The organism is Conexibacter arvalis (assembly GCF_014199525.1).
GTDB lineage: Bacteria > Actinomycetota > Thermoleophilia > Solirubrobacterales > Solirubrobacteraceae > Conexibacter > Conexibacter arvalis.
Genome location: NZ_JACHNU010000003.1, coordinates 54,584 through 274,303, shown reverse-complemented (window position 1 = coordinate 274,303; position 219,720 = coordinate 54,584). Strand labels below are relative to the sequence as shown.

The following is a 219,720-nucleotide window of genomic DNA, read 5'->3' as shown; positions in this document are numbered from 1 at the left end:
TCTCACGGTCAGCCGCCTCTCTGGGCAGTTCAGCGATCAGATCTGGTCGGCTAGACCGCGCGAGGTAGCGAGCCGGGGGTGCTGCGCTCTTGCGGCTATCGGCCGGGACCCCCGGACACCGTCGCGAGAGCCACAGAACCGCCGCATACGCCGTCAAGTCGGGTGTCCGAGTAGGTGCGTGGGTCTGGATGGCGAGAGGGCCGGAGATCGCCTGGGATCGTTCGGGGCATTCAGTCCTCGCCGAGCGTCCACGGTGGGCGGTAGCCGCGACCAGCGGGTGACGGCCTGCGGATCGCTCTGGCCCGCTTCGCGCGGTTGCAGCGCTTGTGGGTGAGCTGGACGTTCGCGGGGTCGTACGGCCTGCCGCCGTTCACGACCTCCACGACGTGATCGGCTTCGATGTCGCGCTCGTGGAGGATGCGCTTGCCGCAGATCCCGCAGACGTGGGGACGGGTGGCGATCAGGTGTCTGCGCAGCTTCCGCCAGCGCTGCGTCTCGGTGACCCTCTGTGAGGGCGTACGGCGGTTGCGTTCGTGCTCGGCCTCGTGCCCGGCGCACCGGGAGCCGCCCGGCTCCGCGTACTCGGGGCAGCCGCGACCGTCCGGCAACCGCTCGATACAGGGGCGGGCGGTCATCGGCGCTGGTGCTACCTCAGCCGTGCGAAGCGATCATCGGCCCGCCGGTGAACCGCGGTCTTCTCGGCGTCTTCGGCCACGGCTGCTTCGCGTGGTCGAGCAGCTCACCGATCACGCTGACCGTAGTGCGCTCGCCGGCTTGGGTCTTGAACACGTCGAGAGCGTGGTAGCGGCCACCGCGAGCGAAGTTCCACACACTGCGAGCGTGGTCGAGGCGGTTGTTGACCTCAGCCAGCATCTTGATCGCCGAGATCCGTTCAGCTTCCAGGCGTCGAACGTCGTCAGTCGCCTGCGCGAACCACTCCTCCTGACCTTGGTCGAGCACGGGCTGAAGGTCGGCTAGACGACGCTGCTCGATCACCGTGTACGCCTCGGCGGTCCGTCTCGCCTGCTCGATCTTCGCCCGGTGGGCGTCAGCGTGCTTGGTGCCGGGATCTCTTCTACCGGCAGCGATGGCGTCTGCGAGCGCCTCCTTGTCGGCCTGCTCGGCGTTCGGGAGCTGATGCTCCAGCTCGGTCACGTCCTGGCGTGCGGCGCGGGCCTCAGCTCGCGCCTTCAAGTAGCCGCCCACGGCGTCAGCGATCAGCGGATGCGAGATCACCTCGGGCGGCGGCCCCTGGTAGGGACCGGACGACATCGGCGAGTCCAGGTCGATCGGCTTCAGCTCAGACATCACGCCACCCGCCCGATCTTCCGACGCAACAGTTGCTCGAACTGTGCGAACTCGTCCGGCGGCTCGGGCGCCTGAGCGCCTGCCGGCCAGATCGGCTGCCGGGTCGTGCTGCGCTGTTGCTGGCGAGCGGCGCTCTCGCGCACCTTCTCGCATGCCTCCTCGACAGCGACATCGACAGCGGCCTCGGCTGCCGCGATCCGCACTCGATCACCGGACTGTCGGGCCGCTTGCAGATCAGCGAGAAGAGCCACGCCGCCGCTGGGCTGGGCCGGTGGCTCAGCCGTGAACGAGATGCGACCTCTTCGGGCCTTCTGCCGGATCAGGTCGGCGAAGGCGACGGACGCCGCGTTCACCGCCTCAGGGCGTTCTTGCTGCTGCATCGTGCTGCCTCTCCTTGTCGTCGGCGCGTTCCGTGACGATCGCTTGGAGAACGTTACGCCGCACAGCGGAAGGAACCGGGTCGTTATACAGATGATATGACGCTCACTGTCTCGGCGCCGAGACTGCGCGCAAATTCAGAACAGCGCGCCGCTGAGCGAGAGCATCAGCGATTGCCTGTCGAGGCCGATCGCCTCGGGCACGACCTGGCTGGTTCTCGCCGCCCACCAGTCAGCGAAGTAGCTGCGGTGGCAGTCGGCCGGGTTCTCCTCCCAGCACAGCAGCGCGAGCGGGTGCTTGCCGTACTCGCGGTAGAGCGTCTCGAAGCGCTGTTGGATCTTCTCGACGCCGTGGCGCTCCAAGCGGGCGACGTAGCGCTCGCGCCACTCGTCCGCCGTCAGTTCCTTCGCCTTGGCGCTGACGAGTCCCCACGGCGTGATCTCCGAGCACCGCATCGCATTGGCCCACCGGACGCCGCGAGGCAGTCCAACACTTGCAGCGACTGGCGTGTAGGCCGGGCGTTGGTTGCTTCCCCTCGCGTCTGCGAGGACCGCCCGCCAGTAGCTCGTGACGAGCGGGACGGTCATGACTTCGCGGCCTCGAACGCTCTCGCGAGCGTCCTGCTGGTCGATCTCGCCAGCCATGCGCCGTCGCCGTACTTCGCGGCCGTGTAGCCGACGAGCAGGCCGTGCTTCACGACCGTGTTGCCGAGCCGCTTCATCACCGTCTCGTCGTACTCGTTGAGGCCGGTGTCGGCCGCGTCCTTCGCGACCTTCTCGATCAGTGCCGCGAGTCTGATCCGCTGGCCGTCGTTGAGGACCTTCGCGATCTCGGGCGTCGCTCTTGCCGCCGCCCGCTCACGGGCCTTGGTCGCTCTGTCATCTACCTTCGACTGCACGCTCATCGTTGCCTCCTGTGGATGGTTGAAATAGACCATCAGTATGGCTGGCTACACGACACACGCACATGAATTCAGCGGAGCTGAGAATTGGCGCGAGCGACCTTCCGAGGGTGCCCGAGCAGACTGACCGGCCGACACGGCCGCAGCCGCCAACCGGCGTCTCATGAGGCGGCTAGCGCTCGTGGATGAACAGCGATGCGATCAGCGCCACGCCCAGGCTGAACGGTCACGGTCTCGATCACGGCACTGATCAGGTCGCGCTGCTCGTCACGGGTGAGGTCGTCCCAGTCGGCGACGGTGATGGTCAGTGCGGCCTGGGTGTCGGCCATCCGCTCGTATTCGTCGCGCGCTGCGTCGCGGTTGGCTCTCAGCTCCGCGAGTCGTGCGACCGCTGCCGGTTCGTCGCCGAGCGCGGAGAACGCGCGGATGGCGGCGTCCAGCTCTTCCTGGGTGCGATCGAGCCGTGCAGACGCAGCAAGCATCCCTTGGTCTGCGGAGGCTCTGCCGTTCAGGTCGGCGAGCAACAGCTTCACGTGATCGACCACGGTGCCTTCGACCAACTCTGCGCTGATCGTCACCCGCCGGGTGCAGTCCCCGACTGGCGGGCAGCGGTAGAGCGGGTACTGGCGGTTGTTGGCACTTCCGACAACCATGCGAGCGCCACAGGTGCCGCAGCGCAGGACGCCGAGTCGAGCAAGCAGGCGGTCCGATCTCGGCCGCCGGCCTCGCGGGACTCTCGCGCGTTGGGCCTTCTCCCAGAGCGCCCGGTCCTCGATCAGTGCTGGCACGCTGCCACGGTAGTCGCCGAAGACGACTTCACCGATCAGCAGCCGTGACGAGATCAACGACTGCACGCCGTGATACGACCGTTCGATCCCCTGGCTGCGAAGGTGCCCGCGGATGCTGGCGATCGTCTCCTTCCGAGCGCGCATCGCAACGGCTTCGCGCACGACGTCGGCGAGGTCGTGATCGATCTCGACGCGCTCCTTGACGCGGATGAGACCGGGGATCAGCGGGAACGGTGGCCGACCCTCCTCGACGGCGCGCCGCTGGGCGCCTCTCGTCCGCTCGGCGGTGGTGCGGCGCACGTACTCGCTGACCATCCCGAGCATAGTGGCCGAGAGCCACTTGGCGGCCGTCTCGCCGCTGATCTCGCCTACATCGGCAGCGAGTACTCTGCCGCCGGCTGCCTCGATTCGTTCGAGCACTTCGGCTTGGACTCTGAGCGATCGCACCAGCCGGTCGAAGTAGGCGACGACGATCACTTCCGCCCTGCCCGCCTCGACTGCCTCGATGGCGGTGCGGAGTCCCTCGCGCTTGGAGAGCGGGTCGCCGCCGGAGGTGTTCAGCTCGGGCTGGACGTTGAGGTCGAGGAGGTCGAGTCTCTCTCGTTCGCAGAGCCGCTCGATCCGGTCGCGCTGTTCGGCGGGCGAGAGAAGTCGATCGCCTCTGTCGTCTCTGGCGCCTCTGCCGTCGCGTCCCGCGACGCGCGATACGCGGACGACTCCGAGCGCGCGTCGTTGTCTGGCGGCAGCCATACTGCGGCGGAACCTCCCAGGCTGAATGGAGCGAACGATGATCGAGACGGGCCAGCAGGCACCTGACTTCGAGCTGCCGGATCAGAACGGAGATCCGGTGCGTCTGTCGGGTCTGCAGGGTAAGACCATTGTACTGTATTTTTACCCCAAAGTGGACACGCCCGGCTGCACGACGCAGGCGTGCGGCGTGCGCGACCACCTGCCCAACTACGCCGAGGCCGGCGCCGTCGTGATCGGCGTCTCGCCCGACCCCTACGCCAAGGTGAAGAGATTCGCCGACAAGTTCGCGCTCGACTTCACCCTCCTCGGCGACGAGGACCACGCCGTCTGCGAGGCCTACGGCGTCTGGGCCGAGAAGAGCATGTACGGCAAGAGATTCTGGGGCGCCCAGCGCGCGACCTTCGTGATCGACGGCGAGGGCACCGTCGTCCACGTGATCCCGAGAGTCTCGCCGAGAACGCACGACGACGAGGTGCTGAAGGTCCTGGAGCAGCTGAGCGCGGCGGCGTAGCTCAGATCGGCCGCGCGTCGAGCAGCGCCGGGACGCGGGTGCGTTCGGCGAGCCAGCGCTCGGCGTGCGGGTCGATCCAGCCAGCGATGAGGAGCATGTCGTCGCATCGCGTGGCGATGTCTTGCTTGAGCAAGCAGTCGTGGTGCGCGATGCGGTTGCGGAAGCGTTGGAGCAGACGCATGCGCTGGGTCAGATCTCTTCGGACGACGGAGCCGTGAGGAAAGGCGTGGCGAAGCTGGTGACGCCACAGCTCTTCGTAGGTCTTGCTGAAGAGGCCGGCCCAGAAGCCGAACGAGACGCCGGCGACGACGCGGCCGCGTGTGACCGCTTTGCCTCTGTCGAGGCGCTCGACGGCGACGATCACCTGCTTCACACCGTCGGGCTGGAGGATTCCGAAGTCCATCAGCCATGTGTCGCGGATCGGGTCCTGCGGCTGGCCGTCGCCGAGCACGGCGTCGATCGCGTTGCGGACGAGAACCTCGAAGTGGTGGACCATCCCGAAGCACGCCGCCGCCAAGTCCGCGTGCCAGTCGTACAGCTCAAGCGCCCGTTCGTGGTCGCCGGCGGCCTCATCCAAGAACGGTTGGAAACGGGCTGACGAAAGCCAACTCTGAGCTTGGTTGGGCACCACGATCGCGCTACCCTACTTCGTGACGCCCCGGTCCCGCCTAGGACTCCTGCAAGGGAGTTATGCGGCCGGGGCTTTGCATTTCCGCAAGCGCCGCCGCGTCTGCCGCTGGAGCGGCTGGTGGCCGCGCGCCGCAAGCACAGAACGGCGGCCGACGGGGCGCGGTCGCCGGTGCGCTGACACGCGGAGCGGGGGAGCGCCACGATCCGGGCGCGGGTCGTCCGCGTGGGCGAGGATCCCAGCGGTGGAGGGAGCTGGGCCGAAGTCGACCGGGGAGTGGAGCGGGATCGAGCGCGGCGGGCGCGAGCCGGAGCGGGGGAGCGCACGGATCGTCGCCGCGCTGTCGCGGATAGCGAGCGCGGTCGCGCGGCAGGTTCCGCCGCCGAGGCTGTTCGCCCAGGTGGCGCAGGAGGTCGCGCACGTCCACGGCGTCGAAGGCGCCGCCGTCTTCCGCTTCGACGGGGAGCGGGAGGTGCGCGTCGTCGGGATGTGGAACGAGCATCCGGTCGCGCTGTTTCACACGGGGGAGGCGGTCCCCGACAGAGACGCCTTCGCGGAGCTGAGACGGACGCGCGGACCGGTCGCGGGGCACGTCGACGGCGACCCGCGGACGAGCTCGCTGTGGGACCTCGGCCGGCGCTCCTGGCTGCAGGTCCCGATCCACGTCGAGGGACGGCTTTGGGGCGCGCTCGGGCTCTCGAGCAGCAGGCTCGACGCGTTCGACGACGTCGCGACCTCGCGTCATGTCGAGTTCGCCGAGCTGCTCAGCGTCGCGATCGGCAACGCCGACGCCCACGACCGCCTCGCGCGGCTGGCGGCGACCGACCCGGTCACCGGCCTCGCCAACCACCGCGTCTTCCACGCGACCCTGCGCGAGCAGGCGGCCGAGGCGGCGCGGCACGGCCGCACGCTGTCGGTCGCGGTGCTCGACCTCGACCGCTTCCGCGACGTCAACGACCTCCACGGCCATCTCACCGGCGACGCGATCCTCGCCCAGGTCGGGCGTCGGATCGAGGCGGCCGTCGAGCCGGGGCGTCTGCTCGCGCGCATCGGCGGCGACGAGTTCGCGCTCGTGCTGCCGGGGCTGACCCGGCACGAGGCGCGCGCCGAGGTCGAGCGCGCCTGCGCCGCGGTGGCGCGCGCCCCGTTCGGCGAGGCCGGCTGCGAGCTGACCGCCTCCGCCGGGCTCGCCGACCTCGACGCGGCCGGCCACGGCGAGCTGCTGTTCGCGTGCGCCGACGGCGCGCTCTACTGGGCCAAGCTCAACGGCCGCGACCTCGTCTGCACCTTCGACGCCTCGATCGTCAGCGAGCTGTCGCCGACCGACCGCGCCGAGACGCTGCTGCGCCGGCAGACGCTCGCCGGCATCACCGCGCTCGCGCGCGCGATCGACGCGAAGGACCCGAGCACGCGGCAGCACTCCGAGCGGGTCGCCGACCTGTCCGAGCAGCTCGGCCGCGCCTGCGGCTGGTCGGAGCGGCGGATCCGCGCGCTGCGCGAGGCGGCGCTCGTCCACGACGTCGGCAAGATCGGCGTCCCCGACGCGATCCTGCTGAACGGCGACCGTCTCACGCCCGAGCAGCAGGCCGTCGTCCGACGCCATGCCGCGCTCGGCGCCGACATCCTGCAGGACGTGCTCACCGACGAGCAGGTCGCGTGGGTCCGCGCCCATCACGAGCGCCCCGACGGCGACGGCTACCCCGACGGTCTGCGGGCGCACGAGATCCCGCTCGGCGCGGCGCTGCTGAGCGTCGCCGACGCGATCGACGTGATGACGGTCGGCCGGGTGTACTCCGCGCCGATCCCGCTGGCGGAGGCGATCGCGCGCGTCGAGCGGCTCGTCGGCGAGCAGTTCATGGCGGCGCCGGCGATCGCGCTGCGCACGCTCCACCGCGCCGGCGCGCTGGAGGAGTGGGACCGCGTCCCGGGGGACGACGCCGGCAGCGCGTGAGGTCGGGCCCGCGCGCGACGCGCGGGCCGCTTCAGCGCCGGCGGCCGCGTGCGGTCAGCGCCGCTTCTTGCGCTTCTTGCGGGCGCTCGCCGGGACCGGGCGGGCGCCCGCGTCGGCCTCGGCGTCGTCGCCGGCGCCGACCGGCTCCGGCTCCCGCTCGCCGCCGCCGCGGCGCGCCTCCGCGGCGCGCACGCGCTGCTCGCGCAGCTCGGCCGACGACGGCCACGGCACCGCCTCGCCGAGCTGCCACGCCGGCGGCTCTCTCGGGCCGCGCACGTTCCACAGCAGCAGCCCGATCATCGCCAGCCAGTAGGCCTGCACGATCGGCAGCGGCAGCACCGCCAGCACGAACAGCACCGCGCTGATGACGCCGAGGTAGCCGAGGAAGCGCGTCAGCAGCCCGACTCTCATCGCGTTGAGGCTGACGAGCACGAACGCGAACGCGAACGCCAGCTGCGCCGCTATCCCGAAGAAGACGTACGGGCCGTAGTTGGAGGCGTCGCGCAGCTCCTCCCACGTCTGGGTGCCCTCGGTCGCCCAATGCTCGAGCCGCAGCGAGGTGATCGCCTGGATCACGCCGGTGAAGAGCGCGAGGCCGATGCCGCCGACGAGCAGCAGGATCCGCACGTACGGCTGGATCGACGTGTCGCGGGCGCGCGCGCCGCGCAGCAGGAAGTCGAGCACGAAGGTGATCCCGAGCAGGCCGAGCACCGACAGGGCGGCGCTGAGCAGGATCGCGCCGCGGTTGTCGGCCTGGACCAGGGCGCGCGTCAGCGCGTTGTCGGTCGGGTCGGTGCCGATGATGGCGCGCGCCACCAGCGGGGCGGCGAGCGTCAGGACCGCGGCGAGGACCGCGACGATGGCCACGCGCCGGCGGTCTCGCGTCTCCGCCTCGACAAGCTCGTTCGTGACCATGGGCCGCACATGCTATCCGGGCGCTCCGCGACGCGCGGCGTGCCCCTCGCCGGTGGCGCGCGCCCGGGCGCCGACGCCCGCCGGAGCTCCCCGATCCCGCTCGCGCGGGCCTCGACGGCGGGTAGACTCGCGCGATGGCGGACGGGGCGATCGCTGTCTACGGCGCGACCGGCTACACGGGCGCGCTCGTCGCCCGCGAGCTGCGGCGCCGCGGCCTCGACGCGATCGTCGCCGGGCGCGATCCCGACAAGCTCGCCCGCCTCGCCGAGCAGCTCGGCGGCGACATGCCGACGCGCGCGGTCGAGCTCGACGACCGCGACGGCCTGCGCCACCTGCTCGGCGACTGCGCGGTCGTGATCGACTGCGCCGGGCCGTTCGCCCGGATCGGCGAGCCGATCCTGCGCGCCGCGGTCGAGACCGGCACCCACTACGTCGACACGACCGGCGAGCAGTCCTACATCCAGTTCGCGCACGCGCGCTACGGCGACGCCGCCCGCGCCGCCGAGGTCGCGGTCGTCCCGGCGATGGGCTTCGACTACGTCCCCGGGGACCTGATCGCCCATCTCGCCGCGCAGGGCCTGGAGCCGCTGGGCGAGCTGACGATCGCCTACGCGACGCGCGGCGTGCGGCCGACGCGCGGGACGACGCGGACGGCGCTCGGCCAGGCCGCCGACGGCGGCGAGGTGTGGCGGGACGGCGGCTGGCACAGGGCGCCGCTGCGGGTCCCGCGGGCCACCTTCCCGTTCCCGCCGCCGTTCGGCCGCCAGCCGGTGATGCCATTTCCGTCGGGCGAGGTGGCGATGGTCCCGCGCCACGTCGAGACCCGGACGCTGACGACGCTGATGACGGTCGAGACGCTCGCCGGCAGCCGCCGCGCCGCGCCGCTGGTCCCGCTGCTGGCGCCGGCCGTCACGCTCGCGCTGCGCACGCCGCTGGGACGGCTCGTCGACGCCGTCGTCGACCGGCTCCCGGAGGGACCGCCCGAGGAGCGGCGGCGCGCCGCCCGCTTCGCCGTCGTCGCCGTCGCCCGCGGCGAGGACGGCCGCGTCCGCGGCGGAACGGTCACCGGCAGCGACGTCTACGGCCTGACGGCGGCGACCGTCGTCGAGGGCGCCGTCCGCCTGCGCGCCGGCGACCACGCGGCCGTCGGCGTGCTGAGCCCGGCGAGCGCCTTCGACGCCGCCGGCTTCCTCGACGCCCTCGCCCCGGCCGGCGTCGGCTGGGCGCTCGACCCGCTGCCGGCCTGAGGCCCGAAGGCGAGCTGCGTACGTCCGTACCCCGCAGAGGGGTACGGACGTACGCAGCTCGCGGCGGCGCCGGGCTCAGGCGCCGAGCAGCTCGCGCAGCGCCGGCAGCGGGTCGCCGGCGCCGGCGCCCTCGACGGCCTCGCCATGCAGCCGCCGTCCGTCGCCGAGCAGCCCGGCGAGCGCGTCGGAGGTCTCCAGCAGGTGGGGCGGGGTCGCGCTGCCGGTGACGACGAAGACCGGCACGGCGACCGCGCGCAGCTCCCGCCGCGAGACCGGCCAGCTCGACAGGCCGCCGAAGTCGGCGAAGAAGGCGCGGTGGGCCGCTCTCACGCCGGCGTCGGCGTCCGGTCGCCACGCCTCGACGGCGTCGGCCGGGCCGCCGTCGCGCAGCGCCGCCTCCAGCAGCTCGCGCTGCGTCGAGAGGACCGCCGCGGCGCTGTCGGAGAGCTGGTTGAGCGGCGGCGCGACGAGCACCGCGCCGGCGAGCAGGCCGGGCAGCCGCACGAGCAGGTCGAGCACGACCAGCGCGCCGAAGCCGTCGCCGACCGCGATCGCGTCGCCGCCGGCCGCGTCGAGCGCGCCCAGCAGCGCGACCGCGTCCTGCGCCTGCTCCTGGACGGTCGTGCCCTCGTACGGCTCGGGCGCTCCGCTGTCGCCGTAGCCGCGGCGGTCGTAGGCGATCGCACGCGCCCCGAGCGCGTGCGCCGCGGCGGCGAGCGGGGCGAGCGAGCGGCGGTCGGCGGCGAGGTCGTGGACCAGCAGGACCGGCCGACCGGCGCCGCGCTGCTCGATCGCCAGCTCGACTCCCGCGCCCTCGATCCGCTCCGGCTCGCTCATGCCCGGGAGCCTAGTCCGTCGCCCGCCCGCCGGGCCGGCACCTCGCGGGGAGTAGCATCTTGCGAATGGAAGGATTCGGAGGACTTTTCGGCGATCCGGACGAGCTTCAGCGCCGCATGGCGGAGTTCGCGGACCAGATGCAGGGCGCCCAGAGACTCGCCTGGGCCGACAACGCGATCAAGCTGGCCGTCGACCTGACGGTCGCGGCGATCAACCGCGTCAACATCCAGGGCACCACCGAGGAGCAGGCGAACCAGATCCGCAGCGTGATGGCGGTCGTCTTCCCCGAGGCGGTCACGCTCGTGCGCGAAGCGCGCTCGGGCCTGCAGTAGCCGGCGCGAGCGCGGCCCGGCACCGGAGCGACCGCGCGGCTCGCGCCGCGCGGCGCGAGCCGGTGTCCGCGTGCCGTCGCTCCCCGATCGCCGGCGCCTGCGGCAGGCGCTCCAGCGCGGCCTCCATGTCGGCGGCGGAGAGCTCGGGGTCCTCCAGCTCTGTCACTCCGGGATCGTTGGCAGTCGGGCGATCCCAACCCGGTCGCGCCGAGCCGACGCGGCGTTTCAGCCAGCGGAAATGCCTTGCCGTGCCCATAGGGGTACAAATGTCGGCGGGCACGCCGGACACGAGAGGAGCGAGATGGCAGACACCGCAACAGGAGGCTCGGGCACGTCGCTCGAGCAGCAGCTCGACCAGATGCTCGAGATCGAGCGCTTCGAGCCCTCGCCGGCGTTCAAGCGCGATGCGCTGCTGAGCGACCCGGCGATCTACGAGCAGGCGGCCGCCGACCCGCAGGCGTGGTGGTCCAGACAGGCCGAGTCGCTCGACTGGTTCGAGCGCTGGGAGACCGTCCTCGACGACTCCGATCCGCCGTTCTACAAGTGGTTCACGGGCGGGAAGCTGAACGTCTCGCACAACTGCCTCGACCGCCACGTCGAGGCCGGCCGCGGCGACCGCGTCGCCTACCACTGGCACGGCGAGGAGGGCGAGGTCCGCGACGTCACCTACGCCGACCTGCTGCGCGACGTGCAGCGGTTCGCGAACGCGCTGAAGGACCTCGGCGTGCGGCAGGGCGACGTCGTCGGGATCTACCTGCCGATGATCCCCGAGGTCGTCGTCGCGATGCTCGCCTGCGCCCGCATCGGCGCACCGCACAACGTCGTCTTCGGCGGCTTCAGCGCCGAGTCGGTCAAGGAGCGGATGGAGTTCTCCGAGGCGAAGGTGCTCGTCACCGTCGACGGCGCCCGCCGCAAGGGCAAGACCGCGCCGATCAAGGCGACCGTCGACGAGCACATGGGCGACCTGGAGACGCTGAAGACGATCGTCGTCGTCAGACACGCCGGGATCGCCGACGTGCCGATGGCCGACGGCAGGGACGTCTGGTACGACGAGGTCTGCGCCGCCGCGGCGCCCGACTGCCCGGCCGAGCCGCTCGACGCCGAGCATCCGCTGTTCATCCTCTACACGTCGGGCTCGACCGCCTCGCCGAAGGGGATCCTGCACACGACCGGCGGCTATCTGACCGGCGTCGCGGCGACCCACAGATACGTCTTCGACCTGAAGCCGGAGAGCGACGTCTACTGGTGCGCCGCCGACGTCGGCTGGATCACCGGCCACTCCTACATCGTCTACGGCCCGCTCGCCAACGGGGCGACCTCGGTGATGTGGGAGGGCGCGCCCGACTACCCGCACAGAGGGATCTGGTGGGAGGTCGTCGAGAAGACGAGAGCGACGATCCTCTACGCCGCCCCGACCGCGATCCGCACCTTCATCAAGTGGGGCCACGAGCTCCCGGAGAGACACGACCTCTCCTCGCTGCGGCTGCTCGGCTCGGTCGGCGAGCCGATCAACCCGAAGGCGTGGCTCTGGTACCACCAGGTGATCGGCGGCGGCCGCTGCCCGATCGTCGACACGTGGTGGCAGACGGAGACCGGCGCGATCATGATCACGCCGCTGCCCGGGATCACGGAGACGAAGCCCGGCTCGGCGACGACGCCGTTCCCCGGCATACGCGCCGAGGTCGTCAGCGAAGCCGACGGCAGACCGGTCGAGAGCGGTCAGGGGCTGCTGGTGCTGACCCAGCCGTGGCCGTCGATGCTGCGCACGCTCTACAGAGAGCCCGAGCGCTTCGTCGAGACCTACTTCTCCCGCCTCGGCAAGGAGACGTACGTCGTCGGCGATGCCGCCCGCACCGACAGAGACGGCTACTTCTGGATCATCGGGCGGATCGACGACGTCGTGAACGTCTCCGGCCACCGCCTCTCGACCGCGGAGGTCGAGTCGGCGATCGTCGCGCACGAGAAGGTCGCCGAGGCGGCCGTGATCGGGCAGTCCGACGAGCAGACCGGCCAGGCGATCGCCGCCTTCGTCACGCTCCAGGGCGACATCGAGGGCAGCGACGAGCTGGTCGCCGAGATCGGCGGCGTCGTCGCCGAGCGGATCGGCAAGTTCGCCCGCCCGAAGCGGATCATCTGGGCCGACGACCTGCCGAAGACCCGCTCGGGCAAGATCATGCGCCGCCTCCTGCGCGACATCGCCGAGGGCCGCGCCCTGGGCGACGTCACGACCCTGCGCGACCCGAGCGTGATGGCCGCGCTCGAATCGCAGATCCAGGAAGCGCAGTCGCAGGAGAGATAGGGCTTCGCCCTGCGAGTTCCACGTCGGCGCCGAGACGCTCGCGGCGCCGGCGGGAACTCGCGCCGTTGCGCCGCACGCGGTTGACGGTGATGCGCACCGGGGAGAGGATCGGTGCAAGTCCACGCGGAGGAGAGCACCGATGGCGACGACCGGCTTCAGCTCCTACGAGGAGGCGTGCGCCCAGCATCGCTGGATCGTGCCCGAGCGCTACAACATCGCGCACGACGTCTGCGACAAGCATCCGCCGGGCAAGCTCGCGATGATCCACGAGGACTTCCGCGGCGACGTGCGAGAGGTCCTGTGGGGCGAGCTGCAGGAGAAGTCCAACCGCTTCGCCAGCGTGCTGCGGACCGCCGGCGTCGAGCGCGGCGACCGCGTCGCGATGCTGCTGCCGCCGACGCCGGAGACGGCCGCCGCCTTCTTCGGCACGTGGAAGTGCGGCGCGCTGCTGCTGTCGATGTCGGTCCTCTACGGCGACGAGGGGATCCGCCATCGCCTGACCGACTCGCGCGCCCGCGTGCTCGTCACCGACGCCGAGAACGCCGGACGGATAGACCAGGCGCTGGTCGAGCGGGTGCTGATCCTCGACGACGACCTGCTCGCGACCGGCGCCCAGCAGTTCGAGCCGGTCGACACCGCCGCTGAGGACCCGGCGCAGCTCTACTACACCTCCGGCACGACCGGGCTGGCGAAGGGGATCGTCCACGCCCACCGCTACCTGCTCGCGCACGAGGAGTTCCGCTACTGCCACGAGGTGCGGGACGGCGAGCGCTTCCACGGGATGGGGGAGTGGGCGTGGGCGGCCGGGATCGCACCGCTGCTGGGGCCGTGGCGCTACGGCGCCGTCCAGTGCGTCTACCGGCGCGAGGGCGGCTTCGACCCGCACAGACAGCTCGACTTCCTCTCCCGCCACGAGGTGACGAACGTCTTCACGACGCCGACGGCGATGCGCTCGATGATGACGATCGCCGACGCCGGCGACCGCTACCCGCAGCGGTTCCGGCGGGTCTGCAGCGCCGGCGAGCCGCTCAACCCGGAGGCGATCCGCTGGTTCCGCGAGCAGTACGGCGTCACCGTGCTCGACTACTACGGGCTGTCGGAGTCGTATCCGCTCGTCGCCAACTATCCCTTCATGGAGGTGCGGGAGGGGTCGATGGGCAAGCCGATGCCGGGCTGGGACGTGCGGATCCTCGACGAGGACGAGCAGCCGGTGGGGCAGGGGGAGCGCGGCGAGATCTGCCTGCGCGCCCGCTCCAACCCCCACTATCCGCTCGGCTACTGGGAGAAGCCGGAGGCGAGCGAGGAGACGTTCGGCGGCGAGTGGTTCCACACCAAGGACGCCGCCTCCCAGGACGCGGAGGGCTACTACTGGTACGAGGGCCGCGCCGACGACGTCATCATCGCCGCCGGCTACCGCATCGGCCCGTTCGAGGTCGAATCGGTCTGCCTCGAGCACCCGGCGGTCGCGGAGGCGGCGGTCGTCGCCTCGCCCGACGAGCGGCGCGGGATGGTCGTGAAGGCGTTCGTCGTGCTCGCCGCCGGCCACGATCCCTCCGACGCGCTCGCCGACGAGCTGAGAGCGTTCGTGCGCGACCGCCTCTCCGCCTACGCCTATCCGCGCAAGCTCGAGTTCGTCGACGGCCTGCCGAAGACGCTGACCGGCAAGATCCGCCGCATCGAGCTGCGCCAGCTCGAGGCGGAGCGGGCGAGAGCTGGCGGGTAGGGCGCGGCTCCCGCGCCCGCCGCGACGAGGGAACGCCCCGTTGCGGCGCGGCGCCGCTGACGGCAGCCTGGCGCGGGCACCGGTCCCCCGACGCAGGAGTCCCCATGTCCGTCAGCGCACGCGCGCTGGCCGCCGCAGGCGCGGCGGCGCTCGCGCTCGCCGCCGCCGCGCCCGCCGCGCACGCCGAGGTCAGATACGTCTACGACGCCTGGATGGTCGCCGGCGTCGACTACAGCAGCGAAGAGGCGACCGAGAGCGGCAAGGTGACCCGCGCGATCTCCGCGGGCATGGGCGTGAACGGCTGGTTCCGCGGCCTCAGATTCATCGACGGCGCGCTGCTGACGCAGCGGATGGCGAGCGGCGCGCGCTTCTACGGCGTCGGCGCGGAGCTGGCGTACCAGAACAACGACACCTCTCCGCCCGACATCACCAACTGCAGCACGACGGCCGTGAAGGAGACCTTCGCGGGGGTGCTGAACCCGCTGCGCGCCGTCGACCCGAGAGCAGCGCCGGCCGCGATGGGGATCACGCCGTTCTCGATCGCGACCTTCGACCTCAACTGCGCCGTCAACGGGGCCGTCCTCCGGCTCGGCGCCCGCTCCCACCGCTCCAACGACACCGGCCCCGGCCACCTGCGCCTGGCGCTGACGGTGCCGAGAGGCGATCTGGGCGACCACGTGATCAGGCTCAGAGGGCGGCACACCGATCGCAGGCTGGCGACCTGCCCCGGCGATTTCGTCCCGACGCAGCTCAGATACTGCGTCTCGAGAATCTACGTCGAGCTGACGCTCTTCCGCACCTTCGCATCAGAGGACGGCGACGACCGGCTCGCCCCGGTCGTCCCGAAGCAGCCGAAGATCGAGCGCGGCGCGAGAAGAGCGAGAGCGACCGCCAGATGCCCGCGCGGCTGCAGATACCGGATCCGCGTCTTCTTGCCGCCGCGGAGAGGGAGAGGCGTGATCGGCCGCGGCTTCGTGCGCCCGGCGCCGTCCGCGGCCGCCTCCTCGCCGCTCGCCCGCGCCGCGACCGTGGTCGCGACGAGAGCGGGCAGGCTGCCGGCGGGGAAGGCGGCGCGCACGATCGCGGTCGCGATCCCGGCCTCCAAGCGGGCCGCGATCCTCGACGACGGCGGCGCCGTCGTCGAGGTCACGCTGAGCGCGCGGGGCAGACGCCCCGTCCGCTCGACCTTCTTCGCCCCGGCGACGCGCTGAGCGAGACAACCGGCGCCGCGGCGAGCACCGCGGCGCCGGCGCCCGCGCGCCCGGCCGGCTCAGCCCCGCTCGGCCTGCGCCCGCTTCGCCTCGGTCCGCATCTCCGAGAGGATCCGCTCCAGGCGCGGCTCGGCGGTGCGGTCGACATGCGTCATCGTCGCGCCGACGGCCGGGTGGACGGCCGCGATCTGCGCGTGCAGCTCGTGCGCGACGGCGCGGTAGCTCGGATGGCCCTCGCGGCCGGAGCGCAGCTCGATCAGCTGCATCGCGGCGCGGGCGTTCATGTCGAGCACGTAGCGGATGCGGTAGCCGAGGCAGACGGCGTACGGCGCCGCCTCGGCGTGCCCGGCGGCGACGAGCCGCTCGTACTCGCGGCGGGAGATCTCCAGCGCGCGGCGATAGGCGTCGCCCGCGCCGGCCTCGTCGACCTCCGCCGGGACCTCGGCGCCGAGCGCCGGCGAGAGCGCCTGCCACTGGACGGTCAGCATGCGGTGGCGCTGGAGGTCGCGGAAGGCGCCGTAGTCGGAGACGATCTCGAAGCGGTAGCGCAGCGCCTCGAAGCCGCGGCCGGGGCGGTGGCGGCGGTTGGCGCGGGCGCCGACGAGGTCGCGCAGCAGCCGCGCGCGCTCCTCGACGTCCAGCGAGCGGACGCGCTCGCGGGTGCGCTCCTCCTCGACGCCGGTCGCCTCGAACAGCAGCGCGGCGAGCAGGTCGTCCTCGTCGCCGTCGACGCGCTGCAGGCGCACCGACGAGCCGAGCGCCCCGTCGGCCTCGTCGAGGCCGAGCCGTCTCGCCCACGCGCGGCCGGCGTCGGCGCGGGTGCGCAGGTAGTCGACCCACGCGCCGCCGCGGTCGGGCCGCTCGACGCGCGTCACGAAGCTGGGGATCGTCGCCTTGACCGCGTCGAGCAGCATCTCGCCGTATCGCCGCGCCTCCGGCAGCGGGTGGGCGAGCAGGTGGAGGATCAGCTGCTCGTAGGTCTGGCCGGTCGCGAAGATCCCCATGTGCGACAGCGACGCGGCCGGCAGCAGGCCGCGCAGCAGGTCGAGCGCCTTCGCCTTGATCGCGCGCGCGTGCGCTCTCTCGGACTCGCCCTCGCCGCGCGGGAAGCGCTCGGCGACCGAGGCCGTGACGACCGGGATCGCGGCCGAGTAGATCGCGAACAGCTCGTCCATCGCGGCCGCGTACTCGGGCCCGAGCTCCGGGTCGCGCCAGTAGCGATAGCCGCCGCCGGGCATCTCGGCGTCGTAGGCGATGTAGCGCGTCGACTGCTCCAGGTAGGCGCCGATCCGCGGCCGCTGGAGGACCTTCGTCAGCACGTTGGAGACCCACTCGCAGGCGACGTGGACGCCGCCGAGCTGCGCGACCGAGTCGTCGCCGTAGCCGAGGAAGATCGTCTCGTAGAGGCGCGCCGCGCGCTCGCCCTCGCCGACCGTGTCCCAGCCGGCCGGCAGCTCCGGCAGCGACGGCGCGAACTCGTCGAGGAACAGCCGCCGCAGCGTGCCCGGGTAGCGCGAGTAGCGCGCGAACAGCGCGCCCTTCACGGTCTCGGGCAGGTTGGTGAGCGCGAAGACGGGGCCGTCGAGGTCGCTGAAGTGGGGGGCCAGGCGCGCGCGCTCGGCGTCGGTGAAGGTCTCGCGGGGGTACTGCACGGGGCCGGGGAGCCTAGCGCGCGCTCAGGACGCGGCCGGGATGACCGCGGGCGCGCCGGCCGCGACCAGCGCGGGCGGCAGCGCGATCGAGCCGTCCTCCTGCTGGCCGTTCTCCAGCAGCGCGATGATCGTGCGGCCGACCGCGACGGCGGTGCCGTTGAGCGTGTGCAGCGTGACCGGCTTCTTGGCGTCCTTGGGCCGGTAGCGGATGTCGAGCCGCCGGGCCTGGTAGTCGGTCGTGTTCGAGGTCGACGTCAGCTCGCGGAAGCGCTCCTGTCCCGGCAGCCAGCCCTCGGTGTCGTACTTCTTCGCCGCCGAGGCGCCGAGGTCGTCGACCGCGATGTTGACGACGCGGTACGGGATCTGGAGGTCCTGCAGGATCGACTCCTCGATCGCCAGCAGACGCTCGTGCTCGGCCTCCGACTGATCGGGGGTGACGAACGAGAACATCTCGACCTTGTCGAACTGGTGGACGCGGAAGATGCCGCGCGTGTCTCTGCCGGCGGCGCCGGCCTCGCGGCGGAAGCAGGGGGAGAAGCCGGCGTAGCGGCGCGGCAGCTCCTCCTCGGCGAGGATCTCGCCCTGGTGCAGCGAGGCGAGCGCCACCTCCGAGGTGCCGGCGAGGTAGAGGTCGTCGGCGGGCAGGTGGTAGATCTGCTGCTCGGTGTCGGGCAGGAAGCCCGTCCCGTACAGCGCCTGCTCGCGCACGAGCACCGGCGGGATCACCGGCTCGAAGCCCTCGCCGCGCAGCTTCTCGAGCGCGTAGCGGACGAGCGCCAGCTCGAGCATCACGAGGTCGCCGCGCAGGTAGGCGAAGCGCGAGCCCGACAGGCGCGCGCCGCGCTCCATGTCGATCCGCTCGCCGGCCAGCTCGAGGTGGTCCTTGCCGGTCTTGGTCGCGTCGCCGACCTCGCGCACGACGGTGTCCTCCGGCGCAGCATCGGGCGCCGGGACGTTCGGCAGCGAGGCGAGCAGCTCGTCGAGCTCGCGTCTGATGCCGGCCTGCTCGTCGGACTGGGCGCGGCCGCGCGCGGCCAGCTCGCTCATCTCGGCGTGCTGCTCGGGCGTCGGCGCGCCCCGCAGCGCGCGGCTGAGCCTGTTCTGCTGCGCCTGGATCTCCTCCAGCTGCGCGGTCAGCCCGCGCCAGCGCTGGTCGAGCGCGAGCAGGCGGTCGATCGCGTCGGCCGCGACGTCGCCGCGCCGCGCGAGCGCGGCTCGCACGGCGTCGGGCTCTCTGCGGATCAGCCGGAGGTCGAGCACGCCTCGGGTGCTCCGGAACTACTCGCCGGGACCGGTGCCGCTGTCGCCGCTGCCAGCCTGGTCGGGCTGGTTCTCGGACGGGTCGCTCGGCTCCGCGGTGTCGGCCGTGCACTGATAGCCGTTGGCCTCGTCGCCCATGCCGGCGGGGCGGCCGCCGGGCGCTTCGGAGCCGGCGTACTTGGAGACGAACTCCGCGACCGCGACGGCATCTCTGCCGACGACGATGTTGCCCGGCATGATCGCGCCGGAGAAGCCGCCGTTCTGGATCGCGTAGAGCACGCGCTCGACGCAGGCGAAGCGGACGTTGAAGTTCGGGCCGTCGGTGCGCTCGCGGGTTCTGATGTTGGCCGCGGAGCCGCGGGTGCCGGCGGCGTTGAAGGTGTGGCAGCCGGCGCAGCGCTCTTTGAAGACCTCGGCGGCATGCCGCTCCGGGCTGTCGGCGGCGACCTGGATCTTCTGCTCGCCGCAGGCGGCGACCGAGACGGAGACCGCCAGCGCGGCGGCGATGATGGTGATCGACTTCGGAAGGCGCGTCATGCGGTCGGGGACTATACGGAAGAATCCCGCCGCGATGCCCCCACTCCCCCCGAAGCGTCCGTTTGCGGCCCTTTTCGTCGTGGCCGCGCTCGCACTCGGCGGCTGCGGCAGCGGTCGCAGCGCCGACGTCGCCGACACCAGCGCCGCCGTCGTGGCGATGTCGGAGTTCCGCCTCGACCCCCAGGAGCTGCGCCTCTCGGCCGGGCGCCGCGCCTTCACGATCCGCAACGACGGCCGCATCGTCCACCGCTTCGAGCTGCGCCGGGCCGACGGCGACAGAAGGCTGCTCGTGCGCGGCCGCCCGCTGAAGCCAGGCGAGTCGCAGACGCTCACCGTCCGCCTGACCCCGGGCGAGTACCTGATGCGCTGCGCCCAGGAGCGCCACAACACGCTCGGCGAGTGGGGGACGGTGACCGTTCGCGGCTGAGCGCCTCTCGCGCGTGGATGGGAATCGCTCGAAGTCGTGCAGGAGCGAGCCGCGCGGCGCCGAAAGCCCTCCCAGTCCCGGCGCCGGCCGAGACGATCTTCCTTCGATCGTCCTCAACGGCGGCAACCAAAGAGGGTCGGTGCCGGGACCCTCGCTTCCTCGCGCTCGGCCGCGCCGCATTCCTCACCGGGGCGGCCGAGGCGCGCGCGCTCAGAGCGGGATCGCGCCGGCCTCGCCGGCCGCCCGCAGCGCCAGCACGACGATCACGAAGCAGGAGATCGTCATCACGCCGACCTCGCGCCGCACGATCGACAGGACGACGACTCGCTGCTCGTCGGCCGGCAGCTCCCCGACATCCTGCGAGGAGGCGAAGCCGCGACTGTCGAGGATCGCCTCGGCCGAGCCGATCCGCAGCTGCTCGGCGATGAACGCGATCGCGAGCGGCAGCACCCCGTAGAGGATGTGCAGGTCGCCGTCGGGCGAGTGGCCGAGCACGAGCAGCAGCGCGCCGAGCAGCACCTGCACGACTATCGCCGCCTGGCCGGCGCGCAGCAGGCGCCAGAAGACGAGGCTCGGCTGGACTCTCAGCCAGGCCCACGCGCCGACGACGCCGGCGGCGAGGTTGAGGGCGAGCAGGAGCACGCCGACGACGAGGTGAACGGTTGCCATCTTGCGCCTTTCAGCACATGCATATCGACACTTTAAGCACTAAGTAACACGTTGTTACAAGCTTCTACGGACTGGTGATATAACCACGGCGGAGATGCTGACTACGTACGGTCCCGCCATCGTCTTTGTCGTCCTCGGCGCTGTCATCGGCGCGGTGTTCGTGTCCGCCGGCTCGCTGCTCGGGCCCAAGCGCGCGGGCACCACGAGAGACGCTCAGGTAACCCCCTACGAGTGTGGCCTGCCCTCCGAGGTGAGAGGCAGCTTCCGCTTCGGGATCAGCTTCTACCTGATCGCGATGCTGTTCATCATCTTCGACGTCGAACTGCTGTTCATCTACCCGATCGCGGTGCAGCTGCGGGAGGTCGGTACGTTCGCGCTGGTCGCGATGTGCGTCTTCCTCGTGCCGCTGGTCGTCGCCTTCGTCTACGAATGGCGCCGAAAGGCAATGGAATGGAGATAACGCGCGCCAAGCTCGGCCAGCCCCTCGTCGAGGGCGGCGGCGAGCAGTTCCGCATCCGGCAGCAGCGCGCGCGCGACATGCTGCGCGGCGACCTCACCGACGCCGAGCTGGAGCAGTACGTGGAGGAGCGCGTCCTCACGACGACGCTCGACAAGGTGACCGCGTGGGCGCGCGGCAACTCGATGTTCCCCGCGACCTTCGGCCTCGCCTGCTGCGCGATCGAGATGATGTCGCTGCCCGGCGCCCGCGTCGACATCGGCCGCTTCGGCTTCGAGGCCTTCCGCGCCTCGCCGCGCCAGGCCGACATGCTGATCCTCTCCGGTCGCGTCTCGATCAAGATGGCGCCGATCGTCCGCCGCATCTACGACCAGATGCTCGAGCCGCGCTGGGCGATCTCGATGGGCGCCTGCTGCTCCTCGATGGGCGTCTTCAACAACTACGCGCTCGTCCCGGCCGACAAGTTCATGCCGATCGACGTCCACGTGCCCGGCTGCCCGCCGCGCCCGGAGGCGCTCGCGCACGCGATCCTGAAGCTGCGCTCCAAGGTCCACGGCAACCCGCCGAAGGGCTGGCGCGAGCGCTACGAGGCGGAGGGCACCGAGGAGGTCGTCGGCGACGCCGACCGGCCCGGCGTCAACGCGATCAACGTCTTCCAGAGCGGGGAGACCCAAGGTGCCTGACGCGACAGGTCTGGAGCTGATCGCTCAGGACCTGCGCGAGAAGCATCCCGACGCGGTCCTCGACACCCTCCACTTCCGCGGCGAGGCGACGATCTCCGTCGACCCCGCCCAGGTCCATCCGGTGCTGGAGACGCTGAAGGCGCGCGGCTACAACGCGCTCGCCAGCCTCCACGGGGTCGACTACTACCCCGAGGAGCCGCGCCTCGGCGTCCACTACCAGCTGCTCGACATGACGAACGTCGACCGCATCTGCGTGAAGGTCCGCATGCCGATCGACGATGCGCACGTCGCGACCGTCTGCGACCTCTGGTCCGGCGCCAACCATCCCGAGCGCGAGGTCTACGACATGTTCGGCGTCATCTTCGACGGCCATCCCGACCTGCGCCGCATCCTGATGCCCGAGGACTACGAGGGCCATCCGCAGCGACGCGACTTCCCGATCGGCGGCGAGCCGGTCATCTTCACCTACAACGAGGACAAGATCCCGGGGTGGTCGCGATGAGCGCGCTGAGCGACTACCGCAGACGCGAGCAGTCGATCTCCTACTCCGCCGAGCCCGCCGGCATGGGGCTCGAGCAGGAGCTGATGACGATCAACATGGGCCCGCACCACCCGTCGACGCACGGCGTGCTGCGGCTCATCCTCACGCTCGAGGGCGAGATCGTCCGCGACATCAAGCCGATCATCGGCTACGTCCACACCGGCATCGAGAAGACCGCCGAGCAGAAGGCGTACTGGAAGGTCATCCCGGTCGTCGAGCGGATGGACTACCTCGCCTACTACTTCAACTCGTACGCCTACTGCGGCGCCGTCGAGAAGCTGCTCGAGGTCGAGGTGCCCAAGCGCGCCCAGTACCTGCGCGTGATCCACATGGAGCTCAACCGGATCATGTCGCACCTGGTGTGGCTCGGCACGAGCTGCATCGACCTCGGGGCGATCGGCGTCTGGTGGTACTGCTTCCGCGAGCGCGAGGCCGTCCTCGACCTGTTTGAGATGTCGTCGGGCCAGCGCATGCACACGCGCTACTTCCAGGTCGGCGGCGTGATCGAGGACATCCCCCGCGGCTGGGCCGAGCGCGTGAAGAGATTCACGCAGACGATGCGCCACCGCTCCGAGCAGTACAGCGCGCTGCTGGACAAGAACGAGATCTTCCTCCAGCGCATGCGCAACACCGGCACGGTCGACGAGGAGACGCTGCTGGACCTGGGCGTCACCGGCCCGCTGCTGCGCGCGACCGGCAACCCGTGGGACCTGCGCAAGGCGGCGCCGTACTGCTCCTACGAGGACTTCAGATTCAAGATCCCGGTCGGGACCACGGGCGACAACTACGATCGCTACCGGGTCCGCCACGCCGAGATCATCGAGTCGTGCGAGATCATCGACCAGGCGCTCGACGGCCTCCCCGAGGGCCCCTTCATCACCGAGGACCGCAAGGTCGCGCTGCCGCCGCGCCATGAGCTGGCGACCTCGATGGAGGCGCTCATCCACCACTTCAAGCTGGTGACCGAGGGCTTCCGCGTCCCGCCGGGCGAGGTCTACTTCCCGATCGAGTCGCCGCGCGGCGAGCTCGGCTGCTTCGTGCGCTCCGACGGCTCCTCCAAGCCGGCGCGCGTGCACATGCGCGACCCCTCGTTCGTGAACCTTCAGGCGACCGCGCCGGCGAGCCGCGACACCTACATCGCGGACCTCGTGGCGACGCTCGCGATGCTGGACCCCGTCCTCGGAGGAGTGGACCGCTGATGTCCGAGCAGTCTCCGGCCGTCGCTCGCTACGGGCACGGCTCGCGAATCCCTGGCTGGGACGACTCGGTCGATCTCGGCAAGGACCCGGCGCCGGTCCCCGACCCGGCGACGACGCCCGTCCCGCCGCAGCTGCGCGAGCAGATCGAGGCGGCGATGGCGAAGTACCCGAACTTCCGCTCCGCCGCGATCCCGGCGCTGCACGCGGCGCAGGACCTGCACGGCTGGTGCTCGCCGGAGGCGATCGAGCAGGTCGCCTGCGTCATGCGCCTCACGCCCGGCTACCTGACGGCGGTCGCGACCTTCTACGACATGTTCGAGACCGAGCCGGTCGGCAGACACAGAGTCTACGTCTGCACGAACATCAGCTGCTCGCTGCGCGGCGGCCCCGAGCTGCTCGCCGCCGTCCAGCAGGCGGCCGGCGAGGACCCCGACTTCAACGTCCGCGGCTTCGAGTGCCTCGGCGCCTGCGACATCGCGCCGATGGCCTCGGTCAACGGCGAGTTCGTCGGCCCGCTCGAGCTGGCCGACGCCGAGCAGCTCGTCGCGGACCTGAGAGAGGGCCGCGAGGTGCTGCCCGAGAAGCAGCTTTCCCGGCGCGCGTGCGCCGACCCTGGAGCAAAGGCACAGGCCCATGAGTGACAAGCTTCTCTTCGACCGGATCGACGAGCCGGGCCTCGACACGATCGAGGTCTACATGCGCCGCGGCGGCTACGAGTCGCTCAAGCGGGCGCTGAGAATGACGCCCGAGGAGGTCCTCCAGAACCTGCTCGACTCCGGCCTGCGCGGCCGCGGCGGCGCCGGCTTCGCGATGGGCAAGAAGGTCTCGTTCCTGCCCAGAGGGGCGATGGACAAGTACCTCGTCTGCAACGCCGACGAGTCCGAGCCCGGGACCTTCAAGGACCGCGAGCTGATGCAGAAGTCGCCGCACATGCTCGTCGAGGGCATGATCATCGCGGCGTACGCGGCCGGCGCCAACCGCTCCTTCATCTACATCCGCGGCGAGTACGAGCTGCAGGCGATGAAGCTCGAGGCGGCGATCCACGAGGCGCGCGAGGCCGGCTTCCTGGGCGAGGACATCCTTGGCTCGGGCCACTCGCAGACGCTCGTGCTGCACCGCGGCGCCGGCGCCTACATCTGCGGCGAGGAGACCGGCCTGCTCGACTCGCTCGAGGGCAAGCGCGGCAACCCGCGCCTGAAGCCGCCGTTCCCGGCCAACCAGGGCCTCTACCAGGGCCCGACGCTGATCAACAACGTCGAGACGCTCGCGACCGTCCCGCACATCATCAAGATGGGCGGCACGGAGTACGCGAAGCTCGGCGTCGACAACTCGGCCGGCACGAAGCTGATCTCGATCTCCGGCAACGTCCAGAGACCGGGCAACTACGAGATCGAGCTGGGGATGAAGTCGAGAGACATCGTCTACGGCCTCGCGGGCGGCCCCGAGCCCGGCCGGGAGATCAAGTTCTGGTTCCCCGGCGGCTCCTCCTCGCCGGTGCTGACGCCTGAGGACCTCGAGCTGCCCTACGACTTCGACTCGATGGCGAAGGCCGGCTCGATGCTCGGCTCCGGCGCGATCATCGTCGTCGACGACTCCAACTCGGTCGTCGACGTCGCGCTGACGCTGGCGAAGTTCTACAGACACGAGTCGTGCGGCAAGTGCACCCCCTGCCGCGAGGGGACCAACTGGACCGTGAAGATGCTCCAGCGGATCCACGAGGGCGACGCCACGCCGATGGATCTCGACATCATCGCCTCCGTCCAGGACCAGATCATGGGCAACTGCCTCTGCGTCCTCGGCGACGCGATGGCGATGCCGCTGTCGTCGATGGTCGCCAAGTTCCGCGGCGAGTTCGAGCAGTACATCGAGGAGAAGCGCGCCGCCGCCGGCTTCGGCGAGATGCCGGAGCCGTCTCCGATCGCGATCGCTGGAGCCGCCTGAGATGCCGCGCCCTGAAAGAAGATTCGTCACGTTCTCGATCGACGGGCGCGAGGTCAGCGCGCCCGAGGGCGTGATGCTGGTCGACGGCGCCAAGTACGGCGACGTCGAGATCCCCGTCTTCTGCTACGAGCCGAAGCTCGGCGCGCCCGTCGGCGCCTGCCGCATGTGCCTCGTCGAGGTCGAGGGGATACCGAAGCTGCAGACCGCCTGCTCGACGCCGGTCAAGGACGGCATGGTCGTCCACACCCAGACCGACCGCGTCAGAGAGGCGCAGAACTCGGTGATCGAGTTCCTGCTCGTCAACCACCCGCTCGACTGCCCGGTCTGCGACAAGGGCGGCGAGTGCCCGCTGCAGGACATCACCTTCGGCTGGGGCCGCGGCATATCGCGGATGGTCGAGCCCAAGCGCCACTTCAAGAAGCCGCTCGAGCTCTCGCCGCTGATCGCGATCGACCGCGAGCGCTGCATCCTCTGCTACCGCTGCGTCCGCTTCTCGCAGGAGGTCTCCGAGGACTACCAGCTGGTCCTCAACGAGCGCGGCGCGTCGACCTACGTCGGCACCTTCGACGGCCACCCGTACGTCGCGCCGTTCAGCGGCAACATCATCGAGCTGTGCCCGGTCGGCGCGCTGACCTCGCGCGCCTACCGCTTCCGCGCCCGTCCGTGGGACATCGAGGGCGCCGGCTCGGTCTGCACCCACTGCCCGGCCCAGTGCAACGTCGAGTTCACCGTCCGCGACGAGCGCGTCCTGCGCGTCCTCGCGCGCGACAACGAGGGCGTCGACGACGGCTGGCTGTGCGACAAGGGCCGCTTCGCCTACCAGGCGATCCACAGCGAGGAGCGGATCACCGAGCCGCTCGTGCGCGACTCCGAGAGCGGCGAGCTGGTCCCGGCGACGTGGGAGTACGCGCTCGACGTCGCCGCCGCCGCGCTGCAGGCGGGCGGGTCGAAGACCGCGGCGCTCGCCGGCGGCACGACGACCAACGAGGAGGGCTTCCTGCTCCAGCGCGTCGTGCGCGAGGCGCTGAAGTCGCCCCACGTCGACTCCCGCGCCGGCCTCCCGCAGGTCGACCTGGGCCTGCAGCAGGCGCTCGCGGCGCCCGGCCTGCAGGCGACGATCCCGGACCTCGAGTTCGCCCACACGGTGCTCGTGCTGGGGACCGACCCGATCGACGACGTCGCCTCGCTCGACCTGCGCATCCGCAAGGGCGTGCGCCGCAACGGCGTCAAGCTCGCGGTCGCGACCAGCCGCCCGAGCGCGCTCGACCCCAACGCGAAGCTGTGGCTGCGCTACGCCCCCGGCGGCGAGCACGCCTTCGTCGCGGCGCTCGAGGCCGCGGTCACCGGCAGCGGCGACCTGAGCGCGCTCTGCGACGCCGCCGACGCCGACCCGAAGGCGCTCGAGGCGCTCGCCGCGCTGCTGAAGGACGGCGGCGAGGACGTCGTGATCCTCTGGAGCCAGCGGCTCGGCGCGGCGCCCCTGCCGGCGCTGCTGAACGTCGCCGCGGCGCTGAGACTGGAGGGCCGCGACGGCGCCGGCCTGATCGAGGTGCCGGTCGGCGGCAACGGCCGCGGCCTGCGCGAGGCCGGCGTCCAGAGCAACGGCGGCCCGGGCCTGAGCGCCCCCAAGGCGCCCGGCAAGCCGGCGCGCGAGATCGCCGCCGCGCTCGCGTCGGGCGACCTCTCGACGCTGTGGCTGCTGCACGCCGACCCGGTCCGCGACTACGCCGACCGCCGCCTGTGGGAGCGCGCCGCCGCCAACGCCGACGCGCTCGTCGCCCACGCCACGCTGCTGAACGACACGCTGCGCGAGCACGCGACCGTCGTCTTCCCGGCCGAGTCGTACGCCGAGAAGGAGGGGACGATCGTCAACCTCGACGGCCGCGTCCAGCGCCTGCGCGTCGCGATCGGCCGCCCCGGCGCCGTCCGCGCCGAGTGGCAGGTGATCGCCGACCTCTCCAAGCGGCTCGGGCTCGACCTCGGCGTCCTCACCGGCCCGATGGCGACCAGACAGCTGGTCGAGGCGGTCCCGTTCTACGCCGGCCTGACGCTGAAGGAGATCGGCGGCCGCGGCGTCCGCTGGCAGGAGCGCGAGGCCGCCTCCGCGGCGCCCGCCGCGCCGGCCGGTCCCGTCGAGAGCGGCGAGCCGCTCCCCGCTCCGAGACCGAACGGCGCGCTGCGCCTGGGCACCTACCGCCCGATCTGGGCGGCGCCCGAGGTCGAGGTCTCGCCGGCGCTGAAGTTCCTCGCCGCCAAGCAGCAGGCCGAGCTGTCGCCTGTCGACGCCGAGCGCCTCGGCGTCGACAACGGCGCGAAGGTCTCCGTCACCGCCGGTGACGCGACCGTGCTCGCCAAGGTCTTCGTCCGCGGCAACGTCCCCGCCGGCACCGTCTTCCTCGCGGAGGCGACGGCCGAGCAGTCCGCGACCGAGCTGCTCGGCGAGGCGCCGCAGCTCGTGTCGGTGGAACCGTACGGCCAGAGGCCTCCGGTTCCACTGGAAGGTCTCGCCCGGGGGGCTCGTCCTTCCGACGATGAGGTGAATTCGTGAGCGTGCTGGTCCCCTTCGCCGAGGTCGGGTTCGCCGAGTCGTGGTGGATCCAGATCATCAAGGCGGTCGTCATCTTCCTGGTCGGCTTCACGCTCGTCCCGCTGGCGCTGATGCTCGACCGCAAGCTGATGGGTCGCATGCAGATGCGCTACGGCCCCAACCGCGTCGGCCCCTACGGCGCGCTGCAGCCGATGGCCGACATCGGCAAGCTGCTGTTCAAGCAGCAGTTCCGCCCGAGAACGTCGGTCGGATTCCTGTTCGCCTTCGCCCCGGTCATCTCGATGATCTGCGCGGCGGCGACCTTCGCGATCATCCCGTTCGGCGGCACCGTCGACATCTTCGGCACCGAGGTGGGGCTGTACGGGATCGACGTCTCGATCGGCATCCTCTTCGCCTTCGCCTTCAGCGGCCTGTCGGTCTACGGCCTGATGCTCGGCGGCTGGGCCTCCGGCTCGAAGTACTCCTTCCTCGGCGCGATGCGCTCGGCTGCCCAGCTGATCTCCTACGAGCTGGCGATGGGCTTCTCGATCCTCGGCATCGTCATCACCGCCGGGACGCTCTCGCTCACCGGGATCGTCGAGGCGCAGTCGGGAATGTGGTACATCGTTCCCCAGTTCGTCGGCTTCTGCATCTACATCGTCTCGGCCTTCGCGGAGACCGGCCGCCCGCCGTTCGACCTCTCCGAGGCCGAGGCGGAGCTGGTCGGCGGCTACTCGACCGAGTACGGCGGCGGCCGCTTCGCGACCTACTACGCCGCGGAGTACTTCCACATGGTCATCGCCTCGGCGATCGCGGTGACGATGTTCCTCGGCGGCTGGCAGCTGCCGTTCGTCGACCCGCCCACGTGGGTCGACCCGATCGTCGTGCTCGTCAAGACGGTCCTCGTGATCTGCGTCTTCGTGTGGGCGCGCACCACGTTCCCGCGCCCGCGCTACGACCAGCTGATGGCCCTTGGCTGGAAGATCCTGCTGCCGCTGGCGACGGCCAACGTGATCGTGACCGCAATCATCGTGGTGGTGACTGACTGATGGCCTGGAACCCTGGCGAGGACGTCGTCGCCGTCCAGCGCGCGCCGAAGCCCGGCGGCGCCGGCGGCGCGTACCGCGCGTTCGGCGAGACCCTCCGCGGGCTCAAGACGACCTTCGGGCGGATGCTCGAGAGACCGGTCGTCTACCAGTACCCCGAGGAGAAGGTCCCGGTCTACCCGCGCTTCCGCGGCCGGCACAAGCTGCACAAGTTCGCGGACACCGGCCTGGAGAAGTGCGTCGGCTGCTCGCTCTGCGCCGCCGCCTGCCCGGCCGACTGCATCCGCGTCGTCGCGGCCGAGAACACGCCCGAGCACCGCGTCTCCGCCGGCGAGCGCTACGCCGCCGTCTACGAGATCAACCTCTCGCGCTGCATCTTCTGCGGCTACTGCGAGGTCGCGTGCCCGTTCGACGCGATCACGATGGGCCACGACTACGAGATGTCCGACTACAACCGCACGGACCTCATCTTCACCAAGGAGATGCTGCTCGCCGAGCCGCTCGAGCGCACCCCGCTCCGGACCGAGGACGAGTAGGCGAGCGCCATGGCCGAAGTCATCTTCTTCATCGCGGCGATCGGCGCCCTCGCCGGGGCGATCGGCGTCGTCACGCTGCACAACCCCTTCTACAGCGTGCTCGCGCTCGTCGGGCACCTGATCTCGCTGGCGGCGCTGTTCCTGCTGCTGCGGGCCGAGTTCCTCGCCGCCGCGCAGGTGATCGTCTACGCCGGCGCCGTGACCGTGCTCTACGTCTTCGTCGTCTCATACGTGGGCGACGGGACGGTGCCGCTCGGACGCGGCGGCGCGAGACTGAGAGTGATCGCCGGGCTGTTCATCGGCATGCTGTTCGTCGAGCTGTGCATCGCGATGCTCGGCTCGGGCCTGAAGGCGATCGACGGCGACGGCGCCCCGTACGTCCCGGGCTTCGGCTCGCCGGCCGACATCGGCGAGGCGCTGCTGACGAAGTTCCAGCTGCCGTTCCAGATCGCGTCGCTGCTGCTGCTGACCGCGACCGTCGGCGCCGTCATGCTGGCCCGCCGCCGCGACGGCGGCCGGGCGCTCGACGACCGCCCGTACGTGCCGGGCCAGTACATCACCCCGCGCTCGCTGTTCAGCGGCACCCTGGCCGAGGCCGTCGGCCGCATGAGAGCCCCGCCGGAGGAGCCGCGCCAGCCGGCGCCGGTGCCGGCCGCCGCCCCCGCGCCGCGCGACGGCGCCAACCCGGCCTCCGGCGACGACGCCGGGGAGGAGGCGTAAACCATGGCAATCAGTTGGTACCTGGTCGTCTCCGCCCTGATCTTCTGCATCGGCGCGGGCGGCGTGCTCACGCGGCGCAACCCGCTCGTGATCCTGCTCTGCCTGGAGCTGATGCTCAACGCGGCGAACCTCGCGCTGGTCGCCTTCTCGCGCATGCACGGGAACCTCGACGGCCAGATCTTCGCGCTGACCGTGATGGTCGTCGCCGCATGTGAAGTTGCTGTCGGTCTCGGCCTGATCGTGGCGATCTTCCGCCGCAGAATGCCGATCGACGTGGATGGGATCAAGGAGCTGCAAGGGTGAGCACTACCACCTGGGCCTGGCTCGTCCTCGCCTTTCCGCTGGCGGGGACGATCCTCATCGGCCTCGGCCACAAGCGTCTGGCCAGAGGGCCGGCCGGCGCGATCGGAACGCTGGCGATCCTGCTGGCGTTCGCCTCCGCCGTCGCCTCGCTCATCTCGCTGCAGGGCCAGGACGAGCACCACCGGCAGCTGACGTCGTCGCTGTGGGACTACGCCGTCTCCGGCTCGATCGACGCCAGACTGGCGATCCTCGTCGACCCGCTGTCGGTCTTCATGATGCTCGTCGTCACGGGCGTCTCGACGCTGATCCACCTCTACTCGATCAGCTACATGAAGAGCGACCGCGGCAACGCGCGCTACTTCGCGTACCTGAACTTCTTCGTCTTCTCGATGCTGGTGCTGGTGCTGGCGGCGAACTTCCTGCTGCTGATCGTCGGCTGGGCGTTCGTCGGCGCCGCCTCCTACCTGCTGATCTCGTTCTGGTACCGCCGCGACACGGCGACGAAGGCCGGCATCAAGGCGTTCGTCATCAACGTCGTCGGCGACGTCGGCCTCGTGCTCGGCACCTTCTTCATCCTGCGCTACAGCGGGACGCTCGACTTCCTCGGCACCTTCGAGGCCGTCAGAGCCGGCGCCTTCGACGCCCACGAGGGCGCGCTCGTCGCCGGCTGCCTGCTGCTGCTCGTCGGCGCCTTCGCGAAGTCGGCGCAGCTGCCGTTCCACACCTGGCTCCCGGACGCGATGGAGGGCCCGACGCCGGTCTCCTCGCTGATCCACGCCGCCACGATGGTGACCGCGGGCGTCTACCTGATCTCGCGCATGTTCCCGCTGTTCGAGGCCGCTCCGGCCGCCGCGAACGTCGGCGCGATCGTCGGCTGCGCGACGCTGCTGGTCGCCGGCACGATCGCGCTCACGCAGACCGACATCAAGCGCGTGATCGCCTACTCGACGATGTCGCAGATCGGCTACATGATCATGGGCGTCTCCGCCGGCGCCTACGCCGCGGGCCTCTTCCACCTGATGACGCACGCCTTCTTCAAGGCGCTGCTGTTCATGGCGGCCGGCTCGATCATCGGCGCGATGGCCGGCGCCCAGTCGCTCGACAAGATGTCCGGCTTCAAGAGAGCGATGCCGTTCACGTTCGGCTGCTTCGTCGTCGGCGGCCTCGCGCTGTCGGGCGTGCCGCCGTTCTCCGGCTTCTTCTCCAAGGACGAGATCCTCGCGATGGTCGGGGCGCGCGAGGGCTGGTTCACCGTCCTCTACGTCGTCGGCTACATCGGCGCCTTCCTGACCGGCATCTACACGTGGCGGATGATCTTCCGCGCCTTCTTCAACAGACCGTGCCCCGAGGCGGTCGAGCTCGAGCACGGCCACATCGCCCACGCCGAGTACCCGACCAACCCGGCCAACGGCGAGCGCGAGGACACCGAGGTCGGCTTCCCCGGCCCCGAGCACGTGATCGCCGATCGCGAGCAGCCGATGAAGATCGCGATGGGCCTGCTGGCGATCGGCGCGACGATACTCGGCGTGCTCCAGATCCCGTTCGTCACGCACGTGATCACCGACTTCCTGGAGCCGACCTTCGCCGACTCCAAGTACGTCCACCTGCACGCCAGCGACGGCATGATCTGGTTCGGCATGATCCTTGGCACGGTCGTCGCGCTGGCCGGCATCGCGATCGCGTACCACATCTGGGTGCGCAAGCCGGGCACCGCGGCCGCGCTCCAGGCGCGCTTCGGCTGGCTGCACCGCTTCCTCGTCAACAAGTGGTACTTCGATGAGCTGATCGACTTCCTGATCGTGCGCCCGTGGGCCGCGGCCGGGACGTTCTTCCGCACGTGGTTCGAGCCGCGGGTCGTCGACGGCCTCTTCATCGGCGGCGCGACCGGCATCGTCAGAGCCGGCTCGGCCGTCGTGCGGACGCTGCAGTCCGGCTTCCTGCGCTACTACGCCGCGCTCCTGCTGCTCGGCGGAGGAGCGGTCGTCCTGTACTTCCTGATCGCGAGCTCGTGAGGCGCCGCTGATGACTCTCTCGATTCTCATCTGGCTCCCGCTCGTCGTCGCCGTCTTCGGCGCGATCCTTGGGGCCAAGGTCGCGCCCAAGCTGGCCGTGCTCGGCTCGCTCGCCGCGCTCGGCATCGCGATCTCGTTCGTCGTCCGCTTCGAGAGCGGCCAGGACACGCTGCAGTTCGTCACGAACGAGTCGTGGATCTCCGAGCTGGGGATCTCCTACAAGCTCGGCGTCGACGGCCTCAACGTCGTCCTGCTGCTGCTGACGACCTTCCTCTTCGCGCTGGCGACGATCTTCGCCAACCTGCGCGAGTGGGACCGGCCGGGGCTGTTCTACTTCCACCTCGGCCTCGCCCAGACGGCGGTGCTCGGCGCCTTCTGCGCCCAGGACCTGATCCTGTTCGTCGCCTTCTTCGACCTGATGCTGATCCCGTTCTACTTCCTGACCGGGATCTGGGGCTGCGGCGACCGCGAGCAGCGGGTCCGCGGGACGCAGAAGCTCGTCATCTACACGCTCGTCGGCTCCCTGCTGATGCTCGTCGCCGCGGTCGCGACCGGCGTGCTCGCCTCCCAACAGCACGACACCGACCTGACCTTCGCGCTCAGCGCGCTGCAGGAGCTGCCGCTGTCAGAGGGCTCGCAGCAGTGGATCTTCCTCTGCTTCGCCGCCGCCTTCCTCGTGAAGATGCCGGCCTTCCCGCTGCACGGCTGGCTGCCCGACGGCTACAAGGCGATGCCGCTGCCGGCGCTGGCCGTCTTCTCCGGCGTGCTGTCGAAGGTCGCCGCCTACGGCTTCCTGCGGATCGTGCTGCCGGTCTTCCCGGACGCCTCGGTCCACTTCCAGGAGCTGCTGCTGCTGATCGCGCTCGCGTCGATCCTGTACGGCTCGGCGATGGCCTTCTCGGCGCAGAACGTGCGCCTGGTCGTCGCCTACTCGTCGGTCGCGCAGATGGGCTTCATCACGCTCGGGATCTTCGCCCTCAACGAGGACGGCGCCCAGGGCGCGCTGCTGCAGATGGTCAACCACGGCCTCGTGACGGTGCCGCTGTTCTTCATCGTCGCGCTGCTCGCCTCGCGCGCCGGCGGCTCGGAGGAGCTGAAGGACATGGGCGGGATCGCCTTCCGCGCGCCGGTGCTGGCGACGCTGTTCCTGATCGTCTCGCTCGCGACGCTCGCGATGCCGGGCTCCGCCAACTTCGCCGGCGAGTTCCTGATCCTGCTCGGCGTCTTCGACGCCAAGCCCGCGTTCGCGTTCTTCGCCGCGCTTGGCGTCGCGCTCGCCGCGGTCTACATGCTGCGCGCGTTCATCCGCTCGATGCACAACCGCGTCAACCCGTCGGCCGACTCGCGCGAGATCACCTTCCGTGATCTCGGCGTGCTCGTCCCGTCGGTCGTCGTGATCGTCGCGCTCGCGCTCTACCCCCAGTTCGGGCTGAGCAAGAGCGAGGCGACGACGAAGGCGGCCGTCGCGCAGGTGCAGGCGAAGACCGGGCAGCTGACCGCCGAAACGTCGTCCCAGGCCTCTGAGGAGCACACGCCATGACATCCGCGCTCGTCACTGCGGCCGTCAGAACACCGCACATCGACGTCGCCGGCCTCTCGCCGCTGATCGCGCTGGCGGTCGGCGGGATGCTGGCGCTGCTCGTCGGCATCTTCCTCGGCCGCTCCGCGCGCAACGTCACGCCGCTGATCTCGCTGCTCGCGATCGCCGCCTCGATCGGCCTCTCGATCTGGCAGTTCGGCGAGGGGAAGTCGGTCGTCGCCGACGCGCTCGCGATCGACGACCTGACGCTGACGCTCAACTTCGTCCTGTGCGCGACCGGCATCGCCGCGATCCTGCTGTCGTGGCGCTCGCGCGCGGCGTCGGTCGCCGGCCATCCCGAGTACTACGCGCTGATGATGCTGTCGCTGCTCGGCATGCTGGTGCTGGTCGGCTCGCAGAACCTCGTGACGCTGTTCATCGGCTTCGAGCTGCTCTCGATCCCGCTGTACGTGCTGTGCGCCGCGGAGTTCCGCAAGGAGGGCTCGCTCGAGTCCGGCCTCAAGTACCTGATCGTCGGCTCGGTCGGCTCGGCGACGCTGCTGTACGGCCTCGCGCTGATCTACGGCGCGACCGGGTCGACCGACTTCGCCGGCATCGACAGAGCGCTCGCCGGCGGCATCAACGGCGACGTGCTGCTGCTGAGCGGCATCGGCCTGACGCTCGTCGGCCTCGCCTTCAAGGCGTCGGTCGCGCCGTTCCACCAGTGGACGCCCGACGTCTACGAGGGCGCCCCGACGCCGGTCACCGCGTTCATGGCGGTCGCGACGAAGGTCGCCGCCTTCGGCGTGCTGCTGCGCCTGTTCGACACCGCGCTCGTCAACGCGCAGCTCGACTGGGCCCCGATCGTCGCCGCGCTGGCCGCGATCACGATCGTCGTCGGCAACGTCGGCGCGCTGTCGCAGGTCTCGCTCAAGCGGATGCTCGCCTACTCGGGCGTCGCGCAGGCCGGCTACCTGCTGTGCGGCCTCGTCGTCGGCACGCAGCTCGGCGTCAAGGCGACCGTCTTCTACCTCGCCGTCTACTGCGCGATGAACGTCGCCGCCTTCGCGGTCGTGATCGCCCGCGAGCGCGCCAGCGAGTACGGCGACGAGCTGCCGGCCTTCGCCGGACTGGGCCGCAGCAACCCGCTGATGGCGTGGCCGATGACGATCGCGCTGCTGGGCCTCGCCGGCATCCCGGCGACCGCCGGCTTCATCGGCAAGTTCTACTTGATCGATGCGCTGGTCGACGGTGGATACGCCTGGCTGGGCATCGTCCTCGTCGTCGGCTCGATGATCTCGCTCGGCTACTACCTGCGGGTGATCGCCGCGATGTGGATGGGCGAGCGCTCCGGCGACGTCACGCCGGTCCGCACGGCCGCGCCCGCCCCGGCCGGCGGCAGCGCCGGCACGCCGCCGGTGATGGCCGGCGGCTCGCAGGAGGCCGACGCCGAGCTGGCGCGCTCCTCCAAGCTGGAGCCGGAGGTCGTCGGCGTCGCCTGGATCGCGACCGCCGTCGTCCTCTTCTTCGGCATCATCCCGTCGCCGCTGTTCGAGCTGGCCGGCAAGGCCGGCAGCGTCTTCACCGGGATCTTCTAGGCCGCGGCGGGCGCCGCCGCGCGCGCCCGCCCGCCCCGCGCCCCGGTTCTCCATGAGGTGCGAGTTTCGGTCGCTGAGCGACCAGAACTCGCACCTCATCTCGTTGTGGGCCAGACGTGTGTGTCGGAACGCACGGTTGGTGGTGTTTCGGCGGTGGTAGATTCGTCCCATGACTGGACGTTTGCAGCGGACCTCGCTCGTCGACCAGGCGATCGAGGCGCTGCGGGCCGAGATCGCCTCCGGCGCCTGGCCGGTCGGCGAGAAGATCCCGACCGAGCCGCGGCTCGTCGAACAGCTTGGGATCGGGCGCAACGCGCTGCGCGAGGCGGTGCGGGCGCTCGTCCACGCCGGCCTGCTCGAGCCGCGCCAGGGGGACGGCACCTACGTGCGCGCCACCAGCGAGCTGGCCGGCGCCGTCCGCCGCCGCACCTCGCGGGCCGAGCTGCTGGAGGTGTTCGAGGTCCGTCGCGCGCTGGAGGTCGAGGCCGCGCGGCTGGCGGCGATGCGGCGGACCGATGCCGACCTCGCCGCGCTGGAGGCGCTCCAGCGCGAGCGGGCCGAGGCCGGCCGCGCGCACGAGCTGGAGCGGTTCGTCGAGACCGACGTCCGCCTCCACCGACTGATCGCCGCCGCCTCCCACAACGCGATGCTGGCGGAGCTGTACGACGACTTCTCGGCCGCCCTGCGCGACCTCCTCTACGACTCGGTCCAGCGCAGCCCGTGGGCCCAGCACGTCGACATCCACGACGCGCTGGTCGCGGCGATCCGCGCCGGCGACCCCGACGCCGCGGCCGCCGCGACCGTCGAGGTGCTCGACGCGCTGATGGCGCAGGTGCGGCGCTCGTGAGCGCGCTGCCGGCCGACGGCGGCACGGCGCGCGGGCCGGGCGGCGGCGCGGCGGGCGGGCCGGGCGGCGGCGCGGCGGGCGGGCCGGGCGGCGGCACGGCGGGCGGGCCGGGCGGCGCGCGGGGGATCGACGCGCGCGGCACGCTGCTGCTCGTCCTCGGGCTCGTGCTGGTCGCGCTCAACCTGCGCTTCGCGCTGACGAGCGTCGGCCCGCTGATCGACGATCTCAGAGCCGACCTCCACCTCTCCGGCAGCGCGCTCGGGATGCTGACGACGGCGCCGCTGCTGGCGCTCGGGCTCGTCTCGCCGCTGGCGCCGCGGCTGGCCGACCGCTGGGGCGCCGAGCACGTCGTGCTCGGCTGCATGCTGGCGATCGGCGTCGGCGTCGCGCTGCGCTGGCTGCACCCGGTCGCGCTGCTGTTCGGCGGCGCGCTGCTGTCCGGCTGCGCGATCGCCGTCGGCAACGTGCTGATGCCCGGGATCATCAAGCGCCGCTTCGGCGGCCGCGCCGCGACGATGACCGGCGTCTACTCGGTCGGCCTCAGCGGCGGCGCCGCGCTCGCGGCCGGGCTGACGGTGCCGATCGAGGACCTCGTCGGCGACTGGCGCCTCGCGCTCGCGCTGTGGGCGGCGCCGGCGCTGCTGGCCGCGGTCGTCTGGCTGCCGCAGCTGCGCCGCCGCGCCGAGGAGCGCGAGGAGGCGGCGCGGGCCCGTGCGGCCGCCCGCCGGGCCGGCGTCGAGCGCGAGGCCGGACGGCCGCGCGTCGCGCTGTGGCGCGACCGCCGCGCCTGGGCGGTGACGTTGTTCATGGGGATGCAGTCGACGATCTTCTACACCTGCTCCGCCTGGCTGCCGGAGATCGTCGGCGACCGCGGCGGGCTCAGCGCCGGACAGGCCGGCGCGCTGCTGTCGCTGATGATGCTGCTGGGGATACCGATCGGCTTCGTGACCGCGGCCGTCGCCGGTCGCATGCGCGACCAGCGGCCGCTCGCGGTCGTCGCCGCGATCTTCCCCGCGATCGGCTGGCTCGGTCTGCTGCTGTTCCCCGGCGTCCCGCCGCTGGTGTGGGCGGTCGTGCTCGGGATCGGCGCCGGCACCGGCTTCCCGCTCGTGCTGACGCTGTTCGTGCTGCGGGCCCGCGACGTTCGCCACACCGCCGCGCTGTCGGGGATGGCGCAGTCGGTCGGCTACACGCTCGCCGCGCTCGGCCCGCTTGCGATCGGCGCGCTGCACGACGCGACCGGCGCCTGGACGCTGCCGCTCGTCGCGCTCGCGCTGCTGGGCTTGCCGGAGCTGCTCGCCGCGCTCGCCGCCTCGCGACCCGGCTACGTCGGCGACGCGCCGGCCCCGGTCGCCTGCCGCCCGGAGGGCGTCGCGCCCGCCGACGCGCGCGCGGCGGCCTGAGGGCGGGGCCGGCGCTCCGCCCGCACGCCCGCTCGCTCGGGTCGCCCGCGCTGGCTCGCCCGCCCGCTCGCGTCGCCTGCGCCCGGTCGCCCGCGCGCCCGCGCTGGCTCGCCCGCCCGCTCGCGTCGCCTGCGCCCGCTCGCTCGGGTCACCCGCCCTGGCTCGCCCGCCCGCCCGCTTGCGTCGCCTGCGCCCGCTCGCCCGCGCGCCCGCCCGAACGCGCCTGCCACACTGAGCCGATGCCCGCCGCGCTGCCCGACGCCTCGCCCGCGCCCGCCGACGGCGCGCTGCCGGAGACGGCGCGCGCGCGGCTCGGCGAGCGGCCGTTCGGGATCTACGTCCACGTGCCGTTCTGCGCGACCCGCTGCGGCTACTGCGACTTCAACACCTACACCGCCGAGGAGCTGCCCGGCGGCGTCAGCCGCGCCAGCTACGCCGCCGCCGCGATCGCCGAGCTGGCGCTCGCGCGGCGGGTGCTGGGGGAGGGGGCGCCGCCGGTCGAGACGGTCTTCTTCGGCGGCGGCACGCCGACGCTGCTCGATCCCGCCGACCTCGTCGCGATCGTGCGGGCGATCGACGAGACGTTCGGGCTCGCGCCCGGCGCCGAGGTGACGACCGAGGCCAATCCGGAGAGCGTCGACCCGGCCGCGTTCGCGGCGCTGCGCGAAGGCGGCTTCACGCGCGTCTCGCTCGGGATGCAGAGCGCCGCCCCGCACGTGCTCGCGACGCTCGACCGCACGCACACGCCCGGCCGGCCGCAGGCCGCCGCCGCCGAGGCGCGCGCCGCCGGCTTCGAGCACGTCAGCCTCGACCTGATCTACGGGACGCCCGGCGAGTCCGACGACGACTGGCGCGCGTCGGTCGAGGCGGCGCTCGCGGCCGCGCCCGACCACCTCTCCGCGTACTCGCTGACGGTCGAGCCGGGCACCCGGCTGCACGCGCGCGTCCGCCGCGGCGAGCTGCCCGAGCCCGACGAGGACGCGCTCGCCGACCGCTACGCGATCGCCGACGAGCTGCTCGCCGGCGCCGGCCTGCGCTGGTACGAGATCTCCAACTGGGCCGTCGACGACGCCGCCCGCTGCCGCCACAACCTCGCCTACTGGCGCGGCGGCGACTGGTGGGGCGTGGGGCCCGGCGCCCACAGCCACGTCGGCGGCGTGCGCTGGTGGAACGTCCTGCACCCGAGCGCCTACGCCGGCGCGCTGCGCGAGGCGCGCTCGCCGGCCGCGGGCCGCGAGCTGCTCGACGACGAGACGCGCCGCTTCGAGCGGATCATGCTGGAGACGCGCCTGCGCGAGGGGCTCGACATGGAGCTGCTGCGCGCCGACGGCCGCGCGGCGGCGGAGCGGGCCGTCGCCGACGGCCTCGCCGAGCCGGAGGCGCTGGAGCGCGGCCGCGTGCTGCTGACCCGTCGCGGCCGCCTGCTCGCCGACGCGCTCGTGCGGGACCTGGTCGATTAGGCCGCGTCGGTGGCGGCCTCGGGCCGCACCTCGTAGACGCAGGCGTGGTGGCCGCTGAGGATGTGGGCGACGCGCGTCACCTTCGCGCCGGGCAGCACCTCGCGCAGGAACGAGAGCTCGGTCGCGCAGGCGTGGCCGTATCGTCTCGCGACCGCGAGGATCGCGCAGTTGTGCTCGCGCAGCAGGAAGCCCTCGCCGTCGTCGGTGCGGGAGAGGTCGGCGAGGTAGCCGTCCTCGTCGAGCACCTTCGCGACCTCCGCGACCTGCTGCTCGAACGACAGCCCCTCCAGCCGCGCCCGCACGCGCGCGACGCGCGCATCGCGGCGGCGCTCGAAGGCGCGCCTGACGACGCCCGGGTCCTCATCGGCGAGGTGGTCGAGCAGCTCCAGCGTCAGCGTGCCGTAGGCCTTCGGGAAGAGCGCCTCGGCGGCCGGTCCCAGCGCGTAGCTGCGGCGCGGGCGACCGGGCCCCGAGCGCTCGTCCCTGTGGACGACGAGATCGGCGGCGGCGAGGCCGGCGAGGTGCTGGCGGATGGCGCTGACGGTGACGCCGAGCTCCTGCGCCAGCTCCTCCGCCCGCGCCTCCCCGCGCTTGCGGAGGGTGACGAGCAGCGCCCTGCGGGTAGGTGGAAGCTCTGCGAGGACTGGACCAAGCGCCGGTTCCATGTATGTTTGAACAGTAGCGACTGTCTATATCCGCCGCTGACCACGAAGGAGCCGATATGGCCTACGAGCTTCCCCCGCTTCCCTACGCCTACGACGCGCTCGAGCCTCATATCGACGAGGCGACGCAGAGATTCCACCACGACAAGCACCACGCGACGTACGTCTCCAGAGCGAACGAGGCGCTGGAGGGCACGGAGTGGGCCGACAAGCCCGTCGAGGAGGTCCTGAAGAACCTCGACAAGCTCCCGGCCGACAAGCTCAACCCGGTCAGAAACAACGCCGGCGGTCACTACAACCACACGCTCTGGTGGGAGAGCCTCTCGCCGAACGGCGGCGGCGCCCCGAGCGGCGACCTCGCGGCGGCGATCGACCAGGCCTTCGGCTCCTTCGACGACTTCAAGGCCAAGCTCGAGGCCGCCGGCGCCGGCCGCTTCGGCTCCGGCTGGGCGTGGCTCGTCAAGGGCGACAACGGCCTCGAGGTGATCTCGACCCCCAACCAGGACACGCCGCTGGCCGAGGGCAAGACGCCGCTGTTCGGCGTCGACGTGTGGGAGCACGCCTACTACCTCAACTACCAGAACCGCCGCCCGGACTACCTCAAGGCGGTCTGGAACGTGGTCGACTGGAACAAGGTCGCCGAGCGCTTCGCCGCAGCCTCATGACCTATGTGATCGCGGAGCCGTGCATCGGCGAGAAGGACGCCTCCTGCACGGAGGTCTGCCCGGTCGACTGCATTCATCCGACGCAGGACGAGCCCGGCTACGCCGAGGCGAGAATGCTCTACATCGACCCGGAGGAGTGCATCGACTGCGACGCCTGCGTGGAGGCGTGCCCGGTCGACGCGATCTTCCCGGAGGACCTGCTGCCCGAGCAGTGGTCCGACTTCGCGAGACTGAACGCGGACTACTACGCGAACTGACGTGAGAGCGGGGCGGTGCCGCTAGAGCGGCATCGCCCCCTCCTCCTCGGCCATCATCTCCCGCAGCCGCCTCAGCGCGCTCTTCATGCGCGACTTGACCGTGCCGAGCGGCACGCCGGTGCGGCTGACGATCTGGCTCTGGCTGAAGCCGAAGTGGAAGTGCAGCCGCACGACCTCCGCCTCGCCGGGCGAGAGGCGCGCGAGCAGGCCGTCGACGACCATCCGGTCGACGATGTCGGCCATCGGCTCGCGGTCGCAGACGCGGTCGACGCCGATCGTGTCGGCCGGGTCGAGCGGCTCGGGGATCCTCCTGCGCAGATGGTCGATCGCGCGCGAGCGGGCGATCGTCGCCAGCCACGTGCGCAGCGACGCTCGCGCGGGGTCGTAGGTGGTGCAGCGCAGCCACGCCTCCAGCAGCACCTGCTGGAAGACGTCCTCGGCGGCGCTGCGGTCGCCGAGCGTGTCGGACAGCTGAGCGAGCGTCAACGGGCCGTACTCGGCGTAGAGGGCACGTACCGCCTCGGGGTCCCGCCGGCGCAGACCATCGGCGATTCGGAGCTCGGTTTCGGACGGACTGCTTCGGCGCATCGGGCGTCCTCACTGTCGCACGATCGGCAGCCGTTCACGGTATGGCGACGGTAGGAGTTGGCGCGTTCGCCCGCCCGCCCGACGCCAAAGCGTCGTAAGAGGTTCACCGCGTCACATTTGACACGCAACTTCGGCGACATCTAGGTTGTTTCCGAGGAGTTTCCACCCAAGAAAGGACCACACGTCATGCACACGAGGTTCGGTTGGCACGGCCGCCTCGCAGTGGCGCTGGGCCTGACCGCGTCGCTCGCCGTCGCCGCTCCCGCGGTCGCCGCGCCGACGGTCAGCGTCTCCGGCGGCACCACGACGCTCAGACTCGACGGCAAGACCGTCAGAGCGCTCAGACGGGCCGGGGTCGCGGTGAGCGCCTCCAAGCCCGCGAAGCTGCGAGGCGGCACCGTCTCGTTCCCGGTCTCCGGCGGATCGATCGACCCCGCGACCGCGAAGGGCACGCTCAAGCACCGCGGCGGCCTGACGCTCAAGATGGGCAGAAGAAAGCTCGCGCTCACGGCGATCACGCTCAACTCGGGCAAGGGCACGTTCACCGCCAAGGCCGGCAAGAAGTCGGTCGCCTTCGCCTCGGTCAAGGGTGGGAAGGTCAGCCGTGACGGCTTCGCCACCTCGGTCGCCGGCTATCGCGTCGCGATCAGCAAGAAGGGCGCCGCCGCGCTCAACAAGGCGCTCGGCGGCAGAGCGTTCAAGGCCGGCGCCAAGCTCGGCACCGCCGGCTCGAAGCCGTCCTCCAACGAGATCGCGCTCGACAGAGGCACGACGACGCTGGCGTTCGTCCCGCAGGTCGCGGGCGCGCTGAGACAGGCCGGCGCGACGATCGCCCCGGTCGCCCCGGCGACGGCCGACGCGGCCACCGGCGCGATCTCGTTCCCGGTCACGAGCGGGACGCTGAACGCGAGATCGCTGTTCGGCACGATCAGACACGGCGGCGGCCTCGGCATCGGCAGCTTCACGCTGACCGACCTCGCGATCCAGATCTCCGCGAAGCCGACGCTGTCGACCAACCTCGGCACCATCGCCGACCTCGACGTCTCGGCGCTGAGATCGGACGTCGACCCGCAGACGCGGACGGTCTCGCTCGAGGGCGTCGGCATCAGAGTCAACCAGCTCGCCGCGACGACGCTCGACGCCGCCTTCTTCGGCAGCAGAGGCGTCCTCGAGGCCGGCGCGACGATCGCGACCGGCTCGCTGCAGGCGACCGCGCGCTAGCCGTCATCCCTCGGATCGGGCGGCCGCGCGAGGCGGTCGCCCGATCGCTTCGCGCCGGTCGGGGCGGCCGTCACGCGGTCGCCGCGACCGCGCCGCGCAGGAGCGCGCGCAGGCGTGCGGCCAGCTCGTTCGCCGCGGTCGGCGCGTCGTCGTCCGCGCCGGCCAGTCGCGCCGGCAGCGCCAGCGCGAGCGCCGAGCTGACCAGCAGCGCGTCGGCCGCCGCCGCGCGCGGCAGGTCGATCGTTTCCTCGCGCACCTTCATGCCGGCCGCCGCGGCGGCCTCCAGCAGCGCCGCGCGCGTGATCCCGGGGAGGATCCGGCCGTCGGCGGGCGGCGTGACAAGCCGCTCGCCCTCCAGCGCGAAGACGCTGCCCCATGCCGCCTCGAGCAGCGATCCGTCGCCGTCGAGCAGCAGCGCGGTCGAGCCGGGCGGGATCGCGCCGTCGGGCGCGAGCCGGTCGAGCAGGTCGCGGTCGAGCCACTTGCGCGCGCCGAGGCCGCCCGGCAGCACCACCGGTGCCAGGACGACCGGCAGCGTCCGCGCTGGCAGCGGGCCGGTCGTGACCGCGCACGCGAGCGTCCCGTCGGGCCGCGGCGTCGCCGCCACTCTCACGCGGCACGGCGAAGGCTGCGCGGCCGCCGCCTCCGCGACGCGCGCGCCGAGGTCGTCCGGGAGCGGGAGGCCGTAGAGCGCGGCCGCGCCGTCGGCGAGACGCGCGAGGTGGGCCGCGGCGCGCGCCGCGCGGCCGTCCTCGACCAGCAGCGTCTCGAACAGCCCGCGCGCGGGATCGGGCCGGTGGCGGGCGCGGGAGAGCGCGCGGGGGAGGGCGGGGACGCGGGCGGCTTGGAGCGCGGCGGCGTCGCGGCGATGGGCGGGTGCGGTGGCGGGCGTGGGTGCGGTGGTGGGAACGGGCGCGGGTGCGGTGGCGGGCGTGGGCGCGGTGGCGGGCGCGGCGCGATGCGGGGCGATCTCGCCGCCGATCGCGGCGACGATCGGTCGCGCCTTCACGTGGCACTCCTCCAGCTCGGCCCACGGGTCGGAGTCGGCGACGATCCCGCCGCCGGCGCCGATCCACAGCCGCCCGTCGCGCGCCTCGAAGGTCCGGATCGCGACGTTCAGCTCCAGCCCCGCGAGCGGGCTCGCGAAGCCCGCGGCGCCGGTGTACAGCTCGCGGCCGCTGCCCTCCAGCTCGCCGATCACGTGCAGCGCCTGGACCTTCGGCGCGCCGGTCACCGAGCCCGGCGGGAAGGTCGCCCGCAGCAGCTCGCCGTCGCCGACCTCCGGGCGCAGCGTCCCGCGCACGCGGGAGACGAGGTGCCACAGGCCCGGGTGCGCCTCGGCGACCGGCGCGCGCTCGGCCTCGATCGAGCCGTAGGCGCAGACGCGGCCGAGGTCGTTGCGCATCAGGTCGACGATCATCACGTGCTCGGCGCGGTCCTTCGCCGAGGCGGCGAGCGCGGCGCGCGCGGCCGCCGCGGCAGGGTCGTCGTCGCCGCCGGCGCGCGCGATCGTCCCCTTGATCGGTCCGGTCTCGACGGCACGGCCGCGGCGGCGCAGGAACAGCTCCGGCGAGAGGCTCGCGACGCCGCCCCACGGCGCCGGGAAGGCCGCGCCGTATGCGGGGTGCAGCCGCTCGCTCGCGCCGGCGTAGAGCGCGGCGAGATCGCCCTCCCAGGCGGTCTCGAAGCGGAGGCAGACGTTCGCCTGGAAGATCTCGCCCGCGGCGATTCGCTCGACGCACTCGGCGACCGCCGCGACATGCGCCGGCGCACCGCCGCCGGCGATCCGGAACGGCTCCCGCGGCGGCGGCGTGGCGGGGGCCGGCGCGGCGGAGGTGGGCGCTGCGCTCACATCGGCGAGGCGGTCGCGCAGCAGCGTCAGCCGGCGCTGGAGCGCAGCCTCGCGCTCGGGGGCGGCGAGCGCCTCGAACCACCAGCGGCCGTCGGCGTCGAGCCGCAGCACGTGGTCGTAGTAGGCGAGCTGGAACGGCGGCAGCGGGTGCGGACGCGACGGTGGCGGCGCGAGCCGCTCGACGCGCGCCCCGAGCCCGAAGCCGAGCCACCCGAACCAGCCGCCGCCGACGGCGTCGGCCACCCCGCCGCCCGCTTCAGCCACTCCGCCGCCGCTGGCGTCAGCCACCGCGGCGCCGCCGGCGTCGGCCACACCGCCGCCGCCGACGGCGTCGGCCGCGTGGGGGAGATCGACCGCCGGCAGCTCGTCGAGCAGCGCGAACGGGTCGTCGTCGGGGGCGGCGAGGCGCAGCGGATCGGAGCCGACGATCGCGCCGCCGCCGGCCCAGCGGCCGGTCAGCGCGAACGGCCACGGATCGCCGGCGAGCGCGCGGAGGGCGCGCTGCGGGGAGCAGTCGGCCTGGAGCGGCACGCGCAGGAGCCGCACGGCGGTCATGGCCCGCAGGATAGAGCGCGCCGGGGGCGCTAGCGTTGGCCGATGGCCGGCGACCGCGCGTCAGACCCGTCGGGGCTGCAGCTCCGCGAGCTGGCGCTCGCGCGCGGCGGCCGCAGCGTGCTGCGGGAGGTGACGATGGACGTGCCGCGGGCGGCGGTGACGGTCGTGGTCGCGCCGTCGGGGGCGGGCAAGAGCACGCTGCTGCGCTGCTGCAACAACCTGCTCGTGCCCGACGCCGGCACCGTCCTGCTCGACGGCGCGCCGGTCGAGCGGCTGCCGGCGCGGGAGCTGCGGCGCCGCGTCGGCCTCGTCGCCCAGACGCCGTTCATGCTGCCCGGGTCGGTCCGCGACAACCTCGCCCACGGGCTCTCCGTCGCCGAGGCCGGCGAGCCGGTGCTGACCGCTGCGCTCGCGGCCGCCGGGCTCGACGCGAGCTTCCTGACGCGACGGGCGGCGGAGCTGTCGGGCGGCGAGCGCGCGCGGGTCGCGCTCGCGCGGGCGTTGACCCGCCGGCCGGACCTGCTGCTGCTCGACGAGCCGACGGCGGCGCTCGACGCGGCGGCCGCCGCCCACGTCGCCGCGACCGTCCGCGGCCTGGCCCACGAGCAGCGGCTCGGCATCGTCGTCGCGACCCACGACCTCGCCTTCGCCGCCGCGATCGCCGACCGCGCCGTCGCGCTGCGCGACGGCCGGGCGATGGAGGGGGAGCCGGCTGCCGTGCTCGCCGAAGCGGGGCGGGCGGGGGCGGTTGCGGGCGGTGGCGCGGGCGTGGGCGAAGCGGGCGCGAGTGGCGAAGCCGACGCGGGTGGCGGCGCGAGCGCGAGTGGCGGCGCGAGCGCGAGTGGCGGCGCGGGCGCGAGTGGCGGCGCGGGTGCGGGCGGGCGCGAAGCGGGCGCGAGTGGCGGCGCGGGCGCGGGCGGACCGGAGGCGCGATGAGCGCGGCGGTGGCGCAGGTCGCGGCCGGGGCGGCGTTCGCGCTCGGCGCCGCGCTGCTGGCATGGCGCTACCGGCTCGGGCTGGCGCGGCCGCTGGTCACCGCGGCGGTGCGGGCGGCGGTTCAGCTGGCGGCGGTCGGGGCGGTCGTCGCGCTCGTCTTCCGCGTGCCGGCGCTCGCGGTCGCGTTCGTCGTCGTGATGGTCGCGACCGCGGCCGTCACTTCCGGCAGCCGGATGCGCGGCCTGCCGGGCGCCCGCCGCGCGGCCGTCGCGGCGATCGCGCTGCCGGCGCTGGCGGCGACCGGGATCCTGCTCGCCGTCGGCGCCTTCGACTGGACGCCGCGCGCGGCCGTCCCGACCGCCGGGATCCTGATCGGCGGCGCGATGACGGCGACGACGCTGACCGGCCGGCGGATGCTGGAGGCGCTCGAGCGCGGCGAGGAGGAGCTGGAGACGCGCCTCGCGCTCGGCGACTCCGCACGAGACGCGCTCGGCCCGTTCACCCGCCAGGCGATCGCGACCGGGCTCGTGCCGGCGATCGACCAGACCCGCAGCGTCGGCCTCGTCACGCTGCCGGGCACCTTCGTCGGCCTGCTGCTCGGCGGCGCCTCCCCGGCCGCCGCCGCACGGATCCAGCTGACCGTGCTGCTGGCGCTGCTCGCCGTCGAGCTGGTCAGCGCGGTGATCGTCTCCGAGCTGATCGCGCGCGCCTGCGTCAGGCCTGGGGAGCGGATCGAGCTGCCGCGCCCGCAGGGAGCCGGCGTGCGCGCATGAGGCGGCGGCCCAGCTGGCGCGCGGGGAGCCGGCGCGCGGCCGGCGCGGCGGCGAACCGGCTGGCGCGCGCAGGCTGCCAGCGCGCGGCCGTGGCGGCGATCCGGCCGCGTGCGAGCCGCCTACTCCATCGCCGGGTCGATCCGCGCCTGCTCGACACGGCGCGCGAACAGCTCGCCGTCGGCGCCGAGCGCGTCGCGGATCGCTGCCGCCGCGGCGCGGTGGTCGTACGCGACGCGGCGGTGGGAGACCGTCCCGTCGGGCGCGATTAGCGCGTAGGCGGCGCGCGGGTCGCCGTCGAACGGCATCCCGACGCTGCCGGGGTTGACCAGCTCCAGGCCCGCGGCGGTCGTGCGCCGCAGCGGCAGGTGAGTGTGGCCGGCGATCAGCCGCCGCTCGCGCACGCCGTCGAGCAGCCCCTGCTCGCCGGCCGCCGGCTCGGGCAGCAGGCCGAGCACGTCCGACAGCGGCGAGGCGTGGCAGCAGCGGGTCGAGCGGTCGAGCACCGCCTGCTCGGGCAGCGCCGCCAGCCGCGCGACGGTCTCGGCGCCGAGCCGCTCGGCGCACCAGCGGGCCGCCGGCCGCACCGGCGGCGGCGCCTCGGCCGGTGCGTTGGTCCAGCGCTCGCCGTTGCCGCGGATCCAGACGGCGGCCTCCAGCGCCTCGAGCCGCTCCAGGGACTCGGCCGGCCAGGCGCCGAAGAGCGCGTAATCGCCGCCCAGCAGCCAGCGCTCGGCGCCGGCCGCGCGCGCGTCGGCCAGCACGGCGTCGAGCGCCGGGAGGTTGCCGTGGACGTCGTAGAGCAGCGCCAGCACCGGTCGGCGAGCCTACCGGCGCCGGCCGCTCGGCATCTCAGCCGGCCTGGACGCGGATCATCCAGAGGTTCTCCTCCAGCCCCTGCACGACGCCGTGGAGGATGTCGGCGGTGACGGCGTCGACGTCCTCGAGCTTGTCCATCCGGCTGCGGATGTCGCCGATCGAGTCGGTCAGCAGGCGGGTGAAGGCGGCGATGACGTCCTGGTCGAGGATCTGGCCCTCCGGCAGCGGGGCGAGGATCGTCCGGCCCGCGACGGTTCTGACCTGCCCGTCGGGCTGGTACCCGAGCGCGACGGCGCGCTCGGCGACCTCGTCGGCGGCGAGGCGCCAGGCGTCGATCATCTCGTCGAGCTGCAGGTGCAGCGAGCGGAAGTGCGGGCCGACGATGTTCCAGTGCGCCTGCTTGCCGAGCAGCGACAGGTCGATCAGCGTCACGAGGATCGCCTGCAGCTCGGAGCCGATCGCCTCGCGGTCGTTGTGGCGGAGGGTCGGGTGGTGGTCTTCGCTGACGATGATGTTGTTCGCCATCGTGCGCGCTCCTTGGATGTCTGGGCTGAGGTCTCCGAGTGGACTTACTACCCGTATGCCCGCGATGTCACCGTCCCAGCGTGAGAGGCGTCACCCAGCGGTCCGCTCGCGCGCCGCGAGGAAGGCCTGCGCCTCCGCGAGCGTCGGCGCGCTCTGGGCGCCGGGCCGCTGGACGGCGAGCGCGGCGGCCGCGGAGGCCAGCAGGGCGCTGTCGCGCACGTCGCGCCCCGCGCCGACGCCGGCCGCGATCGCGGCGACGAAGGCGTCGCCGGCGCCGGTCGTGTCGACGACCTCGACGCGGTGGGCGGGGATCGCGGTGCGGCCGGCGGCGTCGAGCACGAGCGCGCCGTCGGCGCCGAGCGTGACGACGACCGCGCCGGCGCCGCGCGCCAGCAGCGCCGCGGCGGCCGACTCGGCGTCGGCGGCGCCCTCGCCGGCGAGCGCGAGCGCCTCGCGCTCGTTCACGACGAGCACGTCGAGCGCGGCGAGCAGCGCGTCGGGCAGCGGCCGCGCGGGCGCCGCGTTGAGGACGACCGGAACGCCGGCCGCGCGCGCCGCGTCGACCGCGGCGGAGACGGTCTCCAGCGGCACCTCCAACTGCAGCAGCACGACGTCGGCGCCGCGCAGCGCCGGCTCGGCCGCGGCGACGTCCGCCGGCGCCAGCCCGCCGCTCGCGCCGGGCGCGACGAGGATGCCGTTGTCGCCGGTCGCGTCGACGGCGACGATCGCGATCCCCGACGGCTCGCCGTCGACGACGCGCACGTGGGCGCGGCCGACGCCGACCGCGTCGAAGTTGGCGAGCAGCTCGGCGCCGGCCTCGTCGGAGCCGACCGCGCCGACCATCTCGACCTCGGCCCCGAGCCGGCGCAGCGTGACCGCCTGGTTGGCGCCCTTGCCGCCCGGCGAGGTCGTCCGGGAGCCGGCGAGGACGGTGTCGCCGGGCCGGGGCAGCGCCGGGACGCGCAGGGTCCAGTCGAGGTGGATCGAGCCGACGACGGTGGCGCGCATCGGCCAATCCAACCACCGTCACGCGCTCTCGCGCTGCCTCCCCCGCGATCTCGTCCGACGCCAGCGGCGCCGCCGCCACGTCCGCCCGCAGCTCGTCGAGCTGACCGGAGCCGTGCGATGCAGACCGTATAGTACGGTCGGAAACCAGTGCAACGGCCGGATGGAGGCGGGCACATGGCAGTGGACGGCCAGTGGCGCAGCGCAGCACCGGAGTACGACGCGGTCGTCGTCGGCGCGAGCCTCGCCGGCTGCACCGCCGCGATCCTGCTCGGCCGCGCCGGTGCGCGGGTCGCGCTCGTCGAGCGCCAGCCCGACCCGGCTGCGTTCAAGCGAATCTGCACCCACCTGATACAGGCGTCGGGCGTCCCGACGCTGGAGCGCCTCGGTCTGCTCGAGCCGGCGCTCGCGCTCGGCGGCGTCCGCTCCCATCTGCACGTCTGGACCGCCTGGGGCTGGATCGCGCCGCCGGACGACGCCGGCCCGCGCGCGCTCAACCTCCGCCGCGAGCGGCTCGACCCGCTGCTGCGCGCGACCGCGCTCGACACGCCCGGCGTCGAGCCGCTGCTCGGCCGCACGGCCGACGCGCTGCTGCGCGACGAACGCGACGGACGGATCCGCGGCGTCGTCGTGCGCGACCGCGGCGGCGGCGCCGTGCCGCTGCGGGCGCGGCTGGTGATCGGCGCCGACGGCTGCGGCTCGCAGATCGCCGAGCTGGCCGGCGTCGAGACGCGCGTCACCGCGCACGGGCGGTTCGCCTACGGCGCCTACTTCGAGGGCCCCGCGCCGGAGAGAGCGCCGAACGCCTCCGCGTGGTTCCTCGACCCGCAGTGGGCGGCGGCCTTCCCGACCGACGACGGCCTCACCTTCTACGCCGCGATGCCGACGAAGGAGCGGCTGCCCGAGTTCCGCCGCGACCCCGAGCGGGCGCTGACGGCGTTCGTCTCCAACCTGCCCGACGCGCCGCCGATCCGCGACTCCCGCCGTGTCGGGACGATGCTCGGCAAGCTGGAGATGCCGAACGTCCGCAGCGAGCCGATCGCACCCGGGCTGGCGCTGGTCGGCGACGCGGCGATGGCGATCGACCCGCTGTGGGGGATCGGCTGCGGCTGGGCGCTCCAGTCGGCCGAGTGGCTGTGCGACGAGGTCGCCGCGCCGCTCGCGGCCGGGCCGGCCGAGGACGGGGCGCTCGCGCGCGGCCTGCGCGCCTACCGCCGCCGCTGGCGCGGGCGGCTGATGCCGCACGTGCGGATGATCGAGCCGTACGCGAGCGGCCGTCGCAACAACCGCCTCGAGCGGGCGCTGTACGCGGCGGGCGCGCGCGACGCGCGGATCGCCGCCGCCTTCGAGTCGGTCGGCGCGCGCACGACGTCGCCGCTGCGGGGGCTCGGGCCGCTGCTGCCGCGGATCGCGGCCGTGAACCTGCGCCACGCCCGCTCGGGACGGGAGCGCTTCGCGCCGTACCGCAGCCGCGGCCCCGACGCGGCCGCCGCGCCCGGTGCGGGCGCCGGCGGAGGCGCCGAGCGCGAGGCGGTGCACGCATGAGCGCGCTCGCAGCCGGGATCGAGGTCGGCGGTACGCGCACCCGCCTGCGCAGCGCCGGACCGCCGGAGGCCCGCGAGGCCGCGCTCTTCCTCCACGGCAACCCCGGCTCGTCCGACGACTGGGAGGCGCTGCTCGACGCCGCCGGCGCGGCCGGCATGCGCGCCGTCGCCTTCGACCTGCCCGACTTCGGCGAGACGGTCGCGCCGGCCGGCTTCGAACACACCGTCGGCGGCTATGCGGCATTCGTCGACGCGGCCGTCGAGGCGCTCCGGATCGAGCGGGTCCACCTCGTCGCGCACGACTTCGGCGGCCCGATAGGGCTGGCGTGGGCTGCGGGGCGACCGGACCGGCTCGCGAGCGCGACGTTGATCGACACCGGCGTGCTGCCCGGCTACCGCTGGCACGCGCTGGCGCGGATCTGGCGCACCCCGCTGCTCGGCGAGCTGTTCCAGGCGACGGCGACGCGGCCGGCCTTCCGCTGGCTCGTCAACCGCGGCGAGCCGCGCGGCCTTCCGCGCGAGTTCGTCGAGACGATGTACGACCACTTCGACAAGCGGACGCGCCGCGCGGTGCTGAAGCTCTACCGCGCGACGGGCGATCCGGGTGCCGGCAGCCGCGAGCTGGCGGCGCTGCTGGCCGGGCGCGATCTCCCGGCGCTCGTGATCTGGGGCGAGCACGACGCCTACATCCCAGCCTCCTACGCCGCCCGCCAGCGCGACCTCTTCCCGAGCGCGGAGGTGCATGTGCTGCCGGTCAGCGGCCATTGGCCGTTCGCCGACTCGCCGGAGGCGGTCGAGCGGCTGGTCGTCGACCACCTCGTGCGCGCGGGGGCGGGCGACGGGGTCGCGGGCGCGTCCGCTACAGGGTGAGGTGGAGCCGCACGACGGTGCCGCCGGCGCCGGTGCGGATCTGCACGCGATCGCACAGCTGCCGCGCGAGCCACAGCCCGCGGCCGCCGATCTGAGCCGGCTCCGGCTCGACGCTGCCGGCGTGGGGGTCGGTCATCCCGGCGCCGCGGTCGGCGACCTCGCAGAGGAACTCGCCGTCGGCCGTCCACGTCCGCAGCGTCGCGCTGCCGCCGCCGTGGAGATGGGCGTTGGCCGCGATCTCGTGCGCGGCGAGGACGAGGTCGCCGGCGCGCCGGGCCGGCAGCCCCGCGGCCGCGGCGTGCTCGGCGACGGCGGCCCGGAGCACGCGCAGGTCCTCGCGCGTACAGCAGACCAGCGCGCGCGGCGGCCCGCCTTCGCAGGCGGCGTCCGAGGAGTCCGTGAGGTGCGTCGGCGGCAATGCGCGCGCGATGCTACCCGGCTCGTCGCGCAGGTGCCGGGCGGCGCATTGCAGCTCGCCTGCGGGGGTGAGCGGCTCCGCGTCGCGAGGCCGGCGGGCTCGCGGCGGGCGACGGCGGGCGGCCGAGGAGGGGCGACGCCTGCCGCAGGCGCTCAGGCGGCGAAGGCCGTCTGCAGGGCGCGGTCGTCGAGCGCGTGGTCGACCTGGGCGAGCTGCGGCCGCGCCAGCTCGGCCGCGGCCAGCTCCTGCGCGAGCGCGGCGACCGACACGATCGGCCATTCGCGCTCGACCCGCTCCTCGCGGCCCTGCTCGCGGAAGTGGGTCTCCAGCGACGCGGCCTGCTCGGCGGCCCAGCCGATCTGCTGGGCGTGGAGGGCGCGCAGATCGGTCGCGCGCAGCTCCTCCAGCGCCTGACCGAGCCGCCAGGCGACGCGCGCGGCGGCGAGCGCGTCGGCGTTGGCGGTGTGCGCCTCCGTCAGCGGCACGCGGTAGTGCTCGCAGACGGCGCCGAGCGTGCGCTTGCCGGGGCGGTAGCGGTCGAACTGCTTGTCGAGCACGTAGGGGTCGACGACGAGCAGCCCGTCGCGGCCGACGCGGTCGACGAGCGGGACGATCCCGTGGCGTCGCGCCTCGCGGTCGAGCGTCGTGAGGTCGAAGCGGGCGTTGAAGGCGATCACGGGCACGCCCTGACGGAGCTGGTCGGCGAGCAGCACGGTGATCTCCGCGACGGCCTCCCCCGACGGGACGCCCTCGGCGCGCGCCTGCTCGGTCGTGATGCCGTGGACGGCGGTCGCGCCGGCGGGGATCTCGACACCGGGGTCGACGAGCCAGGCGTAGCTCTCCGAGCGACGGCCGCCGCCGACCAGGCTGACCGCCGCCGTCACGATGCGGTCGCGCTGCGGGTCGATCCCCGTCGTCTCGATGTCGAATGCGGCCAGGCGCCGCATGTGCCAGCTCATGCGGCGGATGGTGACGACGTCCCCGGACGGCTCGATGGCGCGCCGGCGCGCCTCCGCCGCCGCTCGGCGCACCTGGTTCCGGCGCTACGGAGGGGGAGGGATTCGAACCCTCGAAGGGCTTGCACCCTTGCCGGTTTTCAAGACCGGTGCATTCAACCGCTCTGCCACCCCTCCGGGATGCGGCACGACGATGCTAGTGGACCCGGCGCCGGCCGGCCGCGCCCGGACGGCATGCAGCCTGGCGCCGGAGCCTCTAGACTGCGTCTTCCTCCGGGACAGGTGGCCGAGCGGCTGAAGGCGCTCCCCTGCTAAGGGAGTATGGGGGTGATACCTCCATCGAGGGTTCGAATCCCTCCCTGTCCGTTACGGAATGCCCCGTCACCATTGGTGATCGGGGCCTTCCGGCTCCATGTTCCACGCCGACAGCGGCACCGAGTACGCGCGCGGAGGTCGAGCGGGAACTTGCGCGGCTGGAGCAGGCGCTGACGGTCAGCTGACGGTGTCGATGCTGCGCGCGTAGTGCAGCAGGCGGATCCGCGCCCCCGAGGGCGCGATGTCGGAGCCCGCGCCGGTGCGAGCGAAATCGGCGCGGGCGAGCACGTTCTGGGAGGCGACGTTGTCCTCGGTCGTGCGCGCGGTCAGCCGGGTGAGGCCGCTGTCGCGGGCGAAGCGGGCTGCGAGGTCGAGCGCCGCGGCCGCCATCCCGGAACCGCGGTGGCGCGGGTGGAGCCAGAACCCGACCTCGGCACTCGGCTCGGTGACGTCGAAGAGCACGAGGCTGCCGGTGAACTGGTCGGTGTCGGCGTCGGCGATCGCGAGGACGGCGAGGTCTCCTCGTTCCAAGCCGGGCCGGGCGTCTCGTTCGATCATCGTCTTGACGGACTCCGGCGTGTACTCCGACTCGGGCAGGTGCCCGTATGCGCGCACGTCGGGATCGTCGGTCCCCTCTGCGAACGCGGTCGCGTCGTCGAGACGGAGCGCGCGGAGGCGAACGCGGCTGTTCGCGAGCGGGAGCAGGGCCGAGTCGAGCATGGCGATAAAGCTAACATAGATCGGATAGTCTTCCCCGGTATGAGCTACTGGGAACGCCGCAAGCCCGTGCTCCGCGCACGCGCAGTCGACGTCGGCGAGGTCGCGAGCGCCGCCGTCGCGCTGCTGGATGAGGGCGGGTTGCGCGCGCTGACGCTGCGGGCGGTCGCCGGTCGGCTCGGTGTGGCGCCGGCGAGCCTGTACTCGCGGCTGTCCTCTGTCGACGACCTCTTCGACCTCGCCCTCGACGACGCGCTCGGAGGCGATCCGGAGATTCGGCGCGCGCTCGCCGGAGCGGAGGTCGACGAGCTGATGCTCGCCTACTACCGGCACCTCGTCCAGCACCGGTGGGCCTGTCAGGTGATCGCGATGCGCGCGCCCCGCGGACCCAACTACCTGCGGCTGTCCGAGCGGATCTGCGTCCTCTTGGCAGGCGAGGGCCTGTCGGATCCGCTCGGCGCCGCCTACGCGCTGTCGAACTTCGTCATCGGCAGCGCGACCACCGCGCCGGTGGTCGACGACGAGCGCTCCGCTCCGGTCGATGAGGACGTCGCTCCCCTGTACGCCAGGCTCCACGTCGAGCACGACGTGAACGCCGAGGAGATCGTGATCGCCGGGCTCGTCGCGCTGCGCGGGCACCATCGGGCGTGAGGTGTGCCGGATAGACCGGCGCACCCGCGTCGCCCGGCCCTCGCGCCGGCCGCCCGCGCCGCGCAGGCCAGCGGGTGGGCGTCATGCAGAAGCCGTCGCGCCGCCCGTGCGCTCAGCCCTTCCAGGCGCCGGCGACCTGCCGCGTCGCGACGTTGAGGCGATTCCAGACGTTGACGTTCGCGATCGCGATCGTCAGCGCCGCGAGCGCCGTCTCGTCGTAGTGCCGCAGCGCCTCCTCCCACAGCGCGTCGGGGACGGCGTCGCCGCGGTCGGCGGTCCGCGTCAGCTCCTCCGCAAGCTCGAGCGCGACCCGCTCGGCGGCGTCGAAGTACGGTGCGTCGCGCCAGCCGGCGACCGCCCAGATCCGCTCGTCGCTCGCGCCGCCGCGCTTCAGCGCGCGGGCGTGCAGCTCGACGCAGACGCTGCATCCGTTGATCTGGCTGGCGCGCAGGTTGACCAGCTCGACCAGGCTGTCGGACAGCCCCGCCTTCAGGGCCGATCCGTGCAGCGCGTGCAGCGCCTCCATCGCGCCGGGCACGAGCGTGATCGGGTGGGGCGTGCGCGGCTCGAGGGTGTGGGTCTCGGTCTGGCTCATCGTCGCTCCTTCGTCGTTTCGGAGGGTCGACGTCGAAGACGAGACGCGACGGCGGGATGTGACATCAGCCGCCTGCGGGGATCGCGAGCGCGAGCGTGAAGTCGACGCGGCCGGCGGTCGTGTCGACGTCGCGGCCGGTCAGGCGGGCGACGCGGTCGAGGCGGTAGCGGAGGGTGTTGTGGTGGATGTGCAGCGCTCTGGCGGTCGCGCGCCAGTGGCCGTCGTGGTCGAGGAATGCGCGCAGGGTGCGGACGAGGTCGGCGCCGCGGTCGCGGTCCCACGCCTCGATCGGGCCCAGCAGCGTGTCGCGGTAGGCGCGCAGCACCTGGCGGTCGACGAAGTCGAGCAGGACGGCGTGGGAGCCGATGTCGAGCTGCCGCACGACCCCCTCGCCAGGCGGCCGGCCGCGCGCGACGGTGTGGGCGGCGACCGCCTCGGCGAGCGACTGGCGCAGGCCGCCGCGTCCGCTGCGGCTGCTGCCGATCCCGAGCACCGGGTCGGCGCCGCCGTCGGCGACCAGCTCGCCGAGCCCGCCGGCGTCGCCCTGGAGCAGCGCGACGGTCAGCTCGCCGTGGGAGCCGACGACCGCCGGCAGCCCGCAGGCGAGTGCCGCGTACTCGACGTCGCCGCGCTCGTTCGAGGAGGCGACCGCGGTCAGCGGCGCGCGCGGGTCGAGGCCGAGCGCGCGCAGCCGGGCGGCGAACGCGGCGTCGCTGAGGTCGCCGCTCCACGTCAGCTCCAGCAGCTCGCGCGCGAGCGCTGAGCGCGCCTCGTCGCGGGCGTGGGCGCGGGCGTCCTCGAGCACGACGTACGCCGCGACCTGGTCGATCACCAGGCGCTCCTCGTCGCCGACCTCGGCGAGCGGACGCCCGACGAGGATCGTGGCGGCGCCTGGGTAGCCGACCGCGGTGCCGAATGCGCAGGCGGCCGGGCCGACCGCCGCGGGCAGGCGGTTGCGGCGCAGCGCGCGAGCCGCCGCGCGCGCGGCGTCGTCGCCGGGCCAGCCGTCGTCGGCGGGCTCTGTCGAGCGGCGGCCTCTCGCACCGCGCTCGGCGCCCGCGCCCCGGCCGGCGGCGTCGGGCCCCGCGCTCACGCCGCGCTCGGCGCTCGCGCCCCGGCCGGCGGCGTCGGGTCCCGCGCTCACGCCGCGCCTTGCGCTCGCTCCGCGGCCGTCTGCTTCGCGTGCGCTCGCGCCCGCCCCGCCGTCCCCGATCGGCCGCCCGCCGGGGCCGACCAGCCACACGGGCAGCCTCGCCTCGACGCGCAGGAAGTCGAGCAAGGCGGCATGGCCGCCGTCGGCCGCGAGGCGCTGCAGCAGGCGGCGGGTGCGCGACAGCTGGGTGCGCAGGTCGGAGCCGTCGTGGGCGTCGGCGACGACGCCGGCGACGTCGGCGAACGACTGCTCCTCGGCGACCTCCAGCAGCGGCAGGCGCAGCTCGTCGCACGCCGCGACGAGCGCTGGCGTCGGCGCCGGGTGCTCGACGGCGAGGCCGTAGCCGATCCCGCAGGCGCCGGCGGCGTGGACGTCGCGCGCCCATTCGCGGCCGTCGACCTGCTGCTCCCAGAGGCCGTTCGTCAGCACCAGCTCGCCCGGCAGCAGGTACCGGGCCGGGCGGTCGAGGTCGCAGGTGTGCGTGCCGCGCACGACCGCGTCGAGGCCGTCGGCGCCCGCGACGACCCGCAGTGCGAGCGTCCGGTTCTCCGCCAACGTCCGAACCGTGAGCGCATCCCTCGTCAACTCGCACCATGGTGACAGGCGCGGCGCACGCGCTCGACGTCGGCCCGCTCCACGTCGGCGGCCACCGGAGCGCGCCGCCACGGTGCTTGGACGATCAACCAGCCTCCCACGACTCGTTTCGTGACAGCTGACAATAGTCGCGGCCCGCTCGCGTCCGTAGCGTCGTCGGCGTTCCGAGCGACGACTGCCTGAGGAGGGTCCGCCGCACATGCATCAACCCTGGGACGCCCTGGAGGCGCCTCGCTTCACCGGGCCGCGCACCTTCGGGCGCCTGCCGCACCTGACCGCGCTCGACGGCGTAGACGCCGCCGTCTTCGGGATGCCGTGGGACGGCGGGACCTCGTTCCGCTCAGGCGCCCGCTTCGGCCCGGAGGCGGTCCGCTCCGCCTCCGCGATGCTGCGCACCTACAACCCGGCGCAGCGGACGCAGGTCTTCGGCGCGCTGTCGACGATCGACTACGGCGACGCCCCGACGGTGCCCGGCTACATCGAGGAGACGCTGCCGCGGATCGAGGCGTTCGTCGCGCCGCTGGCGGAGGCGGGGGTCGTCACGGCCGGGATCGGCGGCGACCACTCGGTCACGCTCGCGGAGCTGCGCGCCCACGCCGCCGTCCACGGCCCGCTCGGCCTGATCCACCTCGACGCCCACAGCGACCTGTGGGATCGCTACAACGGCCAGCCGTACAACCACGGCACCGTCTTCCGGCGGGCGATCGAGGAGGGCCTCGTCGACCCGGCGCGGTACGTCCAGGCGGGGCTGCGCGGCTCGCTCTACGGCCCGGGCGACGTCGCGCTCGGCGACGAGCTGGGCGTCGAGTCGATCCCCTGGCTGGAGCTGGCCGAGCTGTCGCCGGAGGCGTTCGCGGAGCGGGCGCGGGCGCGCGTCGGCGACGGGCCGGTCTTCGTCACCTTCGACGTCGACTTCGTCGACCCGGCCTTCTGCCCGGGGACGGGGACGCCGGAGGTCGGCGGGCCGACGAGCTCCCAGGCGCTCCGGTACGTGCGCGCGCTGACCGGGCTGCGGCGGCTCGTCGGCGTCGACGTCGTCGAGGTCGCGCCGGCCTACGACGGGCCCGGGCAGGCGACCGCGCTGCTCGCCTCGACGGTGCTGTTCGAGCTGCTGACGCTGGTGCAGATGGCGCGCGAGGAGGGGAGCGGGCGCTGAAGCGGTCGACGCGCGGTTCGACGCGGAGGTCGTCGCGTCGCGCGGAGAGCGGCGCCGCTGCGGTCGACTGATCCCGAGGCGGCGCTGGGCGGCGTCGTCGCGCCCCGCTCTGCTCTGCGTTTCCGTCAGCTCGCGACGGCCGCCGACCGCCGCTCGCGGTTGCGGGCGAGGTGGCGGTGGGCGTGCGCGAGCGCCGCGTCGAAGGTGGGCAGCAGGTGGTTCTCGTGGACGAGCGCGTCGAGCGCCCCGACGTGGCGCAGCAGTCGCTCGTGCTCGGGCCGGGCGCAGGCGAGCAGCACGGTGACGTCGCGCCGCTGGAGGTGCTCGACGAGGTCGCCGAGCGCCTGCGCGCCGGTCGAGTCGAGCACTCGCAGGCGGCCGAGGCGGAGGATCGCGACCTCGACGTCGGCGACCTCGGTCAGCTCCAGCAGGAAGCGCTGGGCGGCGCCGAAGAAGAGGGCGCCGTCGAGCCGGTAGGCGACGATGTGCTCCTGCAGCAGCGCGCGCTCGAGCAGCGGGTCGACGACGATCTCCTCGGCGGTCTGGTCGATGGTCTGGCGCGCGAACGAGGTGCTGTCGGCGACGGCGCGCAAGGCGAGCACGGCGGCGAGCGCGACGCCGACGCCGACGGCGATCACGAGGTCGAAGGCGACCGTCGCCGCGGCGGTCGCGAGCAGCAGCAGCGCGTCGCCGCGGGTCGAGCGGACGATCCGCCCGACGGTCGCGAACTCGACCATCCGCACCGCGGTCACCATCAGTACGCCGGCGAGCGCGGCGAGCGGCACGTGCCCGATCGCCGGCGCCAGCGCGAGCACGGTCGCCGCGAGCACGACGCCGTGGACGATCGTCGCCGCGCGCGTGCGGGCGCCGGAACGGACGTTGACGGCGGTGCGCGCGATCGCGCCGGTCGCGGGCATCCCGCCGACGAACGAGACTGCGACGTTCGCCAGGCCCTGGCCGACCAGCTCGCGGTCGGGATCGTGCGGCTCGCCGTCGCTCATCCCGTCGGCGACCTTCGCCGACAGGAGGCTCTCGATCGCGGCGAGCGCGGCGACGGCGAGGACCGCGGGGGCGAGCCCGGGCAGGTCGGCGACGTCGACCGCGGGGAGCGACGGGGCGGGGAGGCTGGCCGGGATCGCGCCGATCGTGGCGACGTCGAGGCCGGCCAGCTCGCTGAGGGCGGTCGCGGCGCCGACGGCGATCAGCGAGGCTGGCAGGGCGCGGTGCAGGCGCGGCAGCGCGATCATCGTGACCGAGACGAGCGCCACGAGCGCGAGCGGCTGCCAGCCGTCGCCGGCCCAGTCGACCAGCGCGCGTGCGGCGACGAGCGCCGTGTTCTCGCCCTCGGGCTTGTCGACGCCGACGGCCATCGGCACCTGTTGGAGGAAGATCAGCAGCGCGATCCCGAGCGTGAAGCCCTCGACGACCGGCCACGGCAGGATCCCGGCCCAGCGGCCGAGCCGCAGCGCGCCGGCGAGCACGAGCAGCAGGCCGGCGGCGAGCGCGACGATCAGGACGCCGTCGGGGCCGACGGAGGCGACGACCGGCACGAGCACGACGGTCATCGCGCCGGTGGGGCCGCTGACCTGCACGTGCGAGCCGCCGAAGACGCCGGCGACGATGCCGGCGACGATCGCGGTGACGATCCCCGCCTCGGCGCCGAGGCCTGATGTGACGCCGAAGGCGAGCGCCAGCGGCAGCGCGACGACCGCGACGGTGATCCCGGCGAGCAGGTCGGCGCCCCACGAGCGCGGCAGGTCGCGGTAGTCGCGGCGGCTCGGGCGCAGCGAGCCGATCGGCTTGGTGCGGCGCGCTGCTGCGCGTTGCTGATGCGGCGGATGCATGGGCGAGAAGAGCCGCCGCTTGACGAACGGCGCGGCGATTCCCGAAAATATCAAAAGCTTCTGGTTTCAGTGTCTTAGGAGATTTGAAGATAATGTGGGATGTGCGCCTTGCCCGGCAGGTCCTCGACGATGCCCCCGGAGACGGGACCGCCGCCGCCGTGACGCTGTTCGAGCGCAACGGCCCGGATTCGCTCGCGCAGGCGACGGAGCTCGTCGGCGCCGCCGGACCGCTGAGCGAGGAGGCGCGCGACCGTGTCGCGCGCGCCTACGACATCTACCGACACGTCCGCGACATGCCATGCGACTGAATCGACGCGCGCACGTATCCGCAGCCGGCGGCGCGCGCGGCGCCCCGCCCGCGTGCGGCGGCGCCGCGAGGGTCCGATAGGGTCGAGGAGATGTCGCACCGCGACCCCTCTCCGCGCACGCTCGGGCCGGACGGCGAGTCCCACCCGATCTACCAGCTCAAGGCCGATCTCTTCCGCCTGCTCGGCCACCCGGTGCGCGTCCGCGTGCTGGAGCTGCTGCGCGACGGCGAGTTGACCGTCGGCGAGCTGCAGGCGGCGCTGGAGCTCGACTCGAGCGGGATGTCGCAGCACCTCACCGCGATGCGCCGCCAGGGCGTGCTCGAGAGCCGCAAGAGCGGCGTGAAGGTCCACTACCGCGTCAAGGACCCGCGCACCTTCCAGCTGCTCGCCGTCGCGCGCCAGATCCTCACCTCCCAGCTGGAGGAGAGCAGCGCCATCCTTGGCGACCTCTCCGCCGATCCCGAGGCGCCGGCCGCCGCCCCCGGCACTCCCGCCCGCGACGCGAGCGCCGCGGCCCCCGATGCGCGCCGCTCTGTCGGCCGCAGAGGCGCCCGCGCCTGACCGTCCGCCCGTGCTCCGGGCAGCCCTTCCGCGGACGCGCCCGCGCCGCGAGTCGGCATCGCGCGCGCCGGCCGGCTATCATTCCCGCTCCGCAAGCGCGAGCGCCCGTAGCTCAGCTGGATAGAGCGTCGGTCTACGGAACCGAAGGTCAGAGGTTCGAATCCTCTCGGGCGCGCTTCGAGAACCCCCGCAAATCGGGGGTTTTCGTCGTTCTCGGGAGGAATTCGGTCCCGTCGGCGCGCCCAAGATCCGCTACCGCCGCGGCACGCCAGCACGCTCGTCAGGCGCGTACGCGACGCGAGAGCTGCTCGGCGGCCCCGATCGGGTCGTCGGCGAGCGCGGCGATGCCGTCGCGCGCGACCGCGGGGTCGTGTGCGGCGGCCCCGCCGAGCGCGACCGCATGGCGCGCCGCGAGCGCGCGCAGCTGTGGCAGGACGGGGGCGAGGAGGCTGCCCGTGACTGCGGTGAGGACGATGGCGGTCGGCGTCAGCCGGTCGGCGGTCTCCGCGATCGTCTCGACCGGCGTGTCGGGCCCGAGGTAGACGATCCGCCAGCCGCGCGCACGCAGCGCGAGGCCGAAGGCGATCAGGCCGAGGTCGTGCCGTTCGCCCGGGAGGCAGGCGAGGATCGCCGCCGGCCCGACGCCGAGCCCCCAGCCGCGGGCGAGGCCGAGCAGCCGTCCGCGCAGCACCCCTGCGGCGAAGTGCTCCTGCGCGACGGTCACCTCGCCGCGCTGCCAGCGCTCGCCCAGGTCGTGCAGGTAGGGGAGGACGATCTCGGCCAGCAGCGTCTCGACGGTCGCGATGCTCAGCAGCCGGTCGATCAGCTCCTGCGCGCGCGGCTCGTCGAACCGCTCCAGTGCGGCGGCCAGATCCGCGCGCTCGGCCGACGCTCGCAGCGCGGGCCGCGCGCCGTCCCCGTGCGCGCCGTCCCCGTGCGCGCCGTCCCCGTGCGCGACGGCGCGTCGCGCGAGCGCGGCCGCCTCGGCGGCGGCGAGCCCGTCGGCGAGGTACTGCCGCATCAGCCGCACGCGCTCGACGTCCGCCGGCGAGTAGAGGCGCAGCCCGCCGGCCGAGCGGGTCGGCTCCAGCAGCCCGTAGCGGCGCTCCCACGCGCGCAGCAGCTCAGGTCTGACGCCCGAGCGCCTGCTCAGCTCGCCGATGCGCAGGGTCCCGCTTGTCGCCATGCGCCAACTGTACAAGATCTGGACAATCTCTTGACATAGCCTGGGGCAACGCGGGTACCGTGCGGCTATGTACACGACCTCTACAGGAGGTGGACAGATGAAGGCGCTCGATGCGCTCGATGCGCTCGCCGCCACGCTGCTGATCGTCGGCGGCCTCAACTGGGGACTCGTCGCGATCGCCAAGTTCGATCTCGTCGCGTGGATCTTCGGGGAGGACTTCGGCGCGACCAACGCCGCCAGCCGGATCGTCTACGGCCTCGTGGGCCTCGCGGCCGTCTACGCGATCGGCGCGCTGCTCGCGCGTCGCCGCGGCGAGCCTGCGCACGGCACCGCGACCGCGGCGTCGTAGGGGAGCGTGACGATGGGACGCACATTCACCACGCTCGCACTGACGGCCGTCGCGCTCGTCGCGGCCGCCGCCGTCGCGCTGCCGGCGTCGGCAGCGCGCGAACCCGCGCGGCCCGTCGCCGCGCGAGACATCGTCGGAACGGCCGTCGCGGCCGGCTCGTTCACGACGCTGACGAGACTGCTGCGGGAGGCCGGCCTCGTCAGAACGCTGCGCGGCGCCGGGCCGTTCGCGGTCTTCGCGCCGACCGACGCGGCGTTCCGCAAGATCCCGCGCGACACCCTCCGGCGACTCGCGTCCGACAGAGCCGCGCTGCGCGCCGTGCTGCTGCACCACGTCGCCAGGGGCCGGCTGACCGCGGCAAGCGTCGCCAGACGGCGGTTCGTGCGGACGCTCGACGGCGAGCGCGTCCGTGTCCGCGTGCGCGGCAGCGCCGTGCTCGTCGGCGGCGCGCGCGTCGTGCGCGCCGACGTCACCGCCTCGAACGGCGTCATCCACGCGATCGACCGCGTGCTGCTGCCGCGCTGAGCACCTCGCGCTGGGGCGCCGCTCGCGGCGCCCCAGCGCGGATGGCGCTCCGGCGCCACAGAGGCCCGCCGGAACGCGCGCGGAAGCACCGCACGTCGCGAGCGCCGCCGGGCAACCGCGGGGGCGCCGTTTCGCGGTGCGTGCGTGCGCGGTAGCTGGGGGTTGGGGAATACCAAGCGCCTGGAAGTCCGCGCGCGTCGGCGCAGACTCGACCGCCTGGGCGCGCAACGAATCACCGACGACGTCGTGCGCGAGGTCGCGCGCGATCTGCGCGAGCGCTATGCCTTCGACGACGATGTGCGCCTCCGCGGCGCCAAGCTCGCCGACGACCCGCGCGTCGCGCGCCACGCGGAGAACCGCGCGTTCGCGGAGTGCGTCATCGGCGAGCACCGCGAGACGTTCGACCGTCTCGCCAAGTAGCCGCGCGGAAGCAGGGACGGGTGAGCGTGCGCTGGACCTCGGCGAGCACTCGCGGGCAGATGACCGGCTCGAACGCTCGGTCGAAGATCGCGTCGAGTAGAAGGGCAGGAGGCTTGTCCTCCGCGCCGATGATCCCCGAGACCAGCGCGCTGGCGTCGACGACGAGTCGGGTCAACGCCCGGCGCGAGCGTCGTGCACTGCTCTGACGGCGATCTCGAGCGCCTCTTCCTCGGGGAGGTTGAAGCGGGCACGGACCCGCCGCACGGTCGCCAGCCCGACAGCGCGCACGGCCATGTCCTCGATCAGCTCGCGGTCATCCTTGCCGGGAGCCTCGGCGCGCAGCTCTTCAAGCAGGTCGGTGTCGATCTCGATGCTGGTCGTGGGCGACTTGTCCATGCGATCAAGCCTAACGCTGGAGGCGGCGTGGTCAACACGTTTCAGCTGGCGTCGACGGTGACGAACGGCGCGGTGGTCGCCGCGCGCGCTCGACCCGCTCGACCGCCGCCGCGCCGCGACATGCACCGAGCGCGCTCGAGCCAGCCGGCTGCCGATGACCTCGAAGTGGACGACCGGTAGCGGGTCTGAGCTCTTCATCGTGGCCTCGGTGATGGGGCGCGCTTCACGCCGGCCGACCGCTCGGTAGCTCAAGTCCCATCTCATGCCCGCCGATAGCCGGGGCATGTACCAGCAGGGGATGTCGGCCGCCGTCGGGTGGCGCAGCGGTCGGCGGCGCGCGGGCTCGGCGTGCATCGCAGCGGTCGCGGCGCTGCTCGCGCTGGGGCACGGAGCGGCGGCGGAGGCACGGACGATCTACGCCACCACGGACGCCGATCGGACCGTGGTGCCGATCGACGGCGTCGCGGGGGTTGCGGGAGCGCCGTTCGCGATGCCAGACGGCACGCGTACGGTCGCGCTCGCGCCGGACGGCAGAACGGGTGGGTCGTCCTGCAGTGGCTGGGAGCGATCGCGCCGTTCGACACCGCCACCGGCGCGGTCGGCGCGCCGATTCCCGTGGGCGATCAGCCGCTCGGGATCGCGGTCTCTCCAGACGGCGCGACCGCGTACGTCACGGTGATCGGCGACCACGCCCTCGTTCCGGTCGATCTCGCGAGCGCGACGGTGCGTCCGCCGATCGGCATCTTCTCCCCCTACGCCGTCGCGATCTCACCCGACGGAGCGACCGCGTACGTCACCGGATATTCGACGGGCACGGTCACGCCGGTCGACCTCGCCAGCGGCACCGCTGGTGCGCCGATCGGGGGAGGCTTCGCCGCGCGCGGCATCGCGGTGACGCCGGACGGCGCCACCGTCTACGCCGGCCGGTTGGACGGCACGGTCGTGCGGATCGACACGGCGACGGGGACGGCCGACAGCTCGATCCTCCTCGGCGGCCCCGCGCATGGCGTCGCCGTCACGCCCGACGGCGCGACCGCGTACGTCACGAGCGACGACGGCCAGGTGACGCCGATCGACACGGCGACGAACGCAGCCGGCCCGTCGATCGTGGTGGGTGGCAAGCCGACGGCGATCGCGATCTCGCCCGACGGCGCGACTGCATACGTCACTCGAGAGTCGGGCGACGTCGTGGCGGTCGATCTCGCCACCGGCAGCCCGAGACCGCCGATCTTCGTCGGCGGGTTGCCGTACGGCATCGCGGTCGCGCCCAACCAGGGACCGCGCGCGGAGCTCGTCGCAACGGCGGCGCCCGCGGGCGCCGCGACCGCGCTCGACGCCGGCGGCTCGTCCGACCCCGACGGCGTCGTCGCGCGCTACGCATGGGAGTTCGGCGACGGCACCGCGCGGACGACCGCCAGCCCGCAGGTGACCCACGCCTACGCCGCGCCGGGCCGCTACACGGCCACGGTGACGGTCACCGACGACGAAGGCTGCTCGACCGAGGCGGTCTACACCGGTCAGACCGTCTCGTGCAACGGCGGCGACGGCGCGCGCGCTCGCGTCGAGGTCGTCGTGCCGGCCGTCCCCGAAGAGCCCGGCGGCCCCGTCCCCCCCGCCCGTCCCCGCCCTGCCCTCAGGTGACGAGCCGGAGGCGCCGCACCCCTCGCCCGACCCGGCGCCGCGACCGGCGAGCCGCGCGGCCGCGCCGGTCCTGAGCAAGCTGACGCTGGCCCGACGCTGCGTCCGACCGACCGCCGCCGGCATCGTGCGCGTCGGGCTGCGGATGCGCCTCGCGTCCCGTGCGCCCGTCGTCGTGCGGATCGAGCGCGCGGTCGGCACGGGTGCGCTGCGCCGCTGTCCCGCGCCCGACCCGACGCGCCGCTTCGCCGGCAGTTTCCGCGCGACCCACAGCTTCACCGCCAGGACCCGCCTGCTCCGCGCGAGCGCCAGCGCCAGCGCCGCAGCTGCCGCGCGTGTGCCGGTGCGTGCGCGAACGTTGCGACTGCGCCTGAGACCGGGCCTCCACCGCATCACCGTTCGCGCGCGGCGCGCCGACGGCCGGCTGTCGGCGCCCGTCCGCCGCTTCGTCCGCGTGCTCGCTCCGCGCGCTCGGTAGCGCACGGGCGGGCGCCGGCCCCGAAAGGCCGAGCGCGCGACCGGCGACCGCGGTGCGGCGCCGCGGCCGCGCCGGCGCCCTCCTCAGCGGCCGAGCGCGAGCCCGGCCCGCGCGAGCAGCGCGTCGGCGACGCGGTCGACCGCCTGCTCGGTCGTGAGGTCGGGGGTGACCTCGACGTCGGCCGCGGCCGGCGGCTCGTACAGCGCGTCGATCCCCGGCGCCTCCGGCGTCGCCTGCTCGCGCGCGCGACGGTAGGTGCCGTAGGGGTCGCGCGCGACGCAGTCGGCCAGCGGCGTGTTGACGAACACCTCGACGAACGCGAGCCCGTCGCGCTCGTGGGCGTCGCGGGCGGCCTGACGGCCGTCGGCGAACGGCGAGACGGCGGCGACGATCGCGATCGTGCCGGCATCCGCGAACAGCTTCGCCAGCTCGGCGAGGCGGCGGTTGTTCTCGCGCCGGTCCTCGGCGCCGTAGCCGAGGTCGGAGCAGACGCCCTGGCGCATCGTCGTGCTGTCGAGCCGGTAGGCGGCGCGGCCAGCTCTCAACAGCGACGCCTCCAGCGCCTCGGCCAGCTCCGACTTGCCGGCCGCCGGCAGGCCGGTCAGCCACACCGTCGCCCCGCCGCGCCCGAGCGCGCTCCAGCGCTCCTCACGCGTCAGCGACCCTTCGTGCCAGACGACGTTCGCGCTTCTCATCGGCGCGCCGGCGCGCGCACCGGCGCGCGACTCGATCGGATTCGTCATGAAGCTGATCGTAGAGCGGACCGAGCGCGGCGGCGGTGTCGTGGGGCGCTACCGCGTCTGCATCGCAGGCGAGGTCAACGCTCGTACCTCGCCTCGAACGCCTTGAAGCGGCGGGCCTGCTCGCGCAGCAGGCGGCGCTTCGTCGCCGGGGCGGCGAAGGAGTGGCGCAGCGAGTCGATCGCCATCCGCTTGAGCGCGCGGTAGCCGAGGCCGTGGTCGCGCACCGCCTGCTCGTACTGCTCGGTCAGGTCGGTGCGCGAGACGCCCTCGTCGTCGGTCGCCAGCGCGACGGGGACTCTGTGGCGCAGGTAGAAGCGGAGCGGATGGCGTCTGCCGGAGACGCCGAGGATCTGGGCGTTCGAGGTCAGCGGCACCTCGACCAGCACGTCGCGTCTGGCCATTCTGCGGGCCAGGCCGACCGGGTCGCGCTCCCAGCGGATGCCGACGCCGTGGCCGATCCGCTCGGCCCCCGCGACCTCGACGGCGGCGCGGATGTGGAAGCGCAGGTCGGCCGGCGGGGCCAGGCCCGGCACCAGCTCGCCGGCGTGGAGCGTGACGTGGCCCTTCGGGTAGAGGCCGCGCAGGTAGCGGATCATCCGCATGTGCAGGCGGTAGTCGCGCAGCGCGACGACGTCGTCCTCGGGCTGGACGAGGTTGAGGCTGACCCAGCGCGGGTCGTCGGCCATCAGCTCGAAGGCGAGCAGCAGCTGGGCGAAGACGCGCGCCGGCGGGGTCGCGCGCGAGATCTGGACCGAGTAGCGCACGAGCGGGTCGGGCGCCGGGTCGAATCTCGCCTCCTGCGCGACCAGCGCGTCGAGCTCGGCGCGCGCTCTCGGGAGGATGTCGCGCAGGCCGGCCGCGAGCATCCGCTCGCGCAGCCTCGGCAGGTCGCGCGTGAACTGGACCGCCTCCGACAGCGCGCGTGTGTCGCCCGAGCGCGGCGTCGTCAGCACCTCCAGGTACTGGATGTTCTGCGACCGCGCACGCCGCGCGACGGTCGCGAGCCCCTCGCCGTAGCTGGTGTTCAACGTCGCGCCGAACTTGCCGAAGGTCGCGAAGAAGTGGTCGTGGCCGGGCATCCCGGGCGGGAAGCTCTTCAGCGACCAGGCGTTCATCAGCTGCGTCTGGAAGCCGTTGTCGGCGTAGGCGTCGGTCAGCGGACGCTGACCCGGGCCGCACGGCGCGACGCTGGCGACGAACGTGACCGTGTCGGCGCACGAGCCGTCCCGCGCGCCGAAGCGCAGCAGGTCCTCGGCGTAGATCGCGCCGGACAGGTGCATGTGCAGGTCGGCGCCCTTCGGCAGCGCGCGCAGGAAGGGGTTGAGCTGGGCCGGCCGGTCGCGGAAGCGCTCCAGCGCGCGGGCGGCGCCGGCCTCGTCGGCGCGGGCGGGAGAGGCGGTCGTCGCCGCCGCGAGGAGCGCTGCGAACAGGGCGAGCGCGGTGACGAGCAGGGCGGCGAGCGCGCGCTGGCGACGGACGTGCGGGAGCGGGGCGGCGGCGCGGCGAGCGGGGCCGGTGGCGGGAGCAGGCATCGACCCGGTCATCGGCGGGTGTGGCGCAGGGCTTGACCGCGCTCCCGCCCGCGGGGACGGCGCGGCCGCGTCCGGCGCAGTGCTTGACCGCGGTCGCGCCCGCGCGGGCGGCGCGGCGGTCAGCGCCCGCGCTTGGCGGAGGCTCTGCCCTTGGCGCAGCGCGTGATCGACGCGACGCGCACCCCGTCGGCCCACGGCCGCGCCGGGCCGTAGTAGGCGCCCTGCACCCACAGGCGATCGCCGCTGCGGGCGCCGGGGAGCGTCAGCCGGATGTAGGCACCGCGCCAGTCGGTGCTGGTGCGGCTCGGGCCGGTCGCGCCGCGGCCGCGGGCGATCACCGCGTAGGCGCCGATCCCATGGGCGCGGGCGTCGTGGTTGCCGTTGATGAAGGTCGCCGTGCGGATCCGCCACTCCCCGCCGCGCTCGGCGACCTTGCAGGCGTAGTGGCGGAAGGCGTCCTTGCGCAGGAAGCTCCAGTCGCCGGCAGGCGGACGGGCCGCGGCGGGCTGGGCGAGGAGGGCGAGGGCGACGGCGCTGAACAGGAGCGCGAGCAGACGGCGATTCATGGCGCACGAGGCTAGCGCTGCGCTGGCAGGCGATGTCGGCACCCGCGCGCTTGGGCACGCGGCGGACCGTGTGACCGTCACGGCTCGCCGGCGGCCGGCAGCGCGCCGCGCAGGTGGTCGATCAGCGCTCGGGCGGCGGGGCTGAGCGGGGCGTCGGCGCGCCAGGCGAGCGCGAGGCGGCCGCGCAGGCGGTCGTCGTCGAGCGGGAGAGTGCGGAGGCGGTCGGGCGGCAGCTGGCGCGGGTAGGGGGCTGGGACGATCGCGACGCCGAGGCCGGCCGCCGCGAGCTTGACGAGCACGTTGGGATCGCTCGCCTCGAACGCGATCGCCGGCTCGAAGCCGGCGCCGGCGCACGCCTCCTCGATCGTCAGGCGCGCGCCGACGCTGCGCGGGAAGCTGATCAGCGGCTGGTCGCGAAGGGCGGTCAGCGGGACTCTGGCCCTGCGCTTCTTCGCGAGCGGGTGGTCGGGGCGGACCGCGGCGACGAGCGGCTCGTCGGCGACGACGTGGAGGGCGAGGCCGTCGGCGGTCGCTGCCGGCGGCGCAGGCGCGGCGGCGGTCGGAACGCCTGACTGCGGCGCGGCCGCTGCCGGCGCCGCCGGCGCCGACGCGGTCTGTCCCGCCGGCGCGACGATCGCGGCGTCGAGCCGGCCCGCGCGGAGGGCGGCGACGAGCAGGTCGGAGGTCGCCTCCGACAGCGTCATGTCGACGGCGGGGAAGCGGCGGTGGAAGGCGGTCAGCAGCGCCGGCAGGTCGAAGCCGTCGGCGGCCGAGGTGACCATCCCGAGCGCGACGCGCCCGCGCAGCAGGCCGACGTGCTCGTCGACGACCTCGCGCACGCCCGCGGCGGCGGCGAGCGCCGCGCGGGCGTACGGCAGCACGGCCGCGCCGACGTCGGTGACGCGGACCGTCCGCGCGGAGCGGTCGAGCAGCGTCTGGCCGAGCTCGCGCTCGAGCTGGCGGACCTGCGCGCTCACGCCCGACTGGGCGACGTGGAGCCGCTCCGCCGCGCGCGTGAAGCTGCGCTCCTCGACGACGGCGACGAAGTACTGCAGATGGCGCAGCTCCATACGTGAGAATGCTAGCTGCAAACTGAATCAGCTGTTGGACTTCTGAACCCGCTGGCCACATCCTTGATGGCACCCGGCGCGGCGCCGTGTCGCGCCGCGCGCCGCCGACTCCTCGAGGAGGTCCATGCCCTCTGTCAGCACCGCCGTCAGCGCCTCGTCGCCGAACGTGTCGCGGCTCGGCGTCCCGATCCTTGGCTTCGGCGTCTTCGCGGTCGCGACGAACGAGTTCGTGCTCGCCGGCATGCTGCCGCGGCTCGGCGGCTCGTTCGGCATCACGGTCGCCGCCGCCGGCCAGGTCGTCACGGTCTTCGCGCTCGCCTGCGCGCTGCTCGGCCCGGTGCTGGCGACGTTCACGGCGCACTGGTCGCGGCGCCGGGCGCTGCTGCTCGCCGTCGCGGTCTACGCGCTCGGCACCGTCGGCGCGGCGGTCGCGCCGTCGTTTCCGCTGCTGCTGCTCGCGCAGGTGGTCGCGGCGGCCGGCACCGGGCTGTTCGTCCCGGTCGCGGCGACCACCGCAGCGGCGCTCGTGGCGCCCGAGCGCCGCGGTCAGGCGATCGGCACCGTCCTGACCGGCTTCACCGCGGCGACGGCCTTCGGCGCGCCGATCGGCACCGCCCTCGGCGGCGCGCTCGGGTGGCGCGCGACGATATGGTTCGTCGTCGCGCTCGCGCTCGTCGGCGGCCTCGCGCTGGTCGCGCTGGTGCCGCGCGCCGTCTCCGTCCCGGCGCCCGAGGGGCTGCGGGAGCGCGTCGCGCCGCTCGCCGACCGCCGGGTCGTCGCGATGCTGGCGACGACGATGGTCGCCTTCACCGCCGTCTACGTCTTCTACACCTACATCGCCGAGATCTTCGACCCCGCGACCGGCGGCAGCGGCGGCCGGCTCGCCGTGCTGATGTTCACGCTCGGCGCCGTCGCGGTCGCCGGCAACTACGCCGCCGGGCTGCTGTGCGACCGCGTCGGCGGCCGCCGCGTGATGGCCCTCTGCCTCGTGTGGGTCGCGGCCTGCCTCGCCGCGCTGCCGCTCGTGACCGACTCGCTCGGCGCCTCGATCGCGCTCGTCGCGCTGCTGGCGGTCGCGGCCTTCAGCATGAGCACGCCGCAGCAGCACCGCCTGATCGGCCTCAACCCGCCGCTCGCCCCGGTGCTCGTCTCGCTGCACGCCTCGATCCTCTACGTCGCGATCGCGCTCTCGGGCGTCGTCGGCGGCCTCGCGATCGAGTGGACGGGCGCCGCCGGGGTCGGCTTCGTCGCCGCCGCGATCGCGCTGCTCGCGCTCGCCTCGTCGGAGGTCGCGCATCGGCTCGCGCGGTCTGCGGGCGGGTAGCGCAGCTCGGCGATGCGCTCGCCGAGGACCGCGGGTCGCTTCGTCCTCGCGAGCGGCCAGACGCGGCGTCGCGCCGGTCGGCTGGAAGGAATCGACGACCGGGCGTAGAGTCGGTCGCACACGGTCTCACCGAGGAGTCAGCCGATGATCCTGCGCCCGTTCCTGCACGCGCCGACGGCGTGCGCGAGCTGTCTGTTCGGCTGCGGCACGGTCGGCGAGGTCGCGGTCGTCGATCCGCACGTCGAGAAGGTCGACGACTACCTGCGAGCGGCCGACGACGCCGGCGTGCGGATCGCGGCGGTGCTGGAGACCCACGTGCAGGCCGACCACGTCTCGGGCCTGCCGGCGCTGGTCGAGCGCACCGGGGCGACGCCGTACCTGCCGGCCGGCGCGGAGGTCGAGTTCGCGCACGAGCCGCTCGCGGACAGGGCCCGGGTCGTGCTCGGCAACACGGTCGTCACCGCGCTCTCGACGCCCGGCCACGCGCCCGCGCATGCCGCGTACGTCGTCGCCGACCGGCGTCGCGGCGACGAGGAGCCGTGGATCGTCTTCAGCGGCGACGCGCTGCTGATCGGCGACGTCGGCCGTCCCGACCTGCATGCCGGCGGCGACCCGCGCGCGGCGGCGCGCACGCTGCACGCCTCGCTGCGGCGGCTGCTGGAGCTGCCCGACGACCTTCTGCTGCTGCCGAGCCACTACGGCGGCTCGGTCTGCGGACGCTCGCTGTCGGGCAACCCGTTCTCGACGCTCGGCTTCGAGCGCCGCCACGATCCCGCGCTCGCCGTCGCCGATCCCGACGCGTTCGCGGAGATGGTCCTCGCCGACCTGCCCGCGCCGCCGCCCGACCAGGCGGCGATCGTCGCGGCCAACCGCGCGGGCTCCTCCGCGCCGCCCGGTCGAACCCATACCTGAACCTTGCTTGAACCACCGGCGAGCGGCGCTACGGTGGCGTTTCGGAGACCTCGGCAGTCGCGAGGAGGCTGCAATGCCCGAGACGACGGATCCCACCTTCTATCGGTCGCCGGCCGCCGCGATCGCCGCGCCTCCGGAGCAGCTGGCGTACGTCGCCGCCTTCGACCCGACCGGCGAGCAGCGCGACGCGATCGCGGTCGTCGACTGCGACGCGGGCTCTCCCTCGTGCGGGCAGGTGGTCGGCTGGGGCGAGCTGCCGACCGCGGGCAACGAGCTCCATCACTTCGGCTGGAACGCCTGCTCCAGCGCGCTCTGCCACGAGGGGCACGAAGGCCTGCTCGAGCGCCGCTACCTGGTCGTGCCGGGCCTGCGCTCGTCGCGCACGCACGTGCTCGACACCAAGCCCGACCCGCGCCAGCCGACGGTCGCGCGCGTGATCGAGCCCAAGGAGCTGGCCGAGAAGGCCGGCTACTCGCGCCCGCACACCGTCCACTGCGGACCGGGCGGCATCTACATGTCGAACCTCGGCGCCGCGAACGGCGACGAGGGACCCGGCGGCGTGGCGCTGATCGACCACGACACGTTCGAGGTCACGGGCCGCTGGGAGACCGACCGCGGCGACCAGTACCTCAGCTACGACTTCTGGTGGCATCTCAACGAGGACGTCGCGATGACGTCGGAGTGGGCGACCCCCGCGATGATCGAGAGCGGCTTGAACCCGGAGGACCTGCTGGGGAAGCGGTTCGGCCACCACATCGACTTCTGGAGACTCTCCGACGGCAGATTGCTGCAGCGCGTCGACCTCGGCGACGAGCACCAGATGGCGCTGGAGCTCCGGCCTGCCCACGATCCCAGCAAGACCTGGGGCTTCCTCGGCGTGGTGATCAGCGTCGCGGACCTCTCCGCGTCGGTCTGGGCGTGGCGCCGCGACGGTGAGAGCTGGGCGGTCGAGAAGGTGATCGAGATCCCCGCCGAGCCGGCCGACGCCGACCGGCTCCCGCCGGCGCTGAAGCCGTTCGGCGCCGTGCCGCCGCTGGTGAGCGACATCGACCTGTCGGTCGACGACCGCTGGCTGTACGTCTCGTGCTGGGGGACCGGCGAGCTCAAGCAGTACGACGTCAGCGACCCGCGCAACCCGCGCGAGACCGGCTCGATCCGCCTCGGCGGCATCGTCGCTCGCACGCCGCACCCGGCCGCGCCCGAGCTGCCGCTGTCCGGCGGGCCCCAGATGATCGAGATCAGCCGCGACGGCCGCCGCGTCTACGCCACCAACTCGCTCTACGCCGCCTGGGACGAGGTCTTCTACCCGGACGGCGTCGGCGCGTGGATGGCCCGCATCGACGCGGACACCGACGCCGGCGGCATGGCCGTCGATCCGGGCTTCTTCCCGCACGACGGCGACTTCCGCGGGCTGCGCGTCCACCAGACCCGTCTCCACGCCGGCGACGCGTCGAGCGACTCGTACTGCTTCGTGAGCTAGACGGCGCGGCGGCCGGACAGGCCGGCCGTGCGGCGGCGCTCTGCCACACTGACGGGCCGTGTCGACGCACCTGCCGGGGACCGACGAGATCGAAGAGCACGGGAGCCGCCATGCGGTGGTGCGGCTGTGCGCGCGGGTCGCCGACTCGACGGCGTTCAACCTCGCCGTCTTCGGGGTGATCCTCTTCAACGCGGTCGTGCTCGGGCTGGAGACCTACAGCACGCTCTACGACGAGCACCGGACGCTGCTGCGGGCGCTCGACCGGGCCTGCCTGGCGATCTTCGTCGTCGAGCTGGCGATCCGCTTCGTCGCGGTCGGGGCGAGCCCGCGACGGTTCTTCCGCAGCGGCTGGAACACCTTCGACGTGATCGTCGTCGGCGCCGTCTTCGTGCCGGGTCTGAGCGGGAACGCGACGATCCTGCGACTGCTGCGCCTGGCGCGGATCGCGCGGATCGTCCGGCTGCTGCCCGACCTGCGCGTCCTCACGCTCGCGATCGGCCGCTCGCTGCCGGCCGCCGCGTCGCTGGTCGTGATGGGCGTGCTCGTGCTGTTCGTCTACGGGATGGTCGGCTGGTCGATGTTCGGCGCCGAGCACCCCGACGACTACGGCGACATCGGCAGCGCGATGCTGACGCTGTTCGTGACGCTGACGCTGGAGAACTTCCCCGACCAGCTCGAGATCGGCGCGACCGTCTCCCCGTGGGGCACGATCTACTTCGTCTCCTTCGCGCTCGTCGCGTCGTTCCTGCTCTTCAACATCCTGATCGGGATCGTCATCAACTCGATGGAGGAGGCGCGCCAGATCGAGCAGCTCCGCCTCCAGACCGCCGAGCGCGAGGCGGCGATCAAGCGCGGCGACGACCCCGACGCCGAGGCGCCCGAACCGGCCGAGGACGAGGTGGTGCGGCGGATCGCCGACCTGCGCGAAGCGCTCGACGACCTCGAGACCCGGCTGAGGGCCGAGAAGGTCGCGTAGCCCTCAGGCCGGTGCCGACGGCCCGCCTGCGAGCCGTCAGGAGGAATCGTCGCGGTCGAGGAGGAGGAACGCGAGCACGGCGATCGCGGCGGCGACGACGGCGATCCCGCCGAGGACGCCGGTCGCCCACCAGGTCGCGCTCGTCGCGTCGGTGATCGGGTCGGCGACGAAGCGCGAGCTGAAGACGCCCGCCGCGGCGCCCGCCGCCGCCAGCGCGACCGCCGCGGGCGCGATCTCGGGAAATCGCGACGCCCCGAGCGCGATGCCGAGCGGCAGCAGCGCGAAGACGCTGGCGGTCACGCCGAGGACCGCGCTCATGGAGCCGGGCGGGCAGGGCGGCGCGTCGCCGCCGCACTCGCCGGGCATCCCGCGCGCGAGCACGAATCCGCCCCACGCCATCAGGCACGCGGCGGCGACGATCAGCACGATCGCGACAGGGACGCGCATCCGTCGCAGACGGGCGCGCGCGGCCGACCGCGTCACCTCCGCACCCGCCCCTCCAGGTCGATCGCCGTCGTGCGCTCGTCGGCCGGCACCTCGGAGGTGAAGATCACGAGCCATCCGCGCGGCCTCGCGCCGCGCACCTGGAGGCTCAGCAGCGGCGGCTCGGGATGCGTGCCCAGCTCGCGCCAGCGCCGCTGCGCCGCTTCGAGCGCGGCGTCGAGGTCGAGCGCGGCGATGCGCGCCAGCGGGACGCCGCGGCCCTCCGGCCCGCCGATCGTGAGGTGATCGGTGACCTCGCCCTCGACCGTCAGGAACAGCGACCGCCGTCTGTCGTGCCGCGTGCGCGCCATCGCCGACAGGCTGCGGGCGGTGAGATGGAGGTCGGTGACGCGGTCGTCGTCGTCGAGGCGCCCGAGCAGGTCGTCGAACGTCTCGCGGGCGTTGCCGCGCTCCAGCAGCGAGCGCGACCCGAACGGCTCGCGCGCGATCGCGAACTCGATCGTCTTCGGCTGGTCGGCCGCCCATCCGACGGCGAGCCACAGCGTGACGACGATCCCGATCGCGCTCCCCGCGACCAGCGCGAGCAGCGTCAGCCGCCGCTCCCGCAAGCGGCGCTCGGCGCACGTTCCGCCTGACGTCACCGCGCCATCCTCGCAGCTCGCCGTCCGCGGCAGCGGCCCGCGCGGCGCGCCGGAGCGGTCGGCTACTCGGCGCGCCCCGGCGCGCTGCGGATGCCGTCGAGCGCGAGGGCGGCGAGCTCGTCGTAGGCGTCGGCGTCGCGCAGGCCGGTCGCGGCGAGGACCTGGCCGGTCTGGATCCGCTGCATCGTCGCGGCGATCGTGTCGGCGACGAAGGCGGCGTGGACGTCGCGGAAGTCGCCGCTGCGGACGCCGTCGGCGATCAGCTCCGAGACGCGCTGGGCCGCCAGGGCGGTGTTGCGCTCGTAGATCTCGCGCGCGAGCGGGTGGGCCGCGAGGTCGGCCATGAACGCCGTCGAGGCCGGGCGCAGCTGGTCGGCGACGGCGCGCAGGTACTCGGCGATCCGATCGGCCGGGTCCGCGACCGCCGCGGTGCGCGCCTCGACGGCGGCGGTCGCGTCGCGGAAGAAGCGCTTCAGCGCGTTGCCGGTCAGCTGCTCCTTGCTGTGGCCGAGCCCGTAGAGCGTGCTCTTGGAGCAGCGCAGGCGGGCGGCCAGCTCGGCGAGCGTGAAGTCGCGGAAGCCCTCGGCGAGGAACAGCGCGACCAGCTCCTCCAGCAGGGCGTCGCGTGGGCGGGCGGTTCCGACGGGCACGGTCGCTGAGTCTATGAGGTGCGGTTTCCGGTCGATCCGCGCGCGTCGGATGCCGGCCGCGCGGTCGGCGCGCGCCTACGCCGGCTGCGGCGCCGCGGTCCTCGCGGCCCTCGCGGCCGTCGTGACCTCGCGCTCGACCGCGCCGGCGAGCGCCTCGACGACCGCCGGGTCGAACGAGCTGCCGGCGCAGCGGCGCATGATCTCGACCGCCTCCGCGCGCGTCCGCGCTGGAGCGTGCGGGCGGTCGCCGACGATCGCGTCGAAGGCGTGGCAGGCGAAGACGATCCGCGCCGCGCGCGGGATCGCGGTGCCGGCGAGGCGGTCGGGGTAGCCGCTCCCGTCCCAGCGCTCGCGGCTGGCGCGCACGACGGTCGCGACGCGGCGCAGCGCCGGCGTCGCCGCGATCATCCGCTCGCCGAAGACCGTGTGGCGCTCGACGAACGCCTCCTCGTCGTCGGCGAGCGGGCCCGGTTCGGCGGTCGCGCCGGCCGGCAGCGCCAGCGTCCCGAGGTCGTGCAGGAGCGCCGCGTGGCGGACCAGCCGCCGCTCGTCCGCGTCGAGCCCGAGCGCCGCGGCGGTCGCGTCGGCGAGGCGCGCGACCGCCTCCGCGTGCCGGTGGAGCTGCGGGTCGTGCGCGGCGATCACGGCCGTCAGCGCCGCGACGACCGGCTCGCCGCGCGCGGAGTCGTCCCGCTTGTGCGCGTACATCCGCTCGTCGGCGAGGCGCAGCGCGGCCACCGCGTCGTCGGCCTCACGCGGCAGCGCGACCGCTCCGTAGGCGGCGGTGACGGTGAAGCCGTCGCCGCGTTGGGCGGCGCCGGCGGCCAGCTCGGCCGGGGTCGTCGTCGCGTCGGGTCCGAGCAGCACGCAGAACTCGTCGCCGCCCATCCGGTAGGCGCGGCCGTCGGGCTCCGCCGCGGCCGCGAGCGCCTGGCCGATCCGGCGCAGCAGCTGGTCGCCGGCGAGATGGCCGAAGGTGTCGTTGTAGCCCTTGAAGCCGTTGAGGTCGAGCAGCACGAGCGTCGCCCGGGCGCCGCCGAGCCGCTCCAGGTCGGCGACCAGCCGGCGGCCGTTGCCCAGGCCGGTGACGCTGTCGGTGATCGCCTCGCGGCGGCTGTGCTGCAGGAGCCGGTAGTTCGTCGTCAGGCTGAGCGCCATGCGCGCGATCAGCGTCGCGACCGCGAGCCCGGAGAGCGTGATCGTCAGCGGCGCCGGCCTCGCCTGCCCGCCCTCGACGACCAGCACGACCAGCGCGATCGCGCCGAGCAGGATCGGCACGACGATCTCGCTTCTGCGCGGCTCGCTCGGCAGCGGCCGCTGCGGCTGCCAGGCCGCTGCCGCGAGCAGCAGCGCGCCGGCCATCCAGCCGACGTCGTAGAGCGTGCCGAACTCCGCGACGCCGCTCTGGGCCTGGGCGTGGCGGTAGAGGATCTCCGTGATCACGAAGCAGCCGGCGCCGGCGACGATCAGCGCGAAGCGGCGGTCGAACGCCCAGCCGCGCAGCGCCAGCAGCCCGACCGCGATCGCCGCGAGCACGACCGCGCCGGTCGGGTAGACCGCGGCGGTGACGGTCGCGTCGCCGACGGACGCGAGCGCGCCCTCGATCACGAACGCCGCCCCGACGGCCGCGACGGTCAGCGCGCTCAGCGCCGCGTCGACCCACCGCGGCGCGGGGATCGGCCGCGGCACGGAGCTGCGTCCGTAGAGGAAGAAGCCGAGCACGACCAGCGGATGGATGCCGAACATCAGCACGTCGGCGGTCGAGAAGGCGGAGTCGTTGCCCTCGACCGCCGTGACGCCGGCGCCGGCCACCCACAGCAGCGAGGCGGCGACGCCGCATACGAACGCCCAATGGGCGGGGTCGGGGACGGCGGCGCGCAGGCACCACGTCACGCACGCGGTGACGATCCCGACGTCGTAGATCGCCTCGGCCGTCGTCGCGCCGCCGATCCCGAGCAAGGTGCGCGCCGCCGACGCGGCGCAGAGCGCGGCGCTCAGGAGCAGGAGGGCGCCGGCGGCGCGGTGGGGCGTGAGGTGGCGCAAAGCTCGTCTGACCGAGGCTGGCGGATCATTCATCCATCGGCGCGAGGGACTTCCGCCTTGACCCGCGGGCGTTACGAGGGTGATCGTGCGGTGGCGTGGGGGAGGGTGATCTGCGGCGGCGTCCGCGAGGGCGTCGAGGACCGCGGACTCCAGCGGGCGGCGCTGCGGCGCGCGAGGGCGATCACGCGGCGGCGTCCGCGAGGGCGTCGAGGACGGCGGACTCCAGTGGGCGGCGCTGCGGCGCGAGGGCGATCACGCGGCGGCGTTCGCGAGGGCGTCGAGGACGGCGGACTCCAGTGGGCGGCGCTGCGGCGCGAGGGCGATCACGCGGCGGCGTCCGCGAGGGCGTCGAGGACGGCGGACTCCAGCGGGCGGCGCTGGGCTCCGTCGCGCACGGCGGCGAAGAGGCGGCGGCGGACCGGCGCGCGCAGCGGCCGGCCGGCGCGCTCCTCCGCCTGGCCCTCCAGCGCGAGGCGGGGCACGAGCGCGACCGCGTCGCAGGCCTCGGCGAGCGCCGCGATCGCGGCGAAGTCGGAGCTGCGCGCGACGACCCGCGGCGCGAAGCCGGCCGCCGCGCACGCCCGCTCGACGACGCGGTCGCAGGCGCTGCCGCGATCGGGCAGCACCCAGCGGCGATCGGCGAGCGCGGCGAGGTCGACCGCGGCCGCGGGCGCGCGGCGGGCGGGGGCGGCGGGGGCACGGCCGCCGGTCGCGCCAACGCGACCGGCGCGGCGCTTGGGGGAGACGGCGTCGTCGACGGCGCCGACGACGCGCAGCTCGTCGCCGAGCAGCTCGCGCCGGTGGACGCGGGCGCTTCTGCGCCGCTCCAGCAGGTCGTAGTCGTGGGCGATCACGACGTCGGCGCGCTCTTGGACGAGCAGGCGGAGCGCGTCGTCGGGATCGGCCTCGTCGATCTCCAGCTCGAGCCCGGGCGCGCTGGCGGCCAGCGTCGTCGCGGCGCGCGGGACCAGCGTCCGCAGCGCGGTCGCGAACGCGAGCAGGCGCACGACGCCGCCCGGGCGTGCGGCGCGTGCCGCAAGCTCGGCCTCGGCCGCCTCCAGCTCCGCGCCGACCCGCTCGGCGACCTCGACCAGCAGCCGTCCCTCGGCGGTCAGCTCGACATGCCGGCCGCGGCGCCGCAGCAGCTCGGCGCCCGATTCGCGCGCGAGCGTCGCGAGCTGCTGCGAGACGGCCGACGGCGTATAGCCCAGCGCACGGGCGGCGCCGCTGATCGTGCCGGCGACGGCGACCTCGCGCAGGATCCGGAGCCGGCGGACGTCGATCATCGTTCAGAAATACTAAATGAAGCGGCGAGGAAATGTCATTTGTGCTTGCGGTTCCGGCGCGCGACGATCGGGCGCATGACTGCTCCCATCGCAGGTCTCCACGTTCCGCTCGTCACCCCCTTTGATCCCGACGGCAGGGTCGACCTCGCCGCGTTGCGGCGGCTCGCCGAGCGCTGTCTGGCCGACGGCGCCGAGGGCCTCGTCGCGCTCGGCACGACCGGCGAGGCGTTCGCGCTCGGCGCCGCGGAGCAGGAGGCCGTCGTCGCCTGCTGCGCGGAGATCTGCGCCGAGCGCGGCGCTGCGCTGACCGTCGGCGTCGGCGGCAGCGACACGGCGGGCGTCGCGCGTGCCGCGGCCCGTCACGGAGGACGCGCCGGCGTCACGGCGATCATGAGCTCGGTTCCGCCGTACGTGCGGCCGTCGCGCGCCGGGATCGCCGCGCACTTCCGCGCGCTCGCGGAGGCCAGCCCGGTCCCGCTGATCGCCTACGAGCACCCGCCGCGAACCGGCGTCCGCTTCGGCGCCGACGCGCTGCTCGAGCTGCACGCCGCCGAGCCGCGGGTCGTCGGGGTCAAGCTGTCGGTTCCGGTGCTCGACGGCGACGCGCTCGCGCTGCTGGCCGGCGCCCCCTCCGGCTTCGGCGTGCTGGCCGGCGAGGACGCGCTGATGCTCGCCGCGCTCGTCCACGGCGCCGTCGGGGCGATCGCGGCGGCGGCGAACTGCGCGACCGATCGCTTCGCCGCGCTCGTGCGGACGGCGAGCACCGGCGAGCTGGCGGAGGCGCGGCGCGTCCACGACACGCTGCTGCCGCTCGTCCGTGCGCTCTACGCCGAGCCGAGTCCGAGCGTCGTCAAGGGGCTGCTCCACCGCCGCGGCGAGATCGCGACGCCGGCCGTGCGGCTGCCGCTCGTGCCGGCGAGCGCCGGCGCGGTCGAGGCAGCGCTGCACGCGCTGGAGGTGGCCGAGGGCGCTGCGGTTCCCGCTTGACAGATTGTTCCGAACACCTGGACACTGGGTGAATGAGCGGCGACATCTCGCGCGATACCGTGCCCGACCAGGTCTTCGAGCGGCTGCGCGAGGCGATCGTCACCGGCGATTACGAGGCCGGCGCGAGGCTGCCGACGCAGCGGGCGCTCGCGGCCGATCTCGGGGTCAACATGGCGACGGTGCGCGAGGCGCTCGGGCGGCTGGAACAGCTGCGTCTCGTCGAGACGCGTCACGGCAGCGGCACCCACGTGCTCGACTGGCGCCGCTCCGGCGGGCTGGACGCGCTCACACTCGCCGCGGCGGGCGCGGCCGACCCGCAGCTCGGCGCGGCGCTGTTCGAGGCGCGCCGGCTGCTGCTGCGCGAGGCCGCGCGGCTCGCCGCCGCCCGCCGCGCCGACGAGCAGGCGGAGGCGCTCGCCGAGCTGGCGGAGGCGGTCGCCGCCGCGCCCGACGACACGACCGCGCTGCTCGCCGACTGGGCGTTCATGGCCGCGATGGTGGAGGCGGCCGGCAACCTCGTCTTCCAGCTGATCATGAACTCGGTGCGGGAGCTGTACCTGCCGCACGCCGCCGCCTTCGCCGCGCTCGTCTCCGATCGCGAGCGGCTGCTGCCGCACTACCGCGCCGTCGCCACGGCGATCCGCGACCGCGACCGCCAGGCCGCCGCCGCGGCGATCGAGCTGCTCGCCAGCGCCCAGGAGCGGCGGATGGCGCAGGCGTTCGCGGCCGCGGGCAGCGTGGCGGGCGGCGCAACGGAAACCGGAGCGGCGGCTGCGGGCGGCGCGGGCGGCGTGAGTGCCGGCGCGGCGCGGGCGGGCGGTGCGGCCCGCGCGACGCGTGCGGGCGGCGTGGCGGGCGCGGGCGGCGCGGGCGCGGGCGGCGCGGGGTGACCTTCGCGCTGGACGACTTCCTCCGTGCCGCGCCGCGGCTGCAGCGGATCGCGCTGCGGGCGCTGCTGGCATTGGCCCGGCGGCCTCGCGGCGCGGCGCTGCTCGCACGGCTCCCGGCGGCCGACCAGCTCGCGCACGCGACGCTCGGCCTGATCCGCTACGACGACCACGCGACCGCCGTCCCGCTCGGCTGGGACGCCGCCGCGGTCGTCGCGCGCGGACGCGAGCTGCGGGCCGCCGCGAGCGCGTCCCGGAAGGTGGAGGGATCGTGGTGAGCGGGCCGCGCGGCGATGCGCCCGGCGGGCGTCGCCCACGCGGCGCGGCGGGCCGGTCGAGCGGCGCTGGGCGTCGTGTCACCCCACGCGCGGAGGCACCGCGGTGAGCCGCGTGCGGCGCCGCGCGCGCGAGCGGCATCTCGTCGCGGACGTCTGCGTCGTCGGGGCGGGGGCGGGCGGGGCGGTCGTCGCGGCGGAGCTGGCCGAGGGCGGCGCGCGGGTGGTGCTGCTGGAGCAGGGGCCGCGCCACGATCCCGATCGCTTCACGGCGCACCCGCCGGAGATGCTCGCGCGGCTCTATCGCGACGGCGGCCAGACGGTGACGCTCGGCAACCCGCCGATCCTGCTGCCGCTCGGTCGCGGGATCGGCGGCACGACGCTCGTCAACTCCGGCACCTGCTTCCGCACGCCGCCGCGGGTGCTCGACCGCTGGGCGCGCGAGTTCGGGCTCGAGCGGCTCGCCGACCTGCGGCGGCTCGATCCCGCCTTCGCGCGCGTCGAGGCGGCGCTCTCGATCGCCGAGGTGACGCCCGAGCTGGCCGGCCGCAACGCCGCCGTCGCGCGTCGCGGCGCCGAGGCGCTCGGCTGGTCGCACGGCTACCTGCGCCGCAACGCGCGCGGCTGCGTCGGCTCGGGCGTCTGCGCCTTCGGCTGCCCGACCGGCGCCAAGCAGGACGTCGGCTCGACCTACGTGCCGCGCGCGCTGGCCGCCGGCGCGCAGGTCGTGACCGGCGCCGACGTCCGCCGGATCGTCGTCCGCGCCGGCCGCGCTCGTGGAGTGGAGGCGCGGGTGCGCGACGACGACGAGCGCGCCCGTGGCGGGTCGCACGGCGGCGGGTCGCACGGTGGCGGGTCGCACGGCGGATCGCGTGGCGGCGGGGCGCGCGAGGCCGCCGCCGACGCGCGGCGGTCGCGTGGTGCCTCCGGCTGGACGCGGCTCGTCGTCGAGGCGCCGCGGGTCGTCGTCGCCGCGGGCACGATCCACACGCCGCTCCTGCTCGCGCGCAGCGGCCTCGGCGGCGGCTCGGGGCAGCTCGGGCGCAACCTCTCGATCCACCCGGCGACGGCCGCCTTCGCGCTGATGGACGAGGTCGTCGACATGGCGCGCGGCGTGCCGCAGAGCCTCTACGTCGACCAGTTCGCCGACGAGGGGATCGTCTTCGAGGGGGTCGCCGGCCCGCCGGCGTACGCCGCCGCGTCGCTTCCGCTCTCCGGTGCCAGGCATGCCGAGGCGATGGCGCGGTACCGCAACCTCGCCCAGTTCGGGCTGATGGTCAGCGACAGATCGCGCGGCCGCGTCCGCGCCGTCGGCGGCCGCCCGCTGATCCGGTACGACCTCTGCGACGACGACCTGCGCCGCTTCCGTCGCGGGCTCGCGCTGCTGCGCGAGCTGTTCGAGGCTGCCGGCGCGCGAGAGGTCTACCTGCCGCTGCCGCAGGGCGTCGAGCCGCAGCGGGCCCGCGCTCGGGACCTGAAGCTGCTCGCCTTCCACCCGCTCGGCACCGCCCGCGCCGACGCCGACCCGGCGAACGGCGTCGTCGACGGCGGCCTCGCGCTGCACGGGGTCGAGGGCGTCCACGTCGCCGACGGCTCCGTCGTGCCGAGCGCGCTCGGAGTCAACCCCCAGCTCACGATCATGGCGCTCGCGACGCGGCTCGCGTTCGGGCTGCTCGGGCGGGAGGTCCCCGGCCCGGCGGACCCGCCCGGCCAGCCCGCCCGTCCCGGCGCCGGCGAGGAGGCCGCATGTCGTTCCTGATCGATCCCGCCCTGCTCTACGGCGGCGGGAAGGCGTACCGCCGCCTCGTCGCCGACCGGCCGGCCGACGCGACCCGCGACGCCGTCGTCGCGACCGGCTTCATGGCCGTCTTCTGGGGCGTCTCGATCGGCCTCTACCTCGACCGGCGCTGGACGAAGCCGATCTGGTGGATCTGCCGCGCCCGCTCCGGCCGCGACTGGATGCTCAACTCCGGTGTGCTGAAGATCGACGAGACGCGGGTCGGCCGTCGGACCCACGTCGTCGCCGCGCTGATCTTCGCCACCTACCCGCTGTGGCTGTGGCTCGGGATGCGCCGGTCCGCGGCCCGCTGAGGCGCCCCGCTACCCCAGCACCAGCTCCGCCGCCGTCCGCACCGTCGCGGCGTCGCCGGCGATCAGCAGCGTGGTGACGATCGACTCGCGCCACGCCTCGAGGTCGTGCCTGATCTTCTCCTTCGGCCCGATCAGCGACAGTGCCTCGATCAGCTCGCGCGGGATCGCGGCCCCGGCCTCGTTCTTCTTGCCGGCGAGATACAGCTCCTGGACCTCGTCGACCATCGCCTCGTAGCCCATCCGGATCGCGACGTTGGCGTGGAAGTTCTTGCCCTTCGCGCCCATCCCGCCGAAGTAGAGGGCGTAGAAGGGGCGCAGCGCGTCGGCGGCCTGATCGAGGTCGTCGGAGACGATCAGGGGCACGGTCGCGCAGATCTCGAAGTCGTCGTAGGAGCGGCGGGCGCCCTCGCGCGCGAAGCCATCGTCGAGGTAGTCGCGGTACATCTGCTCGTGCGTCGGCGCGAACAGCATCGCGAACCACCCGTCGCACAGCTCGGCGGCGAGCGCGATGTTCTTCGGACCCTCGGCGCCGAGGTAGATCGGGATCTCTCTGCGCAGCGGGTGGATCGACGGCTTCAGCGCCTTCGCGAGGCCGGTCCCGTTCGGAAGCGGCAGCGGGTAGTGGGGACCGTCGTTGGTGACCGGCGCCTCGCGCGCCCACACGTCGCGGAGGATCTTCACGTACTCGCGCGTCCGCGCCAGCGGCTTCTCGAACGGCATCCCGTACCAACCCTCCACGACCTGCGGGCCCGACACGCCGAGGCCGAGCACGAACCGCCCGCCGGAGAGGTGGTCGATCGTCATCGCCGACATCGCCGTCATCGTCGGCTGGCGGGCGGAGATCTGCGTGATGCCGGTGCCGAGCTTGACCCGTCTCGTCCGCGCGCCCCACCACGCCAGCGGCGTGAGGCCGTCGGAGCCGTACGCCTCGGCGGTCCAGATCGAGTCGAGGCCGAGCTCCTCGGCGGCCGCGATCGACTCGGTGACGCCCGGCGGCGGGCCGGCCGCCCAGTAGCCGGTGTTGAGCCCGAGCTTCAGCTGACCCGCCATCACGTCTCCTCGCGTCGTTGGACGGAGGGCACGCTATCCGAGCGCGGCTGGCTGCTGAGCCAGTCGCGCGGCGCGCGCCGCGCCTACCGCCGCGGCCACACCTCGACCGCGTCGACCTGGATCTGGCTCTGCCCGTAGCTGCCGGTGTAGACGGGGCCGGCGCCGGCCGCCCAGTCGCCGATCTTCGGGTCTCTGGCCGGCCGCAGGTCCTTGTTGATGTCGAGCACGGTGATCCCCGGCAGCGTGATCGACTGGGCGCTGGTCAGGATCAGGTGGAGGTCGCCGTCCCCGTCGGGATCGACCGACTCCAGCCCGATCACCCGCCCCTCCGCCGCTCTGCAGTTGCCCGCGCCGGCCGGGCATCTCGGCGCCGGCGGCCGCTTCGCGGCCTCGCGCGCCTCCGCCCGCTCGCGCGGCGTCGGCGGCAGGTCGGCGGGGTGGGGCGGCGGGTCGGAGGAGCCGCCGCAGCCGGCAGCGGCGAGGAGCAGCGCACCCACCAGGGGAATGAAGCGTCGCATCGTCTCCCGAACCTACCTTTGAGACGCCGAAAATGGCACGGTGAGACATACGTCTGGCAGCACGACGCATACACCGAGGAATGGTCGAATCCGCTGTGCTCGGCGTCCGGGATGCTGTCCTCGTTGCAAGCCATACTCCGTGCCCGCATGTCTGCTCGAGACCTCACAGTGCCGGCGCCTCGTCTGCGCATCGCCGGCCTGTTCGCTGGAATCGGCGGGATCGAAGTCGGGATGCGTGCTCACGGGCACCGCACCGAGTTGCTGTGTGAGCTCGACGTTTCCGCGCAGAGGGTGTTGAGAGCCCGCTTCAGAACCGCGTTTCACGACGATGTGACAACCCTCGAAGCGCTGCCGGAGGTCGACCTCGTCGCAGCGGGTTTCCCTTGCCAGGATCTGTCGCAGGCAGGCCGAACCGCGGGCATCGCGGGGCGACAGTCCGGGCTCGTCTCGCACGTCTTTCGACTGCTCGACAACGCGACGCCGGAGCCTCGCTGGCTGCTGCTTGAGAACGTGCCATTCATGCTGCAGCTCGACCGCGGCCAAGCGATGACGCATCTCACCACCGAGCTCGGTCGGCGCGGGTACCGGTGGGCCTACCGGGTCGTCGACGCACGTTCGTTCGGGCTTCCTCAGCGCCGGCAACGCGTCCTGCTGCTCGCTTCGAAGACTGAGGACCCGCGTCCGGTGCTCTTCGGCGAAGATACTGGACCGAGCGAACCCGCTGTTCGTGACGATTCCGTCTTCGGCTTCTATTGGACGGAAGGACTCCGCGGGCTCGGACTTGCGGTTGACGCTGTGCCGACGCTGAAGGGCGGGTCAACGCTCGGGATCCCGTCTCCGCCCGCGATCTGGATGCCGGACGCTCCGAGCGGTGAGCAGATCGTCACGCCCGACATCCGCGATGCCGAGCGGTTGCAGGGCTTCGAAGCGGATTGGACTGCGCCGGCGGTCATCGACCCGGCGAAGCGCAACGGGCCGCGGTGGAAACTCGTCGGCAACGCGGTCTCAGTGCCTGTGGCAAGCTGGATTGGTGAGCGGATCACGGTCGTCGACTCATCGTGGGCCGCGGACGTGGAGGAGTTCGCGCGGGACAGAAGCTGGCCGCGCGCTGCATGGGGTGAGGACGACAGGGCCTGGAGCGTCGAGGTGTCGATGTGGCCCCGGCAAGAGCGCTTCAAACCGCTCGGCGCCTTCTTGCAGCATCCGACGCGACCACTCACGTATCGCGCGACAGCGGGATTCTACGAGCGGACGGAGCGGAGCACGCTCAGATTTCCGGAGGGATTTAGAGAGGCCGTCCGCGAGCATCGGGACGCGATGAACGGCGAGCTCGCGATCGCCTGAACTAAGCCGGCCGGACGATCCGCTCGATCCGATCGGCGACCTCGACCGGATCCTCATGCTCCCATGCCCTGACGACGATCCACCCTGCTTCGGCGAGTCGGCGGTCGGTGTCGCGGTCCCGCGCTCGATTCGTGTCGATCTTGTCTCTCCAGAACAGTGCGTTGTGTCTCGGCCACGTCGCATGCTGAGGACAGCCGTGGAAGAAACAGCCGTCCACGTAGACTGCGAGACGCGCACGCGGAAACAGCACGTCGGCGCGTCGGCGAAGTCTCGGAAGTGGCGGTCGGTCGACTCGATAGCGCAGCCCACGCCGATGCAGTTCCCTCCGGAGTGCGATCTCCGGTCTCGTATCGCGCCCGCGAGTCCGCGCGAACCGCCGACTCACGCTCTCGCTCACAGGCTGGATCGGACCCTTCCCCGCCCGCGGGCTCATCGGCCCCGGTCCGTTCGGAGAGAACCCGGTGCCCGAGGCGAGCTCGAGCGTCGATCGAACAGACGCGCCAACGCATGCCCGAGGTGATCAGGCGCGATGACGCCGATCTGGCCGACGTCAGTCAGTGTCCAGCCTGGCGTCTGCACCACTTCGGTAGGACCCACGGCGACCGACACGACCTCGTCGGCCAACCCCGAACGCGCCTCCGCAGCGTAAGCCAGCGCCGCTCGGTAACCGTCTCGACCGACGACTGCTGCATTCGCCGAGTACTTCGCATCGAGGAGCATCGCGCGCTCGGAGAACCGCATCAGCGCGACGTCACAACCGAGCGCCGAGCCGGCTCCCGGGACGCCTGCGACAGCGTCGGCATACGGGTCACACACGCCGTGGTACTTCCACGCGCCCGCCGCCTCGAACCACAGATCCCAGCTCTGCCCTGCCGTGTCGACGACTTCGAACGCGGGACCGGACGACGTTGCCGACAACGGCCGCAGCGACCGATAAACATGACCGCGATCGCGGAGCGCACGGAGGACCTCGCCGAAGACGCCGAGGTGGAAGAGACGCCACCGCTCTTCGGTGGGCGCGACGAGGCGGCGAGCCAAGTCCAGTACGGTCGCCTCCTCGAGTGCCAGCAACGCCGCCGTTACCGGCGACAGCTGAGCCCATGGTCGGCCCTCCGCGGCGATCGCGGTGAGATCGACTTCGCTGGGCGCGATGGCCGGCGCGCTCGCGACGGGTTCGACGTCCAGCAGCCTTTCAGCGGTGTCGAGCTGCGCACGGATCGGGGCAGAGACGTCGGGCGCAGCCTGCTCGGCGGAGATCCGCACGAGGGCAAGGCGCTCGATCGTCCATCGCAGCGACGCGACGAGCAACTGGTCGGCGACACGGGCCTTGGGACGGCTGACGAACTCCGAGGGCGGCCACCCGCGCAATCGCGTGGCGGCCCAACTGACACCAGATCCCGGCACGGGGCTGACTTCGCGCACTCGGTGGCTGACCGCCGGCAGGGCTTCGATCCACTCGAGCTCCAGCGTCGGCCAATCCTCGATCAGATCTGCGAGCTCCGCGAGCAGCACTCGCATCGCGCGGCGTTCCGAGTCGCGCCAGCTCCAATCACGTTCGGAAGGGATAGCGGCGAGGGTCTGCCACAGCTCGCCCTTGCTCGACCAACCTTCGAGCGCCTCCGCGAGACCCTTCTGAGGGATGCTCGGGATCACCCGAGGGAGGGGAGCTGTCTCTCGATCCACTCCCACGCTTCTGCATCGAGCGCGGTCGTGCGGTCGCCGATCGTCGCCCTCAGCTCATCGAGTCGCGCTCCGTCGAGTCGAGCCAGCCACGGACCGGCGCTGAGGAGGTACGCCTCAGCGAGCAGCTGTCTCAGCTGTCGGTCGAGCAGCTCCTCTGAGCCGCCCGTATCGGACAGCTCCCCTTCCTCAAAGGACTCGTCGTCGAGGAGAGCGTTCGCAGCAGAGAGGTAGTCGGCCGCTCGGAGGAAGATCGCGGGACCGAGTACGAGCTTCGAGTTCAGATGAGCCTCATACAGCGCTGCGATCGCTCCTCTGGCGCCAGTCGGCAGTCCGCTTGCACGCTCTTCGAGAGCCACACGGAACGCGTCGCCATCGAGCGGTGGGATCGGGACGCGGATGAAGCGGCGGCCGAGTGCCTGGCCGAATCGGAAAACTCGCTGAGCGTCGAGCGCGTTGTACGCGCCCAGCAGTCGCCAGTCCCTACCGGCCAGCACTCGGATGGGATCGGTGCCAAGCTCGTCCGGCGCCGCGCCCAGCCGCTCCAGGCCTGCTGCGTCCCCGAGCTCGCCATGGGTCCACCCGAGCACGACCTCGGGTGCGCCGATCGCTTGACTCGCGCGTCCCAAACTGACCTCATGCCCCGAGATCCACGTGATCAGCGGCCCCATGATGCGGTCCATGTCGCCACGGTTCGCCTCGTCGAGGATGAGCCAGTGGCCCTTCTCCAACGCCTTGAGCAGGTGTCCGGGACCAAACCGGAGCTCGCCGTCTTCGATCGTCTCGCCGCCGACGAGTTCCCGTGCGGTCCAAGATTCGTCCGGCGTGTACCAGTCCGCCCCCGGCGGAGGGACGGTGAGGCCGTACGCCGCAGGGTCCGCACTCACGTCCGCGAGGATCTCGTGGAGCAGTGAGGTCTTGCCGGTACCGGGCGGCCCGACCAGCAGCACGCCCACGTTGGACGCGATCGCAAGGCGGATCATCCGCCACGTGCGACCGTCGAGTTGGATGCGTGCGGTCGTTCGGTTCTCGGGCGGCTGCGCTGCCGGGCGCGAGGGCGGCGTCTCCGCGAGATCCAGCTGCGGCGCGCCCTCGACCCGGACGTGTGCTGCTGCTGGAAACGCCTGGCTGAATGCGTTGCTCCATCTCCAGTTCATCTCGGCGAGAAGATTCGTGACCCGCCAACGGCCCGTCGCGTCCTCCTCGCAGACTGCGATCGCATCGTTCGTTCGGCCCGATCCGACTTGCTGCTCGACGTTTCGGATGAAGTCACGAGCAGCCAATGGCGCGCCGACGAAGGCCCACAGCAGGACAGGTCTGCGTTGAGCTCCTTGCGAGACGCGAGCCGTGATCATCCTGGTCTCGTTCAAGTACGTGCCGTTGACGCGGTCGCGCGGCATGTTGAACCGCTCGCCCGTCCAGTTCGCCAGCTGTCTGTACTTGTGTCCGTTGCGGCTGGGCAGATCGATCTGCCGGACCAGTTCCGCGAATTCGTCTTCCAGCTGTGTCATTCCGGGCGTTTGTGGTTACGAGGCACGTTGGCATCATCGCCGACCCGACGGACGCCCCAGGGAGAGAGCGCGCCAGCGCGGAAGCGTCGGATCGGCCTTCCGGCTATTCGTTGCCGAAAGGTTCGATCGCGCCAGCCCCTCTGCCGATCCAGCCAGGATGGACTGGTTCGAGAACGATGACTAATTCTTCGAGCAACTCGCGACGGGCCATCAGTACGCCGAGTTCGTCGCGGCGAGGCTTCGGCAACATGATCTGAGAGTCGTCGTGACGCCGACGGAGGTTCGAGCTGACATCGACGATCGTCATCGCTTCGCCGACGAGCACGATCTGACTGTCGGAACGCGTCGGCCATGCCGGATCGACGTGAAGTCGCGAACGCTCAGATTCACCGGCATTCACGACTACGACTACTCGACGGCATTCGTCGACACCGTCTCGGGCTGGGAGACGAAGACAAGGAAGCCCAAGGCGATCGTGCTGATATCGCAGCACACCAAGGCGATGCTCGTCGCATCGGCTGACGACTCCAGGCACTGGTTCCGGCAGAGAAGACGAGATCACAAGCGACAGATCGACGACGACTACTACATGGTCAGAACTGAGCGTCTCCGTACGTTTGAGGCGCTGGTCGGATATCTGCAGCGGCGTGAGACGGCACCGTGAACTCCCGCGCCAGGTAGGGTCCGCCAGCCATGACCGATCCCCAGCCGCTTCTTGAAGCGCTCGACCGTGCGGAGCCCAAGCCAGGGCCGAGAGCTGATCGAGACGTCAAGAAGAACTATGCGCAGCGGCTGTCCAACGCTCTCGCCCAGACGGTCGCCGACGCGCTCCGACCGGCGTTTCCGAAGATCACGCCCGCTGCTGATGGCTCGGGCCAGGAGGCTGCCGTTCCGGTTTCGAGAGGGACCAAACGGCTCGATGTGAAGGTCACCGACCCAACGCTTGGGCTCATCCTGAGCGTGTCGATCAAGACCTACAGCTTTCAGGACTACAGTCCGAGAAGAGACCAGCTCGGCCGCTGGACGAAGAACATCGTCCGCAACGACCATGAGTTGCGGGGCGAAGCGATGGTGCTGCATCAACGGCAGCCCTACTCGGTGCTCGTCGCGCTGATGTTCGAGCCCTACGAGATCTGCGACGACGGTGGCAGTGGCGGCACGTCGTCTTTCGCCCACCATGTCACCACGCTCTCGAAGCGCACTGGTCGCGGGCGGCGGCCCATCCACGGGGGAGCCGCGGGAGCCTACGTGGAGTACGGGGCGGAGGACTCCCGGCACGACCTGTTCGAGCGGGTCTACATCGGGCTCTACGAGCAGCACGGCGATGCTCGGGGCACCGTTCACTTCTTCGATGTCGAGAACCCGCCACCTCGCGACGGGCGTCCGCCGATCGAGAGCATGCTCACATTCGAGCAGCTGATTCGCACGATCCGTGAGGACGTCGATCGACGCAACCGCATGGCTCCTGCGTGGGCCGCCGAGGATGAGGCGGCCGCGGACGACGTTGCTGTGAGCTGAGTCTGAGCGGCGCGCCCGTTAGGCTCGCATCCGATGGCCGGCAGAGAGACACCCGCGACCCGCGCCGCGCGTAGGGCCGGCGTCGACTTCGGGCTGCACGAGTACACGCACGACCCCGGCGCCGACTCCTACGCGCTGGAGGCGGCCGAGGCGCTCGGGCTCGAGCCGGCGCGTGTCTTCAAGACGCTCGTCGTCGACCGCGACGGGACGCTGACCGTCTGCATCGTGCCGGCGGCCGACACGCTCGACCTGCGCTCGCTCGGCAAGCGCGCGGCGATGGCGCCGACCGAGCGCGCCGAGAAGGTGACCGGCTACGTCGCGGGCGGGATCAGCCCGCTCGGCCAGCGCCGGCCGCTGCCGACGCTGGTCGACGAGAGCGCCGCCGGCTTCGAGACGATCTTCGTCAGCGCCGGCCGGCGCGGCCTCGAGATCGAGCTGCGGCCCGACGACCTGCTCGCGCTGACGAGAGGCGAGCTGAAGCCGATCCGCCGGGTCGCGTAAGCCAGCGACCGGCAGCGCCGACGCGCCGATTCGAGGTCGGCCGCGGCGCGCCGTCGGCCGCCCGCCCGGCGCGCGATCGCGTCCGATCCGGCGCTTCTGGCGTCGACACGCCATGGCGGTCGTTCCGCGCAGACGAGTAGCTTGAAGGGAGCGGTGCCCCAGCAGACCAGCCCACCAGCCCGCGTCGCAACACGCGACCCGCTCGCCTGGGCGGTCGCGCTCGTCGCGCTGGGCGCGTTCGCCGGCTGCATCGCACTGTGGCGGACCGGCGGCGGCACGATCGACGTCTCCTGGGCGCGCGAGCTCGACCTCCGCCTCCACTTCTCCTTCGACGGGATCGGCGCGCTCTACGGCCTGCTCGCGACCGGCATCGGCGCGGCCGTCTTCGCCTACGCGACCGCGTACGTCCCGCTCCACCTCGACCACCAGGCCCGCCCGGCCCGCGACCGCTGGCGCTTCTGGCCGTGGATGGCGCTCTTCATGCTGTCGATGGTCGGGCTGGCGACGGCGCAGGACCTGATCCTGCTGTTCGTCCTCTTCGACGTCACCGCCGTCTGCTCGTACTTCCTGATCGCGTTCGACCGGCAGGAGCGCGCCTCGCGCCTCGCCGCGCTGATGGCGCTGCTGGTGACCGGCGGCGGCGCGGTCGCGATGCTGATCGGCGCCGTGATCCTCTACGCCGACCACGGCACCTTCTCGATCCCCGAGCTGGCGAGCCTGCTGCGCACGCAGGACGAGGCCGGCGGCATCGCGACCGGGACGACCGTCGCGATCGGGCTGATCGCCGCCGCCGCGCTGATCAAGAGCGCGCAGGTCCCGCTGCACTTCTGGCTGCCGCGCGCGATGGCCGCGCCGACGCCGGTCTCCGCATACCTCCACTCGGCCGCGATGGTCGCCGCGGGCGTGCTCGTGATCGGCCGCGTCTTCCAGCTGGTCGAGGTCGCCCCGGTCGTCCAGGACGGCATGCTCGCGATCGGCCTGCTGTCGATCGCGGTCGGCGGCGCGCTGTCGCTGACGCGTGACGGCTTCAAGCAGGTGCTCGCCTACTCGACGATCTCGCAGTACGGCTACGTCGTGATGCTCTACGGGATCGGCGGCAGAGACGGCGCGACCGCCGCCGCCTTCTACGTCGTCGCGCACGCGATCGCGAAGTCGGCGCTGTTCCTCACCGCCGGCACGGTCACGATGGCGGCCGGCTGCAGACGGCTCTCCACGGTCGGCGGGCTCGCACGCGAGCTGCCGGTGCTCGCCGTCGCCTCGGCGCTCGCGGCCGCGACGCTCAGCGCCCTGCCGCTGACGATCGGCTTCTTCAAGGACGAGCTGTTCTTCAGAGCGGCCGCCGAGCACTCGACGCTGCTCGGGGTCGTCTCGGTGCTCGCCGCCGGCCTCACGTTCGCGTACACGTGGCGGTTCTGGGGCGGGATCTTCCTCGGCGAGCGGCGCGTCGGCGGCGCGGCGGACGACGCCGCCGCGGCGGCGAAGCCGCTGGCGCCGGTTCCGGCCCTGCTGACGGCCCCGATCGCCGTCCTCGCCGTGCTCGCGGTGCTCGGCGGGATCGTCGTCGGGCCGTTCGCCGAGCTGGCCTCCGACGCGGCCGGGGCGACGCTCGGCCACGACGTCCAGCTCCAGCTCGCCTACCACCTCGACGCGCGCGAGACGTGGATGGCCGCGCTCGCGTGGCTGCTCGGCGGCCTGCTGCTGGCGACGCCGAAGGCGTGGGGGCCGGCGGCGCGAGCGCTGTCGAGAGCCGGCGAGCGGTTCGGCCCCAGCCACGTCTACGAGCTGTCGCTCAGCGCCGTCAACCGCTGGTCGGACCGCCTCCACGACGTCGAGGTGCGCGACCTGCGCAGCCGCGTCGCCGCGGTGCTGCTGCCCGGCGGCATCCTCGTCGCGCTCGGCTTCGCCGCGACCCCGACCGCCGGCGTCTTCCAGATCGGCTCGATCGACGGCACCGACCTGCTCGTGGTGGCGCTGCTGGCGCTCGTCGCGATCGCCGCCGGCGTCGTCGCCTTCACCCATCAGCACATCGCGATCGTGCTGGCGCTCGCGGTCGTCGGCCTCGGGCTCGCGACCGTCTACGCGCTGCTCGGCGCGCCCGACGTGGCGCTCGTCGCGATGCTCGTCGAGACGGTCGTGACGCTCGTCTTCCTCGCGATCGTCGCCTACGCGCCGCGCGGCGAGAGGCCCTCCAGGCGCGAGCTGGCCGGCGTCGCGTCGGAGCCGCAGCGGCGCCACACGCACAGCCGCCGCTGGCGCGACCCGCTGATCGGCGTCGTCGCCGGCGCCGCCGCCTTCCTCGTGATCTGGGGCGCCCTGTCGCGCCCGACGCCGGCCGAGCGGGTCGTCGACGAGCTGGTCAGACTGACGCCCGCCGCGCATGGAAGAGACGTCGTGACCGTCATCCTCGCCGACTTCCGCGGCCTCGACACGATGGTCGAGGTCACCGTCATCGGCGTCGCGGTCTTCGGCGTGATCGCGCTGCTGCGCCGGGGGAGGACCTGGTGACGATCCTCACCGAGGCGGTCGCCCGCCTGCTGCTCGCGCCGTCGCTGATGGTCGCCGCGGCGATCCTCATCAAAGGCTACGTCGACGTCGGCGACGGCTTCGCCGCGGCGGTCGTCGTCTCGCTCGCGATCGCGCTCCAGTACCTCGCCTTCGGCGCCAGACGGGCCGAGCAGGAGCTGCCGGTGCTGCGGTTCGCGCCGCAGACGGCGATCGTCGGGCTGCTGGTCGCGCTGAGCTCCGGCTTCTTCGCCGTCATCTCGGGCGGCGCCCCGTTCACGCACGAGCCGTCGGTCGGCGCGAGAGTGGTGAGAATCGGAAGACTGGAGCTGATGACCGCGGTCTCCTTCGACTTCGGCATCTTCCTGCTGATCGCCGGCGCGCTCGTCGCGCTGATCCACCATCTCGCGGAGCCGCCGGAGCTCGAGCCCGACCTCGAAGAGGACGCGGAGGCGGCGAGATGACGCTCGTGTTCGCGCTCGCGGCGGCGACGATCTTCGGCTTCGGCGCCTACCTCGTGCTGACCAACGACCTCGTGCGCGTCGTCGCCGGCATGGTGCTCATATCGCAGTCGGCGGTGCTGGTCGTCATAGCCTCCGGGCTGACGCGCGGCGCCGCGCCGATCCTTCCGACCGGCGACGAGCGGCCCTCCGACGCGCTCGTGCAGGCGATGGCGCTGACCGCGATCGTGATCGGCCTCGCCGTCACCGCGCTGCTGCTCGCGATCGTCGCCCGCGTGCGCGCGACGCTCCACTCGCTCGAGGTGAGAGAGCTGGCGCGCGACGAGGCCGAGCACACCGCCGAGATCGAGCAGTCGCAGGAGCCGCAGCTGGAGGAGCTCGACCGCGACGAGGCGGAGGACGAGCAATGACGGCGCTCGTGCTCGCGCTCGTGCTCCCGTGGGCGGTCGGCGCCCTGCTGCTGCTCGCCGACGGCAGACGGAGACGGTGGGGCTGGACGGCGGTCGCCGCCGTCGCGGCCAACCTCGCGGCGCTGGTCGTGCTCGCCGTCAAGGTGCTGCCCGACGGCCACGAGACGGTCGTCACCGGCGGCTGGGAGGGCGGCATCGGGATCGTCGTGAGAGCCGACGCGCTCGGCGTCACCTTCGCGCTGCTGTCGTCGTTCGTCGTGCTGGCCGCGCTCGTCCACGAGGTGCTCGACGGCGTCCGCTCGCGCACCTTCCCGGCGCTCGTCGTGCTGCTCTGCACCGGCCTGACCGGCCTCTTCCTGACCGGCGACGTCTTCAACTTCTACGTCTTCTTCGAGCTGGCGATGATCTCGGCCTACGTGCTGACCGCCTACGGCGACGACCGCCATCAGCTCGGCGCGGCGCTGATCTTCGCGGTCGTCAACCTCGTCGGCTCGTTCCTGTTCCTGATCGCGGTCGCGGCGATGTACCACGTCACCGGCACGCTCTCGATGGAGCAGGTCGCCGAGCGGATGGCCGGCGTCGAGCCCAACGCCGCGATCCTGATCGCCGTCACCTTCTTCGTCGCCTTCGGGACCAAGCTCGGCCTCTTCCCGTTCCACTTCTGGCTGCCGGCCGTCTACGCCGGCACCCGTCCCGCGGTCGCCGCGATCCTCTCCGGCGCGCTCGCGAACATCGGCGCCTACGGCCTGCTGCGCTTCGGCGCCGGGCTGCTGCCGGAGGAGCTCGAGCTCGGCTCGACGGTGCTGATCGTGATCGGCTCGGCGTCGGTGATCTACGGCGCGCTGCTGGCCGTCTCGCGCCGCGACCCGGCCGAGATGCTCGCCTACTCGTCGATCGGCCAGGCCGGCTACGTGCTCGTCGCGCTCGGCCTCGGCGGCCCGGTCGGCCTTGCGGCGGCGGTCCTGTACGCGATCCTCAACGCGCTCAGCAAGGCGCTGCTGTTCCTGTCGGGCGCGCTGCGCGGCGCGCTCGTCGCCGGCGCCTTCGCGGTCGGCGCGCTGTCGCTGGCGGGGATGCCTCCGGCCGCCGGCTTCCTCGGCAAGCTCGCGCTCTTCCACACCGGGGTCGAGGAGGGCAGCGTGGCGCTGATCGTGCTGCTGTTCTGCGGCGGCGCACTCGCCTTCGTCTACGCCTTCCAGCTCTACCAGCACGAGTTCTGGCGCGGCAGCCGCGTGAAGGCGGGGACCGGCCTGGAGGAGGCTGCCGCAGCGAGCGCGAAGGAGCTCGCGGCCGGCCGCGAGCTGCCGATCGCCGGCGGCGCCGCCGGGAGCGACGTCGCCGCCGAGCCGGCTGCCAGCCCGGTGGCGGTCCGCGCCGTCAGCGTCGTGCTCGCGCTGATCGTGCTCGCCCTCGGCCTGTGGCCCGAGCCGTTGCTGTCGCTGTCGAGCGACGCCGCCGCCGTCCTGCACGGGGGTGCGCGGTGACCGGCGTCTGGACCAAGCGCGTGCTGGCGGTCGCGGTGCTGCTGGCGATCTATCTGCTGACGCTCGGCTCGCTCGCGTGGGGCGATGTCGCGATCGGGCTCGTGCTCGCGATCGCGATGGAGCTGGGCTGGCGCCGGCGGGTGCTGCGCGGCGGCGTCGTCGGCGACCCGACGACGCCGCCGCAGGTGCCGCTCGGACGCGCGCTGCTGGCGCTGCCGCGGCTCGTCTTCGCGGTCGTCGTCGAGATCACGCGCGGGACGTGGGAGGTCGCGAAGTACTCGCTCGGCATCCGCGAGCCGGTCGACGAGGGGATCATCGAGATCGAGCTGGAGGGGATCTCGGAGGAGGGCTCCGCGGCATGGGCCTTCATCTCGACGATCTCGCCCGGCGAGCTGGTGCTCGACGTCGACGAGGAGCGGGGCGTGCTCGTGATCCACGTGCTCGACACCTCCGACCGCGATGCGATCCGCGCCCGCCACCACGAGTTCTACGAGCGCTACCAGCGAAAGGTCATCCCCTGATGCCAGCTTCCGCCCGCCGCGCCAAACCCAAGGTGCGCACCTGATGCCCGAGGTCGTGATAGTCGTCGCGCTCGCCTGCGTGACCTCCTTCCTCGCGCTCGGCGCGATCGTGCTGCTGCGCGCCCGCGACGTGCTGGAGCGGATCGTGGCGCTCGACCTGCTGACGGTGGTCTGCGTCGGGCTGCTGGCGCTGCTGTCGTACCTGCGCGAGGTCCCCTACTACCTCGACGGCGCGCTGGCGCTCGCGGCGCTGTCGTTCGTCGCGACGCTGGCGGCCGCGCGGTCGGACCGCGGGGGAGGGCCGTTCCGATGATCGACACGATCCTGCAGGCGCTCGGGGTCGTGCTGATCGCGCTCGGGATCGTCGTCAGCGCGGTCACCGTCTACGGCGTGATCCGGATGAGAGGGCTCTTCCCGCGGCTGCAGGCGGCGAGCAAGGCGTCGATGCTCGGCTCGGTCGCGATCCTCGCCGCCTCGATCGGCACCCGCGACGGCGCGACGATCGCCCGCGCCGTCGTCGTCGCGCTGTTCCTGCTGCTGACGACACCGATCGCCGCCCACGCAATCGCCAACGCCGCCTACATGCGCGACCGCGCCAACGGTCGCGCCCCCGACGCCGAGGGCGCGACCGAGGTCGACGAGCGCGCGGCCGGCTGACGGGCGGTGGCGCGGACGCGCACGGGCCGCCCGCCGCGAACTCCGGTCGTTTCTCCCCCTCCACGGGGTGCGGACGACCGGAGTTCGCGGCGCCGGCACGCTGGGAGGGGCTGGCCGGGTCGATTGTTCTAGTATCAATAGAACAATGCTGATTCGGATCGATCCGTCGCGGCCGGCGCCGCTGCACGAGCAGATCGACGCGGGCGTGCGCCGCGCGATCGCCGCCGGCGAGGTCGCCGACGGCGAGCGGCTGCCGTCCGCGCGCGAGCTGGCGGCGGCGCTCGACGTCAACGTCCACACGGTGCTGCGCGCCTACGGCGAGCTGCGCGACGACGGGCTGATCGAGCTGCGCCGCGGTCGCGGCGCGGTCGTCCGCGCCGGCGACGCGCAGCGCCGCCGGCTCGCCGTCGCCGAGCGGGCGCGCGAGCTGGTCGCCTTCGCCCGGCGGCAGGGCGTCTCCGACGGCGAGGTCGTGGAACTGGTGAAGGAGGCCCAATGCTGAGACGCGCGATCCTGCTGGCCGGAGGGCCGCTCGCGGCGTTGCTGGCCTTCGCCGCCGCGGCGCTGCTCGCCGGCGACCTGCCGGACCCGATCGCCACCCACTGGGGCGTCGGCGGCGAGCCCGACGGCCGCATGCCGCTGTGGATCTTCGTCGCGGCGGTGGCGGTCGCGGAGCTGGTCGCCTGGGGCGGGCTGGTGTGGCAGGCGCGGGCGCGCGGCGCTGCGGGACTGCGGCTGACGGTCGCGCCCTACGCATGGGCGACGCTCGCCTTCCTGACCGCGCTCGGGCTGATCACGCTCGCCGCCAACGACGGCGCCGCCGACTGGCGCGCCGCCGACGAGGTCGGGCTGCCGAGCGTCGCGCTCGCGCTGGCCGCCGGCGCGCTCGCCGGCCTCGCCGCGTGGGCGCTGGAGCGCGGGCGGCCGCTCGGGGAGCCGGGCCGGGGCGACGGCGTGGGCAGCAGCAGCGGCGATGATGTCGCGCTGGCGCCGGGCGAGCGGGTCGTCTGGAGCCGCGCGCTCGTCAGCCGGCCGGCTGTCGTCGGCGCCGTCGTGCTCGGCGGCGGCCTGCTCGTCGCGGCGGTCGTCGTCGGCGGGCCCGGCGGGTGGGGGCTCGCGCTCGGCGGCGTCGTCGCCGCGATCGCGGCCGGCGCGCTGACCGAGATCGTCGTGACGGTCGACCGGCGCGGCCTGGCGATCGCCTATGGGCCGTTCGGCTGGCCGCGCCAGACCGTCCCGCTCGCCGAGATCGCCGGCGCCGAGCCGACCATGATCGACCCGTGGCGCGTCGGCGGCTGGGGCTACCGCAAGGCGCGGCCGGGCATGACCGCCGTCGTGCTGCGCGGCGGCGAGGGGCTGCGGATCGTCCGTGTCGACGGCCGCGAGCTGCTCGTCACGATCCCCGACGCCGCGGCCGGCGCGGCATTGTTGAACGCGCTGCGGACGCGGGGGTAGGGCGGCGCCGCGCCGGAGGCGAGCGGCCGCGCGGGGGCGGCGCTCGCGCCGTGCGGCAGCCGCGGCCGGGCGGGGCCGCGAGCGCGTGTCAACCGGCGGTGAGCGCGGTTCGGGGCGCGAAGGCGGTCGCCAGCGGCTGCGGCATCGCGAAGTGGTGACCCTGGACGAGGTCGACGTCGAGCGCGACCAGCAGGGCGTGCGTCTCGGCGTCGCCGACCTGCTCGGCGACGGCCGTGCGGCCGAGGCCGTGGACGACCCGCACCGCCGACTCGACGAGCAGGCGGTCGGTCGGGTTGCGGGCGCAGTTGCCGACCAGCTCGCCGTCGAGCTTGAGCACGTCGAACGGCAGGTGCTTGAGGTAATAGAGCGACCCGAGCCCGGCGCCGAAGTCGTCGATCGCGAACTGGCAGCCAAGGCCCTGGACGTGCTGGGCGAAGGCGCGCGCGAGCTGGACGTCGGCGACCGCCGAGGCCTCGGAGATCTCGAAGACGAGGTTGCCCGGGTCGACGCCGGTGGCGCGCAGCTCCGCGGCGATCCCGGCCATCAGCGTCGCGTCGGCGAGCGAGCGGCCGGCTATGTTCACCTCGACGCGCGTCGCGGCGCCGCGGTCCTCCAGCTCGGCCAGCAGTGCGATCGCGCGGCGCACGACCCAATGGTCGATCGCCACGATAAGGCCGTCGCGCTCGGCGATCTGGAGGAACGCCGCCGGCGGGATCAGCGTGCCGCTGGGTCCGGCCATCCGCAGCAGCAGCTCATGCTGGACGACCGCGCCGGTGCGGGCGTCGAGCACCGGCTGGGCGACGAGGTCGAAGCGGTCGTTCGCGAGCGCGTCGACGATCCGGTCGCGCCAGGTCGTGCGGGCGCGGTTGCGGCGGTGGGCGTGGATCTCGGCGGAGAAGAAGGCCCAGCCGTCGCCGCCGGCGTCCTTGGCGTCGTACATCGCGAGGTCGGCGTCGACGACGGTCGCCTCGGCGCTCAGCTCGGCGCGCTCGTCGAGCACGGCGACGCCGACGCTGATCGTGACGCCCTCCCTGCCGGTCTCGGCGGCCTCGGCCTGGGCGCGGACCGCCTCGACCAGTCTGCGCGCGACGATCTCGGCCTCCCGCCGGTCGGCCTTCGGCAGCAGCACCGCGAACTCGTCGCCGCCAAGGCGGGCGACGGTGTCGGTCGTCCGCAGCCGCCGGCGCAGGACGCGCGCGACGCTCGTGATCACACGGTCGCCGGTGCTGTGGCCGTACGCGTCGTTGACCTGCTTGAAGCGGTCGACGTCGATCACGAGCACGGCCCCCTCGACGCCGTAGCGGCGGGCGCGGGCGACGTGGCGCTCCAGCTCCTGCTCGAAGCGGCGGCGGTTGAGCAGGCCGGTCAGCGGGTCGTGGTCGGCCATGTGCTGGAGGTGCTCCTCGACACGCTTGCGCTCGGTGATGTCGACGACCTGCAGCAGCACGCGCGGTGCGCGGCGGCCCTCGGGCTCCCGCAGCGCGGCGGCGTGGACGGCCGCCGGCACCGGGTGGCCGCTCGCGTGCAGGCAGCGGATCTCGGTCTCCAGCCCGCCGCGCTCGCCGTTGCGCAGCAGCCCGAGCGCCTCGCGCAGCGGCGCGGCATCCTCGGGGTGGACGAGCTGGTCGAGCGTGCGACCGCGCAGCTCCAGCGCGGTGAAGCCGGTGATGCGCGCGAGCGCCTGGTTGGCCTCGACGACCGTGTCGCGCGCGTCGAGCACGGCGTTGCCGATCGGAGCGGTGTCGAAGATCGTGCGCAAGTTCGCCTCGGCGCGCTGCAGCGCCCGGCGGTGGAGCTGCCGGCCGGTCGCGCCGAGCGCGGCGATCGCGACGGCCGTCGTGAGGAGCAGGAGCAGGGTCACGCTCTCGTCCATCGGTCCAGATCGCCGCGGCTTGATTCATGAACGCGGGCATTCATGCCGAGCGGTGGCCGATCCGGCGCGGAGGGCGCCGGCGCGAACCGCCCCGCTTCCGGGCTCGGCGCGGGAATCGAGAGCATGGTCCGGTTGGTCTGGGCGACGCCTCTCGGAGCGGCATAGACTGCGGCCGATGGAGCCGATCGACCTGCCCGTCGCCGGGGCGGCGCCGCGCGAGCGGGCCGACGCGGCGCGCAACCGCCGGCGGATCATCGCGGCCGCCGAGCGCCTGTTCGCCGAGCGCGGCGTCGGCAACGTGACGATGGGAGAGGTCGCGGCCGCCGCCGGTGTCGGCAAGGCGACCGTCTTCCGCCGCTTCGGCGACAAGGCGACGCTGCTCGACGAGCTGCTCGGCGAGCGCGAGCGGGAGCTGCAGGAGGCGATCGTGCGCGGCACGCCGCCGCTCGGCCCCGGTGCGCCGACGCGCGAGCGGCTGCTCGCGTTCATCGCGGCGCTCGCCGCCTTCTGCGAGCGCCACCGCCACGTGCTGCTGGCGTCGGAGACCTCCAGGCCGGGCGCTCGCTACATGACCGGCTCCTACGTCGCCTGGCAGCAGCACGTCGCGCTGCTGATCGGCGAGCTGCGCCCGGACCTCGACGCCGCCGTCTTCGCCGACCTGCTGCTCGCCCCGTTCGCCGGCGAGCTGCTCGCCCACCTGCGCGACGGCCGCGGCATCCCCGCCGAGCGCGTCGAGGCGGCGCTCGCCGCGCTGGCCGACAGCGCGGCCGCGAGGGCGTGACCGTGGGCGCGCAGGGCGGAGTGGTGCGATGGCGGCCGTGAGCTGGCTGGCCGCGCAGCTCGGAGACTGGCGCGGGCGGCCGGGGCCGCTCGGCGACCGGCTCGCCGACGCGCTCGGCGCGGTGATCGAGCGCGGGGCGCTGGACGGCGTGCGGCTGCCGGCCGAGCGGCGGCTGGCGGCGGAGCTCGGCGTCAGCCGCGCGACGGTCGTGCACGCCTACGCCGCGCTGCGCGAGCGCAGACTGGTCTCCTCTCGCGAGCGCTCGGGCACGGTCGTGCGCTCGCTCGGCCGCCGCGGTCGGGCGCCCGGGACGCAGCTGCCACAGCTCCAGCGGCTGCTGGCTCCCGACGCCGCGCACGTCGACCTCGCCGTCGCATCGCCGCCGCTCGACGAGCTGGTCGCCGGCGTCGCGGTGGGGCTCGGCGACGCCGCCGGCCTGGTCGAGCCGCACGGCTACGACCCGCAGGGGATGCCGTCGCTGCGCGCCGCGGTCGCCGAGCGCCTCGCCCGCGACGGCGAGCCGGTCGATCCCGGCGAGGTGCTGATCACCAACGGCGCCCACGAGGCGCTGTCGCTGCTGGCGTCGCTGTTCGTCGGCCGCGGCCAGCCGGTCGCGGTCGACGCGCCGACCTACCCGGGCGCGCTCGAGCTGTTCGAGCGCGCCGGCGGGCGTCCGGTGGCCGTCGCCGGCGACCGCGCCGGCATGCGCCCCGACGCGCTGCGCGAGCTGCTGCGCCGGGCCGTGGTCGCGCTCGTCTACCTGATGCCGGGCTGCCACAGCCCCACGGGCCGCTCGATCGCGCTCGGCCGCCGGCCGGCGCTGATCGAGGCGGCGGCCGAGCGGGACGTGCTGGTCGTCGAGGACGCCGCGCTCGACGAGCTGCGCTTCGACGGACCGCTGCCGTCGCTGCGGGCGCTCGCGCCCGAGCGGGTCGTGCGGGTCGGCTCGCTCGACAAGCTGGCGTGGGCCGGGCTGCGGATCGGCTGGGTCGTCGCGCCGCGCCCGACGATCGGCCGTCTCGTGCGGCTGAAGGCGGCGCGCGACCTCGGCACCGGGATCCTCTCCCAGCTCGCCGCGATCCAGCTGCTGGGGCAGGCCGACGCGCTGCGGAGCGCCCGCGTCGCGCAGGCCCGCGCGCGGATGGAGCAGCTGCGCTCGACCCTCCTTGCGTCGGTTCCGGAATGGACGATCGCGAGCGCCGAGGGCGGCTGGTCGTTGTGGGCCGAGCTTCCGGCGGAGTCGGGGATCGACGGCGACGCGCTCGCCGCGGCCGCCGCGCGCCACGGCGTCGACGTCGCCGCCGGCCGCCCGCACGTCGCTCCGGGCTGGTCGGGCGGCGCCGCGGAGCGCGCCGGCGCTCCGGCCGCCGTCGCCGCGATCCGGATCGCCTACGCCGCGCCCGAGCCGGAGCTGGCGCTCGGCGCCGAACGGCTCGTCGCCGCGTGGCGGGAGTTGACCGGCGGCGGATGAGGGGGCGATCTGTGTCCGCTCCCGGAGGCGAGCGGACGGCTACGCCTCCCTCCGGACGGCTACGCCTCCCTCCCGTCCGGGGGTTCGCCGAGGAGATAGGCGCGCAGCGCGACGGCATCCTTCGCCACGCCCTCCTGGGCGGCCGTTGCGGCTCGCGCCAGCTGCCCCGACAGTGCACGGTTCTGCCTCCGGCCCTCCTTCTCGGCGTGCTCGTCGACGATCTGCTGGACGCGGCCGGCGGACACGAGGGCAGCTTCGGCGATTGCCCGCACCGGAGCCCCGCTCTCCCACGCATCCACGATCGCTCTGTCGCGGGCCGTACGCATACTGTCGGCGAGGTCCTCGAGGAGGCTGACCTGCGCGCCGAGCTGTGCGAGATCCGTGACGGTGCGATCAGTGTCCTTGTTGTTGGCGTTCATCGTGGGCTACGCTGTGTTGGCGAGCATGGTGACTACGGTCTCCATGTGGGCGAGGGCCTCGGAGCGATCCGAGGCCCTTGTCGTTGCCGGGGTGCCCCGGGCAGGCTCGGAGCCGACTCCTGCCCGGGGTGTGGTGACCGCGTCTATCGCTGTCGCATCTGATCGATGACCATGAGCAGCAGCGCGAGCGCGAGCATGGTGACTGCGGCCTCCATGGCATCCCTCCTTCCGTGTCGGGGAACCGCCGTTCGGCTCCGTACCGGCGGCTCTCCGGAAGGGGGCGCTCACCACGTTTTGGACAGTAGCCAGTAGGAGCGCGCAGCGTCAAGTCGCTAGTAAAAACGGGCCTGTAAACCGGCTACAGACCGCCAGCGACCGCCGCCGGTCAGGCCGGCGAGCCGGTCGCGACCGGCACGACGTCGAGCCAGTGGGCGAAGCGCGGATCGCGGCCGTGGACGGCGGCGTCGTAGGCCGACTGGATCCGCTCGGTCACCGGTCCGCGGAGGCCGGCGCCGATCGGGCGCAGGTCGACCTCGCGGACCGGGGTGATCTCGGCCGCGGTGCCGGTCATGAACAGCTCGTCGGCGAGGTACAGCTCTCCGCGCGTCACCGGCCGCTCGGCGAGCGGGATCTCGAGCGCCGCGGCCAGCTCCAGCACCGCCGCGCGGGTGATGCCGCCGAGCGCGCCGGAGGCGAGCGGCGGGGTGATGAGGAGGTCGTCCTTGACGAGGAAGAGGTTCTCGCCCGAGCCCTCGGCGAGCAGGCCGTCGTCGTCGAGCAGGATCGCCTCGTCAAAGCCGAGCTCCTCGGCCTCGCTCCGGGCCAGCACCGAGTTGAGGTAGTGGGCGGTCGCCTTCGCGCCGGGCAGGTGGGTCTGGTGGCCGATCCGCCGCCACGAGGAGACCTTCGCCCGGATGCCCCGCGTCGCCGCCTCGTCGCCGAGATAGGCGCCCCAGCCCCAGGTCGCGATCGCGACCTCGACCGGGCTGCCTCTCGGCGAGACGCCCATCGCGCCAGAGCCGCGGAAGGCGATCGTCCGCACGTAGCTCTCGCGCAGGCCGCTGCCGCCGACCAGCTCGCGCGTGGCGGCGGTCAGCTCGTCGACCGAGAACGGCAGCTCCATCCCGTACAGCCGCGCCGAGTCGCGCAGCCGCTCGTGGTGGGCGCGATGGTGGACGAGCGCCGGACCGGCGTCGGTCGCGTACGTCCGCAGGCTGTCGAATACGCCCGTGCCGTAGTGGAGTCCGTGGGTCAGCACGTGCACGTTCGCCTCGGCCCAGGGCACGAAGCGACCGCTCATCCAGATCAGCTCGGTCGGTTCCATGCAACGACCGTACGGCGGGGAACTCGCGCGCGAAACGGTCCAACCGGCGCGTGCTGGACCGTCGCCGCCGCGCCGCGCCGCGCCGCCGCGCCCCGGCTCCGCCGCGCGGGGAGAGCCCGCCCCGAGCGAAAGTCCATGCACGTGCAACAATCGATGGCATGGCACTGAGAGTGAGCGTCCTCGACCAGTCGCCGATCGCCGAGGGCTCGACCGGCGCGCAGGCGCTGCGCAACACCATCGACCTCGCGCGGCTGGCCGACCGCCTTGGCTACCACCGCTACTGGGTCGCCGAGCACCACGGCGGGCCGATGCTCGCGAGCCCAGGCCCGGAGGTCCTGATCGGCCCGATCGCCGCCGCGACCGAGCGGATCCGCGTCGGCTCCGGCGGCGTGATGCTGCCGCACTACAGCCCGCTGAAGGTGGCGGAGAGCTTCTCGATGCTCGCCGGCCTCTTCCCGGGCCGGATCGACCTCGGGATCGGCCGCGCGCCCGGCTCCGACGGCCACGCGATGCTCGCGCTGCAGCGCGACCGCCGCCAGGCCGCGCCCGACGACTTCCCGCAGCAGCTCGCCGAGCTGCTCGGCTACTTCGACGACGACCTCCCGCACGGCCACCCGTTCTCCCGCTACGCGAAGTGGCTGCCGGGGCGGCCGCACCTGCCGGCGCCGTGGCTGCTCGGCTCCTCGCCGCAGAGCGCGCTGTGGGCGGCCGAGCTGGGGATCCCGTACGCCTTCGCCGACTTCATCAACTCGCGCGGCGCGGAGAACGCGCAGGCCTATCGCGACCGCTTCCAGTCCGGTCGCCGGCTGGAGGCGCCGCAGGTCGCGATCGGCGTCTGGGCGCTCGCCGCCGACAGCGAGGAGGAGGCGCGGCTGCTGTCGACCAGCGCGCGGATGGCGATGACGCTGTTGCGGCAGGGGCGGCTGATCGAGGTGCCGCCGGTCGAGAAGGCGGTCCGCTTCCTCGAGTCCCGGGGCACCCCGCTCGATGGCCGCCCACGGGGCCGCCGCACGATCGTCGGCACCCCCGCGAGCGTCCGCGCCGGGATCGAGGAGGCCGCCGCGGAGTACGGCGCGGAGGAGGCGATCGTCGTGACGATCACCCACGACCACGAGGCCCGCCGCCGCTCGTACGAGCTGATCGCCGAGGCGTTCGAGCTGGAGCGGGCCGGCGACGCTCCGGCGGGCGGTGCGACCGCCGCGTCCGGCGGTGCCGCATCGGCCGTTGGCGCGCACGGGTGAAGGGGCAGAATCCTCGACCATGAGCACGTCCGTCGTCCCCGCACCGAGCACCCGCCGCATCCCGCGTCCCGACGATCAGGTGATCGTCATCTTCGGCGCCACGGGCGACCTCGCGAAGCGCAAGCTCTTCCCCGGGCTGTTCCACCTCTTCGCCGCGGGCCTGATGCCGGAGGATTTCCGCATCATCGGCTCCGGCCGCCACTCGCCCGGCAGCGACGACGACTTCCGCGAGCACGTGCGCTCGGCGCTCGACGAGTTCGGCCGCCGCAGAGTCGCCGCCGAGGCGTGGGAGGCATTCTCGCGGCGGCTGTCGTTCACCGCCTCCTCGGCCGACGACGGCTCCGAGCTGGCCGCGGCGGTCCGCGGCGCCGAGGAGGAGATCGGCCACGCGACCCGGCGCCTGCTCTACCTGTCGGTCCCGCCGGGCGCGATGGTGCCGATGGTGCGGATGCTCGGCGCCTCCGGCCTCGTCGCCGGGGCGCGGCTGATCATGGAGAAGCCGTTCGGCACCGACCTCGCGAGCGCTCGCGAGCTGAACGCCGTCCTCGGCGAGGTCGTCGACGAGAGCCAGATCTTCCGCATCGACCACTTCCTCGGCAAGGAGGCGGCGCAGAACATCCTTGCCTTCCGCTTCGCCAACGGCCTCTTCGAGCCGGCGTGGAATCGCAACAACATCTCCTACGTGCAGATCGACGTGCCCGAGCGGCTGACGGTCGAAGGGCGCGCGGGCTTCTACGAGCAGACCGGCGCCTTCCGCGACATGGTCGTCACGCATCTCTTCCAGCTGCTCGGCTTCGTCGCGCTGGAGCCGCCGGTGCGGCTCGACGCCAGATCGCTCCACGACGAGAAGGCGAAGGTGTTCGAGGCGATGCGCCCGCTCGACCGTTCGCGGGCGGTCTTCGGCCAGTACGAGGGCTACCGCGACGAGCCCGGCGTCGCGCCCGACTCGCCGGTCGAGACGTTCGTCGCGCTCGAGGTCAAGTTCGACACCTGGCGCTGGGAGGGGGTGCCGTTCCTGCTGCGGACCGGCAAGGCGCTCGCCGAGGCCCACCGTTCGATCACGATCGGCTTCAAGGAGCCGCCGCTGCGCCTCTTCCCCGACGACGCCGGCTTCCTCCACTGCCAGCGCCCGAACGAGCTCGTCTTCGAGCTGTCCGAGACGCCGCAGATAACGGTCGACCTGCGCGCCAAGGTCCCGGGCCCGGCGCTGGAGCTGGGCGCCGCCGCGATGCGGCTCGACTTCGCCGAGGCGTTCCGCGACGGCAGCGGCCTGGAGGCCTACGAGCGGCTCGTGCTCGACGTGATGCGCGGCGACCACATGCTCTTCACCCGCTCCGACGAGATCGAGCGGCTGTGGGAGGTCAGCGACCCGCTGCTGGAGGAGCCGCCGCCACTGCGTCGGTACGCGCGCGGCTCGTGGGGCCCGGACGAGGCGGTCGAGCTGGCGGCGAGGCCGCGCGGCTGGCGGCTGCCCGAGCGGCACTGAGCGTCCGCGGCCGTCGCCGGCGCTGCGCCCGCGGCCTGGCGCGCCGACGCGCGGACCGGGTCACGTGTCGACGGCCGCTCGACGGGGCAAGCACTCAGTCGAGGCGGGTCGCGTTTGAGGGGCGGCTCGTTCGCGGGCCGCGGCGTGTCCCCTCGGCACGCCGCGGCCCCTCGTCGCGCCGCGCCCGCCGCGTCGCCCGCCGCGCTAGGCTCGGCTCCATGCGAGCACCGGCGATCCAGCTCGAGCGGCATGCGTCGCTGATCGGGCGGTGGGAGATCGCCCACCGGCTGCCGCCACCGGAGCTGCGCGGGGTCGTGCAGCGGTACGTCGGCTGGTTCGAGCAGACGCCGCAGCCGCTGCGTCGCCGCGAGCTGCCGGTCGGCGCCGTGCCGGTGATCGTCTCCTTCGGCGACCCGTTCGTCCTCTCCGACGCCGACGGCGGGCGTCGCGACAAGAGATGCTCGTTCGTCGCCGGCATGCACGACCGCTGGTCGGTCGTCGAGCACGACGGCCGCAGCCACGGCGTCGAGATCTACTTCACCCCGCTCGGCGCACGGCGGGTGCTCGGCCTGCCGCTGCGGGAGCTGACGAACATGGAGGTCGAGCTGGAGGACGTGCTCGGCGGCGTGATCGGGCGCGAGCTGGTCGAGCGGCTGGCGACCGCGCCGAGTTGGGCCGAGCGGTTCGCGCTGCTCGACGCGACGATCGCCGCCCGCCTCGCGGACGCGCTCCAGCCGGCGCCGATGGTCGCGTGGGCGTGGCGGCGGCTGCGCGAGAGCGACGGCCGCGTCGCCGTCGGCGCGCTCGCGTCGGAGATCGGCTGCAGCCGCCGCCATCTCGTCGCCCAGCTCCACGAGCAGCTCGGGCTGCCGCCGAAGACGCTCGCGCGCGTGCTGCGCTTCAACCGCGCCGTCGAGCTGCTGCAGCGCGACGACGGCACCCGCTTCGGCGAGATCGCGCTCGACTGCGGCTACTACGACCAGGCCCACCTCAACCGCGACTTCCGCGCCTTCGCCGGCGATCCGCCGAGCGCCTTCCTCGCCCGACGCCTGCCCGACGGCGCCGGCTTCGCGGCGTAGCCGCATGCCGAGGTCACGTTCGTCCAAGCGGGACGGCCGAGGCGGGCATAAGGTCGCTGACGGCTGACGACCACGAGGAGGCGAACGATGCCCGAGACGAAGACGCGGATGCAGACCCCGGCGATCATCCCGATCGTCCAGTTCCGCCACGGAACGAGATCGATCGACTGGCTGTGCGAGGCGTTCGGCTTCGAGCGCTCCGCCGTCTACGCCGACGACGACGGCCACGTCCACCACGCCGAGCTGGCGCTCGGCCGGCAGCTGATCATGGGCGGCTCGGAGAGCGGGGAGGGCGAGTTCAAGAAGCTCGCCCACCCGGCCGGGCAGGCGATGCTCTACGTCGCGCTCGACGGCGGCCTCGAGGCCCACCTGGAGCGGGCGCGCGCGGCCGGCGCGGAGATCGTGATGGAGCTGTCGGAGAAGGACTACGGCGGCGCCGACTACACCGCCCGCGACCCCGAGGGCAACCTGTGGACGTTCGGCACCTACGTGCCTGAGGTGCCGGCGTAGGAGCGGCCTTGCGCGGCGGCGGCGGCGTCGCGGCGACCGAGCGGACGGGCGCGGCGCGGCGTGGCGCCGCGCGGCGGCGGCATCGGCGGCCGGCCTTCTATCCTGGCCGCCGATGATCTACCTCGCACGCCACGGCCGCACCCCGTACAACGACGAAGGCCGCTTCCAGGGCCAGGGCGACGTCCCGCTCGACGAGACCGGCCTGCGCCAGGCGCGCGAGCTGGCCGAGAACGCCGTCCCCTACGGCTTCAAGGTCCTGTGGGCGAGCCCGCTGATACGGGCGCGCCAGACGGCCGAGGCGGTCGCGGCGGCGACCGGGCTCGAGATCCGCTTCGACCCGCGCCTGATGGAGACCCACACCGGCGACTGGACCGATCGCAGCTTCGCCGAGATGCTCGCCGCGGATCCCGAGGGCTTCGAGGCGTGGCGGGTCGGCGACCCCGGCTTCGCCTTCCCCGGCGGCGAGTCCTTCCAGGAGCAGGGCGACCGCGTGATGGCGGCGATCGCGGAGATCGAGCAGGGCCCCCAGCCGGCGCTCGTCGTCTGCCACGGGGTCGCGATCCGGCTCGCGCTGGCCCGCCGCCGCGGCGAGCCGGGCCCCGGTCCGGGCCCGATCGCCAACGGCGCGATCGTGCCGCTCGACGGCGGCGTCGCGGCGGCCGAGAAGCCGCCGAGCGCGACCGAGACCGCCGCCAGCTGACCCGCGCGCGCCGGCTGCGCCGGCGCCTTCGCAGGCCTACGATGCAGGGAACGCCGGCGACCGGTCCGCCCCGGAGGGAGGATCGGCGCGCCGGCGCTCGAATCCACAGGCGCCCGATGGCCAGCTCGCTCGAGCAGCTCCAGCAGGAGACAGGTGGGACGTTCGGCGCGCTGCTGGCGGCGCGCGAGCTGACCGCTGCCCGGATCGCGCAGCGGCGGGCGCTGCTCGACCGCGTCGTCGTCGACGACGACGCGACGGTCGTGCTGATGGGCTCGTGGGGCCGGCGCGAGCTGACGAGCAGCTCCGACGACGACTACATGGTGCTGGTGCGCGGGGCGCGCGGCGCGGCGCCGCCGAGGCCGACCGTCGGCGCCGTCGCGAGAGCGTTCGCGGCCGACCCGCAGGGCTTCAGCGCGCCCGGGCGGGAGGGGATCTTCGAGGATGTCGTCCACTCGGCCGACCTGGTCCAGAGAATCGGCCTCGACGACGACTCGAACACGAACCTGACGCGGCGGATGCTGCTGCTGCTCGAGTCGGTCGCGGCGACCAACCCGGAGGTGCTGGAGCAGACCCGCCGCGACGTGATCGACGACTACCTCAGCGACTCGGTCAAGGACTTCCGCCCGCCGCGCTTCCTGCTCAACGACCTCGTGCGCTACTGGCGCACGATCGGCGTCGACTTCGTCGCGAAGGACCGCAAGCGCGGCGGCGAGGGATGGGGGCTGCGCAACGCGAAGCTCCGCACCTCGCGCAAGCTGCTGTTCGCCAGCGGCCTGCTGCCCGTGCTGCGCTGCCACGAGCTGAGCGCCGCGGAGATTCCCGGCTTCCTCGCCGAGCAGCTCGCGCTGCCGCCGGCCGATCGCGTCGCCGCTGCCTTCCTGCGCTACGGCGCGCTCGTCGAGGGCGCGGCCGTCTTCGGCGCCTACGACCGCTTCCTGCAGCTGCTCGGCGACGCGCAGGTGCGCGCCGAGCTGCGCGCGCTCGGCGGCCGCGCCGCCGCCGACGCGTCGCCGGCCTTCCGCGAGGTCGCCCAGCTCGGCGCCGCGATCGACCGCGGCCTGCTCAGCCTGCTGTTCGGCGACGGCCTGCGGCAGACGACGCAGGGCTACGCGATCTTCTGAGCCGCGCTCAGACAGCGATCCGCATCGGCAGGTTCGCGACCTCGTTGCGCCTGTCGTCGCCGAGCAGCTTGCGGCCGTCGAGGCCGACGGCGAGCAGTGGAGCGTCGCCGCCGCTCAGCGCGGCGGGAGCGGCGCCTCGAGCACCCACGGCACGCCGACGCAGCGGCTCAGCACCGGCAGGAACGCCTCGGCGTCCTCGGGCCGCAGCGGGACGTGGCGGCCGTTGGGCTCGATCGAGCTGAGGTGGACCTCGGCGAGGCGGTCGGCGAAGGCGTCGACCAGCTCGTGGGCGAGCGCCATCGACGGGTCGTGCAGCTGGGCGTGGGCGACGTCGAAGCAGAAGCGCGCCGCCGGCAGCGCGTCGAAGTAGCGGGCGAGCTCGTCCGCGTTGCGCGCGTCGTGCTTGCGCGGGTCCATGTTCTCCAGCCGCAGCGCCTCGCCGAGCGCGGCGTAGACCGAGGCGTCGCCGAGCGTCTCCGGGTGCATGACGATCCCGGAGACCGTCGCCGGCAGCTCGCGCAGCAGCTCGACCAGCGCCTCCGGCGTCCCCTCCCAGCCCTTCGACGGGCCGTGGACGGAGACGTGGCGGAACGGCAGCTCCGGCACGTCGTCGAGGAACGAGATCAGGCCCGGCAGCTCGCGGGCGGAGAGCGCCGACAGCTCGACGACGTCGTCGGAGAGCACCTCGGCTGCGGCGGCGAGGCGCGGCCAGTCGCCGCGGGCGCCGATCATGTAGCCGGTCGAGACGCCGATCATTCCCGCGTTGGTCGCGAGCAGGTCTTCGATCTCGCGGACGGTCGGGATCATCTCGGCAGGAGCCAGCATGGGAGGGGCAACCCTAGCCGGCGCGCGGGACGGAACCGCGCCCGCCGGCCGGTCCCGTCCGCACGTTGCGGGAAAACGCCGCTCAGTGCCCGCTCGTCGCCTTCAGGCCGACGACCGACGCGAGCAGCAGGGCGAGGAAGAAGATCCGCCCCGCGGTCGCCGGCTCGTCGAACAGCACGATGCCGAGGATCGCGGCGCCGGCGGCGCCGATGCCGACCCAGACGCCGTAGGCGGTCCCGATCGGCAGCGTCTTGGCGGCGTGCGACAGCATCGCCATCGAGACGGCCATCGCCACGACCGTGGGAATCGACGGGCCGAGCTTCGTGAAGCCCTCGGTGTACTTGAGTCCGATCGCCCAGCCGGTCTCGAGCACGGCGGCGATCAGCAGGATGATCCAGGCCATGAGGTGAATTGCCTCCTTCGGATGAGACGTGTGTGGTCGGGGCTGCGTCGTCGTGCCTGACCGGGTACGGCGCGTCTCGTCCGGGACCGCGAAGTGAGAGTGCGGTCGCAGTTGACTGTAGCACGGCGGGCACGAACCGGCGGGAGGCGGGGCCGACCGAATAGATTTCCGTCGATGCCGCTCATCTGGCGGGTGCTCGGGATGAACGCGGCCGTGCTGGCCGTGGCGCTCGCGCTGCTCCTCTTCACCCCGGTCACGATCAGCGACCCGCCGCGGGCGTCGGAGGTCGCGGTGGTCGCCGCCGGCCTCGTCGCGCTGCTCGTCGTCGACTGGCTGCTGCTGCGCCGGGCCTTCGAGCCGCTCGGCCGGCTCGCCGCCTTCGCCCGCCGCGTCGACCCGCTGCGCCCCGGCGACCGGCTCGCGCTCGACCCGCGCGCCGATCCGCAGGTCGCCGAGGCGACGCGCGCGATCGACGAGATGATCGACCGCCTCGAGACCGAGCGGCGCGACTCCGCGCGGGAGGCGCTCCACGCCCAGGAGGCCGAGCGGATCCGGATCGCGCGCGAGCTGCACGACGAGGTCGGCCAGACGCTGACCGCCGTCGTCCTGCAGCTGGAGCGGGCCGTCCGCGAGCTGCCCGGCAGCGGCGTCGACGCGGTCGTCGAGGCGCGCGAGCTGGCCCGCACCGCCGCCGAGGAGGTGCGCGAGATCGCGCGCCGGCTCCGCCCCGAGGCGCTCGACGACCTCGGCATCGCCGCCGCGCTCGTCTCGCTCGCGAGCACCAGCCAGCGCCACACCGGCATCCGCGTCGCGCATACGATCGACGCCGACCTGCCGCCGCTCGACGACGACGCCGAGCTGGTCGTCTACCGCGTCGCGCAGGAGGCGCTGACGAACGTCGCCCGCCACGCCGGCACCGACGCCGCCGAGCTGCGGCTCGCCGCGGTGCGGCAGTCGCGCCGCGGAGCGCCGGCCGCGGTCGAGCTGACGGTCGTCGACCGCGGCGCCGGCTTCGACCCGGCCGCCGTCGCGCAGGGCGGCGAGCGCGGGATCCGCGGCATGCGCGAACGGGCGGTGCTGATCGGCGCGACGCTGTCGGTCGAGAGCGCGCCGGGCGACGGCACCCGCGTGCGGCTGACGGTGCCGCTCGACGGCGACGGACGCGACGGGCACGTGCGGTGAGCGTCCCGCTCGTGACGACGATCCTGCTCGCCGACGACCACGCCGTCGTCCGCAGCGGGCTGCGGCTGGTGCTCGACGCCGAGCCGGACATGCGCGTCGTCGCCGAGGTCTCCGACGGCGCGCAGGCGGTGGAGCGAGCGCTCGCCGAGCGCGTCGACCTCGCGATCCTCGACGTCGCGATGCCGCGGATGACCGGCCTCCAGGCCGCCGCGGCGCTGACCAGAAGGGCGCCGCGCACGCGCATCCTGATGCTGTCGATGCACGACAACGAGCAGTACCTGTTCGAGGCACTGAAGGCCGGCGCCTCCGGCTACGTGCTCAAGACGGCCGCCGACCGCGACCTCGTCGAGGCGGTGCGCGCCGCGATGCGCGGCGAGTCGTTCCTCTACCCGGCCGCGATCTCCGCGCTGATGCGCGACTACCTGGAGCGCGCCAGCGCCGGCGAGGAGACGCCCGAGGATCCGCTCACGCCGCGCGAGCTGGAGGTGCTGAAGCTGATCGCCGAGGCGCACACCAACGACCAGATCGCCGCCGAGCTGGGGATCGCGAGACGGACGGTCGAGCGCCACCGCGCGAACATCCTCGGCAAGCTGCACATGCGCGACCGCGTCGAGCTGACGCGCTACGCGATCCGCCGCGGCCTCGTGCAGCCGTAGCCGCGCCGCCAGCTCAGCCGGCCCGCGCCGCGAGCGAGAACATCAGCGGCAGCTCGCGCCCCCGCGGCGGGAACCAGCGTCCGCGGCCGTCGCCGCGCATGTCGGGGAACGGCCGCCAGAAGTTGCTGTGCGCGTGCTCCTCGAAGCGCTCGATCCGCAGGCCGGCGGCGGCGACCGCGGACAGCACGTCGCCGAGCGTCCACTGGAACTCGACGCACGGGTTCGGGTTGACCCACCGGCGCGCCGCGGCGGCGTCGCCCGACTCGCCGGTCCCGCCGTCGCCGGCGCCCGCGCCGTCGCCGGCCGAGTAGCCGACGTAGTCCTCGACGCCCTCCTCCCAGCGCTGGCCGCCCGCGCTGGCGAAGTAGGGGCGCTCGACCCGCCAGCCCTCCTCGAAGACGTACATCAGCGGGTGGAACTCGACGACGGCGAGCAGCCCGCCGGGCGCGAGCACGCCGGCGGCGCCGCGCGCCCACGCGCCGAGGTCGGAGATCCACGGCAGCGCGCCGTAGGAGGCGAAGACGACGTCGAAGCGCTCCCCGCGCGCGGCGGCCCGCGGCAGCCAGTCGAGCACGTCGGCGCGCTCGAAGCGGGCGGCGATCCCGCTCTCGGCCGCGAGCGCCCGCGCCGCCTCGACGGCGACGTCGGAGATGTCGACGCCGAGCGCGTCGGCGCCGAGCGCGGCGAGGCCGAGCGTGTCGGCGCCGTCGTTGCACTGGAGGTGGACGACCCGTCTGCCGGCGAGGTCGCCGAGCAGCGCCCGCTCCTCGGGCCAGAGCGTGGCGTCGCCGTCCCGCAGCCGCCGGGCGAGGTCCCTTCTGTGCGTCAGGTGGCGCGCCGTCGCGGCGTTCCAGGAGGCGCGGTTGAGCTCGTGGGCGTCGGTCGACATCGCTGCCGAGTCTAGGCGCCTGCGTGCGCTCGCTCACAGAGCGGCCGATCTTTAGCGTGCTAACACTTAGGTACCTACGAATCTCTTCGAGCCCCCGGAGACTCCGCCCGTGCCACCTGCCGACGCCGCCCGACGAAATCCCACCGCCACGCTCGGCGTCCTCGCGCTGGGCGTGCTCGCCTACGCGCTGTCGCAGACGATGATCGCCCCGGCGATGCCGGGCATCCAGGAGTCGCTCGGGATCTCGACCTCGGCGGTCGCCTGGACGCTGACCGCCTACCTCGTCGCCGCCTCGGTGATGACGGCGGTGATCGGCCGGCTCGGCGACATGTTCGGCAAGAAGCGCGTGCTGGTCGCGACGCTGGTCGCCTTCGGCGTCGGCTCGGCGATCTGCGCGCTCGCCGACTCGATCGGGATGCTGGTCGCCGGCCGCGTCGTGCAGGGCGCGGCCGGCGGGCTGTTCCCGCTCGCCTTCGGGATCATCCGCGACGAGTTCCCGCGCGAGCGCGTCGCCGGCGGCATCGGCATGGTCAGCGCGATCATGGGCGTCGGCGCCGGCTTCGGGCTGATCATCGGCGGCCTGCTCGTCGACCACGCCAGCTGGCACGCGATCTTCTGGCTCGGCCTCGCGCTGACGGTCCCCGCGGTCGTCGCGACCGAGCTGCTCGTACCGGAGTCGCCGGTCCGCACGCCCGGCCGCGTCGACTGGGGCGGCGCCGCGCTGCTGTCGGTCGGCCTCGCCGCGCCGCTGATCGGCGTCAGCCAGGGCGGCGCGTGGGGCTGGGGCGACCCGAGAACGCTCGGCCTGATCGCCGCCGGCCTCGTCGTGCTCGTCCTCTTCGGCCGCTACGAGCTGCGCCAGGCCGAGCCGCTCGTGAACATGCGCACCTTCGCGCTCAAGCCGGTCCTGCTGACCAACGTCGCGACGATCTTCGTCGGCTTCGCGATGTTCGCCGGCTTCGTGCTCGTCCCGCAGATGGCGCAGGCGGCCGAGTCGACCGGCTACGGCTTCGGCACGACCGCGACCGTCGCGGGCCTGCTGATGCTGCCCTCGACGCTGCTGATGCTCGTCGCCGCGCCGTTCGCCGGGCGGATCGGCGCACGACGCGGGTCGAAGGGGCCGCTGGTCGTCGGCGCGCTGCTGACGACCGCATCGCTGCTGCTGTTCGCCGTCGCGCACGGCAGCCCGGCCGCGCTGCTGCTGTGGGGCGCGCTGCAGGGCGCCGGCATCGGAGCCGCCTTCGCCGCGCTGCCCAACCTCATCATCGAGGCCGTCCCGCAGCACCAGACCGGCGAGGCGACCGCCGTCAACACCCTGCTGCGAAACGTCGGCGCCTCGATCGGCTCGCAGATCGCCGGCACGGTCCTGGCCGGGTCGGTGCTCGCGTCGACCGGCGCTCCCAGCGACGGCGGCTTCACGCTCGCCTTCGCGATCGGCGCCGCGACGGCGCTGCTCGCGGCCGCGGTCGCGGCGCTGCTCCCGGGCGCGGTCCGCGCCCGGCGCGCGGAGGCCGCCGAGCCCGCCGAGTCGCGGGCGCTGGCCGGCGTGGAGGCGTGACGATGGCGGCGCCGGGCACGGCCACCGCGACCGACCGCGACCGCGAGCGCGAGCCGGCCGTGTTCGCGGCCGCCGACGGGCTCGACGCCGAGACCGCCGCCTTCGTCGAGGCGTGGCGCCGCTTCAGCCGCGCGACGCAAAAGGCGAAGGCCCGCCGCTTCGACGACGGCACGCTGTCGCTGACGCAGGCGCTGCTGCTGAGCGGCCTGCTCGACGAGCCGGAGCTGACGGTCGGCGCGCTCGCCGAGCGGGCCGAGGTCTCCAAGCCGACGGCGACGCGGATGCTCGACGGGCTGGAGCGCGACGGCTACGTCACGCGCCGGCCGTGCGCGAGAGACCGGCGCGTCGTGCTGATCGCGCTGACCGCGGAGGGCGAGCGCGCGCTGCAGGCGCGCTGGCGCGCCTTCTGCGACCACCTCGAGCGCGCCTCGCGGAGGCTGTCCGCCGAGGAGCGCGCCGCGGCGACGCCGCTGCTGCTGCGGCTCGCCGCGCTGATGGACGACTTCTGAGCGCCGGCCGGCCGCTCAGCCCGGCTCGCCCTCGATGCCGATGGCGGCGTCGCCGAGCCCGCTGCGGTGGACGGCGCCGACGATCCGCGCCGGGCGGGAGCTGCGGTTGAGGTAGCTGTGGGTCGTCCGCTCGGGGATGAAGAGCGTGTCCCCGGCTCGCATCGCATGGGCGACGCCGTCGACGACCAGCGTCGGTCGCCCGGCGACGCAGTGGAGGAACTCGATGCCGGGATGGACGAGCTGCTCGAGCGCGCTGTGGGGCTCGAGCCGGACGATGAACGGCTGCATCGGCCAGGAGGCGCTGGAGAGGTATTCGATCGAGATGCCGGGGGCGGCGGTCGGCAGCGCGCGGCCCTCGTCGCGGCCGACGAACTCCGGCTCGCTCGCCGGGACGCGCGGCTCGGAGAGGAGGTCGGACATCATCACGCCGTAGCCGTCGGCGAGGCGGATCAGCCGCGAGATCGCGATCTCTCTCTCGCCGTGCTCGATCATGCGGATGAAGGTGTGGGAGAGGCCGGCCCGCGTCGCGGCCTGGCGGAGCGTCAGCCCCCGCTCCAGCCGCAGCTCGCGCAGTCGCCGGCCGAGCGCCGCGCGCGTCGCGGCATCTGCGTCGGCGCGCGGCTCGCCGGAGCGCTGCGCGGGCGCCTCGAGATGCTCGCTGGACATGGGGGCGAGTCTACGGCCTCGGGTCTTCGGAGCGCCGAGCTGCCAAGGTCGTCCGGCGGCTGGAAAATATAGTTGACAGCCCGCTCGATCGCCTCTAGCGTGTGGTCCGTCTGCAGCTCGGCGACTGCCCCGTCAGGGGCTGGCCGGGCACCAAAGGGAACGAACGGCCGGCGGTCGCGACGGACATTGTCGCCGTGCGCGCTCGCCGCTGCCGTCAGCGCGAGGTGGAGGACGTGTGAGATGGTGAGTCGACGGCAGTTTCTCGGCGCCCTCGGCGGCGCTGCCGCAGGCGGCGTGATCGCCGGCGGCGGCGCCGGCGGGCTGGTCGGGGCGAAGGTCGCCGACGGCGAGAGCGGCGGCGGAGGCGGCAGCGGCGGCCGGGTCGCCGACGGCAGGCCGATCGTGATCGGCGCGCTCTTCCCGCTGACCGGGAGCGTCGCCCAGGACGGACGCCAGATGCGCAACGGCGCGACGCTGGCGGTCGAGGAGATCAACGCCGCGGGCGGCGTCGCCGGACGGCCGCTGGAGCTGCGCGTCCTCGACACCGACGTGAGCGCGCCGGAGGCGGTCTCGGCCTCCTGCCGCCGGCTGGTCGACGCGCGCGTCGACGCCGTCGTCGCCGGCTACCTGATCGGCTTCAAGCCGGCCTTCGACATCCTGCCCCGCTACGGCGCCCCGTTCGTCCACGTCAGCGCCCAGCAGGCGCAGGTCGACGTCGTCGCCGGCGACCCGGAGCGCTACCGGATGGTCTTCCAGGCATGCCCGCCGGAGACCGTCTACGGCGAGAACTTCGTCCCCTTCCTCGACGCCCTCGCCGAGGGCGGCGGCTGGAGACCGTCGGCTCAGACGATCTTCGTCGTCGAGGGCGACACGCCGTACAGCCAGCACATCACGAGCACCGTGCTGGAGGCGATCGCCGACAGCGGCTGGACGGTCGCCGGCCGCGAGCGGATCATCTCGCCGATCAACGACTGGGGCGCGGTGCTCGCCAAGATCCGCTCGGCCAAGCCGGGCGTGGTGATGAACACGCACTTCTTCTCGGCCGACCTGGCCGCCTTCGCGCGCCAGTTCGCGGCCAACCCGACCGACGCGCTCGTCTACCTGCAGTACGGGCCGTCGGTGCCCGAGTTCATCGAGCTGGCCGGCAGCGCCGCCGACGGGATCGTCTGGTCGGCCAACGTCGCGGTCCTGCCCGACGCGCTCGGCAGAGCCTTCGAGCGCCGCTACGAGGAGCGCTTCGACGAGCCGGCCGGCTTCTCCAACTCGGCCAGCGCCTACGACGAGATCCACCTGCTCGCGCGCGCATGGGGCGAGGTCGGCGACACGCGCGACTTCGACCGCGTCTGCGACGCGCTGCGCGCGATGATCCACCGCGGCGTCACCGGCGGCTACCAGATGGACGGGAGAGGGGCCTCCGTCCGCTCCTACCCCGACGAGACGCCCGACTCGTCGCTCGGCCAGGCGCACCTCTTCTTCCAGGTCCAGGAGGGGCGCCACGTCGCGATCGCGCCGGCGCCCTACGTCCGCGGGTCGTTCGAGCCGGCGCGGTGGATGGGGAGCTGATCGCGATGCTCGCATGCAGCGACCTGCGCCGCGCCTACGGCGGCTTCGTCGCCGTCGACGGCGTCACGCTCGCGATCGGCGCCGGCGAGGTGCTCGGCATCGCCGGCCCCAACGGCGCCGGCAAGTCGACGTTGCTCGACGCGATCTCCGGCCATGCGCCGGCGTCGGGCGGAACGGTCACGCTCGGCGAGCGCGAGCTGACCGGCCTGCCGGCCCACGAGCGCGCCCGGCTGGGGCTGGCCCGCACCTACCAGTCGCCGATCGTCCCCGAGGACCTGACCGTGCGCGAGGTGCTCGACGCGGCGCGATGGGCATGGTCGCCGACGCTCGCGGAGGAGCGGCTGGAGGAGGCGCGGGCGCTGGTCCGGCTGGCCGCGCCCGAGCGGCGGCGGGCTGGGCTGCTCAGCACGCTCGAGCGCCGCAAGCTGCTGCTCGCCTGCCTGCTGATGCGCGAGCCGACGGCGCTGCTGCTCGACGAGCCGTGCAGCGGCCTGGTGGGGGAGGAGATCGAGGAGCTGACCGAGATCGTCGGCGACGTCCGCCGCGCCCGCTCGCTCGCGATCGGGGTCGTCGAGCACCGGCTCGAGTTCCTCGACGCGGTCGCCCAGCGGGTGCTCGTGCTCGACCGCGGCAGGATCCTCGCGGAGGGCCCGGCGGCCGAGGTCTTCGGCCTCCCGGCCGTGCGGGCCGCCTACTTCGACGCCCCGGAGGTGGTCGCGTGAGCGGGCTGGTGCTGCGCGGCGTCGGCGCCGGATACGGCCCGATGCGGGTGCTGGAGGAGATCGATCTCGAGGTCGCCGTCGGCGAGCGGGTCGGGCTGGTCGGCCTCAACGGCCACGGCAAGACGACGCTGCTGCGGGCGGTGATGGGGATGGCCGGCTGGTGCGACGGCGAGCGGTCGTGGCGCGGCCGCTCGATCGCGCGCACGGCGCCGCACGAGCTGGCCCGCCGAGGCCTGATCCTGATGCCGCAGGGCGACGCCGTCTTCCCCGGCCTGTCGGTCCGCGACAACCTCGAGTCGGGGGCCTACCTGCCGGCGGCGTGGCGGCGGCGGGCGGCGCGCCGCAGACGGGTGCTCGACCTCTTCCCGAAGCTCGTGCCCCACCTCGACCAGCCGGCCGGCACGTTGAGCGGCGGCGAGCGGCGGATGCTGTCGGTCGGCCGCGGCCTGATGGCCGACGGCGAGCTGTACCTGGTCGACGAGCCGTCGCTCGGCCTGGCGCCGGGCATCGCGACCGGCCTGGTGCGGGCCCTCATGTCCCTGGAGCTGGAGAACGGAGCGATGGTGATCGCAGAACAGAACCGCAGCCTGCTCGGCGGCGTCGACCGGATCGTGCGGCTGCACGCCGGGCGCATCGCCGAGGAGCTGCCGGCGGCGGCCGCGGCCGTCGCGGAGGGGAGATAGGGCGATGGACGTCATCTTCAGCGCGCTCTCGCTGGCGGCGATCTACGGCCTGGTCGCGATCGGCGTCTCGCTCACGTGGGCGGCGCTCGGCATGCTCAACCTCGCCCACGGCGTCGCGTTCGCCGTCGGCGCCTACGGCGGCTGGCTGGCCGCCGACCATCTCAGCGACTCCGCGCCGGTGGTGCTCGCCGGCGGCGTCGCCGGCGGGGCGCTGGTCGGCTGCGCGATCTACCTGCTGGTCGTCGTCCCGCTCTACGACCGGCCCAACTGGGAGACGCGCCACCTGATCGCGACGCTGGCGATCAGCCTCGTCGGCGCCAACCTCCTGCTCGAGCTGTTCGGGCCGTCGGCGAAGGCGCTGCCGGCCGTCTTCGGCGAGGGCTCGGTCACGATCGCCGGCAGCGTCGTGACGGCCGACAAGCTCGGCGCGATCGTCAGCGCCGCCGTCGTCCTCGGGGCGGTCGCCGTCGTGCTGCGGCGCTCCCGCCTCGGCCTCGGGCTGCGGGTCCTCACGCAGGACAGCGAGGGCGCGGCGCTGGTCGGCGTCAGCCGCAACCGGATGGCGCTCGGCGTGCTCGCGCTCAGCGGCGGCCTCGCGGGCCTCGCCAGCGTGCTGCTGGCGCAGACCTTCTACGCCAACCCCGACGTCGGCTTCGTCCCGCTGGTCAAGGGGCTGCTGGTCGCGGTGCTCGGCGGCCTCGGGAGCATCCCGGGAGCGATCGTCGCCGCGCTGGTCATGGGCGTCGCGGAGGCGCTGACCGCCACCTACCTCGGACAGGAGTACGTCCTGATGACCCTCTTCGTCGTGCTCGCCGTCGTGCTGCTCGTGCGGCCGCGCGGGATCGCCGGATTGCTGGAGGAAGCCCGTGCCTAGAGGAATCCTGCCGAGAGGGACGGCCTTCTGGTCGGCGCTGTTCCTGCTCGCGCTCTACCTGCCGGCGGTCACCGACTTCGGCGACGCCTTCCTCAACACCTGCGTGCTGTTCGGCGTCTACGCGGCGCTCAACCTGATGTGGGCGCTGGTGATGGGGACGGCCGGCATCTACTCCTTCGCGACGCTGGCGATCGCCGGCATCTCCGGCTACGGCGCCGGCTACGCCGCGATCGAGCTGTCGCTGCCGTGGCCGGCGATGCTGGCGGCCGGCGCGATCGTCGGCGTCGTCGTCGGCCTGCTCGTCGCGCTGCCGGCGCTGCGCCTGCGCGGCGTCTACTTCGCGCTGCTGACCTTCGGCCTCGTCGAGCTGGCGCGCTCCTTCGTCGTGCAGAGCAAGCCGCTCGGCCTCGCGCAGGGGCTGTACGGCGCCCCGACCTTCGCGCCCGAGTCGCTGTCGGCCGTCGGCAGCGGCATGGTCCGCTACTACGCCGCGCTGGCGCTGGTGATCGTCGCGCTGATCGTCTACGCCGCGCTCGACCGCGGCCGCGTCGGCACGCTGCTGCGGACGGCCCGCGGCAGCGAGCCGTTCGCGCGCGGGCTGGGGATCGGGGTCGTGCGGATCCGCCTCGTCGTGATCGTCGTCTCCTCGGCGATGATCGGCTTCACCGGCGCCTGCTACCTCGCCTTCTTCGGCGGGATCTCGCCGACGATCTTCTCCTTCGACACGCTCCTGCTGCTGTTCGCGATGATGGTCGTCGGCGGGATCGGCTCCGCCCGCGGCGTCCTGCTCGGCACCGCGCTGCTCCTCTTCATCGACCAGCAGTTCCTCGATGCGGGCGCGCTGCGCCTGATCGCCGCCGGCGTGGTGATGCTCGTCGTGACCCTGGTCACGAGCGACGGCCTCGCCGGACTTCCGGCCCAGCTGCGCGAGCGTCGCGCGGCGACGGGCTCCCTCCCGACCCAGACGGAGATGATCCGATGACCTCTGTCCGCCTCGCCGCGGCCCAGCTCGCGCCCGTCTTCCTCGACCGCGACCGGACGGTCGACAAGGCCGTCTCGGCGATCGCCGAGGCCGGCCGCAACGGCGCGCGGCTGATCGCCTTCCCGGAGACGTGGATCCCCGGCTACCCGCTCTGGATGTACGGCGCCGCCGGCTGGGACGACCGGCGCGCGAAGCGGCTCTACGCCCGTCTGCAGGCCAACTCGGTCACCGTCGGCGACGACGCGACCGTGCGGCTCTGCGAGGCCGCCCGCCGCGCCGGCACGATCGTCGTGATGGGCATCAACGAGCGCGACGGCGACTACTCGCGCGGGACGCTCTACAACTCGCTGCTCTACATCTCGGCCGAGGGCGAGGTGATGGGCGTGCGGCGCAAGCTGATGCCGACCCACGCCGAGCGGATGCTGTGGGGCCAGGGCGACGGCAGCGCCCTGCAGGTCTACGACACGCCGATCGGACGGGTCGGCGGCGCGATCTGCTGGGAGCACTGGATGCCGCTCAACCGCTTCGCGATGCATGCCAAGGGCGAGCAGATCCACGTCGCGGCGTGGCCGACGATGCCGCCGATCCACCACCTCGCCAGCCAGCACTACGCCTTCGAGGGGCGCTGCTTCGTGCTCTGCGTCGGCTCCTACTTCCGCCGCTCCGACGTGCCGGCCGACTTCGAGATGCCGGAGGCGTTCGACGTCGCGGCGCAGTACGGCGACGGCGGCGACGAGCTGATCTTCGGCGGCACCGGCATCATCGGCCCCGACAGCAGATGGATCGCCGGCCCGGTCGCCGGGCGCGAGGAGATCGTCTACGCCGACGCCGACCTGTCCATGATCGGCGACGAGCAGCAGGCCTTCGACGCGGTCGGCCACTACAACCGGCCCGACGTCTTCCGGCTGACGGTCGACGAGCGCCCCGTCCGCCACGTCGACTGGCTGCGCCCGCCCGCCGTCGTCGCCGCCGAGGAGCCGGTCGCGGCGCCGGAGGACGGAGCGCTCGATGCGCAGTGACGCCGCGATCGACGGCGGGCGCGTGCTGGCCGACCTCGACGAGCTTCACGCGCTGACCGGCGACGAGCGCGGCGCCCAGCGGCTCGCCTGGACCGAGCCGTGGGCGGCGGCCCGCCGCTGGCTGATCGGGCGGCTCGAGCAGCTGCCGGTCGACGTCGAGCGCGACGAGGCCGGCAACCTGTGGGCGCTGCTGCGGGGGAGGGAGGAGGAGACCGTGCTGGTCGGCGGTCACCTCGACTCCGTCCCCGACGGCGGGCGGCTCGACGGCAGCCTCAACGTCGTCGCCGGCCTGGAGGTGCTGCGCGCCGTCGCTGCCGGCGGCCGCCCGCGGCGTTCGCTGGCGCTGGTCGACTGGGCCGACGAGGAGGGGGCGCGGTTCGGGCGCAGCCTGCTCGGGTCGGGGCTCGCCTGCGGGGTCGTCGAGCCCGGCGAGGTCGCCGCGCTGACCGACGCCGACGGCGTCACGCTCGCCGCCGCGATGGCGCGCCAGGGCGTCGACCTGTCGGCGGCGCCGCGGGCGCGGCGGCGGCTCGAGCCGGTCGTCGCCGCGCTCGAGCTCCACATCGAGCAGGGGCCGGTGCTCGAGCGGGCCGGCGTCGCGCTCGGCGCGGTCACCGGCACGCTCGGCATCACGCGCAGCGAGGCGACGATCCGCGGGCGCAGCGCCCACGCCGGCGGCACGCCGTTCGAGCTGCGCCGCGACGCGGCGCTCGCCGGCGTCCGCCTCGCCGCCGCCGCCCACGACGCCGCGCTGGCGCGGAGGGGGCTGGCGACGATCGCGTCGCTGGCGACGCGGCCGCGGGTCGGCTGGGTCGTCCAGGAGGGCTGCGAGCTGCGCCTCGACCAGCGCCACGGCGAGGCTGAGACGCTGCGCGAGCTGCACGCCGACGTGCGCGCCGCCGCCGATCGCATCGCCGCCGAGCAGCAGGTCTCGATCAGCTGGCGGCCGCTCGACCACTTCGAACCGGTCGCCTTCGACCCGGCGCTGATCGACCTGCTCGAGCGCAACGCGCGCGCCGTCGCCGGCAGCTGCGAGCGGCTGCCGAGCGGTCCGCTGCACGACTCGTGGCAGCTCGCCCGGAGCGGCATCCCGACCGGCATGCTGTTCGTGCAGAGCGTCGACGGGATCAGCCACCACCGCGACGAGGCGACGCGGCCCGACCACGTCGAGCTGGCCGTCGAGACGCTGGCGCGGTCGGTCGGCGAGCTGCTCGCCGCCGGGCGCGGCTGACGACCGGCGGCCGGCCGCAGGGGCCGGCAGGCGGACCGGCTAGCCGGTCCGCTCGTCGGGCCAGTGGCCGTGCTCGTCGAAGTAGCGGCGCTGGGCGGCCTCGCGGTCGCGGTCGTCGTCGCCGTCGACGCCGATCCGGTGGAGGAGGTTCAGCAGCGAGACCGACAGCCCGGCGCCGATCAGGCAGGCGGCGCCCTCCCAGTTCCCGGCCGGGTCGATCGCGACGAAGACGAGCCCGACGACCACGATCACCGCGGGCAGCACGTACCGCGTCAGCGTCAGCGCCGCCCTCATGACGACGCCCCCTCGCCGTCGGCGCGGGGGACGATCACGACCGGACATGCCGCCTCGCGCAGCAGCGTGCGCGAGACCGAGCCCATCAGCACGCGCCGGAACGGCCCCTTGCCGCCCGAGCCGGTCACGAGCAGGTCGTCGTCCTGCGCGTCCTCCAGCAGCACGACGGCCGGCTCGCCGTCGAGCACGGCGACGTCGGCCTCGACGCCCTCCAGCCGCGCGACGGCGGCGTCGAGCCGATCGCGCGCGGAGGTGCGCGCGATCTCCGCGATCTCGGCGTAGGCGCTCGGGTCGAGCGGCGGGTAGAGGCCGACCGCGCCGTTGACGGCCGTCACGATCCGCAGGCGGCCGCCGGCCGCGCGCGCCAGCCCGGCGGCGACGTCGAGCGCCTGGTCGGCCTCCGGCGAGTCGTCGAACGCGACCGCGATCCGCAGCGGCGCCGTGCCGGTCGGGACCCTGTCCGCGTAGCCGACCGGGGCGACGGCGACGGCGCACGGCGAGCCGTCGAGCACGCGCTCCGGCGTCGAGCCGGTCAGCAGCCGCACGGCGGCGCCGTGATGGGTCGCGCCGACGACGATCGCGGTCGCGCTGGTGCGCTCGGCGAGGTCGTGGAGGACCTGCGACGGCTTCGCTCCCGCGAGCGCGTGGTACTCGACCTCGACCGGCTCGCCGCCCTGCCCCGCGACGAGCGCGCGCGCTCTGTCGAGCGCCGCCTCGGCGTCGTGGCGGACGTCGGTCCCGACGTCGGCGGCGGCGCCGCTCTCGCCGAGCGGATCCTCGGGATAGGCGCACGCGACGAGCAGCCTGGCGCCGGTCCGGCTCGCGAGCAGACGCCCGAGCGCGAGCGCGTCGGCCGCATGGTCGCGGCCGTCGAAACCGACGATGAGCGTGCTGGACATTGGCGGATCCTCGATCGTGGGGAAGCTGCCTTGAACCATACGCGCGCCGCGGCCGACGCAGTGTGTCGCACGGCACCCGGGGCCGGCGCGGGCGATTCGCCGGGGGGAGCGGCGACGCGCGGGGCGACATCCACACATGAAGCACCCGCCCACCGATCCACCTGACCTCAGTGACGCCCCGCCTGACGCGGTCGCCGCGCTGGAGACGGCGCTGCGCCGTGTCGCGCCCTCCGTCCCACGGCCGCCGGCGGCGCCCTCGCGCGCGGCGCTGGAGGCCTACGTCGGCGACGCCGTCGCGATCGTCTACCACGGCGTCGACCGCGACGAGACGCTGGCGCTGCTCGCGCGCCTGACGGCGCTCGCCGACGCGGCGGCACGCGCGCGGCGGCCCGGCGGCGACCCGCCGGCGGTCGGGCTGCCGCCGCGGCTGCAGCGGACCCTGCGGCGTTGGGAGCGCCTGCGCCGCGCGGGAGCGGCCGGGCCGCGGCCGACCGCCGCGCAGCTGCGCGAGCGGATCGAGCTGCTGGGCGCGTCGGCCGAGCCGCAGGCGCCGGTCGGCGCCGACGTCGTCGCGATCGCCGCCGCCGAGCTGGTCGCGCAGGAGCTGCTGGCCGGCCCGGTCGCCGTCGAGAGCGGGATGGAGGCGGTGCGCGAGCTGGAGCCGATCGCGGCCGAGGGGCGCGCGCTGCTGCGCGGGACCGGACACGACGCGCCGCTGCACGTCTACGTCCGGCCCGGCGCGACGCTCGCCCACCTCGACCACCTCCTCTGGCAGCTCGAGTCGATGACGATGACCGGGATCGAGCCGGCCGACCTCGTCGCCGCGCGCGGGCTGTGGGTCGAGGTCGCGGCCGCGCTCGTCTTCGTCCACGACGCCAGCGTCGGCCGGGCCGGCGGCGAGGGGACGTGGGAGACCGGGCTCGCGATCGCCGTCGACGTGCTGACGCTCGGCGACCTCGGCGAGGCGCCGGAGGCGTACGAGTGGCGCGGAGCGCTCGCGCTCGCGCGCTCGACGGCGCTGCGCTTCGCCGGCCGCTGGCTCGACGCGACGACCGCCGGGGAGGAGCCCGCGGGCGCCGAGCGCGAGCGCGAGCGGATCGTCGAGGCGGCGGCGCGGGCGCTGCTGGGCGCGTGGTCGGCGGAGCGCTCCGCTCAGAGATCGTCGTAGAGGCGGCCGAGCCGCTCCAGCACCGCGACGCCGGCGGAGAGCGCGTCGCGGTCGAGGTCGGCGAACGCGGCGCGCCACTTCTCGGCGTGCTGCGCGTCCTTCTCGGCGAGCCGCTCGCGGCCCTTGTCGGTCAGCCGGTTGGTGACGACGCGGCGGTCGCGCTCGGAGCGCGTCCGCTCGACGTAGCCCCACTGCGCGAGCTGGTCGAGCATCTGCGTGACGGTCGGCGGCGCGAGCTCGGCCGCGGCCGCCAGCTGCGTCGCGGGCATCCCCTCGCTCCCGGCTCTCGCCAGCTCGCGCACGAGCCGGTACTGGGGGAAGCTGAGCGCGCCCCCGCGCTGGCCGGCGTCCCGCCCGCGCAGCCGCCGCTGCGCCGCGAGCAGCTCGGAGAGCTGGTCCTTCAGCGCGTCCAGCGCCGCGTCGCGATCGTCGCTCATGGGCCGGGATCGTACGGATCGCGCGTGCGGCGCAGCTGGGCGGCACGGAAACCGGCGCGTCGGCGGGAGCGACGCGCCCGTCCCACGTGGGTAGCCTGACGGTGGGCGAGGCGACGACGGTCGGCGAACGGGAGCGGGGTGCTTCCGCGCTGGGAGGCAGGCGCGGTCCGATGCAGGATTCGAGGGGGCGAGGCAGTAACCACCAACAGACCCGGGTGACGAAGACCGGGGGCCGGCCTCCTGAACCCACCGTGCGCGCGCTCGTCGTCCATCGAGACCCGGACGCCGCCTCCACGCTCGTCGATGCTCTGCGGGGCGGCGTCGGGCCGATCGAGGCGGTGACGCTGCACGATCCGGTCGGACTGCCGGAGGCGCTCGAGCGAGGCGGCTGGCACGTGCTCGTCTGCGGGCTGCGCGATCGCGACGAGGTCGAGCGGGCGCTCGAGCTGGCCCGCGCCGCCGACGTCACGCTCGTGCTGACCGAGCCCGACGCGCACAGGCCCGACGGCGACGGCGACGGTGCCCTCATCGCGCACGAGCCCGAGCGCCATCGGCTCGCCGAGACGGTCGCGCGCGAGCGCGAGCGGGCCGACGACCGCCGCGCCGCCGTGCGGGCCGCCCGGCTGCTCGGCGCCCAGCGCGCGCTCGCCGACCGCCTCGCGGCCGAGCTGTCGCCCGAGGAGCTGCTGCGGGAGGCGCTCGGCGTGCTGGCCGAGCTGTTCGAGGCGGGCGCGGGGGTCGCGTGGGAGGTCGCGACGCGGGGCGACCTGCGTCCCGTGGCGGTGCTGGGCGCCGCCGATTCGGCCGCCGCGGTCGAGCCCGCTGCGGCCGCCCAGGTCGCTCCGGCCGACCCGTCCGCTCCGGCCGCCGAGCCCGCTCCGACGGCCGAGCCCGCCCCGGCCGCCGAGCCGGCGCGCGCCGCCGAGCCGCACGGCGACGGCGACCCGGTGCGGGTCGCGCGGGCGCGGCGCGAGACCGTCTGGGCCCACGGGACGATCGCGATCCCGCTGATCGCCGGCGACGCCTGCGAGGGGGTGCTGGAGCTGCGGCTGGAGCCGGGGACGCGGATCGACGAGCCGCTGGTCGCCGACGTCGCCGCGCTCGCCGGCCAGGTCGCCGTCCACCTCCGCTACCGGCGCGGCGCCGCGCTGCTCGACCTGCACGAGCGGGCGCTCGCGGCGACCAACAACGGGATCGTCATCTGCGAGCGCGACGAGGAGCGCGGCTGGGCGGCGGCCTTCGTCAACGAGGCGTTCGAGCAGCTGACCGGGTATCGCTCCAGGGAGGTGCTCGGCCGCAGCCTCTCGATGCTGCAGGGACCGGAGACCGATCCCGCGACGGTCGCCGAGATGCGGGCGGCGCTCCACGCCGGCGAGGAGTGCTGGGTGACGGCGCGCAACTACCGGCGCGACGGCTCCGCATTCTGGAACGAGATCTTCCTGATGCCGGTCCGCGACGACGACGGCGTCGTGCGCCGCTACATCGGGATCCTGCGCGACGTGACCGCGCGCGTGACGGCCGCTGTCGAGCTGGCCGAGACCGAGTCGCGCTACCGCACGCTGATCGAGACGATCCCGGCGGTCACCTACGTCGCGGACTGGGACGAGCTGGGGACGCTGATGTACGTCAGCCCGCAGATCGAGGAGCTGCTCGGCTTCCCGGCGGAGGGCTGGCTGGGCGAGACGTCGCTGTGGGACACGCAGGTCCATCCCGACGACGTCGACCGCGTGATGGCGGAGACGCGCTACGCCTTCCGCGAGGAGAAGGAGTTCGACTGCGAGTACCGGCTGATCGCCAAGGACGGCAGCGTCGTGTGGGTGTGGGAGCACGACACCGTCATCCGGGACGAGCACGGTAGACCGCGTCTGACGCAGGGCATCATCACCGACGTGACCGCGACCCGGATCGCCGAGGCGGCGTTGGCGGAGAGCGAGGAGCGCAACCGCGCCGTGATCGGCGCGCTGGAGGAGGGGCTGCTGATCTACGGCCCCGACGGGCGCGTGGTCAGCTGCAACGCCGCGGCGGCGCGGATCTTCGGCGCCCGCTCCGAGGAGGAGCTGCTGCGGCTCGGTACCGCGCCGCCGGGCGTCTCGATGACCTTCGAGGACGGCACCCCGGTGACGCGGGAGAACTCGACCGCCGGGCGGGCGCTGGAGAGCGGCCTGCCGCAGCCGGAGAGAGTCGTCCGCTTCCAGCGCGACGACGGCTGGGAGGTGTGGGCGACGGTCACCAGCCACCCGCTGATCAGGGAGGGCGAGAGCCGGCCCTACGGCGTCGTGTCCGCCTTCACCGACGTGACCGAGCGGCGCCGCGCGCAGGAGCAGATCGCCTTCCTCGCCTACCACGACAGCCTCACGAGGCTGCCCAACCGCGCGCTGCTCGACGAGCACCTCGCGCTGGCGCTGGCGCGCGCGAGGCGGACCGGCCAGTCGGTCGCGCTGCTGTACGTCGACCTCGACGACTTCAAGGCGGTCAACGACAGCCTCGGCCACGCGGCCGGCGACGAGCTGCTGCGGCGGATCGCGGTGCGGCTGCGCGGCGTCGTGCGCTCGACCGACCTGCTGGCGCGCCAGGGCGGCGACGAGTTCCTGATCCTGCTGACCGATCTCGACAGAGACCCGCGCCTGAGCGCGGAGGCGGTCGCCAAGCAGGTCGAGACGGCGCTGCTGGAGCCGTTCCACCTCGCCGACGCCGAGTTCGAGGTCGGCGCGTCGATCGGCATCAGCATCCACCCCGACGACGCCGCCGACGCCGACACGCTGCTGCGCCACGCCGACGCGGCGATGTACGAGGTCAAGCAGGCCGGCCGCGGCGGGATCGCGAGCTACGGCGGCGACTCGCGCCGGACGCTGGCGCGGCTGTCGCTGACGAGCAAGCTGCGGCGGGCGCTCCAGCGCGACGACTTCGTCGTCCACTACCAGCCGATCGTCGCGCCCGCGACCGGCGAGCTGCGCGCCTTCGAGGCGCTCGTGCGCTGGCAGGACGCCGAGCGCGGCCTCGTCGGGCCCGACGAGTTCATCCCGCTCGCCGAGGACGCCGGGCTGATCGAGGCGATCGGCGGCTGGGTCCTGCACGCCGTCTGCGCGCAGCAGCGCAACTGGGTCGACGCCGGGCTGGCGAGCCACGTCCACGTCAACGTCTCGCCGCGCCAGCTGCGCAGGCCGGACTTCCCGGGTACGGTGCGCGCTGCGCTGGCGCAGCACGGGATCGACCCGCAGGCGCTGACGCTGGAGATCACCGAGTCGGCCGCGATGCTCGACGCCGAGCGCGGCAACCCGGTCGTGCTCGCCCTCCACGAGCTCGGCGTCCGGCTCGCGATCGACGACTTCGGCGCCGGCCATTCGTCGCTCGCGCGCCTGCGCGACGTGCCGGTCCAGACGCTGAAGATCGACCAGTCGTTCCTGCGCGGCGTCCCCGACGACCCGCAGGCGGCGGCGATGATCACCGCGATCGTCGAGCTGAGCGCCGCGCTGCGGATGACGACCGTCGCCGAGGGCGTCACGAGCGAGGCCCAGCGCCGCTTCCTCGTCGAGCACGACTGCCCGCTCGCCCAGGGCTTCCACTTCGCCCGCCCCCTGACCGCCACCGCCGCGACCGCGCTGCTGCGCGAGCGCTGACGGTCCTCGCAGCGCCGCGCGCCGCCTTCCGCTACGCTGAGCAACCGCTGCCCTCTTAGCTCAGCTGGTAGAGCACTTCCATGGTAAGGAAGGGGTCGACGGTTCGAGTCCGTCAGAGGGCTTAGGGGAAAAGCGCCTGGTAACGGGCGCTTTTCTCGTTTTCGGGGCTATGGAGCCATGGGCGGCTGTTGCCCAGGCGTGACATATCTGTGACATAGCCGCCTCCGGCGGCGCGCTTCCAGGGCGGCGAGGGTCGCCGCCCTGGAAGCGCGTTGCTACCTGTCCAGACCGGCGTTGCGGAGAACGTCCGTGCCGATCGCAAAGGGCTGTCCGTCCTGGAGAGACGGGGCGATCTCCTCCATGAACGTGTCCAACTCGTCCCTCGTCGGCTCGCGGGCGAAGTAGTGGCGCAAGATGGCCTCCCCGGTTCTCCGGCGCTCGGCGTCATCAGACCAGCCCACGTCCGGGCCGGCGGCGACCGCTTCGGTCAGCCATTCGACTTCGCCGGGCGCGTCAGGGTCGTACGAATACCCGTCGTCCTCCGTGTAGAAGTACTGGATCGTCGCGCCCGGCGGCGTTCTGTCGTAGGTCCCGCCGTCGTAGAAGTCTCCACCGTAGTACGGCTCAGACAGCTCCGGTTCGTGTGTTGGCATGGCTCGACACTAGCGGCCTACTCGCTGTTCCGGCTCGCTAATCCTCCGGAAAGTGCGGGTTGTAGTACGGCTCCAGATCTTCGGCTGCTGCTTCGAGATCGTCCGGGTCGACCTCTTCGCCGTGTACGAACGTCGCGACTGTCTCCGTCTTGATGCGGTCGCCGCCGGTCAAGCTGGGATCGATGACGACTCTCCCGACCGTGACCAGGTCCGGCTGTTCCGTCATGGCGCTGACTCTCGCCGCGATCTCCATTGCGTGCTCCGGTCCCGAGATCGAGAGGTTCAGGTTGGTCACTCTCTCTCCGTTGACCCGGATCTCGTACACCGTGTAGGCCACTGCGGTTCCTTTCGTCGGCTTCCAGCGCACCCTAACGCGGACCGCTGGAAGCACGGCCGGTTGACTGGAGCTACTTCCAGAGTCGGATCACCCCGACGAGCGACGATTCATCGGCGTTGGACGACCCCAGCCGCAGTGAGCTTCCACGTCTGTTGACCGCTCTGGCCACGCCCGGCGTGAGGTCGAAGACGACCAGGGCGTCGCTCGCCGTCTTCGGCTGGATCGTGTTCGACTGCGGCAGACCGAGGTTCATCGATTGGTAGTAGGCCGCCGCGCCATCGTCGGAGGAGGCGTACTCGTTTCTCCCGACGATCAGGGCAGCGGACGGCGCGAGCAGCGCCTTTTCAAGCGGCTGGTTCGAGTTGTTGCGGACACCGATCCGCAGTACGACAAAGCGGCCGTTCTCCGGCTTCACCGGCTCGCCAGCGTAGCCGTCCGGCATCCCGACCTCCTCAAGCACATACACGTCCTTGAGTGCCGTGGTCGTGCGCTGGAGCTTGAGCCGGTCCCGCCGGTCAACGACGCGGTAGGTCACGTCATCGATGGTGCATGTGCCGGTCTTCCCCTCCGTCGCGTTGATGCCCTTCGCGTCGCAGTCGTCTCCGCTGTTCTTCTGCTCGACGGGCGCGGGGTCTTCGGCAACGGTCGTCGTTCTGTCCGGCGTGGGGTTCGAGCCGCCGCAGCCGGCAGCGATCAGGGCAGCAGCGCCCAGAAGGCAGGAAAGCAGGATTTTTGGCATGCAAGACACGCTATGAACACTTGCGTTCACCATGCGCCAGTAGGGGGACGCTGGGGGCGGCTTGCGCGGTAAGGGCGCTGGGGTCAATTAGGCTCTGTACCACATGTGAATTTCACGCCGTATGTGACCCCACCCCCGCGAGATATTGCCCGTCGCAACGGGGTGTTTCGATTCTTTCTGGCGCGAATGTCACCATAGAAACAGCGACCCCAGCGACCCTTGGATTACGAACGCCGATGTGCTCTGATCGTCGCCCAGGTTGTGCAGCGGAACGGCTGCACAAGCAACCCCAGCGACGGAGGGCACTTGAAGGTCATCGGGTACGTGCGGAAGTCAGTCGCCGAGAACGGCAGCGGTCATTCCCTCGATGCGCAGGAGGCGACGATCCGTGCAGAGGTCGAGCGTCGCGGTTGGACGCTCGTCAAGGTCATCCCGGACGACGGCTACAGCGGCCGGGACACGCATCGGCCGGGGTTGATGGAGGCGTTGGGGTTGATCGCGGCTGACGAGGCTGACGGGCTGGTCGCTGCCAAGCTTGACCGGATCAGCCGGAGCGTGATCGACTTCGGGACGCTGCTCGAATGGTTCCGGTCCGCTGACGCTGCGCTGGTCGCTCTCGACGTTGGGGTTGACACGTCCACTCCCGGCGGCCGGCTTATCTGCAACGTCATGGCGTCCGTCGCCGAGTGGGAGCGCGAGACGATTGCAGCGCGCACGGCTGACGGGCTGGCTGTAGCGGCGGCGAAGGGCAAGCTGCGGCCGGCAGTTGACGGGGAGCTGGCCGCCCGCATCCGGTCGATGCGTGAGGGCAGAGCGACGTACCAGCAGATCGCCGACACCCTCAACGCGGAGGGCGTGCCAACGTTGCGAGGCGCGGCCAGGTGGCAGGTGAGCAGCGTGCGGGGTGCGGCCGGCTACCGGCGTCCGACGAGACGGCGGCGACCGGCAGAGCTGCCGGCACTGCCGAAGCGGCGAGCAGCCGCCTAGCAACCCCAGCAACCCGCACGCTGCACGGGCTGCCGGGGCAGCGTGTTCTAGCGGGTGATGAGAGCGAGGACCGCCGCGAGTGCGTCTATTGCGGCGATGCTCAGCATGAGCCGATCACGGCGAATGCTGATGATCTCGGTGTGGGGCATCGTGCCTTCCTCCGGGATAGTGGGTTGAGGACCGCAACGTCCATGTGCGTCCTTGTACTTCCACTAGTCAGTTTACCGGACCTGCGTCCGGATTTGGGCCGCCGGAGCAGCCCCAGTGACCCCTCCGCCAGAGCGCCATACGCGCCCTCTCCCGGCCTCCGCTGGCGGGGGACGGTAGATCGCCGGGGTGAATCCTTTGCGGCCGGAGAAGGGCCGTACGCGGCGCTGGGGTTGCTGGGGTTGCGCGAGACGGATCGGGTTGCGAGGGGGGCGGGTTATGTGTGCCCCGCCACGGTCACCGTCAGCAGCGCCGGCTATGCCGCCAGCGTTGCGACGATGCCGCCGATCCCGACCACGACAGCGACGATCCCGACAATGAGCGCAGCGACTTCGAGTCGGCGGCTCGCGCGGTCGATGGCGGCCGTCGTCCGGTGCAGCTCGTCAACTGCTCTACCGACTGCGGCCGTGGTGTCGCTCAGCTCGGACAACGCCCGCACCGCGAGGACAGCGAGGAAGGCGTCGCCGTCATGCAGTGGCACTCTGTGCAGGTTGGCGATGATCTCCCCAACCGGGAGCTGGTGCAGCTCTTCGTAGCTTCTGAGGTTGAGCGCTTCGAGCGTCGCGTGGGGTGCCATCGCACCGGAGGCTAGGGCGGCCGTCAGACATATCAGCCGCAGGGTCGTCGCGTCCCTAGCCAATTCGACGGCTAGGGACGTGAGGCTGATAAGTCAGGCGGTCGAGCCGACGAGCTGGCGCGCTCCGGAGGCGACGCGGTCTGCCAGCGCCGGCCAGATGATGACGCCGAGACGGCGGGCTTCCGCGCAGATTGACTCGCGCTGATCGTCGGCGCGCCAGCGGCCTTCCTGCCGGGCGCGGCAGGCGGCGTCCAGGAGATCGTCGTACGCCAGCTCGGCGGCGGCACGGGCGGCCGGGGAGATGTCGCGGTAGGGGCGGATCATCGGCCGGCCTCAGCATGGCCGGAGTCATTCAGCGTCCGGGGATCGTCCCCTCCGACCGATCCCACCCCGCGCCTATAGGCGCGGGGATCGGTGGGATCGGTAGAGCGGTTTGGGCAGGCGGTCGCACCGATCCCCGCAACCGATCCCCGCGGGATCGGTCCGAGATCCCCCGTCCGGTGGCGAACTCGAGGCCGTCGGGCGCGACCGATCCCCGAACCGATCCCGTGGGGATCGGTCCCCCAACCGATCCCCAGCTCCGGGGATCGGTTGGGATCGGTTGCCTTAGAAGGACAGCGCGCCGGCTGCATCGGCGGTCGCCTCCTCGTATCGAATGCGGAGCGACTGGCCTTCGGTCCGGACGCTGATGGGATAGAAGCTGTCGCGTCCCATCGCTCGGACCGTGGGTCCGAGATCGTCGTTGCGGAACTCGACCCCCGCGCCCCGAAGCTCGTCCTTGAGCGCTCGCATCGAGAACTCCTCTCCGCTCTCGCGCAGGAAGTCCACGATGGCGAGCTTGAAGGCCGCTTCCTCGCCGTCTCTGCGTGCGTCGCTGGGCTGCTCGATGGGCTTGACGGGCAGGCCGCCCCTCCCGTCGCCAACCTCGAACCAGCGCTCTCCGCGACGGCTGTACTTGGAACGCGCCCACTGGCGCGTGAGGCCGCCGAGCGCATCCTCACGGTCCTTCTGGCAGATGATCCGCAGCTTGCCCACGGTCTGCCGGTCCGGCTCCTCCTCCACGAAGAACCGGTAGGTGATGTCTGCGTCGGCGTCCTTGGTCGATGCCCCGCGCGCGACGTAGTCCGAGGACTTCGTCTGGTTGCGGCCCTCGTGATCGATCACGTAGACGGTCGCGCCGGCGCCCTTCATGCCGCGCTGCAAGATCGCGTCTGTGAAGCGCGACACGTCCGAGTTGCTGTTCTCGTCGCACCCCGTGCCGGCGAGCGCCTTCGACATCGAGTCGATCACGACGAGGGGACGGTCGAGCTGGGCGACCTCCGCGCGCAGCCGCTCAACGGTCGCGGAGCTGGTGTCCGAAATCGGCGGCAGGTAGCGGTAGCGGACGAACTCGCGCGCCATCGCCTCCGTGATCCCAGCCGCCTTGAAGCGACGGCGAGCCTGCGCGCGGCCGACCTCCCAATCGAGCCACACGACGTGACGACCAACCTTGATCGCCTCGAACGCGGCGAACGTGCCGATGGTGGACTTCAGCGAGCCGTGCTTGCCAGAAGCCCAATGGATCATCCCGTCAGCGATCAGGCCATCGACCACGAACGTGAACTTCGGATCAGGTTCGTCCCATCCGTCCGCGAAGTCGTCATCGAAGAACGCCTCGCCTCGCGCCAGCTCGGCTTCGAGCGACCCCAGGATCGCGTCGTCGTCCGCGTCCGGGAAGCGCTGCCGCAGCTCTCTTTCAGCTCGCATGATCGCCTGCGTGCAAGCTCTGTCGCGCTCGGCGGCGCTGAGCGGGGCCGGTCCTCTGCGTCGCCACGCTCGAACGTCTGCGAGGCCGATGCGCGCCTCCTGTTCAAGCGCGACGGCAAGGGCGTCGCGGGCTGCCGTGGGGGTGATCTCGCTCATTAGAGGACCACCGCCGCCGTCAGGCACAGCATGTACACGATGTACGCGACGAGGACGGGATTCGTGGCCCACGTCGCGGAGGTTGCTCGCTCCCGGAACGTGGTCCGGGTGTTCGATACACTTGAATTGTTCACTGCTAGATCTCCTACTCGTTCGTTCACGTGCGCCGCCCTTCGGGGCGGCGTTACTCGTTGAGGCTGCCTTCTTCAAGCCCAAATACGGCTTCGAGGCGTTCGACCGCCACTCGCCGGGGTTCATGCTCCTCTCGCTCCCAATAGAGGATCGAGGTCCGGGAAAACCCGGTCAGCCTGGCAAGTCTCGCCTTGCTCCAACCTCGTTCGGTTCGGTGTCTGCGGATAGCACTTCCTACGCTCACTGGCAACCTCCAGATCGTCGTTTACAACCCGTAAGTTTACACCCCCGCGTGCCTCAACTAGCACTGGATAGATCCGTACCACTTGACCACTCGGGGTGTAACTAATCGGCCGCACTGGTGTGTCTAGTGCAGACCGCCCATGAAACGGCGACTGCCGCCGAGAGGGGTCGGCGGCAGTCGCTCAGACGCGGCTAGAGGGGAACCGGCTGCGCCGCGTCGGTCAATGCTCCATTGAGCTGACCAAGGCTCGATCCTACTCGCCTGCTCTGACGCGCTTCTCCGCTCGCTCTGCGATCTCGGCGAGACTGAGGCCGAGGGCGCGCGCCATCCTCGCGACCCGCACGAAGGACGGATTGCCGCGCCCGGTCTCGACCGCCTCGATGAAGGTCGCGGACGCCGCGCCCTCGGTCAGCGCCGCCAGTCTTCTCCTCGACAGCCCGGCGCGCTCGCGCGCGTCCCGCAGCTCCAGGCCGATTGCAACGCGGAGCTGGTGCGCGGAGTCGGTCATCCCCGATCCCGTTCGAGCCTGACCACACGCTCGTACAGCTCCCCCAACGCGGAGCGATAGCGCCGCTCGGCGACACGGTCCCGGACGCAGTCTCTTACATAGGTGGCGAATGACACGCCGAGCCGCTTAGCGTCCCGCTGAGCCTCGGCGGCAAGGTCGCGTTCGAGCCGGATAGTCGTCACGAACAGCGTTCCTCTTGGCGTCTTTTCGTTGGGCGCGTCGGGCAGCATATGGAGAGAATCCTATGACTTCTTCCCTACAGGAAGCAATCCTCCAGCACACGAACCCCGCTATGTGCCCGAAGACCCTCGCATCATCATCGGCCGCAACCTCCGTGCCGCACGGGATCGGGCTGGCCTCTCACAAGGCAAGGTAAGCCAGCAGTCCGGAGTAGACCAAGCCCAGGTCAATCGAATCGAGAATGGCAAGACGCATGTCCGGACCGACACGCTGATCCGGCTCGCTCGCGCGCTCAGAACCACTCCGTCTGAGCTGCTGAGAGGCATCGAGTAGCCCCAGCAACGCGAACGCCTCCCGGTGGGGAGGCGTTGCGCAGGACGCCGGAGACGGTGCGTCCTTCCGCCGAGGAGGTCGGCGGCCGAAGGTTAAGCGGTGGGAAGCTCCAAGATCAGACCAGCGAAGTCAAACGCCGTGAACGAGGAAGGCGGCGGCGAAACACCTGCGGCAACTCTCCAGGTATGAGTGCCGGCCGGGACAGTGAATCGCGTGTACGCCGCACTCGCGGCCACGCCATCCATGTTTCTCTGGTCGGGGTCGTAGTTGTGTGATGCCGAGGAGGACGCGACCTGCTGCTCATCGATGTAGAAATACGCCGAGATGGAAGTAGAGCCAGACAGCGCGGCGCGGTTGGGTCCGAACAGGATCAGCAGCTCGCGGCCGTAGCTGTTGAACTCGCCCTCTCTGTAGTTCATGGTGCCCATCGTCGGGTCTGACGAGATGACCGTCCCGCTCATCTCAGCTCGTACGATCAAGTTCGTCTGGCCTCCAGCGACGCGACACGGTGCTGCAGCTGTCGGATCTGAGTCCAGACCCGCGCCTGCGGATCGGACGACATCGGCGGCAGGATTGCATCGTAACCAGCCATTAGCGCGCTCCGTTCACGATCAGGTCGGCGAGCTGGTAACGCGCCCGTTCAAGCTGCGCTTCGAGCATGAGCATCCGGGCATCGTGAATGATCGCGTCAATGTCGCTCGCGGCAGCTGAATCCAATGCCTTGCCCGCGACGACTGCGAAGCTCGTCCCAGGATGCGCGGGGACCGGCGTCACCGACACTTCGGTCACGTCCACTGCGCTGATCCGCCACCCTCTGGCGGTCAGCGTGCGGGCGAAGAAGCCGCCGACAGACAGGGCGTTGTACGTACCCTTCTTGATGCCGTTGTAGATGTAGCGCAGCGGCGAGGACTCCGGCTGGAAGTCCACGCGCGCCTTCATCCAGAGGCCGCGCTCATCCTCGCGCAGCTCCAGCACCTTCCCAATGCCCTTGTCGTGCTGATGGTGGAACGCGAGCGTGGCCTGACCTTCGAGAAACGTCTTGATGCCGCGCTGGAACGCGCCATTGAGGAAGTTCTCTCCTTCTCGGTCGAGTCCGTCCCAGACCGCCGCGTAGCCCACGACCAGGAGGTCGCCATTCTCAAGAATTGTCGCGTCAAGTGACTTACCGCCGGCCTTGAACGGCAAGCGAGAGTTGTTGTGATCTGTCTCCATTCACCACGGTTTACGGTCGAGTGTGCCAATCAATCCGTCACTGTCACAGCCGCCGATAGAGTGTCAGCACTATGAATCACGCACCCGCAGGAGACAACTAGATGGGACTTCGAGATAAGCTGCGCACGCGCGCGGTGGAGGTAATCAAGGAACCGCAGATCGGTCCGCCGGCCGTTGTCGGGGAGGACATTTCTCTGTTCGAGGCTGCCTACGGCAAGCAGCGACCCACTAGGCGAGACAGCGTCGTTATCTTGACCGGCGCGGAAGCCGAAGCACAGGTGGGAAGCCTGTCTGAGGCGCAGAAGGCGGGCTATGCCGTTCAGATGGAGCTGGCACGACGCCGGGAGGTCGGACGTGAGTAGAGCGCACGACGACGCGGCCGTTCACTCGCGGCTGGTGCAGACGATCCCGACGTACGCGCCTAACACGCCGCTGTCCCATTGGACGAGCATGGAGGACCCCAGCGTTGAGTTGCAGCCTGGAACGGTCCTCCGTGCGAAGGAGGGCGACGAGTCCGACCCGTGGTTCTACGTTCGGGTCACCGGGCCAGTTGGAACCGGTCGCGACAGGCTGGAATACGGACTGACTTCACTGTTTGAGTTCACGGAGGTCGTGTCCGCTCCGGCGCGCGGAGAGGGCGGCATCCTCGCAACCTACGAAGTGATGCTCAGCTCTGAAGCTCGCGCGCTCATCGAGGCACGCCGCTCCGCTGCTGACGCACCGGCTGAGCCGCCCGAGACGGTGGTAGACGCCGCTCGCCGCCAGCTCGACGCCGCCCGTGCGGAGGACGGCCGCTAGATGATCGGCACGAAGCTTCGCCGCAAGAGAGGCGACCGCGCCGTCTTCACGGTCGTGGGTGTCGAGGGCGGCGGATACTATGTGCTCGCTCCGGATGTACACGGGCCGGCGGTCCGCACGAGCGAGCTGGAGATCGCCGAGCTGTTCGCGGTCGTGTCCGAGTCGGACGCCCCGACTGCCGCGCCTGAGCCGTCCGTGCGAGTGCTCGGCATGTCCGACGCGGAAGCTGCCGGCCGTGAGCGTCTGCGTGCGCAGATGGAGCAGCAGGCCGCATCCCGCGCGAGATCGCCGCAGGGACCGACTCCCGAAGAGGTCTTCGCCGACGCCGCCGGACGGGAGCGGGAGTAGTCGTGCGACGCATCCGCCGCGCGCTCCGTCGTCTCGCTGTGCACCGTCCCACTCCGGCCGGGCCGGCTCTTGGCTGCTCCGAGCCGGTCGCTCAGCCGCACGCTGGCTGGGCGCGGCTTGAAGCGGAACGGCTGCTTAGTGACGACGAGATCGGCGGTGCGTTCCTGATCGGCGACGACGTGGACGCGCCGCCGCCCGTACTCGCCGAGATGGAGTCGATCATCCGCGACCGAGAGCGCCGACATGGGTAGCGACGCTGACCGGCTGCGCGAACACAGACGCAAGCAGGCCGAACGCGACCGTCGCCGCCGGCAGCGCAGACGCGACGAGCGCAACGCCAGAATCAGCCGCTCCGAAGCATGCCGCCGAGCGCAGATGCGACGGACGATCCGGGACGCCTACCAGGGGGAGCACGCCCCGGTGCCTGGGTCACCGCGCGATCTCCGGCTGCGCATCCTGGCGTTGTCGCTCCGCGAACTGGCCGCGCGCTCTGACCTCAGCCGGACGACGGTCCACCGGATTGAGCGGGGCGACACGTCGGTCACTGGACCGACGCTGCGCCAGTACGCCAAGACCATCGAGCGCCTGACTGGCCGCCGCACGCGGTTCGAGGACGTGCGGCGGATGATGCGCGATGCCAGATAGCGCTACCTGCCGATCCTCAGCCGGATGCGAGAGGCCGGCTACTCACGGCACGTTCGGCCGCTACCTGTGTGCCGACCACTTCGCCGAGATCGATCTCATCCGCCGGAGCTGGTTCACCACGGACGGAACGCCCCTGAGAAAGCAGCGTGATCCGGACGACGCACCGCTCTCCATCGGGGAGGTCGCGGACAGGTTCGTAGAGATCGTCCGGGAACACCACCCGCAGCCGGTCAAGCGCTCAGACGTGCGGAAGGCGTTGGACCTGCCGCACGCGACGGTCATCCAGGCGGCAGCCGTCGCCAGCAATCGCAGAAGAATCGTCAGCTCGAACGCCGGCTACGTACTCGCGGAGGCAGCCTGAGCGTGTCGGAGGCCGCCGTAGACTCGATGGTGGCCGGCGTCAGGAACCGGCCCTCATAGGCGTCCTGCCGGCCCGGTCGTGGGCCGACCCGGCGAGGCAGGACGTACAGCTTCCGCAGGGTGCGCGAGCAGCAACCCCCGCGACCCTCTCGGTGGGACCTTGCCGGGGTCGCGGGGGTTGCTGTCGTCCTGACGCTTGCGTCCCGGCCTGCGGACCGATACTGTCACTGACATGGAGTCCACTTCACAAATATGTCATGCGGGCTTGTGAGAACTGCGGGAAGCCGGCGACGGTTCTCCGTGCTCTCGGTGACGGACGCGAGGTCCCGACCTGTGACGACTGCCTGCCGGCGAATTGGACAGGAAGGATGCGAGCACTCGACTCGAACGCTCCCGATCCTCCGTTGACGCTCTCGCAGGCAGCCGTCCGAGCGAAGAAGAGCGAGCGGACGCTGCGTCGATGGCTGAGACAGCTTGAGGCCGATGGGGTCGCCAAGCGGGTAGGAGGCCGCTGGGCCATCGATGGGGAGGGGTTGGACCGCTTCACGTTCAGGGGTGCTCTGCCGCGCCCCCGCGCAGAGGTCCGCCGAAGACCGGTCCCACGACGCCGGAAGAAGGTCGCCACGGACGAGTTCGGTTGGCCGGAGAAGAGATGAGCAGGAGAAGACCCACAAGACTGCCGGCAGGAATGGACTACCTGCCGAGCGGCAAGATCCGCGTCCGCGTCCACGTCGGCGGCGGCAAGTACAGAACGAAGAGCTTCAGCGTCCTTGAAGACGCGGTCGCCTGGCAGCTGAGCATGAACCGCAGCAAGGAAACCGGCACGCTGCACAAGGTTGATGCCGACCTCCAGACGTTCAGAGAGCTTGCTGCCGAGCACATGACGGCGAAGGTCGATGACCTGTCTGAGAAGACCTACCGGAACTACAGAAACCGCTGGAAGCACATCGAAGGCCATCCCATCGCAGCGATGCCGATTCGGGCCATCGGACCAGAAGAGGTCGAGGGGCTGAAGACGGACCTCCTGACCGCAGGTGTCGGACGCGAGATGGTCAGATCCGTTCTCGCTCTCGGGCAGCAGATCATGGAGCGTGCCGTGCGCTTCGGACGCATCAGATCGAACGCCTTCAAGGCGGTCGACAAGCCGAAGGTCAGAAAGGCGAGACGAGTCCGTCCGATCTCGCCGCTTGGCGTCGAACGCCTGCGCGGTGAGATGAACGTCTCGGACGCTCTCCTCGTCAGCGTGATCGCGTACTCGGGGCTTCGTCCCGGCGAGGTTCGAGCGCAGGTCTGGAGCGAGATCGGGACGAGAAGAATCGAGGTCGAGAACGGAACCAACCCGGACGGCTCGCTGAAGCCGACGAAGACCGAAGAGGAACGCAGCGTTCGGCTGGTTCGAGCGCTCGCGGACGACTATGCGTCTGCTCGCGTCGCGCTCGGCAACCCTCCGGCGACGGCTCGCGTCTTCCTGACCGCAGACGGCAGACCATGGACCGAAGAGGACTGGCGGAACTTCGCCAAGCGCTTCAAGGCGGCTACGCGGCGCGCGGGGGTGGACATCCGGCGGCCGTATGACCTCCGGCATGCTGCGGCCTCGCTCTGGCTTCATGAGGGAATCAGCATCGTGCAGGTTGCGAAGTGGCTCGGGCACGATGCCAAGACGTTGATGGGCGTCTACGCCCACGTCATCGAAGACCTTGACCCGAACGACCGCCGGACTGCCGATGAGGTCATCGCTGAGGCGCGCAGGGAGTACGCGAAGGAGAGAGCGAGGGCCGATGCGGAGTACGCCAGATCGGTCGAGCGCAGAGCGAAAGCCACGCTCGAACGGTCAGCGAGACGGCGTCGGCTCGCGCGTGCTCGCGCCCGTGACATATCTGTGACATGACATGGCGTCCTTCCGGCGACATGCCTTGTCCTGCTCGCCCGATGGACGTTGCCCCCGATGCCCCGTCATAGCGGCGAATTCGTGAGTCGCAAACCCGGCACTCGACCTGCGGGCATGACGCCCAAAGTTCCATGGTAAGGAAGGGGTCGACGGTTCGAGTCCGTCAGAGGGCTTCTCGGGAATCCCCTGCAAATGCGGGGGATTTCACGTTTAAGGGGTCGTGTGCTTCGTTGAGACGCTGGCTTCGTCGAACTGCCCGAGGAATGGCTCATCGCGGCGAAGCCGGCCGGTCGTCGGGGTCGGACGAATAAAAATCTGCGTTAGTCGGTCCTGGGGGTGGCTAACGCAGAGATTTCTCACACCGGGTGATATTTTTCGTAGCAAGTTGCAGCTGCACGCTGTCTCCGCAAAGAAACGTCGTGCCGACCGCCACCCGATCCGTTCCTGCCGCCGACGCTCGCGTCCTGCACGAGGCCGCCCAGCGCGGCAAGCTCTACCTGCGCTGGCCCGACGACCGCAATTGGCTCGAGCGCATCGAGGGGATCGGCGACCCGCAGAAACGCCTGTGGGGCATGGGCGATCGTGGCTCGCTGGCCTTGATCGCACGAGGTCGCTGGTTGATCCTGCCGCCTGGGGCAAGCACCGCAGAGCAGGCGGCGCCACCGAAGGTTCTGCTCGCGGCGCTGTTGGACGGACGCGTCGACTGGTACGTCGGGTACCTCACGGCCCTCGTCGAACACGGCCTGACCGACATCGACTCCGAGACCTTGTACGTCGGCGTGCGCGGCGCTCAGATCGCCAGCCGCCAAAAGGTCGGTCGCCGGCCGGTGCGCGTGGTGCAGCACACGCGGCCGGACTCGTGGCAGGGCGTCGAACGCGAGCGCGCGCAAGGCCGCGTCTTCAGCTACCGCTCCGATCTGGAACGGACCCTGCTCGACACGCTGGAGCAACCTCGCCATTGCGGCCCGGCGGAAGTCTGGGTGCGGGCGTGGGAGCGCGCCATGCGCGAGGAGCGTGTCGACCTGCTCCGACTGGTCGACTACGCCGAGGAGCGCAGCGACGCCGTGCAGGCCCGGTTGGCGTTCTGGCTGCGCGAGACCGGTCACCCGCGCGACAGCCGACGGGTGATGCGCGGCCTCGGTGGCGCGCTGAGCGGCTCTCGGCTCCTGGACGCGGCCAAGAACTTCGAACCGCAGGAACGCTGGCCTCGCGATCGCGATACCGGCCTCGTGGTCAACATGCCGCAGCGCACGCTCGACGGGTGGCTGGAGTACGGCAAGTGAGCTTCGAGGTCACCGACTGGCCGCGCGCTGACGACATCGAGCGCTATCGCGAGCAGCTCGGCGTTCCGTCCGACGCCATCATCCGTGACATCGCTCGGCTGGTGACGATCGCCGAGATGGTCCACCGCGGCGACCTCAACGACGACTGGGTGCTGACCGGCGGCATGGCGATGCGTCTGCGCGGCTCGCCTCGCTTCACGATGGCCGACACCGACACGTCCCGCCGCCTCGGGGCATTGGACCGCGACCGCATCGCCGAAGCGCTGACGGTCGACCAGTCCGAGCTCACGGTCACACCAGCTGACGCAACGGGCTGGAAGCCCGGCAAGAAGCTCGTCACTGCACGTCCGGTCAACTACGAGGCCTTCTTCGCCGCCGTCGGCGGCGCCGCCGTCGAGGACCAGTTCACATTCACGGTCTCGTGGCGTGGCCTCGAAGAACCCGCGCAGCACCTCGCGCTGGTCCATCCCTACGACCAGCTGCAGATGCCTCCGACCATCGTGCCGGTCATGGACCTCACCGAGCAGGTGGCCGAGAAGGTCGTCGGTTGGTGCGCGCACGGCCTGATCAAGCACTACGTCGACATAGCTTGGGTCTTCCACCGCCTTTCCGATCAGGTCGACGGCTCCAAGCTCGGTCGACTTGTCGAGCGCAAGCTGGCGATCGGCCGCGAGCTGTTTCCCGGCGCCTACGCCGAGTTCAACGACCTCAATAGCGTCTTTCGTCCGCTCTACGACCCGGACAGGCACGTTCCGCCACAGGGCGATCCCTCCGATGACGGCGCCGCCCAGATCCGCTTCGCCGGAGCGGGCCTCAACAAGGTCCAGGCGGTCAGGACCGTACGCGAGCGAGGTCTTCCCGCGATCTTCTCCTAGCTGCGTCAGGCGCGCCCGCCGCGACAGGCTCGTGGCGCTGCTCACTCCTGGGACGGCGCGCCGCACTCGGGACCCCGCGCAGTCGGAGCGTGACGCCGCATCTCGCCGAATGCGCGCAGCAGCGCCTGACCGCGCGGGGAGAGGCGGTAGCCGACCTCGAGGCTCTCAGTGAGGCCGAGCTCCTTGAGGCGGCGGACGTCGGCCTTGAACTTGAGCGTCTCGCGGCCGGCCGCCTCCGCCAGGTCGGCGGCGCGGATGCCGGGGCGGTCGGCGATCAGGCGCAGCGTCGCCTCCGTCCACGGGCCGCGGCGGCTGCGGGCGTCGATCCGCTCCAGCCGCGCGCGCAGCTCGTCGCGCTCGGCGGGGGAGAGGTCGGCCTGCTCGCGCAGCGCGATCCGCGGGTCCTGTCCGAGCAGGTGGAAGGCGATCCGGTGGACGGTCGCCGGGTCCTGGCCGGGCGCCGGCGGACGCAGGTCGGCGAGCAGCTCCGCGACCGACGTGTAGCCGGCGGCGCGCGCGTCGGCGTCATCGATCGCCGCGACCGGGACGACCTCGACCGCGTCGATCGCGAGCACGCCGACCGGCGAGCGCAGCGTGCCGCCGGCTCTCACCGTCGGCCGTCTCCAGCGGCGGAAGGCGACCGTCACGGTGCCGTCGGCGAGCGCGGGGCGCAGGCGTGCCGGGAAGAGCATCGCGGTCGAACGCTATCCGCCCCGCGCGACGCCGACCGCCGCCCCGACGGCGCTACGCCCCCCGCAGCGCCGTCGCCGCCCGGCTGAGGGCGGCGTCGAGCTCGCGCTCGCCGTGGGCGGCGGAGACGTACCAGACGCCGCGCCCCGCGACCCACACGCCGGCGTCGGCGAGCGCGCGGGCGAAGCGCTGATAGCGGGCGGTGTCGAGGCGCTTCAGGCCGCGCAGGTCGCGCACCTCGAGCTCGCCCGACGCACCGTTCTCCTCCGGCAGGAAGGAGGCGTGGAAGGCGATCCCCGGACCCTGCAGGCGCAGCGGCACGCCGGCCTCCTCGGCCGCGCTCCGCAGGCCGTCCATCAGCGCCAGCCCGTGCGCTCTCACACGCTCGTACGGCGGGTCGTCGCGCAGCGTCTCCAGCGAGGCGACGACCGCGGCCGCGGCCATCACGCACGCGTTGAACGTGCCGGAGTGGTTGACCTCGGCGGTGCCGAACCGCTCCATCAGCTCGGCCGGCCCGGCGAGCGCCGCGACCGGGAAGCCGCCGGCCAGCGCCTTGCCGTAGACGGCGAGGTCGGGCGTCACGCCGTAGCGCTCCGCGGCGCCGCCGAGCGCCAGCCGGAAGCCGGTGATCACCTCGTCGAAGATCAGCAGCGCGCCGGCGTCGGCCGCCAGCTCCTTCAGCCCCGCGAGGAAGCCGGGCGCCGGCTCGATCGCGCCCTGGTTGAGCATCATCGGCTCGGTCACGATCGCGGCGACCTCGTCGCCGTGGCGCTCCAACGCGGCGCGCACCGCCTCGAGGTCGTTCCACGGCAGCACGATCGCGTCGGCGAGCGCCGATGCCTGCTGGCCGGCGGTCGCGACCTGAGCCGGCCCCGGCTCGAAGCGGATCAGGACGTTGTCGAGCCAGCCGTGGTACTGGCCCTCGAAGCGGATGATCTTCTGCCGTCCGGTGACGGCGCGCGCGAGCCGGAAGGCGGCCTGGACCGTCTCGGTCCCGGTCATCCCGAGCCGCACCATCTCGGCCCAGCCGACCAGCTCGCGCACCAGCTCGGCGGCCTCGACCTCGAGCGCGTGCTGGGCGCCGAAGACCATCCCGGTCGTGCACGCCTCGGAGACGCGCGCGACGACCTCCGGGTGGGCGTGGCCGAGGAAGGCCGGCCCCTGGCCGAGCAGGTGGTCGACGTAGTCCCTGCCGTCGACGTCCCACAGCCAGGCGCCCTCGCCGCGGGCGAAGAAGACCGGCGGCGCGTCGAGCCGCACGTTCGAGTTCACGCCGCCCGGCAGCACCTGCAGCGCCCGCGCGCGGAGGTCGGCCGCGGCACGGCTGTCATGGGTCGTCACGGCGCCTCCTCGACGTCGATCGTGATCGTCTTGAGCTGGGACATCTCCAGCAGCGTCTGCATCCCGCCGAGCCGGCCGATGCCGCTGCCCGAGCCGGTGAAGCCGCCGACCGGCGTGTGCGGCTGCCAGTAGGCCGAGGTCTCGTTGACGTTGACCGTCCCCGTCTCCAGCCGCTCGGCGACGCGCAGCGCGCGCGAGAGGTCGCGCGTCCACACCGAGCCGTTGAGGCCGAGCCGGCAGGTCGCCGCCAGCCGCAGCGCGTCGGCCTCGTCCTCGAACGCCAGCACCGGCGCGACCGGGCCGAACGTCTCCTCGCGGTTGACCAGCATCGTCTCGTCGACGCCGACGATCACCGTCGGCTCGTAGTAGAGCGCGGTCGGCAGGTCGCCGGCGCGGCCGCCGCCTTGGACGATCTCGGCGCCGCGCGCGACCGCGTCGCCGACGTGGGCGTCGACCTTCGCGGCCGTCGGCTCGTTCGTCAGCGGCCCCATCGTCGTCCCCTCCGCCAGCGGCGAGCCGAGCCGCACGGCGCGTGCGGCGTCGAGCAGCCGCTCGACGAAGGCGTCGTGGACCGAGCGCTGCACGAGGATCCGCTCGGTCGAGTTGCAGATCTGACCGGCGTTCGCGAACGAGCCGAAGGCGGCCTGCGCGGCGGCGCGGTCGAGGTCGGCGTCGGCGAAGACGATCGTCGGGCCGTTGCCGCCAAGCTCCAGCAGCAGCGGCTTGCCGGCGGCCGCGGCGGCGACGGCGTCGCCGGTGCGGGTCGAGCCGGTCAGGCCGATCGCCGCGACGCCCGGGTGGCCGGCGAGCGTGCCGCCGACCTCGGCCGGCGCGCCGAGCAGCAGGTTGAGCGCCCCCTCCGGCACGCCGGCCTCGACGAAGCACTCCATCAGGTGCCGCGCCGCCAGCGGCGTCCACTCCGACGGCTTCCAGACGACGGCGTTGCCGGTCGCAAGCGCCGCCGACAGGTACTCGCTCGGGATCGTGACGGGGAAGTTCCACGGCGTGATGACGCCGTAGACGCCGCGCGGCTGGCGGATCGTGAAGACCCGCTTGCGCGCCTCGCTCGACTGGTGGACGCTCGACTCCAGGCGGGTCCCGCACTCGGCCGCGTCGCGGTACATCGAGACGGCGGCGTCGACCTCGCCGAGCGCCTCGGTCGCGTAGACCTTGCCCTGCTCCAGCGCGAGGTCGCGCGCGACCCGCTCGCGCCGCGCCGCCAGCGCGTCGGCGACGCCGTGGCAGAGCGCGGCGCGCTCGAAGGCGGTCATCCGCCGGAGCGGCACCAGGGCGCGCCGCGCGCAGGCGACCGCCCGCTCGACGTCGGCGGCCGTCCCCTGCTCGACGAGCGCGAGCGGCTCGCCGGTCGCCGGGCTCGTCAGCCGCAGCGGCTCGCCGCCGTCGCCGGCGACCCACTCGCCGCCGATCCGCAGCTGCACGCGGCGCGGCTCCGACGCGGTCGTCATCGTCATCTCCTGTCGTCTCCCTTGTCCTGCATCAGCTGCCGCGCGAGCGCGGCAGCGCGCTCCAACGCGACGGCGACGATCTCCTCGCCCAGCTCCCTGCTGGCCTGCCGCGGGTCGCCGAGGGCGCCGTCCGCGGTCCAGCTGTCGAACGGGACCGGCAGGTCCCAGCGGCTCTCCTGCGGCTCGCTCGGCGGCGCCGCCTCCGGCGCCGGCGCGGGCGCCGCGATCCGCTCCGGCAGCACCGCCTGCGGCGCGACCGCGAGCGCGACCGAGGTCTCGATCTCGCAGGCGTGGCCGTAGCGCGGCCCGACCGCCCGCTGCGCGATCGCGTCGGCCGCCAGCACCGACCACATCACCGTTGCGACGAGCGTCTCCGGGCGGTCCCGGACGGCCTCGCGCGCGGCCAGCCGCAGCGCGTCGAGGTTGCCGCCGTGGCCGTTGACGAGCAGCACGCGCCGCACGCCCCAGTGCTCGAGGCTCTCGACGAGGTCGCGGACGACCGCCAGCAGCGTCTCGGCGCGCAGCGTCAGCGTCCCGGGGAAGGCGAGGTGGTGCTCGGACATCCCGTACGCGAGGCCGGGGCAGACGACCGCGTCGTCGCCGAGCCGCTCGGCCAGCCGCGTCGCGAAGCCGGTGGCGATCGCGAGGTCGGAGTCGAGCGTCATGTGCGGGCCGTGCTGCTCGCAGCTGCCGACCGGCACGAGCGCGACGCGGGCGCGCGCGAGCGCGTCGCGCGCCTGCTGCCAGGTGAGGGCGGAGAGCGCGCTCATCGGCCGCGGCCCGCGCGCTCGTACTCGGCGCCGATCTCCTCGGCCGTGCGGCGCAGCGCCGAGGCGACCTCGGCGACGCGGTCGGAGGGGAAGCGGTCGGCCGGCGCGCTGAGGCTGAGCGCCGCCGGCAGCGGCTCGGGCAGCGGCACGCCGACGCAGCGGCCGCCGTCCTCGTTCTCGCGGTCGTCGAGCGCGTAGCCGCGCTCGCGCACGCGCTCCAGCTCCTCGAGGTAGCGCTCCGGCGTCGTGAGCGTGCGCTCGGTGAAGCGCGGCATCCCGTCGACGGCGAGCACGCGGCAGACCTCCTCGGTCGTCATCCGCGCGGTCAGCGCCTTGCCGAGCGCGGAGGAGTGGACCGGGTCGCGGTGGCCGGGGCGGGCGGCGAAGCGGATCGCGCGCGGGCTCTCGACCATGTCGAGGTAGGCGACGCGGTGGCCGTCGAGCACGCCGAGGTTGACGGTCTCCTCGAAGCGGTGGCACAGCTCCTCCATCCGCGGGCGCGCGACCGCCGTCAGCAGCGACAGGTCGCGCGGCCGCAGCGGCCGGAAGGCGAGGCCGAGCCGGTAGGTGTCGTCGGCCTCGCGCGTCACGTAGCCGCGCGCCTCGAGCGTCGCGAGGTAGCGGAAGGCGCTGCTCTTCGGCAGACCGATCACCTTCGACAGCTCGGCGAGCGTGACGCCCGTCTCGCTGCCCTGCAGCAGGTCGAGGATGTCGAGCACGCGGTCGACCGCGCGGATCGCGTACGGGCTGGAAGCGGGAGCGGTGGTGTCGTTGGTCAGTGCCATTTCATTAGGTGAAACATTGAAATCACTGATGAGTTCAAGCTAGTCAGCGGAACCCGCGTCGTCAAGGGCGATTCGACGCTGAGTTATCCATGTGGACAAGTGGAAAATCCCGTTGACACGGTTGAAGTCACCCTGCTAGAAGTCTCCAACTGCTTCGGGACGGTATTTCACCTAGTGAAAGCCGGCGGAACGGATATGGAGGGAAGTGACATGGACGCAGCCCAGGACGACCGGGCGCGCGAGGCGCTGGAGGTCGCCGACCGCAAGCTCCGCCGCGGGGAGATCTCGCGTCGCGACTTCGCGCGCTTGACCTCGATGCTCGGGATCGTCGCCGTCGCCCCGACGGCGCTCGCCGCCTGCGGCAGCAAAGCGACCGGCGGCGGGACGACCGCGGCCGCCGGCGGCGGCGGTGGTGGCGGGAAGGACTCCCTGCGCTTTCTCGTCGGCGAGTCGTTCTGGGCCAACTGGCACCCGTACAACCACACCGCGCAGATCGGCTTCAAGATCCAGCGCAACCTCTTCGACCGCCTCGTCGAGGTCCAGCCCGACATGAGCCTCGAGCCGGGCCTCGCCGAGTCGTGGAGACAGATCGACGCGCGCACGTGGGAGTTCAAGCTGCGCAGAGGCGTCACCTTCCACGAGGGCCAGCCGCTGACCGCCGAGGACGTGAAGGCGTCGGTCGAGCTCGCCTCGGGCTTCGACGGCGACAAGAGAGAGCCGCTGGCGATGGCGGCGACCTGGGGCGTCCCGCACAAGGGCGAGGTCGTCGACGAGCTGACCGTCCGCCTGATCGGCGCCAAGCCGTTCGGTCCGCTGCTCAACACGCTCGCGATCACCGACATCCTCTCGGCCGAGGACATCGCCAGAGGCCGCACGACGCTGGAGAGACGGCCCAACGGCACCGGCGCCTTCAAGCTCGCCGACGACAAGCCGAACGTCAAGACGCTCGAGCGCTTCGACGACCACTACCGCGGCCCGGCGAGACTGAGAACGGTGACGTGGGAGTTCATCCAGGACTCCCAGACGCGCCTCAACGCGCTGCTCGCCGGCCAGGCCGACGTGATCGACCGCGTCGAGCCCGACCAGCTGTCGCTGATCGAGCGCGGCGACGGCGCCCAGGCGATCTCCGTCACCGCGCCCGAGATCCAGTCGATGTGGTTCCGGATGGACAAGGACCCGTTCGGCTCCAACGCCGGGCTGCGCAGAGCGTTCGCGTGGTCGCTCGACCGCGAGTCGATGGCGGGGCTGGTCGGCGGCAAGGCGGCAACGGCCGACTCCCATCTCGCGAGCGGGATCGAGTTCCGCGCGCCCCAGCAGCCGGCGTACGCGTTCGACCCCGAGCGGGCGAGAGCGGAGCTGGCGAGAGCGGGCGGTCCGGTCTCCTTCGAGCTCGGCAGCAGCACCGGCTTCTACCCGAAGTCGAAGGAGATCTGCGAGCTGGCCCAGCAGAACCTCGAGGAGGTCGGCTTCACCTGTAGACTGACGCTGCTGGAGCTGGCCGCCTGGATCGACATGCTGTTCGGCAGAGGGAGACCGGGCGAGGTCTTCTACGGCGGCTGGGGCAACCTCACGAAGGACCCCGACTTCGCGCTCGCGACGCTGCTGCGCTCGCCCGGCGCCTGGACCGGCGCCAACGACAGAACCTCCGACGCGCTGATCGACGCCGGCAAGACCGAGACCGACGCGGCCGCGCGCGAGCGCACCTACGGGAGACTGCAGGAGCACCTCTGGTCCGAGCTGGTCCCGGCCGTCCCGATCGTCTACAGCGACCTCTCCAACGGCCTGCGCGACAACGTGCGCGGCTACGAGGTCTACCCCACCTTCGTGCAGGACTTCTGGCCGGTGGAGATCTCCGGGTGAGCCCGGGCGCGCGACGATTCCTGCTGCGCCGCGCCGGCCAGGCGGCGTTCGTGATCTTCGGGGTCGCGTGCGTCACCTTCCTGGTCCTGCGGCTCGTCCCCGGCGACCCGGCGCGGTTGATGGTGCCGCCCGGCAGCTCGGAGGAGACGGTCCAGCAGATCCGCGAGCGGCTCGGGACCGACGACCCGCTGCTGTCGCAGTTCTGGTCGTACCTGCAGGGGCTGGTCCAGGGCGACCTGGGCCAGTCGTTCCGCCACGAGCGGCCGGTGCTCGAGCTGGTGCTGGAGGCGATCCCGGCGACGCTGTCGCTGGCCGTCACGACGCTCCTGTTCGCGCTGCTGGTCGCCGTCCCGCTGGGGATCGCGGCGGCCGCGCGACCGGGCGGCCTGCTCGACCGCTTCACGCTCGTCGTCTCGATGGTCGGCCAGTCGCTGCCGAACTTCTGGATCGGCGTGATGCTCGTGCTGCTCTTCGCCGTCGAGCGGCAGTGGTTCCCGGCGATCGGCAACGAGGGTGCGAAGGCGTACGTGCTGCCGACGATCACGCTCTCGGCCGTCCTGATCGCGGCGCTGCTGCGGACGATCCGCCAGTCGATGATGGAGGCGCTGCACGAGGACTACGTGCGGACGGCGCGCGCGAAGGGCGTGCCGCAGCGGCGCATCCTGCTCGTGCACGCGCTCAAGAACGCCTCGCTGCCGCTCGTGACCGTGCTCGGGCTGCAGATCGGCTTCGTCTTCGGCGCCGCCTTCGTCGTCGAGCTGATCTTCAACTGGCCGGGCGTCGGGCTGCTGACGCTGCAGGCGATCGAGACGCGCGACTTCCCCGTCGTGCAGGGCGTCGTGATGGTCGTCGCGACCGTCTTCGTGCTCGCCAACCTGCTCGTCGACGTCGCCTACGCCTACCTCAACCCGCGCGTGCGACTGGGGCTGGAGGGATGATGCGCCGCCTCCGCCGCCCCTCCGTCGCGATCGGCCTCGCGATCGTCGCGCTGCTGCTCGCCTGCGCGCTGTTCGCCGGCCTGCTGGCGCCGCACGACCCGAACGCGATCGACCCGAAGCAGAAGTTCCTGCCGCCGGCGTGGGGCGCCGGCGGCGAGTGGAGCCACGTGCTCGGCACCGACCAGCTCGGCCGCGACGTGCTCAGCCGCCTGATCCACGGCGCGCGCACCTCGCTGATGATCGCCGGCGCCGCCGTCGTCATCGCCGCCGCGGTCGGGATCGCGCTCGGGATGCTGTCGGGCTTCTACCGCGGCTGGGTCGACACCGTGATCATGCGGCTCGCCGACGTCCAGCTCGCCTTCCCCTTCATCCTGCTGGCGCTCGCGATCCTCGCCGTCAGCGACACGAAGTCGGCGCTGCGGATCATCTTCGTGCTGGCGATCGCCGACTGGGTGATCCACGCCCGCGTCGTGCGCAGCCGCGTGCTGGTCGAGCGCGAGAAGGAGTACGTCCGCGGCGCCCGCGCGCTCGGCGCCTCCGACCGGCGGATCATGCTGCGCTACATCCTCCCGAGCGTGCTGCCGACGGCGCTCGTGATCGCGCTGATCGAGCTGGCGGTGCTGATGCTGCTGGAGTCGATCCTCGCCTTCCTCGGGCTCGGCATCGACCCGCCCGCGGTCTCGTGGGGGACGGTGCTGGCCGACGGCCGCGAGAACGTCGCGATCGCCTGGTGGATGCTCGTCTTCCCCGGCATGGCGATCTTCCTCGCGGTGCTGGCGATCAACCTCGTCGCCGACGGCCTCGCCGACGTGCTCGATCCGCGGCTGAAGCTGACGGGCCGCTTCGCCCGCGGCGCGGCGCGGCTGCGCGAGCGGCGGCCGGCCGACGGCGCCCCGGCCGCGGGCGGCGCGCCGGCCCCGGCCGGCGCCGCGGCGGCCCCAGACGCCGACCCGCCGCTGCTCGCGGTCGAGGGGCTGCGGGTCGAGTTCCCGCTCGAGGACGGGCCGGTCGTGCGCGCCGTCGAGGACGTCTCGTTCTCGCTGCGCGCCGGCGAGCGGCTCGGGATCGTCGGCGAGAGCGGCTCGGGCAAGTCGGTCTCGGCGCTGGCCGTGATGGGGCTGCTCGACGCCCCCGGCCGCGTCGCCGCCGGCTCGGTGCGGCTGCGCGGGCGGGAGCTGCTCGACTGCTCCGAGCGCCAGCTCAACAAGGTCCGCGGCCGCGAGCTGGCGATGATCTTCCAGGACCCCGGCAGCTCGCTGAACCCGGTCTTCAAGATCGGCTGGCAGGTCGCCGAGGCGATCGAGCTGCATCAGGAGTGCGAGCGGCGCGAGGCGCGCAGACGGGCGATCGAGGCGCTGCGGCTGGTCAACATCCGCGATCCCGAGCGCGTCGCCGACTGCTACCCGTTCGAGGTCTCGGGCGGGATGCAGCAGCGCGTGATGATCGCGATGGCGCTCTCGTGCCGGCCGGGCCTGCTGATCGCCGACGAGCCGACGACGGCGCTCGACGTCACGACGCAGGCGCAGATCCTGCGCGAGCTCGACGCGCTCGTCGAGCGGCTCGGCACCGGCGTCGTGCTGATCACCCACGACCTCGGCGTCGTCGCCGAGTTCACCGACCGGACGATCGTGATGTACGCCGGCACGGTCTGCGAGTCGGGCCCGACCGAGCGGGTCGTCAACGACCCGCGCCACCCGTACACGCGCGCGCTGCTGGAGGCGGTCGGCGAGCTGGAGGGCGAGGAGCCCGTCGCCGCGCCGGTCCGCGGCGAGCCGCTCGACCCGCGCGAGCGGCCGCCCGGCTGCCCGTTCGCGCCGCGCTGCCCGCTGGCGACAGACCTCTGCCGCGAGCGGATGCCGCGCCTGGTCGACGAGGACGGGGAGCGGGCGGTCGCCTGCTTCGCCGTCCACCCCGAGGAGGAGGTGAGCGTCCGTGAGCACGCTGCGCGTCGATGAGGTCGTGAAGGAGTACCCGCTGCGCGCCGCCGGGCTGGGGCGCGGCGGCGGGACGCTGCGCGCCGTCGCCGGCGTCTCGTTCGAGGTCGCCGAGGGGACGACCTTCGGCCTCGTCGGCGAGTCGGGCTGCGGCAAGTCGACGCTGTCGCGGATCGTGCTCGGCCTCGACGCGCCGACCGCCGGCCGCGTCGAGGCGTGCGGCCAGGACCCGGCGACGCTCGGCCGCGCGGCGCTGAAGGCGTGGCGCCGCGACGTCCAGATCGTCGCGCAGGATCCGGCCGGCGCGCTGCCGGCGCGGATGCGCGTCGGGCGGATCGTCGAGGAGCCGTGGCGCGTCCACCGGCTGACGCCCAAGGGCGGCCGTGCCGCGCGCGCGGCAGAGCTGCTGGCGCAGGTCGGGCTGCCGAGGCGGCATGCCGAGGCGTTCCCGCACGAGCTGTCGGGCGGCCAGCGCCAGCGCGTCGTGATCGCGCGGGCGCTGGCGCTGGAGCCGCGGCTCGTCGTCTGCGACGAGCCGGTCTCGGCGCTCGACGTCTCCGTGCAGGCGCAGGTGCTGGAGCTGCTGCGCGGCCTCCAGGCCGAGCGCGGCCTGACCTACCTGTTCATCTCGCACGACCTCGGCGTCGTCAAGCACATGGCCGACGAGGTCGGCGTGATGTACCGCGGGGCGATGGTCGAGCGCGGGCCGGCGGCCGAGGTCTACGCCCGCCCGCGCCACCCCTACACGCGCGAGCTGCTCGACGCGATCCCGTCGATCCGCCAGGCGGGCCGGCGGCGCGGGTCGGGCGGCGCGGACGCCGCCGCGGCGGGGCACGCCGCCGCGGCGGCCGCGCCCGCAGCGGTCGCCGCGCCTGCTCGCGGCGGCCGGCCGGCGCCCGACGCGGCGCCGGCCGGGGCGCCGGTCCTCGACGCCGCCGCGGTCGTGGCGCAGGCGCCGGCGGCCGTCGAGCGGGGCTGCCCCTACCGGGCGCGCTGCCCGCTCGCGGTCGAGCGCTGCGCCGCCGAGGCGCCGCTGCCGCGCGAGGTGCAACCGGGCCGCTGGTCGGCCTGCCACCGAGCCGAGGAGGTCCGATGACCGTGAACGCCGATCCCACCGCCGCCCTCGCCGACGGGACGGCCGGCGGTCGTCCCGCCGCCCCGATCGCCGTCGCCGTGATCGGCGCCGGATTCATGGGCGAGCGCTGGGGACGGGCGCTGCACGAGCACGCCGGCGCCCGCGTCGCCGTCGTCGGCGACCCGGACGCGGCGCGGGGAGGAGCGCTCGCCGAGCGGCTCGGCGCCCGCCACGTCGCCGACGCGCGCGAGGCGGCCGCCGCACCCGGCGTCGACGCCGTCGTCGTCTGCACGCCCGAGCACCTCCACCTCGACGCCTCGCTCGCGGCGCTGGAGGCCGGCCGGGCGCTGGCGGTCGAGAAGCCGATCGCGCACAGCAGCGAGGAGGCCGACGCGATCGTCGCGGCCGCCGAGCGCGCCGACGTGCCGGTGCTCGCCGCGCACGTGCTGCGGTTCGAGCCGCGCTACGCCGCCGTCCGCGACGCGATCGCGCGCGGCGAGATCGGCCGCGTCGTCGCGGTCCGCCAGGAGCGGATCGGCGTCGCCGCCGACCGCGCCCGGCTCGGCGAGCGCACGACCGTCGCGCTCTACTACGCCTCGCACGAGCTCGACCTCGCGCGCTGGTACGCCGGCGACCTCGTCGAGGTCCACGGCTACGGCGACCCGGGCGAGCTGCTGTCGGGCGCGCTGCGGTTCGCCGACGGCGCGCACGGGACGGTCCAGGTCGGCTGGTGCCTGCCCGACCGCACGCCCGGCTTCGGCCTCGCCGGCGTGACGGTGATCGGCGAGCACGGCGCGCTGCGCGTGTCGCAGGGCGACAGCGGCCTGCTCGCCGTCGGCTGCGACGGCCAGCTCGACGCCGACGTCGCGTGGGCGCCCGAGCTGCACGGCCGCCTCGGCGGCGCGCTCGCGCGCGAGGTCGACCACTTCGTCGCGGTCGCGCGCGGGGACCAGGCCCCGCTCTGCACGGCCGCGGACGGAGCCGCCGCGGTCCGCGCGAGCCTCGCGCTGGAGGCGTCGGCAGGGATCGGATCGACGATCGAGATCGAGCGCCCGCGGCACGGCGGGTCGCTCACAGAGGAGACAGGAGTCAAGTAGATGCGATGCAAGGCAGTGCTGGCGGCCGCGCTCGCGGCCGCCGCGATGACCCCTGCCGCGGCACAGGCGGCCAGGGCTCCGATCGCGCTCTCGGAGACGACGACCGCGACCGGCCTGTGGGACCCGCTGCTCGGCATGTACGGGCACGCGGCGCTCGCCGGCGACGTCAACGGCGACGGCTGGACCGACCTCGTCGTCGGCACCTTCGGCGACCGGCCCGACGTCGACTACATGGCGCGCAACTCGCCGGGCCGCGCGCCCGACCGGCTGCTGCTCGGCGGGCCGGACGGCTTCAGAGCCGACCCGAGCTTCCCGACGTTCACCGCCCGCACGACCGGCGGCGCGATCGTCGACCTCGACGGGGACGGCGACAACGACATCGTGCTGTCGCGCAACGGCGTCGACCGCGCCAACGATCCGTTCGGCGCCTACTCGACGCCGTCGATGATCCTGCGCAACGACGGCGGCAGATTCACCGTCGCGCAGGAGCTGTTCGCGAGACGGACGATGCGCCACGTCGGCGTGCTCGACTACGACGGCGACGGCGACCTCGACCTCTTCTTCGTCAACGACCGCTACTACGGCAGAGACTCGAGCGTCCTGCTGCGCAACGACGGCGACCTCAGATTCACCGACGTGACGGCCGCCGCCGGGCTGCCGACGAGCGGCCTGACCGGCCTGGCGGTCTCGGCTGCCGACCTCACCGGCGACGGCCTCCCCGACCTGCTCGTCTCGGGCTCGCGCCGCAGCGAGCCGGCCTCGGCCGGGATCCTCGAGTCGGGCGCGGCGCGGATCTTCGTCAACCGGGGCGGCGGCAGCTTCGCCGAGACCGACGCGAGCGCCTTCCACTTCAGAACGCTCTCGACCAGCGACGAGTCGGGCGGGATCGCCGTCGGCGACCTCAACCGCGACGGCCGGCCCGACCTCGTGCTCGGGCAGCACATCGCCGGCACGCCGGCGTCGAGCTCGATCCTCGCCGAGGGCGAGTCGATCCGCGTCTACCTGCACGAGGGGCTCGGCCCCGACGGCGGTCCGCGCTACCGCGAGATCAGCGGCGAGATCGGCCTCGGGCTGATCCACACGCGCGCCCCGCACGTCGAGCTGGTCGACGTCGACAACGACGGCTGGCTCGACATCGTCGCGGCGACCTCGGTCGGCGACGGGACGAGACCGGCGATCTTCCGCGGCCGCGGCGTCAGCGGCGGCCTGCCGCGGTTCGAGAACCCGGCCGGCCTCGCGCCGGAGGAGCGCACGACCCCGCCGGAGCACTCCGGCTGGGAGGCGCTCGGGATGTACCGCTACTGGGGCACCGGGACGACGCTCGACTACGACCGCGACGGCCGCGTCGACGTCTTCCTCGCCGAGTGGTTCCCCGACCTGCCGTCGCGGCTGCTGCGCAACGAGTCGGGCGCCCGCCTGCCGCTGCTGCGCAACCGCTGGCTGAACGTCGAGGGCCGCGTCCCGGCCGCGCTGATCGGCGCCCGCGTCGACGTCTACAAGGCCGGCCAGCTCGGCCGCCCGGGCGCCCTGATCGGCTCGCAGCCGATCGTCGCCACGACCGGCTACGCCGGCGGCGTCGAGCCGCGGGCCCGCTTCGGCCTCGGCAAGCGGCTGCTGGTCGACGTGAAGGTGACCCTCCCCGGCGGCGGCGTGCGCGCCCACCGCCTCGTTCCCGCGAACCGGACGCTGCGCGTCCGCTGACGGCAAAGGAGCAGATCGATCATGAACTCACCCGTGCGCGCCGCCGCGTGCGCGCTGCTGACCGCCGGGGCGCTCTGCGCCTCGGCCGGCTCGGCCCTCGCGGGCAGACCGAGCGCGCCGCCGATCGGGCCGATCGAGGTCACCGAGCAGACGAGAGAGCGGGGGCTGTGGGATCCGCTGCTGGGCATGTTCGTCCACACCTCGGCGGCCGCCGACGTCAACGGCGACGGCTGGCTCGACCTCTACGTCGGCGGCTTCTACCAGGAGATGTCCTGGTCGAGCTTCTTCCGCTTCGGCGACCGCGGCGCGAGAGAGATCTCGCCCGACCGCCTGATGCTCGGCGGCCCCGACGGCTTCAGAGCCGACCCGACCTTCCCGGAGATGCGGGACGGCAACTCGAGCGGCTCGGCCTTCGCCGACCTCGACGGCGACGGCGACCTCGACCTGCTGGTCTCCCACTACTACCCGTACGAGTACGTCAACAACAGACCGCCGCCGACCAACGGCCAGCAGGTCGTCGTGCTGCGCAACGACGGCGGCAGATTCACGCGCGTCGGCCAGGTCGCGGAGGAGATCGGGGCGCGCGCGCTCGCCGTCGCCGACTACGACGGCGACGGCAACCTCGACTTCTTCGTCGTCGAGGACATCTACTACCAGCCGCAGCTCGGCCCGTCGTCGAGCCGCCTCTACCTCGGCAACGGCGACCTCACCTTCACCGAGGCGACCGCGTCGTCGGGGATCCCCGACGACGTCAGCGGCCTCGGCGCCGTCGCGACCGACCTCAACGGCGACCGCGCCCCGGACATCCTCGTCTCGGGCACCCGCCGCACGAGAGACGACCCGGCCGGCGCCGGCACCTACGGCCGCGCGCGGCTGCTCGTCAACGACGGCAGCGGCAGATTCACCGAGGCCGACGCGAGCGTCTTCACGATGGTCACCGGCGGCTGGAACGACGAGTCGGCCGGCATCGCGGTCGGCGACCTCAACGCCGACGGCCGCCCCGACCTCGTGATCGGCGCTCACCCCTACCCGGGCCTGACGACCGTCTGGCCGCAGCCGATCCACGTCTACCTCAACGACGGCCCCGATGCGGACGGGATGCCGCGGTTCCGCGACGTGACGGCGCAGACCGGCATCGGCCTGATCGACACGAAGTCGGCTCACATCACGCTCGCCGACATGGACGACGACGGCCGTCTCGACATCGTCACCGGCGTCTCGGTCGGCGACGGCACCAAGCCGGCGATCTGGCGCCACGCCGGGGTCGACGACGGGATCCCGCAGTTCACGCCGCCGAGCGGGCTGTTCGACGAGCGCACCGCGACGCCCGAGATCAGCCAGTGGGAGAACGCGAGAATAAAGCGCTACTGGCCGACCGGCGTCAACGGCGACTTCGACCGCGACGGCGACGTCGACCTGTTCGTCGCCGAGTGGTTCCCGGAGCTGCCGTCGCGCTACTTCGAGAACACGACCAGCGGCGGCAACTCGATCGAGGTAGAGGTCGGGCCGACCGGCCGCGCCTTCGGCGCCGTCGTCAACGTCTACGAGGGCAGCGGCAGACCGCATGGCAGAGGCAGAGGGCCGCGGCCGCGCGGCGCGCTCTACTTCAGCCGCGAGGTCTCCTCGACCGAGAGCTACGCCGGCGGGATGCTGCACACGGTCCACGTCGGGCTCGGCGCGCGCAGAAAGGTCGACGTCGAGGTGATCGCGCCGTGGAGCGGCAGACGCCACGTCGTCAAGAACGTCAGAGCGGGCCGGACGCTGCACGTCCAGATCCCGGGATGACGGGCGCGGAGATCGATCGCACGGAGGGCGCCTCGTACTATGAGGCGCTCGCCGGCCGCCTCTACGCGGCCGTCGTCTCCGACGTGCTCGACGGGCTCGGCAGGCGCGACCGCGTGCTGGCGCCGGGCCTGACGCCGGTCGTCGCCGGCGACTGGACGCTCGTGGGACGCGCGCGCACCGCGCGCGCCGTCCCCGTCTCCGAGCGGCCCGCGGAGCCGTACGCGCTGCTGCTGCGGATGATCGACGCGATGGAGGGCGGCGACGTGCTCGTGCTCGCCGGCGGCGGGCGCGTCTCCTCAGGGCTGTTCGGCGGCCTGCTCGCGACCGCGGTGCAGGCCGCCGGCGGCCGCGGCGCGGTCGTCGACGGCGGCACGCGCGACGTGCGCGAGCTGAACCGGCTCGGCTTCCCGACGCTCGCGCGCGGCGCCAGCCCGGCCGACTCGCTCGCGCGCGACGAGGTCGTCGCGATCGACGAGCCGGTCGAGTGCGGCGGCGTGCGGATCGAGAGCGGCGACCTCGTCGTCGCCGACGCAGACGGCACCGTCGTGGTGCCGTCGGCGCTCGAGCGGGAGGTCGTCGCGCTGGCGTTGGAGAAGGTCGGCGGCGAGAACCACATGCGCCGCGACCTCGCCAACGGGATGAAGGCCTCCGACGCCTTCGCGCGGTACGGGATCCTGTGAGCGGGATGGCCGACCGTGCGCACGACCACTCCGGCGCCGTGCCCGCTTCGGCGGGCGGCGGCGCCGGCGGCCGCGTCGCGATCGTCGGGATGTGGCAGGAGACCAACACCTACGCGCCGGGGGCGACGACGCTCGCCGCCTTCGAGGCGTTCGAGCTGCTCGACGGCGCAGCGGTGCTCGACCATCACCGCGGGACCGGCTCGGTGATCGGCGGCTTCCTCGACGGGCTGGCGGCGGCGGGCGGCGGCGGGGCCGCGCCGCCCGCTTCCGCTGCGACCGACGGCGGCGCAGCGGCCGGGCCGGGCGCGGAGGGCGGCGGCGCCGCGGCCTGGCCTGGCGCCGAGGCCGGCGGCCCGCTCGTCCCGATCGGGCTCTTCTCCGCCGGCGCGTGGCCGGCGGCGCCGCCCGACGCGGCGACGACGGCCGCGCTGCTGGCGCGGCTGGAGCGGGCGCTCGCGGCGGCGCCGGAGGTCGACGGGGTGCTCGTCAACCTCCACGGCGCGATGGTCTGCGAGGGCGCGGAGGACATGGAGGCCGAGACGCTCGCGCGGATCCGCGCCCGCTTCGGCGCGGCGGTGCCGATCGCCGCCGTCCTCGACCTCCACGCCAACCCCTCGGCGCGGGCCGTCGCGCTCTGCGACGCGATCGTCGGCTACCGCACCTACCCGCACGTCGACATGCGCGAGTGCGGGGAGGAAGCGGCCGCGCTGCTGGCCCGCGCGCTCGGCGGCGAGCGGCTCGCGACGGTGCTCGGCAAGCTGCCGCACCTGACCTCGCCGGTCGCGCAGGGGACGGCGTCGGAGCCGATGGCCGGCCTGATCGAGCGCGCCGAGGCGCGCGCGGCGGCGGCGCCGGGCGTGGCGCGGATCTCGCTGCTGCCGGGCTTCCCGTACAGCGACGTCGCGCGCTGCGGCTTCAGCGTGACGGCGACGGCGGCGCTGCCGCGGGCGGATGCGCCCGGTCGCGAGCCCACGCTCGCCGACGTGCCGGCCGCGAGCGGTGGCGGCGCCGATTCCGCGGCGGCCGACCCGCTCGCGGCCGCGGCCGGCGGCGGCGCCGAATCCGCGGCGGCCGACCCGCTCGCCGCCGCGCGGCGGGTCGTCGCCGAGACGCTCGCCGACATCGAGGCCCACCTCGGCGCGTTCGCGACCGCGCGCGACGACCCGGCGGCGGCGGTCGCGAAGGCGCGCGGGCTGATCGCGGCCGGGACGCGCCCGGTCGTGCTCGCCGACCTCGCCGACAACGTCGGCGGCGGCGCGCCCGGCGACGGGACGGCGCTGCTGGCGGAGCTGGTCGCGCAGCGGGTCGCGGGCGCGGTCGTCCTGCTCGTCGACCGCGCAGCGGTCGCGGCGGCGCGCGCCGCGGGCGCGGGCGCGACGGTCGAGGTCGCCCTCGGCGGTCACGCCGACGACCTCCACGGGCCGCCGGTGCCGGTGAGCGCGCGGGTCGTGCGGCTCGGCGACGGCCGCTACACGAGCGGCGGCAGCTACATGACCGGGCAGCGCTTCTCGATGGGGGAGACGGCGGTGCTCGACGTCGAGGGCGTGACCATCGTCGCGATGTCGGAGGCGACGCCGCCGTTCCACATCGAGCAGCTGACCGCCAACGGCGTCGACCCCGCCGCCGCCTCCGCGATCGCGGTCAAGGGCGCCGTCGCCTGGCGCGCGCCGTACGGCGAGGTGACCGCGGCGGCGATCGAGGTCGACACGCCCGGCTGCTGCCCGGCCGACCCGCACCGCCTCCCGCGCGCGAACGCGCCGGCCGCGGTCGACCCGGCCACCTTCCAGATCGACACGACAGGAGCGATGAGATGAGCAGATCAGCGGAGACCGAGCTGCCGCGCGCCTCCGGCCCGGCGACCGCCTGGCACCTGCCGGTCGCGCCGGGCGGCGACGGGACGCTCCACGTCTCCGGCCAGGTGCCGTTCGACGACGACGGCGCGGTGCTGCGCACCGGTCGGCTGGAGCGCGAGGCCGACGTCGCGGACGGCGTCGCCTGCGCCCGCCGCTGCGCCGCGCACGTGCTCGCGCAGCTGAAGGCCGCCGCCGACGGCGACCTCGGCCGCGTGACGATGGTGAAGCTGACCGTCTTCGTCGCGAGCGCCCCCGGCTTCACGCAGCAGCCGCAGGTCGCCAACGGCGCCTCCGAGCTGATCCACGAGCTGCTCGGCGACCGCGGCCGTCACGCCCGCAGCGCGATCGGCGTCGCCAGCCTCCCGCTCGGCGTCCCGGTCGAGGTCGAGGCGGTCGCGCGGCTGCGCCGGGCTGAGGCCGGCGTGCGGCTGGCGCCGGGCTGAGCCGGCGCGGCCGCGTCCCACGCCTGATCGTCTACGAGCGCTCGGGCGAGCGAACCGCGCCGTTCACGCTCCGCCGCCGCCCGACAGCAGGCCCTCCTGGTGGTCGAGCTCGCGCAGCAGCGCGCGCAGGCTCGACTCCGGCAGGCGGCCCGCGTCGCGCCAGCGGACCAGCTCCTCGCGCTCGGCGTCGAGCGCGGCCCGTCGCAGCGCGCCGACCGCCTCGACTGCGCTCGACAGCCGCTCGACCGCGTCCTCGTCGGCGTCGTCGAGCGCGTCGAGCCGCTCGCGGGTGCGCACGAGGCGCTGCTCGGCGACGGTCCGGCGGCCCTCGTAGAGCTGCCGGACGCGCCGCGCCGCGTCCTCGGGCAGCTGCTGCTCCTCGATCACCTCGTCGATCCGCTCGCGGCCGGCGTCGACCGCGGCGAGGCGCGCCTCGGCGCGGACGCGGCGCTCGTCGGCGTCGGCCGCTCTCAGCTTCAGCGCGCGCAGCAGCGGCGCGAACGTCAGCCCCTGCCCGACGAGCGTCACGAGCACGACGAGGTAGGCGCAGAACAGCAGCAGGTGGCGGTCGGGGAAGGCGAGCGGGAGCGCGGCGGCGGTCGCGAGCGTGATGACCCCGCGTGTGCCCGACCACGACAGCGCGACGACGTCGCGCAGCGACAGCGGCCTCCCGTCCGGGTCGAGCGTCTCGCCGCGCAGCCCGAGCAGCCACAGCGGCCGCACCAGCAGCACGACGGCGACGGTCGCGCCGGCGGCGGTGACGACGGTGCTCGTCGGGTAGCGGTCGAGGTCGGCGATCACGTCCGGCAGCTGCTGGCCGATCAGCAGGAAGACGTAGCCCTCCAGCACGAACTCGATCAGTCGCCAGACGGCGCGCGTCTGCAGGCGGCTGGCGCCCGACTCGATCAGCGGCGACTGGTGGCCGAGCCACAGCCCCGCGATCACGACGGCGAGCACGCCCGACGCGTCGACCGACTCGGCGAGCGCGTAGGCGGCGAACGGCGTCGCGAGCGAGAGCGCGTTCTCCAGCAGCGGGTCGTCGAGATGCCGGCGGCTCGCGCGCACGACCCACGCGACGAGCACGCCCGCCGCGAGCCCGCCGGCGACGGCGAAGAGGAACCTGCCGACGCCCTCCGGCACCGAGACGTCGCCGCCGGCCGCGACCGCGGTCACGGCGATCCCGTACAGCGTCAGCGCCGTCGCGTCGTTGAGCAGACCCTCGCCCTCGATCAGCGTCGTGAGCCGCGACGGCAGTCTCGCCCGCCGGCCGATCGCCAGCGCCGCGACCGGGTCGGGCGGCGCGACCGCCGCGCCGAGCGCCAGCGCCGCCGCGAAGCTCAGCTCGGCGACGACGAGGTCGAGCGCCACGCCGACCGCGAGCCCCGTCATCAGTACCAGCCCGACCGACAGCGACGCGATCCGGCGCAGGTTGGAGCGGATCTCGAAGAGGCTCGCGTTGAGCGCGGCGGCGTACAGCAGCGGCGGGATCACCAGCTGGAGCACGACGTCGGGATCGAGCGGGGCGGTCGGCACCGGCAGGAGGGCGAGCGCCGAGCCGGCGAGCACGAACAGCACCGCCGCCGGCAGTCCGCTGCGGTCCGCCGCGACGCGGACGAGCAGCACGATCAGGAGACCGCCGAGGCCGATCAGGATCGAGGAGAGGATGGCGCCATCATCGCCGCTCCTCGCCGCCCATGCGAGCGCGATCGCGCGCCGTCTGCCGACGACGACGGCATCGCCTGCGAGCGCTACCGATCCGCGCCGCCGACGCGCGCGTCGAGCCGCGCCAGCACCAGCTCCAGCGACTGCCGCAGCCAGCGCCGGCCGCCGGCGAGCAGCAGCAGCCGGTCGAGCGGCCCGGCGACGTCGGTGCGGGCCGTCAGCACGACGGTCGTCGCCGTGCTCGCGGCGACCGGCCGCACATCCCACCGGACCGTCCCGACCGTGCGGCCGCCGCCCGCCTCGACGCGGCCGGTCAGCGACTGCGGCGCGCGCAGCTCGGAGAGCTCGATCCAGAGCGTGCGGCGGATCCCCAGCGGGCCGCGCAGCCGCGCGCGGGAGCGGCGGCCGTCGTAGCCGCGCAGCGGCTCCAGGCGCCGGCCGAGCAGCTCCCAATGGCGGTCGATCGCCTCCAGGAAGGCGAAGATCCGCTCCGGCGGGGCGGCGATCGTGCGGCGCGCATGGACCTCCACGCCTCGACCATGCCCGAAAGCCGCCCGCGCCGCGCATCCCGCCGCCGGGCTCACGCGGCGCTCCAGCATCCGCAGCGCGCATGACCGGCGATCTGCGTCCCACATCGGGACACGGATCGACGGTCGCGGCGAGCTAGGGTGCGCCGCCGCCGATCGGCTCGACGGAAACGGGGGCGGCCTTGGGCGCCGACGCGCCGGCGGCAGCGTTGAGCGCCGTCGCGTCGCCGGGGGCGCCGGCCGCCTGCACGCCGGCTGGCGCCGCGTGGCTGGTGGCGCCGGGCGTGGTCGCGCCGCCGGGCGTCCGGTCGCCGCCGTCGGCCTCTCTGGTGCCCCGGCGCAGCACGATCGCCGCGAGCAGGGCGCTCGCCGCGAGCAGGCCGAAGCTGACGAGCAGCACGACATGGAGGCCGTCGACGAACGCCTCGCGCGCGACGCCGAGGAGCGCGGCGCCGGCGGCGGCGGGCAGGCCGGCGGCGACCTCGACGGCGCGCCCGAGCGACTCGTCGGCGGCGGCCATCCCGCTCTCGCCGACGCCCGGCACGGTGGTCAGCGCGCCGCTGTAGACGGCGGTGGCGATCGAGCCGAGCACCGCGACGCCGAGCCCGCCGCCGAGCTCGTACGCGGTCTCCTCGATCGACGCGGCGTTGCCGGCACGCTCGGCCGGGACGGCGGAGATGATCACGTCGTTGGCGGCGACGAGCGCGACCTCGAGGCCGAAGCCGAGCGCGACGAACGGGAGCGCCAGCAGCAGGTACTGGTCGGCGACCCCGAGCGAGAGCATCGGCACCACCGCGACCGTCGTCAGCAGCAGGCCGCCCGTGATCGTCGCGCGGGTGCCGGCGCGCCGCAGCAGCGGCGCCGCGAGCAGCCCGCCGGCGAGGCTCGCGAGCATCAGCGGCAGCAGCCGCACGCTCGCCGCCAGCGGCTCGAGGCCGAGCACCAGCTGCAGGTACTGCGCGAACAGCAGCTCCAGGCCGACGAGGCCGAACATCGCCAGCATCACGCAGCCGACCGCGACCGCGAAGGCGCGGTCGCCGAAGAGGCGCACGTCGAGCAGCGGCTCGCGCCGCGCGAGCTGACGGCGCACGAACCAGGTCAGCGACGCGGCCGCGGCGGCGAGCACGCCGAGCACGAGCGGGTCGACGAAGCCGTGGCGCGCGCCCTCCTTGAGGCCGAAGGCGACGCCAAGGATGCCGACGCCTGCGAGCACGACCGCGAGCGTGTCCCACGGCGGCGGCTCGGCGGCGCGGCTCTCGGGCAGCAGCCGCAGCCCGAACGGCAGCACGAGCAGCACGACCGGGATGTTGATGAGGAAGACGGCGTGCCACGAGAAGTGCTCGACGAGGAAGCCGCCGACGAGCGGGCCGAGGGCGGCGCCGCCGGCCATCGTCGCGCTCCAGATGCCGACGGCGGTGCGGCGCTCGTCGCGGTCCTCGAAGACGTCGCGGACGATCGCCATCGAGGCCGGCAGGATCATCGCCCCGCCGACGCCCATGACCGCGCGGGCGGCGATCAGGATGCCGGGCGTCCAGGCGACCGCCGCCAGCGCCGAGGAGATGCCGAAGACGACGAGGCCGGCGAGCAGGATCCGCTTGCGGCCGAAGCGGTCGCCAAGGGCGCCGGAGGCGACCAGCAGCGGCGCGACGACGAGCGGATAGACGTCGATGATCCACAGCAGCGCGACGGCGGAGGGCTTCAGCTCCTCGGTCATCGCGGGGGCCGCGACGTGGAGGACCGTCACGTCGATCACGACGACGAGGATCGCCGCGCAGATGACGCCGAGGACCGTCCAGCGCCCGCCCGGGCGGAGCGCGGTCGTCACGGCTTCGTCCAGCTTCCGAGCGACGGGTCGTCGGTGACGGCGTGCGCGGCGATCCCGCCGAGCACGGTGGCGCGCACCAGCCGCGCCGCGTCGCGCGTGCCGACGAAGCCGTCGTCGATCGCCCACCAGACGGCGGTCAGCTGCGAGCCGACCGAGTAGACCAGCCAGCGGGGCGGGAGGTCGGGGCGGAAGACGCCGGCGGCCTGGCCGCGCGCGAAGTACCGCTCGAAGCGCTCGTCCTGCGTTCTGATCTCCTCGACCAGTCTTGTGATGCGGTAGACGTCCGGCTCGGCGAACAGCAGCGCGTACGCCTTGGCCAGCGGGAGCGTCGCCTCGATCAGGCGGTCGAACGCCTCCAGCACCGGCCCGTCGTCGATCCCGGCCTCGTCGAAGAGGCGGGCGCAGTCGCCCAGCACGTGCGCGCTGACGCGCTCGACGAGCGTCGCGCGGTCGCCGAAGGCACGGTGGAGCGTCGTGCGGCTGACCCCGGCGGCGGTCGCGATCTCCTGCATCGAGGAGCCCGGCTCCCGGGCGAGCACGCGGGCGACGGTGTCGAGCAGTTCGGTCTCGGCGACGGACATGGAACAGAACGGTAGCAGGTGAAACAAAAATGTTGCACCTGCGACGTTTGTGTTTCACGCTGCTCGACCGATGAGTCGGCGCTCCTGCGTTCGTCTGACTGCCAGGGCTGCGCAAGCGAACGCGAATCGAAGGAGATCTGATGGGAAAGCTGATCGCAACCACCCAGGCGACGCTCGACGGCGTCGTCGACCCGGTCGGCGACTGGGTGCAGGCGGACGGAGGCCACGGCGCGTGCTCGTTCGAGGAACGCGACCGTGCTCGAAGGCGACCTCGCGGACGCGCTCCCGCGGCTGAAGCGCGAGGTCGCCGGCGACCTCTTCATGCACGGGAGCGGCGAGTTCGCCTACGCCCTCGCCCAGCAGGGGCTGATCGACGAGTACGAGATCTACGTCAATCCGCTCGTCTGGGGCAAGGGGAACGTCCACGTGCTGGGAGACCGCGGCACGGTGCGGATGCGGCTCGCCGACGTCAGGCGGTTCGACTCCGGCGTCGTCCTTCTCACCTATCTGCCGGGCAGCTGAGCGAGCTACGTCACGCCGCACCGCGCACACACGCGGAGGAGCTGTTCCATCGCCGCGTCGGGACGGTCGGGCAGCGCGTCGAGCGCGGCCGCGGCGGCCTGCAGATCCTCGATCGCCACGGTGCGCGCCTCGAGCGCGAAACGTCCCACCCAGCGGATCGCGGCCCGCTCGTACCCGTCGTGATCGCGCATCAGCAGGCAGATGCGCAGCGCGTCCTGAAGGCTGATCCGCGGCATCGCCGCGGCGAGCGAGCGGATGCGGGCGAGGTCGCCGGCGTCGAGCGCCTGGCGAAAGATCACGTAGGGAGGGGTGTCTGAGCCGGTGCTGTTCACGAACGTATGTTCGCATTGGTGGCTACAAGCTTAAGGTGGAGATCCGCCAGCTAAAGATGGAGGGGGGCGCATTTCGCCTCCGCTCCGCGCCCCGCTCGTCCAGTCCCGTCGGCTCCTCTGGCCCCGGGGACTTTCGCGCGCGTCGGGAGGCCGTTCGGTGGAGGTCTGCGGCGAAACCTTCGCCATCTGGCCAACCACATCGAACTGGTCAGCGCGCATCATCCAGGGCGTTCTAAATCTCTCCTCCTTAGAACACCAGGGCTGGGCGCCGGTGCACCCGGGGGGGCACGCCGGCGCCCAGCCCGATCCCCCTCTTCCGAGGGCGGGCCGGGGCAGGGGTGGGCCGGGGCAAGGTCGGGCCGGGGCCGTACGGGCGATCGCGTCTCAGTCGGCCTGCGCGCCGCGCACGATCGTCATCAGCGCGTCGGCCGTGCCGCGCGCGTCCTGCGCGCCGGTTCCCAGCCGCCGCATCGTGAGCCCGACGAGGACGGCGACGACCGTTCTCGCGTGGCGGGTCGGCTCGGGGACATCGAGCGCCTCGAGCACCGCCGCGGCGAAGTCCTCGTAGGCGGCGAAGCAGCGCGCCGAGGCCTCCTGCAGCTCCGGATCGCGCGACGCCTCCAGGTGCAGCTCCAGCTCGGCGACCTCGCCGGGGCGCGTCGGGTCGGAGTCGAGCAGCTGCTCGACCGCCGCGGCGACCTGCTCGGGCGTCGGCTCGGTCGCCCGCAGCTGCTCGGCGATCGCCCTGATCCGCGCCACCTCCGTCTCGACGTAGCGCAGCAGGCTGTCGCGCAGGAGCGCCGTCTGGCTGGGGAAGTGGTACGTGAGCGACCCGAGCGCCACGCCGGCCTCGGCCGCCACCCGCCGGTTGGTGACCGCGCCGATCCCCTCGGCCGCGACGACGCGCAGCGTCGCCTGCAGGATGCGGTCCCTCGTCGCGGTCGGCTGCTGCTCGGCCGGCGCGGCCGGGGTCGCCGTCGCGGCGACCGTGCTCGCTGCGCGACCGTCGTCGGCGGCATCGTCGACGCCGTCGCCGGCGCTGAAGTGGTTGCCCTCGCTCATGCGATCCGTTCGGTCGATGGTGGCGGAGCATACTGCGAGCACGTATCGTTCGTTCGAACGAACGAGGCGGGGCACGCGAGCGGGAGGCACCATGGACGTGGAACCGGGCACGAAACAGGACGAGCTCGCCTTCGCCGGCGTCGGGACGCTGGCGGCGCTCGTCGCCGGCGGCGACCTCTCCGCCCGCGAGCTGGTCGAGCTGTCGCTGGCGCGCATCGACGCCGCGCAGCCGCTGCTCAACGCCTTCCGCTGCGTGCGCCACGAGGCGGCGCTGCGCGAGGCCGATGAGGCCGACCGGCGCCGGGCCGCGGGCGAGCGGCTTCCGCTGCTCGGCGTCCCGATCGCGGTCAAGGACGACATGGACCTCGCGGGCGAGGCGACGCCGTTCGGCTGCCGGGGCGCCTTCGCGCCGCGGACCGCCGATGGCGAGGTCGCGCGCCGGCTGCGCGCGGCGGGCGCGATCGTCGTCGGCAAGACGACGACGCCAGAGCTTGGGCAGTGGCCGTTCACCGAGGGGCCGGCCTTCGGCGCGACGCGCAACCCGTGGGCGCTCGGCCACACGCCCGGCGGCTCGTCGGGCGGCTCGGCGGCGGCGGTGGCGGCCGGCCTCGTGCCGGCGGCGCTCGGCTCCGACGGCGCCGGCTCGGTCCGGATCCCGGCCGCGTGGACCCACCTCGTCGGGCTCAAGCCGCAGCGCGGCCGGATCTCGCCGTGGCCCGAACGCGACCCCTTCAATGGCCTGACCGTGATCGGCCCGCTGACGCGGACGGTCGCCGACGCGGCGCTGCTGATGGACGCGCTCAGCGGCAGCCACGGCGCCGACCTCCATCGCCCGCCGCTGCCGCCGGAGGCGTACCTGCGCGCGGCCGGCCGCGACCCCGGGCGGCTGCGGATCGCGCTGTCGCTGCGGATCCCGTTCAGCGCCGCGCCGGCGACGCTCGACCCGGCGGTGCGGGCGCGGGTGATCCGGCTCGCCGGCGTGCTGGCCGGGCTCGGGCACGACGTCGAGATCGCCGATCCGGCGTACGGGCTGATCGGCGCCAGCTTCATGCCGCGGGCGACGGGCGGGCTCGATGCCTGGGCGGAGCGCAACGTCGAGGACGCGGAGCTGCTCGACCCGCGTACGCGTCACGCGATCGGCGTCGGCCGGCGGCTGCGACCGCTGCTCGGCGTCGCGCGCGGCCTCGAACGGCTCTTCCAGCGCCGCGTCGGCGCGATCTTCCGCAGATTCGACGTGATCCTCGCGCCGACGACGGCGCAGCCGCCGCCGCGGATCGGCGCGATCGACGGACTGGGCAACTGGGACACCGACAAGGTGATGGTCGGCGCCTGCCCGTACGCCTGGCCGTGGAACGTGCTCGGCTGGCCGGGCGTCAACGTGCCCGCCGGCCGCACCGATCGCGGGCTGCCGGTCGGCGCGCAGCTGCTCGGCCCGGCCGACTCCGAGCCGTTCCTGCTCGCGCTCGCGGCCCAGCTGGAGGCGGTCGAGGAATGGGCCGACCAACGTCCGTCGCCGGACGCGGCGACGGCCGCTGCGTGCTCCTGCGATGCGGCTGCCGGCACGACGAGCGCGAGCGCCGCGGCAGTCGGCGCGGCACCGGTCGAGGGCGCGACGACGAAGAGCTGATCGCGCGGCGCCAGCGCCGCGCACCCACGAGCCGACGGGCGGGGACGGGGATCGAGGAGGCGGGCGGCCGAACCGGGGCCGCCCGCCGCCGAGCGACCGCTCGGGCCCCGCCGTCCCTCGTGTCACATCCGCGACGGCTGTCCCGTCAACGGGCAGAACGATGGAATCGGCGCGTCGCGGCAGGCCGCCGCGAGCGACGGTGGCGATACGAGGTGACGGAACGATGAAAGCGGCAGTCGTCGGAGGGACGGGTGACCTGGGCGGGTTGGTGGTCGCCGAGCTGGCGGCGCGCGGCGCCGCCGTCGAGGGGCCGACCTTCGCGCAGTGGCTGGCGGGCGACCGGCCGGCCGCGCGGGCAGCGGACGTGAGAGAGTCGGTGGCGCGATGAGCACGCGATCGGACGAGCAGCTCGCCGCCGCCTTCGAGGCGGAGCGCCCGTATCTGCGCCGGCTCGCGTACGGCACGCTCGGCAGCGTCGCCGAGGCCGACGACGTCGTGCAGGACGCCTGGCTGCGCCTGCAGCGGGCCGACGCCGCGGCGATCGGCGACCTCAGAGCATGGCTGACGACGGTCGTCGGCCGGCTCGCGCTCGACGCGCTCGGCACGGCGCGCGTCCGCCGCGAGCGGTACGTCGGCCCGTGGCTGCCGGAGCCGATCGTCGAGGCGGCCGGCGCGGACGCGGCCTTCGGCCCGGTCGCCTCGGCCGCCGAGACGCGGGCGCTCGGCAGCGACCCGGCCGACCGCGTGACGCTCGACGAGCAGGTGACGACGGCGCTGCTGGTCGTGCTCGAGCGGCTGTCGCCGGCCGAGCGGACCGCGTTCGTGTTGCACGACGTCTTCGGGCTGCCCTTCCAGGAGGTCTCCGAGGTCGTCGGGCGCACGCCGGCCGCCGTCCGGCAGCTCGCGGCGCGCGCCCGCCGCCACGTCGACGAGGGCACGCCGCGCTTTCCCGCCTCACGCGAGGAGCACGCACGCGTCGTCGCAGCCTTCGCGGAGGCGTGGGCCGCCGGCGACGTCGACGGCCTGCTGCGGATGCTCGACCCCGACGTCACCTTCCGCTCCGACGGCGGCGGCAAGGTCGCCGCCGCGCGCGTCCCGCACCACGGCGCCGAGCACGTCGCGGAGCTGCTCGTGTCGTTCTCGCGCGTCAACGAGCGGGCCGGCGGCGGCGCGCGGGGCGGGCTGGCCGACGTCAACGGCCTCCCGGGCATCGTGCTCTCCGACGGCGACGTGAAGACGGTGATCTCGCTGACGGTCGACCGCGGGCGGATCGTCGCGATCGACGCGGTGCGCAACCCCGACAAGCTGCGCCATGTCACGGCCTCCCCGACCGGCACGCTGCCGGAGGCGAGCGGGCGCGCGGAGGGCGGCGGTTGGGGCGGCGCGGGCGGTGAGCCGGACGCGCGGGCGTAACGAATCGGCGCACAGCGCGTATCGTTCGTCACAAGCCCGTCGCCGTCGCGAGCGGCGCGGCGGCTGCCCCGGCGGGCGCGTCCGAAGCCCTCGACGGAGGAGGTGCCCATGATGAGCAGAGTCGATCACGTCAACCGCCTGATCGCGGGGACGTGCATGGTCGCGGCGCCGGTGATGCTGTTGATCGCGGCGATCGTGATGCCCGACCTGAGCACGAACGAGGCGACGCAGCTGGCGGCGATCGCCGACTCCCCCGACCGCTGGTACATCGCCTCGGCGCTGTTGCTCGCGGCGCTCGCGCTCGCGGTGCCGGCGGTGCTCGGCCTCGCGCACATGCTGCGCGAGAGACAGATGTGGATGTCGACGTTGGGCGCCGGCGCCGCGCTCGTCGGGATCCTCGCCTCGGTCGGCAGCGTCGCGATCGGCCTCGTCGCGTGGCAGATGACGCAGGGCGGCGCGCCGGTCCAGATGGTCCTGCTGCTCGACCGCGTCAACGACACGGCCGGGATCTGGATCCCGTTCACGCTCGGCGCCCTCGGCGTCGCGATCGGCTTGCTGCTGCTCGCCGGCGGCCTCGCGATGATCGACGCCGTCAATCCCGTCATCGCCCTCCTGATCGCCGTCGGCGGGGTCTGCGCCACGATCGGCTTCCCGCTCGCGAGCGAGCTGCTGGTGGTGATCGGCGCCGCCTGCCTCTGCGTCGGCCTCGGCGTCACCGGGCTGATGGTCCTGCGCGAGACCGACGAGGACTGGGTCCACACGCCGACGTTCCGCGGCTTCGGCGCCCTCGCCGGAACGCACTGATCGGTTCCAGCTGGAACGGCGCCGTCGCTCGTGCGACAGCGCCGTTCCACATGACACGAGATTCGTTCGGCGCGCGGCGGCGCTGCACGCCAGCGGCGCCGCCGCGGCGCGGGATCGCGCGGCGTGCGTCACGGGCGCCGCGCGGCGGGGCCAGGCGGCGCGGCGGCGGCTACGCCTGTGCGGCCGCGCGCTACGCCTGTGCGGCCGCGCGCTACGCCTGTGCGGCCGCGCGCTACGCCTGTGCGGCCGCGCGCTACGCCTGTGCGGCGGCCGCCGCAGCGCGGGCCGCGTCGAGCACCGCGCGGGCGAAGCGCTCCGCGGCGCCGGGCGCGGCCGCGAGGTAGAGCGTCGGCTCGACCAGCTCCAGCTCCATCACGAGCGGCTGGTCGTCGTCGCCGGCGACGAGGTCGACGCGTCCGTACAGCGGCGGCACGTCGCTCGCGGCCGCCAGCGTCCGCCGCGCCAGCTCGACCTGCTCGGCGGTCGGCCGCGCAGCCTCGGCGACGGCGCCGAAGTTCGGCTGGACGCGGAACTCGCCGGCCGGCGGGCGCTTGCGCACCGCATGGCTCAGCTCGCCGTCGCAGAAGAGGAGCGACAGCTCGCCCTCGCGCTCCAGCGAGGGCAGGAACGGCTGGACCATCGCGTCGCCGTCGGCGAGCAGGCCGCGCAGGTGGGCGGCGCCGTCGCCGGCCGGATCGCCGGCCGGCACCCGCATCAGGCCGGAGGAGCCAAGCCCGATCGTCGGCTTGACGATAGCCTCGCGCCCGGCCCAGCCGCGCTCGGCCAGCAGCTCGGCGAGCGCGGGCGCCGGCTCGCCGTGCGGCAGCCAGATCGTCGGGACGGTCTCGACGCCGCGCTCCGCCAGCGTTCGCAGATAGGTCTTGTCGGTGTTCCAGCCGATTACGTCCGCCGGGTTGCGCAGCGCCGTGACGCCCGCGACCTCCTTGGCCCACGCGACGAACGCGGCGCGCTTGAGGTGGTAGTCCCACGGCGAGCGGACGAGCACGAGGTCGAACGCGCCCCATTCGACGGCCGGGTCGTCCCAGACCGGCGCCGCGACCTCCGCGTCGAGCGCGCGCAGCGCGTCGGCGAGCAGGCGGTCGTCGGGGTCGAGGTCGGGCAGCTCCTCACAGGTGGCGAGCGCGATCAGCGGTGCGGTCATGCCGGCCGACGATAGCGGCCGCCGGACCGTCGTTTCGTGCCGCACGCCGTCGACAGCGGCCGCCGCACCATCGTCTCGTGCCGCACGCCATCGTTCCATCTGCCGCAACGCCGTCGCACGCGAGACGCCGCCGTCGCACGCGGAACGCCGTCGTTCCATCTGCCGCAACGCCGTCGCACGCGAGACGCCGCCGTCGCATGCCGCACGCCGCCGTTCCCGCGCCGCCGCGCCTACCGCGGCTCGCGCCACATCAGCCACGCGTGCGGGCCGCGTGGGAGCGCGACGACGTCGGTGACGCGGAAGCCGTGGCGGGCGTAGAAGGCGACGTTGGCCTCCTTCGACGACTCGAGGTACGCGGCGACGCCGTCCTCGTCGCAGCGGTCGAGGACGGCCCGCAGCAGCGCCGACCCGATGCCGCGGCCCTGCGCCGCAGGATCGGTCCCGAGCACCGCGAGGTACCAGTGCGGCGGCGCGGCCGGATGGCGGCGCTCGATGCCGGTGAAGCCCCAGCTCACCATCGGCATCCGCGGCAGCAGCCGCGGATGGAGCATGCAGCGCGCCAGCGCAGCCTCCTCGCGTGCCGTCGTGCGCCAGCGGTCGGGCGGCAGCCACAGCGCGCCGCCCCCGAGCCCCTGCTCGACCCAGATCTCGTCATGGCGCAGAACCTGCCGCAGGCGGACCGCGTAGAACCGCTCCAGCATCCGGCTGCGGAGCGCGTCGGGGCGGCACGACCAGCAGGCGATCGGATCGTCCTGGAAGGCGCGCGCGAGCGTCCGCGCCAGCGCCGGAAGGTCGGCCGCGGTCGCGCGGCGGACCGCGGGCGGGGCGCCGAGAGGTGGCGTGCCGGCCATGTCCGCGACCCTACCCCCGCGCGCCGCCGCCCGCGCCGGCTCGCGCGCCCGGCCTCAACCCGGCGGGCCGGCGCCCGCGCCGGCCGGCTCGCGGCCGAGCCCGCGCTCGTCGCCGCCGCCGTCGCCCGCTTCGTCCTCGCTCGCGCCGCCGGTCCGACCGCCGGCGCCCGCGGAGCCGCTCCCGCCGCGCTCCCCGCCGCCGGACCGGCCCGCCTCCTCCGAGCCGCCTCCGTTCCCGTCGCCGTCATCCTCGTCCGCCGGCGCGGTCGCCGACGCCAGGTCGAGGCGCTCGTGGCGCGCGGTCGCGTCGCCGTTGCCGGGGTCGACGGTGACGAGGTCGGCGGCGAGCGGGGCGAACGGGTCGCGCGCGTAGCGCAGCTGGGCGAGGCCGATCGGCTGGTTCTCGTCGAGGTTGCCCGTCCCGCCGCCGCCCGCGGTGCCGCCGTTGAGCAGCAGCACGTTGCGCTGGGCGCGCAAATCCTGCGTGTGCGTGTGGCCGACGAGGAAGGCGATCTGGTGGTCTGGCGGGTCGTCGGCCAGGCGTCTCAGCACCGGCTCGACCAGCGACGGCTCGTGCACGATCACGACGTCGACGCGGTCCTCGATCGCGGCGAACCAGGCGGCGAACTCCTCCTCCTGCTGCTCGCTCGTGCGCGGCTCCGGCCGTGTCCCTCTCTCCCTGCCGGGCTCGCGGCGCGTGAACGGGTCGTCGTAGCCGGCCACCCGCAGCCCGGCGACGTCGACGGCCATCGGCCCGAACGAGCCGTCCGCGCGCAGCCGGCCCCAGCGCGTCAGCACGACCGCGCCCGCCCGCGCGAGCGCCCGCTCCAGCGTCTCGGAGTCGTGGTTGCCGGTGACGAAGACGGTCGGTCTGCCGATCGAGGCGATCTCGCGCGTGACGCTCGTCTCCAGCGGCGTGCCGCGGTCGGTCAGGTCGCCGGCGATGAACAGCGGCCGGCCGCCGGCGACCCGCTCCAGGGTCGGCAGCACGAGCACGTTGTTGTGGACGTCGGAGACGAGCGTCAGCCGCGGCCCGTCGGCCGGCAGCGCCCCGCGCTCGCCCGGGGCGATCATCAGCCGCGCCAGCCCGACGAGCTGCGCGTCGAGCTCCTCGCTGAGCGCCCCGACCGAGCGGTTGACCGTCTCGACCGCCTGCAGCGCCTGCGGGATGTCGGCGCCGTGGGCGAAGTAGGTCGGGTCGTCGAGCGGGCCGCGCGGCGGCAGCAGCAGCGCGACCGCCGCCGTCGCGAGCACCGCCGTCCCGCCGGCGGTGCCGAGCAGCCAGCGCAGCCGCGGCCCGCTGCGCGAGCGGACCGCGAAGGCGACGACCACGCCGGCGAGCAGCGCGCTGACGAGCACGACGACGATCAGCGCCCGCAGGTAGCGCTTGATCGCGTCGGTCGCCGCGGCGCGCACGGCGTCGACGTCGACCTGGCGGTTGCGCGCGATCCGCTCGACCGCCTCGCGGTCGACCCGTCGCACGTCGATCCGCAGCTGCACCGGCAGCCGCACGGCGCCGAAGCGCACGCCCCAGTCGACGAGCGGGACGTAGATGCCGAGCGCGCCCGGCTCGTCGAGCTGGACCGACAGGCGGACGGTCGCGACCGGCAGCGCCTCGTCCTGGCGGAAGGTCGCGAGCGCGCCGATCGAGCCGGCCAGCGCGGCGACGGCGACCGCCGCGATCGCCAGCGCGGCCCGCAGCCGGCGGCGCCAGTCGCGGCCCTCGCGCGGCCGATCCGCGGAGGGGTGAGGGGCTGGGCGATCGGGAAGGATCGAGGGGTCGTTGTACTCCGAGGAGGGACGCATGGTCGGATGGGGCGATCGTCTTCAGGGTGGCACGAGTCGTCTCATCGCCGCAGGAGCGCTCGTCGCGGCGCTCCTGTTCGCGGCCGGCTGCGGGGGCGACGACGACTCGACCGCGAGCCGCACGGTCTTCGTCGCCGGCCCGACCGGCGGCAGCGCCGCGGGCGAGTGGGCCCATCCCAACGGCGACCTCGCCAACACCCGCAACGTGCAGGGCGAGATCGACGTCGCGACCGTCTCCAGACTCGGCGTCGCGTGGACGGTCCCGATCACCGCCGCCGGCACCTTCGGCGGCTACGCCTCGACGCCGATCGTCGTCGACAGAACCGTCTACGCGCAGGACCTCGACTCGAACGTCCAGGCGATCGACCTCGAGTCCGGCGAGGTCAAGTGGACGCGCAGATTCGACTCGCCGACCGTCGGCCCCAACGGGCTCGCGGTCGGCGACGGCCGCGTCTACGGCGGCACGGCCGACGGCGCCTTCGCGCTCGACCAGGCGACCGGCGAGGAGATCTGGCGTCTCAGACTGACGCGCAACGACCGCGAGGGCGTCGACATGGCGCCCGGCTTCAAGGACGGGATCGTCTACATCTCGACCGTCCCCGGCAACGTCAGCGGCTTCTACAGAGGCGACGGCGTCGGGATCCTCTACGCGCTCGACGCCGAGACCGGCAGACGGCTGTGGCGCTTCAAGACCGTGCCCGAGGACCTCTGGAGCCCGGAGCATCGCGACATCAACTCCGGCGGTGGCCTGTGGCATCCGCCCGCGTTCGACGACGCGGGCGCCATGTACGTCGCCGTCGCCAACCCGGGCCCGTGGCCCGGCACGGAGAGATTCCCGTGGGGCCAGAGCCGGCCGGGCCCGAACCTCTTCACCAACTCGCTCGTGAAGCTGGACGCGACCAGCGGCGAGGTCGAGTGGTACCAGCAGGTGCTCCCGCACGGCCTCTACGACTGGGACCTGCACCTGCCGCCGGTGCTGACCGAGGAGGACGGCCGCACCTTCGTCCTCGCCTCCGGCAAGCTCGGCCAGGTCTTCGCCTTCGACGCCGGCAACGGCGACATGCTGTGGCGCAGAAGCGTCGGCATCCACAACGGCCACGACAGAGACAACCAGCTCGCGCTCGCGGGCAGATACGAGCGGCTGGAGCTGCCGGCGACCGTCTACCCGGGCGTGCTCGGCGGCGTCGAGACGCAGATGGCGGTGCAGAAGGGCGTCGTCTACGTCCCGGTCGTCGACCTGCCGACCCGCTTCGAGACGCAGGAGCGCCACAGAACCGACCTGACCGGCGGCAGAGGCCAGCTGGTCGCGCTCGCGGTCGACAACGGCGACGTCGAGTGGACGCAGAGATTCCCGACGCCGGTCTACGGCGCCGCGACGGTCGTCAACAGCCTCCTCTTCACGACGACCTTCGACGGCACGCTCCACGCGCTCGACGTCGACACCGGCGAGGTCGTCTGGCAGGAGAGACTGCCGGCCGGCACCAACGCGACCGTCGCGATCGCCGGCGACACGCTGATCACCGCGGCCAGCTACCCGCAGGGGAGAGGGCAGCGGGCGCAGATCGTCGCCTACCGCATCGGCGCGACCGGCAGACCGGCGGAGGGCGGCGAGCAGACCGCCAAGGCGCCCGAGCAGGGCGGGGCCGGCGGCGGCGAGCAGGAGACGGCGCCCGGCGGCGGAGGCGGTGGAGCGGCCGACGTCGCGGCCGGCAGAGAGGTCTTCACGACCAACTGCGCCGGCTGCCACACGCTCGCCGACGCGAACGCGAGCGGCACCGTCGGCCCCAACCTCGACGACCTGAGACCGGACGAGGCGACCGTCGAGACCACCGTCACCGAGGGGCGCGGCGCGATGCCGGCCTTCGGCGGGCGGCTCGACGACGCGGAGATCGCGTCGGTCGCGGCGTACGTGGCCGCGGTCGCGGGCGGCGGCGGAGGCGCGGGCGGAGGCGCCGGCGGCACGCCGTAACGGCAAACGCACCGGGTGCCGGCAGGACACGCACCACTTTTCCGGCCCAGCTGTCACAGCCGCGTGCGATCGGCAAGGTAGTGGATAGATGCCAGCCGACCAGCGCACCGACGACGAGCTGCTGAAGGCCTCGGTGCACGACGCCGAGGCCTTCGCCGTGTTCTACCGTCGGCACGCCGAGGCGGTGCTCGCCTACCTGCGCCAGCGCACCGGCGACGTCGAGACCGCCGCCGACCTCACGGCCGACGTCTTCGCCGGCGCCTTCGCCGGCCGCCGCCGCTTCAAGCCGCGCCAGGAGCCGGCGCGCGCCTGGCTGTTCGGGATCGCCAACAACCTGCTCGCGATGAACCGCCGCAAGCAGCGCCGCGCGCTCGCCGCCCGCGAGCGGCTCGGCGTGCCGCGGATCGAGTTCCAGGACGAGGAGCTGGAGCGGGCCGAGGCGCGGCTCAGCGCGCTGATGCAGGGCAACCCCTTGAACGCGCTCGTCGCCGACCTTCCGGCCGAGCAGCGCGACGCCGTGCTGGCACGGGTCGTCGACGAGCGCGACTACGACGACATCGCCCGCGAACAGGATGTGAGCGAGGCGCTCGTCCGCCAGCGCGTGAGCCGTGCGCTCGCGCGCCTCGGCGGAGGCATGCGGGAGGGCAGGCAATGACCGAGATACTCGACACGATCGAACTGGAGCTGATCGGCGCCGTACGGCGCCACAACGCGCGCGCCAGACGGCGCCGCCTCAAGGGCGCGATCGCCGCCGCGGCGGCGACGGTCGCGCTGGCCGGGACGGCCGTCACCGCGACGGTCGTCGACACGCCGCTCGACACGCTGTTCCCCGGCGGCGCGGAGACGGCGCAGCCGGCCGACGAGGGCCGCTCGACCGTCGTCGCCGGCGGCGCCGGCGCCGCCTGGTCGGTGACCGCCTACCGCTCGCGGGGCGACTGGCTCTCGACCGTGATCGTGCGGCGGCCGCGCCAGGCCGGCTCGCCGCCGGTGCAGGGTCGATCCGGGCTGGTCGTCGCGCTGCAGGCCCGCGGAGGCGTCGTCGCCGGTCCGGCGACCGACGCGGTCGCGCGCGGCGGCCGGATCCATGCGGTCGTCGGGGGCGCGGTCGATGCGTCGGTGAGAGCGGTCGCGGTCTCGGTCGGCGGCCGCCGTTACGAGGCGACGGTCGCCGACGCGGTCGTGCGCGTGCCGGTCGCGCTGAGACCGGGCGACATACCGACGCCCGAGCTGCGGCGCAGACTCGACGCGCTGCCCGACGAGATCGTCGCGCGCTCCTTCGCGGTCGCGCTCGCGCCCGCCGCGCCGGGCGGCCCGCTGCGTGCGCAGGCGACGATCGAGGCGACCTTCGCGGACGGGCGCGTGGTCAGCGAACGACACTCGATCTGCGTCAGCCCGCGGTGCGCGGGCACCTGAAGCTGCCACACCAGGACGGGCAGGAAGATCCCGGTCGGCCGCGCGGCGCGGCCGGCCGGGATCCCGTCGTCACGGCAGCGGCGGGAACTCGAACGACTCCGCCCCGCTCGGCCCTAGCCACGTCAGCGCCTGCGGGTAGTCGTCGCTCGCGATCAGGTAGAAGCCGTCGACCACCGTCACCGGGTCGGTGCTGTCGTCTAGCTGCACGAGCTCGATGTCGCTGACGCCCGCGGCCGCGACGCCGAAGACCTGATGCGGCTCGCCGGCGCGGCCCATGATCGACGGCTCCGTGCCGTCGACCAGCAGCGAGGTCAGCGACGCGCAGCCGAGCGCGCCGTCGACCACGGCGCAGACCGCTTGGCCGTCGCCCGAGGAGGCGACGTAGGCGGAGGCGCCGGCGACCGGCGCCTTGCGGACGGTCGCGACGTCGAGCACGCCGCCCGCGAGCAGTGGTCCGCCGAGCACCGGCGGCGGGAGCGCGTCGCGCGTCGCCGAGCGCGGCCGCCGCAGGAGCGCTACCTGCTGGCGCGCCGTCGCGCGACCGGCGGCCGCCGCGGCCGCGGCGGAGGTGGGCCCGCCCGCGGCGGCCTGCGAGCGGTCGGTGCCGCCGCCGTCGAGCAGCAGCACGAGCAGCGCCGCGGCGATCGCCGCCGCGATCGCCAGCGCGAGCGTCCGGATCGATATGTCGGAGGCGCGGTTCATGACATCCCGTGCCCCCACACGGTGTGCGTGCCGGTGATGTTCTTGACCCACAGCCGGAAGCTCAACAGGCTCTGCGCGTTGCAGTTGGCGTAGAAGCAGGCGCGGGCGATGTTCGTGCCGCAGGCGTAGAAGCTGCCGCCGCCGTAGACGCAGACATAGCTGCTGCCCGAGCCGTTGTACGCAGCCGATCCCCAGCCCCAGCTGCGGATGTCGGCGAGCGCCGGGTTGGTCGTGCTGTTGTAATAACAGTCGTAGGTGTCGTCGATTGCCCCGCAGTTCCATGTGACGTCTGTTGAATAGCCGGTGCCGGGCAGGCAGGACGAACCGCCGGTCGTGCAGTCCGCCGCAGCCGGGCCGGCCGTCAGGCAGAGCAGCAGCGCCGTCAGCGATACGGCGCCGCACAGGAGTGACCGCCACGGGCGTGCGCCCGCGCGGCTTCGCGCGTGATCCATCGTTTCCCCCGAAATGCGATTAGTGAGCGGTTGCTGAGTTATTCAACGTGTACGTGCCGTTGACGCATGGCGTCTACCCCCTCTCCGCCGTGTAATTCATTAAAGATCGAAGTTTATTTAGCATGTCAGCGGTGATGTCCCGCTGTCAAGGCGGGACGTGCGCGGCACAACATGCACGTAACAGATGGGCGGCTGGCCGGCCGCAGGCGGGCCGCGGCCGACGACGCGCGGGCGGGCTGCGCAGGTCGGCGGAGGAGCGGGGCCGGCGTCGCCGCCGGCCCCCGTTCCTCCGTGCTCGGTGAGGCCGGCGCGCTGCCGCGCCGGCGACGCTCACGACGTCGGCTGGGCGCAGCCGGCGCCGCCGACGTAGCCGGCGCCGCCGCCGGGCGTTATCACGCCGACTCTCGCCGGGGTGAGCGTGTTGTTCGCCGCGAGGAAGGCGGTGATGGCGACGTCGTCCTCGCTGCCGCCGGCGTAGCCCGGCAGCCGCACCACGTTCTGGGTCGCGATGTGGCGGATCCGCACCTCCTGGCCGGAGGCGCCGGCGGAGCCGACCATCGTGTTGCCTCTGAAGTCGAGGCACTGGTCGACGGTCGCGTTCGGGTCGGCCGCCTCGTTGCGGAAGCCGACCGCCGTCGCGAGGTTCCCGCTCGGCTCGGTCACGGTGTTGCCGGTGACCGTCAGCGCGACGTCGACGTTGCCGTCGTCGGCCGGGCCGTCCTCGCCGTGGACGGTGCGGATGCCGTTCTGGTTGTACTGGCGGACGGTGTTGTTCGCGACGCGCGCGACGTGGCTGCCCTGGCCGCGCGACTCGACGCTGATGCCCGAGCCGATCGGCGCGCCGGACCCGACGTCGCCCGCCGTGCCGATCGTGTTGCCGGAGATCACGCCTCTGGCGGCCGCGATCCCGACGGCCTTCTGGACGAAGATCCCGCCGCCGCTCATGTCGGTGAGTCTGTTGCCGGTGATGCTGTAGGTGAGGTCGGCGCCGTCGCCGCTGGCCGCGACCAGGAGGCCCGAGCCGCCGAGCGGCGCCGGGTGGCCGTTCGACAGCGTGTTGCCGTCGAACGTGAAGTCGCTGGCGGCGGTGCCGGTGACGTTGTGCTGGAACAGGTCCTCGCGCGAGGAGGTGAACGACGATCTCGTCACGCTCGTCGTCACGTCGGCGGTGCCCTCGGCCAGCAGGTAGACGCTGTTGCCGCCGAGGTCTCTGCTGTTGGCGCCGAAGGTGTCGTTGTCGAGCGTGAGCGCGAGCGTCCCTCTGCTCGACGAGATCACGGCGTTGTCCTCGAAGCCGCCGGAGATCGCCGTGTCGGTGATGCTCGACGTGCCGGTCAGGTCTCTCAGCAGGAGCCCGCCCTCGTCGACCGCGTCGTTGGTGCCGTGCACCCCGTCGATCGTCGATCTGTCGAGCGCGAAGCCGTCGACCGAGGTGCCGCGGATCGCATGGCCGTCGCTGTTGGTCAGCCGCAGCCCGGTCAGCGCCACGTCGCGCGCCTGGTTGAGGTAGACGCCGACGCCGGCGTTGGTGCCGTCGGCCCCTCTGACGTTCTGGATCGTGCCGCCGCTGTCGGCGGCGCCGGTGCCGGTGACCGCGAGGCCGCCGGCTCCCGTCTGGTCGAGCACGATGCCGTTGGCGCCGCCGTTGGCCGAGATCGACTGGAAGGTCGCGTCGGCCGCGCCGATCGTCGTGCCGGCGATCCGCAGGGCGGTGCCGGTGCCCGATCTGAGCACGTTGCCGGCGCCGGTCACCGTCACCGTGCCGCCGCCGGTCGCGGCGAAGCCGTCGCCGCTGGTCGACGTGACGCCGAGGCCGCCGCCGCTGAACGCGATCGCGTGGCCGCCGTTGGAGGCGAGCCGCACGCCGGTCGCCGCGCCGCTGGCGATGGTCACGGGGCCGCCGAACGTCGTCGTCCCGCCGCCTCTGTTGCCGCTGACGTCGATGCCGGTCGCGCTGCCGCTCGACGCCGTGACGGCGTCGAAGGTCGTGCTCGGCGCCGTCGAGTTGCGGACCGCGACGGCCGTCCCGCCGCTGTTTCTGACGCTGACCGCGCCGGCCGCCGGCAGTGACAGCCCTGCGACGCCGTCGGCGAGGAAGCCGGTCCCGCCGGTCACGTCGACCGCGACGTCGCCGAGCGTGATCGAGCCGGTCGTCGACTGGAGCGCGACGCCGCCCGCGGAGCCGCTCGCGACGATCGCGTCGATCGTGCCCGACAGCGCCGTCCCGCTGACGTCGACCGCGCGCCCGCCGGTGCTTCTGACGCTGACCAGGCTGGCGCTGGTGAGCGCGAGCGTGCCGGCGCCCGTCGCGGCGAGGCCGGTGCCGCCGGTCGTCGAGATCGCCGTGTCGGCGATCGTGAACGTCCCGCTCGTGCCGCTCAGCGCGACCCCGCCGCCGCTGCCGGAGACCGTCAGGTCGCGCAGCGTCGAGCCGGCGACGCCGGCGCCGCCGGAGATCGCCGCGCCGCCTGTGGCGGTGACCGCGAGGCCCTCGACGTGGCTGCCGGAGGCGAGCGCGACCCCGACGCCGGAGGCGTTGGAGATCGACGGCCGTCTCGCGGCGGAGCCGTCGTAGAGCCGATCGCCGTCGACGACGAGGTCGGCTGCCTCGCCGAGCAGCCGCTCGTTCGCGTCGAGCGTCGCCCCGGCGTTCATCCCTCTCGTTGTCGCGTCGCCGGTGTGGACGAAGATCGTGTCGCCAGCGGTGGAGGCGGCGGTCGCCTCCGCGAGCGTGTCGAACGCGTCGCTGGAGCGCCCGGTGCCGCCGACGGCCTCCGTGTTGTCGACGTACCAGACGCGTCTGCTCAGTCTGACCGTGACGGTTCCGGTGCCGCTTCTGTCGCCGTCGCTGATCTCGTAGTCGAACGAGTCGTCGCCGGTGCTGCCGGTCGGCGGCACGTAGGTGAAGCTGCCGTCGCCGTCTATCGTCGCGTGACCGCCGAGTCTCGTGGCGACGCTCTCGGCTCTCACCGACAGCTCCTCGGCCGCGTGGTCGGGGTCGGTGTCGTTGTCGGAGACGAAGCCGGTCAGCTGCTTGGCGGCCTCGCCGGCCGGGGCCGGGTCGCTGACGACGAGCGTCGTGTTGCCGACGCCGGCGTAGCTGTCGGCGACGCCGGTCGGCGCGTCGTTGACGCCGCTGATCGTGATCGTGATCGTCGCGGTGTCGCCGGCCGCGCCGTCGCTGGCGCGGTAGGCGATCGTGTCGGTCGCCTCCTCGCCCGGTCTGAGCGCGTCGAAGGCGCCGCGCGGGTCGTAGGAGAGCGAGCCGTCGGCCGCGACGCTGACGGTCGCGCCCGAGGCCGCTCTGAACGGCGTGCCGACGTTGGCGGCGCTGCCGTCGACCTGGTCGACGACGAGGCCGTCGCCCTCCGGGTCGCTGTCGTTGGCGAGGAGGCCGGGGGCCGCGACCGTGAGCGCGGTGTCCTCGTCGGTGACGTAGGCGTCGTCGCTCGCGGCCGGTCTGTCGTTGAGGCCTCTGATCGTGATCGTGATCGTCGCGGTGTCGCCGGCCGTGCCGTCGGTGGCGCGGTAGGTGACGGTGTCGGTCGCCTCCTCGCCGGGTGCGAGCGCGTCGAAGGCGCCGGTCGGGTCGTAGGAGAGCGAGCCGTCGGCCGCGACGGTGACGGTCGCGCCTCTCGCGGTTCTGTAGGCGCTGCCGACTCTGGCGTCGTCGCCGTCGACCTGGTCGATCGCGAGGCTGTCGCCGTCGGGGTCGCTGTCGTTGGCGAGGAGGCCGGGGGCGGCGACCGTGAGGACGGTGTCCTCGTCGGTCTCGTAGGCGTCGTCGGTCGCGGTCGGGCCGTCGTTGACGCCGCTGACGGTCACGCTGATCGTCGCGGTGTCGCTCGCGCCGTCCCCGTCGGCGACCGTGTAGGCGATCGTGTCGGTCTCCTCGTCGCCCGGTCTGAGGCCGTCGAACTGGCCGTCCGGGTCGTAGGAGAGCGAGCCGTCGGCCGCAAGGGTGACGGTCGCGCCCCTGGCGGTTCTGTAGGCGGTGCCGACGCGCGCGCCGCTGCCGTTGACCTCGGTGACGGCGAGCGGGTCGCCGTCGGCGTCGTCGTCGTTGGCGAGCACGCCCGGCGCGGGGACGTTCAGGACCGTGCCCGCGTCGGTCTCGTGGGCGTCGTCGGACGCGACCGGCCCGTCGTTGACGGCGGTGACCGTGACGGCGCGCGAGGCGACGGCGCTGCTCTCGCCGCCCGTGTCGGTCGCGACGACCTCGACGGCGCGGTCGTCGGTCGACGGGGCGTCGCTCGTGTTGCGGTAGCCGATCGCGCGCAGCGCCGTCTCGTAGTCGGCAACCGAGGCGGTGCCGATCAGTCTCAGCGTCCCGGTCGCCGCGTCGTAGGAGGTCGTGATGCCGCCCGGCAGCGCCGCGGTCGCCTCGAGCACGTCCTCGGCGGCGGCGAGCCCGCCGGCGATCCGCACGGTCGCGCCCGCGAGGCTCGGCGAGTCGGCGTCGGCGACCGTCAGCGTCGCGTCGATCGCGGTCGCCGGGTCGTTCTCGGTGTAGGCGACCGCGCCGCCCGCGAGCGTCACGACCGGCCGGTCGTTGACCGCGCTGACCTCGACGGCCTTCGCCGCCGGCGCGCTGACGAGCGCGCCGTCGCTCGCGGTGAACGAGACCTGACGGGTGCCGTCGACCGGATCGCCGCTGGTGTTCGCGAACGTGATCGCGCGCAGCGCCGTCTGGTAGTCGGCGAGGGAGGCGCTGCCGCTCAGTCTCAGCGTCCCGGTCGGCGCGTGCCAGCTGCCTCTGATCGACGGCGTGTCGGCGAACGCGAGCACGTCCTGGCCGCTGACGTAGCCGCCGGAGATCATCGCGCTCGCGCTCGTGAGGGTCGGCGAATCGACGTCGCCGACGGTGACGCCCGGGTCGACCGGGACCGGCGGTGCGCTTTCCGCGTACGCGGTCGCGCCGGCGGTCGTCGTGACGACGGGCGCGTCGGCGACCGGTCTGACGTCGACCGTCACGTTGCCGACGCTCGGCAGCACGACCGCGAATCTCAGCCGGAAGCGGAACGAGTCGCTGCCGTTGCGGTCGGGGTCGGGCGTGTAGGTGACGTACCGTCCGCTGCCGCTCAATCTGCCGTGCGCGGGCTGGCTCTCGATCGAGTAGCTGCCGAGCGCCGCCTGCAGCTCGTCGCCGGCCGCGAGGTCGATTCTGACGGCCGTGTCCTCGTCGGTTGCGACGTGCTGGTCGTGCGCGAACGGCGGGAGGCTGAGGCGCTGCTGCTCGGGCGCGCTCGGGGAGTCGCCGGCCGGCGCGCCGAAGTTGACGTACTGGCGCGGATGCTGGCCGAGCCGTCTGAGTGCGCCGGCCGGCGCGCCGAGCCCGTAGCCGTCGGCGAGCAGCCTGCCGGCGAACGGCGCCGACGGCGTCGAGGCGCTCACCGCGCGGGCGAGCGCGGTCGAGTCGGCGAGCAGCCGCTCGATCCCGGCGAGCATGCGGCTGGTGAAGGCGAGCTGCGCCCGCGGGCGGCTGCACAGCCGGGCGACGCCGGGGAGGCAGGCGTGGGTCGGCTCGTCGGCCGCCGACGCGGTCAGCAGGACGCGCAGGTTCGGCTCGCCGCTCAGCTCGTCGACGAGGCCCCCGGCGTAGGGGGCGTCGACCAGCAGCTGCCAGTCGACCTGCGGGTGGGTCGCGATCAGCGCGCGCAGCTCGGCGCCGCGCAGGTCCTGCTGCTCGAGCCGGCCGCTGCGGTGGCCGGAGACGCCGAGGCTGATCGTCGTCTCGCTCCCGCGGACGCCGCCGCCGGCGATGAACAGCAGCACGTTGCGGCAGCCGTGGCGTTTGAGGAGGCGGTCGACGAAGGCGGTGGGGGAGAGGCCGTCGGCGGTCGAGTAGCGGGCCGCGACGAAGCCGCGGTCGCGGCGCTCGAGGTCGGCGAGCAGCCCGCCGAAGGCGGCGCGGGTGCGGTCGACGCTCGCGTAGTCGTAGGAGTCGTCGAGCATGTCGGCGATCGTGATCGCGCAGGAGTCCTCCGCGGCGAGCGTCGCGGCGGCCGTGTCGGCGCCGGCGGCGAGCGCGCGGGGACGGGCTGCGGCCGTGGCGGACGCGGCGGCGAGCGCGCGCGGGCGGGCGGCGGCCGCGGCCGATGCGGCGCGCGCTCTCGCCCGCGCGGGCAGGCGTGTGAAGACGCGGTATCTGGCGGAGCGGTAGCCCGCGGCCGAGCGGAGGTAGAGCGGCAGTCGGCCGGCCGCGAGCGGCGGCCAGTCGAGCGTGCGGCTGAGCCGGACGCGTCCGCTGCGGACGCCGACCAGCGCGACGCGGCCGGGATGCTCGAACAGCTGGAAGGGACCGCGGTCCTCGTAGTACAGCCAGGCCGGCTCGGAGCCGACGCGCAGCACGACCGGCGCGCGGCCGATCGTCGCGCCGGTTCTGCGCAGACGCTCGCGCCGGTCGGCGCGGTCGGGCGCAGCCGCGGCGCTCGCGCTCGCGGCCCGCTCGATGCCGGCTTCGGCGACGACCGTGCGGGGGCGCAGCGGCGTGCGCGCGCGGAAGACGATCACGGGCCGCGAGCCGCCGGCCGAGCCGAGGGCTCGCAGCGCGGCGGCGTCGGCTGAGCGCAGCCCCGCGGCGCGCGCCTCCGCCGGCGCCGCCGGCAGCGCGGTGAGCGCCAGCAGCGCGGCGAGCGCGAGCAGCGCGGCGAGCGCCGCGATGCCGATCGCGGCGGCCGCCGAGGCCGGGGCGGTGGTGGCGCGGCGCCGGCCGCCGCGCTGGTGGCTCGCTGCTCGCGAGATGACGGGGACGCTCACGCCTGCTCCTCCCGATGCGCGTGGTGGCAGGGCCACTGCCCGCGACGTTCTAGATGTCGAGCGAGGCGCGAAGACGGTGACGCACCCGCAAATGGCACTTCAGCACGAAGGCGGCCAGGATAGCTCGCGGCGCATCGAATGCGCAAATTCCTGGCTGGCTGTCCGACCGCTTTTGCACTTGGCGTAAAACATCTATACGGTGGATCGCGCCCTCAAACCAGCGACCGCCGTCGAGCGGAGGTGCCATGTCAGAGCCGTATCTCGGGGAGATCCGCGCGATGTCGTTCGGCTTCGCGCCGCGGGGCTGGGCGCAGTGCAACGGACAGCTGCTGCCGATCAACCAGAACCAGGCGCTCTTCTCGATCCTTGGGGCGACGTACGGCGGTGACGGGCGAACGAACTTCGCCTTGCCGGACCTGCGCGGGCGGGTGCCGATGGGGACCGATTTCGCCGGTCACCCGCTCGGCGAGCGAGCCGGCGTCGAGGCGGTGACGCTCACGCCGCAGCAGATCCCGTCGCACTCGCACGAGTTCCGCACCACGAGAAGCCCGGGCAACGACGTCATGCCCGCCACGCTCGCCTCGGCGCCGAACCTCTACGGCGCGCCGACGAGACTGACGCCGATCGGCGGCCAGAGACCGGCGGGCCAGAGCATCGCGTCGGCCGGGGCGCAGCCGCACGCGAACATGATGCCGTTCGCCGTCGTCGGGTTCTGCATCGCGCTGCAGGGCATCTTCCCGTCGCGCGACTGACCGCCGAACGAGACAAGGAGCAGACGAGATGGCCACACCGTACGTCGGTGAGATCCGCATGTTCGGCGGCAACTTCGCGCCAGACGGCTGGATGTTCTGCGAAGGGCAGACCGTGCCGATCTCCGAGAACGAGACGCTCTTCAACCTGATCGGCACCACCTACGGCGGCGACGGCCAGGAGACGTTCAAGCTGCCTGACCTCGGCGGCCGCGCCCCGGTGCACATGGGGGCCGGCCCGCAGCTGTCGCCGCGGATGATCGGGGAGGTGGGCGGCACCGAGGAGGTGACGTTGGCCGCCGCCCAGGCCGGCGGTCACACCCACGCGCTGCTCGGCAGCCTCGACCCGGGCTCCTCGCCCAACCCGGGCGGCGCGGTGCTGGCGACCGGCAGCAACGTCCAGGTGTTCGTCGCCAGCTCTCCCGACGCGACGATGCCGTCGGGCACGCTCGGACCGGCCGGGGGCAGCCAGCCGCACGAGAACCGCCAGCCGTACCTGCCGATCCGCTTCATCATCTCCCTCTACGGGATCTACCCCAGCCAAACCTAGAAAGGACGCTCGAGATGGCTGATCCCTTCGTCGCGGAGATCCGCATCTTCGCCGGCAACTTCGCCCCGCGCGGGTGGGCGCTCTGCGCCGGCCAGCTGCTGCCGATCTCCCAGAACACGGCGCTCTTCTCGCTGCTGGGGACGATGTACGGAGGCGACGGGAAGTCGACCTTCGCGCTCCCGGACCTGCGGGGGCGGGTGCCGATCCACGCCGACGAGATGCATTCGCAGGGCGAGCCCGGCGGCGCCGAGACCGTCACGCTGCTGCAGTCGGAGATCGCCTCGCACAACCACGACGTCAACGTCGTCGCGATCGACCCGGCCAACCTGACGGCGCCTGGGCCGCAGCGGATGCTCGCGCAGTCCAGCGGCGACGCCAACGCCTACAGCAGAGGGCCGCAGGCCGGCACCACCGCCACGCTGGCGCCGCAGGCGGTCGGGTTCGCCGGCGGCGACCAGCCCCACACCAACATGCAGCCCTACCTGGCGCTGACGTTCATCATCGCGCTGCAGGGCATCTTCCCGCCGCGCGGCTGAGCGCGGCGGCGAGCGGCGCCACGCCGCGCCGCGCCGCCCGCTGCCTCCGTAGTCCCCCGCAACTCCACTGCGGTCCTCCCCAGAGCGTGCGCGGTTCCGCGCGGATGGCGCGCGCGAGCGCCGCACATAGGGTCGCCGCCATGACCGAACTCGAGCTCGCCCGACTGCAGTTCGGGATCACGACCCTCTTCCACTTCATCTTCGTGCCGACCTCGATCGGCCTCACCGCGTGGGTCGCGTACTGCCAGACGCGGTGGCACCGCAGCGGCGACGAGACGTGGCTGCGGATGACGAGATTCTGGGGGAAGCTGATGCTGATCTCGCTCGCGATCGGCGTCGTGACCGGCATCGTGCAGGAGTTCCAGTTCGGCATGAACTGGTCGCAGTACTCGCGCTACGTCGGCGACGTCTTCGGCGCGCCGCTGGCGATGGAGGGGCTCGCCGCCTTCTTCCTCGAGTCGACCTTCCTCGGCCTGTGGCTGTTCGGCTGGGGGCGGCTGAAGCCGCGCGTCCACCTCGCGACGATCTGGCTGCTGTCGATCGGCACGCTCCTGTCGGCCTACTTCATCCTCGCCGCCAACTCGTGGATGCAGCACCCCGTCGGCTACGTCATCAACGAGGCGACCGGCCGCGCGGAGATGACCTCCATCTGGGCGGTGCTGACCAACTCGACGCTGCTGTGGGCCTTCCCGCACACGATCCTCGGCGCGCTGACGACCGGCGGCGCGCTCGTGCTCGGCGTCAGCGCCTGGAAGCTGCTCCGGGCGCGGCGCGGCGACGGGCCCGTCGACCCCGTCTGGAGCCGCTCGGCTCGCAACGTCCTGCCGATCACGCTCGTCGCCGTCCTGCTGACGATGGTCGCCGGGCACTTCCAGGGGATGCTGCTGGAGGAGCAGCAGCCGATGAAGATGGCGGCCGCCGAGGCCCAGTTCGAGACCGAGGCGCCGGCCGCCTTCTCGCTGTTCGCGACCGGCGACCTCGAGCACAACCCCGGCCACACGAACGTCAACCTGCGGATCCCGTACGCGCTGTCGCTGCTGGCGACCGGCTCGTTCGACGGCGAGGTGAAGGGGATCAACGAGATCCAGGCCGAGGAGGAGGCCAAGCACGGCCCCGGCGACTACACGCCGATCATCGCCGTCACCTACTGGACCTTCCGCCTGATGGTCGGGGCGGGGACGCTGATGCTGCTCGTCGCGGGGCTCGGGCTGCTGCTCGGCCGGCGCGGGAAGCTGGAGCACAGCAGATGGTTCCTGCGAACGGCCGTCGGCGCGATCGTGCTGCCGCACGTCGCGAACCTGACCGGCTGGATCTTCACCGAGATGGGGCGTCAGCCATGGGTCGTCTACGGCCTGCTGCGCACCGACGACGCCAACTCGCCGCACGTCGGCGCCGCGTCGCTGTGGATCACGCTCGTCGGCTACACGCTGATCTACGGCGTGCTGGCCGCCGTCGGCGGCTGGATCGCGCTGAAGGAGATCCGCCACGGCGCGCCGCCGCCGAGCGGGGGAGAGGGCGCGGGGGCCGGTCCAGGCGCCTCCGGTCCCGGCGGCGCGGGCGCCGGCGGCTGCGGCGGGCCCGGCGAGGGCGCGGCCGGCGACGGCGCACCGCGACCGCAGACCGCCCGTCCCGACCTGTCGCTCACCTACTGACCTCCGGAGCCCGACCGCCATGGACCCCACCACGCTCGAGACGATCTGGTTCCTGCTGATCTGCCTCCTCTGGATCGGCTACTTCGTGCTCGAAGGCTTCGACTTCGGCGTCGGCGCGCTGCTGCGCGTCGTCGGCCGCGACCGCGCCGAGCGGCGGATGCTGATGCACTCGATCGGCCCCTTCTGGGACGGCAACGAGGTGTGGCTGCTGGTTGCCGGCGGCGCGACCTTCGCCGCGTTCCCCGGCTGGTACGCCTCGCTCTTCTCCGGCGCCTACCTCGCGCTGTTCGTGATCCTGATCGCGCTGATAGCGCGCGGCGTCGCGTTCGAGTTCTGGGGCAAGCACGACACGCCGCGCTGGCGCGCGACGTGGGAGTGGGCGCTGATCGTCGGCAGCGCCGTGCCGGCGCTGCTGTGGGGCGTCGCGTGGGCCAACATCGTGCGCGGCCTCCCGCTCGACGCCGACCACGACATGACGGGGAGCTTCTTCGACCTGCTGTCGCCGTACGCGCTGGCCGGCGGTGCCGCGTCGCTGCTGCTGTTCACGCTCCACGGCGCGATCTTCCTGACGCTGCGCACGAGCGGCGAGGTGGCGGAGCGGGCCGGCCGCGTCGCCGCCCGGCTGGCCGCGCCCGCGCTGCTGGTCGTCGCCGCCTTCCTCGCATGGACGCTGGCGCTGCAGGACGGCGTCGAGTGGTTCTCGGCGCTGCTGGCCGCGGCCGCCGTCGTGCTCGGCGCAACAGTTCCGTTCCTTCTGCGACAGTCGCGTTCCGGCTGGGCCTTCGCGGTCTCGGCCGGGACGATCGCGTTCGCCTTCTGCGCCCTGTTCGCCGACCTGTGGCCGAACGCGCTCCCGTCGACGAGCTCGCCCGCGAACGACCTGACGCTCGCCGCCGCCGCCTCGACGCCCTACACGCTGAAGGTGATGACGGTTGTCGCGGTCCTGCTCGTGCCGGTCGTGCTCGCCTACCAGGGCTGGACCTACTGGGTCTTCCGCGCCCGCCTCGGCAAGGCCGACTTTGAGCAGGTCAAGAGCCCCGTCGACCTCGTCGCGAAGGTGACCGGCGGCACCCCCGGCGGCGTCCCCGCCCTCGCCGGGCCGGCGGCGGCAGGCGGAGTGGCCGGAGCCGGCGTCACGGCCGCTGCCCACGACGGCAGCCCCGGCGACGGCGCGGCTGCGACGAGCGGCGCGGCTGCGGTGGGCCGGTCCGGCGTGGCGGGCGACGGCGCGGCTGCGGCGAGCGGCGCGGCTGCGGTGGGCGGGGCCGGCGCGGTGGGCGACGGCGCGGCTGCGACGAGCGGCAGAGCGACGGGCGCCTCCGCGGGTGAGCCGCCGGCCGGGAGCTGAGCGATGGCGGCGCCGGTCGACCCGCGGCTGCTGCGCGCCAGCCGCGCCGCGCGTCGGCAGCTGGCGGCGGCGTCGGCGCTGGCGGTGGCGGCGGCGCTGCTCGTCGTCGCGCAGGCGGTGCTGCTCGCCGACGCGATCGCGCGCGTCTTCCTGCACGGCGCGTCGCTGGACGACGTGCGCTCGACGCTGATCGCGCTCGTCGCGGTGATCGCCGGCCGCGCGCTCGTCGCGGCCGGCTTCGAGCTGGCCGGCCGGCGTGGCGCGGCGGCGGTGATGTCGGAGCTGCGCGAGCGGCTCGCCGAGCACCTGCTGCTGCGTCGGCCGCTGCGTCCGGCCGAGCGCACCGGCGAGCTGGCGACGACCGCGGTGCAGGGCGTCGACGCGCTGGAGGCGTACCTCGCCGGCTACGTGCCGCAGCTCGCGCTCGCGACGACCGTGCCGCTCGCGGTGCTCGGCTGGGTCGCGCTCAACGACTGGGTCGCCGCGATCCTGCTCGCGATCGGCGTCCCGCTGCTGATCGTCTTCATGGTCCTGATCGGCCGCTCGGCGCAGGACGCCACCCGCGCCCGCTTCGGCGCCCTGTCGCTGCTCGGCGCGCACTTCCTCGACGTCGTGCGCGGGCTGGAGACGCTGCGCGCCCACGGCCGCGACCGCGCGCAGGAGCAGACGTTGGCGACCGCCGGCGAGCGCTACCGCGTCGAGACGATGGCGACCCTGCGCGTCGCCTTCCTGTCCGCGCTCGTGCTGGAGCTGGTCGCGATGATCGGCACCGCGCTCGTCGCCGCGACCGTCGGCGTCCAGCTGGTCGAGGGCGCCCTGACGCTCGAGATCGGCCTCGCCGTCCTCCTGCTCGCGCCCGAGCTGTACGCCCCGCTGCGCGAGGTCGGCCGCCAGTTCCACGCCGGCGCCGACGGCCTCGCCGCCGCCGACCGCATCTTCGCCGTCCTCGACGAACCGCCCGGCGTGACCGCCATGTCCGGCACGGCTGCGCAGCCTGCAGCGGCCGCCCCGGCGGTCGCGCCCGGCCCCGCCGCTGCGCTCTGCCCCGGCGCTGCGCCCGGCCCCGCCGCTGCCGGCCCCGCCGCCGCGCCCGGCCCCGCCGCCGCACCCGGCCGCGACGCCACGCCCGGCCCCGCCGCCGCGCTCGGCCCCGCCGCCGCGCCGGCGCCGGCCCCGGCCGCGGCGCTCGTCCCGGCCGCTCCGGCCCGCGCGGATCGCTGGCGGTTTGTGCAGGCTATTCCTGTACAAACCGCCAACGAGCGCCGACGCGCCAGCGCTGGTGGGCGAGCCGAGGCGGTAGCGGCGCCCGACCCGGGCGCGCACGGGCTCCGCTTCGAGGCCGTTCGCTTCGCGCATCCGCGACGCGATGATGCGACGACGGCCGCCGGAGCCGCGCCGGATCGCCCGGCGGCCGAGCCGGTGCTCGACGGGCTCGAACTGACGCTGGAGGCCGGCCGCTGCACGGCGCTGGTGGGGGAGAGCGGGGCAGGGAAGTCGACGGTCGCCGCGCTCGCGCTGCGGCTGCTCGACCCGACCGCCGGTCGCGTCACGTGCGGCGGCGTCGATCTGCGTGCGATCGCCCCGGAGGCGTGGCGCAGCCGGGTCGCATGGGTGCCGCAGCGGACCCGGATCTTCACCGGCACGGTCGCCGACAACGTCCGGCTCGCCGACCCGGATGCGAGTGATCGCCAGGTCCGCGCGGCACTCGCCGCCGCGGGTGCCGGGCGCTTCACCGCGGCGCTCCCGGCAGGGATCGAGACGCGGGTGGGCGACGGCGGGCGGCCGCTTTCGGCCGGCGAAGCGCAGCGGATCGCGCTCGCCCGCGCCTTCCTGCGCGATGCCCCGCTGCTCGTGCTCGACGAGCCGACGGCGCACCTCGATGCCGAGACCGCCGCATCCGTGGAGGCCGCCATCGAGCGGCTCGCACGCGGCCGCACGACCCTGCTGATCGCCCACCGGCCCGCCCTCGCCGCCCGCGCCGACCGCATCGTCCACCTCGCCGCCGGCCGCGTCGCCGCCGACGCCCCGGACCTCGCGCCGACGGTGTCCACGCTCAGCGCCCGCCACCCCACCGCCAGCCCGCGCCACGCAGGCCCGCGGGAGGCGCCTGCGCAGGCCGCCCACGCGGACGCCGCCGGCCCGGCCGGCGTTCCGCTCGTGACGGCGGCGGCGCCGGCTGCCGCTGCCGCGCGCTCGGCTGGCGCTACGCGTGAAGGGGCTTCGGCGTCCGACGCCCACGCCAACGCGGCCCGCCCGGCCGGCGGTTCGCCCGTCACGGCGCCGGCGCCGGCCGCCCAGCATGCGGCCGACGGACTGCCGGGTTCCGGCGACTCGCGGTCCGGCGACGGTCGCGCGAGGGGTCGCGGGGCGTGGTATGGCGAGCTCCGGGCGCTGGGGCGGCTGGCGGGCGCGGTGCGGACGCGGCGGGGGCGACTCGCGTCGACGATCGCGCTCGGCGCCGGCGCGGCGCTGTGCGCCGCGGCGCTGCTGGCGACCTCCGGGAGCCTCATCAGCCGCGCGGCGCTGCAGCCGGCGGTGCTGAGCCTGCTGGTCGTGATCGTCGCGGTGCGGTTCTTCGGGATGACACGGGCGGTCCTGCGCTACTACGAGCGCGTCGTCTCCCACGACCTCGCGTTCCGTCTCCTCGCCGAGCTGCGCGTGCGCTGCTTCCGCCGGCTCGCTCCGCTGGTCCCGGGCGACGTCGGCGGTCTGCGCGCCGGCGACCTGCTGAGCCGCTTCGTCGCCGACGTCGACCAGCTCCAGCATCTCTATCTGCGCGCGCTCGCGCCGCCGGTCGTCGCGGCGGTCGCGATCGCCGGCTGCTCGATCGCCGCGGCCGTCGTGCTGCCGGCGGCCGGCGTCGCGCTCGCCGCGGCGCTGCTGCTGGCGGCGACGCTCGTCCCGCTGCTGACCGCGCGCGCCGCGGCCCGCGCCGCCCGTCGCCAGGGTCCCGCACGCGACGCGCTGACGGCGCTGCTGGTCGAGACGGCCGAGGGCGCGCCGGAACTGGCCGTCGCGGGACGGGCCGACGAGCGACGTGCGCGTCTGCGCGCCGCAGACGCGGAGCTCTCCGCCGTCGCCCGCGCCGACGCGCGTGCCGGAGCGTTGGCGGTCGGCCTCGGGACGCTGCTCGCCGGCTGCGGCGCCGTCGCCGTCCTCGCCGTCGCTGCGCCGGCGGTCGACGACGGCCGTCTCGACGGCGACCTGCTCGCCGCGCTGGCGCTGCTCGCGCTCGCCGCCTTCGAGGCCGTCGAGCCGCTCGGCGGCGCCGCTCGCCATCTGCGGGCATGCGCCGCCGCCGCGGCGCGTCTCGAGGAGCTGATCGCCCGCGAGCCGCGCGTGCAGGATCCGCCCCACCCACGCCCGCTGCCGTCCGACGGCGCGCTGGTCTTCGAGCGCGTGACCGTCTTTCTCCCGGACGGAAAAGCACCTGCGGCTTCGCGCGTCGCCGTCGTCTCCGAGGGGGACGATCCGGTCCCGTCGGCGACATCGCCGTCCGCCGCGGACGGTTCCGTTCCGCGTGCGACAGATCTGTCGCATGCGGAACACGACTGTGCCAACTGCACCGGCGGCTGTGGTCCCGGGCGGCCGTGCATCCTCGACGGCGTCTCGCTCGCGATCGCGCCCGGGGAGCGGGTCGTGCTCGTCGGGCCGAGCGGGACCGGCAAGACGACGCTGGCGCGGCTGGCCGGGCGCCTGATCGACCCCGACGGCGGCCGTGTCCTGCTCGGCGGCGTCGACCTGCGCGAGGCGGCGCAGGCGGACGCGCGCGCCGCGGTGCTGGTCGTCGCGCAGGACGCGCGCGTCTTCACGACGACGGTGCGCGAGAACGTCCTGCTCGCGCGCCGCGGCGCGAGCGACGACGAACTGCGCGCGGCCCTGCGCGTCGCCGGCCTCGGCCGCTGGATCGCCGCCCAGCCGGCCGGTCTCGACACGATCGTCGGCGAGGACGGAGCCCAGCTGTCGGGCGGCGAGCGGCAGCGGCTCGTGCTGGCGCGCGCGGCGCTCTCCGACGCGCGCTTCCTCGTGCTCGACGAGCCGACCTCGCACCTCGACCCCGCGACCGCCCGCGACGTCATGCGCGACCTCGACGCCGCCGCCGGCGATCGCGGCGTGCTGATCGTCACGCACGACCCCGCGCTGGTCGCCCGCGCCGACCGCGTCGTCGAGCTGCGCGGCGGCAGACTCGCCGAGCTCGCGCCGCCGGCGCGCGCCGCGTAGCCGCCACGCCCGCCCGTCCGCCCGCGCCGCCCCGCCCCGCCCCCACACGCACTCACCCCGATCTCATCCGCGGTCGCTAGCCTTCCGCGTCGGTTCCGCTCCGCGACGCCGCCCTCGTCGCTTGAGGAGGCGCTGCTGAGGTGCGACGCGACGGAGCCCATGACGCACAAGAGCCCCACATCACCCAGTCGCAGCGATGCGATCGACGGTCTTCGCGGTCTCGCCGCGCTCACGGTGCTGGTCTTCCACGGCTGGCTCTACACGCGCGTCGACGTCTCGGCGGGCTCGCGCGCGTCGGTCGTCGACTACGCGCTCCACGAAGGGCGGCTCGGCCTCGTGCTCTTCTTCGTCCTCAGCGGCTTCCTGCTGTGGCGCCCGTGGGTCGCCGCCGGCCGCGGACGGCGCGACCGCCCCGGGACGGCCGCGTACCTCGTCCATCGCGGCGCGCGCGTCCTGCCCGGGTACTACCTCGCATTGGCCGGCTCGATCGCGCTTCTGTGGGGTGCCGCGGGAACGCCGGGGGTGCGGCTGCCCGACGCGGATCTGCTGCCGCTCTTCCTCGTCTTCGCGCAGAACTTCAACCCCGGCTCGGTGATGAAGCTCGACCCGCCGATGTGGACGCTCGCGGTCGAGGTCAGCTTCTACCTGCTGCTGCCGCTCCTCGCCCTGCTCGTCTCCCTGCGGCTGCCGCGCCGGCGCGCGGCCCAGGCGCTCGTCCCGCTCGCGCTGCTCGCCGTCGGCGTCGTCTACAACCACGCGATCGCCGGCGGCGGCTCGATCGTCGCCGGCAAGGTGCTGCCGGCGATGCTGCCGTACTTCGCGCTCGGCATGCTGGCGGCGGTCGCGCTCGACGGCCGCCCCCGCTTCGGCCCGCGCGTCGTCTGGCCGCTGCTGCTCGGCGGCTGCCTGCTCGTCGTCGCCGACGCCGTCTGGCAGGCGCACGGCGCCGCCTCGGAGTCGGGCTCCTACTCGTACCGGATCTGGCGCGACCTGCCCGGCGCCGCCGGCTTCGCGCTGATCGTCGTCGCAGCGGCCGGAGGCGACGGCACGGGGACCGCGGCGCTGCGCTGGCGGCCGCTCGTCGCCTTCGGGACGATCTCCTACGGCGTCTACCTGTGGCACGTGCCGCTGCTGCTGTACGCCCGCCACCTCGGAGTGCTGCCGCTCCAGACCGTGCCGGGCACGCTGGTCGCGCTGCTGCTGACCGTCCCGGTCGCCGCGGCCAGCTGGCGGTGGGTCGAGCGGCCGGCGATCGAGCGCGGTCGCGCGCTGACGCGGCGGCGGGCCGGGCGCGGGACCACCCCGGCGACTGCTTCAATCAGCAGCCGATGGCGACCGAAGGCCTTGACGAGGACCGGCTCAGGCGGCTGATCGAGGTCGGCCGCGCGCTCGTCCAGCAGCTCGACCTGGAGGCGCTGCTGACGCAGATCGCCGACGTCGCGCGCGAGGTCACCGGCGCCCGCTACGCCGCGATCGGCGTCCTCGACGACGTGCGGGCCGAGCTGGAGCGGTTCCTCGCGCGCGGCATCGACGTGGAGACGCGCGCGCGGATCGGCGACCTGCCGCGCGGCCACGGCATCCTTGGCCTGCTGATCAGAGACCCGAGACCGCTGCGCCTCCACGACCTGCGCGAGCATCCGCGCTCGTACGGCTTCCCGCCGCACCATCCGCCGATGCGGAGCTTCCTCGGCGTCCCGATCGTCGTCCGCGGGAGAGCGTGGGGCAACCTCTACCTGACCGACAAGCGCGACGGCGACTTCGACGCCGCCGACGAGGAGGCGGCGGTGATCCTCGCCGACTGGGCGGCGGTCGCGATCGACAACGCCGGCCGCTTCGAGCAGCAGCGGCTGCGCGACACGCTCGCCGCGGCCGAGCAGGAGCGCCGGCGCTGGGCGCGCGAGCTGCACGACGAGACGCTGCAGGGCCTCGGCGGGCTGCAGATGCTGCTCTCCTCGGCGCTGCGGCGCAGCGAGCCCGAGCAGGTGGAGCGTGCGATCCGCGCGGCCGTCGGCGAGATCGGCACCGAGATCGAGAAGCTGCGCACGCTCATCACCGAGCTGCGTCCGGCGGCGCTCGACGAGCTGGGGCTGCAGCCGGCGCTGGAGAGCCTCGCCGACCGCGTCGCCGCCGTCGAGGGGGTCGTCGTCGAGACCGACGTCGCGCTCGAGGGCGCCGCGGGCGAGGCCGGCCGCCTCTCCCCGGCGCTGGAGACCGCGCTCTACCGGCTCGTGCAGGAGGCGCTCACGAACGTCGTCAAGCATGCGCACGCCGAACGCGTCGAGGTCGCCGTCCGCGCGCGCGACGGCCGCGTCGAGCTGACCGTCCGCGACGACGGGCGCGGCTTCGACCCGGAGGCGCCGCGCGGCGGCTTCGGGCTGATCGGGATGCAGGAGCGCGTCGTGCTGGCCGGCGGATCGCTGGAGGTTCGCAGCGCGCCCGGGGCGGGCACGACCGTCCACGCGATCCTGCGCGCCGACGGCCCGCGCTCCGGCGGCTACGCGCCGGCCGACGGCGGCGCGCCTACGCCGCTGCCCTGACCTGGACCGGCTCGCCGGCGAAGACGCAGGCGAGCACCCCGACGCTCGCGGCGAGCGAACCGAGCTCGTGGGGGCCGGGGCCCTGCAGCCCGTGGACGAGCCGGGTGATCGTCAGCAGGCCGGGGCTGGCGATCTGGCCGTCCTCGAGGCTCCCGATGTAGTTCTTGTGCATCCCGGTCGCGTCGGCGAGCGCCGCGCGCGTCAGCTCCCTGCGCCGCCGCAGCAGCCGCAGCGCGCGGCCCAGCGCGGGCGCTCCGGGGATCGCGTCGGCCGGGGTCCGCTCGGCGAGCGTGAGCGGGAGCGGCCGGGGGAGCATCGAGCCCGGCCGACCCTGCGGCAGCGGGCGGACGAAGCTCTCGGCGAGGACGGCGACGCTGACGTCGAGCGCCCGCGCGAGCCTGCTGACGGTCGCGAGCCCGGGGTTGGCGACGGTCCCGCGCTCGAGCGCGCCGAGGTAGTTGCGGTGCAGTCCCTCGCGCGCGGCGAGGTCACGCTGCGTGATGCCGGCGCGGCTGCGGAGGTTGCGCAGCATGGCGCCCATCGCCCCGGCGCCGCCCAGCTCGCGTTCGATCGCATGATCGGTACAGAGTCGTTGACCATTCGGCATTGGGCCGCATCGTCACGGCTCGCGCCGTTCGGTTCCACCCATGCACGGAACGTTCTGGTCGCTGAATACTCAGCGTTAGGTATTGCGCCGAGCGCCCGACCGCGTCAGCACCCGGCCCCTCTTCAGGCGGCGGCGCCCGACGGCGGCGGCCCGCCGGCGTCGATCAGCCGGTGGTCGAGCGCGTAGCGGACCAGCTCCGCACGCGAGGAGCGGCGGACCTTCTGCTGGATGTGCGCGCGATGCGACTCGACCGTGCGGACGCTGAGGTAGAGCTGCTGCGCGATCTCGCTGTTGGTGTGGCCGAGCGCGATCAGCCTCAGCACCTGCAGCTCCCGCTCGGTGAGGTCGTCGGGCGGGCCGCTCGGCGGCGGCTCCGCGGCCATCCGCGCGCCCAGCTCCGGGTTGAGGTAGGTGCGGCCGGCGTGGGCGAGGCGGACCGCCTGCACCAGCTCGTCGTCGGCCGCCTCCTTCAGCACGTAGCCGCGCGCGCCGGAGCGCAGCGCCTCGCGTGCGAAGGCCGGGTCCTGCTGCATCGTCAGCACGACGATCGCCGTCTCCGGCAGCTCGGCGACGAAGCGCGGGATCGCCTGCAGGCTCGGCTCTCCCGGCATGTTGAGATCGAGCACGAGCACGTGCGGCCGGTGGGAGCGGACGGCGCGCAACGCCGAGGGGACGTCGCCGGCCTCGGCGACGACCTCCAGGCCGGCCTCGGCGTCGAGCACCATCCGCAGGCCGGTGCGGACCACCTGGTGGTCGTCGGCGATCACGACGCGGATCGGGGCCTCGACGGCAGCCCGGCTGTCGGCGGATTCGCTCACGACGCGACCATAGCCGTCCGCGTCCGCTCCGTGCAGGCGTGGAGGCCCGCGTGCGGTCTCCGTAGGGACTACGGAACCGCTCGGAGGTGTGTCCTGGCGCACATCATCGGGCGCGTCGGGGGTACTACCGTCCGCGACAGCTCCAACACCCGCACCACCGGAGGTCACCATGGCGAGCACGACGACGAGACGCGGAGCGGCGGTCGCCGCGGCCGCCGCGGGCACGATCGGCGCCGGGCTGCTGGCGCGCCGGCTCGTCCACTCCGAGCAGGGCCGCTTCGCGCGCATGAGCGGCAGCTCGATCGCCGCCCCCGACGCGAGCGGCTGGGTGACCGACTTCCTCAACGCCGCCTACTACGCCCGCGATCCGCGGCTGCGCGACGTCGACGACCTGCGGCTCGCGTTCGCGATCGTGACGACCTGGTGGCACGGCCACGACGGCCGCCGCCTGCACGCACCCGACGTGCTCGCCTTCCACCGCGCCTTCGGCCGCCGCCGGCTCCACGGCGCCGACGGCGACCGCGGCACGCTCGACCGCGAGCAGCTGCTCGCCGGCGCGGCGCGCCTCCTCGGCGACTGGTTCCCGGCGGCGTATGGCGACGACGCCCGCCGCGGCTGGGGGATCGCCTTCGAGACCGAGGCCGACAAGGCCGCCTACGACCCGGAGCGGCGGCTGCGGCTCGCGAAGCTCGGGCCGCTCACGCCCGCCGCGAGGCCGCTCGCCGAGCAGGTCTGGCACACCTACGCGCCGGTCGAGGTGCCCTCCGCCGACGCGATCGTCGCGGCGCTGACGCAGCCGGAGACGTGGCCCGACTTCGCGACCGCGATCGGGCGCTTCACGCCGCTGCGGCGCGGCGGGCTGGCCGGGCAGACGTTCGAGATCGAGGTCGCCGCGCAGCTGGCCGAGAAGGCACCGGTCTTCACGCGCGGCTACGTGACGATCACGCGGCTGCTGACGCACGCGGAGCCCGAGCCGCTGGCGGCCTACGTCTCGGAGCTCAACGACGGGATGGCGCGCGTCGGGCGCGACGAGCCCCAGCCGGTCCCCGACGGCGCGACGCCGCTCGTCGCCTTCGACCTCACGACCCACGCGGGCCACTTCATGGGCTGCGGCAACAACCGCTTGCTGCTGTACGAGCTCGGCGGCAGGGCGTTCCTGCGCGCCGCCGGCACGTGGGACGACATGCCGTGGCACCTGGAGCAGGCATACCGCCGCGCCGGCGCGGATGCGCAGGCCGCCTTCTGGGGCGAGGGCGAGCCGCAGGAGAGCATGCTCCACCAGCTCGCGATCCGGACCGCCCAGGCCGCGCTGCCGGCCGGCGCCGCGCCTCCCGCCGACGCCGCGCCTTCCGCCGACGCCGCGCCTTCCGCTGACGCGGCGCCTTCCGCTGACGCGGCGCCTCCCGCCGACGCGGCCGACGCGCCGCCGAAGGACGACCGGTGAGCGCCGCTCGCCACGACGCGGTCGTCGTCGGGAGCGGGCCGAACGGCCTCTCCGCGGCGATCGCGCTCGCCCGCGCCGGCCGCTCGGTGCTCGTGCTGGAGGCCCAGCCGCGGCTCGGCGGCGCGGTCGCGACCGAGGAGCTGACGCTGCCGGGCTTCCACCACGACACCTTCTCCTCGGTCTATCCCGCGGGCGCCGCCTCGCCGGTCTTCGCGCGGATGCCGCTCCACGACCACGGGCTGCGCTGGGTCGATCCCGAGCTGGCGATGGTCCACCCGCTCGCCGACGGACGCGCGGCGGTGCTCGCCCGCGACGTCGGCGCGACCGCGGCGAGCCTCGACGCGCTCGCGCCCGGCGACGGCGAGCGCTGGCGCGAGCTGGTCGCGCCGTACCTGCGGCGGTTCGGCGCGCTGCGCGACACGATGCTCGGCGGCTTCCCGCCGCTCGCCGGCGGGGCGAAGCTGCTCGCCGGGCTCGGCCTCGACGGGACGCTCGAGTTCACGCGGCTGCTGCTCAGCTCCGCCGACGCGCTCGGCCGCGAGCTGTTCCGCAGCAGCGGCTCGAAGGCGTGGCTGTTCGGCGCGGCGCTCCACGGCGACGCGCCGGTCGCGGGCGCCGGCAGCGCGATCTCGGGGCTGTACCTCAACCTGCTCGGCCACGCCGTCGGCTGGCCGAGCCCGGAGGGCGGCGCCGGTCGCCTCGCCGAAGCGCTCGTCGGCCATCTGCGCGCGCTCGGCGGCGAGACCCGCACCGAGGCGCGCGTCACGCGGATCGACGCGGCCGGCGGGCGCGTGCGCGGCGTCGAGCTGGCCGACGGGACGCGCGTCGAGGCGCCGCTGGCCATCCTCGACACCTCGCCGCAGGCGCTCGTCGCGCTCGCCGGCGCGGCGCTGCCCGACGCCTACGTGCGCAAGCTCGTCCGCTTCCGCCCCGGACCGCGCACGCTGAAGCTCGACTGGGCGCTCGACGGGGTCGTGCCGTGGGAGGCCGAGGCGGCCCGCCGCGCCGGCACCGTCCACGTCGGCGGGGAGGCGGAGGAGATCCGCGCCTCGCTGCTCGAGGTCGAGGCCGGGCGGATGCCGGAGCGGCCGTTCCTGCTGTTCGGCCAGCAGTCGATCGCCGACCCCACCCGCGCGCCGGCCGGCAAGCACACCGCCTGGGCGTACACGCACGTCCCGGAGGGGATCGACGTCGATGCGGCCTCCGCCGCGGTCGAGGCGCAGGTCGAGCGATTCGCGCCCGGCTTCCGCGATCGGATCCTCGCCCGCAACGTGCTGGAGCCGAGCGACCTGGAGGCGCGCGACGAGAACCTGATCGGCGGCGACGTCGGCGGCGGCAGCTACGCGCTCGACCAGCTCGTCTTCCGCCCGGTGCCGTCGCTCAGCCCGTACCGCACGCCGCTGCGCGGGCTCTACCTCGGCAGCGCCTCCACCTTCCCGGGCGGCGCGGTCCACGGCGTCCCGGGCGACGCGGCGGCGAGAGCGGCGCTGCTCGACGACCGCGTCGGCCTGGCGCGGCGCCCGCCGCTGCCGGCGGCGCTGGCGCGGCGGCTCGGGACGCGGCGGTAGCGGCCGACCGCTGCCGCCTACCGCCGCAGCGCCGGCGTCGGCGCCGGCTCGGCCGCCGGCGCGACCCGGACGCGCGCGTCGACGACGACGGCGCCGCCGGGGTGGACGACGACGGGGTTGAGATCGAGCTCGACGATCTCGGGGTGCGCGTCGGCGAGCACCCCGACGCGCATCACGACCTCCTCCAACGCGGCGACGTCGACGACCGGCGCGCCGCGGTAACCCTCCAGCAGCGGGAAGGTCGCCAGCTCGCGCACCATGTTGCGCGCGCCGCGGTCGGTCACCGGCGCCAGCCGCACCGCGACGTCTCTCAGCAGCTCGACCGCCCGGCCGCCGAGGCCGCAGGCGACGACCGGGCCGAACAGCGGGTCGGTCGTCGAGCCGACGAGCAGCTCGATCCCGGCGGGCGCCATCCGCTGCACCAGGAAGCCGTCGAGCCGGTGGCCGTCGCGCTCCAGCCGCTCGCGCATCGCGCGCGCGGCGCGGCGGACCGCGGTCGGTCCCGCCAGGTCGAGCTGGACCCCGCCGAGGTCGGAGGTGTGGACGACGCCCGGCAGCAGCGCCTTCACCGCGACCGGGCCGCCCAGCGCGGTGACGGCGCGCGCCGCCGCGGTCGGGCTGCGGACGACCTGCTGGGCCGGCAGCGGCAGCCCGTGGCAGGCGAGCAGGCGGTGGGTCCGCAGCGCGTCGAGCCAGCCGCCCCCGGGCTGGCTCGCCAGCGCCTCGGCGACGATCGCGGCCGCCTCGTCGGCGCGGATCCCGGGCAGCTCGGGGAGGCGGCCGCGTGGCAGCCGCCGCCAGGCCGAGTGGTCGGCGGCCCGCGCCAGCGCCCGCGCCGCCTCCTCCGGATAGCGGAACAGCGGCAGCGCCGCCTGGCCGTTGCCGACGATCTGCTCGCTCTGCTCGAGCGCGAGCTCCGACAGCTCGCCGGTCATGAAGACGGGCAGCAGCGGGATCTTCCCGTCGAGCGCCGCGGCGGCGCCGCGCAGCGCCGTCGCGACGTCGCTGGCGCGTGCGAACGGGCGCGGCACGAAGACGGCGATCAGCGCGTCGACGGCGCCGGAGCGGCCGATCGCCTCGACCGCCCCGGCGAAGGTCTCGGGCGTCGCGTCGACAAGCAGGTCGACCGGGTTGCCGAGCCCGGCGCTCGTCGGCACGACCTCCGCCAGCGTCGCCCGCAGCTCGCCGTCGAAGCGCGGCAGCTCGAGGCCGGCCGACTGGCAGGCGTCGGCGGCGAGCGTGCCGGGGCCGCCGGCGTTGGTGACGATCGCGACGCGCCGGCCGTCGGGGAGCGGTTGGCGCTCCAGCAGCGCGGCGAGGTCGAACAGCTCGCCGAGCGTGTCGACCCGCAGCACGCCGGCCTGGCGGAAGAGCGCCGCGACGGCCAGCTCCGAGCCGGCCAGCAGCGCGCCCGTGTGGGAGGTCGCGGCGCGCGCGCCGGCCGCGGTCCGCCCGGCCTTGACGGCGACGATCGGCTTGCGCTCGCCGACCCGCCGCGCGATCCGCGCGAACTTGCGCGGGTTTCCGAACGATTCGAGGTAGAGGAGGATCGCGCGGGTGCGCCCGTCCTGCTCGGCCCACTCGACGAAGTCGTTGCCGGAGAGGTCTGCCTTGTTGCCGACCGACGCGAACGCGGAGATGCCGACGCCGAGCGTGCGCGCCTGCTCCAGCAGGGCGATCCCGACGCCGCCGCTCTGCGACAGCAGGCCGATGCCGCCGGGCGGCGGGTCGGTCTGCGCGAAGGTCGCGTCGAGCCGCACCTCGGCGTCGGTGTTGAGGACGCCGAGGCAGTTGGGCCCGACGAGCCGCATGCCGGCGCCGCGGCAGATCGCGAGCAGCTCGCGCTGGCGCGCGGCGCCCTCCGGGCCGCGCTCGGCGAAGCCGGCGGCGACGACGACGAGCGCGCGGACCCCGCGCTCGCCGCAGGTGCGCGCGACCTGCAGCACGTCGGCGGCCGGGATCGCGAGCACGGCCAGGTCGATCTCGCCGGGGACGGTGTCGAGCGAGCGGTGGCAGTGATGGGTGCCGATCGCGCGGCCGCGGCGGTTGACGGCGTGCAGGGCGCCGGTGAAGCCGGCGGCGACGAGGCTGGCGAACAGCGCGCCGCCGATCGTCGCCGGATCGGGCGACGCGCCGACGACGGCGATCGAGCGCGGGCGCAGCACCGCGTCCATCGCGGCGACGGCGGCGAGCCGCTCGCGCTGGCGGAAGCGCTCGCGCGCCTCGTCGGTGAAGGCGGTCGGCATCTCGACCGTCAGCAGGCCCGGCTCGGAGGAGACCTGCAGCGGCAGCCCGCTCTCGCGGAAGACGCCGAGCATCTTGTGGTTCTCCGGCAGCACCTCCGCGACGAAGGTCGTGATCCCCTGCGCACGCGCGCCGAAGGCGAGGTGGGCGAGCAGGATCGTCGCCAGGCCCCTGCCGCGCATCGTCTCGGCGACCTCGAAGGCGACCTCCGCGCGGTCGGGGCCGAACCGCGCCCAGGCGGCATGGCCGACGATCTCGCCGGAGCCGGTCGCGGCGAGCAGCCCGTCGCGCTCGTGGCGGTCGACCTCGGCGGCCCAGCGCGCGGCGGCGGCGAGGTCGGCGGCGGGGGTGAAGAAGCGCAGGCGCCGCGAGTCGGCCGAGAGCGACTCGAGGAAGGTCCGCAGCGCCGGCAGGTCCTCGGCGGTGACCGGCCGCACCTGGATCGGCGCGCCGTCGCGCAGCGCCACGTCGACGGCGCGCGCCGCCAGCGCCTCCGGAGAGGGGACGGTCACGTTCTGCGGCGGCGCGTCGGGCACGTCTCGGTCATACCCGATGGCGCCCACGCGCGGCACCGCCCGGCATCGCGCCAGCGCGGCACGGCCACGGCGACGCCGCGCCGCCGGCTGCCGACGGCGCCGGGCGGGACGTCACGCCGCGCCGCCGGGCCGGCCCGCCCGGCGGCGCGGCACGGCTCGCCGCAGGCGGCTCTCCACAGACCGCCGCGGCGTCGCCGGTCAGTGCTCGGCGCCGCCGTCGGCGAGCAGGCGGTTGATCGCGAGCATCACGAGCCCCGTCATCACGCCGATCGTCGCCATCGTGATGCCGACGACCAGCCACGTCGTCGCGGCGCCGATCCACAGGACGAGGCCGACGATCAGCAGCAGCGGAACGAGGAAGACGAACAGGAGCGGCGCGACGCCGCTGTCGAGCGGCTGCTCCTCGGCCGCCGCCTCGAGCGCGGCGGGGGCTGGGGCTGGGAGGGGTCGGTCGGCGGTCGTCATCGGAGGCTCCTTTCGCGGGTGCCTCCACGATGGCGCGCGGGCGCGCCGCCGTCAGCCGCCCGCTCCCGCACGCCCGCTGCGGAGAACTACGGTTCCGTCCTCCGCAGTCCTCCGCAGTCCTCCGCAGTCCTCCGCTGGCGCACGACCGCACCTTTCGCGGCGCTCAGGTGTCGCAAGTCGGCATGGAGTCACGGATCGACCGTCGCCGGTTTCTCGGCGCGGCGGCTGCCGGCGTCGCCGGCGGCGCCGCGCTCACGTCCGCCCGTCCGACCCCGGTCCGCGCCGCGACGCGGATCCCCGACGGCCCGAACGTGCTCGTGATCGTGCTCGACACGCTGCGCTACGACCACGTCGGCGCGAACGGGAACGGCTGGATCAGAACGCCGAACATCGACGCGCTCGCGCGCGAGAGCCTGCGCTTCACACGCGCCTTCCCGGAGGCGATGCCGACGGTCCCGGTGCGGCGCTCGCTGTTGACCAGCCGCCGCGTCTACCCGTGGACCAGCTGGCGCCCGACGCGCAACCTGCCGGGCTCGCCGGGCTGGACCGGCCTCGGCGCGCGCGAGACGACGTGGCTCAGAGCCCTGAGGGCGCGCGGCTATTGGACCGGCTACGTGACCGACAACCCGTTCCTGGCGTTCAACCCGTCGTGGATGCCGCTGCGCAGAAGCGTCGACCGCTTCGCGCGGCTCGGTGGCCAGGTCGGCGCGCTGCGACCGGCGTCGAGCGTCTCGCTGGCGACCGCGCGCAGATGGCTCCCACGCGACATGCACACGTCGCACTACCTGAGAGGGATGCGCCAGCACCTCGCGAACATCGGCGAGGGGCGCGACGAGCGGCGCCAGTGCTGCGCGCGCGTCTTCACCCACGCGCTCGACGTGCTCGGCAGCGCCCGCCGCTCCAAGCGGCCGTTCGCGCTCGTCGTCGACAGCTTCGACCCGCACGAGCCGTGGGTGCCGGCGAAGAAGTACCGCGACCTCTATCTCGACTCCTCCTACAAGGGCTTCGAGCCCGGGAACGTGCGCTACCGCCCGGCGAGATACCTGCGTACCGGGGAGCGCGAGCGGCTGCCGAAGCTGTACGCCGCGGCGGTGTCGCAGGCCGACGCGTGGCTCGGCCACTTCCTCAGCCGCTTCTACGACCTCGGCCTCGCCGACGACACGATCGTCGTGCTGCTGAGCGACCACGGGATGGTGCTCGGCGACCGCGGCTGGACCGGCAAGCCGGCGCTCGAGCTCCATCCCGAGCTGATCCAGGTGCCGTTCTTCCTGCGCTCCCCCGAGCGCCGCCGCGCTGGTCAGAGCACGGACTACTTCGCCTCTCCGCACGACGTCGGGCCGACGGTGCTGTCGATGACAGGGACCAAGGTGCCCAGCTCGATGAACGGCTCGAACCTCTCGCCGCTGCTGACCGGCGCAAGCCCGCGCATCAAGCGCCCGTTCTGCTTCGGCGGCTACGCCAACCACTGGTACTACCGCGACGACAGATGGGCGATGATCGCCGACGGCAACAACAGCGGCCGCGAGCTGTTCGACCTCAGAAGCGACCCCGGCGAGGTCCGCAACGTCGCGCGCGACCACATGCCGGTCCTCGACGTGATCTACAAGCGCGTGCTGCGCGCAACAGGGCTGAAGCGTTTGCCCTACTTTGGACGCAGATGAGACACCGTCGTGCCACGCTCGCCGCGCTCGTCGCGGCCGCGATCCTCTGCGTCCCGCTGCCCTCCACCGCCGCCGGGGCCCCGGCCGGCAAGGCCTCCGCCGCCCGCGAGCAGGCGGTCGCCGGCAAGCAGGTCGCCGCCGGCGCGAAGCGCGCCGCCGCCCAGCAGCGCGCGCTCCGCCGCGCCAAGCAGCCCGTCCGTGCGCGACCGAGCGCCCGCGCGAAGAAGCTCGCCCGCGCCAAGAAGCCGGCCGGCGCACGTGCGCTCGCGCGGGCCAAGAAGCGCGCCCGCGCCAGGATTCCCGCCCGCGCGTTCCCGCGCTCCCGCGCCAAGGCGCCCGCCCGCCGGTTCCCGCTCGCGCCGCCGTCGAACAAGCCGAACATCGTCTTCGTGCTGACCGACGACCTCTCGTGGGACCTCGTCGACTACATGCCGAACGTCAAGCGGCTCCAGCGCGAGGGCGTCACCTTCTCCAACTACATCGTCACCAACTCGCTCTGCTGCCCCTCGCGCGCGTCGATCCTGACCGGCCGGTACCCCCACAACACCGGGATCTACCGCAACACCGGCGACGACGGCGGCTTCCTCGCCTTCCGCGCCCGCGGGCAGGAGCGCGACACCTTCGCGACGTCGCTGCAGCAGGCCGGCTACCGCACCGCGCTGATGGGCAAGTACATGAACCAGTACAACCCGACCCGCGTGCGCGACGCCCTCGGCCGGCCGTACGTGCCGCCGGGCTGGACCGACTGGAAGGTCGTCGGCAACGGCTATCCGGGCTACGGCTACCGGATCGCGCGCGAGGGCCGCGTCGTGCGCAGGGGCTGGGAGCCGCGCGACTACCTCACGACGGTCCTGCGCCGCGACGCGATCGGCTTCATATCGTCGGCCGTCGGCGCGGGGCAGCCGTTCATGCTGGAGCTCTCGACCTTCACGCCGCACACCCCGTCGACCCCGGCGCCGCGCGACGTCGGCCGCTTCTCGGCGGTGACGGCGCCGCGCACGCCCTCCTTCAACGAGGAGGACATCTCCGACAAGCCGTCGTGGCTGCGAGGCCACCGCCGCCTGACCGACGAGCAGCAGCAGCGGATCGACGAGCACTTCCGCAACCGCGTCCGCTCGGTGCAGTCGGTCGACCGCGCGATCGGGCGGATCCGGCGCGAGCTCAACCGGCTCGGCGTCGCGCGCAACACCTATGTGGTCTTCAGCTCCGACAACGGCTTCCACATGGGCCAGCACCGGCTCACGCCCGGGAAGCTGACGGCGTACGACCCGGACATCCGCGTCCCGCTCGTCGTCACCGGGCCCGGCGTTCCCGCCGGCCGCGTCGTCAGCGAGATCGCGGAGAACGTCGACCTCTGCCCGACCTTCACCGAGCTCGGCGGCACGCCGGCGCCCGCGACCGCCGACGGGCGCAGCCTCGTCCCGTTCCTGCGCGGCCTGCCGGCCCCGGCCGACTGGCGCAGGGCGGCGCTGATCGAGCACCGCGGAGCGGTCACCTCGCCGGCCGACCCGGACTTCCCGGCGCGCGGCAGCGGCAACCCGCCGACCTACGAGGCGCTGCGCACGCGCGACAGCCTCTACGTCGAGTACGCCGACGGGGAGCGCGAGTTCTACGACCGCCGCGTCGATCCCGACGAGCTCGACAACGTCTACGACGCGCTGCCGGAGGCGCGCAGAGAGCGGCTGACGGCGGCGGTCGCCGCGATGAAGACCTGCACCGGCGTCGGCTGCCGGGTCGCCTCGCGGCTGGGCGCGGAGTCGCCGCTGCCATGACCCGGATCCTGTTCGTCTGCCTCGGCAACATCTGCCGCTCGCCGACGGCGGAGGCGGTGATGACGCGCCTCGTCGCGGATGCCGGGCTGGCCGGCGAGATCGAGATCGAGAGCGCCGGCACGGGCGCCTGGCACGTCGGCAACCCGCCCGACGCCCGCGCGACCGCCGCCGCCGCGGGACGGGGCTTCGAGATGCGGAGCGTCGCGCGCCAGGTGACCGAGGCCGACTTCGACCGCTTCGACCTGCTGATCGCGATGGACCGCGACAACCTCCGCAACCTGCGACGACTGGCGCCGGACGCGGAGGCGGCCGGGAAGGCGCGGCTGCTGCGGGAGTTCGACCCGGCGAGCGCCGGCGCGCCCGACCTCGACGTGCCCGATCCGTACTACGGCGGCGCCGAGGGCTTCGACCACGTGCTCGACCTGGTCGAGGCCGCCTGCGCCGGACTGCTCGCCGACCTGCGCGGCGCCGCGCCGGCATGAGCGGCGCCCGCCACCGCGTCCGAGCGACGGCCGCGGCAGGCGCAGTTGCGGTCACGGCGAGCGGCGCGGCCCTCGGAGCGGCGACCGCGGCGGGCGGAGCGGCTGGCGCATGAGCGGCGGCCGGCGCGGCGGCGGAGCTGACGCGCTCGCCGCGGCGCTCGCGACCGCTCTCGGCCGCCCGGTGGCGGAGCTGCGCCCGATCGCCGGCGGCGACCTCAACGACGCCTACCGCGCGACGCTCGTCGACGGCGCGCGCGTCTTCGTCAAGACGAGCGCCGACGCCGCCCCGGGCGCCTACGCCGCCGAGGCGGCGGGCCTGCGCTGGCTCGCCGAGCCCGCCGCGCTCCCGCTCCCCGCGCCGCTCGCCGTCGCCGACGACCTCGCTCCGCCGCCCGCCGGCCCCGCCCCGGGCGCGCCTGATCCCACCGCGCCGCCCGCCGGCCCCGCCTCGGGCGCGCCTGATCCCACCGCGCCGCCCGCCGGCCCCGCCCCGGGCGCGCCCGATCCCACCGCGCCCTCGCCGGATGCCGCGCCGGCCGAGCGGGGCCCGCGCTTCCTCGTGCTCGAATGGATCGATTCCGGCCCCGCCGGCGCGGCGACCGACGAGGCGCTCGGGCGCGGGCTGGCGCGGCTCCACGCCGCCGGCGCGCCGACCTTCGGCGGGCCGGCCGACACGCTCGCGATCGGCCCGCTGGCGCTGCCGAACGAGCCGGCCGCCGGTTGGGGCGCCTTCTACGCCGACCGCCGCCTGCTGCCGCTCGCGCGGCGCGCCGACGAGCGCGGGGCGCTGCCGCCAGGGACGCGCGCCGCGGTCGACCGCCTCGCCGCCCGCCTCCACGACCCGGCCGACGACGTCGCCGGCCCGCCCGAGCCGCCGGCCCGCCTCCACGGCGACCTCTGGGGCGGCAACGTGATGACCGGCGCCGACGGACGACCGTGGCTGATCGACCCGGCCGCGCACGGCGGCCACCGCGAGGTCGACCTCGCGATGCTGCGGCTGTTCGGCGGCCCCTCCGAGCGGACCTTCGCGGCCTATGCCGAGGTCGCGCCGCTCGCCGACGGCGCCGCCGACCGCATCGCCCTCTGGCAGCTGGCGCCGCTGCTGCTGCACGCGGCGCTGTTCGGCTCCGCCTACGGCGCCCGCTGCGCGGCGGCGCTGCGCCCGTACGTGTAGCGCCGGCGCGTGCTCCCGCCCGGCGCGCCCCGCCCGGCGCGCGCCCCCGCGCAGCGGGCGACCCGCGCCCGCCCCTACCGCCCGTCGGCCCCGGGCGGCGTCTGGCCCGGCAGCACGCCCGGCCCCGCCAGCTGCGCCCGCACCTGGTAGATGCCGGTGAAGCCGCTGAGGAAGCCGTTGCGGGCCGCGCGCAGGTAGAGCCGCCAGACCCGTATCCGCTCGTCGCCGGCCAGGCGGGTCGCCTCGGGCAGCCGCTCGTCGAGCCGCTCGTACCAGTGCTTCAGCGTCTCGGCGTAGTCGGCCGCGAACCCCTCGACGTGCTGGGTGACGAAGCCGGCGCGCTCGAGCGCGAGCAGGTTGCGGTTGAGCTGGAGCGGCTCGCCGTCGGGGAAGACGTAGCGCTCGGAGAAGGCGCCGGCCTCCGGCTCGCCGTGGCGCAGCCGCGTGATGCCGTGGTTGAGCAGCCGGCCGCCGGGCTTCAGCGCCCGCGCCAGGACGGCCGCGTACTCGTCGATCTGCGCCTCGCCGACGTGCTCGACCATGCCGATCGAGGAGATCGCGTCGAACTGCTCGTCGCCGACCTCGCGGTAGTCCTGCAGGCGGATCTCGACGCGATCCGAGAGGCCGGCCGCGGCGACCCGCTCGCGCGCCAGCTGCGCCTGCGACGGCGACAGCGTGATCCCGACGACCTGCACGTCGTGCTTCTGCGCCGCGTGGAGCGCCATGCTGCCCCAGCCGCAGCCGACGTCGAGCAGCCGCTCGCCGGCTCTCAGCCCGAGCTTTCTGCAGACCAGCTCGAGCTTGGCCTCCTGCGCCTCCTCCAGCGTGTTCGCGCCGAGCGAGAAGAAGGCGCAGCTGTACGTCATCGCGTCGCCGAGGAAGAGGCGGAAGAAGTCGTTGGAGACGTCGTAGTGATGTCGGACGGCGCGCTTGTCGCGCTCGGCCGAGTGTCTTCTGCCGCTGAGGATCAGCTCCGCGTCGGGGCGCTTCGGCGGCAGCGTGAGGCCGTTGGCGCGCGCGGCGGCGACCATCAGCTTCGCCTGCGTGCGACCGTCGATCGCCGGCGGCTGCCACGTCTGCAGCAGGTCCATCGCCTTGTCGATGTCGTCGACCGTCAGCTCGCCGCTGACGTAGGCGCGCCCAATCCCCAGCTGGCCGGGGGCTCGGAGCGCGTGTGCGACGGCGCGCGGGGAGCGGACCGAGAAGACGGGTCCGTCGCCGCCGGTCGCGGGGATCTCGCTGCCGTCCCAGAAGCGGACGGTGAACGGTCGGTCGGGGAAGGCACGCTCCACTTCCCGGCGGAGCGGCGCGGTCACGGCAAATGGCATGTGTTCCAAGCTATCCGTTCGACGGTCGTCGATGCAAGATCTGAGAGCATCGGCCCACGCGGCGACCGGCTCACGGGGCGGACGCGACGGGTACGGTCAGGTCGATGGATCGCTTCGAGCTGCAGGAGATCACGCTCCACGGCCACCGGATCGCCTATCGCGCGGGCGGCAGCGGGCCGGTGCTGGTGCTGGTGCACGGGATCACGTCGACCTCGCAGACCTGGTCGAAGGTCTTCCCGCTGCTGACGCGCCGCTTCACCGTGATCGCGCCCGACCTGCTCGGCCACGGCGCGTCGGCGAAGCCGCGCGGCGACTACTCGCTCGGCGCCTACGCCAGCGGCGTGCGCGACCTGCTCGTCGCGCTCGGCCACGAGCGCGCGACCTTCGTCGGTCATTCGCTCGGCGGCGGCGTCGCGATGCAGCTCGCGTACCAGTTCCCGGAGCGCTGCGAGCGGCTCGTGCTGGTCGGCAGCGGGGGCCTCGGCCGCGAGGTCAACCTGCTGCTGCGGGCCTCGACGCTGCCGGGCTCCGACGTCGTGCTGCCGCTGCTCGTCAATCGCCACCTGCTCGACGCCGGCCGGCTCGCCGGCACGCTGCTGGGGAAGGTCGGCCTGCAGGCCGGCACCGACATCGCCGAGATCGCGCGCGGCCACGCCTCGCTCGCCGACCGCGACGCGCGCGCCGCCTTCGTCCAGACGCTCCGCACGATCGTCGATCCGCGCGGCCAGCGCGTCGACGCGCGCGACCGCCTCTACCTCGCCGAGCACGTCCCGTTCCTGATCGTCTGGGGCGAGCACGACAGCATCATCCCCGTCGCCCACGGCCGCGACGCCCACGCGCTCGTGCCCTCCAGTCGGCTCGAGGTGTTCGAGCGCTCCGGCCACTTCCCGCACGTCGACGAGCCGACCCGCTTCCTCGAGGTGCTGGAGGAGTTCGTCGACTCGACCGAGCCGGCGAACGTCGCGCCCGAGGAGTGGCGCGAGCTGCTGCGGATCGGCGCCGCCCCCGGCCACGCCGGCGCCGCGACGACGGGACCGGGCCGCGCGGCCGCCTGAGCGACGCCACGGGCGGGCCACGCCGCTCAGCCGCGCCGCGCCGAGCGCAGCTCGAGCAGGCCGCCGGCGGTGCGCAGGCGGTCGTGCAGGCGCTGGTCGGCGAAGCCGGCTGCGTCGAGCATCGCCGGCAGCTCGCCACGCCCGAGCGGCGCGGTCGTCTCGGCGCCGTCGACCAGCTGCAGCAGTCGGAAGGCGACGCGCATCAGCGGGTCTCGCGGCCGGCCCCAGTCGGCGACGTGGACCCGTCCGCCCGGCCGCAGCACCCGGGCCGCCTCGCGCAGCGCCGCGCGCTGGTCGGCGGGGGAGAGGTGATGCAGCACGAGCGACAGCACCACCCGGTCGCAGCTCTTGTCCTCGAGCGGCAGCCGCTGCGCCATCCCCTCCCGCCACTCGACCGCCCAGCCGCCCGAACGCGCCGCCTTCGCCCGCGCCCGCGCGAGGGCGGCCGGGTCGCCGTCGACGGCGATCACGGCGGCGACGCCGCGCACGCCGGCGAGCGCGAGCGAGAGCGTGCCCGTCCCGCAGCCGACGTCGCAGATCGTCACGCCGCGCCGGCGGCCGTCGCCGGCCCATCCCGCGAGCACCTGGCGGGCCAGCCGTGCGCGGAACAGGCGCTCGCGCATCGCGACCGCGACGAACGGGTCGTACAGCGCCAGCGGCGCGCGGCCGGCCGCTCTCAGGTAGCCGGCGCCGGGTGGATCGTCACGAGATCTCCTCGCCATTGCAACATGCACGTTACACATGCGAAACATCTACGTCCAGCGCTGGTGGCGCTGCTCGCCCGAAGGCCGCTCGATGCGGCTGCGCGGCCTCCCTCGGCGTGACCAACCCCCGACCTAATGCTCAGGTCGAGCCTGAGACAAGACCGCGCAACGTCAGGTCCAGCAGCGCATCGCGGCATCTCTCGGCCTCCCAGCGATGGTCGCTGCGGAGGTGGAGATAGGTGGTGCCGACCTGGTTGAAGAGCACGGTCGCAGCGGTGTCGGGATCGTCGAAGGCGTGCAGCGACCCGTCGGCGGCGCCGTCGCGCAGCAGGCGCGCCAGCGGCTCGACGAACGCGGCCCGGGTCCCGCTCGGCGAGTCGTCGTGGAAGATCGCGTCACGCCGGCCGCGCAGCGCGAGCAGGACCTCCAGCTCGGCCTCGGCGGCGGCGCAGAGGGCGGCGAGCGCCTGCTCGATCCGTTCGCGCCCGCTGCCGCTGCCGGTCAGCGCCGGCCACATCGCGCGGCGGTAGGCGTCGTCGGCCTCCTCCGCCAGCGCGGCCAGGACGACGTCGCGGTCGATCCCGCGGCGGTGGAGCGTCACGCGCGACAGCCCGGCCTCGCCGGCGATCCGCTCGACCGTCGCCCCGGCGTAGCCCCAGCGGGCGAAGGCCCGCCGGCCCGCCGCGCGAATTCGTTCATCGACGTTGCTCATCTGCAACGCCAATGTATCGCGGGGCCCGGGCGGCCACGACGGCCCGCCCGCGCCCCGCGAAGAGGGATCAGATCTCGACGACGGTGTTGGCGACCGTCCCGATCCCCTCGACCTCGACCTCGACGCGGTCGCCGGCGGCGAGCGAGCGGATCGGGTCCATGAACTCGCCGCAGCCCCACGGGGTCCCGGTGAGGACGACGTCGCCGGGCTCGAGCGTGAAGCTGTGGGAGCAGAACGAGATCAGCTCGGCGACGCTGAAGACCATCTCCTTCGTGTTCGAGTCCTGGACGGTCTCGCCGTTGACGCGCGTCCAGAGGCCGAGCGCCTGCGGGTCGGCGATCTCGTCGGCGGTGACGATCACGGGGCCGAGCGGGCAGAAGGTGTCGAGGCTCTTGCCGCGCACCCACTGGCCGTCGGCGAACTGCACGTCGCGGGCCGAGATGTCGTTGGCGACCGTGTAGCCGAAGACGTGCGACAGCGCGTCGTCGACGGAGACGCGGGTCGCCGTCTTGCCGATCACGGCGGCCAGCTCGACCTCCCAGTCGACTCTCTCGGTGATCGCGCGGTCGACGCGGACCTCCTCGCCGTCGCCGATCACGGAGGTCGTGAACTTCGTGAAGACCAGCGGCGCGGTCGGCTTGTCGAGGCCGGTCTCGCGCACGTGGTCCATGTAGTTGAGGCCGATCGCGACGATCTTGCCCGGTCGCAGCGGCGCGGTCAGCGTCGCGCCGTCGAGCGGCTCCGCGGCGGCGGCGGGCAGCGCGCCGCCGGCGGCGACGAGGTCCGCGACGGTCGAGCCGGCGGCGACGTCGAGCGCGTGCAGCGCGCCGTCGCGCTCCACGACGGGGGTCGGGGTTCCGTTCGAGATGGCGGTGCCGATGCGCATGCGATGCTCCAGATTGGTCAGACCATTATGGTCCGACCACTATAATCGCCGTCGATGCCGCCCCGCAACCACGTCGCCGAGAGCGTTCGCGCGCTGCTGGCCGAGGAGCAGGTCGCGCCCGGCGACAGGCTGCCGCCCGAGCGCGAGCTGGCCGCGCGACTGGGCGTCTCGCGCTCGAGCCTGCGCGAGGGCCTGCGCCGCCTCGCCGACCTCGGCATCATCGAGTCGCGCCAGGGCTCGGGCACCTACCTCGCACCACTCGACCTCGGCGACCTGTTCGAGGTGCGGCTGCGGCTCGAGCCGCTCGCCGCGCGCCTCGCGGCCCAGCGGCGCGGGGAGGAGGACCTCGCCCGGCTCGCCGACGCGCTCGCTGAGATGCGCGGCGTGCTCGGCGACCCGCAGCTGTTCGGCGAGGCCGACGTGCGCGCCCACGCCGCGATCGTCGAGGCGTCGGGAAGCCTCCCGGTCCGCGTCCTGTTCGCGGCGATTGCCGACCTGCTGCGCCATTCGCGCGCGACCACGGCCGGGAACGACGACCTGCGCGCCGGCGCCGTCAGCGAGGTCGCGGCGATCGTCGAGGCGATCCGCGACGGCGACGGCGACGCGGCCGAGGCCGCGATGCGCGACCACCTCGCGCACGTCGGCGCCTCGCTGTCAGCGGCCTGAGCGCGGCTCGACCCGCACGACGACCGACTTCGACGCCGGCTGGTTGGAGCCGTCGGCGGTCGCGTCGAGCGGGACGAGCGGGTTGGTCTCCGGGTAGTAGGCGGCGGCGCAGCCGCGCGGCGTCGGGTACTCGACGATGCGGAAGCGCTCGGCGCGCCGTTCGACGCCGTCGGGCCACTCGCTGACGAGGTCGACCACGTCGCCGTCGGCGAGCCCCCGCGCGGCGATGTCCTCGGCGCTGAGGAAGACGACGCGGCGGCCGGCCTTGACGCCGCGGTAGCGGTCGTTGAGGCCGTAGACGGTCGTGTTGTACTGGTCGTGGGAGCGCAGCGTCTGCAGCAGCAGCGGCCCCTGGCGCACGCGCGGCCACTCGAGCGGGTTGACGGTGAAGCGGGCCTTGCCGGTCGCGGTCGGGAAGACGCGCGCGTCGCGCGGCGGGTGCGGCAGCGCGAAGCCGCCGGGGCGGGCGATCTTCGCCTCGAAGTCGTCGAAGCCCGGCACGACCGCCTCGATCCGCCGGCGGATCTCGCGGTAGTCGTCGCGGAACGCCTCCCACGGGATCCG

The 219,720-nt window shown here is 73.6% G+C and carries 218 protein-coding genes, 4 tRNA genes, 1 pseudogene and 1 riboswitch (1 of these 224 running past the window's edge); of the genes and pseudogenes, 130 read left to right on the top strand and 93 right to left on the bottom strand.

The window, feature by feature from the left end:
* Positions 1 to 230: 230 nt before the first annotated feature.
* From BDZ31_RS13715 to BDZ31_RS13690, 6 genes are all read right to left on the bottom strand, one after another.
* On the bottom strand, positions 231 to 635 hold the full coding sequence (locus tag BDZ31_RS13715; protein WP_183342893.1) for an HNH endonuclease: 405 nt from the start codon (positions 633 to 635) through the stop codon (positions 231 to 233).
* Positions 636 to 651: 16 nt separating this feature from the next.
* Positions 652 to 1,308: a hypothetical protein gene (locus BDZ31_RS13710; protein ID WP_221243052.1), complete on the bottom strand. Its 657-nt coding sequence runs from the start codon at positions 1,306 to 1,308 to the stop codon at positions 652 to 654.
* Positions 1,308 to 1,688 (bottom strand): hypothetical protein, encoded by a 381-nt coding sequence (locus tag BDZ31_RS13705; protein ID WP_183342891.1) that lies wholly within the window; start codon positions 1,686 to 1,688, stop codon positions 1,308 to 1,310. The genes BDZ31_RS13710 and BDZ31_RS13705 overlap by 1 nt, the downstream gene beginning before the upstream one ends.
* A gap of 135 nt (positions 1,689 to 1,823) precedes the next feature.
* Positions 1,824 to 2,141, bottom strand: a complete 318-nt coding sequence (locus BDZ31_RS13700) for a DUF488 family protein (protein ID WP_183342890.1) — start codon at positions 2,139 to 2,141, stop codon at positions 1,824 to 1,826.
* Positions 2,142 to 2,269: 128 nt separating this feature from the next.
* Positions 2,270 to 2,590, bottom strand: a complete 321-nt coding sequence (locus tag BDZ31_RS13695) for a hypothetical protein (RefSeq protein WP_183342889.1) — start codon at positions 2,588 to 2,590, stop codon at positions 2,270 to 2,272.
* A gap of 158 nt (positions 2,591 to 2,748) precedes the next feature.
* A complete protein-coding gene (locus BDZ31_RS13690; protein WP_183342888.1) occupies positions 2,749 to 4,125 on the bottom strand; it encodes a recombinase family protein in 1,377 nt (458 codons plus the stop codon).
* 25 nt (positions 4,126 to 4,150) lie between these two features.
* Between BDZ31_RS13690 and bcp the strand changes: the two genes are divergently transcribed.
* A complete protein-coding gene (bcp, locus tag BDZ31_RS13685) occupies positions 4,151 to 4,636 on the top strand; it encodes a thioredoxin-dependent thiol peroxidase (RefSeq protein WP_343075581.1) in 486 nt (161 codons plus the stop codon).
* A gap of 1 nt (position 4,637) precedes the next feature.
* Here the strand turns inward: bcp and BDZ31_RS13680 are convergent, their stop codons facing one another.
* A complete protein-coding gene (locus tag BDZ31_RS13680; protein WP_183342886.1) occupies positions 4,638 to 5,267 on the bottom strand; it encodes a hypothetical protein in 630 nt (209 codons plus the stop codon).
* A gap of 241 nt (positions 5,268 to 5,508) precedes the next feature.
* Between BDZ31_RS13680 and BDZ31_RS13675 the strand changes: the two genes are divergently transcribed.
* The gene (locus BDZ31_RS13675; RefSeq protein ID WP_183342885.1) at positions 5,509 to 7,215 is read left to right on the top strand and encodes a diguanylate cyclase domain-containing protein; all 1,707 of its coding nucleotides are present in this window, start codon (positions 5,509 to 5,511) and stop codon (positions 7,213 to 7,215) included.
* Positions 7,216 to 7,269: 54 nt separating this feature from the next.
* Here the strand turns inward: BDZ31_RS13675 and BDZ31_RS13670 are convergent, their stop codons facing one another.
* Positions 7,270 to 8,082, bottom strand: a complete 813-nt coding sequence (locus tag BDZ31_RS13670) for a hypothetical protein (protein ID WP_183342884.1) — start codon at positions 8,080 to 8,082, stop codon at positions 7,270 to 7,272.
* 182 nt (positions 8,083 to 8,264) lie between these two features.
* Between BDZ31_RS13670 and BDZ31_RS13665 the strand changes: the two genes are divergently transcribed.
* On the top strand, positions 8,265 to 9,377 hold the full coding sequence (locus tag BDZ31_RS13665; protein WP_183342883.1) for a saccharopine dehydrogenase family protein: 1,113 nt from the start codon (positions 8,265 to 8,267) through the stop codon (positions 9,375 to 9,377).
* 75 nt (positions 9,378 to 9,452) lie between these two features.
* Here the strand turns inward: BDZ31_RS13665 and BDZ31_RS13660 are convergent, their stop codons facing one another.
* Entirely contained in the window at positions 9,453 to 10,214 is a 762-nt protein-coding gene (locus tag BDZ31_RS13660; RefSeq protein WP_183342882.1) for an alpha/beta fold hydrolase, read from the bottom strand.
* A gap of 116 nt (positions 10,215 to 10,330) precedes the next feature.
* On the opposite strand from BDZ31_RS13660, the gene BDZ31_RS13655 reads away from it, so the two are divergent.
* From BDZ31_RS13655 to BDZ31_RS13640, 4 genes are all read left to right on the top strand, one after another.
* Complete coding sequence (locus BDZ31_RS13655; RefSeq protein WP_246345151.1) at positions 10,331 to 10,546, top strand: hypothetical protein; 216 nt, start codon at positions 10,331 to 10,333, stop codon at positions 10,544 to 10,546.
* 301 nt (positions 10,547 to 10,847) lie between these two features.
* Positions 10,848 to 12,845: an acetate--CoA ligase gene (gene acs, locus BDZ31_RS13650; protein ID WP_183342880.1), complete on the top strand. Its 1,998-nt coding sequence runs from the start codon at positions 10,848 to 10,850 to the stop codon at positions 12,843 to 12,845.
* A 139-nt stretch (positions 12,846 to 12,984) separates the two neighbouring features.
* On the top strand, positions 12,985 to 14,568 hold the full coding sequence (locus BDZ31_RS13645) for an acetate--CoA ligase (RefSeq protein ID WP_183342879.1): 1,584 nt from the start codon (positions 12,985 to 12,987) through the stop codon (positions 14,566 to 14,568).
* Between the two features lie 104 nt (positions 14,569 to 14,672).
* Positions 14,673 to 15,779 carry a hypothetical protein gene (locus BDZ31_RS13640; protein ID WP_183342878.1) on the top strand — a complete coding sequence of 369 codons (1,107 nt, stop codon included), beginning with the start codon at positions 14,673 to 14,675 and terminating at the stop codon, positions 15,777 to 15,779.
* A 59-nt stretch (positions 15,780 to 15,838) separates the two neighbouring features.
* Here BDZ31_RS13640 and BDZ31_RS13635 read toward each other — a convergent pair whose 3' ends face one another.
* The 3 genes from BDZ31_RS13635 to BDZ31_RS13625 are packed head-to-tail and all read right to left on the bottom strand — an operon-like array spanning position 15,839 to position 19,228.
* Positions 15,839 to 17,431, bottom strand: coding sequence for an FAD-dependent thymidylate synthase (locus tag BDZ31_RS13635; RefSeq protein WP_183342877.1), 1,593 nt, complete (start codon positions 17,429 to 17,431; stop codon positions 15,839 to 15,841).
* Positions 17,432 to 17,455: 24 nt separating this feature from the next.
* Complete coding sequence (serS, locus tag BDZ31_RS13630; RefSeq protein WP_183342876.1) at positions 17,456 to 18,691, bottom strand: serine--tRNA ligase; 1,236 nt, start codon at positions 18,689 to 18,691, stop codon at positions 17,456 to 17,458.
* Positions 18,692 to 18,709: 18 nt separating this feature from the next.
* Positions 18,710 to 19,228, bottom strand: coding sequence for a c-type cytochrome (locus tag BDZ31_RS13625; RefSeq protein ID WP_183342875.1), 519 nt, complete (start codon positions 19,226 to 19,228; stop codon positions 18,710 to 18,712).
* Positions 19,229 to 19,307: 79 nt separating this feature from the next.
* Here BDZ31_RS13625 and BDZ31_RS13620 point away from each other — a divergent pair, with 79 nt between their 5' ends.
* Positions 19,308 to 19,655, top strand: coding sequence for a cupredoxin domain-containing protein (locus BDZ31_RS13620; protein ID WP_183342874.1), 348 nt, complete (start codon positions 19,308 to 19,310; stop codon positions 19,653 to 19,655).
* Positions 19,656 to 19,865: 210 nt separating this feature from the next.
* Here the strand turns inward: BDZ31_RS13620 and BDZ31_RS13615 are convergent, their stop codons facing one another.
* Entirely contained in the window at positions 19,866 to 20,324 is a 459-nt protein-coding gene (locus BDZ31_RS13615; protein WP_183342873.1) for a hypothetical protein, read from the bottom strand.
* A 94-nt stretch (positions 20,325 to 20,418) separates the two neighbouring features.
* Between BDZ31_RS13615 and BDZ31_RS13610 the strand changes: the two genes are divergently transcribed.
* From BDZ31_RS13610 to hemW, 17 genes are all read left to right on the top strand, one after another.
* The gene (locus BDZ31_RS13610) at positions 20,419 to 20,784 is read left to right on the top strand and encodes an NADH-quinone oxidoreductase subunit A (RefSeq protein WP_183342872.1); all 366 of its coding nucleotides are present in this window, start codon (positions 20,419 to 20,421) and stop codon (positions 20,782 to 20,784) included.
* 77 nt (positions 20,785 to 20,861) lie between these two features.
* The gene (locus BDZ31_RS13605) at positions 20,862 to 21,464 is read left to right on the top strand and encodes an NADH-quinone oxidoreductase subunit B (RefSeq protein ID WP_425492730.1); all 603 of its coding nucleotides are present in this window, start codon (positions 20,862 to 20,864) and stop codon (positions 21,462 to 21,464) included.
* Complete coding sequence (locus BDZ31_RS13600) at positions 21,457 to 21,966, top strand: NADH-quinone oxidoreductase subunit C (RefSeq protein WP_183342870.1); 510 nt, start codon at positions 21,457 to 21,459, stop codon at positions 21,964 to 21,966. Before BDZ31_RS13605 ends, BDZ31_RS13600 begins: the two co-directional genes overlap by 8 nt.
* Entirely contained in the window at positions 21,963 to 23,204 is a 1,242-nt protein-coding gene (gene nuoD, locus BDZ31_RS13595) for an NADH dehydrogenase (quinone) subunit D (protein WP_183342869.1), read from the top strand. Before BDZ31_RS13600 ends, nuoD begins: the two co-directional genes overlap by 4 nt.
* Positions 23,204 to 23,845 carry an NADH-quinone oxidoreductase subunit NuoE family protein gene (locus tag BDZ31_RS13590; protein ID WP_183342868.1) on the top strand — a complete coding sequence of 214 codons (642 nt, stop codon included), beginning with the start codon at positions 23,204 to 23,206 and terminating at the stop codon, positions 23,843 to 23,845. Before nuoD ends, BDZ31_RS13590 begins: the two co-directional genes overlap by 1 nt.
* Complete coding sequence (gene nuoF / locus BDZ31_RS13585) at positions 23,838 to 25,145, top strand: NADH-quinone oxidoreductase subunit NuoF (protein ID WP_183342867.1); 1,308 nt, start codon at positions 23,838 to 23,840, stop codon at positions 25,143 to 25,145. The genes BDZ31_RS13590 and nuoF overlap by 8 nt, the downstream gene beginning before the upstream one ends.
* A 1-nt stretch (position 25,146) precedes the next feature.
* The gene (gene nuoG / locus BDZ31_RS13580) at positions 25,147 to 27,693 is read left to right on the top strand and encodes an NADH-quinone oxidoreductase subunit NuoG (RefSeq protein ID WP_183342866.1); all 2,547 of its coding nucleotides are present in this window, start codon (positions 25,147 to 25,149) and stop codon (positions 27,691 to 27,693) included.
* A complete protein-coding gene (gene nuoH, locus BDZ31_RS13575) occupies positions 27,690 to 28,721 on the top strand; it encodes an NADH-quinone oxidoreductase subunit NuoH (protein ID WP_183342865.1) in 1,032 nt (343 codons plus the stop codon). The genes nuoG and nuoH overlap by 4 nt, the downstream gene beginning before the upstream one ends.
* Positions 28,721 to 29,254 (top strand): NADH-quinone oxidoreductase subunit NuoI, encoded by a 534-nt coding sequence (gene nuoI / locus BDZ31_RS13570; protein ID WP_183342864.1) that lies wholly within the window; start codon positions 28,721 to 28,723, stop codon positions 29,252 to 29,254. The genes nuoH and nuoI overlap by 1 nt, the downstream gene beginning before the upstream one ends.
* A gap of 9 nt (positions 29,255 to 29,263) precedes the next feature.
* The gene (locus BDZ31_RS13565) at positions 29,264 to 29,974 is read left to right on the top strand and encodes an NADH-quinone oxidoreductase subunit J family protein (RefSeq protein ID WP_183342863.1); all 711 of its coding nucleotides are present in this window, start codon (positions 29,264 to 29,266) and stop codon (positions 29,972 to 29,974) included.
* Positions 29,975 to 29,977: 3 nt separating this feature from the next.
* Positions 29,978 to 30,277: an NADH-quinone oxidoreductase subunit NuoK gene (gene nuoK / locus BDZ31_RS13560; protein ID WP_183342862.1), complete on the top strand. Its 300-nt coding sequence runs from the start codon at positions 29,978 to 29,980 to the stop codon at positions 30,275 to 30,277.
* Positions 30,274 to 32,289: an NADH-quinone oxidoreductase subunit L gene (gene nuoL, locus BDZ31_RS13555; RefSeq protein WP_183342861.1), complete on the top strand. Its 2,016-nt coding sequence runs from the start codon at positions 30,274 to 30,276 to the stop codon at positions 32,287 to 32,289. Before nuoK ends, nuoL begins: the two co-directional genes overlap by 4 nt.
* Positions 32,290 to 32,299: 10 nt before the next feature.
* Positions 32,300 to 33,829, top strand: a complete 1,530-nt coding sequence (locus tag BDZ31_RS13550; RefSeq protein ID WP_183342860.1) for a complex I subunit 4 family protein — start codon at positions 32,300 to 32,302, stop codon at positions 33,827 to 33,829.
* The gene (locus tag BDZ31_RS13545) at positions 33,826 to 35,406 is read left to right on the top strand and encodes an NADH-quinone oxidoreductase subunit N (protein WP_183342859.1); all 1,581 of its coding nucleotides are present in this window, start codon (positions 33,826 to 33,828) and stop codon (positions 35,404 to 35,406) included. The genes BDZ31_RS13550 and BDZ31_RS13545 overlap by 4 nt, the downstream gene beginning before the upstream one ends.
* Positions 35,407 to 35,575: 169 nt before the next feature.
* Complete coding sequence (locus tag BDZ31_RS13540; protein WP_183342858.1) at positions 35,576 to 36,253, top strand: FadR/GntR family transcriptional regulator; 678 nt, start codon at positions 35,576 to 35,578, stop codon at positions 36,251 to 36,253.
* A complete protein-coding gene (locus BDZ31_RS13535) occupies positions 36,250 to 37,656 on the top strand; it encodes an MFS transporter (protein WP_183342857.1) in 1,407 nt (468 codons plus the stop codon). The genes BDZ31_RS13540 and BDZ31_RS13535 overlap by 4 nt, the downstream gene beginning before the upstream one ends.
* Before the next feature lie 239 nt (positions 37,657 to 37,895).
* Positions 37,896 to 39,116 carry a radical SAM family heme chaperone HemW gene (gene hemW, locus BDZ31_RS13530; protein WP_183342856.1) on the top strand — a complete coding sequence of 407 codons (1,221 nt, stop codon included), beginning with the start codon at positions 37,896 to 37,898 and terminating at the stop codon, positions 39,114 to 39,116.
* Here hemW and BDZ31_RS13525 read toward each other — a convergent pair.
* Entirely contained in the window at positions 39,113 to 39,781 is a 669-nt protein-coding gene (locus BDZ31_RS13525; protein ID WP_183342855.1) for a helix-turn-helix transcriptional regulator, read from the bottom strand. The genes hemW and BDZ31_RS13525 overlap by 4 nt on opposite strands.
* A gap of 56 nt (positions 39,782 to 39,837) precedes the next feature.
* Here BDZ31_RS13525 and BDZ31_RS13520 point away from each other — a divergent pair, with 56 nt between their 5' ends.
* Both BDZ31_RS13520 and BDZ31_RS13515 read left to right on the top strand, forming a co-directional pair.
* Positions 39,838 to 40,443 (top strand): superoxide dismutase, encoded by a 606-nt coding sequence (locus tag BDZ31_RS13520; RefSeq protein ID WP_183342854.1) that lies wholly within the window; start codon positions 39,838 to 39,840, stop codon positions 40,441 to 40,443.
* Positions 40,440 to 40,700: a 4Fe-4S dicluster domain-containing protein gene (locus tag BDZ31_RS13515; protein ID WP_183342853.1), complete on the top strand. Its 261-nt coding sequence runs from the start codon at positions 40,440 to 40,442 to the stop codon at positions 40,698 to 40,700. Before BDZ31_RS13520 ends, BDZ31_RS13515 begins: the two co-directional genes overlap by 4 nt.
* 21 nt (positions 40,701 to 40,721) lie before the next feature.
* On the opposite strand, the gene BDZ31_RS13510 is transcribed toward BDZ31_RS13515, so the two are convergent.
* Positions 40,722 to 41,288: an RNA polymerase sigma factor gene (locus BDZ31_RS13510; RefSeq protein WP_281381681.1), complete on the bottom strand. Its 567-nt coding sequence runs from the start codon at positions 41,286 to 41,288 to the stop codon at positions 40,722 to 40,724.
* Between the two features lie 186 nt (positions 41,289 to 41,474).
* On the opposite strand from BDZ31_RS13510, the gene BDZ31_RS13505 reads away from it, so the two are divergent.
* Positions 41,475 to 42,509, top strand: coding sequence for a hypothetical protein (locus BDZ31_RS13505; RefSeq protein WP_183342851.1), 1,035 nt, complete (start codon positions 41,475 to 41,477; stop codon positions 42,507 to 42,509).
* Between the two features lie 70 nt (positions 42,510 to 42,579).
* Here BDZ31_RS13505 and BDZ31_RS13500 read toward each other — a convergent pair whose 3' ends face one another.
* The gene (locus tag BDZ31_RS13500; RefSeq protein ID WP_183342850.1) at positions 42,580 to 44,916 is read right to left on the bottom strand and encodes a bifunctional chorismate-binding protein/class IV aminotransferase; all 2,337 of its coding nucleotides are present in this window, start codon (positions 44,914 to 44,916) and stop codon (positions 42,580 to 42,582) included.
* A 42-nt stretch (positions 44,917 to 44,958) separates the two neighbouring features.
* Between BDZ31_RS13500 and BDZ31_RS13495 the strand changes: the two genes are divergently transcribed.
* Positions 44,959 to 45,852, top strand: a complete 894-nt coding sequence (locus BDZ31_RS13495) for an ABC transporter ATP-binding protein (RefSeq protein ID WP_183342849.1) — start codon at positions 44,959 to 44,961, stop codon at positions 45,850 to 45,852.
* A complete protein-coding gene (locus BDZ31_RS13490; RefSeq protein ID WP_183342848.1) occupies positions 45,849 to 46,625 on the top strand; it encodes an ABC transporter permease in 777 nt (258 codons plus the stop codon). The genes BDZ31_RS13495 and BDZ31_RS13490 overlap by 4 nt, the downstream gene beginning before the upstream one ends.
* 119 nt (positions 46,626 to 46,744) lie before the next feature.
* On the opposite strand, the gene BDZ31_RS13485 is transcribed toward BDZ31_RS13490, so the two are convergent.
* From BDZ31_RS13485 to BDZ31_RS13475, 3 genes are all read right to left on the bottom strand, one after another.
* On the bottom strand, positions 46,745 to 47,437 hold the full coding sequence (locus BDZ31_RS13485) for a metallophosphoesterase family protein (RefSeq protein ID WP_183342847.1): 693 nt from the start codon (positions 47,435 to 47,437) through the stop codon (positions 46,745 to 46,747).
* Between the two features lie 37 nt (positions 47,438 to 47,474).
* The gene (locus tag BDZ31_RS13480) at positions 47,475 to 47,966 is read right to left on the bottom strand and encodes a Dps family protein (protein WP_183342846.1); all 492 of its coding nucleotides are present in this window, start codon (positions 47,964 to 47,966) and stop codon (positions 47,475 to 47,477) included.
* A gap of 90 nt (positions 47,967 to 48,056) precedes the next feature.
* On the bottom strand, positions 48,057 to 48,974 hold the full coding sequence (locus tag BDZ31_RS13475; protein ID WP_183342845.1) for a ribokinase: 918 nt from the start codon (positions 48,972 to 48,974) through the stop codon (positions 48,057 to 48,059).
* A 174-nt stretch (positions 48,975 to 49,148) separates the two neighbouring features.
* Here BDZ31_RS13475 and BDZ31_RS13470 point away from each other — a divergent pair, with 174 nt between their 5' ends.
* On the top strand, positions 49,149 to 50,516 hold the full coding sequence (locus BDZ31_RS13470; RefSeq protein ID WP_183342844.1) for an NAD(P)/FAD-dependent oxidoreductase: 1,368 nt from the start codon (positions 49,149 to 49,151) through the stop codon (positions 50,514 to 50,516).
* Positions 50,513 to 51,385 carry an alpha/beta fold hydrolase gene (locus BDZ31_RS13465; protein ID WP_183342843.1) on the top strand — a complete coding sequence of 291 codons (873 nt, stop codon included), beginning with the start codon at positions 50,513 to 50,515 and terminating at the stop codon, positions 51,383 to 51,385. The genes BDZ31_RS13470 and BDZ31_RS13465 overlap by 4 nt, the downstream gene beginning before the upstream one ends.
* Here the strand turns inward: BDZ31_RS13465 and BDZ31_RS13460 are convergent.
* The 3 genes from BDZ31_RS13460 to BDZ31_RS13450 form a co-directional block, all read right to left on the bottom strand.
* Positions 51,375 to 51,710, bottom strand: a complete 336-nt coding sequence (locus tag BDZ31_RS13460) for an ATP-binding protein (protein WP_183342842.1) — start codon at positions 51,708 to 51,710, stop codon at positions 51,375 to 51,377. The genes BDZ31_RS13465 and BDZ31_RS13460 overlap by 11 nt on opposite strands.
* Before the next feature lie 245 nt (positions 51,711 to 51,955).
* Positions 51,956 to 52,762: an exonuclease domain-containing protein gene (locus tag BDZ31_RS13455; RefSeq protein ID WP_183342841.1), complete on the bottom strand. Its 807-nt coding sequence runs from the start codon at positions 52,760 to 52,762 to the stop codon at positions 51,956 to 51,958.
* Between the two features lie 87 nt (positions 52,763 to 52,849).
* A tRNA-Ser gene (locus tag BDZ31_RS13450) sits at positions 52,850 to 52,936 on the bottom strand.
* Positions 52,937 to 53,035: 99 nt separating this feature from the next.
* Here BDZ31_RS13450 and BDZ31_RS13445 point away from each other — a divergent pair.
* Positions 53,036 to 53,125: transfer RNA gene (locus BDZ31_RS13445), tRNA-Ser, on the top strand.
* A 126-nt stretch (positions 53,126 to 53,251) separates the two neighbouring features.
* Here BDZ31_RS13445 and BDZ31_RS13440 read toward each other — a convergent pair.
* The gene (locus BDZ31_RS13440) at positions 53,252 to 53,794 is read right to left on the bottom strand and encodes a GNAT family N-acetyltransferase (protein ID WP_183342840.1); all 543 of its coding nucleotides are present in this window, start codon (positions 53,792 to 53,794) and stop codon (positions 53,252 to 53,254) included.
* Positions 53,795 to 53,833: 39 nt separating this feature from the next.
* Between BDZ31_RS13440 and BDZ31_RS13435 the strand changes: the two genes are divergently transcribed.
* On the top strand, positions 53,834 to 54,442 hold the full coding sequence (locus tag BDZ31_RS13435; protein WP_183342839.1) for a TetR/AcrR family transcriptional regulator C-terminal domain-containing protein: 609 nt from the start codon (positions 53,834 to 53,836) through the stop codon (positions 54,440 to 54,442).
* A 112-nt stretch (positions 54,443 to 54,554) separates the two neighbouring features.
* On the opposite strand, the gene BDZ31_RS13430 is transcribed toward BDZ31_RS13435, so the two are convergent.
* Together BDZ31_RS13430 and BDZ31_RS13425 are read right to left on the bottom strand one after the other, a co-directional pair.
* Complete coding sequence (locus BDZ31_RS13430; protein ID WP_183342838.1) at positions 54,555 to 55,037, bottom strand: carboxymuconolactone decarboxylase family protein; 483 nt, start codon at positions 55,035 to 55,037, stop codon at positions 54,555 to 54,557.
* Between the two features lie 64 nt (positions 55,038 to 55,101).
* Complete coding sequence (locus BDZ31_RS13425) at positions 55,102 to 56,745, bottom strand: PucR family transcriptional regulator (RefSeq protein ID WP_183342837.1); 1,644 nt, start codon at positions 56,743 to 56,745, stop codon at positions 55,102 to 55,104.
* Positions 56,746 to 56,983: 238 nt separating this feature from the next.
* On the opposite strand from BDZ31_RS13425, the gene speB reads away from it, so the two are divergent.
* Positions 56,984 to 57,940, top strand: coding sequence for an agmatinase (speB, locus tag BDZ31_RS13420; protein ID WP_183342836.1), 957 nt, complete (start codon positions 56,984 to 56,986; stop codon positions 57,938 to 57,940).
* A 125-nt stretch (positions 57,941 to 58,065) separates the two neighbouring features.
* Here the strand turns inward: speB and BDZ31_RS13415 are convergent, their stop codons facing one another.
* Positions 58,066 to 59,784: a SulP family inorganic anion transporter gene (locus BDZ31_RS13415; RefSeq protein WP_183342835.1), complete on the bottom strand. Its 1,719-nt coding sequence runs from the start codon at positions 59,782 to 59,784 to the stop codon at positions 58,066 to 58,068.
* A 101-nt stretch (positions 59,785 to 59,885) separates the two neighbouring features.
* On the opposite strand from BDZ31_RS13415, the gene BDZ31_RS13410 reads away from it, so the two are divergent.
* The 3 genes from BDZ31_RS13410 to BDZ31_RS13400 all read left to right on the top strand — a co-directional run bounded on the left by BDZ31_RS13410 (position 59,886) and on the right by BDZ31_RS13400 (position 60,828).
* Positions 59,886 to 60,092, top strand: coding sequence for a hypothetical protein (locus BDZ31_RS13410; protein ID WP_183342834.1), 207 nt, complete (start codon positions 59,886 to 59,888; stop codon positions 60,090 to 60,092).
* A 90-nt stretch (positions 60,093 to 60,182) separates the two neighbouring features.
* Positions 60,183 to 60,653, top strand: coding sequence for an ArsR/SmtB family transcription factor (locus BDZ31_RS13405; RefSeq protein ID WP_183342833.1), 471 nt, complete (start codon positions 60,183 to 60,185; stop codon positions 60,651 to 60,653).
* A gap of 101 nt (positions 60,654 to 60,754) precedes the next feature.
* Positions 60,755 to 60,828 (top strand) — tRNA-Arg (locus BDZ31_RS13400).
* Between the two features lie 105 nt (positions 60,829 to 60,933).
* Here the strand turns inward: BDZ31_RS13400 and BDZ31_RS13395 are convergent.
* Complete coding sequence (locus BDZ31_RS13395; RefSeq protein WP_183342832.1) at positions 60,934 to 61,839, bottom strand: MerR family transcriptional regulator; 906 nt, start codon at positions 61,837 to 61,839, stop codon at positions 60,934 to 60,936.
* A 97-nt stretch (positions 61,840 to 61,936) separates the two neighbouring features.
* Between BDZ31_RS13395 and BDZ31_RS13390 the strand changes: the two genes are divergently transcribed.
* The 3 genes from BDZ31_RS13390 (at position 61,937) to BDZ31_RS13380 (ending at position 63,133) form a co-directional block, all read left to right on the top strand.
* A complete protein-coding gene (locus BDZ31_RS13390) occupies positions 61,937 to 62,188 on the top strand; it encodes a DUF378 domain-containing protein (protein WP_183342831.1) in 252 nt (83 codons plus the stop codon).
* Between the two features lie 12 nt (positions 62,189 to 62,200).
* Positions 62,201 to 62,713 carry a fasciclin domain-containing protein gene (locus tag BDZ31_RS13385; protein WP_183342830.1) on the top strand — a complete coding sequence of 171 codons (513 nt, stop codon included), beginning with the start codon at positions 62,201 to 62,203 and terminating at the stop codon, positions 62,711 to 62,713.
* Positions 62,714 to 62,857: 144 nt separating this feature from the next.
* Positions 62,858 to 63,133, top strand: coding sequence for a hypothetical protein (locus tag BDZ31_RS13380; protein WP_183342829.1), 276 nt, complete (start codon positions 62,858 to 62,860; stop codon positions 63,131 to 63,133).
* Here the strand turns inward: BDZ31_RS13380 and BDZ31_RS26230 are convergent.
* Both BDZ31_RS26230 and BDZ31_RS25005 read right to left on the bottom strand, forming a co-directional pair.
* A complete protein-coding gene (locus tag BDZ31_RS26230; RefSeq protein ID WP_183342828.1) occupies positions 63,090 to 63,308 on the bottom strand; it encodes a PIN domain-containing protein in 219 nt (72 codons plus the stop codon). The genes BDZ31_RS13380 and BDZ31_RS26230 overlap by 44 nt on opposite strands.
* Entirely contained in the window at positions 63,305 to 63,781 is a 477-nt protein-coding gene (locus tag BDZ31_RS25005) for a hypothetical protein (RefSeq protein WP_246345147.1), read from the bottom strand. Before BDZ31_RS25005 ends, BDZ31_RS26230 begins: the two co-directional genes overlap by 4 nt.
* Positions 63,782 to 64,144: 363 nt before the next feature.
* Between BDZ31_RS25005 and BDZ31_RS26005 the strand changes: the two genes are divergently transcribed.
* Entirely contained in the window at positions 64,145 to 65,170 is a 1,026-nt protein-coding gene (locus tag BDZ31_RS26005) for a PKD domain-containing protein (RefSeq protein ID WP_183342827.1), read from the top strand.
* A gap of 558 nt (positions 65,171 to 65,728) precedes the next feature.
* Here BDZ31_RS26005 and cysC read toward each other — a convergent pair.
* From cysC to BDZ31_RS13345, 4 genes are all read right to left on the bottom strand, one after another.
* A complete protein-coding gene (cysC, locus tag BDZ31_RS13360) occupies positions 65,729 to 66,388 on the bottom strand; it encodes an adenylyl-sulfate kinase (RefSeq protein WP_246345145.1) in 660 nt (219 codons plus the stop codon).
* Positions 66,389 to 66,462: 74 nt separating this feature from the next.
* On the bottom strand, positions 66,463 to 67,920 hold the full coding sequence (locus BDZ31_RS13355) for an adenosine deaminase family protein (RefSeq protein WP_183342826.1): 1,458 nt from the start codon (positions 67,918 to 67,920) through the stop codon (positions 66,463 to 66,465).
* Between the two features lie 119 nt (positions 67,921 to 68,039).
* The gene (locus BDZ31_RS13350) at positions 68,040 to 68,486 is read right to left on the bottom strand and encodes a hypothetical protein (protein WP_183342825.1); all 447 of its coding nucleotides are present in this window, start codon (positions 68,484 to 68,486) and stop codon (positions 68,040 to 68,042) included.
* A gap of 77 nt (positions 68,487 to 68,563) precedes the next feature.
* Positions 68,564 to 69,556 carry a LysR family transcriptional regulator gene (locus BDZ31_RS13345; RefSeq protein ID WP_183342824.1) on the bottom strand — a complete coding sequence of 331 codons (993 nt, stop codon included), beginning with the start codon at positions 69,554 to 69,556 and terminating at the stop codon, positions 68,564 to 68,566.
* Positions 69,557 to 69,680: 124 nt separating this feature from the next.
* On the opposite strand from BDZ31_RS13345, the gene BDZ31_RS13340 reads away from it, so the two are divergent.
* The 4 genes from BDZ31_RS13340 (at position 69,681) to BDZ31_RS13325 (ending at position 74,248) form a co-directional block, all read left to right on the top strand.
* Entirely contained in the window at positions 69,681 to 70,880 is a 1,200-nt protein-coding gene (locus BDZ31_RS13340) for an MFS transporter (RefSeq protein WP_183342822.1), read from the top strand.
* A 144-nt stretch (positions 70,881 to 71,024) separates the two neighbouring features.
* Positions 71,025 to 71,792, top strand: a complete 768-nt coding sequence (locus tag BDZ31_RS13335) for an MBL fold metallo-hydrolase (RefSeq protein ID WP_183342820.1) — start codon at positions 71,025 to 71,027, stop codon at positions 71,790 to 71,792.
* Positions 71,793 to 71,865: 73 nt separating this feature from the next.
* A complete protein-coding gene (locus BDZ31_RS13330; RefSeq protein WP_183342818.1) occupies positions 71,866 to 73,272 on the top strand; it encodes a selenium-binding protein SBP56-related protein in 1,407 nt (468 codons plus the stop codon).
* A gap of 58 nt (positions 73,273 to 73,330) precedes the next feature.
* The gene (locus BDZ31_RS13325; RefSeq protein ID WP_221243051.1) at positions 73,331 to 74,248 is read left to right on the top strand and encodes an ion transporter; all 918 of its coding nucleotides are present in this window, start codon (positions 73,331 to 73,333) and stop codon (positions 74,246 to 74,248) included.
* Positions 74,249 to 74,284: 36 nt separating this feature from the next.
* On the opposite strand, the gene BDZ31_RS13320 is transcribed toward BDZ31_RS13325, so the two are convergent.
* From BDZ31_RS13320 to BDZ31_RS13300, 5 genes are all read right to left on the bottom strand, one after another.
* Positions 74,285 to 74,695 carry a hypothetical protein gene (locus BDZ31_RS13320; protein ID WP_183342816.1) on the bottom strand — a complete coding sequence of 137 codons (411 nt, stop codon included), beginning with the start codon at positions 74,693 to 74,695 and terminating at the stop codon, positions 74,285 to 74,287.
* A gap of 32 nt (positions 74,696 to 74,727) precedes the next feature.
* Complete coding sequence (locus BDZ31_RS13315; protein ID WP_183342813.1) at positions 74,728 to 75,333, bottom strand: hypothetical protein; 606 nt, start codon at positions 75,331 to 75,333, stop codon at positions 74,728 to 74,730.
* A 62-nt stretch (positions 75,334 to 75,395) separates the two neighbouring features.
* Positions 75,396 to 75,983, bottom strand: coding sequence for a TetR family transcriptional regulator (locus BDZ31_RS13310; protein ID WP_183342812.1), 588 nt, complete (start codon positions 75,981 to 75,983; stop codon positions 75,396 to 75,398).
* A gap of 75 nt (positions 75,984 to 76,058) precedes the next feature.
* Positions 76,059 to 78,059, bottom strand: coding sequence for a bifunctional diguanylate cyclase/phosphohydrolase (locus BDZ31_RS13305; protein ID WP_183342810.1), 2,001 nt, complete (start codon positions 78,057 to 78,059; stop codon positions 76,059 to 76,061).
* 290 nt (positions 78,060 to 78,349) lie between these two features.
* Entirely contained in the window at positions 78,350 to 79,312 is a 963-nt protein-coding gene (locus BDZ31_RS13300; protein WP_183342808.1) for a LysR family transcriptional regulator, read from the bottom strand.
* Positions 79,313 to 79,387: 75 nt separating this feature from the next.
* On the opposite strand from BDZ31_RS13300, the gene BDZ31_RS13295 reads away from it, so the two are divergent.
* From BDZ31_RS13295 to BDZ31_RS13275, 5 genes are all read left to right on the top strand, one after another.
* A complete protein-coding gene (locus BDZ31_RS13295; RefSeq protein WP_183342806.1) occupies positions 79,388 to 80,299 on the top strand; it encodes a dihydrodipicolinate synthase family protein in 912 nt (303 codons plus the stop codon).
* A 32-nt stretch (positions 80,300 to 80,331) separates the two neighbouring features.
* Entirely contained in the window at positions 80,332 to 81,189 is an 858-nt protein-coding gene (locus BDZ31_RS13290) for a FadR/GntR family transcriptional regulator (RefSeq protein WP_183342804.1), read from the top strand.
* Positions 81,186 to 81,464 carry a hypothetical protein gene (locus tag BDZ31_RS13285; protein ID WP_183342802.1) on the top strand — a complete coding sequence of 93 codons (279 nt, stop codon included), beginning with the start codon at positions 81,186 to 81,188 and terminating at the stop codon, positions 81,462 to 81,464. Before BDZ31_RS13290 ends, BDZ31_RS13285 begins: the two co-directional genes overlap by 4 nt.
* Before the next feature lie 103 nt (positions 81,465 to 81,567).
* Positions 81,568 to 83,220, top strand: coding sequence for a GMC family oxidoreductase N-terminal domain-containing protein (locus BDZ31_RS26000; RefSeq protein WP_183342800.1), 1,653 nt, complete (start codon positions 81,568 to 81,570; stop codon positions 83,218 to 83,220).
* Positions 83,208 to 83,552, top strand: a complete 345-nt coding sequence (locus BDZ31_RS13275) for a hypothetical protein (protein ID WP_183342798.1) — start codon at positions 83,208 to 83,210, stop codon at positions 83,550 to 83,552. The genes BDZ31_RS26000 and BDZ31_RS13275 overlap by 13 nt, the downstream gene beginning before the upstream one ends.
* A 9-nt stretch (positions 83,553 to 83,561) precedes the next feature.
* Here BDZ31_RS13275 and BDZ31_RS13270 read toward each other — a convergent pair whose 3' ends face one another.
* Entirely contained in the window at positions 83,562 to 84,590 is a 1,029-nt protein-coding gene (locus tag BDZ31_RS13270) for an LLM class F420-dependent oxidoreductase (protein ID WP_183343052.1), read from the bottom strand.
* Between the two features lie 95 nt (positions 84,591 to 84,685).
* The gene (locus BDZ31_RS13265) at positions 84,686 to 85,099 is read right to left on the bottom strand and encodes a hypothetical protein (protein ID WP_183342796.1); all 414 of its coding nucleotides are present in this window, start codon (positions 85,097 to 85,099) and stop codon (positions 84,686 to 84,688) included.
* Between the two features lie 168 nt (positions 85,100 to 85,267).
* Here BDZ31_RS13265 and BDZ31_RS13260 point away from each other — a divergent pair, with 168 nt between their 5' ends.
* The gene (locus tag BDZ31_RS13260; protein WP_183342794.1) at positions 85,268 to 86,464 is read left to right on the top strand and encodes a DNA cytosine methyltransferase; all 1,197 of its coding nucleotides are present in this window, start codon (positions 85,268 to 85,270) and stop codon (positions 86,462 to 86,464) included.
* A gap of 1 nt (position 86,465) precedes the next feature.
* On the opposite strand, the gene vsr is transcribed toward BDZ31_RS13260, so the two are convergent.
* From vsr to BDZ31_RS24550, 4 genes are all read right to left on the bottom strand, one after another.
* Entirely contained in the window at positions 86,466 to 86,897 is a 432-nt protein-coding gene (gene vsr / locus BDZ31_RS25995) for a DNA mismatch endonuclease Vsr (protein WP_183342792.1), read from the bottom strand.
* Positions 86,894 to 88,117, bottom strand: coding sequence for a hypothetical protein (locus BDZ31_RS13250; RefSeq protein ID WP_183342790.1), 1,224 nt, complete (start codon positions 88,115 to 88,117; stop codon positions 86,894 to 86,896). The genes vsr and BDZ31_RS13250 overlap by 4 nt, the downstream gene beginning before the upstream one ends.
* Positions 88,114 to 89,655: an AAA family ATPase gene (locus BDZ31_RS13245; protein WP_183342788.1), complete on the bottom strand. Its 1,542-nt coding sequence runs from the start codon at positions 89,653 to 89,655 to the stop codon at positions 88,114 to 88,116. The genes BDZ31_RS13250 and BDZ31_RS13245 overlap by 4 nt, the downstream gene beginning before the upstream one ends.
* A 103-nt stretch (positions 89,656 to 89,758) precedes the next feature.
* Entirely contained in the window at positions 89,759 to 89,980 is a 222-nt protein-coding gene (locus BDZ31_RS24550) for a hypothetical protein (protein ID WP_221243048.1), read from the bottom strand.
* A 39-nt stretch (positions 89,981 to 90,019) separates the two neighbouring features.
* Between BDZ31_RS24550 and BDZ31_RS13240 the strand changes: the two genes are divergently transcribed.
* From BDZ31_RS13240 to BDZ31_RS13185, 12 genes are all read left to right on the top strand, one after another.
* Positions 90,020 to 90,319 (top strand): hypothetical protein, encoded by a 300-nt coding sequence (locus BDZ31_RS13240; RefSeq protein ID WP_221243047.1) that lies wholly within the window; start codon positions 90,020 to 90,022, stop codon positions 90,317 to 90,319.
* Positions 90,320 to 90,348: 29 nt separating this feature from the next.
* On the top strand, positions 90,349 to 91,173 hold the full coding sequence (locus BDZ31_RS13235; RefSeq protein ID WP_183342784.1) for a hypothetical protein: 825 nt from the start codon (positions 90,349 to 90,351) through the stop codon (positions 91,171 to 91,173).
* 33 nt (positions 91,174 to 91,206) lie between these two features.
* Positions 91,207 to 91,674 (top strand): Cys-tRNA(Pro) deacylase, encoded by a 468-nt coding sequence (gene ybaK / locus BDZ31_RS13230; protein ID WP_183342782.1) that lies wholly within the window; start codon positions 91,207 to 91,209, stop codon positions 91,672 to 91,674.
* A 153-nt stretch (positions 91,675 to 91,827) separates the two neighbouring features.
* The gene (gene mbhE, locus BDZ31_RS13225) at positions 91,828 to 94,179 is read left to right on the top strand and encodes a hydrogen gas-evolving membrane-bound hydrogenase subunit E (protein ID WP_183342780.1); all 2,352 of its coding nucleotides are present in this window, start codon (positions 91,828 to 91,830) and stop codon (positions 94,177 to 94,179) included.
* Positions 94,176 to 94,640, top strand: a complete 465-nt coding sequence (locus tag BDZ31_RS13220; RefSeq protein ID WP_183342778.1) for an MnhB domain-containing protein — start codon at positions 94,176 to 94,178, stop codon at positions 94,638 to 94,640. The genes mbhE and BDZ31_RS13220 overlap by 4 nt, the downstream gene beginning before the upstream one ends.
* Positions 94,637 to 95,047 (top strand): sodium:proton antiporter, encoded by a 411-nt coding sequence (locus tag BDZ31_RS13215; protein ID WP_183342776.1) that lies wholly within the window; start codon positions 94,637 to 94,639, stop codon positions 95,045 to 95,047. Before BDZ31_RS13220 ends, BDZ31_RS13215 begins: the two co-directional genes overlap by 4 nt.
* The gene (locus tag BDZ31_RS13210; RefSeq protein ID WP_183342774.1) at positions 95,044 to 96,531 is read left to right on the top strand and encodes a complex I subunit 5 family protein; all 1,488 of its coding nucleotides are present in this window, start codon (positions 95,044 to 95,046) and stop codon (positions 96,529 to 96,531) included. The genes BDZ31_RS13215 and BDZ31_RS13210 overlap by 4 nt, the downstream gene beginning before the upstream one ends.
* Positions 96,528 to 97,052, top strand: coding sequence for a Na+/H+ antiporter subunit E (locus BDZ31_RS13205; RefSeq protein WP_183342772.1), 525 nt, complete (start codon positions 96,528 to 96,530; stop codon positions 97,050 to 97,052). Before BDZ31_RS13210 ends, BDZ31_RS13205 begins: the two co-directional genes overlap by 4 nt.
* Positions 97,053 to 97,095: 43 nt before the next feature.
* Positions 97,096 to 97,365, top strand: coding sequence for an MrpF/PhaF family protein (locus BDZ31_RS13200; RefSeq protein WP_183342770.1), 270 nt, complete (start codon positions 97,096 to 97,098; stop codon positions 97,363 to 97,365).
* Positions 97,362 to 97,709 (top strand): cation:proton antiporter, encoded by a 348-nt coding sequence (locus BDZ31_RS13195; protein ID WP_183342768.1) that lies wholly within the window; start codon positions 97,362 to 97,364, stop codon positions 97,707 to 97,709. Before BDZ31_RS13200 ends, BDZ31_RS13195 begins: the two co-directional genes overlap by 4 nt.
* A 145-nt stretch (positions 97,710 to 97,854) precedes the next feature.
* A complete protein-coding gene (locus BDZ31_RS13190; protein ID WP_183342766.1) occupies positions 97,855 to 98,211 on the top strand; it encodes a GntR family transcriptional regulator in 357 nt (118 codons plus the stop codon).
* Complete coding sequence (locus BDZ31_RS13185; RefSeq protein ID WP_183342764.1) at positions 98,205 to 99,164, top strand: DUF1648 domain-containing protein; 960 nt, start codon at positions 98,205 to 98,207, stop codon at positions 99,162 to 99,164. Before BDZ31_RS13190 ends, BDZ31_RS13185 begins: the two co-directional genes overlap by 7 nt.
* An 88-nt stretch (positions 99,165 to 99,252) precedes the next feature.
* On the opposite strand, the gene BDZ31_RS13180 is transcribed toward BDZ31_RS13185, so the two are convergent.
* Complete coding sequence (locus tag BDZ31_RS13180; RefSeq protein WP_183342762.1) at positions 99,253 to 101,025, bottom strand: EAL domain-containing protein; 1,773 nt, start codon at positions 101,023 to 101,025, stop codon at positions 99,253 to 99,255.
* A 187-nt stretch (positions 101,026 to 101,212) separates the two neighbouring features.
* Between BDZ31_RS13180 and BDZ31_RS13175 the strand changes: the two genes are divergently transcribed.
* Positions 101,213 to 101,818: a TetR/AcrR family transcriptional regulator gene (locus BDZ31_RS13175; RefSeq protein ID WP_183342761.1), complete on the top strand. Its 606-nt coding sequence runs from the start codon at positions 101,213 to 101,215 to the stop codon at positions 101,816 to 101,818.
* Positions 101,819 to 101,846: 28 nt separating this feature from the next.
* Positions 101,847 to 103,289 carry an aminotransferase-like domain-containing protein gene (locus BDZ31_RS13170; RefSeq protein ID WP_183342760.1) on the top strand — a complete coding sequence of 481 codons (1,443 nt, stop codon included), beginning with the start codon at positions 101,847 to 101,849 and terminating at the stop codon, positions 103,287 to 103,289.
* Positions 103,290 to 103,348: 59 nt separating this feature from the next.
* Here the strand turns inward: BDZ31_RS13170 and BDZ31_RS13165 are convergent, their stop codons facing one another.
* Together BDZ31_RS13165 and BDZ31_RS13160 are read right to left on the bottom strand one after the other, a co-directional pair.
* On the bottom strand, positions 103,349 to 103,708 hold the full coding sequence (locus BDZ31_RS13165; RefSeq protein ID WP_183342759.1) for a hypothetical protein: 360 nt from the start codon (positions 103,706 to 103,708) through the stop codon (positions 103,349 to 103,351).
* A 385-nt stretch (positions 103,709 to 104,093) separates the two neighbouring features.
* Entirely contained in the window at positions 104,094 to 105,032 is a 939-nt protein-coding gene (locus tag BDZ31_RS13160; RefSeq protein WP_183342758.1) for a branched-chain amino acid transaminase, read from the bottom strand.
* 158 nt (positions 105,033 to 105,190) lie between these two features.
* Between BDZ31_RS13160 and BDZ31_RS13155 the strand changes: the two genes are divergently transcribed.
* From BDZ31_RS13155 to BDZ31_RS13130, 6 genes are all read left to right on the top strand, one after another.
* Positions 105,191 to 106,273 carry an LLM class flavin-dependent oxidoreductase gene (locus BDZ31_RS13155; protein WP_183342757.1) on the top strand — a complete coding sequence of 361 codons (1,083 nt, stop codon included), beginning with the start codon at positions 105,191 to 105,193 and terminating at the stop codon, positions 106,271 to 106,273.
* 19 nt (positions 106,274 to 106,292) lie between these two features.
* Entirely contained in the window at positions 106,293 to 107,759 is a 1,467-nt protein-coding gene (gene zwf / locus BDZ31_RS13150; RefSeq protein ID WP_183342756.1) for a glucose-6-phosphate dehydrogenase, read from the top strand.
* Between the two features lie 218 nt (positions 107,760 to 107,977).
* Complete coding sequence (locus tag BDZ31_RS13145) at positions 107,978 to 108,838, top strand: AraC family transcriptional regulator (RefSeq protein ID WP_183342755.1); 861 nt, start codon at positions 107,978 to 107,980, stop codon at positions 108,836 to 108,838.
* 87 nt (positions 108,839 to 108,925) lie between these two features.
* Complete coding sequence (locus BDZ31_RS13140) at positions 108,926 to 109,348, top strand: VOC family protein (protein ID WP_221243045.1); 423 nt, start codon at positions 108,926 to 108,928, stop codon at positions 109,346 to 109,348.
* Positions 109,349 to 109,460: 112 nt separating this feature from the next.
* Positions 109,461 to 110,048, top strand: a complete 588-nt coding sequence (locus BDZ31_RS13135; protein ID WP_183342754.1) for a histidine phosphatase family protein — start codon at positions 109,461 to 109,463, stop codon at positions 110,046 to 110,048.
* Between the two features lie 116 nt (positions 110,049 to 110,164).
* The gene (locus BDZ31_RS13130; protein ID WP_183342753.1) at positions 110,165 to 111,169 is read left to right on the top strand and encodes a hypothetical protein; all 1,005 of its coding nucleotides are present in this window, start codon (positions 110,165 to 110,167) and stop codon (positions 111,167 to 111,169) included.
* Between the two features lie 7 nt (positions 111,170 to 111,176).
* On the opposite strand, the gene BDZ31_RS13125 is transcribed toward BDZ31_RS13130, so the two are convergent.
* The 3 genes from BDZ31_RS13125 to sugE all read right to left on the bottom strand — a co-directional run bounded on the left by BDZ31_RS13125 (position 111,177) and on the right by sugE (position 112,397).
* Positions 111,177 to 111,317, bottom strand: coding sequence for a hypothetical protein (locus BDZ31_RS13125; RefSeq protein ID WP_183342751.1), 141 nt, complete (start codon positions 111,315 to 111,317; stop codon positions 111,177 to 111,179).
* Positions 111,284 to 111,994, bottom strand: a complete 711-nt coding sequence (locus BDZ31_RS13120) for an apurinic/apyrimidinic endonuclease family protein (RefSeq protein WP_183342749.1) — start codon at positions 111,992 to 111,994, stop codon at positions 111,284 to 111,286. Before BDZ31_RS13120 ends, BDZ31_RS13125 begins: the two co-directional genes overlap by 34 nt.
* 82 nt (positions 111,995 to 112,076) lie before the next feature.
* A complete protein-coding gene (sugE, locus tag BDZ31_RS13115; protein WP_183342747.1) occupies positions 112,077 to 112,397 on the bottom strand; it encodes a quaternary ammonium compound efflux SMR transporter SugE in 321 nt (106 codons plus the stop codon).
* Positions 112,398 to 112,438: 41 nt separating this feature from the next.
* Positions 112,439 to 112,506: riboswitch (guanidine-III (ykkC-III) riboswitch) on the bottom strand.
* Between the two features lie 65 nt (positions 112,507 to 112,571).
* Here sugE and BDZ31_RS13110 point away from each other — a divergent pair.
* Positions 112,572 to 113,579, top strand: coding sequence for a sensor histidine kinase (locus BDZ31_RS13110; RefSeq protein WP_183342745.1), 1,008 nt, complete (start codon positions 112,572 to 112,574; stop codon positions 113,577 to 113,579).
* The gene (locus BDZ31_RS13105; RefSeq protein WP_183342743.1) at positions 113,576 to 114,235 is read left to right on the top strand and encodes a response regulator; all 660 of its coding nucleotides are present in this window, start codon (positions 113,576 to 113,578) and stop codon (positions 114,233 to 114,235) included. The genes BDZ31_RS13110 and BDZ31_RS13105 overlap by 4 nt, the downstream gene beginning before the upstream one ends.
* A gap of 13 nt (positions 114,236 to 114,248) precedes the next feature.
* Here the strand turns inward: BDZ31_RS13105 and BDZ31_RS13100 are convergent, their stop codons facing one another.
* On the bottom strand, positions 114,249 to 115,124 hold the full coding sequence (locus tag BDZ31_RS13100; protein ID WP_183342741.1) for a class I SAM-dependent methyltransferase: 876 nt from the start codon (positions 115,122 to 115,124) through the stop codon (positions 114,249 to 114,251).
* A 109-nt stretch (positions 115,125 to 115,233) separates the two neighbouring features.
* Between BDZ31_RS13100 and BDZ31_RS13095 the strand changes: the two genes are divergently transcribed.
* On the top strand, positions 115,234 to 116,682 hold the full coding sequence (locus BDZ31_RS13095; protein ID WP_183342739.1) for an MFS transporter: 1,449 nt from the start codon (positions 115,234 to 115,236) through the stop codon (positions 116,680 to 116,682).
* 2 nt (positions 116,683 to 116,684) lie between these two features.
* Positions 116,685 to 117,191 (top strand): MarR family winged helix-turn-helix transcriptional regulator, encoded by a 507-nt coding sequence (locus BDZ31_RS13090; RefSeq protein WP_183342737.1) that lies wholly within the window; start codon positions 116,685 to 116,687, stop codon positions 117,189 to 117,191.
* A 15-nt stretch (positions 117,192 to 117,206) separates the two neighbouring features.
* Here BDZ31_RS13090 and BDZ31_RS13085 read toward each other — a convergent pair whose 3' ends face one another.
* A complete protein-coding gene (locus BDZ31_RS13085) occupies positions 117,207 to 117,857 on the bottom strand; it encodes a helix-turn-helix domain-containing protein (protein WP_183342735.1) in 651 nt (216 codons plus the stop codon).
* Positions 117,858 to 118,097: 240 nt separating this feature from the next.
* Between BDZ31_RS13085 and BDZ31_RS13080 the strand changes: the two genes are divergently transcribed.
* From BDZ31_RS13080 to BDZ31_RS13050, 7 genes are read left to right on the top strand one after another with little or no spacing between them, the layout of a single operon-like run.
* Positions 118,098 to 119,420 (top strand): ABC transporter substrate-binding protein, encoded by a 1,323-nt coding sequence (locus BDZ31_RS13080; protein WP_183342733.1) that lies wholly within the window; start codon positions 118,098 to 118,100, stop codon positions 119,418 to 119,420.
* 5 nt (positions 119,421 to 119,425) lie between these two features.
* Positions 119,426 to 120,142 carry an ABC transporter ATP-binding protein gene (locus BDZ31_RS13075; RefSeq protein WP_183342731.1) on the top strand — a complete coding sequence of 239 codons (717 nt, stop codon included), beginning with the start codon at positions 119,426 to 119,428 and terminating at the stop codon, positions 120,140 to 120,142.
* Entirely contained in the window at positions 120,139 to 120,825 is a 687-nt protein-coding gene (locus BDZ31_RS13070; RefSeq protein ID WP_221243044.1) for an ATP-binding cassette domain-containing protein, read from the top strand. Before BDZ31_RS13075 ends, BDZ31_RS13070 begins: the two co-directional genes overlap by 4 nt.
* A 4-nt stretch (positions 120,826 to 120,829) precedes the next feature.
* Positions 120,830 to 121,699, top strand: a complete 870-nt coding sequence (locus tag BDZ31_RS13065) for a branched-chain amino acid ABC transporter permease (RefSeq protein WP_183342729.1) — start codon at positions 120,830 to 120,832, stop codon at positions 121,697 to 121,699.
* The gene (locus BDZ31_RS13060; protein ID WP_183342727.1) at positions 121,692 to 122,681 is read left to right on the top strand and encodes an ABC transporter permease subunit; all 990 of its coding nucleotides are present in this window, start codon (positions 121,692 to 121,694) and stop codon (positions 122,679 to 122,681) included. The genes BDZ31_RS13065 and BDZ31_RS13060 overlap by 8 nt, the downstream gene beginning before the upstream one ends.
* The gene (locus BDZ31_RS13055; protein WP_183342725.1) at positions 122,678 to 123,700 is read left to right on the top strand and encodes a carbon-nitrogen hydrolase family protein; all 1,023 of its coding nucleotides are present in this window, start codon (positions 122,678 to 122,680) and stop codon (positions 123,698 to 123,700) included. Before BDZ31_RS13060 ends, BDZ31_RS13055 begins: the two co-directional genes overlap by 4 nt.
* Positions 123,690 to 124,931 (top strand): Zn-dependent hydrolase, encoded by a 1,242-nt coding sequence (locus BDZ31_RS13050; protein ID WP_183342723.1) that lies wholly within the window; start codon positions 123,690 to 123,692, stop codon positions 124,929 to 124,931. Before BDZ31_RS13055 ends, BDZ31_RS13050 begins: the two co-directional genes overlap by 11 nt.
* Positions 124,932 to 124,970: 39 nt before the next feature.
* On the opposite strand, the gene BDZ31_RS13045 is transcribed toward BDZ31_RS13050, so the two are convergent.
* Positions 124,971 to 125,225, bottom strand: coding sequence for a hypothetical protein (locus BDZ31_RS13045; RefSeq protein WP_183342721.1), 255 nt, complete (start codon positions 125,223 to 125,225; stop codon positions 124,971 to 124,973).
* A complete protein-coding gene (locus BDZ31_RS13040; RefSeq protein ID WP_183342719.1) occupies positions 125,222 to 126,124 on the bottom strand; it encodes a universal stress protein in 903 nt (300 codons plus the stop codon). The genes BDZ31_RS13045 and BDZ31_RS13040 overlap by 4 nt, the downstream gene beginning before the upstream one ends.
* 136 nt (positions 126,125 to 126,260) lie before the next feature.
* Here BDZ31_RS13040 and BDZ31_RS13035 point away from each other — a divergent pair, with 136 nt between their 5' ends.
* Positions 126,261 to 127,292 carry a hypothetical protein gene (locus BDZ31_RS13035; RefSeq protein ID WP_183342717.1) on the top strand — a complete coding sequence of 344 codons (1,032 nt, stop codon included), beginning with the start codon at positions 126,261 to 126,263 and terminating at the stop codon, positions 127,290 to 127,292.
* Here BDZ31_RS13035 and BDZ31_RS13030 read toward each other — a convergent pair.
* The gene (locus tag BDZ31_RS13030) at positions 127,277 to 127,729 is read right to left on the bottom strand and encodes a MarR family winged helix-turn-helix transcriptional regulator (RefSeq protein WP_183342715.1); all 453 of its coding nucleotides are present in this window, start codon (positions 127,727 to 127,729) and stop codon (positions 127,277 to 127,279) included. The genes BDZ31_RS13035 and BDZ31_RS13030 overlap by 16 nt on opposite strands.
* A gap of 251 nt (positions 127,730 to 127,980) precedes the next feature.
* Between BDZ31_RS13030 and BDZ31_RS13025 the strand changes: the two genes are divergently transcribed.
* Both BDZ31_RS13025 and BDZ31_RS13020 read left to right on the top strand, forming a co-directional pair.
* Entirely contained in the window at positions 127,981 to 131,346 is a 3,366-nt protein-coding gene (locus tag BDZ31_RS13025; protein ID WP_183342712.1) for an EAL domain-containing protein, read from the top strand.
* A gap of 49 nt (positions 131,347 to 131,395) precedes the next feature.
* A tRNA-Thr gene (locus BDZ31_RS13020) sits at positions 131,396 to 131,468 on the top strand.
* A 153-nt stretch (positions 131,469 to 131,621) separates the two neighbouring features.
* Here the strand turns inward: BDZ31_RS13020 and BDZ31_RS13015 are convergent.
* The 3 genes from BDZ31_RS13015 to BDZ31_RS13005 form a co-directional block, all read right to left on the bottom strand.
* On the bottom strand, positions 131,622 to 131,999 hold the full coding sequence (locus BDZ31_RS13015) for a hypothetical protein (RefSeq protein ID WP_183342711.1): 378 nt from the start codon (positions 131,997 to 131,999) through the stop codon (positions 131,622 to 131,624).
* A 37-nt stretch (positions 132,000 to 132,036) separates the two neighbouring features.
* Positions 132,037 to 132,336 carry a DAHP synthetase I family protein gene (locus BDZ31_RS13010; RefSeq protein WP_183342709.1) on the bottom strand — a complete coding sequence of 100 codons (300 nt, stop codon included), beginning with the start codon at positions 132,334 to 132,336 and terminating at the stop codon, positions 132,037 to 132,039.
* Between the two features lie 70 nt (positions 132,337 to 132,406).
* Positions 132,407 to 133,075: a hypothetical protein gene (locus tag BDZ31_RS13005; RefSeq protein ID WP_183342707.1), complete on the bottom strand. Its 669-nt coding sequence runs from the start codon at positions 133,073 to 133,075 to the stop codon at positions 132,407 to 132,409.
* A gap of 306 nt (positions 133,076 to 133,381) precedes the next feature.
* Between BDZ31_RS13005 and BDZ31_RS13000 the strand changes: the two genes are divergently transcribed.
* On the top strand, positions 133,382 to 134,062 hold the full coding sequence (locus BDZ31_RS13000) for a recombinase family protein (protein WP_183342705.1): 681 nt from the start codon (positions 133,382 to 133,384) through the stop codon (positions 134,060 to 134,062).
* Between the two features lie 463 nt (positions 134,063 to 134,525).
* On the opposite strand, the gene BDZ31_RS12995 is transcribed toward BDZ31_RS13000, so the two are convergent.
* From BDZ31_RS12995 to BDZ31_RS12970, 6 genes are all read right to left on the bottom strand, one after another.
* The gene (locus BDZ31_RS12995) at positions 134,526 to 134,846 is read right to left on the bottom strand and encodes a hypothetical protein (protein ID WP_183342703.1); all 321 of its coding nucleotides are present in this window, start codon (positions 134,844 to 134,846) and stop codon (positions 134,526 to 134,528) included.
* A gap of 93 nt (positions 134,847 to 134,939) precedes the next feature.
* A complete protein-coding gene (locus BDZ31_RS12990) occupies positions 134,940 to 135,170 on the bottom strand; it encodes a hypothetical protein (RefSeq protein WP_183342701.1) in 231 nt (76 codons plus the stop codon).
* A gap of 282 nt (positions 135,171 to 135,452) precedes the next feature.
* A complete protein-coding gene (locus BDZ31_RS12985) occupies positions 135,453 to 136,748 on the bottom strand; it encodes an AAA family ATPase (RefSeq protein ID WP_183342700.1) in 1,296 nt (431 codons plus the stop codon).
* 184 nt (positions 136,749 to 136,932) lie between these two features.
* Positions 136,933 to 137,124, bottom strand: a complete 192-nt coding sequence (locus tag BDZ31_RS26225) for a helix-turn-helix transcriptional regulator (RefSeq protein ID WP_183342698.1) — start codon at positions 137,122 to 137,124, stop codon at positions 136,933 to 136,935.
* 253 nt (positions 137,125 to 137,377) lie between these two features.
* Entirely contained in the window at positions 137,378 to 137,632 is a 255-nt protein-coding gene (locus tag BDZ31_RS12975; RefSeq protein ID WP_183342696.1) for a helix-turn-helix domain-containing protein, read from the bottom strand.
* Complete coding sequence (locus BDZ31_RS12970) at positions 137,629 to 137,862, bottom strand: hypothetical protein (protein ID WP_183342694.1); 234 nt, start codon at positions 137,860 to 137,862, stop codon at positions 137,629 to 137,631. The genes BDZ31_RS12975 and BDZ31_RS12970 overlap by 4 nt, the downstream gene beginning before the upstream one ends.
* Before the next feature lie 64 nt (positions 137,863 to 137,926).
* On the opposite strand from BDZ31_RS12970, the gene BDZ31_RS26220 reads away from it, so the two are divergent.
* Positions 137,927 to 138,145, top strand: a complete 219-nt coding sequence (locus tag BDZ31_RS26220) for a helix-turn-helix domain-containing protein (RefSeq protein WP_183342692.1) — start codon at positions 137,927 to 137,929, stop codon at positions 138,143 to 138,145.
* Between the two features lie 92 nt (positions 138,146 to 138,237).
* On the opposite strand, the gene BDZ31_RS12960 is transcribed toward BDZ31_RS26220, so the two are convergent.
* Positions 138,238 to 138,606 carry a hypothetical protein gene (locus BDZ31_RS12960; RefSeq protein ID WP_183342690.1) on the bottom strand — a complete coding sequence of 123 codons (369 nt, stop codon included), beginning with the start codon at positions 138,604 to 138,606 and terminating at the stop codon, positions 138,238 to 138,240.
* A 130-nt stretch (positions 138,607 to 138,736) separates the two neighbouring features.
* On the bottom strand, positions 138,737 to 139,330 hold the full coding sequence (locus BDZ31_RS12955) for an HK97 family phage prohead protease (protein WP_221243043.1): 594 nt from the start codon (positions 139,328 to 139,330) through the stop codon (positions 138,737 to 138,739).
* 128 nt (positions 139,331 to 139,458) lie between these two features.
* Between BDZ31_RS12955 and BDZ31_RS12950 the strand changes: the two genes are divergently transcribed.
* The 8 genes from BDZ31_RS12950 (at position 139,459) to BDZ31_RS12915 (ending at position 145,554) form a co-directional block, all read left to right on the top strand.
* Positions 139,459 to 139,719 (top strand): hypothetical protein, encoded by a 261-nt coding sequence (locus BDZ31_RS12950; protein ID WP_183342686.1) that lies wholly within the window; start codon positions 139,459 to 139,461, stop codon positions 139,717 to 139,719.
* Complete coding sequence (locus BDZ31_RS12945; RefSeq protein ID WP_183342684.1) at positions 139,712 to 140,155, top strand: hypothetical protein; 444 nt, start codon at positions 139,712 to 139,714, stop codon at positions 140,153 to 140,155. Before BDZ31_RS12950 ends, BDZ31_RS12945 begins: the two co-directional genes overlap by 8 nt.
* Positions 140,156 to 140,503 carry a hypothetical protein gene (locus BDZ31_RS12940; protein ID WP_183342683.1) on the top strand — a complete coding sequence of 116 codons (348 nt, stop codon included), beginning with the start codon at positions 140,156 to 140,158 and terminating at the stop codon, positions 140,501 to 140,503.
* A gap of 243 nt (positions 140,504 to 140,746) precedes the next feature.
* Positions 140,747 to 141,148 carry a helix-turn-helix domain-containing protein gene (locus BDZ31_RS12935; protein WP_183342682.1) on the top strand — a complete coding sequence of 134 codons (402 nt, stop codon included), beginning with the start codon at positions 140,747 to 140,749 and terminating at the stop codon, positions 141,146 to 141,148.
* Positions 141,138 to 141,509, top strand: a complete 372-nt coding sequence (locus BDZ31_RS12930) for a hypothetical protein (protein WP_183342681.1) — start codon at positions 141,138 to 141,140, stop codon at positions 141,507 to 141,509. Before BDZ31_RS12935 ends, BDZ31_RS12930 begins: the two co-directional genes overlap by 11 nt.
* Before the next feature lie 687 nt (positions 141,510 to 142,196).
* Positions 142,197 to 143,396 (top strand): tyrosine-type recombinase/integrase, encoded by a 1,200-nt coding sequence (locus tag BDZ31_RS12925; RefSeq protein WP_183342680.1) that lies wholly within the window; start codon positions 142,197 to 142,199, stop codon positions 143,394 to 143,396.
* Positions 143,397 to 143,815: 419 nt separating this feature from the next.
* The gene (locus BDZ31_RS12920) at positions 143,816 to 144,679 is read left to right on the top strand and encodes a type IV toxin-antitoxin system AbiEi family antitoxin domain-containing protein (protein ID WP_183342679.1); all 864 of its coding nucleotides are present in this window, start codon (positions 143,816 to 143,818) and stop codon (positions 144,677 to 144,679) included.
* Positions 144,676 to 145,554 (top strand): nucleotidyl transferase AbiEii/AbiGii toxin family protein, encoded by an 879-nt coding sequence (locus BDZ31_RS12915; RefSeq protein ID WP_183342678.1) that lies wholly within the window; start codon positions 144,676 to 144,678, stop codon positions 145,552 to 145,554. The genes BDZ31_RS12920 and BDZ31_RS12915 overlap by 4 nt, the downstream gene beginning before the upstream one ends.
* 41 nt (positions 145,555 to 145,595) lie before the next feature.
* On the opposite strand, the gene BDZ31_RS12910 is transcribed toward BDZ31_RS12915, so the two are convergent.
* From BDZ31_RS12910 to BDZ31_RS12890, 5 genes are read right to left on the bottom strand one after another with little or no spacing between them, the layout of a single operon-like run.
* A complete protein-coding gene (locus BDZ31_RS12910) occupies positions 145,596 to 146,246 on the bottom strand; it encodes an ASCH domain-containing protein (RefSeq protein ID WP_221243042.1) in 651 nt (216 codons plus the stop codon).
* 52 nt (positions 146,247 to 146,298) lie between these two features.
* Positions 146,299 to 147,585: an aminotransferase class III-fold pyridoxal phosphate-dependent enzyme gene (locus BDZ31_RS12905; RefSeq protein ID WP_183342677.1), complete on the bottom strand. Its 1,287-nt coding sequence runs from the start codon at positions 147,583 to 147,585 to the stop codon at positions 146,299 to 146,301.
* Entirely contained in the window at positions 147,582 to 149,051 is a 1,470-nt protein-coding gene (locus BDZ31_RS12900) for an aldehyde dehydrogenase family protein (RefSeq protein WP_246345141.1), read from the bottom strand. The genes BDZ31_RS12905 and BDZ31_RS12900 overlap by 4 nt, the downstream gene beginning before the upstream one ends.
* A gap of 2 nt (positions 149,052 to 149,053) precedes the next feature.
* On the bottom strand, positions 149,054 to 149,821 hold the full coding sequence (locus BDZ31_RS12895) for a creatininase family protein (protein ID WP_183342673.1): 768 nt from the start codon (positions 149,819 to 149,821) through the stop codon (positions 149,054 to 149,056).
* Complete coding sequence (locus tag BDZ31_RS12890; protein ID WP_183342671.1) at positions 149,818 to 150,606, bottom strand: IclR family transcriptional regulator; 789 nt, start codon at positions 150,604 to 150,606, stop codon at positions 149,818 to 149,820. The genes BDZ31_RS12895 and BDZ31_RS12890 overlap by 4 nt, the downstream gene beginning before the upstream one ends.
* 210 nt (positions 150,607 to 150,816) lie before the next feature.
* Here BDZ31_RS12890 and BDZ31_RS12885 point away from each other — a divergent pair, with 210 nt between their 5' ends.
* Genes BDZ31_RS12885 through BDZ31_RS12840 form a run of 10 tightly spaced genes read left to right on the top strand, consistent with a single transcriptional unit; the run spans position 150,817 to position 163,972 of the window.
* Positions 150,817 to 152,466, top strand: a complete 1,650-nt coding sequence (locus tag BDZ31_RS12885) for an ABC transporter substrate-binding protein (protein WP_183342669.1) — start codon at positions 150,817 to 150,819, stop codon at positions 152,464 to 152,466.
* Entirely contained in the window at positions 152,463 to 153,404 is a 942-nt protein-coding gene (locus BDZ31_RS12880) for an ABC transporter permease subunit (RefSeq protein ID WP_183342667.1), read from the top strand. Before BDZ31_RS12885 ends, BDZ31_RS12880 begins: the two co-directional genes overlap by 4 nt.
* Complete coding sequence (locus BDZ31_RS12875; protein ID WP_221243041.1) at positions 153,404 to 155,359, top strand: dipeptide/oligopeptide/nickel ABC transporter permease/ATP-binding protein; 1,956 nt, start codon at positions 153,404 to 153,406, stop codon at positions 155,357 to 155,359. Before BDZ31_RS12880 ends, BDZ31_RS12875 begins: the two co-directional genes overlap by 1 nt.
* Complete coding sequence (locus BDZ31_RS12870) at positions 155,337 to 156,434, top strand: ATP-binding cassette domain-containing protein (RefSeq protein ID WP_183342663.1); 1,098 nt, start codon at positions 155,337 to 155,339, stop codon at positions 156,432 to 156,434. Before BDZ31_RS12875 ends, BDZ31_RS12870 begins: the two co-directional genes overlap by 23 nt.
* Positions 156,431 to 157,510 carry a Gfo/Idh/MocA family protein gene (locus tag BDZ31_RS12865; protein ID WP_183342661.1) on the top strand — a complete coding sequence of 360 codons (1,080 nt, stop codon included), beginning with the start codon at positions 156,431 to 156,433 and terminating at the stop codon, positions 157,508 to 157,510. The genes BDZ31_RS12870 and BDZ31_RS12865 overlap by 4 nt, the downstream gene beginning before the upstream one ends.
* Positions 157,511 to 159,211, top strand: coding sequence for a CRTAC1 family protein (locus BDZ31_RS12860; protein WP_183342659.1), 1,701 nt, complete (start codon positions 157,511 to 157,513; stop codon positions 159,209 to 159,211).
* 21 nt (positions 159,212 to 159,232) lie between these two features.
* Positions 159,233 to 160,996, top strand: a complete 1,764-nt coding sequence (locus tag BDZ31_RS12855) for a CRTAC1 family protein (protein ID WP_183342658.1) — start codon at positions 159,233 to 159,235, stop codon at positions 160,994 to 160,996.
* A complete protein-coding gene (locus BDZ31_RS12850) occupies positions 160,993 to 161,676 on the top strand; it encodes an RraA family protein (RefSeq protein WP_183342657.1) in 684 nt (227 codons plus the stop codon). The genes BDZ31_RS12855 and BDZ31_RS12850 overlap by 4 nt, the downstream gene beginning before the upstream one ends.
* 5 nt (positions 161,677 to 161,681) lie before the next feature.
* Complete coding sequence (locus BDZ31_RS12845) at positions 161,682 to 163,490, top strand: M81 family metallopeptidase (protein ID WP_183342656.1); 1,809 nt, start codon at positions 161,682 to 161,684, stop codon at positions 163,488 to 163,490.
* A complete protein-coding gene (locus BDZ31_RS12840; protein ID WP_183342655.1) occupies positions 163,487 to 163,972 on the top strand; it encodes a RidA family protein in 486 nt (161 codons plus the stop codon). The genes BDZ31_RS12845 and BDZ31_RS12840 overlap by 4 nt, the downstream gene beginning before the upstream one ends.
* Before the next feature lie 63 nt (positions 163,973 to 164,035).
* On the opposite strand, the gene BDZ31_RS12835 is transcribed toward BDZ31_RS12840, so the two are convergent.
* The 4 genes from BDZ31_RS12835 to BDZ31_RS12820 all read right to left on the bottom strand — a co-directional run bounded on the left by BDZ31_RS12835 (position 164,036) and on the right by BDZ31_RS12820 (position 168,567).
* Positions 164,036 to 165,595, bottom strand: coding sequence for a Na+/H+ antiporter (locus tag BDZ31_RS12835; protein ID WP_221243040.1), 1,560 nt, complete (start codon positions 165,593 to 165,595; stop codon positions 164,036 to 164,038).
* Between the two features lie 125 nt (positions 165,596 to 165,720).
* Positions 165,721 to 166,164: an SRPBCC family protein gene (locus BDZ31_RS12830; RefSeq protein WP_183342654.1), complete on the bottom strand. Its 444-nt coding sequence runs from the start codon at positions 166,162 to 166,164 to the stop codon at positions 165,721 to 165,723.
* 133 nt (positions 166,165 to 166,297) lie between these two features.
* Positions 166,298 to 167,986 carry an MFS transporter gene (locus BDZ31_RS12825; protein ID WP_343075580.1) on the bottom strand — a complete coding sequence of 563 codons (1,689 nt, stop codon included), beginning with the start codon at positions 167,984 to 167,986 and terminating at the stop codon, positions 166,298 to 166,300.
* A complete protein-coding gene (locus BDZ31_RS12820; protein ID WP_183342653.1) occupies positions 167,983 to 168,567 on the bottom strand; it encodes a TetR/AcrR family transcriptional regulator in 585 nt (194 codons plus the stop codon). The genes BDZ31_RS12825 and BDZ31_RS12820 overlap by 4 nt, the downstream gene beginning before the upstream one ends.
* Before the next feature lie 210 nt (positions 168,568 to 168,777).
* Between BDZ31_RS12820 and BDZ31_RS12815 the strand changes: the two are divergent.
* Positions 168,778 to 169,089 (top strand): annotated as a pseudogene (locus BDZ31_RS12815) (dihydrofolate reductase family protein); the annotation flags it as partial.
* A gap of 5 nt (positions 169,090 to 169,094) precedes the next feature.
* Here BDZ31_RS12815 and BDZ31_RS12810 read toward each other — a convergent pair.
* Both BDZ31_RS12810 and BDZ31_RS12805 read right to left on the bottom strand, forming a co-directional pair.
* Positions 169,095 to 169,421, bottom strand: a complete 327-nt coding sequence (locus BDZ31_RS12810) for a hypothetical protein (protein WP_183342651.1) — start codon at positions 169,419 to 169,421, stop codon at positions 169,095 to 169,097.
* A 384-nt stretch (positions 169,422 to 169,805) separates the two neighbouring features.
* A complete protein-coding gene (locus BDZ31_RS12805) occupies positions 169,806 to 170,483 on the bottom strand; it encodes a TetR/AcrR family transcriptional regulator (protein ID WP_183342650.1) in 678 nt (225 codons plus the stop codon).
* Between the two features lie 91 nt (positions 170,484 to 170,574).
* Here BDZ31_RS12805 and BDZ31_RS12800 point away from each other — a divergent pair, with 91 nt between their 5' ends.
* The 4 genes from BDZ31_RS12800 to BDZ31_RS12785 all read left to right on the top strand — a co-directional run bounded on the left by BDZ31_RS12800 (position 170,575) and on the right by BDZ31_RS12785 (position 174,327).
* Positions 170,575 to 172,110 (top strand): amidase, encoded by a 1,536-nt coding sequence (locus BDZ31_RS12800; protein ID WP_183342649.1) that lies wholly within the window; start codon positions 170,575 to 170,577, stop codon positions 172,108 to 172,110.
* 223 nt (positions 172,111 to 172,333) lie between these two features.
* Positions 172,334 to 172,498: a hypothetical protein gene (locus BDZ31_RS12795; RefSeq protein WP_183342648.1), complete on the top strand. Its 165-nt coding sequence runs from the start codon at positions 172,334 to 172,336 to the stop codon at positions 172,496 to 172,498.
* Complete coding sequence (sigJ, locus tag BDZ31_RS12790; protein ID WP_183342647.1) at positions 172,495 to 173,523, top strand: RNA polymerase sigma factor SigJ; 1,029 nt, start codon at positions 172,495 to 172,497, stop codon at positions 173,521 to 173,523. Before BDZ31_RS12795 ends, sigJ begins: the two co-directional genes overlap by 4 nt.
* Positions 173,524 to 173,634: 111 nt before the next feature.
* Positions 173,635 to 174,327 (top strand): hypothetical protein, encoded by a 693-nt coding sequence (locus BDZ31_RS12785; RefSeq protein WP_183342646.1) that lies wholly within the window; start codon positions 173,635 to 173,637, stop codon positions 174,325 to 174,327.
* A gap of 253 nt (positions 174,328 to 174,580) precedes the next feature.
* Here BDZ31_RS12785 and BDZ31_RS12780 read toward each other — a convergent pair whose 3' ends face one another.
* The 3 genes from BDZ31_RS12780 to BDZ31_RS12770 form a co-directional block, all read right to left on the bottom strand.
* Positions 174,581 to 175,489: an ATP-grasp domain-containing protein gene (locus BDZ31_RS12780; RefSeq protein ID WP_183342645.1), complete on the bottom strand. Its 909-nt coding sequence runs from the start codon at positions 175,487 to 175,489 to the stop codon at positions 174,581 to 174,583.
* 230 nt (positions 175,490 to 175,719) lie between these two features.
* A complete protein-coding gene (locus tag BDZ31_RS12775; protein ID WP_183342644.1) occupies positions 175,720 to 176,340 on the bottom strand; it encodes a GNAT family N-acetyltransferase in 621 nt (206 codons plus the stop codon).
* A 54-nt stretch (positions 176,341 to 176,394) separates the two neighbouring features.
* A complete protein-coding gene (locus BDZ31_RS12770) occupies positions 176,395 to 178,146 on the bottom strand; it encodes a metallophosphoesterase family protein (RefSeq protein ID WP_246345139.1) in 1,752 nt (583 codons plus the stop codon).
* On the opposite strand from BDZ31_RS12770, the gene BDZ31_RS12765 reads away from it, so the two are divergent.
* The 3 genes from BDZ31_RS12765 to BDZ31_RS12755 all read left to right on the top strand — a co-directional run bounded on the left by BDZ31_RS12765 (position 178,145) and on the right by BDZ31_RS12755 (position 181,528).
* Positions 178,145 to 180,115 carry an outer membrane protein assembly factor BamB family protein gene (locus tag BDZ31_RS12765; RefSeq protein WP_183342642.1) on the top strand — a complete coding sequence of 657 codons (1,971 nt, stop codon included), beginning with the start codon at positions 178,145 to 178,147 and terminating at the stop codon, positions 180,113 to 180,115. The genes BDZ31_RS12770 and BDZ31_RS12765 overlap by 2 nt on opposite strands.
* An 88-nt stretch (positions 180,116 to 180,203) precedes the next feature.
* Complete coding sequence (locus BDZ31_RS12760) at positions 180,204 to 180,770, top strand: RNA polymerase sigma factor (RefSeq protein ID WP_183342641.1); 567 nt, start codon at positions 180,204 to 180,206, stop codon at positions 180,768 to 180,770.
* Complete coding sequence (locus BDZ31_RS12755) at positions 180,767 to 181,528, top strand: hypothetical protein (RefSeq protein WP_183342639.1); 762 nt, start codon at positions 180,767 to 180,769, stop codon at positions 181,526 to 181,528. Before BDZ31_RS12760 ends, BDZ31_RS12755 begins: the two co-directional genes overlap by 4 nt.
* A 69-nt stretch (positions 181,529 to 181,597) precedes the next feature.
* Here BDZ31_RS12755 and BDZ31_RS12750 read toward each other — a convergent pair whose 3' ends face one another.
* The 4 genes from BDZ31_RS12750 to BDZ31_RS12735 all read right to left on the bottom strand — a co-directional run bounded on the left by BDZ31_RS12750 (position 181,598) and on the right by BDZ31_RS12735 (position 189,688).
* On the bottom strand, positions 181,598 to 182,230 hold the full coding sequence (locus BDZ31_RS12750; protein WP_183342638.1) for a hypothetical protein: 633 nt from the start codon (positions 182,228 to 182,230) through the stop codon (positions 181,598 to 181,600).
* Positions 182,227 to 182,682, bottom strand: a complete 456-nt coding sequence (locus BDZ31_RS12745) for a hypothetical protein (RefSeq protein ID WP_183342637.1) — start codon at positions 182,680 to 182,682, stop codon at positions 182,227 to 182,229. Before BDZ31_RS12745 ends, BDZ31_RS12750 begins: the two co-directional genes overlap by 4 nt.
* Before the next feature lie 330 nt (positions 182,683 to 183,012).
* On the bottom strand, positions 183,013 to 189,441 hold the full coding sequence (locus BDZ31_RS12740) for an Ig-like domain-containing protein (protein ID WP_183342636.1): 6,429 nt from the start codon (positions 189,439 to 189,441) through the stop codon (positions 183,013 to 183,015).
* Between the two features lie 49 nt (positions 189,442 to 189,490).
* Positions 189,491 to 189,688, bottom strand: a complete 198-nt coding sequence (locus tag BDZ31_RS12735) for a hypothetical protein (RefSeq protein ID WP_183342635.1) — start codon at positions 189,686 to 189,688, stop codon at positions 189,491 to 189,493.
* Between BDZ31_RS12735 and BDZ31_RS12730 the strand changes: the two genes are divergently transcribed.
* The 8 genes from BDZ31_RS12730 to BDZ31_RS12695 all read left to right on the top strand — a co-directional run bounded on the left by BDZ31_RS12730 (position 189,687) and on the right by BDZ31_RS12695 (position 201,034).
* On the top strand, positions 189,687 to 190,193 hold the full coding sequence (locus BDZ31_RS12730; RefSeq protein ID WP_183342634.1) for a phage tail protein: 507 nt from the start codon (positions 189,687 to 189,689) through the stop codon (positions 190,191 to 190,193). The genes BDZ31_RS12735 and BDZ31_RS12730 overlap by 2 nt on opposite strands.
* Positions 190,194 to 190,221: 28 nt before the next feature.
* Positions 190,222 to 190,740: a phage tail protein gene (locus BDZ31_RS12725; protein ID WP_183342633.1), complete on the top strand. Its 519-nt coding sequence runs from the start codon at positions 190,222 to 190,224 to the stop codon at positions 190,738 to 190,740.
* 14 nt (positions 190,741 to 190,754) lie between these two features.
* Entirely contained in the window at positions 190,755 to 191,276 is a 522-nt protein-coding gene (locus BDZ31_RS12720; RefSeq protein WP_183342631.1) for a phage tail protein, read from the top strand.
* A gap of 140 nt (positions 191,277 to 191,416) precedes the next feature.
* Positions 191,417 to 192,928 (top strand): cytochrome ubiquinol oxidase subunit I, encoded by a 1,512-nt coding sequence (locus BDZ31_RS12715; RefSeq protein ID WP_183342629.1) that lies wholly within the window; start codon positions 191,417 to 191,419, stop codon positions 192,926 to 192,928.
* Between the two features lie 19 nt (positions 192,929 to 192,947).
* Positions 192,948 to 194,276: a cytochrome d ubiquinol oxidase subunit II gene (gene cydB, locus BDZ31_RS12710; protein WP_221243039.1), complete on the top strand. Its 1,329-nt coding sequence runs from the start codon at positions 192,948 to 192,950 to the stop codon at positions 194,274 to 194,276.
* Positions 194,277 to 194,279: 3 nt separating this feature from the next.
* Positions 194,280 to 198,497 (top strand): thiol reductant ABC exporter subunit CydD/CydC, encoded by a 4,218-nt coding sequence (locus BDZ31_RS12705; protein ID WP_183342627.1) that lies wholly within the window; start codon positions 194,280 to 194,282, stop codon positions 198,495 to 198,497.
* A 159-nt stretch (positions 198,498 to 198,656) separates the two neighbouring features.
* The gene (locus BDZ31_RS12700) at positions 198,657 to 199,868 is read left to right on the top strand and encodes an acyltransferase family protein (protein ID WP_183342625.1); all 1,212 of its coding nucleotides are present in this window, start codon (positions 198,657 to 198,659) and stop codon (positions 199,866 to 199,868) included.
* The gene (locus BDZ31_RS12695; protein WP_183342623.1) at positions 199,826 to 201,034 is read left to right on the top strand and encodes a GAF domain-containing sensor histidine kinase; all 1,209 of its coding nucleotides are present in this window, start codon (positions 199,826 to 199,828) and stop codon (positions 201,032 to 201,034) included. The genes BDZ31_RS12700 and BDZ31_RS12695 overlap by 43 nt, the downstream gene beginning before the upstream one ends.
* Here the strand turns inward: BDZ31_RS12695 and BDZ31_RS12690 are convergent.
* Positions 201,018 to 201,566 (bottom strand): helix-turn-helix domain-containing protein, encoded by a 549-nt coding sequence (locus BDZ31_RS12690; protein ID WP_221243038.1) that lies wholly within the window; start codon positions 201,564 to 201,566, stop codon positions 201,018 to 201,020. The two genes, BDZ31_RS12695 and BDZ31_RS12690, sit on opposite strands and share 17 nt — an antisense overlap.
* Before the next feature lie 197 nt (positions 201,567 to 201,763).
* Complete coding sequence (locus BDZ31_RS12685) at positions 201,764 to 202,459, bottom strand: response regulator (RefSeq protein WP_183342619.1); 696 nt, start codon at positions 202,457 to 202,459, stop codon at positions 201,764 to 201,766.
* A 169-nt stretch (positions 202,460 to 202,628) separates the two neighbouring features.
* Here BDZ31_RS12685 and BDZ31_RS12680 point away from each other — a divergent pair, with 169 nt between their 5' ends.
* Positions 202,629 to 203,903, top strand: a complete 1,275-nt coding sequence (locus BDZ31_RS12680) for a hypothetical protein (protein ID WP_183342617.1) — start codon at positions 202,629 to 202,631, stop codon at positions 203,901 to 203,903.
* Positions 203,900 to 205,471: an FAD-dependent oxidoreductase gene (locus BDZ31_RS12675; protein ID WP_183342615.1), complete on the top strand. Its 1,572-nt coding sequence runs from the start codon at positions 203,900 to 203,902 to the stop codon at positions 205,469 to 205,471. Before BDZ31_RS12680 ends, BDZ31_RS12675 begins: the two co-directional genes overlap by 4 nt.
* A 17-nt stretch (positions 205,472 to 205,488) precedes the next feature.
* Here the strand turns inward: BDZ31_RS12675 and BDZ31_RS12670 are convergent, their stop codons facing one another.
* Together BDZ31_RS12670 and BDZ31_RS12665 are read right to left on the bottom strand one after the other, a co-directional pair.
* A complete protein-coding gene (locus BDZ31_RS12670; protein WP_183342613.1) occupies positions 205,489 to 208,251 on the bottom strand; it encodes a GNAT family N-acetyltransferase in 2,763 nt (920 codons plus the stop codon).
* Between the two features lie 198 nt (positions 208,252 to 208,449).
* Positions 208,450 to 208,716, bottom strand: coding sequence for a hypothetical protein (locus BDZ31_RS12665; protein ID WP_183342611.1), 267 nt, complete (start codon positions 208,714 to 208,716; stop codon positions 208,450 to 208,452).
* 182 nt (positions 208,717 to 208,898) lie between these two features.
* Between BDZ31_RS12665 and BDZ31_RS12660 the strand changes: the two genes are divergently transcribed.
* The 4 genes from BDZ31_RS12660 to BDZ31_RS12645 all read left to right on the top strand — a co-directional run bounded on the left by BDZ31_RS12660 (position 208,899) and on the right by BDZ31_RS12645 (position 213,805).
* Entirely contained in the window at positions 208,899 to 210,377 is a 1,479-nt protein-coding gene (locus BDZ31_RS12660; protein WP_183343047.1) for a sulfatase family protein, read from the top strand.
* Positions 210,374 to 212,149 carry a sulfatase family protein gene (locus BDZ31_RS12655; RefSeq protein WP_183342609.1) on the top strand — a complete coding sequence of 592 codons (1,776 nt, stop codon included), beginning with the start codon at positions 210,374 to 210,376 and terminating at the stop codon, positions 212,147 to 212,149. The genes BDZ31_RS12660 and BDZ31_RS12655 overlap by 4 nt, the downstream gene beginning before the upstream one ends.
* Complete coding sequence (locus BDZ31_RS12650) at positions 212,146 to 212,631, top strand: low molecular weight protein-tyrosine-phosphatase (protein WP_183342607.1); 486 nt, start codon at positions 212,146 to 212,148, stop codon at positions 212,629 to 212,631. Before BDZ31_RS12655 ends, BDZ31_RS12650 begins: the two co-directional genes overlap by 4 nt.
* A 109-nt stretch (positions 212,632 to 212,740) precedes the next feature.
* On the top strand, positions 212,741 to 213,805 hold the full coding sequence (locus BDZ31_RS12645; protein WP_183342605.1) for a fructosamine kinase family protein: 1,065 nt from the start codon (positions 212,741 to 212,743) through the stop codon (positions 213,803 to 213,805).
* Between the two features lie 74 nt (positions 213,806 to 213,879).
* On the opposite strand, the gene BDZ31_RS12640 is transcribed toward BDZ31_RS12645, so the two are convergent.
* On the bottom strand, positions 213,880 to 215,133 hold the full coding sequence (locus BDZ31_RS12640; protein WP_183342604.1) for an SAM-dependent methyltransferase: 1,254 nt from the start codon (positions 215,131 to 215,133) through the stop codon (positions 213,880 to 213,882).
* A gap of 104 nt (positions 215,134 to 215,237) precedes the next feature.
* Here BDZ31_RS12640 and BDZ31_RS12635 point away from each other — a divergent pair, with 104 nt between their 5' ends.
* Entirely contained in the window at positions 215,238 to 216,188 is a 951-nt protein-coding gene (locus tag BDZ31_RS12635) for an alpha/beta fold hydrolase (RefSeq protein WP_183342603.1), read from the top strand.
* Positions 216,189 to 216,214: 26 nt separating this feature from the next.
* Here the strand turns inward: BDZ31_RS12635 and BDZ31_RS12630 are convergent, their stop codons facing one another.
* The 3 genes from BDZ31_RS12630 to BDZ31_RS12620 form a co-directional block, all read right to left on the bottom strand.
* The gene (locus tag BDZ31_RS12630; protein WP_183342602.1) at positions 216,215 to 216,910 is read right to left on the bottom strand and encodes a class I SAM-dependent methyltransferase; all 696 of its coding nucleotides are present in this window, start codon (positions 216,908 to 216,910) and stop codon (positions 216,215 to 216,217) included.
* Positions 216,911 to 217,031: 121 nt separating this feature from the next.
* Entirely contained in the window at positions 217,032 to 217,604 is a 573-nt protein-coding gene (locus BDZ31_RS12625) for a TetR family transcriptional regulator (protein WP_183342601.1), read from the bottom strand.
* A gap of 67 nt (positions 217,605 to 217,671) precedes the next feature.
* Positions 217,672 to 218,490 carry a fumarylacetoacetate hydrolase family protein gene (locus tag BDZ31_RS12620; protein ID WP_183342600.1) on the bottom strand — a complete coding sequence of 273 codons (819 nt, stop codon included), beginning with the start codon at positions 218,488 to 218,490 and terminating at the stop codon, positions 217,672 to 217,674.
* A gap of 54 nt (positions 218,491 to 218,544) precedes the next feature.
* Between BDZ31_RS12620 and BDZ31_RS12615 the strand changes: the two genes are divergently transcribed.
* The gene (locus BDZ31_RS12615; protein ID WP_183342599.1) at positions 218,545 to 219,156 is read left to right on the top strand and encodes a FadR/GntR family transcriptional regulator; all 612 of its coding nucleotides are present in this window, start codon (positions 218,545 to 218,547) and stop codon (positions 219,154 to 219,156) included.
* Here BDZ31_RS12615 and BDZ31_RS12610 read toward each other — a convergent pair.
* Positions 219,145 to 219,720, bottom strand: partial view of an FdhF/YdeP family oxidoreductase gene (locus tag BDZ31_RS12610; protein WP_183342598.1) — the final stretch only. 1,725 nt of this gene lie beyond the right edge of the window; only the last 576 of its 2,301 coding nucleotides appear in the window; the start codon falls outside the window, past its right edge; its stop codon occupies positions 219,145 to 219,147. The two genes, BDZ31_RS12615 and BDZ31_RS12610, sit on opposite strands and share 12 nt — an antisense overlap.

Coding starts and splice junctions, on each gene's coding strand:
- BDZ31_RS13715 (WP_183342893.1), bottom strand. CDS start 635: ATGACCGCCCGCCCCTGTATCGAGCGGTTGCCGGACGGTCGCGGCTGC.
- BDZ31_RS13710 (WP_221243052.1), bottom strand. CDS start 1,308: ATGTCTGAGCTGAAGCCGATCGACCTGGACTCGCCGATGTCGTCCGGT.
- BDZ31_RS13705 (WP_183342891.1), bottom strand. CDS start 1,688: ATGCAGCAGCAAGAACGCCCTGAGGCGGTGAACGCGGCGTCCGTCGCC.
- BDZ31_RS13700 (WP_183342890.1), bottom strand. CDS start 2,141: ATGCGGTGCTCGGAGATCACGCCGTGGGGACTCGTCAGCGCCAAGGCG.
- BDZ31_RS13695 (WP_183342889.1), bottom strand. CDS start 2,590: ATGAGCGTGCAGTCGAAGGTAGATGACAGAGCGACCAAGGCCCGTGAG.
- BDZ31_RS13690 (WP_183342888.1), bottom strand. CDS start 4,125: ATGGCTGCCGCCAGACAACGACGCGCGCTCGGAGTCGTCCGCGTATCG.
- bcp (WP_343075581.1), top strand. CDS start 4,151: ATGGAGCGAACGATGATCGAGACGGGCCAGCAGGCACCTGACTTCGAG.
- BDZ31_RS13665 (WP_183342883.1), top strand. CDS start 8,265: ATGGCGGACGGGGCGATCGCTGTCTACGGCGCGACCGGCTACACGGGC.
- BDZ31_RS13660 (WP_183342882.1), bottom strand. CDS start 10,214: ATGAGCGAGCCGGAGCGGATCGAGGGCGCGGGAGTCGAGCTGGCGATC.
- BDZ31_RS13655 (WP_246345151.1), top strand. CDS start 10,331: ATGGCGGAGTTCGCGGACCAGATGCAGGGCGCCCAGAGACTCGCCTGG.
- acs (WP_183342880.1), top strand. CDS start 10,848: ATGGCAGACACCGCAACAGGAGGCTCGGGCACGTCGCTCGAGCAGCAG.
- BDZ31_RS13645 (WP_183342879.1), top strand. CDS start 12,985: ATGGCGACGACCGGCTTCAGCTCCTACGAGGAGGCGTGCGCCCAGCAT.
- BDZ31_RS13640 (WP_183342878.1), top strand. CDS start 14,673: ATGTCCGTCAGCGCACGCGCGCTGGCCGCCGCAGGCGCGGCGGCGCTC.
- BDZ31_RS13625 (WP_183342875.1), bottom strand. CDS start 19,228: ATGACGCGCCTTCCGAAGTCGATCACCATCATCGCCGCCGCGCTGGCG.
- BDZ31_RS13615 (WP_183342873.1), bottom strand. CDS start 20,324: ATGGCAACCGTTCACCTCGTCGTCGGCGTGCTCCTGCTCGCCCTCAAC.
- BDZ31_RS13610 (WP_183342872.1), top strand. CDS start 20,419: ATGCTGACTACGTACGGTCCCGCCATCGTCTTTGTCGTCCTCGGCGCT.
- BDZ31_RS13605 (WP_425492730.1), top strand. CDS start 20,862: ATGCTGCGCGGCGACCTCACCGACGCCGAGCTGGAGCAGTACGTGGAG.
- nuoD (WP_183342869.1), top strand. CDS start 21,963: ATGAGCGCGCTGAGCGACTACCGCAGACGCGAGCAGTCGATCTCCTAC.
- BDZ31_RS13590 (WP_183342868.1), top strand. CDS start 23,204: ATGTCCGAGCAGTCTCCGGCCGTCGCTCGCTACGGGCACGGCTCGCGA.
- nuoF (WP_183342867.1), top strand. CDS start 23,838: ATGAGTGACAAGCTTCTCTTCGACCGGATCGACGAGCCGGGCCTCGAC.
- nuoG (WP_183342866.1), top strand. CDS start 25,147: ATGCCGCGCCCTGAAAGAAGATTCGTCACGTTCTCGATCGACGGGCGC.
- nuoI (WP_183342864.1), top strand. CDS start 28,721: ATGGCCTGGAACCCTGGCGAGGACGTCGTCGCCGTCCAGCGCGCGCCG.
- BDZ31_RS13565 (WP_183342863.1), top strand. CDS start 29,264: ATGGCCGAAGTCATCTTCTTCATCGCGGCGATCGGCGCCCTCGCCGGG.
- nuoK (WP_183342862.1), top strand. CDS start 29,978: ATGGCAATCAGTTGGTACCTGGTCGTCTCCGCCCTGATCTTCTGCATC.
- BDZ31_RS13550 (WP_183342860.1), top strand. CDS start 32,300: ATGACTCTCTCGATTCTCATCTGGCTCCCGCTCGTCGTCGCCGTCTTC.
- BDZ31_RS13545 (WP_183342859.1), top strand. CDS start 33,826: ATGACATCCGCGCTCGTCACTGCGGCCGTCAGAACACCGCACATCGAC.
- BDZ31_RS13540 (WP_183342858.1), top strand. CDS start 35,576: ATGACTGGACGTTTGCAGCGGACCTCGCTCGTCGACCAGGCGATCGAG.
- hemW (WP_183342856.1), top strand. CDS start 37,896: ATGCCCGCCGCGCTGCCCGACGCCTCGCCCGCGCCCGCCGACGGCGCG.
- BDZ31_RS13525 (WP_183342855.1), bottom strand. CDS start 39,781: ATGGAACCGGCGCTTGGTCCAGTCCTCGCAGAGCTTCCACCTACCCGC.
- BDZ31_RS13520 (WP_183342854.1), top strand. CDS start 39,838: ATGGCCTACGAGCTTCCCCCGCTTCCCTACGCCTACGACGCGCTCGAG.
- BDZ31_RS13515 (WP_183342853.1), top strand. CDS start 40,440: ATGACCTATGTGATCGCGGAGCCGTGCATCGGCGAGAAGGACGCCTCC.
- BDZ31_RS13510 (WP_281381681.1), bottom strand. CDS start 41,288: ATGCGCCGAAGCAGTCCGTCCGAAACCGAGCTCCGAATCGCCGATGGT.
- BDZ31_RS13505 (WP_183342851.1), top strand. CDS start 41,475: ATGCACACGAGGTTCGGTTGGCACGGCCGCCTCGCAGTGGCGCTGGGC.
- BDZ31_RS13500 (WP_183342850.1), bottom strand. CDS start 44,916: ATGACCGCCGTGCGGCTCCTGCGCGTGCCGCTCCAGGCCGACTGCTCC.
- BDZ31_RS13495 (WP_183342849.1), top strand. CDS start 44,959: ATGGCCGGCGACCGCGCGTCAGACCCGTCGGGGCTGCAGCTCCGCGAG.
- BDZ31_RS13490 (WP_183342848.1), top strand. CDS start 45,849: ATGAGCGCGGCGGTGGCGCAGGTCGCGGCCGGGGCGGCGTTCGCGCTC.
- BDZ31_RS13480 (WP_183342846.1), bottom strand. CDS start 47,966: ATGGCGAACAACATCATCGTCAGCGAAGACCACCACCCGACCCTCCGC.
- BDZ31_RS13475 (WP_183342845.1), bottom strand. CDS start 48,974: ATGCGCGCCACCGTCGTCGGCTCGATCCACCTCGACTGGACCCTGCGC.
- BDZ31_RS13470 (WP_183342844.1), top strand. CDS start 49,149: ATGGCAGTGGACGGCCAGTGGCGCAGCGCAGCACCGGAGTACGACGCG.
- BDZ31_RS13465 (WP_183342843.1), top strand. CDS start 50,513: ATGAGCGCGCTCGCAGCCGGGATCGAGGTCGGCGGTACGCGCACCCGC.
- BDZ31_RS13455 (WP_183342841.1), bottom strand. CDS start 52,762: ATGAGCTGGCACATGCGGCGCCTGGCCGCATTCGACATCGAGACGACG.
- BDZ31_RS13440 (WP_183342840.1), bottom strand. CDS start 53,794: ATGCTCGACTCGGCCCTGCTCCCGCTCGCGAACAGCCGCGTTCGCCTC.
- BDZ31_RS13435 (WP_183342839.1), top strand. CDS start 53,834: ATGAGCTACTGGGAACGCCGCAAGCCCGTGCTCCGCGCACGCGCAGTC.
- BDZ31_RS13430 (WP_183342838.1), bottom strand. CDS start 55,037: ATGAGCCAGACCGAGACCCACACCCTCGAGCCGCGCACGCCCCACCCG.
- speB (WP_183342836.1), top strand. CDS start 56,984: ATGCATCAACCCTGGGACGCCCTGGAGGCGCCTCGCTTCACCGGGCCG.
- BDZ31_RS13415 (WP_183342835.1), bottom strand. CDS start 59,784: ATGCATCCGCCGCATCAGCAACGCGCAGCAGCGCGCCGCACCAAGCCG.
- BDZ31_RS13405 (WP_183342833.1), top strand. CDS start 60,183: ATGTCGCACCGCGACCCCTCTCCGCGCACGCTCGGGCCGGACGGCGAG.
- BDZ31_RS13395 (WP_183342832.1), bottom strand. CDS start 61,839: ATGGCGACAAGCGGGACCCTGCGCATCGGCGAGCTGAGCAGGCGCTCG.
- BDZ31_RS13390 (WP_183342831.1), top strand. CDS start 61,937: ATGAAGGCGCTCGATGCGCTCGATGCGCTCGCCGCCACGCTGCTGATC.
- BDZ31_RS13385 (WP_183342830.1), top strand. CDS start 62,201: ATGGGACGCACATTCACCACGCTCGCACTGACGGCCGTCGCGCTCGTC.
- cysC (WP_246345145.1), bottom strand. CDS start 66,388: ATGACGAATCCGATCGAGTCGCGCGCCGGTGCGCGCGCCGGCGCGCCG.
- BDZ31_RS13355 (WP_183342826.1), bottom strand. CDS start 67,920: ATGCCTGCTCCCGCCACCGGCCCCGCTCGCCGCGCCGCCGCCCCGCTC.
- BDZ31_RS13350 (WP_183342825.1), bottom strand. CDS start 68,486: ATGAATCGCCGTCTGCTCGCGCTCCTGTTCAGCGCCGTCGCCCTCGCC.
- BDZ31_RS13345 (WP_183342824.1), bottom strand. CDS start 69,556: ATGGAGCTGCGCCATCTGCAGTACTTCGTCGCCGTCGTCGAGGAGCGC.
- BDZ31_RS13340 (WP_183342822.1), top strand. CDS start 69,681: ATGCCCTCTGTCAGCACCGCCGTCAGCGCCTCGTCGCCGAACGTGTCG.
- BDZ31_RS13335 (WP_183342820.1), top strand. CDS start 71,025: ATGATCCTGCGCCCGTTCCTGCACGCGCCGACGGCGTGCGCGAGCTGT.
- BDZ31_RS13330 (WP_183342818.1), top strand. CDS start 71,866: ATGCCCGAGACGACGGATCCCACCTTCTATCGGTCGCCGGCCGCCGCG.
- BDZ31_RS13320 (WP_183342816.1), bottom strand. CDS start 74,695: ATGCGCGTCCCTGTCGCGATCGTGCTGATCGTCGCCGCCGCGTGCCTG.
- BDZ31_RS13305 (WP_183342810.1), bottom strand. CDS start 78,059: ATGAATGATCCGCCAGCCTCGGTCAGACGAGCTTTGCGCCACCTCACG.
- BDZ31_RS13300 (WP_183342808.1), bottom strand. CDS start 79,312: ATGATCGACGTCCGCCGGCTCCGGATCCTGCGCGAGGTCGCCGTCGCC.
- BDZ31_RS13295 (WP_183342806.1), top strand. CDS start 79,388: ATGACTGCTCCCATCGCAGGTCTCCACGTTCCGCTCGTCACCCCCTTT.
- BDZ31_RS13290 (WP_183342804.1), top strand. CDS start 80,332: ATGAGCGGCGACATCTCGCGCGATACCGTGCCCGACCAGGTCTTCGAG.
- BDZ31_RS13275 (WP_183342798.1), top strand. CDS start 83,208: ATGTCGTTCCTGATCGATCCCGCCCTGCTCTACGGCGGCGGGAAGGCG.
- BDZ31_RS13260 (WP_183342794.1), top strand. CDS start 85,268: ATGTCTGCTCGAGACCTCACAGTGCCGGCGCCTCGTCTGCGCATCGCC.
- vsr (WP_183342792.1), bottom strand. CDS start 86,897: ATGAGCCCGCGGGCGGGGAAGGGTCCGATCCAGCCTGTGAGCGAGAGC.
- BDZ31_RS13245 (WP_183342788.1), bottom strand. CDS start 89,655: ATGACACAGCTGGAAGACGAATTCGCGGAACTGGTCCGGCAGATCGAT.
- BDZ31_RS13235 (WP_183342784.1), top strand. CDS start 90,349: ATGACCGATCCCCAGCCGCTTCTTGAAGCGCTCGACCGTGCGGAGCCC.
- ybaK (WP_183342782.1), top strand. CDS start 91,207: ATGGCCGGCAGAGAGACACCCGCGACCCGCGCCGCGCGTAGGGCCGGC.
- BDZ31_RS13215 (WP_183342776.1), top strand. CDS start 94,637: ATGACGCTCGTGTTCGCGCTCGCGGCGGCGACGATCTTCGGCTTCGGC.
- BDZ31_RS13210 (WP_183342774.1), top strand. CDS start 95,044: ATGACGGCGCTCGTGCTCGCGCTCGTGCTCCCGTGGGCGGTCGGCGCC.
- BDZ31_RS13200 (WP_183342770.1), top strand. CDS start 97,096: ATGCCCGAGGTCGTGATAGTCGTCGCGCTCGCCTGCGTGACCTCCTTC.
- BDZ31_RS13195 (WP_183342768.1), top strand. CDS start 97,362: ATGATCGACACGATCCTGCAGGCGCTCGGGGTCGTGCTGATCGCGCTC.
- BDZ31_RS13190 (WP_183342766.1), top strand. CDS start 97,855: ATGCTGATTCGGATCGATCCGTCGCGGCCGGCGCCGCTGCACGAGCAG.
- BDZ31_RS13185 (WP_183342764.1), top strand. CDS start 98,205: ATGCTGAGACGCGCGATCCTGCTGGCCGGAGGGCCGCTCGCGGCGTTG.
- BDZ31_RS13175 (WP_183342761.1), top strand. CDS start 101,213: ATGGAGCCGATCGACCTGCCCGTCGCCGGGGCGGCGCCGCGCGAGCGG.
- BDZ31_RS13170 (WP_183342760.1), top strand. CDS start 101,847: ATGGCGGCCGTGAGCTGGCTGGCCGCGCAGCTCGGAGACTGGCGCGGG.
- BDZ31_RS13165 (WP_183342759.1), bottom strand. CDS start 103,708: ATGAACGCCAACAACAAGGACACTGATCGCACCGTCACGGATCTCGCA.
- BDZ31_RS13160 (WP_183342758.1), bottom strand. CDS start 105,032: ATGGAACCGACCGAGCTGATCTGGATGAGCGGTCGCTTCGTGCCCTGG.
- BDZ31_RS13155 (WP_183342757.1), top strand. CDS start 105,191: ATGGCACTGAGAGTGAGCGTCCTCGACCAGTCGCCGATCGCCGAGGGC.
- zwf (WP_183342756.1), top strand. CDS start 106,293: ATGAGCACGTCCGTCGTCCCCGCACCGAGCACCCGCCGCATCCCGCGT.
- BDZ31_RS13145 (WP_183342755.1), top strand. CDS start 107,978: ATGCGAGCACCGGCGATCCAGCTCGAGCGGCATGCGTCGCTGATCGGG.
- BDZ31_RS13140 (WP_221243045.1), top strand. CDS start 108,926: ATGCCCGAGACGAAGACGCGGATGCAGACCCCGGCGATCATCCCGATC.
- BDZ31_RS13135 (WP_183342754.1), top strand. CDS start 109,461: ATGATCTACCTCGCACGCCACGGCCGCACCCCGTACAACGACGAAGGC.
- BDZ31_RS13130 (WP_183342753.1), top strand. CDS start 110,165: ATGGCCAGCTCGCTCGAGCAGCTCCAGCAGGAGACAGGTGGGACGTTC.
- BDZ31_RS13120 (WP_183342749.1), bottom strand. CDS start 111,994: ATGCTGGCTCCTGCCGAGATGATCCCGACCGTCCGCGAGATCGAAGAC.
- sugE (WP_183342747.1), bottom strand. CDS start 112,397: ATGGCCTGGATCATCCTGCTGATCGCCGCCGTGCTCGAGACCGGCTGG.
- BDZ31_RS13110 (WP_183342745.1), top strand. CDS start 112,572: ATGCCGCTCATCTGGCGGGTGCTCGGGATGAACGCGGCCGTGCTGGCC.
- BDZ31_RS13100 (WP_183342741.1), bottom strand. CDS start 115,124: ATGTCGACCGACGCCCACGAGCTCAACCGCGCCTCCTGGAACGCCGCG.
- BDZ31_RS13090 (WP_183342737.1), top strand. CDS start 116,685: ATGGCGGCGCCGGGCACGGCCACCGCGACCGACCGCGACCGCGAGCGC.
- BDZ31_RS13085 (WP_183342735.1), bottom strand. CDS start 117,857: ATGTCCAGCGAGCATCTCGAGGCGCCCGCGCAGCGCTCCGGCGAGCCG.
- BDZ31_RS13080 (WP_183342733.1), top strand. CDS start 118,098: ATGGTGAGTCGACGGCAGTTTCTCGGCGCCCTCGGCGGCGCTGCCGCA.
- BDZ31_RS13075 (WP_183342731.1), top strand. CDS start 119,426: ATGCTCGCATGCAGCGACCTGCGCCGCGCCTACGGCGGCTTCGTCGCC.
- BDZ31_RS13065 (WP_183342729.1), top strand. CDS start 120,830: ATGGACGTCATCTTCAGCGCGCTCTCGCTGGCGGCGATCTACGGCCTG.
- BDZ31_RS13055 (WP_183342725.1), top strand. CDS start 122,678: ATGACCTCTGTCCGCCTCGCCGCGGCCCAGCTCGCGCCCGTCTTCCTC.
- BDZ31_RS13050 (WP_183342723.1), top strand. CDS start 123,690: ATGCGCAGTGACGCCGCGATCGACGGCGGGCGCGTGCTGGCCGACCTC.
- BDZ31_RS13045 (WP_183342721.1), bottom strand. CDS start 125,225: ATGAGGGCGGCGCTGACGCTGACGCGGTACGTGCTGCCCGCGGTGATC.
- BDZ31_RS13040 (WP_183342719.1), bottom strand. CDS start 126,124: ATGTCCAGCACGCTCATCGTCGGTTTCGACGGCCGCGACCATGCGGCC.
- BDZ31_RS13035 (WP_183342717.1), top strand. CDS start 126,261: ATGAAGCACCCGCCCACCGATCCACCTGACCTCAGTGACGCCCCGCCT.
- BDZ31_RS13030 (WP_183342715.1), bottom strand. CDS start 127,729: ATGAGCGACGATCGCGACGCGGCGCTGGACGCGCTGAAGGACCAGCTC.
- BDZ31_RS13015 (WP_183342711.1), bottom strand. CDS start 131,999: ATGCCAACACACGAACCGGAGCTGTCTGAGCCGTACTACGGTGGAGAC.
- BDZ31_RS13005 (WP_183342707.1), bottom strand. CDS start 133,075: ATGCCAAAAATCCTGCTTTCCTGCCTTCTGGGCGCTGCTGCCCTGATC.
- BDZ31_RS12995 (WP_183342703.1), bottom strand. CDS start 134,846: ATGGCACCCCACGCGACGCTCGAAGCGCTCAACCTCAGAAGCTACGAA.
- BDZ31_RS12990 (WP_183342701.1), bottom strand. CDS start 135,170: ATGATCCGCCCCTACCGCGACATCTCCCCGGCCGCCCGTGCCGCCGCC.
- BDZ31_RS12985 (WP_183342700.1), bottom strand. CDS start 136,748: ATGAGCGAGATCACCCCCACGGCAGCCCGCGACGCCCTTGCCGTCGCG.
- BDZ31_RS12975 (WP_183342696.1), bottom strand. CDS start 137,632: ATGACCGACTCCGCGCACCAGCTCCGCGTTGCAATCGGCCTGGAGCTG.
- BDZ31_RS12970 (WP_183342694.1), bottom strand. CDS start 137,862: ATGCTGCCCGACGCGCCCAACGAAAAGACGCCAAGAGGAACGCTGTTC.
- BDZ31_RS12960 (WP_183342690.1), bottom strand. CDS start 138,606: ATGAGCGGGACGGTCATCTCGTCAGACCCGACGATGGGCACCATGAAC.
- BDZ31_RS12950 (WP_183342686.1), top strand. CDS start 139,459: ATGGGACTTCGAGATAAGCTGCGCACGCGCGCGGTGGAGGTAATCAAG.
- BDZ31_RS12940 (WP_183342683.1), top strand. CDS start 140,156: ATGATCGGCACGAAGCTTCGCCGCAAGAGAGGCGACCGCGCCGTCTTC.
- BDZ31_RS12935 (WP_183342682.1), top strand. CDS start 140,747: ATGGGTAGCGACGCTGACCGGCTGCGCGAACACAGACGCAAGCAGGCC.
- BDZ31_RS12930 (WP_183342681.1), top strand. CDS start 141,138: ATGCCAGATAGCGCTACCTGCCGATCCTCAGCCGGATGCGAGAGGCCG.
- BDZ31_RS12925 (WP_183342680.1), top strand. CDS start 142,197: ATGGACTACCTGCCGAGCGGCAAGATCCGCGTCCGCGTCCACGTCGGC.
- BDZ31_RS12910 (WP_221243042.1), bottom strand. CDS start 146,246: ATGCTCTTCCCGGCACGCCTGCGCCCCGCGCTCGCCGACGGCACCGTG.
- BDZ31_RS12900 (WP_246345141.1), bottom strand. CDS start 149,051: ATGACGACCGCGTCGGAGCCGCGCCGCGTGCAGCTGCGGATCGGCGGC.
- BDZ31_RS12895 (WP_183342673.1), bottom strand. CDS start 149,821: ATGAGCGCGCTCTCCGCCCTCACCTGGCAGCAGGCGCGCGACGCGCTC.
- BDZ31_RS12890 (WP_183342671.1), bottom strand. CDS start 150,606: ATGGCACTGACCAACGACACCACCGCTCCCGCTTCCAGCCCGTACGCG.
- BDZ31_RS12885 (WP_183342669.1), top strand. CDS start 150,817: ATGGACGCAGCCCAGGACGACCGGGCGCGCGAGGCGCTGGAGGTCGCC.
- BDZ31_RS12875 (WP_221243041.1), top strand. CDS start 153,404: ATGCGCCGCCTCCGCCGCCCCTCCGTCGCGATCGGCCTCGCGATCGTC.
- BDZ31_RS12865 (WP_183342661.1), top strand. CDS start 156,431: ATGACCGTGAACGCCGATCCCACCGCCGCCCTCGCCGACGGGACGGCC.
- BDZ31_RS12860 (WP_183342659.1), top strand. CDS start 157,511: ATGCGATGCAAGGCAGTGCTGGCGGCCGCGCTCGCGGCCGCCGCGATG.
- BDZ31_RS12855 (WP_183342658.1), top strand. CDS start 159,233: ATGAACTCACCCGTGCGCGCCGCCGCGTGCGCGCTGCTGACCGCCGGG.
- BDZ31_RS12850 (WP_183342657.1), top strand. CDS start 160,993: ATGACGGGCGCGGAGATCGATCGCACGGAGGGCGCCTCGTACTATGAG.
- BDZ31_RS12845 (WP_183342656.1), top strand. CDS start 161,682: ATGGCCGACCGTGCGCACGACCACTCCGGCGCCGTGCCCGCTTCGGCG.
- BDZ31_RS12840 (WP_183342655.1), top strand. CDS start 163,487: ATGAGCAGATCAGCGGAGACCGAGCTGCCGCGCGCCTCCGGCCCGGCG.
- BDZ31_RS12820 (WP_183342653.1), bottom strand. CDS start 168,567: ATGTCCGTCGCCGAGACCGAACTGCTCGACACCGTCGCCCGCGTGCTC.
- BDZ31_RS12805 (WP_183342650.1), bottom strand. CDS start 170,483: ATGAGCGAGGGCAACCACTTCAGCGCCGGCGACGGCGTCGACGATGCC.
- BDZ31_RS12800 (WP_183342649.1), top strand. CDS start 170,575: ATGGACGTGGAACCGGGCACGAAACAGGACGAGCTCGCCTTCGCCGGC.
- BDZ31_RS12795 (WP_183342648.1), top strand. CDS start 172,334: ATGAAAGCGGCAGTCGTCGGAGGGACGGGTGACCTGGGCGGGTTGGTG.
- sigJ (WP_183342647.1), top strand. CDS start 172,495: ATGAGCACGCGATCGGACGAGCAGCTCGCCGCCGCCTTCGAGGCGGAG.
- BDZ31_RS12785 (WP_183342646.1), top strand. CDS start 173,635: ATGAGCAGAGTCGATCACGTCAACCGCCTGATCGCGGGGACGTGCATG.
- BDZ31_RS12780 (WP_183342645.1), bottom strand. CDS start 175,489: ATGACCGCACCGCTGATCGCGCTCGCCACCTGTGAGGAGCTGCCCGAC.
- BDZ31_RS12775 (WP_183342644.1), bottom strand. CDS start 176,340: ATGGCCGGCACGCCACCTCTCGGCGCCCCGCCCGCGGTCCGCCGCGCG.
- BDZ31_RS12765 (WP_183342642.1), top strand. CDS start 178,145: ATGGTCGGATGGGGCGATCGTCTTCAGGGTGGCACGAGTCGTCTCATC.
- BDZ31_RS12770 (WP_246345139.1), bottom strand. CDS start 178,146: ATGCGTCCCTCCTCGGAGTACAACGACCCCTCGATCCTTCCCGATCGC.
- BDZ31_RS12760 (WP_183342641.1), top strand. CDS start 180,204: ATGCCAGCCGACCAGCGCACCGACGACGAGCTGCTGAAGGCCTCGGTG.
- BDZ31_RS12755 (WP_183342639.1), top strand. CDS start 180,767: ATGACCGAGATACTCGACACGATCGAACTGGAGCTGATCGGCGCCGTA.
- BDZ31_RS12750 (WP_183342638.1), bottom strand. CDS start 182,230: ATGAACCGCGCCTCCGACATATCGATCCGGACGCTCGCGCTGGCGATC.
- BDZ31_RS12745 (WP_183342637.1), bottom strand. CDS start 182,682: ATGGATCACGCGCGAAGCCGCGCGGGCGCACGCCCGTGGCGGTCACTC.
- BDZ31_RS12730 (WP_183342634.1), top strand. CDS start 189,687: ATGTCAGAGCCGTATCTCGGGGAGATCCGCGCGATGTCGTTCGGCTTC.
- BDZ31_RS12735 (WP_183342635.1), bottom strand. CDS start 189,688: ATGGCACCTCCGCTCGACGGCGGTCGCTGGTTTGAGGGCGCGATCCAC.
- BDZ31_RS12725 (WP_183342633.1), top strand. CDS start 190,222: ATGGCCACACCGTACGTCGGTGAGATCCGCATGTTCGGCGGCAACTTC.
- BDZ31_RS12720 (WP_183342631.1), top strand. CDS start 190,755: ATGGCTGATCCCTTCGTCGCGGAGATCCGCATCTTCGCCGGCAACTTC.
- BDZ31_RS12715 (WP_183342629.1), top strand. CDS start 191,417: ATGACCGAACTCGAGCTCGCCCGACTGCAGTTCGGGATCACGACCCTC.
- cydB (WP_221243039.1), top strand. CDS start 192,948: ATGGACCCCACCACGCTCGAGACGATCTGGTTCCTGCTGATCTGCCTC.
- BDZ31_RS12705 (WP_183342627.1), top strand. CDS start 194,280: ATGGCGGCGCCGGTCGACCCGCGGCTGCTGCGCGCCAGCCGCGCCGCG.
- BDZ31_RS12700 (WP_183342625.1), top strand. CDS start 198,657: ATGACGCACAAGAGCCCCACATCACCCAGTCGCAGCGATGCGATCGAC.
- BDZ31_RS12695 (WP_183342623.1), top strand. CDS start 199,826: ATGGCGACCGAAGGCCTTGACGAGGACCGGCTCAGGCGGCTGATCGAG.
- BDZ31_RS12690 (WP_221243038.1), bottom strand. CDS start 201,566: ATGCTGCGCAACCTCCGCAGCCGCGCCGGCATCACGCAGCGTGACCTC.
- BDZ31_RS12680 (WP_183342617.1), top strand. CDS start 202,629: ATGGCGAGCACGACGACGAGACGCGGAGCGGCGGTCGCCGCGGCCGCC.
- BDZ31_RS12665 (WP_183342611.1), bottom strand. CDS start 208,716: ATGACGACCGCCGACCGACCCCTCCCAGCCCCAGCCCCCGCCGCGCTC.
- BDZ31_RS12660 (WP_183343047.1), top strand. CDS start 208,899: ATGGAGTCACGGATCGACCGTCGCCGGTTTCTCGGCGCGGCGGCTGCC.
- BDZ31_RS12655 (WP_183342609.1), top strand. CDS start 210,374: ATGAGACACCGTCGTGCCACGCTCGCCGCGCTCGTCGCGGCCGCGATC.
- BDZ31_RS12650 (WP_183342607.1), top strand. CDS start 212,146: ATGACCCGGATCCTGTTCGTCTGCCTCGGCAACATCTGCCGCTCGCCG.
- BDZ31_RS12645 (WP_183342605.1), top strand. CDS start 212,741: ATGAGCGGCGGCCGGCGCGGCGGCGGAGCTGACGCGCTCGCCGCGGCG.
- BDZ31_RS12640 (WP_183342604.1), bottom strand. CDS start 215,133: ATGCCATTTGCCGTGACCGCGCCGCTCCGCCGGGAAGTGGAGCGTGCC.
- BDZ31_RS12635 (WP_183342603.1), top strand. CDS start 215,238: ATGGATCGCTTCGAGCTGCAGGAGATCACGCTCCACGGCCACCGGATC.
- BDZ31_RS12630 (WP_183342602.1), bottom strand. CDS start 216,910: ATGGCGAGGAGATCTCGTGACGATCCACCCGGCGCCGGCTACCTGAGA.
- BDZ31_RS12625 (WP_183342601.1), bottom strand. CDS start 217,604: ATGAGCAACGTCGATGAACGAATTCGCGCGGCGGGCCGGCGGGCCTTC.
- BDZ31_RS12620 (WP_183342600.1), bottom strand. CDS start 218,490: ATGCGCATCGGCACCGCCATCTCGAACGGAACCCCGACCCCCGTCGTG.
- BDZ31_RS12615 (WP_183342599.1), top strand. CDS start 218,545: ATGCCGCCCCGCAACCACGTCGCCGAGAGCGTTCGCGCGCTGCTGGCC.